The organism is Ottowia thiooxydans (assembly GCF_040548795.1).
Taxonomy (GTDB): domain Bacteria; phylum Pseudomonadota; class Gammaproteobacteria; order Burkholderiales; family Burkholderiaceae_C; genus Ottowia; species Ottowia thiooxydans_A.
In genome coordinates, this window is sequence record NZ_JBEPSH010000008.1 from 57420 (window position 1) to 283615 (window position 226196).

The 226196-nt window shown below is 58.4% G+C and carries 215 protein-coding genes and 5 tRNA genes (2 of these 220 cut by a window edge); 97 read left to right on the forward strand and 123 right to left on the reverse strand.

Features of this window, described 5'->3' with window-relative positions:
* The 3 genes from ABIE13_RS19550 to ompA form a co-directional block, all read right to left on the reverse strand.
* A protein-coding gene (locus ABIE13_RS19550; RefSeq protein WP_354446545.1) for a hypothetical protein crosses the window boundary here: on the reverse strand, positions 1-1084 show its 5' portion. 197 nt of this gene lie to the left of the window's left edge; 1084 of the gene's 1281 nt are visible here — the first part of the coding sequence; it begins with the start codon at positions 1082-1084; its stop codon lies beyond the left edge, outside the window.
* A complete protein-coding gene (locus tag ABIE13_RS19555) occupies positions 1075-1536 on the reverse strand; it encodes a hypothetical protein (protein WP_354446547.1) in 462 nt (153 codons plus the stop codon). Before ABIE13_RS19555 ends, ABIE13_RS19550 begins: the two co-directional genes overlap by 10 nt.
* A 138-nt stretch (positions 1537-1674) precedes the next feature.
* Positions 1675-2343: an outer membrane protein OmpA gene (gene ompA, locus ABIE13_RS19560; RefSeq protein ID WP_354446549.1), complete on the reverse strand. Its 669-nt coding sequence runs from the start codon at positions 2341-2343 to the stop codon at positions 1675-1677.
* Between the two features lie 236 nt (positions 2344-2579).
* Here ompA and gyrA point away from each other — a divergent pair, with 236 nt between their 5' ends.
* From gyrA to crcB, 11 genes are all read left to right on the forward strand, one after another.
* Entirely contained in the window at positions 2580-5243 is a 2664-nt protein-coding gene (gene gyrA, locus ABIE13_RS19565) for a DNA gyrase subunit A (protein ID WP_354446551.1), read from the forward strand.
* A gap of 15 nt (positions 5244-5258) precedes the next feature.
* Positions 5259-5831, forward strand: coding sequence for a DUF2059 domain-containing protein (locus ABIE13_RS19570; protein WP_354446553.1), 573 nt, complete (start codon positions 5259-5261; stop codon positions 5829-5831).
* A gap of 103 nt (positions 5832-5934) precedes the next feature.
* Positions 5935-7041, forward strand: a complete 1107-nt coding sequence (gene pheA / locus ABIE13_RS19575) for a prephenate dehydratase (RefSeq protein WP_354446555.1) — start codon at positions 5935-5937, stop codon at positions 7039-7041.
* On the forward strand, positions 7034-7909 hold the full coding sequence (locus tag ABIE13_RS19580) for a prephenate dehydrogenase (protein ID WP_354446557.1): 876 nt from the start codon (positions 7034-7036) through the stop codon (positions 7907-7909). The genes pheA and ABIE13_RS19580 overlap by 8 nt, the downstream gene beginning before the upstream one ends.
* 199 nt (positions 7910-8108) lie before the next feature.
* A complete protein-coding gene (locus ABIE13_RS19585; protein ID WP_354447136.1) occupies positions 8109-10115 on the forward strand; it encodes a bifunctional 3-phosphoshikimate 1-carboxyvinyltransferase/cytidylate kinase in 2007 nt (668 codons plus the stop codon).
* Positions 10116-10368: 253 nt separating this feature from the next.
* Positions 10369-12054: a 30S ribosomal protein S1 gene (rpsA, locus tag ABIE13_RS19590; protein WP_354446559.1), complete on the forward strand. Its 1686-nt coding sequence runs from the start codon at positions 10369-10371 to the stop codon at positions 12052-12054.
* Between the two features lie 104 nt (positions 12055-12158).
* Positions 12159-12509, forward strand: coding sequence for an integration host factor subunit beta (locus ABIE13_RS19595; RefSeq protein WP_354447138.1), 351 nt, complete (start codon positions 12159-12161; stop codon positions 12507-12509).
* 53 nt (positions 12510-12562) lie between these two features.
* A complete protein-coding gene (locus ABIE13_RS19600; protein ID WP_354446561.1) occupies positions 12563-12901 on the forward strand; it encodes a LapA family protein in 339 nt (112 codons plus the stop codon).
* Complete coding sequence (lapB, locus tag ABIE13_RS19605; RefSeq protein ID WP_354446563.1) at positions 12891-14051, forward strand: lipopolysaccharide assembly protein LapB; 1161 nt, start codon at positions 12891-12893, stop codon at positions 14049-14051. The genes ABIE13_RS19600 and lapB overlap by 11 nt, the downstream gene beginning before the upstream one ends.
* A gap of 147 nt (positions 14052-14198) precedes the next feature.
* A complete protein-coding gene (locus ABIE13_RS19610) occupies positions 14199-15227 on the forward strand; it encodes a recombination-associated protein RdgC (RefSeq protein WP_354446565.1) in 1029 nt (342 codons plus the stop codon).
* Positions 15228-15256: 29 nt separating this feature from the next.
* The gene (gene crcB, locus ABIE13_RS19615) at positions 15257-15637 is read left to right on the forward strand and encodes a fluoride efflux transporter CrcB (protein WP_354446567.1); all 381 of its coding nucleotides are present in this window, start codon (positions 15257-15259) and stop codon (positions 15635-15637) included.
* Here the strand turns inward: crcB and ABIE13_RS19620 are convergent.
* A complete protein-coding gene (locus tag ABIE13_RS19620) occupies positions 15624-16391 on the reverse strand; it encodes a TOBE domain-containing protein (protein ID WP_354446569.1) in 768 nt (255 codons plus the stop codon). The two genes, crcB and ABIE13_RS19620, sit on opposite strands and share 14 nt — an antisense overlap.
* Positions 16392-16567: 176 nt before the next feature.
* Here ABIE13_RS19620 and modA point away from each other — a divergent pair, with 176 nt between their 5' ends.
* The 5 genes from modA to ABIE13_RS19645 all read left to right on the forward strand — a co-directional run bounded on the left by modA (position 16568) and on the right by ABIE13_RS19645 (position 21907).
* A complete protein-coding gene (gene modA, locus ABIE13_RS19625) occupies positions 16568-17326 on the forward strand; it encodes a molybdate ABC transporter substrate-binding protein (protein WP_354446571.1) in 759 nt (252 codons plus the stop codon).
* Between the two features lie 58 nt (positions 17327-17384).
* Entirely contained in the window at positions 17385-18062 is a 678-nt protein-coding gene (gene modB / locus ABIE13_RS19630; protein ID WP_354446573.1) for a molybdate ABC transporter permease subunit, read from the forward strand.
* A gap of 32 nt (positions 18063-18094) precedes the next feature.
* Positions 18095-19186 carry a molybdenum ABC transporter ATP-binding protein gene (modC, locus tag ABIE13_RS19635; RefSeq protein WP_354447140.1) on the forward strand — a complete coding sequence of 364 codons (1092 nt, stop codon included), beginning with the start codon at positions 18095-18097 and terminating at the stop codon, positions 19184-19186.
* A 222-nt stretch (positions 19187-19408) separates the two neighbouring features.
* On the forward strand, positions 19409-20047 hold the full coding sequence (locus tag ABIE13_RS19640; protein WP_354446575.1) for a TRAP transporter small permease subunit: 639 nt from the start codon (positions 19409-19411) through the stop codon (positions 20045-20047).
* A gap of 18 nt (positions 20048-20065) precedes the next feature.
* A complete protein-coding gene (locus tag ABIE13_RS19645; RefSeq protein WP_354446576.1) occupies positions 20066-21907 on the forward strand; it encodes a TRAP transporter large permease in 1842 nt (613 codons plus the stop codon).
* A 177-nt stretch (positions 21908-22084) separates the two neighbouring features.
* Here ABIE13_RS19645 and ABIE13_RS19650 read toward each other — a convergent pair whose 3' ends face one another.
* The 4 genes from ABIE13_RS19650 to xseB all read right to left on the reverse strand — a co-directional run bounded on the left by ABIE13_RS19650 (position 22085) and on the right by xseB (position 26661).
* A complete protein-coding gene (locus ABIE13_RS19650; protein ID WP_354446578.1) occupies positions 22085-23167 on the reverse strand; it encodes a TRAP transporter substrate-binding protein in 1083 nt (360 codons plus the stop codon).
* A 326-nt stretch (positions 23168-23493) separates the two neighbouring features.
* Entirely contained in the window at positions 23494-25383 is a 1890-nt protein-coding gene (gene dxs, locus ABIE13_RS19655) for a 1-deoxy-D-xylulose-5-phosphate synthase (RefSeq protein ID WP_436278448.1), read from the reverse strand.
* 136 nt (positions 25384-25519) lie between these two features.
* Positions 25520-26422 (reverse strand): polyprenyl synthetase family protein, encoded by a 903-nt coding sequence (locus ABIE13_RS19660; protein ID WP_354446580.1) that lies wholly within the window; start codon positions 26420-26422, stop codon positions 25520-25522.
* A complete protein-coding gene (gene xseB, locus ABIE13_RS19665) occupies positions 26419-26661 on the reverse strand; it encodes an exodeoxyribonuclease VII small subunit (protein WP_354446582.1) in 243 nt (80 codons plus the stop codon). The genes ABIE13_RS19660 and xseB overlap by 4 nt, the downstream gene beginning before the upstream one ends.
* 392 nt (positions 26662-27053) lie before the next feature.
* Here xseB and ABIE13_RS19670 point away from each other — a divergent pair, with 392 nt between their 5' ends.
* A complete protein-coding gene (locus ABIE13_RS19670) occupies positions 27054-28190 on the forward strand; it encodes an aromatic ring-hydroxylating oxygenase subunit alpha (RefSeq protein WP_354446584.1) in 1137 nt (378 codons plus the stop codon).
* 67 nt (positions 28191-28257) lie between these two features.
* A complete protein-coding gene (locus ABIE13_RS19675; protein WP_354446585.1) occupies positions 28258-29145 on the forward strand; it encodes a DMT family transporter in 888 nt (295 codons plus the stop codon).
* Positions 29146-29217: 72 nt separating this feature from the next.
* Here the strand turns inward: ABIE13_RS19675 and ABIE13_RS19680 are convergent, their stop codons facing one another.
* The 3 genes from ABIE13_RS19680 to ABIE13_RS19690 all read right to left on the reverse strand — a co-directional run bounded on the left by ABIE13_RS19680 (position 29218) and on the right by ABIE13_RS19690 (position 33236).
* Complete coding sequence (locus ABIE13_RS19680) at positions 29218-30846, reverse strand: IPTL-CTERM sorting domain-containing protein (RefSeq protein WP_354446587.1); 1629 nt, start codon at positions 30844-30846, stop codon at positions 29218-29220.
* Between the two features lie 431 nt (positions 30847-31277).
* Positions 31278-32237, reverse strand: a complete 960-nt coding sequence (locus ABIE13_RS19685; RefSeq protein WP_354446589.1) for a ZIP family metal transporter — start codon at positions 32235-32237, stop codon at positions 31278-31280.
* Between the two features lie 84 nt (positions 32238-32321).
* Positions 32322-33236: a dienelactone hydrolase family protein gene (locus ABIE13_RS19690; RefSeq protein ID WP_354446591.1), complete on the reverse strand. Its 915-nt coding sequence runs from the start codon at positions 33234-33236 to the stop codon at positions 32322-32324.
* A 206-nt stretch (positions 33237-33442) separates the two neighbouring features.
* On the opposite strand from ABIE13_RS19690, the gene ABIE13_RS19695 reads away from it, so the two are divergent.
* From ABIE13_RS19695 to ABIE13_RS19705, 3 genes are all read left to right on the forward strand, one after another.
* Positions 33443-33518: transfer RNA gene (locus tag ABIE13_RS19695), tRNA-Thr, on the forward strand.
* A 427-nt stretch (positions 33519-33945) separates the two neighbouring features.
* The gene (locus tag ABIE13_RS19700; RefSeq protein WP_354446593.1) at positions 33946-34089 is read left to right on the forward strand and encodes a hypothetical protein; all 144 of its coding nucleotides are present in this window, start codon (positions 33946-33948) and stop codon (positions 34087-34089) included.
* 656 nt (positions 34090-34745) lie between these two features.
* Positions 34746-35792: a hypothetical protein gene (locus ABIE13_RS19705; protein WP_354446595.1), complete on the forward strand. Its 1047-nt coding sequence runs from the start codon at positions 34746-34748 to the stop codon at positions 35790-35792.
* A gap of 100 nt (positions 35793-35892) precedes the next feature.
* Here ABIE13_RS19705 and lolA read toward each other — a convergent pair whose 3' ends face one another.
* The 3 genes from lolA to ABIE13_RS19720 form a co-directional block, all read right to left on the reverse strand.
* Entirely contained in the window at positions 35893-36567 is a 675-nt protein-coding gene (gene lolA, locus ABIE13_RS19710; protein ID WP_354446596.1) for an outer membrane lipoprotein chaperone LolA, read from the reverse strand.
* Between the two features lie 99 nt (positions 36568-36666).
* Entirely contained in the window at positions 36667-38997 is a 2331-nt protein-coding gene (locus tag ABIE13_RS19715; protein ID WP_354447144.1) for a DNA translocase FtsK, read from the reverse strand.
* Between the two features lie 224 nt (positions 38998-39221).
* A complete protein-coding gene (locus ABIE13_RS19720) occupies positions 39222-39896 on the reverse strand; it encodes a Crp/Fnr family transcriptional regulator (RefSeq protein ID WP_354446598.1) in 675 nt (224 codons plus the stop codon).
* A gap of 139 nt (positions 39897-40035) precedes the next feature.
* Here ABIE13_RS19720 and trxB point away from each other — a divergent pair, with 139 nt between their 5' ends.
* The 4 genes from trxB (at position 40036) to ABIE13_RS19740 (ending at position 41811) form a co-directional block, all read left to right on the forward strand.
* Positions 40036-40989: a thioredoxin-disulfide reductase gene (trxB, locus tag ABIE13_RS19725; protein ID WP_354446600.1), complete on the forward strand. Its 954-nt coding sequence runs from the start codon at positions 40036-40038 to the stop codon at positions 40987-40989.
* A 199-nt stretch (positions 40990-41188) separates the two neighbouring features.
* Entirely contained in the window at positions 41189-41422 is a 234-nt protein-coding gene (rpmB, locus tag ABIE13_RS19730) for a 50S ribosomal protein L28 (protein ID WP_028601562.1), read from the forward strand.
* Between the two features lie 22 nt (positions 41423-41444).
* Entirely contained in the window at positions 41445-41615 is a 171-nt protein-coding gene (gene rpmG / locus ABIE13_RS19735; protein ID WP_019425810.1) for a 50S ribosomal protein L33, read from the forward strand.
* Positions 41616-41723: 108 nt separating this feature from the next.
* Positions 41724-41811: transfer RNA gene (locus ABIE13_RS19740), tRNA-Ser, on the forward strand.
* An 86-nt stretch (positions 41812-41897) separates the two neighbouring features.
* Here ABIE13_RS19740 and ABIE13_RS19745 read toward each other — a convergent pair.
* A complete protein-coding gene (locus ABIE13_RS19745) occupies positions 41898-42824 on the reverse strand; it encodes a LysR family transcriptional regulator (protein WP_354446603.1) in 927 nt (308 codons plus the stop codon).
* A gap of 164 nt (positions 42825-42988) precedes the next feature.
* On the opposite strand from ABIE13_RS19745, the gene ABIE13_RS19750 reads away from it, so the two are divergent.
* The 3 genes from ABIE13_RS19750 (at position 42989) to ABIE13_RS19760 (ending at position 46391) form a co-directional block, all read left to right on the forward strand.
* Positions 42989-43969, forward strand: a complete 981-nt coding sequence (locus ABIE13_RS19750; RefSeq protein WP_354446605.1) for a Bug family tripartite tricarboxylate transporter substrate binding protein — start codon at positions 42989-42991, stop codon at positions 43967-43969.
* Between the two features lie 12 nt (positions 43970-43981).
* Positions 43982-45208 carry an ArgE/DapE family deacylase gene (locus ABIE13_RS19755; protein WP_354446607.1) on the forward strand — a complete coding sequence of 409 codons (1227 nt, stop codon included), beginning with the start codon at positions 43982-43984 and terminating at the stop codon, positions 45206-45208.
* 223 nt (positions 45209-45431) lie between these two features.
* Complete coding sequence (locus ABIE13_RS19760; protein ID WP_354446609.1) at positions 45432-46391, forward strand: LysR family transcriptional regulator; 960 nt, start codon at positions 45432-45434, stop codon at positions 46389-46391.
* An 11-nt stretch (positions 46392-46402) separates the two neighbouring features.
* On the opposite strand, the gene ABIE13_RS19765 is transcribed toward ABIE13_RS19760, so the two are convergent.
* From ABIE13_RS19765 to ABIE13_RS19775, 3 genes are all read right to left on the reverse strand, one after another.
* Positions 46403-47395 carry a Bug family tripartite tricarboxylate transporter substrate binding protein gene (locus ABIE13_RS19765; protein WP_354446611.1) on the reverse strand — a complete coding sequence of 331 codons (993 nt, stop codon included), beginning with the start codon at positions 47393-47395 and terminating at the stop codon, positions 46403-46405.
* A gap of 27 nt (positions 47396-47422) precedes the next feature.
* The gene (locus ABIE13_RS19770; protein WP_354446613.1) at positions 47423-48316 is read right to left on the reverse strand and encodes an MBL fold metallo-hydrolase; all 894 of its coding nucleotides are present in this window, start codon (positions 48314-48316) and stop codon (positions 47423-47425) included.
* 229 nt (positions 48317-48545) lie between these two features.
* Complete coding sequence (locus tag ABIE13_RS19775; RefSeq protein ID WP_354446615.1) at positions 48546-49448, reverse strand: LysR family transcriptional regulator; 903 nt, start codon at positions 49446-49448, stop codon at positions 48546-48548.
* Positions 49449-49564: 116 nt separating this feature from the next.
* Here ABIE13_RS19775 and ABIE13_RS19780 point away from each other — a divergent pair, with 116 nt between their 5' ends.
* On the forward strand, positions 49565-50557 hold the full coding sequence (locus ABIE13_RS19780; RefSeq protein WP_354446617.1) for a Bug family tripartite tricarboxylate transporter substrate binding protein: 993 nt from the start codon (positions 49565-49567) through the stop codon (positions 50555-50557).
* A gap of 2 nt (positions 50558-50559) precedes the next feature.
* Positions 50560-52356: an acyclic terpene utilization AtuA family protein gene (locus tag ABIE13_RS19785; protein ID WP_354446619.1), complete on the forward strand. Its 1797-nt coding sequence runs from the start codon at positions 50560-50562 to the stop codon at positions 52354-52356.
* Between the two features lie 151 nt (positions 52357-52507).
* On the opposite strand, the gene ABIE13_RS19790 is transcribed toward ABIE13_RS19785, so the two are convergent.
* Both ABIE13_RS19790 and ABIE13_RS19795 read right to left on the reverse strand, forming a co-directional pair.
* Positions 52508-53503 (reverse strand): Bug family tripartite tricarboxylate transporter substrate binding protein, encoded by a 996-nt coding sequence (locus ABIE13_RS19790; protein ID WP_354446621.1) that lies wholly within the window; start codon positions 53501-53503, stop codon positions 52508-52510.
* Between the two features lie 63 nt (positions 53504-53566).
* Positions 53567-54598: a TauD/TfdA family dioxygenase gene (locus ABIE13_RS19795; RefSeq protein ID WP_354446623.1), complete on the reverse strand. Its 1032-nt coding sequence runs from the start codon at positions 54596-54598 to the stop codon at positions 53567-53569.
* A gap of 139 nt (positions 54599-54737) precedes the next feature.
* Between ABIE13_RS19795 and ABIE13_RS19800 the strand changes: the two genes are divergently transcribed.
* The gene (locus tag ABIE13_RS19800; protein ID WP_354446624.1) at positions 54738-55673 is read left to right on the forward strand and encodes a LysR family transcriptional regulator; all 936 of its coding nucleotides are present in this window, start codon (positions 54738-54740) and stop codon (positions 55671-55673) included.
* 136 nt (positions 55674-55809) lie between these two features.
* Here ABIE13_RS19800 and ABIE13_RS19805 read toward each other — a convergent pair whose 3' ends face one another.
* The 3 genes from ABIE13_RS19805 to ABIE13_RS19815 all read right to left on the reverse strand — a co-directional run bounded on the left by ABIE13_RS19805 (position 55810) and on the right by ABIE13_RS19815 (position 57554).
* A complete protein-coding gene (locus ABIE13_RS19805; protein ID WP_354446626.1) occupies positions 55810-56583 on the reverse strand; it encodes a DNA alkylation repair protein in 774 nt (257 codons plus the stop codon).
* Positions 56580-57074: a MarR family winged helix-turn-helix transcriptional regulator gene (locus ABIE13_RS19810; RefSeq protein ID WP_354446628.1), complete on the reverse strand. Its 495-nt coding sequence runs from the start codon at positions 57072-57074 to the stop codon at positions 56580-56582. Before ABIE13_RS19810 ends, ABIE13_RS19805 begins: the two co-directional genes overlap by 4 nt.
* Positions 57075-57170: 96 nt before the next feature.
* Positions 57171-57554 (reverse strand): hypothetical protein, encoded by a 384-nt coding sequence (locus tag ABIE13_RS19815; protein WP_354446629.1) that lies wholly within the window; start codon positions 57552-57554, stop codon positions 57171-57173.
* Between the two features lie 450 nt (positions 57555-58004).
* Here ABIE13_RS19815 and ABIE13_RS19820 point away from each other — a divergent pair, with 450 nt between their 5' ends.
* Together ABIE13_RS19820 and gloA are read left to right on the forward strand one after the other, a co-directional pair.
* Complete coding sequence (locus tag ABIE13_RS19820) at positions 58005-58829, forward strand: metallophosphoesterase (protein WP_354446631.1); 825 nt, start codon at positions 58005-58007, stop codon at positions 58827-58829.
* Positions 58830-58901: 72 nt separating this feature from the next.
* Positions 58902-59315: a lactoylglutathione lyase gene (gloA, locus tag ABIE13_RS19825; protein WP_354446633.1), complete on the forward strand. Its 414-nt coding sequence runs from the start codon at positions 58902-58904 to the stop codon at positions 59313-59315.
* A 119-nt stretch (positions 59316-59434) separates the two neighbouring features.
* On the opposite strand, the gene ABIE13_RS19830 is transcribed toward gloA, so the two are convergent.
* Positions 59435-59902: a GNAT family N-acetyltransferase gene (locus tag ABIE13_RS19830; RefSeq protein ID WP_354446635.1), complete on the reverse strand. Its 468-nt coding sequence runs from the start codon at positions 59900-59902 to the stop codon at positions 59435-59437.
* Between the two features lie 187 nt (positions 59903-60089).
* On the opposite strand from ABIE13_RS19830, the gene ABIE13_RS19835 reads away from it, so the two are divergent.
* A complete protein-coding gene (locus tag ABIE13_RS19835; RefSeq protein ID WP_354446637.1) occupies positions 60090-61607 on the forward strand; it encodes a CYTH and CHAD domain-containing protein in 1518 nt (505 codons plus the stop codon).
* A 33-nt stretch (positions 61608-61640) separates the two neighbouring features.
* Here ABIE13_RS19835 and ABIE13_RS19840 read toward each other — a convergent pair whose 3' ends face one another.
* The gene (locus ABIE13_RS19840; RefSeq protein ID WP_354446639.1) at positions 61641-62168 is read right to left on the reverse strand and encodes an OmpA family protein; all 528 of its coding nucleotides are present in this window, start codon (positions 62166-62168) and stop codon (positions 61641-61643) included.
* A 199-nt stretch (positions 62169-62367) separates the two neighbouring features.
* On the opposite strand from ABIE13_RS19840, the gene ABIE13_RS19845 reads away from it, so the two are divergent.
* Positions 62368-62934 carry a gamma-glutamylcyclotransferase gene (locus ABIE13_RS19845; protein ID WP_354447146.1) on the forward strand — a complete coding sequence of 189 codons (567 nt, stop codon included), beginning with the start codon at positions 62368-62370 and terminating at the stop codon, positions 62932-62934.
* 46 nt (positions 62935-62980) lie between these two features.
* Positions 62981-63616: a pyridoxamine 5'-phosphate oxidase gene (gene pdxH, locus ABIE13_RS19850; protein ID WP_354446640.1), complete on the forward strand. Its 636-nt coding sequence runs from the start codon at positions 62981-62983 to the stop codon at positions 63614-63616.
* Between the two features lie 7 nt (positions 63617-63623).
* On the opposite strand, the gene ABIE13_RS19855 is transcribed toward pdxH, so the two are convergent.
* The gene (locus ABIE13_RS19855) at positions 63624-64586 is read right to left on the reverse strand and encodes an AEC family transporter (RefSeq protein ID WP_354446642.1); all 963 of its coding nucleotides are present in this window, start codon (positions 64584-64586) and stop codon (positions 63624-63626) included.
* Positions 64587-64741: 155 nt separating this feature from the next.
* On the opposite strand from ABIE13_RS19855, the gene ribBA reads away from it, so the two are divergent.
* The 8 genes from ribBA to tolA all read left to right on the forward strand — a co-directional run bounded on the left by ribBA (position 64742) and on the right by tolA (position 70883).
* Positions 64742-65884, forward strand: coding sequence for a bifunctional 3,4-dihydroxy-2-butanone-4-phosphate synthase/GTP cyclohydrolase II (gene ribBA, locus ABIE13_RS19860; protein ID WP_354446643.1), 1143 nt, complete (start codon positions 64742-64744; stop codon positions 65882-65884).
* Between the two features lie 104 nt (positions 65885-65988).
* Positions 65989-66453, forward strand: coding sequence for a 6,7-dimethyl-8-ribityllumazine synthase (gene ribH, locus ABIE13_RS19865; RefSeq protein ID WP_354446645.1), 465 nt, complete (start codon positions 65989-65991; stop codon positions 66451-66453).
* Positions 66450-66995 (forward strand): transcription antitermination factor NusB, encoded by a 546-nt coding sequence (gene nusB, locus ABIE13_RS19870; protein WP_354446646.1) that lies wholly within the window; start codon positions 66450-66452, stop codon positions 66993-66995. Before ribH ends, nusB begins: the two co-directional genes overlap by 4 nt.
* Positions 66992-68209: a pyridoxal phosphate-dependent aminotransferase gene (locus tag ABIE13_RS19875; protein ID WP_354446648.1), complete on the forward strand. Its 1218-nt coding sequence runs from the start codon at positions 66992-66994 to the stop codon at positions 68207-68209. Before nusB ends, ABIE13_RS19875 begins: the two co-directional genes overlap by 4 nt.
* 13 nt (positions 68210-68222) lie before the next feature.
* Entirely contained in the window at positions 68223-68654 is a 432-nt protein-coding gene (gene ybgC, locus ABIE13_RS19880; protein WP_354446649.1) for a tol-pal system-associated acyl-CoA thioesterase, read from the forward strand.
* Positions 68655-68661: 7 nt separating this feature from the next.
* The gene (gene tolQ, locus ABIE13_RS19885) at positions 68662-69366 is read left to right on the forward strand and encodes a protein TolQ (RefSeq protein WP_354446651.1); all 705 of its coding nucleotides are present in this window, start codon (positions 68662-68664) and stop codon (positions 69364-69366) included.
* A gap of 4 nt (positions 69367-69370) precedes the next feature.
* Positions 69371-69781, forward strand: a complete 411-nt coding sequence (locus tag ABIE13_RS19890) for an ExbD/TolR family protein (protein ID WP_354446652.1) — start codon at positions 69371-69373, stop codon at positions 69779-69781.
* 19 nt (positions 69782-69800) lie between these two features.
* The gene (gene tolA, locus ABIE13_RS19895; RefSeq protein ID WP_354446654.1) at positions 69801-70883 is read left to right on the forward strand and encodes a cell envelope integrity protein TolA; all 1083 of its coding nucleotides are present in this window, start codon (positions 69801-69803) and stop codon (positions 70881-70883) included.
* A gap of 529 nt (positions 70884-71412) precedes the next feature.
* Here tolA and dnaE read toward each other — a convergent pair.
* A complete protein-coding gene (gene dnaE / locus ABIE13_RS19900; protein ID WP_354447148.1) occupies positions 71413-74922 on the reverse strand; it encodes a DNA polymerase III subunit alpha in 3510 nt (1169 codons plus the stop codon).
* 292 nt (positions 74923-75214) lie between these two features.
* On the opposite strand from dnaE, the gene ABIE13_RS19905 reads away from it, so the two are divergent.
* From ABIE13_RS19905 to ABIE13_RS19925, 5 genes are all read left to right on the forward strand, one after another.
* On the forward strand, positions 75215-75886 hold the full coding sequence (locus ABIE13_RS19905; protein WP_354446656.1) for a hypothetical protein: 672 nt from the start codon (positions 75215-75217) through the stop codon (positions 75884-75886).
* A gap of 147 nt (positions 75887-76033) precedes the next feature.
* Positions 76034-76570, forward strand: coding sequence for a GTP-binding protein (locus ABIE13_RS19910; protein WP_354446658.1), 537 nt, complete (start codon positions 76034-76036; stop codon positions 76568-76570).
* 7 nt (positions 76571-76577) lie between these two features.
* Complete coding sequence (locus ABIE13_RS19915; protein WP_354446660.1) at positions 76578-76964, forward strand: roadblock/LC7 domain-containing protein; 387 nt, start codon at positions 76578-76580, stop codon at positions 76962-76964.
* Positions 76961-77326, forward strand: coding sequence for a roadblock/LC7 domain-containing protein (locus ABIE13_RS19920; RefSeq protein WP_354446661.1), 366 nt, complete (start codon positions 76961-76963; stop codon positions 77324-77326). The genes ABIE13_RS19915 and ABIE13_RS19920 overlap by 4 nt, the downstream gene beginning before the upstream one ends.
* Positions 77327-77420: 94 nt before the next feature.
* Positions 77421-77780, forward strand: a complete 360-nt coding sequence (locus tag ABIE13_RS19925) for a hypothetical protein (RefSeq protein WP_354446663.1) — start codon at positions 77421-77423, stop codon at positions 77778-77780.
* 120 nt (positions 77781-77900) lie between these two features.
* Here the strand turns inward: ABIE13_RS19925 and ABIE13_RS19930 are convergent, their stop codons facing one another.
* Both ABIE13_RS19930 and ABIE13_RS19935 read right to left on the reverse strand, forming a co-directional pair.
* Positions 77901-78308 (reverse strand): DoxX family protein, encoded by a 408-nt coding sequence (locus tag ABIE13_RS19930; protein WP_354446664.1) that lies wholly within the window; start codon positions 78306-78308, stop codon positions 77901-77903.
* Positions 78309-78409: 101 nt separating this feature from the next.
* Positions 78410-79108 carry a pirin family protein gene (locus ABIE13_RS19935; protein WP_354446666.1) on the reverse strand — a complete coding sequence of 233 codons (699 nt, stop codon included), beginning with the start codon at positions 79106-79108 and terminating at the stop codon, positions 78410-78412.
* Positions 79109-79266: 158 nt separating this feature from the next.
* Here ABIE13_RS19935 and ABIE13_RS19940 point away from each other — a divergent pair, with 158 nt between their 5' ends.
* The 4 genes from ABIE13_RS19940 (at position 79267) to ABIE13_RS19955 (ending at position 82929) form a co-directional block, all read left to right on the forward strand.
* Positions 79267-80202 (forward strand): LysR family transcriptional regulator, encoded by a 936-nt coding sequence (locus tag ABIE13_RS19940; protein WP_354446668.1) that lies wholly within the window; start codon positions 79267-79269, stop codon positions 80200-80202.
* A 34-nt stretch (positions 80203-80236) separates the two neighbouring features.
* The gene (locus tag ABIE13_RS19945; protein ID WP_354446670.1) at positions 80237-81304 is read left to right on the forward strand and encodes an NAD(P)/FAD-dependent oxidoreductase; all 1068 of its coding nucleotides are present in this window, start codon (positions 80237-80239) and stop codon (positions 81302-81304) included.
* A gap of 106 nt (positions 81305-81410) precedes the next feature.
* The gene (gluQRS, locus tag ABIE13_RS19950) at positions 81411-82322 is read left to right on the forward strand and encodes a tRNA glutamyl-Q(34) synthetase GluQRS (protein WP_354446672.1); all 912 of its coding nucleotides are present in this window, start codon (positions 81411-81413) and stop codon (positions 82320-82322) included.
* A gap of 109 nt (positions 82323-82431) precedes the next feature.
* Complete coding sequence (locus ABIE13_RS19955; protein WP_354446673.1) at positions 82432-82929, forward strand: DUF421 domain-containing protein; 498 nt, start codon at positions 82432-82434, stop codon at positions 82927-82929.
* Between the two features lie 66 nt (positions 82930-82995).
* Here the strand turns inward: ABIE13_RS19955 and ABIE13_RS19960 are convergent, their stop codons facing one another.
* The 4 genes from ABIE13_RS19960 to ABIE13_RS19975 all read right to left on the reverse strand — a co-directional run bounded on the left by ABIE13_RS19960 (position 82996) and on the right by ABIE13_RS19975 (position 87448).
* Entirely contained in the window at positions 82996-84456 is a 1461-nt protein-coding gene (locus tag ABIE13_RS19960) for a TrkH family potassium uptake protein (protein ID WP_354446674.1), read from the reverse strand.
* 109 nt (positions 84457-84565) lie between these two features.
* Complete coding sequence (gene trkA, locus ABIE13_RS19965; RefSeq protein WP_354446676.1) at positions 84566-85954, reverse strand: Trk system potassium transporter TrkA; 1389 nt, start codon at positions 85952-85954, stop codon at positions 84566-84568.
* A gap of 81 nt (positions 85955-86035) precedes the next feature.
* The gene (locus tag ABIE13_RS19970) at positions 86036-86473 is read right to left on the reverse strand and encodes a YchJ family protein (protein ID WP_436278449.1); all 438 of its coding nucleotides are present in this window, start codon (positions 86471-86473) and stop codon (positions 86036-86038) included.
* An 87-nt stretch (positions 86474-86560) separates the two neighbouring features.
* Positions 86561-87448, reverse strand: a complete 888-nt coding sequence (locus tag ABIE13_RS19975) for a hypothetical protein (protein ID WP_354446678.1) — start codon at positions 87446-87448, stop codon at positions 86561-86563.
* A gap of 309 nt (positions 87449-87757) precedes the next feature.
* Here ABIE13_RS19975 and ABIE13_RS19980 point away from each other — a divergent pair, with 309 nt between their 5' ends.
* Genes ABIE13_RS19980 through ABIE13_RS19990 form a run of 3 tightly spaced genes read left to right on the forward strand, consistent with a single transcriptional unit; the run spans position 87758 to position 90429 of the window.
* Positions 87758-88570 carry a hypothetical protein gene (locus tag ABIE13_RS19980; protein WP_354446679.1) on the forward strand — a complete coding sequence of 271 codons (813 nt, stop codon included), beginning with the start codon at positions 87758-87760 and terminating at the stop codon, positions 88568-88570.
* 9 nt (positions 88571-88579) lie between these two features.
* Positions 88580-89731 (forward strand): DegT/DnrJ/EryC1/StrS family aminotransferase, encoded by a 1152-nt coding sequence (locus ABIE13_RS19985; RefSeq protein ID WP_354446681.1) that lies wholly within the window; start codon positions 88580-88582, stop codon positions 89729-89731.
* Positions 89728-90429 carry a hypothetical protein gene (locus ABIE13_RS19990; protein ID WP_354446683.1) on the forward strand — a complete coding sequence of 234 codons (702 nt, stop codon included), beginning with the start codon at positions 89728-89730 and terminating at the stop codon, positions 90427-90429. Before ABIE13_RS19985 ends, ABIE13_RS19990 begins: the two co-directional genes overlap by 4 nt.
* Here ABIE13_RS19990 and ABIE13_RS19995 read toward each other — a convergent pair.
* The 4 genes from ABIE13_RS19995 to ABIE13_RS20010 all read right to left on the reverse strand — a co-directional run bounded on the left by ABIE13_RS19995 (position 90410) and on the right by ABIE13_RS20010 (position 95094).
* Positions 90410-91972 carry a glycosyltransferase gene (locus ABIE13_RS19995; RefSeq protein ID WP_354446685.1) on the reverse strand — a complete coding sequence of 521 codons (1563 nt, stop codon included), beginning with the start codon at positions 91970-91972 and terminating at the stop codon, positions 90410-90412. The two genes, ABIE13_RS19990 and ABIE13_RS19995, sit on opposite strands and share 20 nt — an antisense overlap.
* A gap of 51 nt (positions 91973-92023) precedes the next feature.
* Positions 92024-93160 (reverse strand): acyl-CoA dehydrogenase family protein, encoded by a 1137-nt coding sequence (locus tag ABIE13_RS20000; RefSeq protein WP_354446687.1) that lies wholly within the window; start codon positions 93158-93160, stop codon positions 92024-92026.
* A gap of 75 nt (positions 93161-93235) precedes the next feature.
* A complete protein-coding gene (locus ABIE13_RS20005; protein ID WP_354446689.1) occupies positions 93236-94018 on the reverse strand; it encodes a LytR/AlgR family response regulator transcription factor in 783 nt (260 codons plus the stop codon).
* Positions 94015-95094 carry a sensor histidine kinase gene (locus ABIE13_RS20010; RefSeq protein WP_354446691.1) on the reverse strand — a complete coding sequence of 360 codons (1080 nt, stop codon included), beginning with the start codon at positions 95092-95094 and terminating at the stop codon, positions 94015-94017. The genes ABIE13_RS20005 and ABIE13_RS20010 overlap by 4 nt, the downstream gene beginning before the upstream one ends.
* A 420-nt stretch (positions 95095-95514) precedes the next feature.
* Between ABIE13_RS20010 and ABIE13_RS20015 the strand changes: the two genes are divergently transcribed.
* Positions 95515-96375, forward strand: coding sequence for a hypothetical protein (locus ABIE13_RS20015; protein ID WP_354446693.1), 861 nt, complete (start codon positions 95515-95517; stop codon positions 96373-96375).
* A 22-nt stretch (positions 96376-96397) separates the two neighbouring features.
* On the opposite strand, the gene ABIE13_RS20020 is transcribed toward ABIE13_RS20015, so the two are convergent.
* The 7 genes from ABIE13_RS20020 to ABIE13_RS20050 form a co-directional block, all read right to left on the reverse strand.
* On the reverse strand, positions 96398-97081 hold the full coding sequence (locus tag ABIE13_RS20020; protein ID WP_354446695.1) for an SDR family oxidoreductase: 684 nt from the start codon (positions 97079-97081) through the stop codon (positions 96398-96400).
* A gap of 290 nt (positions 97082-97371) precedes the next feature.
* Entirely contained in the window at positions 97372-98553 is a 1182-nt protein-coding gene (locus tag ABIE13_RS20025; RefSeq protein ID WP_354446697.1) for an acetyl-CoA C-acyltransferase, read from the reverse strand.
* Between the two features lie 288 nt (positions 98554-98841).
* Positions 98842-100746: a bifunctional isocitrate dehydrogenase kinase/phosphatase gene (gene aceK / locus ABIE13_RS20030; RefSeq protein WP_354446699.1), complete on the reverse strand. Its 1905-nt coding sequence runs from the start codon at positions 100744-100746 to the stop codon at positions 98842-98844.
* Positions 100747-100767: 21 nt separating this feature from the next.
* Positions 100768-101454, reverse strand: a complete 687-nt coding sequence (gene can, locus ABIE13_RS20035) for a carbonate dehydratase (RefSeq protein ID WP_354446701.1) — start codon at positions 101452-101454, stop codon at positions 100768-100770.
* Between the two features lie 27 nt (positions 101455-101481).
* A complete protein-coding gene (locus ABIE13_RS20040; RefSeq protein WP_354446703.1) occupies positions 101482-102663 on the reverse strand; it encodes an isovaleryl-CoA dehydrogenase in 1182 nt (393 codons plus the stop codon).
* A 371-nt stretch (positions 102664-103034) separates the two neighbouring features.
* Complete coding sequence (locus ABIE13_RS20045; protein WP_354446705.1) at positions 103035-103469, reverse strand: PaaI family thioesterase; 435 nt, start codon at positions 103467-103469, stop codon at positions 103035-103037.
* Positions 103466-103891: a MerR family transcriptional regulator gene (locus ABIE13_RS20050; RefSeq protein ID WP_354446707.1), complete on the reverse strand. Its 426-nt coding sequence runs from the start codon at positions 103889-103891 to the stop codon at positions 103466-103468. Before ABIE13_RS20050 ends, ABIE13_RS20045 begins: the two co-directional genes overlap by 4 nt.
* Before the next feature lie 133 nt (positions 103892-104024).
* On the opposite strand from ABIE13_RS20050, the gene ABIE13_RS20055 reads away from it, so the two are divergent.
* Positions 104025-105089 carry an MBL fold metallo-hydrolase gene (locus ABIE13_RS20055; RefSeq protein ID WP_354446709.1) on the forward strand — a complete coding sequence of 355 codons (1065 nt, stop codon included), beginning with the start codon at positions 104025-104027 and terminating at the stop codon, positions 105087-105089.
* Between the two features lie 20 nt (positions 105090-105109).
* Here ABIE13_RS20055 and ABIE13_RS20060 read toward each other — a convergent pair whose 3' ends face one another.
* The 11 genes from ABIE13_RS20060 to ABIE13_RS20110 all read right to left on the reverse strand — a co-directional run bounded on the left by ABIE13_RS20060 (position 105110) and on the right by ABIE13_RS20110 (position 117459).
* Complete coding sequence (locus ABIE13_RS20060; protein WP_354446711.1) at positions 105110-106066, reverse strand: M48 family metallopeptidase; 957 nt, start codon at positions 106064-106066, stop codon at positions 105110-105112.
* A 55-nt stretch (positions 106067-106121) separates the two neighbouring features.
* Positions 106122-106868 (reverse strand): lysophospholipid acyltransferase family protein, encoded by a 747-nt coding sequence (locus ABIE13_RS20065; RefSeq protein WP_354446713.1) that lies wholly within the window; start codon positions 106866-106868, stop codon positions 106122-106124.
* Positions 106869-106935: 67 nt separating this feature from the next.
* Positions 106936-107514: a D-glycero-beta-D-manno-heptose 1,7-bisphosphate 7-phosphatase gene (gene gmhB, locus ABIE13_RS20070; RefSeq protein ID WP_354446715.1), complete on the reverse strand. Its 579-nt coding sequence runs from the start codon at positions 107512-107514 to the stop codon at positions 106936-106938.
* 126 nt (positions 107515-107640) lie between these two features.
* On the reverse strand, positions 107641-108282 hold the full coding sequence (locus ABIE13_RS20075; RefSeq protein ID WP_354446717.1) for a hypothetical protein: 642 nt from the start codon (positions 108280-108282) through the stop codon (positions 107641-107643).
* Positions 108282-110414: a glycine--tRNA ligase subunit beta gene (gene glyS / locus ABIE13_RS20080; protein WP_354446719.1), complete on the reverse strand. Its 2133-nt coding sequence runs from the start codon at positions 110412-110414 to the stop codon at positions 108282-108284. Before glyS ends, ABIE13_RS20075 begins: the two co-directional genes overlap by 1 nt.
* A 24-nt stretch (positions 110415-110438) precedes the next feature.
* Positions 110439-111347, reverse strand: a complete 909-nt coding sequence (gene glyQ, locus ABIE13_RS20085; protein ID WP_028601624.1) for a glycine--tRNA ligase subunit alpha — start codon at positions 111345-111347, stop codon at positions 110439-110441.
* A 67-nt stretch (positions 111348-111414) separates the two neighbouring features.
* The gene (gene lnt / locus ABIE13_RS20090) at positions 111415-113055 is read right to left on the reverse strand and encodes an apolipoprotein N-acyltransferase (RefSeq protein ID WP_354446721.1); all 1641 of its coding nucleotides are present in this window, start codon (positions 113053-113055) and stop codon (positions 111415-111417) included.
* A gap of 25 nt (positions 113056-113080) precedes the next feature.
* Positions 113081-113968 carry an HlyC/CorC family transporter gene (locus tag ABIE13_RS20095; protein WP_354446723.1) on the reverse strand — a complete coding sequence of 296 codons (888 nt, stop codon included), beginning with the start codon at positions 113966-113968 and terminating at the stop codon, positions 113081-113083.
* A 91-nt stretch (positions 113969-114059) separates the two neighbouring features.
* Positions 114060-114722 (reverse strand): GNAT family N-acetyltransferase, encoded by a 663-nt coding sequence (locus ABIE13_RS20100; protein WP_354446725.1) that lies wholly within the window; start codon positions 114720-114722, stop codon positions 114060-114062.
* 187 nt (positions 114723-114909) lie between these two features.
* Complete coding sequence (locus tag ABIE13_RS20105; protein WP_354446727.1) at positions 114910-116730, reverse strand: acyclic terpene utilization AtuA family protein; 1821 nt, start codon at positions 116728-116730, stop codon at positions 114910-114912.
* A gap of 246 nt (positions 116731-116976) precedes the next feature.
* Entirely contained in the window at positions 116977-117459 is a 483-nt protein-coding gene (locus ABIE13_RS20110; RefSeq protein WP_354446729.1) for an Lrp/AsnC family transcriptional regulator, read from the reverse strand.
* A gap of 214 nt (positions 117460-117673) precedes the next feature.
* Here ABIE13_RS20110 and hppD point away from each other — a divergent pair, with 214 nt between their 5' ends.
* Positions 117674-118810 carry a 4-hydroxyphenylpyruvate dioxygenase gene (gene hppD, locus ABIE13_RS20115; RefSeq protein WP_354446731.1) on the forward strand — a complete coding sequence of 379 codons (1137 nt, stop codon included), beginning with the start codon at positions 117674-117676 and terminating at the stop codon, positions 118808-118810.
* A gap of 102 nt (positions 118811-118912) precedes the next feature.
* Here hppD and ABIE13_RS20120 read toward each other — a convergent pair whose 3' ends face one another.
* Both ABIE13_RS20120 and ABIE13_RS20125 read right to left on the reverse strand, forming a co-directional pair.
* On the reverse strand, positions 118913-119842 hold the full coding sequence (locus ABIE13_RS20120) for a lysylphosphatidylglycerol synthase transmembrane domain-containing protein (RefSeq protein ID WP_354446733.1): 930 nt from the start codon (positions 119840-119842) through the stop codon (positions 118913-118915).
* Positions 119839-120852 (reverse strand): glycosyltransferase family 2 protein, encoded by a 1014-nt coding sequence (locus ABIE13_RS20125; protein WP_354446735.1) that lies wholly within the window; start codon positions 120850-120852, stop codon positions 119839-119841. Before ABIE13_RS20125 ends, ABIE13_RS20120 begins: the two co-directional genes overlap by 4 nt.
* 60 nt (positions 120853-120912) lie before the next feature.
* Here ABIE13_RS20125 and ABIE13_RS20130 point away from each other — a divergent pair, with 60 nt between their 5' ends.
* Genes ABIE13_RS20130 through ABIE13_RS20140 form a run of 3 tightly spaced genes read left to right on the forward strand, consistent with a single transcriptional unit; the run spans position 120913 to position 124783 of the window.
* Entirely contained in the window at positions 120913-122433 is a 1521-nt protein-coding gene (locus ABIE13_RS20130) for an ArnT family glycosyltransferase (protein WP_354446737.1), read from the forward strand.
* Entirely contained in the window at positions 122430-123440 is a 1011-nt protein-coding gene (locus ABIE13_RS20135) for an NAD-dependent epimerase (protein WP_354447152.1), read from the forward strand. The genes ABIE13_RS20130 and ABIE13_RS20135 overlap by 4 nt, the downstream gene beginning before the upstream one ends.
* A complete protein-coding gene (locus ABIE13_RS20140) occupies positions 123437-124783 on the forward strand; it encodes a UDP-glucose dehydrogenase family protein (RefSeq protein ID WP_354446739.1) in 1347 nt (448 codons plus the stop codon). Before ABIE13_RS20135 ends, ABIE13_RS20140 begins: the two co-directional genes overlap by 4 nt.
* An 89-nt stretch (positions 124784-124872) precedes the next feature.
* On the opposite strand, the gene ABIE13_RS20145 is transcribed toward ABIE13_RS20140, so the two are convergent.
* Positions 124873-127572 (reverse strand): bifunctional acetate--CoA ligase family protein/GNAT family N-acetyltransferase, encoded by a 2700-nt coding sequence (locus tag ABIE13_RS20145; protein ID WP_354446741.1) that lies wholly within the window; start codon positions 127570-127572, stop codon positions 124873-124875.
* A gap of 162 nt (positions 127573-127734) precedes the next feature.
* Between ABIE13_RS20145 and hemE the strand changes: the two genes are divergently transcribed.
* From hemE to ABIE13_RS20160, 3 genes are all read left to right on the forward strand, one after another.
* Entirely contained in the window at positions 127735-128847 is a 1113-nt protein-coding gene (hemE, locus tag ABIE13_RS20150) for a uroporphyrinogen decarboxylase (RefSeq protein ID WP_354446743.1), read from the forward strand.
* Positions 128848-129262: 415 nt separating this feature from the next.
* On the forward strand, positions 129263-131389 hold the full coding sequence (priA, locus tag ABIE13_RS20155) for a replication restart helicase PriA (RefSeq protein ID WP_354446745.1): 2127 nt from the start codon (positions 129263-129265) through the stop codon (positions 131387-131389).
* Between the two features lie 193 nt (positions 131390-131582).
* Positions 131583-131996: a hypothetical protein gene (locus ABIE13_RS20160; protein WP_354446747.1), complete on the forward strand. Its 414-nt coding sequence runs from the start codon at positions 131583-131585 to the stop codon at positions 131994-131996.
* Positions 131997-132000: 4 nt separating this feature from the next.
* On the opposite strand, the gene ABIE13_RS20165 is transcribed toward ABIE13_RS20160, so the two are convergent.
* Positions 132001-133008: an AEC family transporter gene (locus tag ABIE13_RS20165; protein ID WP_354446749.1), complete on the reverse strand. Its 1008-nt coding sequence runs from the start codon at positions 133006-133008 to the stop codon at positions 132001-132003.
* Positions 133009-133239: 231 nt separating this feature from the next.
* Here ABIE13_RS20165 and ABIE13_RS20170 point away from each other — a divergent pair, with 231 nt between their 5' ends.
* Together ABIE13_RS20170 and ABIE13_RS20175 are read left to right on the forward strand one after the other, a co-directional pair.
* The gene (locus ABIE13_RS20170; protein ID WP_354446751.1) at positions 133240-135306 is read left to right on the forward strand and encodes an ATP-dependent helicase; all 2067 of its coding nucleotides are present in this window, start codon (positions 133240-133242) and stop codon (positions 135304-135306) included.
* Between the two features lie 8 nt (positions 135307-135314).
* Positions 135315-135752: a hypothetical protein gene (locus ABIE13_RS20175; protein ID WP_354446753.1), complete on the forward strand. Its 438-nt coding sequence runs from the start codon at positions 135315-135317 to the stop codon at positions 135750-135752.
* A gap of 91 nt (positions 135753-135843) precedes the next feature.
* Here ABIE13_RS20175 and ABIE13_RS20180 read toward each other — a convergent pair whose 3' ends face one another.
* The 26 genes from ABIE13_RS20180 to ABIE13_RS20305 form a co-directional block, all read right to left on the reverse strand.
* Positions 135844-136686 carry a TIGR03915 family putative DNA repair protein gene (locus ABIE13_RS20180; protein WP_354446755.1) on the reverse strand — a complete coding sequence of 281 codons (843 nt, stop codon included), beginning with the start codon at positions 136684-136686 and terminating at the stop codon, positions 135844-135846.
* Between the two features lie 24 nt (positions 136687-136710).
* Positions 136711-138033 (reverse strand): putative DNA modification/repair radical SAM protein, encoded by a 1323-nt coding sequence (locus tag ABIE13_RS20185; protein WP_354446757.1) that lies wholly within the window; start codon positions 138031-138033, stop codon positions 136711-136713.
* 342 nt (positions 138034-138375) lie between these two features.
* Positions 138376-138452: transfer RNA gene (locus ABIE13_RS20190), tRNA-Met, on the reverse strand.
* A 22-nt stretch (positions 138453-138474) separates the two neighbouring features.
* A complete protein-coding gene (rplQ, locus tag ABIE13_RS20195) occupies positions 138475-138867 on the reverse strand; it encodes a 50S ribosomal protein L17 (RefSeq protein WP_354446759.1) in 393 nt (130 codons plus the stop codon).
* Between the two features lie 301 nt (positions 138868-139168).
* A complete protein-coding gene (locus ABIE13_RS20200; RefSeq protein WP_028601642.1) occupies positions 139169-140161 on the reverse strand; it encodes a DNA-directed RNA polymerase subunit alpha in 993 nt (330 codons plus the stop codon).
* A 110-nt stretch (positions 140162-140271) separates the two neighbouring features.
* Positions 140272-140895, reverse strand: a complete 624-nt coding sequence (gene rpsD / locus ABIE13_RS20205) for a 30S ribosomal protein S4 (RefSeq protein ID WP_354446761.1) — start codon at positions 140893-140895, stop codon at positions 140272-140274.
* Between the two features lie 141 nt (positions 140896-141036).
* The gene (gene rpsK, locus ABIE13_RS20210) at positions 141037-141441 is read right to left on the reverse strand and encodes a 30S ribosomal protein S11 (protein ID WP_354446763.1); all 405 of its coding nucleotides are present in this window, start codon (positions 141439-141441) and stop codon (positions 141037-141039) included.
* Positions 141442-141466: 25 nt separating this feature from the next.
* A complete protein-coding gene (rpsM, locus tag ABIE13_RS20215) occupies positions 141467-141832 on the reverse strand; it encodes a 30S ribosomal protein S13 (RefSeq protein ID WP_354446765.1) in 366 nt (121 codons plus the stop codon).
* A 32-nt stretch (positions 141833-141864) separates the two neighbouring features.
* Positions 141865-141978, reverse strand: a complete 114-nt coding sequence (rpmJ, locus tag ABIE13_RS20220) for a 50S ribosomal protein L36 (RefSeq protein WP_028820150.1) — start codon at positions 141976-141978, stop codon at positions 141865-141867.
* A 164-nt stretch (positions 141979-142142) separates the two neighbouring features.
* Positions 142143-143456 carry a preprotein translocase subunit SecY gene (gene secY / locus ABIE13_RS20225; RefSeq protein WP_354446768.1) on the reverse strand — a complete coding sequence of 438 codons (1314 nt, stop codon included), beginning with the start codon at positions 143454-143456 and terminating at the stop codon, positions 142143-142145.
* Between the two features lie 26 nt (positions 143457-143482).
* Positions 143483-143914 (reverse strand): 50S ribosomal protein L15, encoded by a 432-nt coding sequence (gene rplO, locus ABIE13_RS20230; RefSeq protein WP_354446770.1) that lies wholly within the window; start codon positions 143912-143914, stop codon positions 143483-143485.
* A gap of 13 nt (positions 143915-143927) precedes the next feature.
* Complete coding sequence (gene rpmD / locus ABIE13_RS20235) at positions 143928-144113, reverse strand: 50S ribosomal protein L30 (protein ID WP_354446772.1); 186 nt, start codon at positions 144111-144113, stop codon at positions 143928-143930.
* Positions 144114-144127: 14 nt separating this feature from the next.
* Entirely contained in the window at positions 144128-144649 is a 522-nt protein-coding gene (gene rpsE, locus ABIE13_RS20240) for a 30S ribosomal protein S5 (protein ID WP_354446774.1), read from the reverse strand.
* A 17-nt stretch (positions 144650-144666) separates the two neighbouring features.
* Positions 144667-145032 carry a 50S ribosomal protein L18 gene (gene rplR / locus ABIE13_RS20245; RefSeq protein ID WP_354446776.1) on the reverse strand — a complete coding sequence of 122 codons (366 nt, stop codon included), beginning with the start codon at positions 145030-145032 and terminating at the stop codon, positions 144667-144669.
* Positions 145033-145043: 11 nt separating this feature from the next.
* Complete coding sequence (gene rplF, locus ABIE13_RS20250; RefSeq protein ID WP_354446778.1) at positions 145044-145577, reverse strand: 50S ribosomal protein L6; 534 nt, start codon at positions 145575-145577, stop codon at positions 145044-145046.
* Between the two features lie 12 nt (positions 145578-145589).
* Positions 145590-145985, reverse strand: coding sequence for a 30S ribosomal protein S8 (gene rpsH / locus ABIE13_RS20255; RefSeq protein ID WP_354446780.1), 396 nt, complete (start codon positions 145983-145985; stop codon positions 145590-145592).
* Positions 145986-146003: 18 nt separating this feature from the next.
* Positions 146004-146309 carry a 30S ribosomal protein S14 gene (gene rpsN, locus ABIE13_RS20260; protein ID WP_354446782.1) on the reverse strand — a complete coding sequence of 102 codons (306 nt, stop codon included), beginning with the start codon at positions 146307-146309 and terminating at the stop codon, positions 146004-146006.
* A gap of 11 nt (positions 146310-146320) precedes the next feature.
* On the reverse strand, positions 146321-146860 hold the full coding sequence (gene rplE / locus ABIE13_RS20265; protein ID WP_354446784.1) for a 50S ribosomal protein L5: 540 nt from the start codon (positions 146858-146860) through the stop codon (positions 146321-146323).
* A 12-nt stretch (positions 146861-146872) separates the two neighbouring features.
* The gene (gene rplX / locus ABIE13_RS20270) at positions 146873-147193 is read right to left on the reverse strand and encodes a 50S ribosomal protein L24 (RefSeq protein ID WP_354446785.1); all 321 of its coding nucleotides are present in this window, start codon (positions 147191-147193) and stop codon (positions 146873-146875) included.
* Positions 147194-147206: 13 nt separating this feature from the next.
* Positions 147207-147575, reverse strand: a complete 369-nt coding sequence (gene rplN / locus ABIE13_RS20275; protein WP_028601656.1) for a 50S ribosomal protein L14 — start codon at positions 147573-147575, stop codon at positions 147207-147209.
* A gap of 190 nt (positions 147576-147765) precedes the next feature.
* Positions 147766-149373: a glycerol-3-phosphate dehydrogenase/oxidase gene (locus ABIE13_RS20280; protein WP_354446787.1), complete on the reverse strand. Its 1608-nt coding sequence runs from the start codon at positions 149371-149373 to the stop codon at positions 147766-147768.
* 106 nt (positions 149374-149479) lie between these two features.
* The gene (glpK, locus tag ABIE13_RS20285; RefSeq protein ID WP_354446789.1) at positions 149480-151009 is read right to left on the reverse strand and encodes a glycerol kinase GlpK; all 1530 of its coding nucleotides are present in this window, start codon (positions 151007-151009) and stop codon (positions 149480-149482) included.
* Positions 151010-151174: 165 nt separating this feature from the next.
* On the reverse strand, positions 151175-151435 hold the full coding sequence (locus tag ABIE13_RS20290) for a SemiSWEET transporter (protein ID WP_354446791.1): 261 nt from the start codon (positions 151433-151435) through the stop codon (positions 151175-151177).
* Positions 151436-151447: 12 nt separating this feature from the next.
* Positions 151448-152464 (reverse strand): 2Fe-2S iron-sulfur cluster-binding protein, encoded by a 1017-nt coding sequence (locus ABIE13_RS20295; protein ID WP_354446793.1) that lies wholly within the window; start codon positions 152462-152464, stop codon positions 151448-151450.
* Between the two features lie 14 nt (positions 152465-152478).
* Complete coding sequence (locus ABIE13_RS20300) at positions 152479-152808, reverse strand: non-heme iron oxygenase ferredoxin subunit (RefSeq protein WP_354446795.1); 330 nt, start codon at positions 152806-152808, stop codon at positions 152479-152481.
* 181 nt (positions 152809-152989) lie between these two features.
* Positions 152990-154489 (reverse strand): PAS domain S-box protein, encoded by a 1500-nt coding sequence (locus tag ABIE13_RS20305; RefSeq protein ID WP_354446797.1) that lies wholly within the window; start codon positions 154487-154489, stop codon positions 152990-152992.
* Positions 154490-154709: 220 nt separating this feature from the next.
* Here ABIE13_RS20305 and ABIE13_RS20310 point away from each other — a divergent pair, with 220 nt between their 5' ends.
* The 6 genes from ABIE13_RS20310 (at position 154710) to ABIE13_RS20335 (ending at position 160929) form a co-directional block, all read left to right on the forward strand.
* Positions 154710-156038, forward strand: coding sequence for an acetamidase/formamidase family protein (locus ABIE13_RS20310; RefSeq protein WP_354446799.1), 1329 nt, complete (start codon positions 154710-154712; stop codon positions 156036-156038).
* 51 nt (positions 156039-156089) lie between these two features.
* Positions 156090-157292, forward strand: a complete 1203-nt coding sequence (locus tag ABIE13_RS20315) for an aromatic ring-hydroxylating oxygenase subunit alpha (RefSeq protein WP_354446801.1) — start codon at positions 156090-156092, stop codon at positions 157290-157292.
* A gap of 14 nt (positions 157293-157306) precedes the next feature.
* Positions 157307-157654 (forward strand): hypothetical protein, encoded by a 348-nt coding sequence (locus tag ABIE13_RS20320; RefSeq protein ID WP_354446803.1) that lies wholly within the window; start codon positions 157307-157309, stop codon positions 157652-157654.
* A 67-nt stretch (positions 157655-157721) separates the two neighbouring features.
* Positions 157722-158207 (forward strand): nuclear transport factor 2 family protein, encoded by a 486-nt coding sequence (locus ABIE13_RS20325; RefSeq protein ID WP_354446805.1) that lies wholly within the window; start codon positions 157722-157724, stop codon positions 158205-158207.
* Between the two features lie 211 nt (positions 158208-158418).
* Positions 158419-159495, forward strand: a complete 1077-nt coding sequence (locus ABIE13_RS20330) for a porin (RefSeq protein WP_354446807.1) — start codon at positions 158419-158421, stop codon at positions 159493-159495.
* An 18-nt stretch (positions 159496-159513) separates the two neighbouring features.
* Entirely contained in the window at positions 159514-160929 is a 1416-nt protein-coding gene (locus ABIE13_RS20335) for a purine-cytosine permease family protein (protein WP_354446808.1), read from the forward strand.
* 279 nt (positions 160930-161208) lie between these two features.
* Here the strand turns inward: ABIE13_RS20335 and ABIE13_RS20340 are convergent, their stop codons facing one another.
* Positions 161209-161847 carry a response regulator transcription factor gene (locus ABIE13_RS20340; protein ID WP_354446809.1) on the reverse strand — a complete coding sequence of 213 codons (639 nt, stop codon included), beginning with the start codon at positions 161845-161847 and terminating at the stop codon, positions 161209-161211.
* Positions 161848-162220: 373 nt separating this feature from the next.
* On the opposite strand from ABIE13_RS20340, the gene ABIE13_RS20345 reads away from it, so the two are divergent.
* The 4 genes from ABIE13_RS20345 to ABIE13_RS20360 all read left to right on the forward strand — a co-directional run bounded on the left by ABIE13_RS20345 (position 162221) and on the right by ABIE13_RS20360 (position 167407).
* On the forward strand, positions 162221-163486 hold the full coding sequence (locus ABIE13_RS20345) for a styrene monooxygenase/indole monooxygenase family protein (RefSeq protein WP_354446810.1): 1266 nt from the start codon (positions 162221-162223) through the stop codon (positions 163484-163486).
* Positions 163476-164006, forward strand: coding sequence for a flavin reductase family protein (locus ABIE13_RS20350; RefSeq protein ID WP_354446811.1), 531 nt, complete (start codon positions 163476-163478; stop codon positions 164004-164006). Before ABIE13_RS20345 ends, ABIE13_RS20350 begins: the two co-directional genes overlap by 11 nt.
* 5 nt (positions 164007-164011) lie before the next feature.
* The gene (locus ABIE13_RS20355; RefSeq protein ID WP_354446812.1) at positions 164012-164836 is read left to right on the forward strand and encodes an SDR family oxidoreductase; all 825 of its coding nucleotides are present in this window, start codon (positions 164012-164014) and stop codon (positions 164834-164836) included.
* Between the two features lie 444 nt (positions 164837-165280).
* Positions 165281-167407, forward strand: coding sequence for a tripartite tricarboxylate transporter substrate-binding protein (locus ABIE13_RS20360; RefSeq protein ID WP_354446813.1), 2127 nt, complete (start codon positions 165281-165283; stop codon positions 167405-167407).
* Between the two features lie 166 nt (positions 167408-167573).
* On the opposite strand, the gene ABIE13_RS20365 is transcribed toward ABIE13_RS20360, so the two are convergent.
* A tRNA-Leu gene (locus ABIE13_RS20365) sits at positions 167574-167658 on the reverse strand.
* Between the two features lie 38 nt (positions 167659-167696).
* On the opposite strand from ABIE13_RS20365, the gene cysM reads away from it, so the two are divergent.
* Genes cysM through ABIE13_RS20380 form a run of 3 tightly spaced genes read left to right on the forward strand, consistent with a single transcriptional unit; the run spans position 167697 to position 169441 of the window.
* Positions 167697-168599 (forward strand): cysteine synthase CysM, encoded by a 903-nt coding sequence (gene cysM, locus ABIE13_RS20370; protein WP_354446815.1) that lies wholly within the window; start codon positions 167697-167699, stop codon positions 168597-168599.
* A 45-nt stretch (positions 168600-168644) separates the two neighbouring features.
* Positions 168645-169208: an NUDIX hydrolase gene (locus ABIE13_RS20375; RefSeq protein WP_354446816.1), complete on the forward strand. Its 564-nt coding sequence runs from the start codon at positions 168645-168647 to the stop codon at positions 169206-169208.
* Between the two features lie 5 nt (positions 169209-169213).
* Positions 169214-169441: a sulfurtransferase TusA family protein gene (locus ABIE13_RS20380; RefSeq protein ID WP_354446817.1), complete on the forward strand. Its 228-nt coding sequence runs from the start codon at positions 169214-169216 to the stop codon at positions 169439-169441.
* A 47-nt stretch (positions 169442-169488) separates the two neighbouring features.
* On the opposite strand, the gene galU is transcribed toward ABIE13_RS20380, so the two are convergent.
* Positions 169489-170376 (reverse strand): UTP--glucose-1-phosphate uridylyltransferase GalU, encoded by an 888-nt coding sequence (gene galU / locus ABIE13_RS20385; RefSeq protein ID WP_354446818.1) that lies wholly within the window; start codon positions 170374-170376, stop codon positions 169489-169491.
* A 46-nt stretch (positions 170377-170422) separates the two neighbouring features.
* Positions 170423-173272, reverse strand: a complete 2850-nt coding sequence (locus tag ABIE13_RS20390) for a valine--tRNA ligase (RefSeq protein WP_354446820.1) — start codon at positions 173270-173272, stop codon at positions 170423-170425.
* Positions 173273-173547: 275 nt separating this feature from the next.
* Between ABIE13_RS20390 and ABIE13_RS20395 the strand changes: the two genes are divergently transcribed.
* From ABIE13_RS20395 to ABIE13_RS20405, 3 genes are all read left to right on the forward strand, one after another.
* Positions 173548-174336 (forward strand): tRNA threonylcarbamoyladenosine dehydratase, encoded by a 789-nt coding sequence (locus ABIE13_RS20395; RefSeq protein WP_354446821.1) that lies wholly within the window; start codon positions 173548-173550, stop codon positions 174334-174336.
* A 46-nt stretch (positions 174337-174382) separates the two neighbouring features.
* Positions 174383-174458 (forward strand) — tRNA-Lys (locus ABIE13_RS20400).
* 215 nt (positions 174459-174673) lie between these two features.
* Positions 174674-175093, forward strand: a complete 420-nt coding sequence (locus ABIE13_RS20405; RefSeq protein WP_354446823.1) for a VOC family protein — start codon at positions 174674-174676, stop codon at positions 175091-175093.
* Positions 175094-175298: 205 nt separating this feature from the next.
* Here the strand turns inward: ABIE13_RS20405 and ABIE13_RS20410 are convergent, their stop codons facing one another.
* The 3 genes from ABIE13_RS20410 to ABIE13_RS20420 form a co-directional block, all read right to left on the reverse strand.
* Complete coding sequence (locus ABIE13_RS20410; protein ID WP_354446825.1) at positions 175299-176675, reverse strand: APC family permease; 1377 nt, start codon at positions 176673-176675, stop codon at positions 175299-175301.
* Positions 176672-177628 carry a methyltransferase domain-containing protein gene (locus ABIE13_RS20415; protein WP_354446827.1) on the reverse strand — a complete coding sequence of 319 codons (957 nt, stop codon included), beginning with the start codon at positions 177626-177628 and terminating at the stop codon, positions 176672-176674. Before ABIE13_RS20415 ends, ABIE13_RS20410 begins: the two co-directional genes overlap by 4 nt.
* A gap of 188 nt (positions 177629-177816) precedes the next feature.
* Complete coding sequence (locus ABIE13_RS20420; protein ID WP_354446828.1) at positions 177817-178728, reverse strand: SDR family oxidoreductase; 912 nt, start codon at positions 178726-178728, stop codon at positions 177817-177819.
* 49 nt (positions 178729-178777) lie between these two features.
* On the opposite strand from ABIE13_RS20420, the gene ABIE13_RS20425 reads away from it, so the two are divergent.
* A complete protein-coding gene (locus tag ABIE13_RS20425) occupies positions 178778-179845 on the forward strand; it encodes a CDP-6-deoxy-delta-3,4-glucoseen reductase (protein WP_354446829.1) in 1068 nt (355 codons plus the stop codon).
* A 46-nt stretch (positions 179846-179891) separates the two neighbouring features.
* On the forward strand, positions 179892-180722 hold the full coding sequence (proC, locus tag ABIE13_RS20430) for a pyrroline-5-carboxylate reductase (RefSeq protein WP_354446831.1): 831 nt from the start codon (positions 179892-179894) through the stop codon (positions 180720-180722).
* Between the two features lie 174 nt (positions 180723-180896).
* On the opposite strand, the gene ubiA is transcribed toward proC, so the two are convergent.
* The 4 genes from ubiA to recG all read right to left on the reverse strand — a co-directional run bounded on the left by ubiA (position 180897) and on the right by recG (position 185981).
* On the reverse strand, positions 180897-181778 hold the full coding sequence (ubiA, locus tag ABIE13_RS20435; RefSeq protein ID WP_354446833.1) for a 4-hydroxybenzoate octaprenyltransferase: 882 nt from the start codon (positions 181776-181778) through the stop codon (positions 180897-180899).
* A 57-nt stretch (positions 181779-181835) separates the two neighbouring features.
* On the reverse strand, positions 181836-182663 hold the full coding sequence (locus ABIE13_RS20440; protein WP_354446835.1) for a phosphatase PAP2 family protein: 828 nt from the start codon (positions 182661-182663) through the stop codon (positions 181836-181838).
* Complete coding sequence (locus ABIE13_RS20445) at positions 182660-183649, reverse strand: LysR substrate-binding domain-containing protein (protein ID WP_354446837.1); 990 nt, start codon at positions 183647-183649, stop codon at positions 182660-182662. The genes ABIE13_RS20440 and ABIE13_RS20445 overlap by 4 nt, the downstream gene beginning before the upstream one ends.
* Before the next feature lie 238 nt (positions 183650-183887).
* On the reverse strand, positions 183888-185981 hold the full coding sequence (gene recG, locus ABIE13_RS20450) for an ATP-dependent DNA helicase RecG (RefSeq protein WP_354446839.1): 2094 nt from the start codon (positions 185979-185981) through the stop codon (positions 183888-183890).
* Positions 185982-186050: 69 nt separating this feature from the next.
* Between recG and queA the strand changes: the two genes are divergently transcribed.
* Positions 186051-187091 carry a tRNA preQ1(34) S-adenosylmethionine ribosyltransferase-isomerase QueA gene (queA, locus tag ABIE13_RS20455; RefSeq protein ID WP_354446841.1) on the forward strand — a complete coding sequence of 347 codons (1041 nt, stop codon included), beginning with the start codon at positions 186051-186053 and terminating at the stop codon, positions 187089-187091.
* Positions 187092-187202: 111 nt separating this feature from the next.
* Positions 187203-187343, forward strand: a complete 141-nt coding sequence (locus ABIE13_RS20460) for a hypothetical protein (RefSeq protein WP_354446843.1) — start codon at positions 187203-187205, stop codon at positions 187341-187343.
* A gap of 82 nt (positions 187344-187425) precedes the next feature.
* Here ABIE13_RS20460 and ABIE13_RS20465 read toward each other — a convergent pair whose 3' ends face one another.
* Complete coding sequence (locus tag ABIE13_RS20465) at positions 187426-187737, reverse strand: non-heme iron oxygenase ferredoxin subunit (protein WP_354446845.1); 312 nt, start codon at positions 187735-187737, stop codon at positions 187426-187428.
* A 193-nt stretch (positions 187738-187930) separates the two neighbouring features.
* On the opposite strand from ABIE13_RS20465, the gene ABIE13_RS20470 reads away from it, so the two are divergent.
* Both ABIE13_RS20470 and tgt read left to right on the forward strand, forming a co-directional pair.
* Positions 187931-189259: a methyltransferase domain-containing protein gene (locus ABIE13_RS20470; RefSeq protein WP_354446847.1), complete on the forward strand. Its 1329-nt coding sequence runs from the start codon at positions 187931-187933 to the stop codon at positions 189257-189259.
* A gap of 12 nt (positions 189260-189271) precedes the next feature.
* Positions 189272-190444 carry a tRNA guanosine(34) transglycosylase Tgt gene (gene tgt, locus ABIE13_RS20475; protein ID WP_354446849.1) on the forward strand — a complete coding sequence of 391 codons (1173 nt, stop codon included), beginning with the start codon at positions 189272-189274 and terminating at the stop codon, positions 190442-190444.
* A 2-nt stretch (positions 190445-190446) separates the two neighbouring features.
* Here tgt and ABIE13_RS20480 read toward each other — a convergent pair whose 3' ends face one another.
* The 4 genes from ABIE13_RS20480 to ABIE13_RS20495 form a co-directional block, all read right to left on the reverse strand.
* The gene (locus ABIE13_RS20480; protein WP_354446851.1) at positions 190447-191247 is read right to left on the reverse strand and encodes a cyclase family protein; all 801 of its coding nucleotides are present in this window, start codon (positions 191245-191247) and stop codon (positions 190447-190449) included.
* Complete coding sequence (locus tag ABIE13_RS20485) at positions 191247-192218, reverse strand: tripartite tricarboxylate transporter substrate binding protein (RefSeq protein WP_354446853.1); 972 nt, start codon at positions 192216-192218, stop codon at positions 191247-191249. Before ABIE13_RS20485 ends, ABIE13_RS20480 begins: the two co-directional genes overlap by 1 nt.
* Before the next feature lie 931 nt (positions 192219-193149).
* Positions 193150-195078, reverse strand: a complete 1929-nt coding sequence (locus tag ABIE13_RS20490) for an MFS transporter (RefSeq protein ID WP_354446855.1) — start codon at positions 195076-195078, stop codon at positions 193150-193152.
* Entirely contained in the window at positions 195075-195857 is a 783-nt protein-coding gene (locus tag ABIE13_RS20495; RefSeq protein WP_354446857.1) for a hypothetical protein, read from the reverse strand. The genes ABIE13_RS20490 and ABIE13_RS20495 overlap by 4 nt, the downstream gene beginning before the upstream one ends.
* 240 nt (positions 195858-196097) lie before the next feature.
* Between ABIE13_RS20495 and ABIE13_RS20500 the strand changes: the two genes are divergently transcribed.
* The gene (locus ABIE13_RS20500; RefSeq protein WP_354446859.1) at positions 196098-196829 is read left to right on the forward strand and encodes a helix-turn-helix domain-containing protein; all 732 of its coding nucleotides are present in this window, start codon (positions 196098-196100) and stop codon (positions 196827-196829) included.
* A gap of 771 nt (positions 196830-197600) precedes the next feature.
* Here the strand turns inward: ABIE13_RS20500 and ABIE13_RS20505 are convergent.
* From ABIE13_RS20505 to ABIE13_RS20515, 3 genes are all read right to left on the reverse strand, one after another.
* A complete protein-coding gene (locus ABIE13_RS20505) occupies positions 197601-198863 on the reverse strand; it encodes an FIST signal transduction protein (RefSeq protein WP_354446861.1) in 1263 nt (420 codons plus the stop codon).
* A gap of 115 nt (positions 198864-198978) precedes the next feature.
* On the reverse strand, positions 198979-199947 hold the full coding sequence (locus ABIE13_RS20510) for a PhaM family polyhydroxyalkanoate granule multifunctional regulatory protein (protein ID WP_354446863.1): 969 nt from the start codon (positions 199945-199947) through the stop codon (positions 198979-198981).
* Positions 199948-200121: 174 nt separating this feature from the next.
* Positions 200122-200931: an enoyl-CoA hydratase/isomerase family protein gene (locus ABIE13_RS20515; RefSeq protein ID WP_436278450.1), complete on the reverse strand. Its 810-nt coding sequence runs from the start codon at positions 200929-200931 to the stop codon at positions 200122-200124.
* A gap of 190 nt (positions 200932-201121) precedes the next feature.
* Here ABIE13_RS20515 and ABIE13_RS20520 point away from each other — a divergent pair, with 190 nt between their 5' ends.
* A complete protein-coding gene (locus tag ABIE13_RS20520; protein WP_436278453.1) occupies positions 201122-202348 on the forward strand; it encodes an MFS transporter in 1227 nt (408 codons plus the stop codon).
* Between the two features lie 41 nt (positions 202349-202389).
* On the opposite strand, the gene ABIE13_RS20525 is transcribed toward ABIE13_RS20520, so the two are convergent.
* Positions 202390-203400: a fumarylacetoacetate hydrolase family protein gene (locus ABIE13_RS20525; RefSeq protein WP_354446867.1), complete on the reverse strand. Its 1011-nt coding sequence runs from the start codon at positions 203398-203400 to the stop codon at positions 202390-202392.
* A 267-nt stretch (positions 203401-203667) separates the two neighbouring features.
* Between ABIE13_RS20525 and ABIE13_RS20530 the strand changes: the two genes are divergently transcribed.
* Positions 203668-203949 carry a BTH_I0359 family protein gene (locus ABIE13_RS20530; protein WP_354446869.1) on the forward strand — a complete coding sequence of 94 codons (282 nt, stop codon included), beginning with the start codon at positions 203668-203670 and terminating at the stop codon, positions 203947-203949.
* A gap of 370 nt (positions 203950-204319) precedes the next feature.
* Here ABIE13_RS20530 and ABIE13_RS20535 read toward each other — a convergent pair whose 3' ends face one another.
* Positions 204320-205438 carry an AbrB family transcriptional regulator gene (locus ABIE13_RS20535; RefSeq protein WP_354446871.1) on the reverse strand — a complete coding sequence of 373 codons (1119 nt, stop codon included), beginning with the start codon at positions 205436-205438 and terminating at the stop codon, positions 204320-204322.
* A gap of 21 nt (positions 205439-205459) precedes the next feature.
* Here ABIE13_RS20535 and ABIE13_RS20540 point away from each other — a divergent pair, with 21 nt between their 5' ends.
* The 5 genes from ABIE13_RS20540 to miaB all read left to right on the forward strand — a co-directional run bounded on the left by ABIE13_RS20540 (position 205460) and on the right by miaB (position 210738).
* Positions 205460-206335 (forward strand): ChaN family lipoprotein, encoded by an 876-nt coding sequence (locus ABIE13_RS20540; RefSeq protein WP_354446873.1) that lies wholly within the window; start codon positions 205460-205462, stop codon positions 206333-206335.
* A 28-nt stretch (positions 206336-206363) separates the two neighbouring features.
* Complete coding sequence (gene purU, locus ABIE13_RS20545; protein WP_354446875.1) at positions 206364-207212, forward strand: formyltetrahydrofolate deformylase; 849 nt, start codon at positions 206364-206366, stop codon at positions 207210-207212.
* 57 nt (positions 207213-207269) lie between these two features.
* Positions 207270-208799, forward strand: coding sequence for an FAD-linked oxidase C-terminal domain-containing protein (locus tag ABIE13_RS20550; protein WP_354446877.1), 1530 nt, complete (start codon positions 207270-207272; stop codon positions 208797-208799).
* Between the two features lie 86 nt (positions 208800-208885).
* On the forward strand, positions 208886-209269 hold the full coding sequence (locus tag ABIE13_RS20555) for a hypothetical protein (RefSeq protein WP_354446879.1): 384 nt from the start codon (positions 208886-208888) through the stop codon (positions 209267-209269).
* A 125-nt stretch (positions 209270-209394) separates the two neighbouring features.
* Positions 209395-210738, forward strand: coding sequence for a tRNA (N6-isopentenyl adenosine(37)-C2)-methylthiotransferase MiaB (miaB, locus tag ABIE13_RS20560; RefSeq protein ID WP_354446881.1), 1344 nt, complete (start codon positions 209395-209397; stop codon positions 210736-210738).
* A 51-nt stretch (positions 210739-210789) separates the two neighbouring features.
* On the opposite strand, the gene ABIE13_RS20565 is transcribed toward miaB, so the two are convergent.
* The 17 genes from ABIE13_RS20565 to ABIE13_RS20645 all read right to left on the reverse strand — a co-directional run.
* Positions 210790-211353 carry a C40 family peptidase gene (locus tag ABIE13_RS20565; protein ID WP_354446883.1) on the reverse strand — a complete coding sequence of 188 codons (564 nt, stop codon included), beginning with the start codon at positions 211351-211353 and terminating at the stop codon, positions 210790-210792.
* 244 nt (positions 211354-211597) lie between these two features.
* The gene (locus ABIE13_RS20570; protein ID WP_354446885.1) at positions 211598-212548 is read right to left on the reverse strand and encodes a class I SAM-dependent methyltransferase; all 951 of its coding nucleotides are present in this window, start codon (positions 212546-212548) and stop codon (positions 211598-211600) included.
* 359 nt (positions 212549-212907) lie between these two features.
* On the reverse strand, positions 212908-214641 hold the full coding sequence (gene soxB, locus ABIE13_RS20575) for a thiosulfohydrolase SoxB (protein WP_354446886.1): 1734 nt from the start codon (positions 214639-214641) through the stop codon (positions 212908-212910).
* A gap of 151 nt (positions 214642-214792) precedes the next feature.
* Positions 214793-215455, reverse strand: a complete 663-nt coding sequence (gene soxX, locus ABIE13_RS20580; protein WP_354446888.1) for a sulfur oxidation c-type cytochrome SoxX — start codon at positions 215453-215455, stop codon at positions 214793-214795.
* A 15-nt stretch (positions 215456-215470) separates the two neighbouring features.
* Positions 215471-216214 (reverse strand): sulfur oxidation c-type cytochrome SoxA, encoded by a 744-nt coding sequence (soxA, locus tag ABIE13_RS20585; protein ID WP_354447156.1) that lies wholly within the window; start codon positions 216212-216214, stop codon positions 215471-215473.
* 145 nt (positions 216215-216359) lie between these two features.
* Entirely contained in the window at positions 216360-216671 is a 312-nt protein-coding gene (gene soxZ, locus ABIE13_RS20590) for a thiosulfate oxidation carrier complex protein SoxZ (protein WP_354446890.1), read from the reverse strand.
* Between the two features lie 172 nt (positions 216672-216843).
* Positions 216844-217299: a thiosulfate oxidation carrier protein SoxY gene (gene soxY / locus ABIE13_RS20595; RefSeq protein ID WP_354446892.1), complete on the reverse strand. Its 456-nt coding sequence runs from the start codon at positions 217297-217299 to the stop codon at positions 216844-216846.
* A gap of 100 nt (positions 217300-217399) precedes the next feature.
* Entirely contained in the window at positions 217400-218491 is a 1092-nt protein-coding gene (locus tag ABIE13_RS20600) for a c-type cytochrome (protein ID WP_436278451.1), read from the reverse strand.
* Positions 218475-219860: a sulfite dehydrogenase gene (gene soxC, locus ABIE13_RS20605; protein WP_354446894.1), complete on the reverse strand. Its 1386-nt coding sequence runs from the start codon at positions 219858-219860 to the stop codon at positions 218475-218477. Before soxC ends, ABIE13_RS20600 begins: the two co-directional genes overlap by 17 nt.
* Before the next feature lie 122 nt (positions 219861-219982).
* Positions 219983-220309 (reverse strand): hypothetical protein, encoded by a 327-nt coding sequence (locus ABIE13_RS20610; protein WP_354446896.1) that lies wholly within the window; start codon positions 220307-220309, stop codon positions 219983-219985.
* Positions 220310-220455: 146 nt separating this feature from the next.
* Entirely contained in the window at positions 220456-220923 is a 468-nt protein-coding gene (locus ABIE13_RS20615; protein WP_354446898.1) for a thioredoxin family protein, read from the reverse strand.
* Positions 220923-221783, reverse strand: coding sequence for an MBL fold metallo-hydrolase (locus tag ABIE13_RS20620; RefSeq protein ID WP_436278454.1), 861 nt, complete (start codon positions 221781-221783; stop codon positions 220923-220925). Before ABIE13_RS20620 ends, ABIE13_RS20615 begins: the two co-directional genes overlap by 1 nt.
* A 253-nt stretch (positions 221784-222036) precedes the next feature.
* Complete coding sequence (locus ABIE13_RS20625; protein WP_354446901.1) at positions 222037-222651, reverse strand: c-type cytochrome; 615 nt, start codon at positions 222649-222651, stop codon at positions 222037-222039.
* Between the two features lie 304 nt (positions 222652-222955).
* Positions 222956-224242: an NAD(P)/FAD-dependent oxidoreductase gene (locus ABIE13_RS20630; RefSeq protein WP_354446903.1), complete on the reverse strand. Its 1287-nt coding sequence runs from the start codon at positions 224240-224242 to the stop codon at positions 222956-222958.
* A 12-nt stretch (positions 224243-224254) separates the two neighbouring features.
* Complete coding sequence (locus ABIE13_RS20635) at positions 224255-224563, reverse strand: c-type cytochrome (protein ID WP_354446905.1); 309 nt, start codon at positions 224561-224563, stop codon at positions 224255-224257.
* Positions 224564-224737: 174 nt separating this feature from the next.
* Positions 224738-225037 carry an ArsR/SmtB family transcription factor gene (locus tag ABIE13_RS20640; protein WP_354446907.1) on the reverse strand — a complete coding sequence of 100 codons (300 nt, stop codon included), beginning with the start codon at positions 225035-225037 and terminating at the stop codon, positions 224738-224740.
* A gap of 285 nt (positions 225038-225322) precedes the next feature.
* On the reverse strand, positions 225323-226196 hold the 3' portion of the coding sequence (locus tag ABIE13_RS20645; RefSeq protein ID WP_354446909.1) for an ABC transporter permease. 734 nt of this gene lie beyond the right edge of the window; the window shows 874 of its 1608 coding nt (coding positions 735-1608); the start codon falls outside the window, past its right edge — the gene reads right to left on this strand; it ends in the stop codon at positions 225323-225325.

Sequence of the window (226196 nt, forward strand, 5' to 3'; positions counted from 1 at the left end):
CTGCATAGACGACTCTGCCATCACGCGTGAGCCCTGGGAACGCGCTGGCCAGCACGCGGTGGCGAGCATGTTCCAGAGGGATGGTCAGGCGCAACGATCTATCAAATACGTAGACGTGGCCGACATCGCTGTAGGTGAGCCAGGCCGGTTGGCCTTCTGCTCCTGGGAAACCGAAAACGGCCTTGCTGGGCGAAAAACCAAGATCTGCACGCGAATCGCAAGCTTGATCCTTGCTCATTGGATCTTTCGCAAGGCCGTAGACCCGCATGGAGGGCTGGCCCGAGGCAGGTATCTGTGGTATTGCGGAAAACTCGTATCCATCGACCGAAATCATAGGCAGCGCATAGACGTTGCCATCGGTCGATTGGCGGTTTTGGCAGATGAATTGAGCGCCGGTGGTGCGTGCAATCCGGGCCGAGCGCCCGTCATCCTTGATTTCCAGGGTGGTCAACTGAAGGGGCCCCACGCCTTGATTGTCTGAATTGGCATCTTGGGGCCAACTCAAGGAACGTATATAGATAGGTGCTGAGTGGCCTTCCACGGCGGCCCCGTTGGCAGTGGCAGTGGCAGTGGCAGTGGCAGTGGCAGTGGCAGTGGCAGGCGACAATTCCGAAGCGGCCGCGTAAAAGCCAGTCATTCCCCCCTTGAACAGGGGGCGCGCCTCTGTCTGCTTGGCCAGCACGTCCGAGAAGCGGTAATGCTCGCCTGAAATATCGACCAGGTAACGCCAACTCCCTTGAACAGGAAAAGCCTCGTTCGAAAATGGCGTTCTGTAAGCTTTGACAGCGCCCTTGTCTCCTGCCGGCAACTCCATCAGGCTGACCTTGCCTAGTTGCGCGCCGGAATACGATCTCAGAATAAAGCGCCCGTCGGGGCTGATACGCTCATAGGTTCCCAATGCAGGCAATCCATTGGAATCAGCTCCAACTTCGCGGGCATCGAGCGGATAGTAGGCCAAGGAAGGAATGCATGCGTCACCACTTTGGGCCCATACCGCCGGAGCTGAGAACCCCGTCAATAAAACAAAAGCTTTCAAAAGGTGGCAACCCCATGGTTTCGGCTGCAACAAATCGTTCAACAGCATGCGGTTGCTTCCAATTGCGCAGTGCGGGAGTGCAACACTTCTAGCCAGGCAGCGTCTGGCATGACGCCCAGGATGGGCCAGGGATGTGTCTTTCCACAGTGAATAACGAGGCTGGAGGGAATGTGATTGAGGGCGCCAAACGCGGTGGCCTGGATTTCATTGATCGCAGGCATGTTTAGGAGTTCCGTGTCCTTACTGGCTTGCACGGCCTCTTTCCATTCAGCCAGAGGCACGCGGGGGTCTCTAAGGCCTGTTACCTGATAACCGGCGTCTTGGGCGGCCTTCTTCATTCGCCGCCACTCTTGCAATGCGTAGGGCATTCGAGGTGAAAGCACCACCATGACCGTGGTTTGGGCCTTCGCATCTTGTTCTTTATAGGGCGGAGGGCAGCCCACTTTAGGCTCTGCCGCGGCCAAAAGCGTGGCAGATATCCAAAAAAAAGGACTGATCAACAGCATTTTCTAGTTTGGCAAACGAGGCAGAGTTCTCAGCGCCATATAAGTTTGAAGCAAACATGAAAAAAGCCTTGGGAGCAGATAGCTCCCAAGGCTTCTTGAAATCTTGTAAGAACGGCGGACCGTTCTCGAAGATTAGTTAGCGCGTGTACCGACGACTTCGATTTCCACGCGGCGGTTCTTAGCGCGGCCTTCGGCAGTGCGGTTGTCAGCCACTGGCTGAGTTTCGCCTTTGCCTTCAGTGTAGATGCGGTTGCGCTCGATGCCTTTGGAGACCAAGTAGGCCTTCACAGCTTCAGCACGACGCACCGACAGGCGCTGGTTGTAAGCGTTGGAGCCCACGGAGTCGGTGTGACCAACAGCGATGATGACTTCCAGGTTGATGCCTTTGACTTTACCGATCAGGTCGTCAAGCTTGGCGCGGCCTTCTGGCTTGAGCACAGACTTGTCGAAGTCAAAGAATGCATCAGCAGCGTAGGTCACTTTGCTGGCTGCTACTGGAGCAGGAGCTGGTGCTGGAGCTGGAGCAGCGGCTGGAGCAGCAGCTGGTGCTGGTGCTGGTGCAGCAGCTGGAGCCGGTGCTGGAGCAGCAGCTGGTTGCAGCGCGCCATCGCAGCCAGGGGCAGCGGTAGCAGGTGTCCAGTTGGCATCACGCCAGCACAGTTCGTTTGTGCCGTTCTTCCAGATCAGGTTGCCGTGAGCATTGCGCCAGTTAGCAGAATTGATCGTTGAGCCGGCAGCGAAGGCGGAACCAGCCACGGTTGCAACAGCGAACATGATCGCTACTTTGTTCAGTTTCTTCATGGTTCTCCTCATGGGAAAAAAACCGCAGCCGGGCTGCGAAAAATCGGACGCTTCAAGTGACCACCACCAAAAACGTTGAGACGATTGTGCCACACGAGATCGCGCAATCGCCCCAGAACGAGCGCCCTAGCGGTCTGACACACGTGGATTTCAATCGATATGTTGCTTTGGTGCGACAGCACAATGAGCCTAGAATCAACGCCTTTCGCGCATAGCACGGCCCGGTCCAATTAAATATGACATCATTCGCCAAAGAGACACTCCCCATCAGCCTTGAAGAGGAGATGCGGCGGAGTTACCTCGATTACGCCATGAGCGTGATCGTGGGCCGCGCACTGCCTGATGCGCGTGACGGCCTCAAACCTGTCCACCGGCGGGTGCTTTTCTCCATGCACGAGGCCAATAACGTCTGGAACCGGCCCTATGTGAAGTGCGCGCGCGTCGTAGGAGACGTTCTGGGCCGCTTTCACCCCCACGGAGACTCCGCCACTTATGAAGCGCTGGTTCGCATGGCACAGGATTTCTCCCTGCGCCACACGCTGATCGACGGTCAGGGCAACTTTGGCTCCATTGATGGCGACAACGCGGCGGCCTACCGTTATACGGAGTGCCGACTGGAGAAGATCGCCTCCGAAATCCTGGCCGACATCGACAAGCAAACCGTCGACATGGTGCCTAACTATGACGGCAAGGAACTCGAGCCCACAGTTTTGCCTACGCGGCTGCCCGCCCTGCTGATCAACGGCTCCGGGGGCATTGCAGTGGGTATGGCGACCAACATTCCGCCGCATAACCTGAATGAGGTGGTGGACGCCTGCCTTCATTTGCTGCATCAGCCAGAGGCGACGATTGACGAGCTGATGGAGATCATTCCGGCACCTGATTTTCCGACCGGCGGCATTATCCACGGCATCAATGGCGTGAAGGACGGCTACCGCACGGGTCGTGGCCGAGTGGTCATGCGCGCCAAGGCTCACTTCGAGGACATCGACAAGGGTCAGCGCCAGTGCATCGTGATCGACGAGATCCCCTACCAGGTCAATAAGAAGACCCTGCAGGAGCGCATGGCCGAACTGGTGCACGAGAAAAAGCTCGAAGGCATCAGCCACATCCAGGATGAGTCGGACAAGTCAGGCATGCGCCTGGTGATCGAACTCAAGCGGGGTGAAGTGCCTGAGGTCGTGCTGAACAATCTGTACAAACAGACTCAGCTGCAAGATACCTTCGGCATCAACATGGTGGCGCTGGTGGACGGCCAGCCCAAGCTGTGCAACCTGAAAGAGCTGCTGCAGGTGTTCCTGCAACACCGCCGCGAGGTGGTGACTCGCCGCACAGTGTTTGATTTGCGTAAGGCCCGAGAACGTGGCCACGTGCTCGAAGGCCTGGCCGTGGCGCTAGGGAATATCGACGAATTCATCCGCATCATCCGCAACGCCCCTACGCCGCCCGTCGCCAAGGCCGAGCTGATGACTCGCAGCTGGGACAGCAAGCTGGTGCGCGAAATGCTCACCCGCACACGGGAAGACGGTGCCACGATCAGTGCAGATGATTACCGCCCCGAGGGCTTGGAGCGCGATTACGGCCTGCAGACCGACGGGATGTATCGCCTCTCTGATACACAGGCGCAAGAGATTCTGCAGATGCGCCTGCAACGCTTGACGGGCCTTGAGCAGGACAAGATTGTTGTTGAATACAAAGAGGTGATGAGCGTCATCGAAGATCTGCTCGATATTCTTGCCAAACCTGGCCGCGTTTCCACCATCATTACAGACGAGCTCACCGCCCTGAAAACCGAGTTCGGGCAAACGAAAGAAGGCGCACGTCGCTCCATCGTTGAACACAACGCGCAGGATCTGGCCACCGAGGATCTGATCACGCCTACCGACATGGTGGTCACGCTCAGCCACACCGGCTATATCAAGAGCCAACCTCTCAACGAATACCGTGCGCAAAAACGAGGCGGCCGAGGCAAGCAGGCCACGGCAACCAAGGAAGATGACTGGATCGATCAACTCTTCATCGCCAATACGCACGACTATATTTTGTGCTTCTCCAATCGTGGACGCTTGTACTGGCTCAAGGTCTGGGAAGTGCCCTCCGGCTCTCGTGGGTCACGCGGACGGCCTATCGTCAATATGTTCCCGCTGGCCGAGGGTGAAAAGATCAACGTCGTGCTTCCGCTGACGGGAGAAGCGCGCAGCTTCCCGGACAATCGCTATATCTTCATGGGCACTTCTATGGGCACCGTGAAAAAGACCGCGCTCTCCGAGTTCAGCAATCCCCGCAAGGCGGGCATCATTGCAGTGGACCTGGATGAAGGGGACTTTCTGATTGGTGCCGCCCTGACCGACGGTGCACATGACGTGATGCTGTTCTCCGACGGCGGCAAGGCCGTGCGTTTCGATGAAAATGACGTTCGCCCTATGGGCCGAAACGCGCGCGGTGTACGTGGCATGCAACTGGATGAAACCCAGCGAGCCATTGCCATGTTGGTAGCCGTCGCCGAGACTGGTGACGAAAATGCGGAACCATCTGCAAGAACCAGCGTCTTAACTGCTACCGAGAACGGTTACGGAAAGCGCACCAACATTACAGAGTACACACGCCACGGGCGTGGCACAAAAGGCATGATCGCCATTCAGCAGAGCGAGCGCAACGGCAAAGTGGTGGCTGCCACGCTGGTTTGCGTGGATGATGAGATCATGTTGATCACTGACAAGGGTGTGCTCGTACGTACCCGAGTCGCCGAAATTCGCGAAATGGGCCGCGCCACGCAAGGCGTGACGCTCATATCGCTGGATGACGGCGCACAGCTCAGCGGCCTGCAACGCATTGTTGAAAACGATGCTCAGGAGGCTGCTACCGATGAATCCGAATCCTCAGAAAACACTCCGGAGTAAACCTTGAAAAAACCCATGGCACAAATCTCTCTCGCCGCCATTTTTGCGCTGTCGTGCGCCTTTGCCCTGCCCGCAGCGGCACAAGGCAGCGACGCCAAGCGCGCCTTGGCCGCAAAAGTCTCGCAGATCCAACAAAAATCCGACAGCGGAGCCTTGGCTGAGCAGTTGACAGCCAGTGCTGTGCAACCTGTGATCGCTGCCTGGTCCCAGCGCCTGGACGAGACCGTGCCTCCTGCTCGTCAGAAAGAAGTGCGCGACCGCCTGGACGTGGAACTGAAAAAATTCGCTGACACCACGCAAAAAGCCATTGAAGGCCAGACCGCCAAGGCTGCCGAAGCCACTTTGGTCCCCATGCTGATGGAAAAACTCTCGGAAGATGAGCTGAAGACCATCGTGGCCTACCTTGAATCCCCTGCCGCGGCCAAATTCCAGGCCCTGGGTTCAGATGCCACCAATGCATGGGCCAAAAAAGTGATCGAGGCCACACGTACACCGGTTGAGAACGCCGCCAAATCGTTCGACGCCGCAGCCAATCGCATCGTCAATGCGCCAGCGCCAAGCGCACCAGCGGCTGGTGCCAAGAAGTAAGCACTACCCGTAATTCGCTTCACGCGCCGCGCAAGTGTTTTCACGCTTGCGCGGCGTTGCCGTGTACGATCGGCCCGTTTCAGCTCTCCTTGCCTCAAGCGCTATGAATTCGACCCCTGTGCAATCAGATGCCCTGGCCCGCTTGCGAGTCCAGATCGACAGCCTGGACTCCCAATTGCTTTCGCTGCTGAACCAGCGTGCGAAGGTTGCAGAGGAAGTTGGCGAACTCAAACGCCATGAGGGCACGCCGTTTTTCCGCCCAGACCGGGTTGCGCAGGTTATCGCCAAGATTCAGAGAGCCAATGCGGGTCCCTTACTGAACCAGCACGTGGGGGCCATCTGGCGCGAGATCATGTCCGCCTGCCTGGCACTGGAAGTACCTCAGCGAGTGGCGGTGCTGGGACCAGAAGGCACGTTCACCGAGCAAGCCGCCGTCGAGTTCTTCGGCAGCGCTGCCAATTTGATTCATTGCGCCACCTTTGATGAGGTGTTTCACGCGACCGCCGCAGGCACCGCCCAGTTCGGCGTGGTGGCGGTTGAAAATTCCACCGAAGGTGTGGTCGCCCGGACATTCGATCTATTCAGGCACACCCCTGTCCATATCGTGGGCGAAGTCAGCCTGCTGGTGCGGCACAACCTGCTGCGCCAAACCCCTGGCTTGGAAGGCATTGAAGTGGTGATGGCACACCCGCAGGCACTGATGCAGTGCCAGGGGTGGCTTAGCGCGCATCTGCCCAATGCAGAGCGCCGCGCCGTCTCCAGCAACGCGGAGGGTGCTCGTCTGGCGGCTGGCAATCCGGCCTGGGCAGGAATTGCCAGCGAGCGGGCTGCCGCGCAGTTCGGCCTGCACATCGTGACACACGCCATTCAGGATGAAGCCTACAACCGCACCCGGTTTGCCGTGATCTGCCTGCCGCAGACCTTGGGCATGCCTGAGGCTTCGGGCAAGGACTGCACCAGCATCGTGGTGTCGGTGCCCAATACCCCCGGCTCGGTACACGACATGCTGACCCCGCTGAAAAAGCACGGCGTCAGCATGACCCGCTTTGAATCGCGGCCCGCCAAATCAGGCCAATGGGAATACTATTTCTACATTGACCTCGCCGGCCATCCTGCTCAGCCTCATGTAGCAGCGGCGCTGGCTGAATTGCAGCAACTGTGTGCCTTCTACAAGGTGCTTGGCGCCTATCCGCTGGCCCAAGATGTTTGAGCAATTAGGGTTGATAGGGTGCGGCCTCATGGGCGGCTCGTTTGCCCTGGCCATGAAGCGCGCAGGCCTGGTTCGCCGTGTCGTCGGCTACAGCAAATCGCCCTCAACCACGGAGCGCGCGCGCCAGCTCGGCGTGATCGATGTGGAAGCTCCCTCGGCATTGCTGGCGGTATCAGGCGCAGACCTGGTGCTCCTGGCCGTGCCTGTGGCAGCGACGGAGTCGACGCTCAAAGCCATCCGGCACCTCATCAATCCTGACGTTCTGATCATGGACGTTGGCTCCACAAAGCGTGATGTCGTAGACGCTGCACGCCGGGTCCTCAAGAAGGACGTTGGCGTGTTTGTTCCATGCCACCCGGCCACCGGTCGCGAAGTATCTGGCGTGGAGAATGCTGACGCAGACCTCTACACCGGCAGGCAAGTGGTTCTGACGCCCATCGAACGCACACGAACTGTCCAGTTGGAGCAAGCAGAGGCTCTCTGGCGTGGGCTAGGCTGCCCGGTCGTGCGTATGTCGCCTGAGACGCACGACGCCGCATTCGCAGCCATCAGCCATCTTCCCCATTTGCTGGCCTTTGCACTGATGAATGCCATCACCAGCCAGGAACAAGGCTCCCAGTTTCTTTCACTCGCAGGTCCGGGGTTTCGCGATTTCAGCCGCATTGCCGCGAGCGACTCGGAAATGTGGCGCGATATTCTGATTGCCAACCGGGAAGAGCTTTCCGCGCAACTGGGCCATTTCCAGCGCGAACTGGGCGTACTTCAAAAAGTCATCGACGGTGGGCAGTCTGAAGACTTGCAGCGTCTGATTGCACGCGCCAGCCTCACCCGAGCCAATTGGCGCCTCGCTTCCGGCGCCTCAGACTGAGAAGGTGTAAACGAATCCTCCATGCCCGCCTTGACCCTCGAAAACCACTCCCTCCGCGTTGCCTACGCCGGCCGCACAAATGCTCGCCGTAGCACAAGCTACGCCTGTGCTTTGCGCCTTGATCGAGCGGCTTTCGATGGCCCTTTCGGGCACGGTGGATTCATTCACACCTTCTGAAACTAACCTCTTCGTTCCCAACGTGTTCGACACCGAGTTCCTTGATATCCCCGCCTTGGCTGCGGCCAGCGGCACCGTGCGCCTTCCTGGCTCCAAAAGCATTTCGAACCGCGTTCTGTTGCTGGCTGCGCTTTGCCAAGGCACCACGGTGGTCCACGACCTGCTCGACTCTGACGACACCCGGGTCATGCTCCAGGCTCTGCGCCAACTCGGCTGTGGCGTTGCACTTGAGGGAACGCGGGCTGTCATAGACGGGATTGGCGGCCAACTACCCCAGCGTCAGGCCAAGCTCTTTCTTGGCAATGCAGGCACGGCCATGCGTCCCCTGACCGCCGCATTGGCGGTCTTGGGTGGCGACTACGAACTGAGTGGCATTGCGCGCATGCACGAGCGGCCCATTGGTGACCTCGTGGATGCACTGCGCGCCCTGGGGTGCCACATTGACTACACCGGACAACCGGGATTTCCGCCTCTTCACATTGGCGAGCCCACCCTGAAGCTGGATGCTCCAGTGCCTGTGCGGGGCGATGTTTCCAGCCAATTTCTAACTGCCCTGCTCCTGGCCCTCCCCCTGGCGGCGGGCAGAACTGGTGCTTCCGACATCGTCATAGAGGTCGTCGGCGAGTTGATTTCGCGCCCTTATGTGGAAATCACTCTCAAATTGATGGCGCGCTTTGGCATAGAGGTCAAACGCCAGGACTGGCAGCGCTTCGTCATCCCAGCGGGTAGCCGCTACCAATCTCCGGGAGAAATCCACGTCGAGGCCGATGCCTCGTCTGCCAGCTACTTTATCGCCCTGGGGGCGATCGCGTCCGACACCAGCGGCGGCCAGACAGGTGTGCGCATAGAGGGCGTGGGCCAGGAGTCGATTCAGGGTGATATTCGTTTCGTGGAAGCGGCAGCGCTGATGGGCGCCCAAGCGAAGAGCGGGCCCAACTGGCTTGAGGTCTCACGTGGCAGTTGGCCGCTCAAGGCCATTGACCTCGACTGCAACCATATTCCAGATGCAGCCATGACGCTCGCGGTCATGGCTCTTTACGCAGACGGTCCCAGCATTTTGCGCAATATTGCCAGTTGGCGCGTGAAGGAGACGGACCGCATTGCGGCCATGGCCAAAGAGCTCAGAAAACTGGGTGCCGAAGTGCAAGAAGGCCCAGATTTCATTCGTATCACCCCGCCGCTAGCTTGGCGCGCAGCCAGTCTTCACACCTACGACGACCATCGCATGGCCATGTGTGGTTCGCTTGCAGCGTTCAACCCCGCTGGCTTGCCGGTCAGAATCGAAGACCCCAAATGCGTTGCGAAGACGTTTCCCGAGTATTTTGAGACTTTGTTCGGGGTGACAAGAGTGGCCGCTTCCGTGCCCGTCATCTGCATAGACGGCCCCACTGCCTCCGGCAAGGGCACTCTGGCAGGCGAGTTGGCCAAACGGCTGGGCTATCACTACCTTGATTCCGGGGCGCTCTACCGCCTGACCGCATTTGCAGCCCGTCAGCAGAATTTCGAGCTGGATGCCGCGCACGAGGCGCTCATTGCCGACATGGCGAGAAAACTGCCGGTTCGCTTTGAGTCGGGAAACATCTGGCTTGCGGGCCAAGACGTGACCGAGGCCATCCGGACAGAAGCCGCTGGAATGGATGCTTCGCGCGTTTCAGCGTTGCCAGGCGTACGTCAAGCGCTATTAGATCTGCAGCGCAGCTTTGCACGCCTTCCCGGTCTGGTGGCCGACGGCCGAGACATGGGCACCGTCATCTTCCCACAGGCTCCCTTGAAGGTTTATCTCACCGCAGATGCCGCGCAGCGCGCCGAGCGACGCCATAAGCAATTGATTTCCAAGGGAATTGAGGTTAAAATTTCGACCCTTCGCGCCGATTTGGAGGCGCGCGACGAGCAGGATAAGAGCCGCTCAGCCGCGCCCTTGAAACCTGCGCAAGACGCTTTGCTGCTGGATAACTCCAGTTTGACCATAGAAGCTTCGGTCAATCAGGTGTTTGATTGGTGGCAAGCGCGACAGCCTTTTGCAACCTGATTTCAGGGCATCTGGCCTGTCGACCGATTCGCGTGAGCTCACGCGTCAAGCAGTGCGCGGTTTGGATTCTTAGTCATCTGAGCCTTGCATTTTTAGTCCACCGGCTTTTCTGCCGCGCCTTGCGTGGCAGTCAAGTTGGGTGTTTTTCAAAACCTAACCGCGGTTATTTGCCGCACCCCATCCGCAGGTAGCCTTCACAAACGCTGGCAATTTCGCCAACGTAAATCCTGCTCGCGGATTTCAGGAAAACTTAATGTCCGAATCTTTTGCCGCCCTGTTCGAAGAATCCCTGCAACGCACAGAAATGCGCCCAGGCGAAGTCATCACTGCTGAAGTGGTGCGTGTCGAACACAACTTTGTCGTCGTCAATGCTGGGCTGAAATCCGAAGCCTACATTCCAATCGAAGAATTCAAGAACGACCAGGGCGAAGTCGAAGTCGAGCCAGGTGCATTTGTGCCTGTGGCCATCGGCTCCATCGAAAACGGCTACGGCGACACCATTCTGAGCCGTGACACCGCCAAGCGCCTGGCTTCCTGGCTGGCGCTCGAGAAAGCTCTCGAGTCTGGCGATTTCGTCACTGGCACTACCAGCGGCAAAGTCAAGGGCGGCCTCACCGTTCTGGTCAACGGCATCCGTGCCTTCCTGCCAGGCTCGCTGGTCGATACACGTCCTACCAAGGATCTGACTCCCTACGAGAACAAAACTCTGGAGTTCAAGGTCATCAAGCTGGACCGCAAGCGCAACAACGTCGTGCTGTCACGCCGTGCTGTGGTCGAGGCAAGCATGGGCGAAGAGCGCGCCAAGCTGATGGAAACGCTGAAAGAAGGCGCCATCGTTCACGGCGTGGTCAAGAACATCACCGAGTACGGCGCATTCGTCGACCTGGGTGGCATTGACGGCCTGCTGCACATCACCGACATGGCATGGCGCCGTGTTCGCCACCCTTCCGAAGTGGTTACTGCCGGTCAAGAAATCACCGCCAAGATCCTCAAGTTCGACACCGAGAAAAACCGTGTCAGCCTGGGTCTCAAGCAAATGGGTGATGACCCATGGATGGGCGTCAGCCGCCGCTACCCACAAGGCACCCGCATGTTCGGCAAGGTCACCAACATCGCCGACTACGGCGCGTTTGTTGAGCTGGAGCCAGGCATCGAAGGCTTGGTGCACGTGTCCGAAATGGACTGGACCAACAAGAACGTTGCTCCTTCCAAAATCGTGTCACTGGGTGACGAAGTCGAAATCATGGTTCTGGAAATCGACGAAGACAAGCGTCGCATCTCCCTGGGCATGAAACAGTGCCGTGCCAACCCATGGCAAGAGTTCGCGCAAAACACCAAGCGTGGCGACCGCGTCAAAGGCCCGATCAAGTCGATCACCGACTTCGGCGTGTTCGTGGGTCTGGCTGCCGGTATCGACGGTCTGGTGCACCTGTCCGACCTGTCCTGGAACGAAACTGGCGAAGCCGCTGTTCGTAACTACAAAAAGGGCCAGGAAGTCGAAGCTATCGTTCTGGCCGTCGATGTCGACCGCGAGCGTATCAGCCTGGGCATCAAACAGCTCGACCAAGACCCGTTCACCACTTTTGTGACCGTGAACGACAAAGGTCAAGTGGTTTCCGGCAAGGTCAAGACTGTGGATGCACGTGGCGCAGAGATCGATCTGGGCAACGACATTCTGGGTTACCTGCGTGTTTCCGAAATCAGCCGCGACCGCGTGGAAGATGCCAGCCAAGTGCTGAAAGTCGGCGACGAAGTGACTGCTGTGGTCGTGAACGTTGATCGCAAGACACGCAACATCCAGTTGTCTGTCAAAGCCAAAGACGCTGTCGACCAACAAGAAGCCATGCAAACGCTGAGCCAGCAATCCTCTCGCGAGCATGCTGGTACCACCAGCCTGGGCGCTCTGCTGCGCGCCAAACTGGACTCCAGCGACAAGTAATCAGCCCACCCCCGAAGCGCCTCCAACGGCGCTTCCTTCAACGTAGCTTCGCATCTTTAGCCGCAAGCTGAAGTTCGGGGCTCGTTGAAGAGACGGGGGAGCTGATTCGAACGGGACGCCAACTTTGGCGTCCTGACGCCGAATCACACATGACTCGATCAGATCTTGTTGAATTACTGGCCGAGCGTTTTGGCCAGCTGACGCACCGCGATGCAGAAGCGGCTGTGAAGACCATACTGGATTCCATGAGTGACGCACTTACGCGCGGACACCGCATCGAAGTCCGGGGGTTTGGCAGTTTCTCTATCAATCGCCGCGCACCTCGTCTGGGGCGCAACCCGCGTACTGGTGAAAGCGTGCAAATTCCGGAGCGACGTGTACCGCATTTCAAGCCTGGCAAAGCCTTGCGTGAAACCATCGGAGCACAGTCCGTCGATACAGAAGATAACGCTTAAGGTTAAATAGCATTTTCATGGCATAGAATCTTTCCTGCTCAGGAAGACTAGTCATGATCAGGCTCACCCGGCTGCTGAAGTGGATACTGAAGGCAGCCATTTTTTTTGCACTCTTCGCTTTCGCGCTGAATAATCAGCACGATGCCACTGTGCACCTGCTGTTCGGTCATCAATGGCGCGGCCCCATGATGCTGATCGTGCTGGCGGCCTTTGCGCTTGGCGTGGTCGTTGGCGTATTGGGTATGTTGCCTGGCTGGTGGAAACGCCCGGCCCCCGCAGCCCGTTCTGCACCGCCAACTGCCGTAGCCAATGCAGCACCCGTGGCGACGTCCACCGGCGCCGCTACCCGAGCAGACAGCTCATCGCTAACTTCTCCACCGCATGGAATTTGATATCACCTGGATGTTGCTGGGCTTGCCGATCGCATTCGCGCTTGGCTGGCTGGCTTCGCGGTTGGACTTACGCCAGCTTCGTATAGAAAACAGGCAGGCGCCCAAGGCCTATTTCAAGGGGCTGAACCATCTGCTGAATGAGCAGCAGGATCAGGCTATTGATGCGTTCATTGAAGCCGTTCAGAAAGACCCGGATACCTCGGAGTTGCATTTTGCGCTGGGCAACCTGTTTCGCCGCCGGGGCGAATATGAACGCGCCGTACGCGTCCACGAACACTTGCTCTCACGTGCTGACCTTGCCAAGAGTGACCGTGAACGCGCACAACACGCGCTATCCCTTGATTTCCTGAAAGCCGGTCTGCTCGACAGGGCCGAAGATGCCCTGCGCAAGCTGGACGGCACACGCTTTCAGGAACAAGCTTGGCTTACTTTGCTGGCTATCTACGAACGCTCTCGTGAATGGCCGCAAGCGGCTGAAACGGCACAGCGGCTTCAGCAGTCAGGACATGGTGACTTCGCAAGCCGCCTTGCTCACTATCTGTGTGAACAGGCTGCGACTGCTCTGGTCCGCGCCAAAGACCCTGCGAGCGCACGCACCCTGCTGCAAAAGGCCATCAACGATGCGCCTCAAGCCGCCAGGCCACGCATTCAGCTGGCCGCCCTGCTGGCCGGCCAGGGAGATCAAGCCGGGGCTTTCGAGCTACTTGAAAGCGTGCAGAAATATGCACCCCAGGCCTTACCGCTTGTAGCCGCAGAATTGCTTCGCACAGCCCAGGCCAGCGGACAGAACCAGCGAGCGCTTGCGCTGCTTACGCAAAGCCATGAAGAATTTCCTTCTCTTGACGTCGCCGAAGCCATTGTTCAAGCTGAGTTGGCTGCCGGTACCCCCGCCGAAGAGGCCCGCCAGTGGTACATACGGCACATGCAGCAGGAACCATCTCTGATTGCTGCCGCTCGGTGGTTAGCCCACGAGCCCTTTGCACACGAACAGGCCCACCCGACCGTCCAGCAATCACTGGACCACGCCGCTCGGCCACTGGCCCGTTACCGGTGTGCCGCCTGCGGATTCGAGGCCCAGGCTTATTTTTGGCAGTGCCCAGGCTGTCAGGCTTGGGATAGCTTTCCACCGCGTCGCATCGAAGAGCTTTAAGAACGTGTCTACGATATCTATGCAAAATTGCCAGCGTGGAATGTAAGCACATGACAAGAGGACACATTTGTCCCTTGTTCAACCCATATTCTGGCTAAGATGCCGGTCCGGGCCCATTGGGGCCGTTTCATGACAGGTTGATTTCCCGTGTTCAAGAATCTGATGCTGTACCGCCTTGGCCCTGCTTGGCCCCAGACGGCAGCGCAACTCGAAGAAGCGCTGGCTGCAGAGCCTTTCGTCGCGTGTGGCGCCACGCAGCAAAAATCAAGCGGCTGGGTACCTCCCCGTGGCCATGAGCATGGTGCTTTGGTGGAAACAGTAGCTGGTCAATGGATCGCCAGGTTGGCCATTGAAACCAGAGCTGTGCCCGGCGAGGCCGTCAAGCGCAAGACTCAAGAAGCCATAGAACATATTGAGAAGACCACAGGTCGCAAGCCAGGCAAGAAAGAAGCCAAGGATCTCCGCGACGATGCGCTTCTCTCACTCCTTCCACAGGCCTTTCCGCGAATCGGCCAGGTGACCCTGTGGATCGACCCGGAAAACCGTTGGCTGGTACTCGACGCCAGCGCGCAGGGCAAAGCTGACGAGATCATCAGCAGCTTATCGCGTGTGTCCGGCCAGGGTTTCACGGTGAGCTTGCTCCAGACCAAACTCTCTCCACAGGCAGCCATGTCTACCTGGCTTTCCGCGGAATCGGCGGAAGAGCTTCCCGAGGCATTTCATGTTGAACGCGAGTGCGAACTCAAAGGCAGCGGAGAAGAGCCGGCGGTCGTCAAGTTCAGCCGGCATGATCTGGCCACTGACGAGGTGCGCCAGCACATCCGGGAAGGCAAGCTACCCACACGGCTGGCGCTAGGCTGGCAAGGCCGAGTGGGCTTTACGCTCACACAAACGCTTCAATTGAAAAAGATAGCCTTTCAGGAAGGGGTTTTCGAGGAAGGCACCAAAGATAAGGACGAAGACCGTTTTGATGCGGACGTTGCCTTGTCTACCGGTGAACTCGGCGCTTTGATTCCAGAACTGATCGAGGCCTTGGGCGGAGAAGCAGAGCCCGGCGCTCTTGACGTCAATGCGCCTGCTGCACCGGCGAAGGCACCCCCAGCTTCAGCACCACAGGCGTCTTCCGATCAGGCACTGGCCCAGCCGGTGGCTGACGACGAAGATCCACCGTTTTAAGCTGCCAACGCTGAGAGCGGCCAACCCTCATGCAAGCCGTCATCGCGATCTGCCTGGGCGCCTGCGTAGGCGCTCTCGCGAGATGGCAGCTTGGCCTCTGGATGAACCAGCCGGGCGCCTGGATGCCCTGGGGAACCTTGGCGGCCAATCTGATAGGCGGCTATCTGATCGGTATCTGCGTGGCGATTTTTCATCACCACCCTGAGATAGACCCTGTGTGGCGCCTGGCTTTGATAACCGGCTTTCTGGGCGCTCTGACCACCTTTTCCAGCTTCAGCGCCGAAGTGGTCGACATGCTGCTGCAACAACGCTATCCACAAGCCTTGGGTACCGTTATCCTGCACTTGGCGGGCTCGCTGCTGATGACCGTTGCCGGCCTCAAGTCAGTATTGCTCATCATTGCAAAGTAGAGCCCAGTGCCAGCACTACGGCACTCGCCTCAATCCAGGCCCTGGCTTTGCTCCCTACCCGCAAACGGTTGGGACGTGCTGCAAAGCCCACCAACTGCTGGCCGGAAGCCAGCGTGATGACCACCTCATCCGTTGAAACGCCCCGAGCCACGCGCAACACCTTACCCAGCAAGGGATTAGCGGGTAGCCCAGTATTCTCCGGATCTAAAGTTTCAATACGGACAGCGGTGGCTTTGCAAAGCGCCAAAATAGACTGACCTGGTTCAAGCGAGAGTAGTTCGACACTTTCGCGAGTCACCAGGGAAACCAGCTCATGCCCTCCTGGCAGCGCCACCACTGCGTGCACCATGGGATCTCGACTTCCTGCGCTCTCCAGCCTCGCGACAGTGCAAGGTAGATGGTTGCGCATGCTGGTGCGGGGCCCGGTCAGTGCATTGAGGGAGGGCGAGTTGATTCGCTCGAACACATCACGCCGTGCGGCATCCATTTGTCCTGCCGCCTCAAGCAAGTGCACGCCAGCGGGCGTGAGCCGCGCTCCGCCACCACCGGCCCCTCCTACGCTGCTGTCCACCAGCAATTCACCAGCCAGATTGGTGAGGGTATGAATCGCCTGCCACGCTGCTTTGTAGCTAACCCCCGCAGCGCGCGCAGCTTTCGAGATAGAGCCATGCAGACCGACCAATTGCAGTATTTCAATGCGTTTGTCTGCCCGGGCGTAACCCATCGAAGAAGCTGAAAGTGGCTTTTTCTTCATAGGTTCTATTTTGCATCGGCCAAAGGGCACCGGCGATTGACACCTAAACGCTCATTTCCCGTTTTTCTCGCCAAGCTTACAAGTGAATTACACTCGCTATTCAATTACTGAATAACGCTATCCCGCGATTCCTCTGGTTTCAGCGAAATTTTCAAGAATTTGTCCAAGGAGTTTTTATGCGATCCAGCTTTCGCCGCTTGCTTACCCTGAGCGCTGCTCTCGCGTTCTCTGCTTTCTCCCATGCAGAGTCTGTGCAGATCGCAGTGGCAGCCAATTTCACTGCTCCCGCAAAGGCACTCGCGGAGATCTTCGCCAAGACCACCGGGCATGAGGCCAAGCTCTCCTTCGGTGCCACGGGTGCCTTCTACACCCAGATCAAAAATGGCGCGCCTTTTGACATCCTCCTGGCTGCCGATGATGAGCGCCCAGCCAGGCTCGAGAAAGAAGGCGATACCGTCCCCGGCTCCCGATTCACCTACGCCATTGGTCAACTGGCACTGTGGTCGGCCAAGCCTGGTTTTGTGGATGGCGAGGGCGCCGTGCTCAAGAAAGGTGGGTTCAACAAGATTGCCATTGCCAATGCCAAACTGGCCCCTTATGGTGCTGCGGCCGTCGAAACAATGGAAAAGCTGGGCCTCACCACCGCACTGCAGCCCAAACTGGTCACCGGCGAAAGCATCGGTCAGACCTATAACTTCATCGCTACGGGCAACGCAGAGCTGGGCTTTGTAGCATTGGCGCAAGTGCTTGACGGTGGCAAGCTGAAAAGCGGCTCCATGTGGGTGGTGCCTTCAAAGTATCACACCGCTATCGTTCAAGAGGCTGTCATTCTCAAGCGCGCCGCGGCCAATCCTGCAGCCAAGGCATGGATGGAGCTTTTGCGCTCGCCACGTACCAAAGATTTCATTCGAAGCTATGGCTACGAAGTGAAATAACGCCTTGTTTCCAGAAGTCTGCCAGGAAGAGATTTTCAGGTGAGGCATCATCGAGCCCATGCTTGATTCCACCAGCATCTCCGCCATTCGGCTTTCTATTGAGCTGTCGGTTCTGACGACCGCAATTTTGCTGGTGGTGGGCACCCCTCTGGCATGGTGGATCGCGCGTGGACACTCGCGCTGGCGTTTACCCGTGCGCTCCCTGGTCGCACTGCCCTTGGTGTTGCCACCCTCAGTTTTGGGGTTCTACCTTTTGGTGGGCCTGGGAAGCAACGGTCCTCTGGGTCAATTTACCCAAGCCATGGGTTGGGGTCTGCTTTCGTTTACCTTCTGGGGCCTCTTGTTAGGCTCGATGGTGTATTCACTGCCATTTGTGGTGCAGCCGCTCATTAACGCCTTCGAGTCCGTCGGAGACCGCCCTCTGGAAGCGGCCGCCACCCTGCGCGCCAGTCCCATCGACCGCTTTTGGCACGTTGCCCTACCCTTGGCGCGCCCCGGCTATCTGACTGGTGCGGTCATGGGCTTCGCGCACACACTAGGCGAATTCGGCGTGGTACTGATGATAGGCGGCAATATTCCGGACAAGACCCGCGTCATCTCCGTGCAGATCTACGATCACGTGGAAGCGCTCGAATACACCCAAGCGCACTGGTTGGCCGGCGGCATGCTTGTGTTCTCGTTTCTGGTGTTGTTGGCCTTGCATTGGGTGCAACCACGGCAGGGGCAGCGCACGTGAATTATCCAGCGTCGATTGCAGCCGCAGAGCCCTTGGAGGCAAGAGCTCGTGTCAGCTTTGGCGTGACTGCAGAGGCTTTTACGCTGGATGTCGACTTGGAACTGCCCGGCCAAGGCGTGACGGCCTTCTTCGGTCCCTCTGGCTGCGGTAAGACCACCCTCCTGCGCGCGATAGCAGGCCTGGAACACCCTGATCCGGGACGGGTGAGAGTCGGCGGCGACACCTGGCAAGACGATGGCGCCGGTATTTGGCTCCCAACTCACAAGCGCCCCTTGGGATATGTATTTCAGGAAGCGAGTCTTTTTTCGCATCTTTCGGTGCAAGGCAATCTGGACTTCGGTTTGAAGCGGGTGCCGACCAGCGAACGTCGGATTGCGCTCGATCAGGCCATTGAGCTGCTGGGAATTGGGCATCTGCTCTACCGCAGACCGGCCCAGTTATCCGGCGGTGAAAGGCAGCGCGTGGCTATCGCCCGCGCACTCGCCTCCAGTCCACGCTTGTTGCTGATGGACGAACCCCTGGCAGCCTTGGACGCGGCCCGAAAAACGGAATTGCTACCCTACTTTGAACGTCTACAGCGTGAATTAGCGTTACCCATTCTTTACGTCAGCCATTCTCTGGACGAGGTAGTACGCCTGGCCGCGCACCTTGTCCTGCTCAAGAGCGGTCGCGTACTGGCCGCCGGGTCTACCGGAAATCTGCTGACCCGGCTTGATTTGCCATTCGCTCTTGGTGAGAATGCCAGTGCAGTGATCGAGGGTGAACTGGCTGGCATCGACACCGATTGGGGTCTGCTGCAAGTGCGCTTTGGAGGCGGCATGATCCAGTGCGTCCCGGTGGGAGGGAGCAGGCCACGCCAAGTTGGCGAATCCCTTCGTCTGCGCATTCTGGCGCGCGATGTGAGTCTGACGCTCTCACCGGCGCCAGACACGAGCATACTCAACGTACTGCCAGCCGTCGTGAAATCACTTACAGAAGACGGGACTTCACAGACTTTGGTCACTCTGGATTCGGGTGGCACCACGTTGCTGGCGCGTGTGACGCGCAAATCAGCTTCGATGCTCCAGTTGGCAGTAGGGCAGCGCGTTTTCGCGCAGGTTAAAGGGGTGGCGATACTGGATTGACCGCCGACTCCCGTAAACCTCGGGGAATCCAGGATCAAAATAATCGAAAGTGCGAGAGGTTCTTCGCAATTTCTTCACGAGCACCCAAGCTCCAAGGGATACCCCGCTCACGCGAGCCATGCCGCCGTCATTACAATCGGCCACCACTTTTCACGCCAGCGTGTTCAACCAATAAAACGCTCGGCATTTCCAGACATTGCGCCACAGAAACCGGAGACCCCGATGCAAGCGCTTATCAAGTTATCCAAAGCCATTGATGGCCTCAATGCCCTTGTGGGGAAGGCTGTCATCTGGCTGATTTTTGCTGCCACGATCATCAGCGCGCTCAACGCGGTTGTACGCAAGGTGTTTAACTACAGCTCGAACGGTTATCTCGAAATGCAGTGGTATTTGTTCGCGTGGTCGTTTCTGGTTGCTGCCGGTTACACACTATTACACCGCGAGCACGTGCGGATTGACGTAGTCAACAGCAGGCTATCCAAGCGTACGCAGGTGTGGATCGACATCATTGGATTTGCTTTTTTCCTGACGCCTCTTTGCCTGGTAACCATCTATCTATGTACGCCATTACTGATAGAAAAGTACCAATCCGGAGAAATCTCCGGCAACCCGGGCGGCTTGATTCGGTGGCCCGTATGGCTGTCGATACCGATCGGCTTCACCTTGCTGATGCTGCAAGGCTGGTCGGAATTGATCAAGCGGATCGCCTTCCTGCGTGGCCAAGGTCCCGACCCCATGGGCAGGTTGACCAGTAAATCCGCTGAAGAAGAATTAGCTGAAGCCCTGCGTGTGGAAGCCATTCGCAAAGAAGCGGCCTTGGTGCAAGGCAGCACCCCCACCCCTGCCCCGCAGGCACGCTGATCGGCAGGAGCGAGATTCATGGATTTCATCGTCACCAACTTTGCCCCCATCATGTTCACGGGGCTTATTCTGTTTTTGCTCCTTGGCTTCCCAGTCGCCTTCAGCCTCGGTGCCTGTGGACTGTGTTTCGGTTTCCTGGGCATTGAGCTCGGGATTTTCCCCTCCTCCGTGATTGCCTGGCTGCCGCAGCGTCTGATAGGCATCATGGCCAACGACACGCTGCTCGCGGTACCCTTTTTCACCCTGATGGGACTGGTGCTTGAGCGAAGCGGAATGGCCGAGGATTTGCTGGATACCGTGGGTCAGGTCTTTGGCTCCATGCGCGGAGGGCTGGCGTTGGCGGTCGTTTTCGTGGGCGCGCTACTCGCAGCAACAACGGGCGTGGTGGCAGCCTCCGTGATCTCCATGGGCCTCATTTCCATGCCCATCATGCTGCGCTATGGCTACGACCGTCGTTTGGCAAGTGGCGTCATCGCCGCATCAGGCACCCTGGCGCAGATCATCCCACCCTCACTGGTTCTCATCATCATGGCCGATCAACTCGGCAAGAGCGTCGGTGACATGTACAAGGGCGCTTTCATCCCTGCTTTCATGCTCGTGGGGTTGTACGTCATATACATCCTGATTCTTGCGGTATTCCGCCCACAAGTTTTGCCAGCTCTGCCACCCGAAGCGCGAACCTTGCGCGAGCCGGATGGTAGTGCCGGGTACTCTTCGTTGGCTGTGCTGGCGGGAATATCGACCATGGTGTCGTACTTTTTGGCAAGCCATATGGCTGATGTGCATACCTGGTGGGAAGGTAAGTTGGTGGAATCCGTACCCACTGACGAAAAAGTGGTGGTGGCCATGTGCGGTGGCGTTCTGGTGGCATGGCTCATCGCCGTGTTCAACCGCGTGACCAAACTGGGCTTGCTCTCGAAGTTGGCAGAGCGCGTCACCTTCGTTTTGATACCCCCGCTGCTGCTGATTTTCCTGGTCCTGGGCACCATCTTTCTGGGTGTGGCCACACCAACTGAAGGCGGTGCAATGGGCGCGGTTGGTGCGCTTGTGATGGCTTGGATGCGGGGCCGAATGAGCTGGTCCTTGCTCAACCAGGCACTTGCCTCCACGACACGGCTCGCTTCGTTCGTGATGTTCATCCTGATTGGCGCCACGGTGTTCGGCCTGGTGTTTCAAGCCGCCGACGGTCCCAAATGGGTGGAGCACTTGTTGTCTGATCTGCCAGGAGGCCAAGTGGGCTTTCTGGTGGTGGTCAACATCATGATCTTCTTTCTGGCGTTTTTTCTGGATTACTTCGAGCTATCGTTCATCGTGGTCCCATTGCTGGCGCCCGTGGCCGATAAGCTGGGGATTGATCTCATCTGGTTTGGCGTGCTGTTGGCGGTCAATATGCAGACCTCCTTCCTGCACCCCCCGTTCGGTTTTGCCCTTTTCTTCTTGCGCTCGGTAGCACCCGACAAGCAGTATGTTGACCGCGTGACCGGCAAGATCATGGACCCGGTCACAACCATGCAAATCTACAAGGGCGCGATCCCCTTCCTGATCATGCAGTTGATGATGGTCGGCGTCCTGATTGCATTCCCAGGCCTGGTAACCGGTAGCCTGGATAAGAAGGTCGACGTCAATATGGAGGCCGTCGGCTCTCAAATGATGGACTCGTTGCGGGACAACGAAAGCTACGGAAGCGACAACCCCTTTGCAGCACAGCCCGGCGAGGCAGAAGCCACAAACGAAGAAGGCGCCGCACCAACGCCAGAGCCATCGGCAAGTGAGGTGGGCGGTAGCGGCTATGGCGCCGACGATCCCTCCAAGGCGCTTGAAGAGGCTCTGAAACCTTCTGCGGCAGCCTCAGGCAGCTAGACTGGGGAGAGTTGACTCCCTCAGCCTGTTCTCACCGCATGGCCTGGCGGCCAAATGCCACAGGCAGTATCCGGATTGAGAACAGCGCTTTCCCGATCTTAAAAGCTTAGCCCCATGCAAAAAGCCACCTTGCGGTGGCTTTTTGCATGGGGCGCCAAATGGCGCCAACTTCACAGGTCAGATCTTGACGCTGTTGATGTATTGGTTGAAAGGGAATTCCGAGAAACGGTTCCACAGGATTTGATCGCGCTGGAACGCACGCATGTCCTGGTGAATTTTCTTGAACTCGGCGGATTTGGCCTCGTGTTCTGCGAACACTTCCATGGCGCTTTTGAAGCCCGCATCAATCACGGCCTTGGGGAAGGCTTTGAGTTGAGTTTTGTTGGCTACCAAACGTTTGATAGCGATAGGGTTCACAGCCTGGTATTTGGAGGTCATGTCCATCGCCGCAACCTTGGTCGCACCGTTCAAGATGGCCTTGTTTTCAGGCGACAGCTGGTTGTATTTCTTCAGGTTAATGAAGAACTCCAGATCGGCACTGCCTTCCCACCAGCCGGGATAGTAGTAGAAAGGCGCAACCTTGTTGTAGCCCAGTTTCTCATCATCGTACGGGCCGACGAATTCGACCGCATCCAAGGTACCTTTTTCCAGCGCCTGATACACGTCACCAGCAGGCATGTTCTGCGCTACGACGCCGAGTTTGGCCATGGACTCGCCGAACACGCCGCCACCCAAACGCATTTTCAAGCCTTTGAAATCGGCCACGCTCTTGATCTCTTTGCGGTACCAGCCGCCCATCTGCGTGGTGGTGTTGCCGGCGCTCATGGTGCGGAAGTTGTACTTCTCAAAGAACGCGTCCATCAATTTGCGACCGTTTCCGTGATCTTTCCAAGCCGCCATCTGCAGCGTGGTCAAGCCAAAGGGCACGGCGCAGCTGAATGCAAAAACGGGATCCTTGCCGGTGAAATAGTAGGCCGCAGTTTGGGCCATATCAATAGTGTCTTTTTCAAGCGCATCCACCACGCCAAAAGCCGGCATCAATTCGCCAGCGGGGTGCACGGAAATCTCAAACTTGCCGCCTGACATCGCCTTGACGGTTTCAGAAAGCTTCTCAGCGCTTCCAAAGATCGTATCCAGGGATTTCGGGAAACTCGAAGCCAGACGCCAGCGAACGGCAGGCTGGGCATGAACCGCAGGCGCGACGCCGGCAGCCAATACACCGGCGATACCAGTGCGCTTGATCAGTGAACGACGATCCATTTAAATATTCTCCTCTGGGCGAAAGTAACAAGATTTTTGAGACTGACAGTGTAGTTCCGACCATGGCCAGGGGCCATTAGGGATTCACCTGCTGGTGGACTTATACCCCCCTGAGGCGCTGGCGCGCCATCCCCCTCTGGGGGACGCCACTAGCGGCCGGGCAAAGCCAGATACTAGCTACCCCCTGAGGCGCTATCGCGCCGTCCCCCTTCTGGGGACGCCACTAGCGGCCGGGCAAAGCCCGCTCCGCGGTGGCGCTTGTATGGCTTGCTCCGCAGCCATTGGATTGTGACTAATCGCCCTACGCCAAGGCGCTTAGAGGTGGGTCAGGCGACCGACTTTAGTGAGGGGGCAGCGGGGGCCAGGAGGTCGGCGAAGCGGGTCCGCACGGAAGCTTCAATGCCTTTTGCGTCGAGTCCTTGCATGGCCAGCAATTTCACTGGATCTCCATGCTCAATGAATGTGTCGGGTAAACCCAACTGAAGCAAGGGCTTCACGATACCTGCTGCCTGTAGCGCTTCACCCACAGCACTCCCTGCCCCGCCCATGATGGCGCCCTCTTCCACTGTGACCAAGGCGTCATGGCTCGCAGCGACCTGCATGAGCAGTTCTGTATCAAGGGGCTTGACCCATCGCATGTTGACCACGGTGACACCCAGGCGCTCCGCAGCTTCGAGCGCGGGATAAAGCAGGCTACCGAAGGCCAGTATGGCGACACGTGCACCTTCTCGCCGTACCTCACCCTTGCCAAATGGCAGCGGGTCAAGGCCCGGTAAAGGCTGAACGCCAACGCCCGCGCCGCGCGGATAGCGCACCGCCACAGGGTGGTCTTGTTCGTAGGCTGTCGTCAACAACTGCCGGCACTCGCGCTCATCCGCGGGGCAAGCCACGCTGACGTTCGGCACGGTACGCAGATAGGCAATGTCGTAGTTGCCTGCGTGCGTAGCGCCATCGGCACCAACGAGACCTGCACGATCAAGCGCAAAAACCACGGGTAATTTTTGAATCGCTACGTCGTGGATCAGTTGGTCATAGGCACGCTGCAGAAAGGTGGAGTAAATCGCCACCACGGGCTTCAAGCCTTCACATGCAAGCCCTGCGGCGAACGTCACGGCGTGCTGCTCTGCGATGCCGACGTCGTAATAGCGATCTGGAAATCGGCGGTGAAACTCCACCATGCCAGAGCCCTCACGCATGGCGGGTGTGATTCCGACCAGACGCTTATCTTTTTCGGCCATGTCGCACAGCCACTGCCCAAACACCTGCGTGAAGGTTTGCTTGGGCTGTGTGGCAGGGTGCACCAGGCCCACGGCAGGGTCAAATTTTCCTGGGCCGTGGTAGGCCACGGGGTCGGCCTCAGCCAGTTTGTAGCCGTGGCCCTTCTTGGTAACCACGTGCAAGAACTGAGGGCCTTCGAGTTGCTTGATGTTCTCCAGCGTAGGGATGAGCGACTCGAGATCGTGACCGTCAATAGGCCCCACGTAGTTGAAGCCGAACTTTTCAAACAGCGTGGCTGGCACCACCATGCCTTTGGCTTGCTGCTCGAGGCGGCGCGCCAATTCAAACAACGGTGGCGCCACTTTCAGGACGTTCTTGCCCACGTTCTTGGCGGCCGCATAAAACTGCCCGCTCATCAACTGAGCCAGATAGCGGTTCAGGGCACCTACCGGCGGGCTGATGGACATATCGTTGTCGTTCAGCACCACCAATAACTTGCAGTTCTCTACGCCAGCGTTGTTCAGCGCTTCAAACGCCATGCCTGCGGTCATGGCGCCATCGCCGATGATGGCGACGGCGTGACGGCCTTCACCTTTTTGCCGTGATGCCAGAGCCATGCCCAGGGCAGCGGATATGCTGGTGGAAGAGTGGGCTGTTCCGAAGGTGTCGTACTCACTTTCGGCACGTTGAGGAAAACCAGACAAGCCCCCCAGCTGACGCAGCGTAGGCATACGATCACGCCGGCCGGTCAGAATCTTGTGGGGGTAGGTCTGGTGGCCTACATCCCACACCAAACGGTCGTCGGGCGTGTTGAAGACGTAATGCAAGGCCACAGTGAGCTCTACAGTGCCGAGGTTCGAGCTGAGATGCCCGCCTGTGCGAGAGACGTTCTGCAACACGCAATCGCGCACTTCGTCTGCCACATTCTTCAATTGCCCGCGCGGTATACGCCTTAGATCAGCTGGGCTGTGGATGGTGTCGAGAAGTGGGTAGCTCATGTTCGTGATTCGTTGTGTCGCAAAGGCCCCACGCAGGGCAGCGAAGCGGGCCAGTGACGCGCGAGGGAGCCACTGCGCACGGACAGCGCAGATAGCTTGGCTGCCACGGGTAGGGCGCCGAAGGCTTGCAGGAAGCTCATTTCTTCCGTTTTACCACCAACTCAGCCAAAGAGCGTAACCGAGCCACATTGGGCAGCCCGCTCTCGAGCAAAGAGCGCTGCGCTTGCGCCAGGAGTTCGTCAGCCAGTGCTTCTGAGCGCTCCAGCCCCATCAGCGATACGTAGGTAGGCTTTTCTGCGGCAGCGTCTTTGCCCGCCGTTTTGCCAAGTACAGAGGAATCCGCAGTGACATCAAGAATATCATCGACCACCTGGAAAGCCAGGCCAATGGCGGCGCCATACTCGGCGAGCGCTGCTTGCGCCGTTGGCGGCAGGGGCGTGCGTGCGCAAGCCACCCCCATCAGCACGCTGGCTTGGAGCAAGCGCCCCGTTTTGAGTTTGTGCATGGCACGCAGCTCGGGCTCCGAGAGCGCATGGCCTACGCTGGCCAGGTCAATGGCTTGTCCACCCGCCATGCCATTGCCTCCAGCTGCGCAAGCCAATAGGCGACAAAGATCGGCCTGCATGGCCGGTGGCACTGATGAATCGCCGGGCGTGAGCAGCTCGAAAGCCAGAGCCTGCAAAGCGTCCCCGGCCAGAAGCGCAAGCGCCTCGCCAAACTGCACATGGACGGTTGGCTTGCCACGACGCAGCACATCGTTGTCCATGCAGGGCATGTCGTCGTGCACCAGAGAGTAGGCGTGGATCAACTCCACTGCGCAGGCGGCCCTGAGCGCAGCGGCCCCATGGCCGCCCGCTGCCTCACATGCCGCCAGCACCAACAAGGGCCTCAGCCGCTTGCCACCATCCAGTACGGCATAGCGCATGGACTCACCCAGCCCGGCCGGAGCGTCAGGGGAGACCCATTGCGACAAGGCATGTTCCACCGTGGACAACTGACTGGTTACCCAAGTGTCGAAATCAAGCAAGGAAAACGTCATTCCGGAGTCCATGGTTTGACCACCCCATCTTCCAGCAAGCGCACTTGATCTTCCACAGCCTGCAGGCGGTCGCGGCAGTAGGAAAGCAGTTCAGTACCTTTCTGATAATGCGCCAACAGATCTTCCAGAGGCAACTGGCCGGACTCGAGTCCGGCAATGAGCTGTTCTAGCTGCTGCACCGCATCGCCATAGCTGGCAGGTTGCGGTGTACTTTCACTGGCGTTTGAATTTTTAGGCATCGAAGGATATGGGGGCAATAGGGTATTTTAGGTCGCCTGCGCCCTGTCGGGGCTCAAAGACCTGTCTTGACGGCGCGAGGTTACGGCAACAACCAATCCAGGGCTGGAAATCTCTGGCCTCCAGGGAAGGTGAACTATCTACCCCGAAGGCCGTCCAATGGGCGTCACGTGAGTGATAGCGGGTTTTGATCGACAGAAATGCAGAACCCCGCCCGAGCATGGCAAGTGCTTGGGTTACAATCAAAAGTTCCCTTCGCTATTTCTGAAGAGCGCTGGCTTAGATGTCAGAGTTTTCGAGTTTGAAGCCGAAGGGGTTTCATGCGCCCACGCTCTTCGGATGCTCAAGCGCTTTCTTCCTGCCCCTTAATAGGGGGAGTCTGGATCGGAACACCATGTCTGATTTGAGTCTTCAATTACAGCAGGCGGCAAGCCAACTTCCCGTCTCCAGTTATTTCAACCAGGCGCTGTTTCAGCGCGAGGTAGAGCTTATCTTCCAGCAAGGCCCCCGTTACGTGGGCCATGAATTGGCCGTTCCTAATGCGGGCGATTACTTTGCCCTGCCTCAAGAGGCAGAGGGCCGCGCGTTGGTGCGCAATGCCAGTGGCGGGATAGAGCTCGTCTCCAACGTTTGCCGGCATCGCCAGGCCATCATGCTCAAGGGCCGTGGCACGCTGCAAGGCCATGGCAAGGGCCATGCTGGCGGCAACATCGTATGTCCCGTTCACCGCTGGACCTACTCGCCCAAAGGCGAATTGCTGGGCGCACCGCACTTTCAGCACGATCCCTGTCTGAACCTGAACAACTACAAGTTACGGGAATGGAACGGCTTGCTGTTTGAGGACAACGGCCGGGATATCACCGCAGATCTGGCGGGCATGGGCCCCAGGCAAGCGCTTTCCTTTGACGGATACGTTCTCGATCACGTGGAATTGCACGAGTGCAACTACAACTGGAAGACCTTCATTGAGGTCTACCTTGAGGACTATCACGTGGGCCCCTTTCACCCGGGTCTGGGCCAGTTCGTCACGTGCGACGATCTGAGCTGGGAATTCGGGCGTGAGTACTCCGTGCAGACCGTAGGCGTGGCCGGCGGCCTGAGCAAGCCCGGCAGTCCCGCTTATGAGCGCTGGCACCGTGAATTGCTCAAGTACAGAGGGGGCAAAGTGCCCTCGCACGGCGCGATCTGGTTAACTTACTACCCTCACATCATGGTGGAGTGGTATCCGCACGTTCTTACGGTTTCTACGCTGCACCCCATTAGCGTAGATAAGACCTTGAACATGGTGGAGTTCTACTACCCAGAGGAAATTGCCGCCTTCGAGCGGGAATTTGTAGAGGCGCAGCGTGCCGCGTACATGGAAACCTGCATTGAAGACGATGAAATTGCGGAGCGCATGGATGCGGGGCGCAAAGCGCTCTTCATGCGTGGGGACAATGAAGTCGGCCCCTACCAAAGCCCCATGGAAGACGGCATGCAGCACTTTCATGAATGGTATAGGCGCGCCATGGGGACCAAGCTGACGACCTGAGCTGTTGCCAGGTCACCCCCTACTCTCGCGCACTCACTGAAGTGCGCTCTTTTCACGGATTACACGCATGCATGCCGTTTGGATGATCGCTGGCTCGTTCTTTTTTGCCAGCATGAGCGTTTGCGTGAAGTTTGCCTCGCCCTATTTCAGCACGCTTGAAAACGTGTTTTACAGAGGCGTGATCGGGCTGATATTCATGGCTGTTCTTGCGCGATCACGCAAGATTTCGCTGCGCACGTCCGTGCCTATGATGCACCTCTGGCGCAACGTGATGGGTGTCACCGCCATGGCAGCTTCGTTTTACGCACTGGCTCACCTGCCCTTGGCTACGGCCATGACACTCAACTACATGAGTGGCGTGTGGGTGGCCACCTTCATCATCGCGGGCACCCTGGTCATGGGGCGCTTGACGGAGATTCGTCGACAGGGCCCTCTCGTCCTGACGGTGCTGGCAGCTTTTGCTGGGGTGATCATGCTGCTGCGTCCCACACTCGACCAAGACCAGCTTTTCGCTGGTTTGGTGGGCATGTTGTCGGGCTTGCTGGGCGCCATGGCCTACATTCAGGTTGCAGCACTCGGACGCGTCGGAGAATCTGAAACTCGTACAGTCTTTTACTTTTCTCTTGGCGGCACCGTGGCGGGCGCGGCAGGCATGCTGATTCAAGGCGCGAGCACCCTGGCTCGTGTGGAAGCCTTGTGGCTGCTCCCGATGGGCATCCTGGCGGCCTTGGGACAGCTGTGCATGACGCGAGCCTACACGCGGGGACCGGCGATTGTCGTGGCCAACCTTCAGTACACGAGCATCGTATTCGCCGCGCTCTATGGCCTGATCCTCTTCGGCGACAGCATTCCGCTCATGGGCTGGGCAGGAATGGCACTGGTCATCTGCAGCGCGATGGCGGCTACTGTTCTACGTACTCGAGCGGTGCCGAATCTCCCGGCTGAAGAGCACTGAGCAACACATCATTTAGTCATTCCTCAAGTGAGGGTCCAGCCCTCACTCGAAAAATGAACCAGTGCAAATCGCTCAGCGGAGGAAACGCCGCCGTCCTGCCAGGCCAACGATACCGAGGCTAAGGACGAACAATGCCCATTCACCAAGGGTAGGAACCGGTTCAATCCCACCTGACGAGGGTGGCACGACCGGTTGGTCATCGTTTCTCACATTCACAAGGGCAGCACTGGGCGAACCCAAAGCATAGCCATTGCCCGCCAAGAGCGTCAGGGGAGCCTGCACGTCACCATCACCCGGCGTGGTATTGGGCGTTGCCGTGATAGTGCATTGCGCCTGGCTTGCCCCCGCGGCGATTTGCGCCGTGCTGCCGCAATCGGTGGTGTATCGGGGGTTCATGCCAGGAGGGCTCAGGTTCAGCGTAATGCCACCCACGGGAGCTGGTCCATTCAAGCTGATCGTGCAAGTAGACGCATTGCCAGCAGCGTCCACGAGATCTGCCGGCGTGCAGATCACGGTCGCGAGCAGCGCGTCGTCGTTCTGGATCAAGACGTTCGCGCTCGTGGGAGTGCCCAGTTCATAGTCTGCCGTGCTGGCTGGGGTTGCAAGAGCGATATCCGCAGTCACGTCTCCGTCGCCTGGCACCGTGTTCGGCGTTGCTGTAATGGTGCATTGCGCCGTTGCCTGGCCTGCAGGAACGGAGATCGAGGTACCGCATGTGGTGCTGTAGCGGGGGTTGCCTGGAGGGGGTGTCAAGGTCACGTCTATGCCACCCACAGGCGCAGGTTGGTCCAGGGTGACCGTGCATGTGGAAACATTGGCGTCAGCATCTACCAATGTCAAAGGAGTACATTGAAGCGTCGCCTTGAGCTTGGGTAGGCAGGATGCAGCGTCTGCACTATCTGAACTTTGAGTGGTCTGGGTAGCCCCCAATGTTCCACCTGGCAAGCTCATGATGCGAGTGCCCTGTCCGTAGAAGGCCATCTTGGCAGGATCGTTAGGAAGCCGAGCTGCCGCACCAAATGGAAAAATACCAAGACCGCTTGCTAGATTTTCAACGTGTCCATCGGACAGTCTGATCCGGTAACTGGTGGAGTTACCTAAGAGTCCTGCCGCTTTGGCAACTCCGTATGCATATTCTCCTGCAGCGTCAATCGCGAAGTCACCAGACTGAGCGCCTGGGATATTGGCGTCCAGGTTCAATGTACTGAGGTACTGCGGAGGCGTTTGAGTAACATCAATCAAATACAAGCGGTTGAGGGCTCCGCCCGTCTGAAAGCTGGCAAGGTACATGACCCCCGTGATGGGATGAATGTCCGCCGCATTGAAGTTGGGACCCAAACGAAGATCGACTGCTCCATTGACCTGACTGGAAGCATCATTGGCGATAGTTCTATAGGTACCCAACCCGCTGACGATTCCGAGGTTGTCCACCCCGCTTCGGCCATAGCGCAGCATTTCGTAGTAGCGCGTATGCGTTCGCCATGTCTGATCAGTCCCTGCCCAGGTGCCTGGGTAAGTCCACGTTTCCTGGGTTCCGACAGCCCGCATCGCGTAGATGTATCCGTCTTTTCCCATGCCCGCGGCGACCGTGGCCCCTGCCATAGGGGAGCCGTCCCACTGCGACGGCGTAGGCGCGGTGGCCGCATTCCATATCGTAGTGCGCGCCACTGTGCCTGTTGCAGGTACGGTTGCGAGTTCCAAGGCTGTTGTAGGCGCGGTGTTTGCGCTTTGGGCCTCGGTGTATCGCATCAGGTAAAACGATTGCGTGTCAGCGGAGCATCGGGGTAGTGGGTTACCTGCAGCACCCCATGCTGCAGAACTCATCAAACCGAGGGCAAATACCCCGGAAACGCAGGCGGCAACCTTGCAAATTGAAACTTTAAAACTAAACATAATCCAATCCCCCACATTTACCAATTCAAACGAAAAGGCAGCGAGACCATTGGACTGTGCAAATCTCAGTTCTACAACTTGTTTGTATAACTAAAAGCAGAATAAAAGAACATTTTCACGGTTAGCAAGGTTAATTCCCACAGTTGATTTGGATCAATAAATACAACATCTTGAAACTAATTTACTAACGCAAAAAACACTCAAAATCCGCAACTTTAGGAAATCGAGCCCTGGAAATGTCAGTGCTTATGATCATGAACCTCACCTGGCGCGTGGTGATGCTCATGGATTTCACCTGCCCCGTGATGATGCTCGTGTCCGCCGCTGAGGCTGCCCACCAATATGACCAGGCCCATGCCTACAGCCAACCACGTGAGTTGAGCCAAGGTCTGCGGGGCACTTAGACGTTTTTGCAATTGCGGGATGAGGTCAGCCAGGGCGACATAGATGAAGCTGCTGCTGGCAATGACTAGAAAATAGGGTAACCAGTGCTGCAACTGCCCTACGAGCACGTAGCCTATCAGGCCACCCAACGCGGTCACGGCGCCTGCCAGCGAAACTTTGGTCAGGGCCGCCCGGCGGTTGCTGGAAGCTTGCCGCAAGACCGCCAAGTCTCCCATATGGTGCGGCACTTCGTGCGCGAGGACCGCCACAGCGGCCAGTATCCCCAGACGGGTGTCTGCCATGAATGCAGAGGCGATCAAGACACCATCGCCGAAACAATGCACCGTGTCTCCGGCAAGTACGGCCCATCCACCAGTGGCATGCGAATGATGGTGGTGATGGCTGTGAGCCTTCTCGTGTGACGCGTGGGCATGGGCATCCGTACCGTGGGGATGAGCATGTGCCGCCCCATGGCCGTGGCCTTGTGGCTGAGTGTCATCATCTTGCATGGCTTCTGCCAAAGTGGGCAAAGCCGGGGCGTGCTCATGGCCGTGGTGCCAGAGCTCTGCCTTGTCGAGCAAGAAGAAAAATATCAATCCACCCAAAAGCACCATGAACAGCGCATGCGCATCGATCTGGCTCTCGAATGCTTCAGGAAGCAAATGGGTGAACGCCGTGGCAAGCAGCGCTCCGGCTGCGAGACTCAGCATGTGCTGCGTGTAGCGAGCGAGCACGCCGAACGAAAGGGCAGCCGCAATCCAAACGCTGCCTATGCCGGCAATCAAGGTACCAAGGAGAATCGATATCAGTAACATAATTGCTCGCGGTAGATCCGCCTAGATACAAAAACAAAAAAAGCCGCTTCGGCGAAGCGGCTCGCATTCTGGCAGCAAAGCTGATCAGGACACGCCGTGCTGTTTGAACCAGGCCAATGCGCGCTTCCAACCGTCTTCGGCAGGCTCTTTGCGAAAGCTTGGACGGTAGTCGGCGTGGAAAGCATGCGGCGCATCCGGATAAACCACGAACTGCGATTCCTTGGCGGCCGCATTGCCTTGCCCACCAGCTTTGGCCAATGCAGCTTTCATCTTATCAATCGTGTCAAGTGGTATTCCGGTGTCGGCCGCACCATAGAGACCCAAGACTGGCCCTTTGAGCTTTTCCGCGACATCGACAGGATTGGCGGGAGTCAGTGTGGTCGTGTCGCCCACCAGACGGCCATACCATGCCACACCGGCCTTTACCTTGGGATTGTGGGCAGCATAGAGCCAAGTCTGGCGCCCTCCCCAACAAAACCCCGTGACGCCGAGTTTGTCAACATTGCCCCCATTGGCAGCCGCCCAGGCCACCGTAGCATCCAGATCGCCCGAGACCTGAGCATCGGGCACTTTGGAGATCACTTCGCTCATGAGCTTGGCCATTTCGCCGTAACTTTGCGCATCACCTTGGCGCACGAACAGTTCGGGCGCGATCGCCAGGTAGCCCGCCTTGGCGAAGCGGCGCGCTGTATCGGCAATGTATTCATGCACACCAAAAATCTCGGAAAGCACCAACACGACGGGCAGGTTGGCCTTGCCGGCTGGGCGCGCCCGGTACGCAGGCATCTTGAATCCTGCGACATCGATCATGACCTCCCCCGATTCCAGACCGTCTGCGCTGGTCTTGATGGCTGTCTGCGCCATGGTGGGCAGAGTCGAGGCGGCGTATCCCACACCCACAGTCAACTTGAGCGCGGTGCGGCGACTGGGTTCGCTGGTCTGAGCGGGGGTAACAGACATCAGAGCCTGGGCATCAAGAAGGTGATCGGTCTTCAACATATGGCGCACTCCTAAGTGGGTAACAAACACTGCAGTCTAGCGGGGATAGCGCATCATGACGACCCTCCGGCGAATTGGCTGCCAACCGCGGCCACGCGTGCTACGAGAAGGAGCACTGTGCCATCGCCCCCCAGGGCTTCTTGCCTGTAGTGATCCAGGCAAAGCCGACGGCATGTGAAGATATAATGCCGTCTTTCTAAAAATTAGCCGATGTAGCTCAGTTGGTAGAGCAACGCACTCGTAACGCGTAGGTCACCAGTTCGATTCCGGTCATCGGCACCAAGACCTAAAACCAGATTCGGATAAATACTGAATCTCCCTCTAAGATAGCCGCCTTCGGGTGGCTTTCTTTTTGCCCAATTCCGAGGGGTTTTGAACGCTGAGGCCCCCCAAAACGGCCTAAAGGAAATGCCCGATCGCAACGGCAGAGCAGCGATCTGATGGGCGCTGGGGAATACAGATCAAGGTTAAAGGCGTTCGCGATTCGGGCACATTCCCGAGCAAGCAGGAGGCCAATCTCTGGGCAGTACCGCGCACCTTGGAATCAACACTGAGGCCATCGGAAAGGCCGGTGATTTGCCGATCTCCTCTAAAGCCACTTCGGCCGCGCCCCGACAAGCTCTTTCCTGCGCTCCCTATCGCACCAGTAGCGGATCCATTTACAGCATTTACCCCTTGAACTCCACGCTGCTAGCTGCATATCTCACTCATGAGAATCAAGCGTGTGCTTCATTACTGCATCTTGCCAGTGCTGCTGGTGCTTGCACTCGTCGGCTTCCCAATGCCCATTGGTGCGCGTCAGGCAGTCAAACCTAGCCAGGAGCAATCGGCACCAGCTGACAAGCGCGATTGAAGATTCAACGTCTGCAACTAGTCAAACCGGCCAATCAAAACCTGCACACTCCAGCGGCAAACCGGTCGGGCTTCTTCTCGGGGCTCAAGCGTTTGACCGGGCGCAACCACGTCTACGCGGTGGCTCCCCTGCACTCAACTCAGCCTCCTGAGCCTCAATGTATGTGTTCCTGTACAAGGCCCAGGCTTGTTGGCCTAAGGTGCCGGGGAGTTGATCCTTGAGGTGGCGGCTCAGGTGGCCGACATGGAGCCGTCAGAAGGTCAAGGAGCAGACTGAACTGGCCGAGAAGGCGCCGTCATTTCCAATGGAACCTTTGGGCGATAGCGGTTACTCACACCACATGTCATCGCGCTTTGATCAAGTTCGATGACGTTCAAACAAGCCATTTCCCTCAGCGTCTTGCGTTCAGGAGACCTCGCGCTCGAAACAGTGTGCCGCTGAAGACGTCTGGCTTGTCCTATGAACACCTTCATATTGGTGTGTACCCCGCGCCTTCTATATGCAGGCCGAAAGCAACCGGAAACATGTCCTCCAGCCACACAACAAATCCCTTCGTCCACCATAGAACCACCAGAGTCTCAGTGGGGCACGGGAGTGAGAGAACCGCGATTCACGCCGATCATGCTCACCGACAGTCAGGTCGGCATGAAGCTGTCATGAAAAGTCTCGATGCCGTGCGGGTCACCGCATCCAGTTGCACACCCATAGCCCGAAAAAAGGAAATCTCTTTTGAGCTTATGCAGCTTGTGGGTGCGGTCAGAGAGGCCGAGGAGTTGTTTGATGCACTCGATAACCACACCGACCCGGTTCGCCGCGAATTCGTTGAACTATTGACGCGCATGCGCAAGAGTGAGAACCACGAGTTCCGCAACACTCTGCCGCCACGCTACCACCGCCCTCGCCTGCAGTTGACGCGAGAAGAGCTGCAAGCGCTGGCCATGCTTCGAGACGATCTGTACAAAAGCATTGCCGCCAAAAAAGTGCGTCACATTGTGCACGCCGCACGGCTTCGCTATCCAACAGACGACACAGCGCGCCCTTCAACTCAGCTCATCCATCTCGTTCTTGCAGAAGATGAAATGATTGATCTGGCCGATTGCTGGACGAGTCTTCCGGTGGATTTTTCAGATACCTTGCAAAAGGTAGGGGACATCCGCGAAGCGGCTACGTACCGGCAACTTATACAGTCCGGCGTTGCCATGGTTCGGGCTGTCAAGGCGCTCACGTTTGATGCACGGCATGCATCGCTCAAACTTCGGCAACACACTCGGTTTAGCCCCAAAGAACTGGGATGGGCCAAAGATTGCGCGCAACGTCTCCATGCTTGCGACAGCGCTCAACTGGCCGACGCTATTTTCCAAAATGCGTGGAAATCCTATAACGAAGGGCTTCCGAGTCAACACCCCTTCGGCCTCTTGCTGTCTGAGTCCGACCTGCGCTCATTGACGAAATGGCGTGATGAATTCATGACCAAGTTCGAGAGCGATCTGCATCAGCTGCGAATCCTGTGCAATACGCCTATGCCGGAAATGCAGGTGATCAAGCCCATACCCAGGCTCCCAGGAAGCCCTTTGGTTTGTACGCTTAGATTCGATGGCACTCAGACAACCACCACGGTGGCGCTTGGCGGGCTTCAGTTCTGGGGTGAGTTTTCACTTGATAACTACCACTTGCCGCTACCTTTCAACGTGATCGTGAAGTAAGCCTTCAGCGGGCCGAATCACAGCCGTCACGCGGGCTCAACCAGGTCATTGCTGGCCAGGGTTGCTGCCCTCAAGGCGCACTCGGGTCTTGAGTGAGGGCTCAGTTGCGCAAAACGTCCACGCCCGCGGGGGGGGTGAACTGAAACGCACTGGCTGGCAATGGCGCGTTCACCTCGAATGCGGTGAATGTCAACATGGAGCGCTGCCCAAAACTGTCTTCGATTTCCAGGGTGCCAAGTTCGGGGCCCTTGGCGCCGGACTTGAACCCAACACGAATACTTTGCAGTTGGCCATCACGCAACTTCGGCGTGGCCTTGATCCACTGCTGGCCATCTTTCTCAGGCTCTTCGGAAAGGTTGAAATCCTTTTCCAAAGCTTTGACATCAGGCGCTGCGGCAACGATGGCTGCGGGGGTCGAACCCAGTACCTGCTCTTGGCTGCGTGAGGTTACCTGCTTCAAATCCACATCGTAGAGCCACAGAGTTTTTCCGTCTGCCACGATGGTTTGCTCAAACGGTTTTGTGTAGTGGAACCTGAATTTGCCGGGTCTTTGAAATTCGAAGGTGCCGCTCTGCGTTTTACTACGAGGCGTCTGCCCCTCCCTCGCAGGTGCGGTGACCACCTGTGTGAAAGCAGCTTTGCCGGAGCGAGCCGATTTGACGAACTGTTCCAGGCTATCGAGGCCTCCCGCCCATACGGCAGGCGTCATGACCGCAGCTACTGCAAAGGCTGCGCCCCGAATGACGGCGCGCGTGATGTAAACACTTGATTTCATGGTAATTGGAGTGCGTCTGTTCGGGCAAGGTTCAATTGCGCAATGATTGGATACACCGAAAGCCATGGTGGAGGCGGAAACTTAGGCTCCAGCGAATATTCACTCACCCCTTGCGGGCACCAGAATGTCGCGCTGGCCGCTACCGCTCATGGCGCTGACCAGGCCCGCTTTTTCCATATCTTCCACCAGGCGCGCGGCTCTGTTGTAGCCAATCTTCAGGTGACGCTGCACCAGCGAAATACTGGCCTTGCGATTTTTCAGCACAACCTCGACAGCTTGGTCGTACATGGGGTCTTTTTCTCCGCCAGCGTCTCCGCCTTCGCCAAATCCCCCCTCTTCGCCATCCGCAGTACCGCCTTCAAGGACTCCTTCAATATAGTTGGGTTCGCCTTGGCTCTTAAGGTACTGGACCACACGGTGCACTTCATCGTCACTGACAAACGCGCCATGAACACGTATGGGCAAGCCCGTGCCACTGGGCATGTACAGCATGTCTCCCATGCCCAGCAGTGCCTCAGCCCCCATCTGATCGAGAATGGTTCGGCTGTCGATCTTGCTTGAAACCTGAAATGCGATCCGGGTAGGAATGTTCGCCTTGATCAAGCCCGTAATCACATCCACGCTAGGCCGCTGTGTGGCCAGAATCAGATGAATGCCAGCCGCTCGCGCTTTCTGTGCCAGGCGAGCAATCAATTCTTCGATCTTCTTGCCCACGACCATCATCAGGTCAGCAAGCTCATCAATGACGACCACGATGTGCGGCAGACGTTCGAGGGGCTCGGGATCGTCAGGCGTCAGGCTGAAGGGGTTGAAGATAAATTCGCCACGCGCTTTAGCTTCATCAATTTTCTGATTGAAGCCTGCAAGATTTCTGACGCCGGCCTTGCTCATTATTTTATAGCGCTTCTCCATTTCGGCGACGCACCAATTGAGCCCATTGGCAGCTTGCTTCATGTCTGTGACCACAGGCGCCAGCAGATGAGGAATGCCTTCATACATGGACATTTCCAACATTTTGGGGTCGATCATCAGCAAACGCACATCCTTGGGCTCTGCCTTGTAAAGCAGACTCAGAATCATGGCGTTGATACCCACCGATTTACCAGACCCCGTGGTACCTGCCACCAACACATGTGGCATCTTGGCGAGATCAGCGACCACCGGGTGGCCCACGATGTCCTTGCCCAAGCCCATCGTCAACATGGACTTGGCCTCGTGATAGACCTGCGACCCCAAAATTTCAGACAGTCGGATGGATTGCCGCTTGGCGTTGGGTAACTCCAACGCCATATAGTTCTTGCCTGGAATCGTCTCGATGACCCGAATAGAAACCAGGCTGAGGCTCCGCGCCAGATCCTTGGCAAGATTGACCACCTGGGAGCCTTTCACTCCAGTTGCAGGCTCAATCTCATACCGGGTAATCACAGGGCCCGGCGAGGCCATGACCACTCTGACTTCGACGCCGAAATCCTTTAGTTTCTTCTCAATAAGGCGGCTGGTCATTTCCAGCGTTTCAGGTGCCACTGTTTCCTGGTGCACCAAAGCGCCGTCAAGAAGGTCTACCTGCGGCAGGCGGCTGTCGGGCAGTTCTGTGAACAGCGGCTTTTGCTTTTCCTTCACTACCCGTTCGCTCTTGACAACCGGCGCAATAGCAGGCTCGATGAGTACCGGAATGGGGTGCTGCTCCTCGATTTCCTCGCGTTCGTGATGAACCACCTCTTCCCGCTCTTTGGCAGCTTGCTGACCCAGCGCCTTGTCCTGCGCGACTTCACGTTTTTCGCGGCGAGTCTCAAGCAGTGAATACAAAGTTGACCCGATGCGCTCGGCCACCTTGCTCCATGAAAATCTGAACGTCAACGCGGCGCCCACGAGGCCCGCAGCAATACCCAGCAAAGCTGAGCCGGTAAAGCCCAGCCACTTGACCGCTAGCGGCCCCCCTAGATAGCCCAGCACGCCGCCAGCGGAGCCGGGTAAAAGCTCTTCCCAGCGGTAGAGGCGTGTCCACTCCAATCCGGTGCTGGCAGCCAATAAAAGCGCCAGTCCCAGCCAGAAAGCGATACGGGTGCGCAGAAATTTGCCCCAGGCATCGGCAGGCACTTCAGTGGCCCCGCCACTTAACCACCTGACCACCCCGGAGACCCAGGCGGTGACGCCAGCCGCAACCGCCCACCACGCAGAAAAACCCAGCAGCACGTAGGCCAGGTCAGAGATCCAGGCACCCAGTTTGCCGGCCCAATTTTTGATCGAGCCACCGGAGCCAGAGGTTGACCATGCGGCGTCTTGAGCCGAGTGGCTGGCCAAAGCCATGATGAAAAAAAGCAGCGCGGCAAGGCCAAGGACCAAGACAAGCTCCTGCGCAAAGCGACTTGCACCCGTGCGCGGCGCCGGTGCACCCGACGGCGTATTGAGAGTATTGAGTGAATAGGCCATGGATATAACTACAGCCATCAAGCTTACCGCATGCGAGGGGATTTTTGCCGACGGACCCGCATAAGGAGGAAAAAACCGCCTTGGAAGGGCAGCAATTCACATAAGAACAGAGCACATAAGGGCTGCGTCCATTGAAGACGCGCCTTCTTCCGTAGAGTGCGCGCCAGCCCTGATCGAGGCTGGCGTCAACGAGGCGGGCCGTAGCCGCAGCCCGCGGCCGATAGTCAGCCCAGCATGGTCAGCCGTTCCTTGATAAGAATCAGGCCAGCCTCCTGCGTCTTGATAAAGCCACGCTCTTCAAGGTCTTTCATCACCCGGCTGACCATTTCCCGAGAAGCACCCACCATCTTGGCAATGTCCTGACGAGAAATTTTGTCGCGAATCAGCAACTCTCCGTCGCTGCTTTCGACGGCAGCTTCCAATAACGAGCGAGCCACGCGCCCGTACACGTCCATCAAAGCCAGGGATTCAATCTTGCGGTCTGCCTGGCGAAGGCGCTGCACCAACCCCCGCATGATCGCGTACGCCATGGAAGAATTTTCCGGCAGGCAACGTGCGAATTCCAGGCGTCCCAGCATCAGTACGTCTGTTTGCACTTCAGCGCGAACAGTGGCTGAATGAGGCTCATTGTCGATGAGGCTCATCTCGCCTATATGATCTCCAGGCGCCAGTGTTGCCAGAATGACTTCGCGACCTCGACCATCTGCCGTGATGACGCGAGCCCGGCCATTGAGCAGAATAAAGAGCGCGTTACTCTTTTTCCCTTGTTCGACAATTGTTTCGCCACGCTTGAAGCGGCGCTTCACCACGGCATCCGCCACTGACGCTGCCTGTGCGTCAGTGAGCATAGAAAACAACGGGACCCTGCGGATCAGATCAAGACTCGACAACATGGTCATATCAAATAATCTCCACTCTTCACGCTCCCCTCCACCATTTTCTTAAAATCACCAAACTTACTCGTCTTCAGCAGTAATGTGAAATGATTCAGTAAGTTGTATCGTAACGTAGCGCGCACACTTCCCCAAGAGTTATTGAATGAATTCCAAACACGCCAAAGTCCTCATCCTGGGGTCCGGTCCTGCCGGCTACACCGCAGCAGTCTACGCCGCCCGCGCCAATTTGAAGCCCCTGTTGATCACCGGAATGGCTCAAGGTGGTCAATTGATGACCACCACAGACGTGGACAACTGGCCTGCGGACGTCGACGGCGTACAGGGCCCTGACTTGATGCAACGCTTCCAAGCGCACGCAGAACGTTTCAACACGGAAATTGTCTTCGATCATATTAGCCGGGTCGACTTCAGCCAACGTCCGTTCACCCTGACTGGAGACAACGGCACTTATACCTGCGACGCCCTCATTATTTCCACGGGAGCCTCAGCCAAGTACCTGGGTTTGCCCTCCGAAACCGCCTTCATGGGCAAAGGGGTGTCCGCCTGCGCCACCTGCGATGGCTTTTTCTACCGTGACCAGCCCGTCTGTGTGGTGGGTGGCGGCAACACGGCAGTGGAAGAAGCACTTTACCTGTCCAACATTGCCAGCAAGGTTGTCCTTGTGCACAGGCGAGATCGGTTCCGGGCAGAGCCCATCCTCATTGACAAATTGATGGACAAGGTGCGTGCAGGCAAGATTGAGCTCAAAACCTTCCGCACTCTGGATGAGGTACTGGGTGACGACTCCGGCGTGACCGGCATACGCCTTAAAAGCACGACTGACGGCACGACAGAAGATCTGGACCTCAAAGGTTGCTTCATTGCGATCGGCCACTCTCCCAACACCGAAATTTTCCAGGGTCACCTGACCATGGAAAACGGCTATATCGTGACGCAAGGCGGCCTGAAAGGCTTTGCTACTCAAACCTCTGTCCCAGGCGTGTTCGCCGCCGGCGATGTGCAGGACCACGTTTACCGACAAGCCATCACCAGTGCTGGCACCGGTTGCATGGCCGCGCTTGACGCACAGCGTTTTCTTGATCAGGAAGGCGACTAGCCCTGCACCCGCGGATTTCTGGCTATAATCGAGGGCTTTCCTGTAATTGGCTGGGGTTTAACCTGCTAATTTCAGGTGGCCGGATGCTGTAGTGGCTACCGGCTGACAGGGTTACCGCCACCCTTAATCTGGCGAGGTGAGGCCGAAGCGAGTCGCATTTTGCGGCGCCAGCAACGGCTGATGACTGTGGAGTTAGTTCATGGCACGTGTGTGCGAAGTCACGGGCAAAGGCCCAATGGTCGGGAACAATGTTTCCCACGCCAACAACAAAACCAAGCGCCGGTTCCTGCCGAACCTGCAATACCGCCGTTTCTGGGTCGAGAGCGAAAATCGTTGGGTGCGTCTTCGCGTATCAAGCGCTGCCCTGCGCCTGATCGACAAGAATGGTATCGACGCCGTGCTCGCTGACATGCGTGCTCGCGGCCAAGCCTAAACCGACTTAAAGGAACAGCATCATGGCCTCCAAAGGTGGACGCGAAAAAATCAAGCTGGAATCGACAGCCGGCACTGGTCATTTCTACACGACCAGCAAAAACAAGAAAACCATGCCCGAGAAAATGTCGATCATGAAGTTCGACCCTAAAGCTCGCAAGCATGTTGAGTACAAAGAAATCAAGCTGAAGTAATTCAGTTTTTCCAAGAAGCGAGCCCGCTGCACGCAGCGGGCTTCTTTTTGGAGAGATCAGAGAAAATTTGCCCGGTTCGAGCAGATAGAATCTGGGTCTCAAGATTCAGGAAGCGTGGCAGAGTGGTCGATTGCACCGGTCTTGAAAACCGGCAACGGGAAACCGTTCGTGAGTTCGAATCTCACCGCTTCCGCCAAAGACCAAGCAAAAAAGCGCCCTCGGGGCGCTTTTTTGTTTTATGAATCCAAGAGCGTCAGTACATCGCCTGCGTCCCATTTCAATCTACGCCAGATTGAACTCAGGCGACAGCTCAAGTGAAGACATATATCTCTGCAGTGCGATGACCAGACTTTTGGCGAAGTCATTTCCCGGTCGATCCGTAGCCCGATAAACACCAATCTCGGCACGCACCTGATTCCTGAAAGGTCTGCGGCACATCCGCTCGTTGGCAAATGAAGCCACGGAAAGACTGTCGGCAATGGCCACACCCATGCCTAGCTCCGCCATCTTGCATGCCACGTGAGCGGAATCGACTCGCGTCTGCACGGACACGAGTTCCTGATCCCACCATGGCAGTTGCCCCTCTCCTCGCCAAACGACCGAAGGGTACTCGATACCGATCACCTGATACCCATTCAGATCGCTTGCAGTGATGGTGTTCAGCTTCGCCAGTGGATGGTTGTGAACCATCAGGCACTCAAGCTTGAGGGGCAGTAAAGGTACATAGTGCCATTTTTCCGAATTGCTGACCTTCATGCCGATGGCCACATCCACCTGCTGGGTGTCCACCCATTGAATCACTTGAGCGGTATTACCGGTGTGAATGGTGCTAAGCAGGTCCTTGTTTGCAGACTGGATCTGCAATAAGGCATGTGGCAACAGGTGGATGGCCGCCGATGGAATGCAGCCGATCTGCAGATGCCCAGGGCGGGCGTCCCGAAATTCCGTCGCAAGCTCATTGAGCACCAGCAATGAGGAGTTGACGCGGCCAATCTGATCGAACAGGGCACGCGCCTCAAATGTTGGTCGCAGCGTGTGGCCACGTCGCTCGAAAAGCCGATATCCCAGATCCTCATGCAGTTGAGACAACTGCTTGCTTACTGCTGGCTGCGTAATGTTTAAGCGGTGCGCGGCTTCGGTCAGCGTGCTCGAGGTTGAAAGCACCTGCAGTAAGGCAATGTGATGCGGGCGGATGGGGGCACTTTTCATGCTGCAAATCATAACTACAGGTTTGAAAATACCTCAAAACATTCATTTGACTCATGGTTTGAACTCTTGGGAAACTCTGGAAGTGCGCTGCAACTCCCCTCGCGGCGCCCGCAATGGGTTTTGCAGGGGTCCCAAGACTGTTATTCATTCGAGCTGAACTCAACATGATTCGCTTTATCCGAAACGCCTTCTTCACAAGCTTGCTGGCGATGGCGTGCGCCGCAGCCATTGCCCAACCAGCGGCTTTTCCCAATAAGCCTATCCGCCTCGTGGTGCCCTACGGACCAGGTGGCCCCTCGGACATCGTGGCGCGCGTGATCGCCGATGAAATGAGTCGTTCTTTGGGCCAGCCTTTGGTGATCGACAACAAACCTGGTGCAGGCTCGATGGTTGGAACCGAGATCGTGGTCCGAAGCCCTGCTGACGGCTACACCTTGCTCCTGACAGATCTGCCGGTCACCATCGTCCCCCATGTGTTGAAAGCATCGGCCAAGTACAACCCAGTTAAAGATCTTGAGCCCATCGGCCTGATTGGAGGGTCGTCGCTCGGGTTTGTGGTGCCGGATGCCTTACCGGCGAAAACGCTGGCGGAGTTCGTCACGCTGGCTCGTACCCGGCCGGAAGGCATGCGCATCGGCTCAGGCGGCAATGGGAGCTTGACCCATTTGATGGCAGAAGTGTTCGCTCAATCGGCCGGCTTTAAGCTGACACATCTTCCCTACCTCGGTACTGGGCCAGCCATTCCGGATTTGCTGGCGGGCCGCCTTGATGGACTTTTCAACAGCTATCTGGCCACAAAACCCTATCTGGACGGCGCAAAGCTCCGAATGCTTGCCATCGCGTCTGACCACCGAGTGCCCGAATTTCCTTCTGCCACGACATTTTCCGAAGCCGGCTATCGCGATGTGACCGTCGATTATTGGCTGGGCATCGTAGGCCCGGCAGGCACGCCCAAGGCCGTGGTGGACCGAGTTCGATCCGCACTCGACAAGGCCCTGCAGTCCAGCGGCGTCCAGGAGAAATTCACTTCCCTGGCCATCACCAAGGCCACTGACACCTCTGGGCCCGCGCTGACTCGCGCTATTCAGGGTGAATACAAGCGTTGGGGCGATGTCGTCAGAACGCGCAACATTACCGTGAACTAAACAGTGCAAGGCATGACTACACCCGCCGCAGAAACCGAGCTGATCTCTATCGCCCGTCGCCTGATTCGAATTCCAAGTGAAAACCCACCCGGCGATACAACGGCCGTTGCAGAAGCGCTCACGAATCTACTGAACGTTCCCAACGTCGAGATCAAACGCTTTGAGCCGCAGAAAGGCGTTGTTAATCTGGTGGCCATTGTTCGCGGCGCCCAAGCCGGGCCTCGCGTCGTTCTCAATGGACACCTGGATACCTTTGCCGTGGGCGATCCTGCCGGATGGTCCACAGATCCATTGGGTGGTGAGATCCGCGACGGCCGACTCTATGGGCGTGGCGCCGGAGATATGAAATCTGGCATTGCCATCCTGGTCACCGTGGTACGGGAGCTGGCGCAAAAGCAGAGCCAGATGCAAGGCGAGCTGGTTCTCACGCTGGTGTCCGACGAGGAAACTGGAGGCACGTGGGGAACACGTTGGCTGCTCGCGAACGTGCCTGAGTCTCGGGGCGACTATCTGCTGAATGCGGATGCCGGACACCCGCGCGTGGTGCGCTATGGTGAAAAAGGTGTCATGTGGCTCAAGCTCACCAGCACTGGCAAGGCTTGCCACGGGGCTCACGTTCACCTGGGCATCAACGCCATTGAATTGCTCATGGCCGCACTTCACGATTTACTGACCTTGCGCCAGCTGCCCACCAGGTTGCCGGAGCAAGTGCTGAAAGCCATGGAGGAAGCACGCGAGGTTTCCGAGCAGGAAGGCGGCGCGGGCGAGTTCGAGAACTTGCGCAATATCACGGTGAATGTCGGCACTTTCCATTCAGGACACGTGGCCAATATCGTTCCAGGGCATGCAGAGGCCTGCGTAGATATCCGATTCCCGTCAGGCTTCAGCGGTGAGGAAATCAAGCGCCTGATTGCAGAACGCCTGTCAAGTCACCCAGGCGTTCAATGGGAGACTATCCCGGGCAGCGAAACAGAACCCGCACTCACTTCACCAGACCACCGACTTGTTCAGTGCTTTCTGAAGCACGCTCGAGAAAAAGTGGCGCAAGATGCGGTGGCCAATATGCGAGTGGGCCTGACCGATGCTCGGCTGTTCCGGCATGCAGGCATGCCTGCCGTGGTCTACGGACCTACCGCTTTCAATATGGGCGGCGTGGATGAGTATGTTCTTGTCGACCAAGTCGAGTCCGTGTGCCAGGTCCAACTGGCCGTGGCAAAGGAATTGCTCTCGATCGAATGAATGAACGAGTGAGTGAGTGAAGGGGGTTTAGCAGACAGTTGCAGAAAGCCAATGAGCTGTCTGCCACTGGCAGATCAGAGTCCCGCTTCAAGGTGAACAGGTGCACGCATAGGTCAGGGCATTCAGAGCGCGTCGAAGAGTTTGAATTACTCTTCGCCATGACGTCATTCTCAAACGGTTAGGACGTCGAAACGCCCGACTGGGTTATCTGATCTGAAACGCCATGCACCCTCACCTCAACAATCGTCTTCGAGCGAAGCTACGACTGCGTCACATCGAGCTGCTGGATGCCCTTGGCGATACGCTCAACATTCACCACGCGGCTCCCCGAATGAATTTGAGCCAGCCCGCCACGAGCAAGCTGCTGCAGGAAGTCGAGCAAATCTACGGCGCTACCCTCTTCGACCGGCTACCACGCGGCTTACGCGCAACGGCAGCAGGACACACCGTCATCCGCTGGGCGCGGCTGCTGCTGCATCACTTAGGCGAGTCGGTTGCAGAGGCACATCTGGTGGCCGCTGGCGCTTCCGGCAGGGTCCGTATTGGGGCACTCCCGGTCGCGATTCCCAGGCTGCTCAATGAGGTCTTGCAACGAGTCCGGGCCACTATGCCGGACCTGGTAGTCACAGTCACAGAAGGCGCCAACGAAATGCTGCTGCCGGCACTCGCGCGGGACGAGCTGGATATCGTTCTCGGACGTCTTTCGCCCGACACGCAGCATGAACTCTACTGCTCTGAAAGTCTGTACGAAGAGCCTGTGAGCCTGGTGGTGCGCAAGAAGCATCCCTTGCTCCGAAAACGCGGCCTTTCTGCAAGACACCTCGCCGACGTGCAATGGATACTCCCGCCGGAACTCGCACCGCTTCGCCAACAACTCGAGAGGGTGCTGGTAGAGCAAGGCCTTGGCCGGCCAACACCCAGGACTGAGACGACATCGCAGATGATGGTCGAGATCATCCTGAATCAAACGGACATGGTTGCCGCCATGCCGCTCGGAGTGGCCCAGCTCTACCAGTCACGTGGGCAACTCGAAATCTTGCACCTGCCGCTTCCCCTCAGCATGCCGCCAGTGGGCCTGCTGCTGCACGCGCAAGGCATGCGTTCGCCGGTGGTTGAATCCTTCATCGGACTGGTGCGCCAAGTTGCTGCGGAACTGAAGGGACAGGTGGAGACCCTCGACTGAGCGATGGCGCCTCAATCCACGGTGGCGCCGGACTTCTTCACGATGCCTCGCCACTGCTCGGCCTCTTCGGCCAGTTGCCGGGAGAACGCCTCAGGCGAGCCAGACGCGGCGACGAAGCCCTGTGCCGACAGGTACTGCTGCATGCCCGGCAGAGCCAGCACGGTGTGGACATCATCGGCCAGCCGCTTGAGGATCGCAGGGTCGGTGCCGCGCGGTGCGGCCAAACCCCACCAGTTGCTCAGGATGACATCAGGCACTCCGGCCTCCGCCGCTGTCGGCAGATCTGGCTGCGCCTTGAGCCGCTCGCGAGATGCGACCGCCAGCGCCCGGATTCGGCCCGAGGCCAGCTGTGCGCCAGCAACGCTGCACCCCACCAGAAACATCTGCACCTCTCCACCGATCAGACCATTCACACCCGGTTGCGCGCCCTTATAGGGCACGTGCGTCATCTGGGCTCCCATAGCTTCCGACAACGCAAAACCCGAGAGATGCGGCGCGGTGCCGTTGCCCGGTGAGCCGAAGTTCAGCTTTCCGGGCCTGGTTTTTGCATAGTCGGCGAACTCGCGAAAGCTGCGCGCCGGCACGGCACCGTTGATGAACAGCACCGACGGGACGTTGACCACTTTGGTGATCGGCGCCAGCGCTTGCAACGGGTCGTAGCCCATGTTTGGGTACAAGTACTGGTTGATCACAAAGTTGTTGGTCGCCCCCAACAGCAGGGTGTACCCATCGGGTTTGGCGCGCACCACATCCGAGGCGCCGATGTTGCCGCCAGCGCCGGGTTTGTTGTCTATCACCACAGGCTGCCCCAGGCGTGCCTGCAGGTGGGGCAGCATCTGGCGCAGGGCCAGATCGCCCGCCGCCCCTGCAGGGTAGGGAACAACCACACGGATGGGCATCTCTGGCCATGCCGCGTGGGCAGCAGCGCCCCAGGCCAAGGTCAAAGCGGACACGGCGCAGCTGCACAAATGAAGCCACAAACGGGAAGCGGACTGGGCATACATGGCAAGATCCTTGGTTGGTCGAGCGGGCTACAGGTCGATGCGCATCAGGTCGTGCGCGAGTCGCAAAGGACCCTGGTAATTTTTTCGGATGTCGCGCACGACGTCTTCCATCAGGTGGGGCCCCATCAGTTCCACCGGCAGATGCTTGGCAGCCGCCCGCTTGAGCACCGGGCTGGTTGAGTCGAAATGCCCGAAGTGCGTGGCGACCACGCTCTTCGCCCTGGCCTCATTGGCGATCAGTCCCAGCCCCAAAGGACTGGTGTGCGAATAGGTGCCCACGCCAGTCTTTGCTCGGTGGTCTATGAACGACTGCGGAAAAGTGCACTCATGGATCAGCAGGTCTGCGTCACGGGCCAGTTCCACCATGGCTGGGCATGGTTTGGTGTCGCCGCTGAAGGCCACGACCTTGCCATCCGCCTCTACGCGCACGCCATAGCATTCGCAGATTTCGTGCGGCAAGTGGTCCACATGCAATGCGGTGATGCGGATGTCCGAATCTTCGTACACCACGCCGGGCACGATCTCGCGCACGTCGGGGCGTACGGCCTCAATATTGTCCTTGCGCACGGGGTAAGCCGAGCGGGCCAGAAAGTCGGCCCTGAACGCACCGTCCTCAAACAAATGGTTGGCGAAATTCTTCGTTCCTTTGGGGCCAAGCAGAATCGGCGAACCGGTGCGGTTGAGCATCCAGCTGGAGATCACGAAGTAGGGAAAGTCGCTGATGTGATCGTGGTGGAGATGGGTCAGGAACACCAACCCTACATCCGCAGGATTGATGTTGGCCCGCACCATCTGACGTGTGGCACCTTCGCCGCAATCGAACAAATAGTGTTTGCCCGCATCGGTGGAAATGAGAATAGCCGACTGGCCGCGATCAGGGTCTGGCAGCGCTGCGCCGGTGCCAAGCATGGTGATTTTCATGAAGCGTCTCCTGGAGGTAAGCCCGTCCATAGCCATCAGATGAAATGGACATCAGATGCAATGGACGGTTGGGGAGATAGTAGGAGGCACATTGATTCCTAACAAACCAAATAAATTGATCCAAGGATTCGAAAATGGAATCCTTTCCAGACGCTAAGCGCCGTGCCCGCTGAGCTTCATCAACGCCTTCGTGCCAAGCTGCCGTTGACATCTGGCCCGCCCCCTCGCCTCATTGAGATGCTCCGGCGCTCCTGCTGGCTTGAGCGCCAGCCACCAAGCTGCGGAATCGCTCCATCTGAGGGCCAAATTGCGCCGTGCGACGCCAGAACAGGCCAATATCCAAACGCCAGACCGGCGCGGGCGTTGGCAAGGCACGCAGCTTTTTGCATGCCGTCGACGCCAGAGCGTCTTCCGTGAGTACGGTCAACAAGTCCGTCGATTCGATCAGCGGAGCCAACACCGCCGGCGTAGCGTCTACCTCCACCGCCGGCACCAACTGAACGCCGGCCTCGTCTCTCATGAAACGGTCCACCCACTGCCTCAGCACGATGTTTCTGGACGACAAGACCCACTGCTGAGCTCCCAGATCAGCGACATCAAATGCTCTCTTCTGCAACGGATGATGGACGCGCCCCACCACCAAGCTTCGCTGCTGGCCAAGCAGTTGATGATTGAACTCATTCGACACACGATCGTCCATGGCGGCAATGGCGCAATCGATCTCCCCACTGCTCAGTAGCTGAAACAACTGATCGCTCAATTGCACACGGATCTCGAAGCGGCTTTGATCCAACATGGCTTTGGCAGCCGGTATCAGTAAAGTTTGAATAAGAGCAGGCACCACGCCCACGCGAAGGGAGCCCGTGCTCCCAGACTTCAGGCCAGCAACGTCAGCCGAGACGTTCAGGCTCCAGTCCGATACTTCAATGGCACGCTGATAAATCAACCGACCTGCATCCGTCAGAAGTACCCCCCGTGCCGAGCGTTCGAAAATTTTCAGGCCAAACGAAGTTTCGAGCCGTCGGATGGATTTGGAGAGTGCAGGCTGACTGACGCCCAGTTCGGCTGCCGCCCGCCGGACACTAGCGCGCTCGGCGACACGTTTGAACCAAAGCAAATCATTGATTTCCATAGGGATTCGAATGGGTGATTCCACTTAGTTATCACAAAAAACCGTGTTTCAGCATAGCGCAATCCCCTGTCGATTCCCATAATCGGGTCACAACAAGACATCGAAGGAGACATGGAATGAAGAGACTTTTCACGTTCGGCGGCACCGCTCGCCTCCTGGGCACACTAAGCGCTGCGATGATTCTGGCTGCCAGCCCCCAGGCATTCGCCGATACCGCCTACCCCGATCGACCTGTGCGCGTCGTAGTGCCCTACCCTGCGGGAGGCAACACCGACATCATCGCGCGGGAGGTGGCCAAACGCCTGTCTGTGAAGCTTGGCCAAAACTTCATCATCGACAACAAGCCCGGCGCCAACAGCATCATTGGGACGGAAGCTGTGGCCAAGGCAGCGCCAGATGGCTATACCCTGCTGGTAGCGATTGGCGCTTACGCCAACAATTTCGCGCTTTACAAAAAGCTGCCCTATGCCCGCTCGGATCTCGCGCCGGTTTCGCAACTGACCAACACCTCATTGGTGCTGGTCACGGGCCGACCTGGCATCACCAGCGTCAAGCAATTGGTGACTGCAGGCCAAGACAAGAATGCCCCGCTCACCTTCGCCAGCAGCGGCGTAGGCTCGGCCGCGCATCTGCTCGGGGAGCGCTTTGCAAGAAGTTCAGGCATGACTTCCACGCAACACGTGGCCTACAAGGGCTCTTCCGAAGCTGTTTCAGATCTCTTGGCGGGGCGCGTGGGCTATATGTTCGACGCCGTCTCTGCAATGGGCGCACATATCAAGAGTGGCCGTTTGACCGCATTGGCAGTCACCGGAGGAAGTCGCTCACCGCTTTTGCCCGAAGCTCCCAGCGTGCGCGAGGCGGGCTACCCCGACATGGTGGCCTACGCCTGGTCGGGCTTGCTGGCGCCAGCAAAAACGCCCAAGGCCATCGTTGACAAATTGGCGGCCACCATTTCCGAAGTGCTCAAGGACCCTGAACTGGTCGCCAAACTGGCCTCCATCAGCACCGATCCTGTGGGCAGCACGCCTGCGGAGTTCGATAAATTTCTTATCAGCGAATCAGACGTCAACGGCAAGGTCATCAAAGCGCTGAATATTTCTCTGGACTGAGCATGAATTCCAAAACCGTCTTGATTGGTGGCGCTTCAGCGTTCATAGGAGACAGCATTCTCGGGCCAACCCAACTGGTGAATGTGCCGGGTATGCAGTACCTCGTGTTTGACTACCTGGCCGAAATGACGCTCTCAGGATTTTCCCAGACGCGCAAAACCAACGCGCAGCTGGGCTATTCCACCGAGTTCGTTGAGTACGTTCTTCCGCAGATCGCCGTGGCCTGCGCAGAGAAAGGCATACGCCTGGTGGCCAATGCGGGCGGGCTCAACCCGCAAGCCTGTGCCGCCGCCATCCGAGCTCAACTTGCAAAGCTGAACCTGCCACTGAAAGTGGCCTATGCGGTGGGCGACGACTGCATGCACATGGTGGATAAGCTTCGTGCTTCAGGCGCTCAGGATTTCTATACGAAGGCCCCGGTTCCCCTCAGCGTCGATAGCGCCAACGTCTATCTCGGCGCGCCGCCCATTGCCAGGGCTTTGGAATTAGGCGCCGACATTGTGGTCACCGGACGGATTGTGGACAGTGCAGCGACGCTGGGCATCCTGATGCACGAATTTGGTTGGCGCGCAGACCAGTGGGATCTGCTTGCCAGCGGATCTCTGGTAGGCCATGTCCTGGAATGCGGCGCGCAGGCAACTGGCGGAATCTTCACCGATTGGGAGCGTGTGCCTGATTGGGAAAACATAGGTTACCCCTATGCCACCTGCCATGCCGACGGCTCCTTCGTGCTCAGCAAAGCTGCTGGTACGGGCGGCCTGGTGGAGCCCATGACGGTGAACGAGCAAATTCTGTACGAAGTGGCTGATCCCGCGCATTACGTGCTTCCCGACGTCGTGTGCGATTTCACCGCAGTCACCACGAGCGCCATAGGTCCCGATCGAGTTCTGGTGCAAGGGGCGCGTGGAAGCCTTGCGCCCGATACCTACAAAATGTCCGCCAGCTACCAGGCCGGCTACCGATGCACGGCCCAGGTTTCCGTGTTTGGAATGAACGCAACGGCGAAGGCCCGTCGCACCAGCGAAGCATTGCTCAATCGAACCCGCCGTTTGCTCAAGGAGCGCGGGTTCGCGGATTTTTCAAGGTATGCGGCGACCGTTGTGGGAGCGGAAGACGGTTACGGGCCACATGCACAACCCAGCCATTGCCGCGAGGCCATTGCGCGGCTTGTGGTCACGCATGATTCTGCGCAAGCGCTGGATCTGTTCTCCAGAGAGTCGCGCGCCCCGGGAGTTTCCTTCGCGCCGGGAACCACCAGCGGAAGCTCGCTGACACTGAACTCAAGGCCTGCCGTGGAGCCCTTGCACCGCCTGTTCACCTGCCTGGTGACCAAAGCAAGTTTGAATCCACCACGGGTGATCATGGAGGGTGAAACGCATGAGGTGGCGCTGGCGACCACCGGCTCTGCGCCCTACCCCTATATTGAAGATGAACGCGCGCAGAGCGAGCCCACGACGGATAGCCCCGAAGCATCCTACGTGCCGCTAATGGACATTGCGCATGCTCGGTCAGGTGACAAGGGCGATACCTCTAACGTGGCGGTGTTCGCCCGGAATGCGGCGCACTTCGATCACTTGAGGCGAGTTCTGACGACCCAACGTGTTCGCACGCACCTGGGCCATTTGGTCAAAGGCGGCATCAACCGCTACGAAGCCTCTGGCATGCACGCCTTGAACTTCGTGATGGATCAGGCCTTGGACGGCGGGGGGCCGTCTTCCCTGCGCAACGACCCTATGGGCAAAGGCATGGCGCAAATGCTCCTTGAGATGGAGGTTGCTCGCCCTGCGACGAGCTCCTGATCAAGCACGGGTTCGCTGCTCCCGCTAGCCTGGATTTAGTGAGTTTTCCCGATCGCCACTGGCCTGCAGGGAATATCGCTTTAGATAAACAACATGGGCGGCGTGGATGGGCATCATCCTTGTCGACCAAACGAGGCATCACTTGCTTGCACTATTCAAGTTTGAGTTCCAGCTTGTTGACTAGGCCATGCCATTTGCTGATGCCTTGCGCCATGGAGCGCGCGGCATCAGCGGGCGTACCACCGATCGGGTCAGCGCCTTCCGCAGCGAGTCCCGCACGCATATCGGGGGATTTCAGAATGCGGTTGATCTCGACATTGAGCTTCGTGACGATTTCCTTGGGCGTGCCCTTCGGCACCATCAGTGCAAACCATCCATTGCCTTCATAGCCTGGGAGGCCAGCCTCGGCAACCGTTGGCACATCGGGGAAAACCGGCGATCGCTGAGCGCCCGTCACCGCGAGTGCCTTAAGACTACCAGCCTTGATTTGCTGTTGTACCAGAGGTACCGGTGCGAAGTTGAGCTGTATCGTTCCGGCGATCAGATCATTAATCGCCGGCCCGCTGCCTTTGTAGGGCACGTGGACCATGCGCACATCTGCCATCGACGCGAACAATTCACCGAATAAGTGATTCGACGTGCCGTTCCCGGATGAGCCATAGTTCACCTTCCCCGGATTCGCCTTGGCATAGGAGATCAGGCCAGCTATATCCTTGACCGGAAGCGTTTTAGTGGCGGTCACAATGGTTGGCGGGGTTGCCAACAGAATGACCGGGACCAAGTCGGTCATTGGATCGTATGGCAGCCTCTTGTAAAGACTCTGTGCAACCAAAATGTTGCCGAACGCTCCCAGAACCATGGTGTAGCCATCGGGCTTGGCTTTAGCAACCAAATTTACGCCCATCGTGCCGCCCGCCCCAGGACGGTTGTCCACTACAACAGAACGTCCCCATGCTTCGCTGAGCTTCTGGGCGATAACGCGGCCCAACACATCCGTATTGCCTCCGGGTGTGAAAGGCACGATCAATTGAATGGGCTTGCTCGGATACGATTCATTCGCGACAGCGAGTGAACTGACTGCTACAACACTGGCAGCCAGGGTCACCGAAAAAAAACTGTTCCACGTTCGCATTCGTGCGAGTTTCATTCTGATCTCCGGTTTAACAATTTTCGGTTACGCCCGCAATTTCGCAAGCTGCTGAGACGATATTCATGCCGTGATGTGGGTCATTTCGCTATGGCGACTCAAATAGGACGTGCGGAACTCTCGCGTTAGTTCGAAGTGAGGCGGCAATGAGCGGCCATTGGGCAATGTGAGCCATGCACGCAGCAGGTGACGACGTTCCGCCGGGTCCTCGTAATCCTCGTACTTGCTCCGTGCATGCAGGACCGAGTAGTTGTTCGCCATCTGAATGTCGCCGGGCTGCATGCTGAAACTCATCTGAATCTCGGGATCGTTGCAGATTTCTTCCACAAGTTGGACCGCCTCCTCCTGCGCAGTGGTCAGGCGCGGGACTTCCGGGAACCGCTGAGCAGTCAAAAGATAGCGCCGCTTGTACAAGGCGCTGAGGCGACCGTCAAAGAAATTCAGGATGGGGGAAGTCTGCACTTTCAGTCCGGTGGGATGCTGATCTCGGGTATCGAAATGAAAGGGCGCTTGCAATACCTCGATGAGATCGGGGCGGCGCATCAGCACTTCGTTGTAGATCTTTGCCACGCTGACGAGTTTGCTGATGCCACCCGATTTAGCGGTCTTAAGACAAAGCAACATAAAGGCGTCGCCGCCATCATTATGAAAAGTGAGCTCATCATCAGTCTGGTAACTCCGAACCGAGTTGGTGTTGTCGACCTTCAGACCTGTATTAGTGACGCTGTGCATGCGGTTGCCGAGCCGATCCTGCGTTTGAGGGTCACCGAGGTGGACAGCCATAGCCCAAAACACTAAGCGCGAATCTTCCAATGAGTAGCGACCGACGGGCAACCCTCGAAGCAAGGCAAAGCCGCGCCCACCTTCGAGCTCGGATCGAATGGCTGCGAATCGCCGCGCAATGCGCGGCATAGGAAAGTCACCCCGACCTAAATCCGTGAGCGCCGTTGTTCTCCCTTTGAATGCCATCAGCATGGCATCAATCTCGTCAATTTCAGCCGGCTCAACATGTTGAATCCAGTCCGTTTGTCCGCTCAATTCAGCACCGCTCCAGACCTCTGGTCCACCCAACAAACGATCGGTATTTCCGCTCATCCTGTCCGCTCCAGTGAAAGACGTCCCTGCGAAATTACAGGGATTCCGCCGAATGTATTGAGAGTCAATTTATTCGACAAGCTTCAATTTTTGATAGACTTATCCAAACACTGGATAAGTAAAAAATCAAAGCTTTCGTATGACTATCACGCTCAAGCAGATTGAAGCGTTTCTTGCCGTCGCGCATACCTTGAGCTTTAGTCATGCAGCGGAGCGGGTCCATCTGTCGCAGCCGGCCCTGAGCGCGAATATTCGTCGTCTCGAGGAAATCGTCGGAACGCGACTGTTTGATCGCGACACGCGAACCGTGTCCTTATCCGTAGTCGGCACGGAATTCATGCCCATTGCAACCGGCCTGATGGACGGCATCGACCATGGCATGGCACGCATTCGCGACATCCTCGCGGGCAAACAGGGTCGGTTGAATATCGCCGTTGCACCGTCGGTTGCTGCGGGCGTACTGCCTGATATCTTGGTGCGCTACATAGCCGACTACCCTCACATCGATCTACACATCCATGACGTCATGTCCAACGTATGCGTTGACATGCTCCGTTCGGGTGCGGTGGACGTCGCGCTGATGCCGATGCGAAACGATGTCGATGATCTCTTGTCTCAACTGCTGTTTCGCGATCCACTGGTCGTGATATGTGCCGCCAGCCACCCGCTCGCACGCCGTCGCAATCTGGAATGGACTGACATCATTCCCTGCAAATTAATCGTCAGGAGCACTGACAGCAGTGTGAGACAACTACTGGATGCGCAATACTTGCTGCACGGTGCAGTCCTGCGGCCAGCATTTGAAGTCGAGCATGTTGGCACAGTGCTCGGGTTGATTGTTGCCGGACTGGGCATAGGCATTCTGCCTTCATCGGTTATGCACACGGTCAACATGAACGGGATGGTTTGCCGTCGCTTCAGTAAGCAGTCGACTCCCTACTGGACAATCTGCGCTTGTACACCGAGCGCACGCTCCAGCCCACCGACGGTTGAACCTTTCGTTCGTTTATGCCTGGATCGGTTTGCTTCCCGCACGGATGTGAGCCCAAACAAAGCGGATAGGGAGGCACTTTGATGCATTCCTCACAAGGCCATTCGCTTGCGAGAAAAACGTTCCTACGGATGGCCAAACGTTCCGAAGCAACAGCCACAGTGCAAAGGCCCGCACCGCAAAACCCCCCTGGATGAAATCTCGACCGGTGGTTTGACCTTTACTTGAGATTTCGCAGCGCGCGCTGGCATATACGACGCGTGGATTCGGTCGGTGAGTCTTGTAACCATTGCGAGCACACGCCTCGTACCCAATCGGGTTGATCCTTGGCGGCATCGTTTAGCCAGTTCGCCACCGAGTCCTGCACATAAGTAGAAGAATCTGCGCACATGGCCGACAGCAGGGGCAATGCTTGCTCTGGCTCGCGTTTGAGTGCAGGGATGTGAGCGCACCACACCCCGCGTGGGCGCAATACTTCGCTTGCGAAGCGCCTCAGACGCTCGGAGGGCTCTTGTGTCCATTGTTGCAATTGCACCAGGGCATCTGGCAGTTCCCGCACCAAGCTTGGCCGCACGGCCATCCACGCCCATTCGCGCACGCCGAAATGTGCGTCGTCAGCCAACGGGCGAATTGCGGCCAATCGCGCGCTGGATTCCATTTCTGGTTGAATGCCAATCATGAAGCACGCCCATCCTCGGGCCATGTCTGCGCGATGTTCAAGACACTGAGTGAGTCCATCTGTTCCCATGGAGTTCCACAAAATCGTTCCAATGCGAGCCATGCGTTTGAGAACACCCAGCTGGCAGGCTTCATCTATCGCCGCCAGTTCAAGCGGAGTCAGCGACGGAAAGACGGCTCGAGCGAGCATGGCTTGGTCGATGGCCAGACACTCGGTCAGCGTGGCGCTTTGCACCTCTCCTCTGGATAAGGCGTGTAGCAATTCCTTGGAAATATCCGCGGTGCGTGTCGCGCCCGTTCGTGTTGAAGGAGTCACGGCGCTGAACTTTCAAGATTACCTGCCACCTTCTCCAGCAAGATCGTCAGCTGCGCGCGCTCAGGTTCTGACAGATTGCCGAACAGACTCGCTATCCACTGGCCGTGCTGCGCGACCACGGTATTGGCCAAACGCTTTCCCTTGGGGGTGAGCCGGATGGAAAGTCCGCGGCGGTCCTGGGCGTCGGCATGTCGGGCAATCAACGCTTCGCGCTCCAGCCCATCAAGCAATCCAGTGACAGTAGCGCGCGTGACCCCCGCCTGTTCAGCCAACATGTGGGGTGCCAATCCGTCTTCTGCAGCATCCAGAAGAAACAGAAGTACGAATCGACCTTCAGAGAGCCCATGAGGCGCCAGCAGCGCTGCACAGTTTCGGTCAATCCCAACTGCGAGGGAGAGCGTACTGAAGCAAAGTTCAATGCCGCTCAAATCCGGTAACTTGCGTCGCTGCGCGTCCTGAATCAAGGCGCGGTATTTTTGCTCAAGCTTCATTTCTTAGTTGCCATATCATATGGCAGCTAATTATATAGATTATGAAATCAAGTAATCGAAATGGGTGGCATGGGAGCACTGGAGAGGAACGAGCTCTCAGGTGCGTACGAACAAGGTCACCAATGGCTCATCTCCGACCTGTCGGCTGCAATGCCCATGCAGTTTCGAGTCAAAAGAAGCACCGACAGGCAAAGTGTCATTGGAATAAAAATACTCTCCAGACCCGAACTGGCGTGAGCTGCCATCTTGCAGGCCAATCTCCATGCGTCCCTGAAGCACCACAAGCCACTGCGGTGTTGTTGTGCAATGAAAATCACTCTTGAAACCCACGGGACTACTGCGCCACTGCAATCCGCCTGAAGCTTGCAGCGGAGTGAGACGGGCAGCAGGGGTACCTTCTGAGAGTAGACATGGTTCGTCTCGCCAGCGTGCCCTGCCATCGATATCGGTGTACAGCACGGTTTGAGTGAGCATGGTCATGCAGGTGGTCTTTCTACAGTTCAATCCGGCCATGGCCAGAAAATAGCAATGTCATGAAGCAGGTCATTTTCATCCATGGAGCCAAGCAATGAGCGAGGCACAAAATAAAGTCTCCGGCGTGACATTTCTCTCGGATTCAGTACATGACACCCACCCGGGAACGGTACAAAATGAAACCTTGAGATCCACGCTTTAGTAAGTTCGCTACCATCTTGACTGCAAACTCAAAGCAGGACGATTCACTGATGTAGTGAGTGCCCATAGGCGTATGCTAGCCAGCCACACCAATAACAATCGGGTCTTTCGTACTGAGGAAAACGTCGGAAACGGACGCAATGAACTACGACATATCAAGTTCTGGGGAAGTGGAGGGAATCGTCTGCACTGCGGACGACTACTCGGCAGATCGACGGGGAAGTCAGAGGCTAGCCGAATGACCTGGAGCACGTCATGTTGATAGCTCATGTCACTGACCCCCACATCGGGTTACGCACAAACCTGATGAAAGCGCACCCTGGTCCGGATGAAGCGTTTAGACGTGCGCTTGCGCATCTGCGTCAGCTTCAACCTCTGGCTGATGTCCTGTTACTGAGTGGTGATCTCAGCGAAAACGGACACACCCAGGACTACGAGGCACTGGCACGGGTCATCGGCGAGGAACTGTCCGAGCTCACTGAGCGCGGACTCCTGGTGCTGGCGATACCCGGGAACCACGACAACCCCGATATGGCCAAATCCGTGCTGGGAGACTTGATGCCGGTGGCGGCTGACGCTCCCGTTGGAAGAGTGTGCATTCATGTTGAGCGTGGGGGCCTTCATTTCATCGGACTGGATACGGTCCATCTCGGCTTCGCCCATGGTCTTCTCGAGGAAGCTCAGTTGCACTGGCTCGAAGTGCAACTGAAAGCCTGCGCAGGCCAACCCGTGGTGATTTTCATGCACCATCCGCCTCTGGTGTCTGGCATAGCGATCATGGATGCGTGCGGCTTGATACAAGGAGCGCCACAGCTGCGCAAACTGGTTGCAGAGCATGGACAGGTGCAATTGATTGCCGCAGGACACCTTCACCGCCCCGTGGTGGGCGCACTAGGGGGAGCGCCGGTGGTAGTGGCGCCTTCATCCTCCCACCAACTTGACCTGAATCTGGAACCCGGAGCACCCCTGGCCTGCCGAATGGAGCCGCCCATGGTTGGCATCTACCGCTGGACGCCCCAGGATGGCATCGCCTGTCATTTCAGTCACGTCAATCCGTTCGCAGGACCTTATCCTATTTGACCGCTCTGATCATGCGAGAGTTCTGCGCAAGAGTTCTCAGCACGAATAAATCGGAGCGGCGAAAATAGCAGCATGAGAATCCTCCACACCATGCTGCGCGTCGGCAATCTTGATCGCTCCATTGATTTCTACACCCAAGTGCTGGGCATGCAGTTGTTGCGCCGCTCTGAAAACCCGGAGTACAAGTATTCACTCGCCTTCCTCGGCTACGGCGGCGGAAATCCTGACCAGGCTGAGATTGAGTTGACCTACAACTGGGGGACTGAGCAATACGAGATGGGCACGGCCTACGGCCACATCGCCCTGGGCGTACCAGACGCCTACGCTGCTTGCGAAAAAATCAAGGCATCGGGCGGGAATGTCACGCGCGAAGCCGGGCCTGTCAAAGGCGGCACTACGGTGATTGCCTTCGTCACCGATCCAGATGGCTACAAAATTGAGCTCATTCAACGATCAGAAGACAGTGCTGGGCAAGGACTACGGTGATAGGACTCAAAGCAACCGCCATTCAGGAACCGCCGCACGAATTGGCTGAAGTTGTAGATTGAGTTCTACGTGCTCGCCCTCTGCAGTGAACGATGAGAGCAGCGCCACCGCCTGGGCGCTTAGACGATATGTTTGCGCATGAACACGGTGGCCTGTGGGTTGTCGTTGTAACGGTCGCAAACCAGGTAGCCGCGCTCCTCGTAGATTCGCAACGCACTCCTGAGATCGTCTTTACTGTCCAGGTAAATCCAGTTGACACCAATTTTCTTGGCATGGAGTTCCATGGCGTCGAGCAAGCTGCCGGCGATGCCCTGCCCGCGATATTCAGGTCGTACATACAACCGTTTGCACTCAAGCGCCGTAGCGGCGGGGATGCCGGCTACGTCCAGCTGCCTCAAAGCAACGTAGCCCGCCGCCACGCCATCCACCTCGGCAAGCCATGACGAATCGCCAGGCGCATTCAACGATCTGGCGATGTCTTCAATCGAGTCGCGCTTGACGACCTCCTGGGCCGTGAAATACTCCTCCAGCAGGAGGGCTACATCAGCGATTCGTGACGGGTCCGCGATGACAATTTTTATATCCATACCTGCCATGATATGCGCACGCCTGCCCTTCTTTTTTCTGCTCGCACGCCGCCCTCAGAGCATCCCATTTCGAAAGGAGTTGGGAAAATCAGACGACGCCACGCTGCGTGCGCAACACTTGACGCCGCTCCCGCTGGTCCGCAGGGCGCCGCAGCATAGATCGCCAACACGTTCTTAAAATGGGATCATGAAAAACGCCTCCGGGACCTCACCACCCAGCGAAATCGAGTTGAAACTGGTCCTGCCCGGAGCCGACCGACGGCGAATCGCGCACCAATTGGCAGTGACACCGCCGCTGGCGGGCGTCGCATTCCAAGTGCTGCGTTTGCGCAACATTTACTTCGATACCCCCGTACAGGATCTGCGCCAGCAAAAGATTGCCTTGCGCCTGCGCAGCGTACGAGAAGGCACCAGCAGCCGACCACGCTGGATTCAAACCCTCAAAACCTCGGGCCACAGTACCGCAGGACTGAGCCAGCGCGGCGAATGGGAAACCCCGCTGCGTCGGGGGGAACTGGACCCCATCACGCTACAAGACACGCCCTGGAGTGCGATTGACTCCAATAGCGAGCTGTTTGCTCACCTGAAGCCGTGTTTTGAAACCAGAAGCACTAGAACCCTCTGGCAAGTCAAGGCCCAAGACGGTAGCCAGATAGAAGTGGCACTCGACGTCGGCTCCGTGCACGCTAACAGCAGGCGCATGCCCATCTGTGAACTCGAGCTGGAATTGATTCACGGTAGCCCCGACGCTCTGTTTGCCGTGGCCGAGGAATTGGCCACTCACCTAGCGATCCTGCCTGCTCAGACCAGCAAGGCAGAGCAGGGCTGGCGTTTAGTCGCTGGGGTGAGCGCAGCACCGTTGAGAGCTCACACGCTTGCTCTTGAGGCAGAGCAAGCTGCTGGGCCAGCCGTTCAACAGGTCCTGGCAGAAATGTTTGGCCACTTTACAGAGAATCTTGTCGGCATACTGAACGCAGACCACGCAGAGTTGGTGCATCAAGCGCGCGTGGGATGGCGCAGATGGCGCAGTGGCCTGTGGTTGTTCAAACCGCTGCTGAAGGATCACCAGGCACCTGACACCGAGGAGTTGCGTCCGCTGCTTGACGCGCTGGGCGCGGTACGTGATCTCGATGTGGCGGCACTGGAGAGCCTTCCCACCTGGGCTGAGGCTTTTGTCGCAGGTGATCGAACGCGCAACACGGCGTGGCTCCACATGGAAGCGACTCTTCAAGCGGAGCGGCGGGCCCGGCGCCTATCCTTGCTGGACGCGTTGGCGGCGCCTGCTACTGGATTGGCTCTGATGCGTTTGAGTCGTTGGTTGCATGGATTCAAGCAGGTCCCCGAAACGACTCTCACACTGGGAGAGTGGGCCAAAAACCGCACCCACGATCTCCACGCCCTCCTCTCGGACGAGGTGGATTTAATGCTTGGGGTCGAGGACTCAAAAAGCGATACCGCCCTGGAACACCAGCATAGGGTGCGCCTGCTGGCCAAGCGAACGAGGTACTGCCTGGAAGCCATGCGCCCGGTTCTGCCGAAGGCGCGTACGCGTCGTTGGACAGATCAAGCGACCCGACTTCAATCCGATATAGGTGCCGCACGGGACCTGTTGTTGCTGGCAGACCTGCTCGCGCCCTTGGGCGTAGACCGAGGCATTGTGGGATTTCTACGCGGCGTTTCCGCTGCGCAGATCGCATCTCGCTAAAAAGGCCGCTTTTCAACAGCCAGGCGCTCTGGATTATTGCAAGCGCACTTCTACACGCCGCGCTTCGGCGTTCGCGCCTGCCAGAGTAACCTCAGGCTTGCGCAACTCCAGCTTGTCTTCACCGATACCCAATGAAATCAGGGTGTCACGCACGCCGATGGCGCGTTGTTTGGCTAATTCTTCATTCACTGCCGGGTCGCCAGTGGTGTCGTGGAAACCACTGATCAACGCGGTCTGACCTGCTGCGATACCCTTGACGATATCACCCAGCGCATCCCGAGCGCCCGGCGCCAAATCCGCTTTGCCACTGGCGAAGTAGAACTTGACCAGGCCATTCTCCACCACAATGCTGGCCGCATCGGCCGCCACAACTGCGGCCCCTGTGGTTTGAACGCCCTGCACCATGCTAGCGCCAGGCGCGGTGGCGAGTGCTGTGGAGCTTCCTGCACGTTTGCCTGTGTGGTGCACGCCTATGCCTATAGCCAAGCCAACGGCTAACACCACCGCACTGAACACTATCCCCAGTGCCAACCCCTGGTTATCGTCGTCTTGAGAATTCATTAATTAAGCTCCTGCTTTAAACAAAACCCTGCACAAATGCTGCACCCCGGAAAGATAAAACCCAACTCGGTGCACAGGTTTGCATGCAAAGCAACTTGGAAAATTATAAAGTTTGCACATGAAGCACTTGGAAACCCACCCGGCATCGGACCCAGACTCGTTCCGGCATTTGTTCCGGCCGGGTAGAGAACCCGCCCAAATGCTCGAAATAGCTCGCCAGCAATGGAAGCAACAGGGAAATGCCCAGGACTTGTGGGTTTTCGGCTATGCCTCATTAATATGGCGACCCGATTTCGATCATACCGAACGTCATGCCACACGTGTGCACGGCTGGCATCGCGCTCTGGCCATGTGGAGCCGCGTGAATCGGGGAACCCCGGAAATCCCTGGCCTGGTATTTGCACTTTTGCCGGGTGGCAGTTGCCGAGGCGTCATTTATCGGATTCCACATCGCCACGCCAATGAAGTCCTGGACTTGCTTTGGGCGCGCGAAATGCCAACCGCGGTCTATGACCCTCGTTGGTTGCCCTGCTCGACACCCCACGGAACAGTCGCCGCGTTGGCATTTACTCTGTCACGGCGCAGCCCTGCTTTTACCGGCGAGCTCACGCCGGAGCAGTACCGCAGCATTTTCAGCGGTGCGAGCGGGCGTTACGGCACCACTCTGGACTATGCCCGCCAAACCCATGAGGCTCTGCGTGCGCATGGAATTGACGACATTTCGCTCACGCGCCTGCTAGGCCACGCGAGGCCAGACAAGTTATGAGTCTGGTGCCCAGGGCTCAGGCCCAAGCTGCATATACACTGCCCGCATGAGCGACATCGCAGCCCTGCGCAAAAGTTACGAGCGTGCCGAGCTTTCTGAGGAAGCTTCGCATGCTGATCCCACTCACCAGTTTGCAAAATGGTTCGACGAAGCACGGCAAAGCGAGGTGCCAGAACCCAACGCGATGACGCTGGCAACCGTCGGCGGAGATCTGCGGCCCAGCACCCGCATCGTGCTGATCAAGGGCTTCGATGAACGCGGAATTGTCTGGTACACCAACTACGAAAGCCGAAAAGGGAGAGAGTTGACGGGCAATCCCTGTGCAGCTCTTCAATTTCACTGGGTTGAGCTGGAGCGTGTAGTCCGGATAGAAGGATTGGTAGAGAAAGTGAGCGACGCCGAGAGCGACGCCTACTACGCCAGCCGCCCCCTGGATAGCCGCATTGGAGCCTGGGCCAGCCCGCAGAGCCAGGTCATTGATGACCGCACGGTATTGGTCACAGGCGCGGCAAAGTACGCAGCCAAGTTCTTGCTGAACCCTCCCCGCCCGCCTCACTGGGGTGGGTTTCGGCTGCTGCCGGAGCGTTGGGAATTCTGGCAAGGCCGCAAGAGTCGGCTGCACGACAGGCTGCAGTACAGGCTGGAAGACGGCGAATGGCTGCGCGAGCGACTGGCGCCGTAGGAAAACCTCAAGCTCCGCGCGGCAGCAACCACATCACCACGGACACCGTCACAACCGCCATGGCGGTGGATATAGCCACTGAAGCCGTGACAAGTTCCTCTGCCTTGTGGTAGCGCTGAGAGAACAGAAAAACGTTGGCCCCCACAGGCAAGGCAGCTGCCACCACCATCACTGCCAATGGCAGACCGCTGAGCCCCAAAGCCCAACCTGCCAACGCCATCAGCGCAGGATGCAAGATAGTCTTGAGCCCGGAAATCATCAACGCGCCCTTCACATGAGGACCGATGGCGGTGCGCGACAGCGTGACGCCCACCAAAACCAGAGCCACCGGGCCGAAGGCACTTCCCAGCAATTCGAGAGGTCGCTCCACGATGGGGTGAAGCCCAATACCTGTCAGCGAATAGAGGAACCCCGCGATGATGGGCAGCGGAACTGGGTGCAAAATCGCATTTTTGACCGCTTGAGCGACAGTGGCAGCTATATGACGGCGGCCCGCTTCTCCGGAAGCCTCTTTCTCGCGCGCCACCAGCAATTCGATGACGATCGTTGCCAGTGTCAGCAACACCAGGGCATGCATGGAAATCAAGGTAAAGAGATTGAGCAGGCCTGCTGGTCCGTAGGCCAGTTGGACCAGCGGCACGCCAATCATCAAGGTATTGCTGAAGATGGCGGCCAAGGCCACCACCGCTGATCGGCTGTTGAGCCCCTGAATGAACAACAAGACGAAGAACATCACGCCTGCCACGATGTAATACAACGCAACGGAGCGCAGATCGAGCTTGTCCAGTTGAGCCGTCGCCATGCTTCGAAAAAGCAGGGCCTGCACCAGCACAAGAAACACAAGATTCGATAGGTCTCGTACAGCTTCCCCGCGCACCAGCTTCAATCGCCCTGCGAGAAAGCCGATGCCGATCAACAGCACGACAGGCAAAAGCGAAGAAAGGACGGGATGATCTAGGGTGAGGGCCATATGGAAAACGATGGATTGCAATCAAAGCCAGATTTCACAGGCAGGAAAGCACCTGAATAGCCCATGAACTCGTTCTCAAAGCAAAGGAAGCCCTCAAAGCGCCGATAATGTCACCTTTTCCGCACCTGCGGCTGGCCACGCTCGCCAGGCACACCATGAACGCCCCCCTACCCCAAGCCACGCCCATAGCACCCGCAGCCATTGCGCCTGTGGAAGAGATTGTCGCCGAGTTGCGCGCCGGCCGTATGGTCATCCTGGTTGACGAAGAAGACCGGGAAAACGAAGGTGATCTGGTGCTGGCATCCGATCACGTCACGCCAGAAGCTGTCAATTTCATGGCCAGATTTGGCCGCGGTCTGATCTGCCTGACATTGACACGCGAACGTTGCGAACACTTGCAACTGCAGCCCATGGCTACGCGCAATGGCACCAAATACTCTACGGCTTTTACTGTTTCCATCGAAGCCGCAGAAGGTGTGACCACGGGCATTTCAGCGGCCGACCGCGCCCGGACCGTCCAGGCTGCCGTGGCCCCTGGAGCACGTGCAGACGACCTGGTGCAGCCAGGACACATTTTCCCCTTGCAGGCAGTCGATGGCGGCGTACTGATGCGCGCTGGCCATACAGAAGCCGGGTGTGATCTGGCCTCCATGGCGGGTTGCTCTCCATCGTCTGTGATCTGTGAGATCATGAAAGACGACGGCACCATGGCCCGCCTTCCGGATCTGCAGGAGTTTGCTGCCACCCATGGCCTGAAAATTGGCACCATTGCCGATCTGATCGAGCACCGCAGTCGCCACGAGTCTCTGGTTCAGAAAGTAGCGTCACGCACTCTGAAGACCGCCCATGGCGAATTCATGGCACATGCCTATAGAGACAAACCCAGCGGCGAGCTGCATCTGGCGCTCGTGATGGGTCAGTGGGATGATCAGGAGGTCGTTCCGGTTCGCGTACACGAGCCCCTTTCCATCCTCGATACGCTGGAAGTCCAGTGCGGCATGCATTCCTGGAGCGTGCAAGCTGCTCTGCGCCATATCCAGGCTCAGGGCAAAGGCGTGGCCGTGCTGCTCAACTGCGGAGAGAACGCCGATCAGTTGCTGGCTCAGTTTGAAGGCAAGGCGCGCGCGGCGCATGCTCCTGAACGAGGCCGGATGGATTTGCGCAGCTATGGCGTAGGCGCACAGATACTGCGCGATTGCGGCGTCCAGCGTATGGAGCTGATGGGAACCCCACGCCGCCTGCCCAGCATGGCCGGAGGATTTGGGCTGGAGGTTGTAGGCTATATACCGAATGAATGACGAATGCTGAGTAGCGCGCGTTGGATCCTTCCCTGAGGAAATTGAGCGCAATGCCTCGCCTCTGGGTGCCACGTGCCACGCGAAACAAGATATAGAAACCAAGAATGAAAAACGCAAATCAAGGCGCTGTGCCTGAGCTTGATGGCAGCCATCTGCGAATCGGTATTGTCCGGGCTCGTTTCAATGACGACGTGACGAGCGCACTGCAAAGCGCCTGCACGGCCGAGCTTGCTGCCCTGAAGGTGCCTGCCGAAAACATCAAGTATGTGAGCGTTCCCGGTGCGCTGGAAGTGCCCTTGGCGCTTCAGGCACTGGCTGACTCGGAAAAGTTTGACGCCTTGATCGCACTCGGGTGCATTATTCGCGGCGAGACCTACCATTTTGAGCTGGTAGCCAATGAATCGGGTGCAGGCGTGACCAAAGTCGGCCTCGAACACGGTATTCCTATCGCCAATGCTATTTTGACAACGGAAAACATGGCACAAGCCGTGGCGCGCCAAGTCGAAAAAGGAAGAGACGCTGCCCGTGTGGCAGTCGAAATGGCCCAATTGCTGGAGCGCCTGGTATGAATGACGAAGAACCGAAAGCACCCGCGGTCAACGCATTGGCCCCAAAACCCAATGGCACCCGCAGGTCTTCTACCAAGTCACCTCGCTCACGAGCGCGCGAATTCGCGCTGCAAGCGCTTTATCAGCACTTCGTGGGAGGCTCTGACGCGGCAGTCATAGACGCATTTACGCGAGAACTGCAAGGATTTTCCAAGGCAGACGCGGTGCACTATGACGCGCTGCTGCATGGCTGTATCGAACTCGCTGACGATCTGGACGCGCTGATCGTGCCTCTGCTTGACCGCAAACTGGCTGAGATATCTCCCATCGAGCACGGCTGCATGTGGATTGGCGCTTATGAACTTCTGCGTTGTCCTGACGTGCCCTGGCGAGTGGTTTTGAACGAATGCATTGAATTGGCCAAGGATTTCGGCGGCACTGACGGGCACAAATACGTCAATGGCGTTCTGAACGGCATTGCGCCGACATTGCGCACTGCCGAAGTACAGGCCGACCGCGCCGCGCTCAAGAAGTCTCCCGGCTCCGCCTCATCGAATCCATGAAGATATCGGCCCGGGCTCAGCGCGTCGAGCCGTTCTATGTAATGGAGATGGCCAAGTCGGCCGCTGCCATTGCGCGGGAGGCCGCAGGCTCCGACAAGCCCATGATCTATCTGAACATTGGCGAGCCGGATTTCACGGCGCCGCCACTGGTTCAGGAAGCGGCAGAAAAAGCCATTCGCGACGGCCGCACTCAGTACACCCAGGCGACCGGATTGCCGCAGTTGCGTGAACGCATCAGCCACTGGTACTCCGAGCGTTTTGGCGTGCAGGTGCCAGCACGGCGAATAGTGGTGACAGCAGGGGCGTCAGCTGCATTGCAATTGGCGTGCCTTGCCCTGCTGGATGCGGGCGACGAAGTACTCATGCCCGACCCCAGCTACCCTTGCAACCGCCAGTTTGTCAGTGCGGCTGAAGGCAGAGCGGTGCTTATCCCCGCCACTGAAGCTGAGCGTTTTCAACTGACCGCTGACAAGGTGCAACAGGCCTGGGGTGCCCATACAAGAGGAGTGATGTTGGCTTCGCCCTCGAACCCCACAGGCACCTCCATCCATCCGGACGAGTTACGCCGCATCCACCAGGTGGTGGCAGAGCGTGGCGGCGTGACACTGCTGGACGAAATTTACCTGGGCCTCAGCTACGAAGAGACCTACGGGCACAGCGCTCTCGGCCTGGACGATCAAATTCTCAGTATCAACAGCTTCAGCAAGTACTTCAACATGACGGGCTGGCGCCTCGGTTGGCTGGTCGTGCCTGATTCACTTGTCGATACGGTTGAACAGATGGCGCAGCATCTGTTCATTTGCCCCAGTACGATTGCACAACATGCCGCGCTGGCCTGCTTCGAGCCAGAAAGTCTGGCCATCTATGAAGCCAGGCGCGCGGAGTTCAAAGCGCGGCGCGACTGGTTTGTCCCGCAACTGGCCGCGCTCGGCTTGCCCGTACCTGTGACGCCAGACGGCGCCTTCTATGCGTGGGCTGATTGTTCCGCAGCATGTCGGAAATTACTGCCTGCTAGCTCCGAATATAATAGCGAAATGCAGACCGCCGGCAGTTGGGAATTCGCCTTCGAACTCATGAAGCGAGCGCATCTGGCAGTGACGCCAGGGCGTGATTTCGGACGTGCAGATACGGCGCGCTACATACGCTTTTCCACTGCCAACTCCCTGCCGCAGCTTGAAGCCGCCGTAGAGCGACTGCGCGCCTTGCTGGTCTGACCCCTCACCATCCATGGCGTTCGAATTCCCCATTCGGATTTACTGGGAAGACACCGACGCTGGCGGCATTGTTTTCTACGCCAACTATCTCAAATTCTTCGAGCGTGCTCGCACTGAGTGGCTGCGCGCGCTGGGGGTCGGCCAGCAAGTCCTGCGTGAGCGGGAGGGTGGAATGTTCGTGGTGAGCGAAACAAGTGTCAAATACCTCTCGCCTGCGCGCCTGGATGATGAACTTATCGTCACCGCGGCACTCCAAGAGGCGGGCCGGGTCGCACTCACCATAGAGCAGCGCGCCTTTCTCAAGTCCAGCGGCACGTTGGTTTGCCAAGGAAGTATTCGTATCGGTTGGGTGGATGCGCACACGCTCAAGCCTGCGCGCATTCCAGCTGAGGTCATCGTCACGTTAAGCCCAGAAACAGCTACTAACCGCTTGTCACCTTCATAGAAGCCACATGAATCAGGATCTATCCATCATCCAACTTGTATTGCACGCCAGCTTTGTCGTGCAATTGGTCATGCTGCTATTGCTGGCGGTGTCAATTGCCAGTTGGGCAGCCATCTTCCGCAAGCTGCGCTCATTGAAGCAAGTCAAGCAACTGAATGACGACTTTGAGCGCGAGTTCTGGTCAGGTACGAGTCTGAATGATCTTTTTTCAGCCGCGACACAAAACGCCAGGACAGCAGGTCCCATGGAACGTATTTTTGCCAGCGGCATGCGTGAATATCAGAAGCTTCGCGAGCGCCGGATTCAGGATGCAGGCACACTGCTCGACGGCGCTCGCCGCGCCATGAGAGCCAGTTTTCAGCGCGAGATGGACGAGGCGGAATCCAACCTTTCGTTTCTCGCCTCGGTAGGTTCGGTCAGCCCTTATGTCGGCCTGTTCGGCACTGTATGGGGCATCATGCACGCCTTCACAGGTTTGGCCAGCCTCCAGCAAGTGACGCTGGCCACCGTGGCTCCAGGTATTGCAGAAGCGCTTGTAGCCACCGCGCTGGGTCTGTTTGCCGCGATCCCGGCCGTGATTGCCTACAACCGTTTCGCACGCGACATTGATCGCATTGCCAACAAACAGGAAACGTTCATAGAAGAGTTTTCAAACATTCTGCAGCGCAACCTGGGCGTGCATTCGCAGTCCGCCACGGCCACGGGGCACTGAAGCCATGCCCGGAGTCAGCTCTCGCGGCCGTGGCCGCCGCACCATCAACGAAATCAATATGGTGCCCTTCATCGATGTGATGTTGGTGCTGTTGATCATCTTCATGGTGACTGCGCCGCTCATCACGCCGGGGGTCATCAATATACCCAGCGCTGGAAAATCTTCCAAGGCGCCTGACAAACTCATCAATGTCATGATTGATGCGGAAGGCCAATTGACGCTGGACGGTGAAGTCAAGCTGGGCAAGACCAATGAGAAGGAGGCACTTGCCGCCATCAAGCAAGCCTTGGAGGCCAACCCTGAAATGCCCGTCATGCTCTCTGCCGACAGTGATTTGCGCTACCAGCAGGTCATCAGCATGATGAAGCAATTGCGGGCAGCAGGCGTGGATCGGGTCGGTTTGGCTGTCAAGTGAACCAAAAGGCCGATCACGCATGAACGCCGCCGCCACCGAGCGCAATGAGTTTGCCCCTCCTCCGCAACGAGGAATGGGGCGCGCCATGGCGCTGGCACTTTTCGCGCACTTGCTGTTGATCCTGGCTTTGACGTGGGGCGTCAATTGGCGCAGTCAAGCGCCGGAAGATGCCGTGGAGGCGGAGCTATGGGCCCCTTCAGTGCAGCGCGCCGCCCCCAAAGCTGCACCCAAGCCACCGCCTGAGCCGGTAGTGGAACGCACCGAACCGCCTGTGCAGCCCAAACCCACCCCCAGACCAGAGCCCAAGCCAGAACCGGTGGTCAAGCCTCCGCCGCCCAAGCCTGAGGTTGATGACTCACGCGAGGCTGAAATTGCCCTGGCGGAGAAGAAAAAGAAAGAAGAAGCAGCGCGCCGCAAGGCTGCAGAGGCGCGTGAAGAGAAACGTCGAGAAGACAAACGCCGAGAAGAAGAGCTTGAGCGCAAGGAATTGGCGCAAAAGAAAGCTGCGGACGAAAAGCGTCGTAAGGACGCTGCAGCCAAAGAGGCTGCTGAAAAGAAAGTAGCGGAGAAAAAAGCGGCAGAGAAAAAAGAAGCTGAGAAGAAGCTGGCAGAGAAAGCCGCCGCAGAAAAGGAAGCAGCGCAGAAAAAGGCAGCGGATGCCAAAGCGAAAGCAGAAGCTACCCGCGAAGCCAAGGAATCCGACAGTCGCCGCAAGGCAGAACTCGCTCGCATTGCCAAATTGGCGGGCAGCGCAGACAGCGACGGCGGTTCGTCCGCCACTGGGAAAGGTGCCTCCAAAGGCAACGCAGGCGGAACTGACGAGCGCGATGCTGGCCCCTCGGGCAACTACGCCGGCAGAATCCGCGCCGCCGTGCGGCCTAATATCGTGTTCTCCGATGATGTGCCCGGCAACCCGGTGGCTGAAGTGGAAGTTCGTACCGGCCCCACCGGCACCATCATCAGCCGCCGCATCATCAAATCAAGTGGTGTGAAGAGCTGGGACGATGCTGTGCTTCGAGCGTTGGACAGAACCGAGAAGCTGCCTTCAGACAATGGGCGCTTCTGGAATCCGATGGTGATGGAGTTCAAGTTGAGGGATTGACAGTAGGGGTCAAGAGTCTTCAGGCTTTTGGCGCCTTCTAAATTTGAGGCATCCTTACCCTCACCGGTTGGCTAAACCCGCGAGCAGACCGAAATTCGGGTTTAAGAAGCAACGCGTTTGCAAAGCGCCGGCCCAGTTGGCGGCGGGTTTGAAATTTTTGTGGTTGATGAATGTGTGCTTCAGGACAAGTAGCGCCTGTTAATCCTGGATCCCCGCCTGCGCGGGGATGACGGAGAAAAGCAATAGGAGATTTTTAGAGACCCTTGCGGATTAGGAGCCAACCAACTGACGCCTGGGGTCTGGAGCCCAAGTCGGCAGGCCCGCCTTCATCGGTCTCCCCCGCAAGCGGGAGAGGGGGCCAGAATCCGAAGCCCGCGGAACACGGCATGCGGCGAGGCGGCGCAGCAGGGCAAGCGGCGAGGCCGCGGAGCAAGGCATGCGGAGTGGCCGCGGAGCTGGCTTTGCCAGGCCGCTGGCTGCGTCCCCCCTCAGGGGGGAAGGCGCGTAAGCGCCTCAGGGGGGACCCTACCTACTCATACACAATCATCGCCCGCCCCTCGTCCGCCTGAGCCATCCAGCTGGCTAGCGCGGCGTCGGTGGGGAAAAAGCGCGCTCCCTCCCCCAATTGCAACTGGGCCATGACGCCTTTGATGCCGTTGTGCTCGCCCGTACGACGCTCCAACACCAAACGAACCTGCATGCCTTGAAGCAACTCCCCATGTTCGGTGATCTCGGACTTGGGAGGGTGCTCTGACAGGAGCCGCTTGACATCCGGCACCTGTCCATTGACGGCCACTCGCAGGAACTTGCCGTAACGGCAGCGGGCTGCTGGGAGATCCATGATTTGGGTGATAGTGACCTGCAAGCCACCAGAAAATCGATCAGGCTGCACCTTACCCATGACGATGATAAGTTCATCGTCTTTCAAGAGATTGCGGTGCTGATTGATCAAGGCTTCATCCGCCCGCGCCTCGATCACACCCGATTTGTCGTCGAGCTTGAAAAGTGCAAGCTTGCCACGATGGCCGTTGATCACCCGAAGATCGCCCACGATGCCCGCCAGCAATTGAGGGTCCCGGCTGTCCATGAGATCGTCAATACGCCGGCGCACAAACTGGCGAACTTCACGCTCGACTTCATCGAAAAGATGACCCGACAGGTAGAAGCCGACGGCCGTCTTTTCGAGGGAAAGCCGTTCTTTCACACCCCAGGGCGTCACCTGCGCCAGCTCTGGCTCCTGGGTGACTGAACCGTGTGCATCGTCCAGCAGATCGAACAAGCCGCCTTGATTGGCATTGGCCGTGCAGGCGGCGCCGTAATCGAATGCCAGATCCAGGGAGGCCGCCAGTGCAGCCCGATTCATCTGCAATGAATCGAAGGCCCCGGCGCGAATGAGCGCCTCGACGGTTCGCTTGTTGACCCGCGTGCGATCGATGCGTTTGCAGAAGTCGAAAAGGCTCTTGAAGGGACCCTTCTCGCCCCCAGACTCTCCGCCTCCCCGGCCTTCGCGCGCAGCGATGATGGCTTCAATCGCTTGCTCGCCAGTGCCCTTGATGGCGCCCAAACCGTAGCGGATCAAGGTATTGCTGATGGGGTCAAAGCGGTAGATACCGCGGTTGACGTCAGGCGGCTCGAAAGTCATGCCGCTCTTCAAGGCATCCTCATACAACACCTTGAGCTTGTCGGTGTTGTCCATTTCCACCGTCATGTTGGCGCAGTAAAACTCGGCGGTGTAATGCGCCTTCAGCCAAGCGGTGTGATAAGCCAGAAGAGAGTAAGCAGCGGCGTGTGACTTGTTGAAGCCGTAGCCAGCAAACTTCTCCATCAAGTCGAAGATCTCGTCGGCTTTGCTTTGGGAGATATCGTTCTTGGCCGCCCCCTCCCGGAAGATCTCCCGGTGCTCGGCCATCTCTTCGGCCTTTTTCTTGCCCATGGCGCGGCGCAGCAAGTCGGCACCGCCCAGGCTGTAACCCCCCAGGATCTGCGCCGTCTGCATCACCTGTTCCTGGTAGACCATGATGCCGTAGGTCTCGCTCAGCATCTCCGCCACCAGGGGGTGCGGGTACTCGACGGTTTCCCGCCCATGCTTGCGCGCCACGAAGCTGGGGATCAGATCCATTGGCCCCGGACGGTACAAGGCGTTCAGTGCAATCAGGTCTTCCAGCCGAGTAGGCTTCGCGTCCCGAAGCATGCCTTGCATTCCGCGGCTTTCAAACTGGAACACAGCTTCCGTACGGCCGTCCTGGAAGAGCTTGTAGGTCTTGGCGTCCTTCAGCGGGATGTTCTCGAAAGCGAAGTCCTTCTGATTCGGGTGGCGGCGGACAATCAATTCCTTGGCGATTTCAAGAATCGTCAAGGTCGCAAGACCTAGAAAGTCAAACTTGACCAGGCCGACGGCTTCAACATCGTCCTTGTCGTATTGGCTCACGGCGGATTCACTGCCGGGCTGCTGGTAGAGCGGGCAGAAATCGGTCAGCTTCCCCGGCGCAATCAAGACGCCCCCCGCGTGCATGCCGACGTTGCGTGTCATACCTTCAAGCTTCTGCGCCAATGCGAGCAAAGTCTTGACTTCGTCTTCTTTCTCCAGGCGCTCCGCCAATATGGGCTCTACCTCAATAGCGCCCTCAATGGTGATGTGCTGACCGGGCTTGTTGGGAATGAGCTTGCTGATGCCGTCGCAGAACATGTAGCTCATATCCAGCACCCGGCCCACGTCCCGGATCGCGGCACGTGCCGCCATGGTTCCGAAGGTGGCAATCTGGCTCACAGCGTTCTTGCCGTATTTCTCCTTCACATAGTCAATCACGCGGTCGCGGTTGGCTTGGCAGAAGTCAATATCGAAGTCAGGCATGCTGACGCGTTCGGGATTGAGAAAACGCTCGAACAGCAACTTGTACTGAAGCGGGTCAAGATCGGTAATTTTGAGCGCGTAAGCCACCAGCGAGCCTGCACCCGAACCCCGCCCTGGCCCCACTGGGCAGCCGTTCTCCTTGGCCCACTTGATGAAGTCGCCCACGATAAGAAAGTAGCCCGGGAAGCCCATCTTCAAGATGGTGCCAATCTCAAACTCCAGCCGCTCCTGATAGGCTGGCATCTGGGCAGCGCGCTCGGCGGGATCAGGATAAAGGTGCGCCATGCGCTCCTTCAAACCTTCTTCAGATGCGAAGCGGAAGTATTCGCCGATGGGCATGCCGTTGGGCGTTGGGAAATCCGGCAGTTGCGGCTTGCCCAAAGTTAACGTCAGGTTGCACCGGCGCGCAATTTCCAGGGTGTTGGCCAGCGCCGAGGGCACATCAGCAAACAAGGCCTGCATCTCTGCTTGCGATTTGAAGTACTGATCTTGTGTGAATTTCCTGACCCGGCGCGGGTTTCCCAGAATCTCACCTTCTGCAATACACACGCGCGCCTCATGCGACTCGAAGTCATCGGGGTGTTGGAACTGAATGGGGTGCGTCGCCACAACCGGCAGTTGAAGCCGCGCCGCCAGTTGGACTGCCGCAGCGACATGATTCTCATCGTCAGGCCTGTTGGCCCGTTGAAGCTCCAGGTAAAACCGGTGCGGAAAAATCCCCGCCAGCCTGAGGGCCAGTTCACTGGCGCGTCCGGTATCGCCCTTCAGCAAAGCCTGGCCTACAGGGCCCGCTTGCGCACCTGACAACATCAGCAATCCGTCAGAGAGTTCACTCAACCACTCCCAGGCAATCACGGCCTGGGACTTGACCAAACCTTTCGTCCAGGCGCGCGCCAGCAGCTCAGATAAATTCAAGTAGCCCTGGTGGCTTTGCACCAACAGCAGAACACGAGACAGAACACCCTTGTCGGCGTCAGCGCCTTCCAGAAGCAACTCAGCCCCCAGAATGGGTTTGACGCCAGCCGAACGCGATGCCTTGTAGAACTTGATGGCGCCAAACAGATTGTTCAGGTCCGTAATAGCCAGGGCTGGCTGGCTATCGGCAGAGGCAGCCTTGACGATGTCATCGACGCGGTTGGTGCCGTCGACGACAGAAAACTCAGTATGCAAACGAAGGTGAACGAACATTTCAAAAATCAGGGCGTCAAATTGAGGGCTGGACTGCGGGGATACCTGTAAAGCATTCATGCGCGTGTTGCAAAAACACACACACGCCCGGGTTTTTGCGGGGTTGGGTGTGTATTACTTCTCACGGACTCCAATCGACATCTCACCATGCCGGTTCAGAAAAATATACTCCGACCCACTGAAGCGCAAAAGCAAAAACGTTTGCATTTCAGGGGACGTAGTGACGGCCGACGACCCATGTGTCCCGCCGTATCGAAGTCAATCGCAGAAGCCTGAAAGTAGCACAAAAATCATGACCTTCTTAAAACTCGGCGCCTACAACCTTCCTCCAGCCGAGGTCGCATTGGTCAAGACGCTTTTTCGTTTGTTTTCCCACGGCAACACCTTTCAGTGGAAGTTCGTGACCGCCCCACCCTACGATGCGTTGCTGGTTGACGGCACATCGCCGGATGCCGATAACCGGGACGTCAGCCGGATGGCCAAAGCGGTTCTTTTCCTGAAACGCATGAACTCAGGCGCCGGTCCGAACACACTTGAACGCCCCATCCGTGCGGACCAATTGCAGAACTGGCTTACGGCCACGGAAAAGAAACTGCGAGACACCCGTGCCTTCAGCCCTGCAGCTTCGACGGAGGCAGCAGCAGGGGCCATTTCCAGCCAAGCCCGCTTCAAGCTGCGCAGGTGGCCGCCTGCCATCTTGCTTCGCGGTGATGCCACGCGTATCCGGATGGCAACGATACTGTCGCGACGTGCACTTAACCTTGGCGACCTTTCCATCGTGTGCCAGCAGCCGGTCAGCGTGTGCGAGACCTTCGTGCAAGTGCTGCGCGCCGCCCATCTCGTTGACATGGTGGAGCAGCCAGTGACAGAGGCGCCCCGAGCCTCTGATGCTCAGAAGCCTGCTTCGCGGCCCACGTTCTCAAGTTCAGTCATATCGAGCATTCGCCGTCGGCTGGGGCTCTAGCAAGACCTGATTCAGAGCATCAGGCTACATCAAAGCACGTCCACATGAATGGCGCCAAGCCCATGAGGTGCGAACGATCTTTGAGCTCCCCCTCCTCTCTTCCGAGATCGCCCCCGGATAGTTTTCGAACATCTCCAAGAGGCCTTAGTGCGCGAATACAAGATTCTTTTCACCGGCTCCATGGGTGCCGGCAAGACAACCGCGATAGGAACCGTTAGCGACGAACCACCGATCGTGACGGACGTCTTCAACAATGACCTGTCGAACTCCAAGACACATACGACAGTCGGTCTGGATTTCGGACAATTCACGCTCGACAATGGGGACCGTGTCCGGATGTTCGGCACTCCGGGACAAGAGCGTTTCGATTTCCTCTGGAAGATCCTCGCGAAGAACGCCATAGGCATGATCATCCTCGCGGACAATTCGCGCCCGGACCCGCTCGCGGATCTGCGCCTGTATCTGGACGCCTTCGCTGACGACCTGGACATCATGCCGTGCACCATCGGTATCGGCAGGCTGGACGAGCATCCATCCCCATCCACGGACGACTACATTGACGAGTTGGCTCGGCATAACCGGATTCTTCCTGTACTTGAAGTCGATGTTCGCAATCGGCTGGACGTGCTCATGCTGATCGATACTTTGCTGGCTCAGCTTGAAGCCGGTATGCTTGGAGAGTGAAATGTCCATGAATATGAATCTAGCACCCGAAGTGATGGAAGTTGCCCGCCGTGAGGCTGAGCTTTTTCTCAATGAGGTGGATGGCGTCACTGCAGTAGTCGTCGCCAGCATTGATGGTTTCGACATTGCCTCTGCCATGAAGGAGGGTGACGCCGCGCGGGTCGCAGCCATGGCCAGCTCCATCTCGGCCATCGGTTCGGTCGTTTCTCAGGAGGCCAATCTTGGTCGCAGCAAAAGCGTCACCATCAATACAGAATCTGGTTTTGCCATGGTCCATGGGGTGTATAGACACGATTCAGAGTTGATTGTGAACGTGATCGCCAATGGCGACGCTATCCTGGCCCAGGTGGCCTACCGGGCAGCGCAATTTGCCAGGACGCTTGCTGATACATGAGCGGGCAAATCCTGCGCGAAGCCCTGGAAGCGATGGTTGAGATGCCAGGCGTAGAAGGCTGCGCGCTGGTGGAAATAGAAGCCGGTATGGTCTGGCACCATGCGGGGCACATCGAAGGAATTCAGACCTTTGCAGAAGCCGCCAGCGACTACTGGCGGCTCTACCAGCGTTTGTCGCGCCAGTTTCAAGACCTGGGAGACTTGCGTGCGTCGGTGATGATGCACGCCTACGGACGCATTACCCTGCTGCCTTGTGGGGAGGGTGTTCTGCTGGTGACGCTTACGCGCGACAAGTCAGGTACCGACTGGACCCAAGTGCAGCTCAAAGCGAAGGATTTAGCTGCAATCGTGGACTCATTATGATACTTTTCGTGTTACAACCTGAATCAAAAGTGTTTTCTGCGTGGCACTTCTCCCTCAATTCACGCAAATTTGATCTCAAAGGAGACGAGGAAAAATGGCAACGATCAAACAAACGCTCGAAGACCTGATGACCGTGGATGGCGCTTTGTGCGCTGCTGTCGTTGACTCGTCCAGTGGCATGATGCTGGGGTCAATTGGTTCCGGGGTTGATCTGGAAGTGGCCGCGGCAGGCAACACTGAAGTGATCCGCTCAAAAATGAAGACCATGCGCGCGCTCGGTCTAAACGATGTGATCGAAGACATCCTGATCACCCTCGGCAAGCACTATCACATCCTCCGTCCTTCAGCCCGCAAGGAAGGTGTGTTTATCTACTTCGTGCTGGACAAGCAACGCTCCAATCTGGCCATGGCTCGCCGGAAGGTATCGGACGTCGATAAAGAAATGGCATTCTGAGCCAGACTCAGAAACAGGAAACCGCGCTCACGCGCGGTTTTTTTGTGCCCTGGCCATCTTCAGTGCTGCTCATTCAGAAAATGAGCCTCAAGATCGCCTTATCGCGTGTACCGTCAGCGATCAGCGCTTGCGCCCATCCAGGCTGAATGCACCTGCACCGAAGGCGGCCAGAATCAGCAGGCCGCCGGTAATGGCGATGTTCTTATTGAACATGAGCTTTTGCATCATCTGCTGAGCTTCCGGCACAGCCCAGAAATTGTGAAAGAAAATCGCAGATGCCAGCGTAAACAGGGCCAACGCCAATGCCGCCCAGCGCGTCTTGAATCCCAGCAAAACCATCAGACCAGCACCCAGCTCCACCACGATGGCCAGCGCCGCCCCAGCTTCAGGCATGGGCAGACCTTTTGACGCAATATAGCCTGCAGTACCAGCAAAACCAGCACCGAGCTTGCCCCAGCCAGCCGGAATAAACAACCATGCGATCAGGATGCGTCCGATCAAGGCCAGGGGATTTTGCAGTGCGTTCATGAGAGCTTCCTTTGGAAGTAGTTGAGAAAAAAATAAACTGGAAAAGCATTGACGAGGCGAAATCAGGGCTTGCAGCGTTGGCTGCTGCAAGCTCTGGTCATTCATGCCAAATCAAACAACAAGACTTCGGCATCATGGCCTGATCCGAGCGCGATTTGCGATTCGCCCTCAATCATGGCGGCATCACCTGCCGCCAATGGCGTGCCGTTGACATTCAAGGTGCCGCGAACAAGGTGCACGTAGGCCTTCCTGGCTGGATCCATGTCGAACGTGGCACTTTCAGCACCGTCGAACAACCCGGCGTACATGGCTGCATCGGCATGGATCGTCACAGCACCCTCCACAGGTCGCTCGGCGGCGACCTGCTTGAGTTGGCCCCGTGTGCTGCCTTTCGGCAGCGTGATCTGCTCGTAGCTGGGCGGCACACCCTTTACGTTAGGCTCAATCCATATCTGCAGAAAATGGGTTGTCTGCCCTTCGGCATGGTTGAACTCGCTGTGCGTGACCCCTGTGCCTGCGCTCATTCTTTGCACATCTCCAGGAGGAATGCCTTTGATGTTGCCCATGCTGTCCTTGTGGGCCAGGTTGCCTTCCAACACATAACTGATGATCTCCATATCTTTATGGCCGTGTGTACCAAAGCCCCGGCCTGGAGCCACACGGTCTTCGTTGATCACACGCAGATTGCCCCAGCCCATGTGCTCAGGGTCATAGTAGCCTGCGAAAGAAAAGCTATGAAACGACTTCAGCCAGCCGTGGTCAGCGTAACCCCGATCCAGCGATTTGCGAACAGTAAGCACTTTGGACTCCTTTGTGAAGGGGGGAAACGGAAACTGAGCGCCTTCGCCATTTCCGCAATCCCGTTGGAATAGGACTAACTTTATGGATTTCAGGGTCGCTTGAAACCGCATGACATTGATGGCATCATTCAAAATATTTGAATTAAATTTGAGCGGACATGCAAAACCCCAGTGATGTCCTTACACCGGATGCGTTCCGTATCTTGCAAGCCATTGCCCAGGCAGGCAGTTTTGCAGGCGCCGCCCGGGCGCTCGGTGTGGTACCGAGTGCCCTTACCTATCGAGTGCGCCAGATCGAAGACGCCCTGGATGTGTTGTTGTTTGACAGATCCTCCCGTCAAGCTATTCCTACGGCGGCGGGAACTGAGCTGCTCCGCCAAGGCGAACGGCTGCGTGGTGAAGTGGACGCGGTGGTCAATCGTGTCAAGCGAGTGGCGACAGGCTGGGAGCCGCAACTGACCATCGCAGTGGATGGTTTGATAGCCCATCCAGCCCTCATGGAGTTGGTGTGCGATTTCCTCGATTTGAACCCGCCCACACGCCTTCGCATTCGAGATGAAATTCTGAGCGGCACGGTGGACGCGCTCTCATCTGGCCGGGCCGACCTGGCACTGGGAGCGATCCTCGGACCATCCAACGCCGCAGATTTGAAAGCCAGGCCCCTGGGGATCGTGCGCTTTGTGTACGCGGTGGCACCGCACCATCCCCTGGCGGCGCTGCCTGAACCTCTTAGCGATGCAGAGCTTCAAAAACACCGCGCGATCGTGGTCTCTGATTCGACGCAAAGTGCAACCACACAGTCATTTGGCTTGCTCGAAGGACAAGACAGCTTTGTCGTGGGCAGCATCGCCGCCAAGCTCGATGCTCAATTGAGGGGCCTGGGAGCAGGCTTCCTCGCTGAACCCATGGCTCGGCCCTACCTTCAAACGGGGCGGTTGATCGCCCGTCAGGTCGAGCGAAGCACGCGCGAGATAAGCCTCTCCTACGCCTGGAGAGCCAGCGGATCGCCCGGAAAGGCCTTGGCCTGGTGGTTGGAGCAACTCGAAAGGCCAATTACGAGACACGCATTGCTGGAACAGCACCGCGGCGTGTAGAGTGTTGTCTATTACATAAAACGAAAGAGACTGCGTGACCACTCGCTCCCCATCCGAACCGCGCCGTATCGCCATCGTTGGCGCTGGCATCGCCGGCCTGGCCTGCGCACGTACGCTGGCCCAAGCCGGACAGCAGGTTACTGTCTTCGAAGCCTCGGACGCCCCCGGTGGCCGGGTAACCACCTATGAATCTCCTTTTGGAGGATTTGACGCCGGAGCACAATATTTCACCGTTCGCGATGATCGCTTTGCCAAGGCGCTTGAAGTCACGATCCCGGGTCTCGCCCGTCGCTGGAGCGCCAATGCCGTGCGTGTTCTGGATGCAGGAGGCCGCGTAGTCGAAGCGTCTCCACCCGGCCGTGACGCACATTGGGTCACCACGCCCACCATGACAGAGCTGCCCAGACGCTGGGCACTTCCCCTTCAGAATACAGGGCAGTTGCATCTCAATACCCGTGTCACGCAATTGCAGCGCGACGTGCTTGATTCCGCAGCCTGGCAGTTGCACACGGAAAGTTCGGACGGCGGTCAGCGGGTGTTTGGTGGATTCGACACTGTCTTGTTCGCTTCGCCCCCTTCCAACTCTCGGGCGCTGCTGTCTCGCGTGAAACAAGCGGGGCATTTGGTCAAAGGCCTGGAAGCGGTTGAAGTGGCTCCCTGCTGGACGCTGATGATCGCTTTTCCAAACGCGGCGCAACCAGGCCTGCAAACCCTCGGGCCTCAATGGAATGCCGCGCGCAGCACCCATCATCGAGTGGCCTGGCTTGCGCGTGAATCGTCCAAACCGGGGCGTGAGCCCATTGAACGCTGGACTGTTCAAGCCAGTCCGGCCTGGTCGCGCGAACATGAGAACGACGACGAACCACGTGCCACAGCCAAGCTCCTGAAAGCCTTCGCCGAAGTCACGGGTATTCGAGCCGCCCCCGCATGGTCCAAGGCGCTACTTTGGCACGAGGCCAAGACGACCCAGCCCCTCGGCCAAAGCTTCATGTGGGACCCGGCGCTTGGCTTGGGGCTGGCCGGAGACTGGTGCCTGGGCGCGCGGATGGAAGATGCATTCGTGTCCGGGCTGGAACTGGCACTTCAGACGCTGAAACCCTAGGGTAACTGCGTTGTCATTTTTTGCGCCTGTCTTTTGACGTGACGGCGGGTTACGTGGGCTTTGCGGGCGCAGCAGCGTTTTACCTTTTTAATTAGCGGTATCACCCATGTATGTTGGCCGCTTTGCCCCGTCCCCCACCGGGCCGCTCCATGCGGGTTCACTCGTCGCTGCGCTGGCGAGCTGGCTTGATGCGCGGACTCACGGCGGGCGCTGGCTGGTGCGCATCGAAGACACCGATACACCTCGCTGCCTACCTGGCGCGGCTGAACTCATCTTGGGCCAACTCGCCGCGTGTGGTTTGCAGCCTGATGAACCTCCCGTTTTCCAGTCAACACGCGGAACCTTGTATCAACAAGCGCTGGACCAGCTCAGCGCACGGCACCTGGCCTATCCCTGCACATGTTCACGCAGGGAAATCGAGCAAGTACAGGCAGCACGCGGGGTGGTGCGCACACGCGGCAGCGAACTGCCGTATCCCGGCACCTGCCGCCCTCCTCTCCATCACGCAGAGGTTCCCCGCGGCCGAACGACAAAGGCTTGGAGATTGCATAGCGGGCTGGCCTCATATGCGCTGGAAGAAGATCACGTTGTCCGCTGGCACGACAGACGTCTGGGTGACCTACAGCAGAACGTGGAGGCGGCCGTGGGAGATTTCATTCTCCAGCGCGCGGATGGCCTATGGGCCTATCAGCTCGCGGTGGTGGTCGATGACGCAGACCAGAACATTACTCATGTCGTGCGCGGGGAGGATCTCACGGACAACACGCCGCGTCAGATTCTTCTGCAACAAGCGCTTGCCCTGAAGACGCCGTCCTATCTGCATACGCCGCTCGTCGTCGCCAGCGACGGCGAGAAGCTCAGCAAACAAAATGGAGCCCAAGCACTCGATCTGCGTGACCCTTTGCATGCTCTCCTGAAAGCGGCGGAGCATTTGGCGCTGAATCCTCCCTCGTCCAAAGCCAATCTAACTGACGCACTTTCGCAGTGGGTCCGCGAGTGGGCCCGCAAATACCCCTGAACACATGCCCATAGAACGAGAAAATTCAGGGAGAGACTGTTTGACTTCACTGAATTTTTTTCTTTCACCGGCCTCGGGAGCCACCGAAATTTCCAAAAGAGGTTTTCAAATGTTCCAGCTCAGCGTACCTTGGTGGGAGTTCATCGTTCGCGGGATCGTCGTGTACGTATTCCTGATCTTTTTTCTGCGCATCACGGGACGGCGCCAGATCGGTCAGTACGACCCGTTTGACCTGATCCTCTTGCTGATCCTCTCCAATGCCGTGCAAAACTCCATGAACGCTGGAGACAATTCGCTCATGGGTGGATTGATCTCTGCGTTGACATTGATAAGTTGCCACCTGCTGCTAGCGAAGTTGAGCTGGCGTTTCCCACGCATTGGGCACTGGATAGACGGCAAACCCAAGGTACTGATACACGCTGGCCAATTGAATACGGAAACCATGCGCAACGAACGGCTTACGCCTGACGACGTCCAGGCCGCACTCCGAGCTGCAGGGTGCCTGCATAGCTACGAAGTTCAGCAAGCCACTATCGAGACCAGCGGGCAGATCACAGTGGTGCTCCGCAACCGAGGTTCGGCTGTTCCGGACCCTACAGCAAAGTGACGAAAGGCACGATCAGTTCGAAGCACCAATTCAGGCACCCTGTCGGCACCATGGCACTCACCTGGATCAACGGCGCCAGAACTGCGGTGTGAAGAGCACCAGCACTGACAGCAGCTCCAGCCGTCCGAGCAACATGGCCAGGCTACAGATCCAGATCTGGGTTTCGTTCAAGGAACCGAAGTTTCCAGCTGGACCCACCTTGCCCATGCCCGGGCCGATGTTGTTCAGACAGCCGATGACAGCAGTAAAAGCAGTAACCACATCCAGCCCTGTCGCCAGCATCATCAGCGTTAGCCCGACCATCACTGCTCCATAGATGAGCATGAAAGCCATGACCGCGCCTATCACGTCCTGCGGGACAGCGACACGCCCCAAGGCGACCGGGTGCACCACGCGTGGATGAATGATCCGCAGGAGTTCGCGCTGGGCCACACGCACCAGCACCAGCATCCGGACCATCTTGATACCGCCACCCGTTGAGCCAGCGCATGAAACGAAGCACCCCAGAAATAGAAGCAGTACCGGAACGAACGTGGGCCAAAGCAGATAGTCCGTGGTGGCGTATCCAGTGGTGGTACTCACCGACACGACCTGAAACGCAGCCTGGCGCAGTGCCGTTTCAAATTCCGGATACACCGAGCTGCCCATCAGCATCAGAGTGATCACAGCGGTGGCCAGGAACATGACACTGAAATAGGCGCGCACCTCTGCATCACGCGCTACGGGTGCCAATGAGCGCTGCTGCCAGAGCATGAAGTAGCGAGCAAAACTGATGCCCGATAGCGCCATGAACAGGACCGCCGTCCACTCGAGTTGCGCCGAGTCCCAGAAGCCAAAGCTCTGATCGTGTGACGATAGACCTCCCAGGCCCACTGTGGTGCACATGTGCATGAAAGCGTCAGGCCAGCTCATGCCCCCGGCACGATAGGCCAGAAGACAAGCCACAGAAAGCACAAAGTACACCCCCCAAAGACCGCGCGCCGTTTCCGCGACGCGCGGGGTCAGGCGCTGCTCCTTCATGGGGCCGGGCATTTCAGCTTTGTAGAGCTGCATCCCGCCCAAGCCCAGAAATGGAAGAATGGCTACTGCCAAAAGCATGATGCCCAAGCCACCCACCAATTGCAGGAAGCATCGCCAGATGTTGACAGACGTAGCCAGCAGATCGATCCCAGCCAATGTCGTTGCACCCGTGGCCGAAAGACCACTCATGGCTTCGAAGTAGGCGTCTGTCCACGAGATACCGTCCACCACGAACATCAAAGGCAGCGCGGCATAGGCGGGTAACACCACCCACACAAGAGTCACCAGCAAAAAGCCGTCTCTCGTCGTCAACTCATCCGCTGACTGCCGGTTTCGCACCCATAGCCACGCCCCCGTGGCCAAGGTGAACAAGAAGCACCAGGCCCAAACTTTCCAGTGTCGCCCATCTTCTCCCAGCCAATCCCACGCGGCGGGCACCAGAAAGGCAAATGAGAAGCCCATGATGACCCATGAAAGCACTAGAAACGTGGCAGAAAAACGTTTCATTTTCTTGATTCAACGTAAGGCATGAGTCATTGATCGAGGGCCAGGGCTTTTCGAACTTCGTTGGCGTTTCGGTTTCTGGGAAATGCGCCGCGACGAACGTGGACGCATCCTAGAAAAAAGTGGCACGCACCTGGAAGAGTTTTTCCACCTCACGCACCTTTCTTTTGTGCGGCAGGAAAATGATGACGTGATCATCGGCCTCAATGACCGTCTCGTCACTGGGCATCAGCACGCGCGCGGCTCCATCTTGCCCGCGAACCAGCGCGCCAATGCGAACGCCTGCCGGCAGTTTGACTTCGCCAATGCTGCGCCCCACCAGACGTGACGTCTTGGCGTCGCCATGTGCGATGCCCTCAAGCGCCTCGGCTGTACCACTTCGCAGGCTATGCACTGCCGCGACCGCCCCCCGGCGTACGTGCATCAACAGCTCACCAATGACCGCATGCGACGGGGAAATGGCGATGTCTATCGTGCTGCCTTGCATCATGTCCGCATAGGCACGGCGATTGATGAGAGCCATCACACGGCGCGCTCCCATGCGCTTGGCCAGCATGGCAGACATGATGTTGTCTTCGTCGTCGCTGGTGAGCGCGATGAACAAGTCCATGTCGCCGACATTCTCTTCCTCAAGAAGATCCTCATCAGCGCCATCGCCTTCCAGAACAAGCATGTCTGGCGGCAACTGCCCAGACAGGTATTCAGCTCGCTTGCGGTTGGATTCAATGATTTTGACCTCACACACGCCGCTCAGGCTCCGCGCCAAGCGCAGCCCCACCTTACCGCCCCCCACAATCATCACCCGGCGAACTGGACTGTCCGGATTGCCTATGGCTTGCAACGCCTGACGCACCTGCTCGCGTGCGACAAGCACATATATTTCATCTCCCGGCTGGACGCGCGTCTCGGCCTCCACGGGGACTTCTTCGTCCTGTCTATAGATAGCGACGATGCGCAGTGGAACTTCCGGATTCTCGGCACGGAAATCAGCGATGGAATGGTTGGCCAGGCGGCTGCCTGGGGCTACACGGACTGCGACCAGATGAGCCTGCCCTTGGGAGAACTTCACGACTTGCAAGGCGCCCGGGTACTCAATCAGCAACTGAACATAGCGAGTGACCGTAGCCTCCGGACATATCACCTTGTCGACGGCAAACCCACTCTTGTCCAGCAACTTGTCCCCTTGGGGGAACTCGGGTGAACGCAGGCGCGCAATCGTGGTAGGGATGCCAAAGACATCGTGCGCAATCTTGCATGCCACCAGATTGGTTTCGTCCATAGCAGTGCACGCGATGAACAAATCGCAATCTTCCGCTCCTGCGCCCCGCAGGACTGAGGGCTGTATGCCATTGCCAACCACGCCACGCAGTTCGAGCCGTGCTTCCATGTCGCGCAGGCGATCAGGATCCGTATCGATCACCGTGATGTCGTTGGCTTCCGACACCAGGGTTTCGGCCACACTCTCACCGACACGACCGGCGCCAAGGATGATGATTCTCATGAGTCGCTTTTGTTATTGCCAGATACTAGCGCGGAGAACACCGTCCTTGGATGCTTCCTGCAGACTGTCTGCAAAATCTTTTCAATAAATCACGCCGTCCAGGTAAAACCAGCGGGTCATACCGTCGATCTCCTCTTGCTTGAAGCGGCTCAGCTCATGCAGCCGAGTGGCGCGCCCCTGAAAACGCGAACGGGCCACGAATTCGACTTCAGCATGCCCGGCATCCAGCAAAAGGTGCGAACGCACTTCCAGCCCCAGCCACTTGACCCCCCTATCGAAGTCGATTGAACCCGGCCTGGTCGATGGATGCCAAGTTGCCAGCAGGTAGGAGGCGTCTTCGCGCACGAACCCTGAGTACCTTGATCGCATCAGCGCCTGGGCATCCGGGGCTGGCGAAGAAACATAGTTTGTGATCCAACGACCGCAACATGCGTCGAAGCTCTTGCCTGCAGGGTGGCCCCCACAGGCGCAAATCTCTTCCTGCGTGACTACCCGTTTCGCACCAGTATTTGAAACCACATGAGCGCCCATTAAATGAGAAAGTGAAGTCTATAGCTTTGCACAAACGCATCCGTTCCGGCTGGTCAGATACGTCTGGGCAACAGGCTAGCGAGATGACTCCCAGCTCACCTCATGCGCATCCAGAACTCTGGGAGGAAGAGCCAGTGAGCCAGGCACCACAGCGTCAGGTGTTCGTGCAATGGACTGCACAACCAAACGCCGTTGAATTTCATAGATATCAAGGTACTTGGGCTCGCGCGTTTTCAAATATTGGCTTTTCAAGGCATCCAGGCTTAAAAATGCACCAAAAAAATCGTCCGCTCCCGGCGAAAACATGGGCGATCTTCCAATATCAACGCCTATTGCGGCGTTGATAGACTGCGTCTCAAGCAGTACAGATACTATCCGCTCCAGAAGGAAATCCTTCATGGGGTAGTCAACAATTCCCTGATGAGGCGTGCATGAATTGAGGCGTTGCCCGAGATCACTGCCAGGATCTTCCGATATTTTCAAAAGACGTTCTGTTATATCCAGCCACTGAACCCAGAAATCGTATCTAGCGGCAAAGTAATTTCTAAAAATTATTCTCGTCTGATCTTGAACGAGCGTGGACAAGTCAAGATCCACCTTGATGTCATTCAAAAAATCCTGCGCTATTTCCAATAACCCAGGATGCATGCTGTCACCTTGAAGAAAACTATTGGGGTAGCTTGCGATCTGTTCGAACGAAGACGAGAAGCTGACGACCTCTTGCTCAGCTTTGGCCAAGACTTCCCTGACCTGGCGGCCTGTCAGCCCTGTCTTGAGACTAAACAACGGGCAAAAAAAACCAATGTATTCGTTTTTCGTGAATTTGTTCTCTTTCAGGACACGGTGGATAGAGACACACTCCAATGCGTCCCAATGACCTGTGTTGCCGCTTTCCAGCGGTATGAATTCAGGCTCTATCAGCCGGCGCGTCGCCTCTCCGTAGAAAAACTGGAACAATCGCATTGTAATTTTTGGTCAAATTTTGCAAAAAATACCGATGTGTCAACGTCTTAGGGATGGTTCAATCGAAGAGCTTGGCCGGATTTCTGCCAAACGACGGCAGTAAAAATTCTGAAACGATAAAAGTCCGCTCAACATCTCAATAGTTCCCTCAGGTGGACGGGCCTGAACACCCTACCGCACATCTTCGCAGTACTTTTAAGCTACATCAAATGGAAGTCTAGCTTATAGTAGCACTTCCCATCATTCTCCACGCACTCACACCAAGAACCTGGCACTGTAACGTTAAAAAATGCCGGTGCTGCGCAGAATATGAGGCTTTTTCAGATTTATTACAATGAGGAAACCCTGGCGAGTCTTGACCAAGGATTTATTCCACTAGACAACTCAAAATCAGAACGTCCTGACTTTTACGAATATTGGCCCATCCGACAAGCGTTGTTGAGTCAAAATTTTCTTGATGATGAATATATCGGGTTTTTTTCTCCTCGCCTGAAGGAAAAAACCAACTTGACGTTCGACCAGATGGCTGAAAAAATCAATCATGCTCGGTCAGAAGTCATAAGCTTTTCACCATGCTTTGAAGAAATAGCCTGCTACCCGAATAGCTTTATCCAGGGCGACGCAGTGCATCCGGGCCTGCTTAAGACCGCGCAAAGAATATTCAACCGCCTCGGCATAAAAATTAATCTGGCCACTCTAATCCAGGACCAGACCAGAACAATATACAGCAATTATTTCGTTGCTACCTATAGATTCTGGAAAGAATGGCTTCAGCTATCGGAACAAATTTTTGAAATTTCCGAGAATAAAAATTCCATTCTCGGAAGGTCGTTGAATAGCAAAGTGAAGCACCGAACCAGTTCTAGTTATGCCATGAAAGTATTCATCATGGAACGCCTGGTTTCTATACTTCTGGAATTGAGAAACATCGATGCGGAGATTGGTATAGATTTCAACAAAATTCCAACTACCTGGCCCGAAGGTGACAGACTTTTCTTTACTTTGATGGATCTGGATGCGTTGAAAGGGCATTACATCAAAACGAATCTCTCTGTGTACCAACGCTTCTATGAGGAACGCCGGCGGCAAATACTCCGGCGTCTTGCACTCGAGACCAGATAGGATGCCTGCATGCAGCCTCTTGAGGTGAACCCACTCGAAATTTCCACTCTGGTATTCGGGCGCCCTGTGCTCCCTCAGCGAGATCTTCTCATTGAACTTCTCGATGAGGTGCTGGCGTCTCGTCAGCTAACCAATGGCGGTGTCATGCACAACCGACTGGAAGATGCATTGACTCAAATGGTGGGTGGGCATGTGTGCCTGACCTCGTCTGGAACCATGGCACTCATGTTGGCTCTTCGACTTGGCAATTTGCGGCCAGGCGGCGAGATCATCACGTCACCTCTGAGCTTTGCCGCCTCAGCACAAGCCATCGAGTGGTGCGGCTTCAAACCGGTTTTTGCAGACGTGGAGCGCGATTTCCCAACACTGGACGCCAAGGCCGTAGAGAAGGCCATCACACCCAACACAGTCGCCATTTTGGGCGTCCACTTCATGGGCATTGCGTGCGACACCAGTGCCTTGGAGGAAGTCGCCAACCGACACAAATTGTGGCTGGTCTTTGACGGAGCTCAAACTCCGGATGTGATGCAAGGTGAGCATCATTTGGCCCAGCGAGGCGACGCCACTGTTCTTTCTCTTCACGCCACCAAGCTTTTGAATACCGCGGAGGGGGGCGCAGTAGTCGTCAAAAGTGCCGAGCATAAGGAGCGACTGGTGCGAATGCGCAACTTCGGACTGACTCAGGGGCAGGTTGTAGATATCGGAATCAACGGGAAATTGTCGGAAATTCACGCAGCGCTCGGATTGGCAGCACTCCCAATACTGCCAGAAGAAATGAGGGCTCGTAGAAATCTACGGGAGATCTATTCCAGGAAACTGGCAAGTGCTCCTGGCGTGAGGGTTCTACAACCCCGTCCAGACAGCTCCGAAAGCCACCTCTATTTCGCCCTGGCCATGCCGGCGAAGATGCGTCAAGCCTGCGTCTTAGCCGCAGCGAACGAAGGCATCATATTGAGAGACTCGTTCAACCTGTTGTGCGGACCCGGCACTTTCTTCGAAAACCACACTATATTCAGCATCGAAGAAATGGCAGTTGCGCCTACGATGGCTCCAACCCTGCTGGCGCTGCCTATGCACAGCAAGATAAGCGAAGCTGGCGCCGGGACCATGACAACCATTATTGAAACCTGCTCCGTGAAGCACTTGAAAGGCCAGGGATGAAAGGCACCGATGAGCTGGATGAGTTGGTAGTCTATGGTGCCAGAGGTACCGCTGAGTTGCTTATCGCCGATCTTCAAGAGGCACGCAAAGGAAGGGTTCGTTTGCGTGCGCTGGTTGACGATGTCAACAACGGCTTCCAGCATCCGAGACTGGGAGTACCCGTTATTTCGTCGCTCCGAAGGCGCGAAGACTTTCCGAATGTACCGGTACTCGTTTCGATGTCTGACGTGGCTGTTCGTACTCGGATTGCAATGCAACTCTCCGATGAGGACGCCACTCTGGCTACGGTGAGCCCGGTCGGACCGGGAGCACTCGCCTCTCACCCGCAGATTGGAGTGGGAAGTTTCTTCTTCTCCGGCACGCGAATCGGCCCCAACATCCGTACGGGGGTAGGCGTTCAAGTGTTGGGCACCTTGGTCGCCCACGACGTGACTATCGGAGATTTTTCAAACATTGGCGCGGACGCTTCCGTGTACGGGCACGTTGAAATTGCAGACCACGTCAATATTGCGCCTAGTGCGATCGTTGGCAACGGCAGTCCCGGTAAGCCTTTAAAAATAGGCTCAGGGGCCATTCTGGGAGTGGGGGCTGTAGTGACCCGGGACGTCCCCGCCGGCGCCCGCATGGTCGGTAACCCTGCCATGACCACGCAGGAATGGAAACAACTGCGCAAGCTACTCAGCGAGTCGTCGAATTAACCAGTTGGACCAATGTGTCGCAGTAGGCTGAGAAGGACCCGGATTCACGGACAAATTTTCGCCTTTCTCTCTGCCTGAGAGAAGAATCTTCACGCACCAGGCGCAGCGCCTCCTCTACAAAGCGGTCCTGATCATCTGGTGGCACAAATCGGCCAAGCGCATCAGCAGCGCCCCTTAGCCCAATTTTCGCCGCGTACCCGACAAACCCAGTGCCCACCCCGCCAGCGTGTATGGCAGTTGTGGGCCCCGCGTCCTCACGAGAGGTAAGCAGGTAGGCCGCAGCTTCACGGTACCAGGCTGCTGAATTCTTCACGAAGCCCGGCAGCAGGAGGGGCAACCCGTCTGACTGAGCCTTTTCAGCCAAACCTTGTGCCCAGACGTCCAGGTTTCCGAGCCACACAAAGGTTGAACTCTGAAGCCGACCGTGTATGGCACGACACGCCTCAAGGAAAAGATCGAACCCTTTTCGGTAGTCTCCGTGTCCAGCGCCAATAAACAGGGTTTTGTCCTTGAATTGGCGGTGCACCTCAGAAAACTCACTGAAACGCAGCTTCTGCTGAATGACCCCAGGGTGAACTACCGGTAGCTCTCCGAGTTCCGCGTGAAGATCGGTCTTCATCATTTGAAAAGACGCCACCAAATGAACGCCGTGCAACTGCGCTGCCTGCAATGCTGACACAAGGTTCTGTTGGGCCAGATAGCCCCGCATCTCGTGAATGAGCAAAACAGTATGGTGTCCGGTGCGTGCCGAAAGCTCACCAACTTTAGCGGCCGCGGCAGTGTTGACCAGCACTGGGATCTGCCTGTGAATTCCGCAAAACAACCCTTCGCCGTGCCAACCTTCAGCCAATAGAAAAACAGGTCCCAGCGCCTCAAAAGCCTCCTGCAACGGACCTCCGTTGGTAAGAACGAAACATGGCGAATAGCCACGTGCAGAAAAATCTCTTGCAATGTCCAGGAGAAGCAAGGGAACGCCAGCCTCCTGCGCATCATGAACGGCGAGCACGATTGGTTTTTTCAGCGTCCAGGTGGCGTCCCATGCGGCCTGTCTTGATTCTTCACGGGTACGGTTGAACGGAACCGGAAGCCGATGAATTGCCCGTCCCCGCGTCACGTAGTGCTTGAATGCATTCTTCTGGCCCAGCGGGAGATAACAGCGGGCATAAAAATTCGAATTGAACAGCCTGGAAGGACTCCGACCCTCCCCATCCCCATACATGACATAGTGCAAACTTGGTTGCACTTTCGCTGTGGAGAGGTCTGGGTAGGTCTCAATGTAATCGTTGGGATCGATTAAAGGGTGCGGCTTCCTGTAGCTTCCTGCCTGCTCGTGTGCAATGAAATTTTCAAGAGCAGTGCGCTCACCATTCGCATTCCAATCCGGGTATTCGTTTTTGTAGAAGTTGGTATTGAAGTACGGTGAAGGATCCAGCTCCTGCGCATCTCCTGTAGCTACAAAATGTGCGAAGGGATCTGAGGGAGATTCGCTGATCTGCCGCAGGTAATAATCGTCATCAAAGAACTGATCTATCAAGTTGTTCAAGTCTTGATTCCCCCAGGTCTGGGAACTTCGCCATAGTCCGGATAGCCGTCTCTACAGCGCCCGCGAAATGATGATCTTCTGCACGTCACTCGTGCCTTCATAGATCTGGCACACACGCACGTCGCGGTAGATGCGCTCGACGGGGAAGTCGGCCACATAGCCGTAGCCGCCCAAGGTCTGAATGGCTGCAGAACATATCTGTTCGGCCACCTCACTGGCAAACAGCTTGGCCATCGCAGCTTCCTTCAAGCAAGGTCGTCCAGCGTCGCGCAGCGCTGCTGCATGCCAGATGAGCTGGCGGGCCGCTTCCAACCTGGTCGAACACTCAGCCAGTCGAAAACTCACGGCTTGATGGTTGAAGATGGCCGTGCCGAATGCTTCACGCTCCTTGGCATACTGAATGGCCACTTCCAATGCGGACCGCGCCATGCCTATGCTTTGTGCCGCAATGCCTATTCGTCCACCTTCCAGAGAACTCAAAGCAATCTTATAGCCCTCGCCTTCTTCCCCAATGCGGTTTTCAACCGGGACACGACAATTTTCAAGATTGATCTGCGCAGTGTCACTGGAGTGCTGGCCCAGCTTGTCTTCAAGACGTGCCACCACCCAACCGGCATTGCCCAGGTTGTGGGTGGGGACGATGAAAGCGCTGAGGCCGCGTTTGCCTGCCGCTTTGTCCGTCACGGCGATCACCACGGCCACATGGCCATTTTTTCCGCTGGTGATGAACTGCTTGGCGCCGTTCAAGATGTATTCATCTCCCTTTTTTATGGCCGTAGCGCGCAGCGCGGATGCGTCGCTGCCCACATGCGGCTCCGTGAGTGCAAAAGCGCCAAGCATCTCACCACGAGCGGCCGGGGTCAGCCACTTCTGTTTTTGCGCCTCGCTCCCATACTTCATTAGGATGGCGTTAAAGGGACAGTTGGTCACGCTGATGGGCGTGCTGGTGCCGCCGTCGCCGGCTGCGACTTCCTCCAGGACCAGCGCGAGCGAGAGATAATCCAGCCCCGCACCACCGTACGCCTCGGGGACACAAATCCCGTAAGCGCCTAGTTGGGCCAACCCCTGGTGGGCCTCAACGGGAAAATGATGGTCTTTGTCCCAGCGCGCGGCGTGAGGCCATAGCTGCTCCTGTGCGAATGCACGCACAGCATCGCGGATCATTTCCTGGTCTTCGGTCAATAGCATCGTTGTCTCTCGTCATGTTGCGGACTGGTCTGGTCCATGAAGTTCCACACATCTGGATGGGCCCCCGAGCCAGCGCTATTTTCTCGCCATGAAGCGGGCTCTGACGTCGGAGGTGTAAGTTCGGCCAACTCGGGCCACGGCGCCATCGGCAAGCACCACGGTCAGTGACGAGAACGAGCTCACACCAAGACGAACTACTGCGCCAGCTCGCACCATCGTACTGCGGTGAATGCGAACAAAGTCTTGCGCAGGCAGCTGGCTTTTCAGTTCAGATAAGGTGGCATTGTGCAGGTATTCGCGCCCTTCGGCGTAGATTCGTGCATAGTCGCCCTCAGCCTGAATGCGCGTGATGCTGGAGGCCGCAAGCCGCACGTACTCACCCCTTGTTTTTACCCAGATTTCCATCGGCGCGGACTGGGGCTGCGATGAGCGTCGCAAGGTAGCGATTACTTCTTCCAGTTCCGCAATACGTCCGGCGTTGCTTTGTAGTTCAGTCGCACGGCGGGCCCGATCCAAAGCAAGATGAAACCGTCCCGGCTCGATAGGCTTGGTGATGTAGTCGGTGGCGCTAGCGTCGAAAGCGCGACAAGCCTGATCGTCAAAAGCGGTGACGAACACCACTGCGGGTGGCTCCGACCTGCCTGAAATCCGCGCCAGCAGATCGAAGCCCGTGCCACCGGGCATTTGGATGTCGAGTAGGAGAATCTGAGCATCAAGCCGATCCAATTGCGCGATCGCCTGGGGCACATTGGCGGCCTCCGCAATAGCGCCCACCCAGGGTAACTGGCGAAGCAGCCGCAGGACGCGCCGCCGCGCCAATGGCTCGTCGTCCACGACCAAGACATCGAGCAGTCTCACGCCGTTCTCCAAGGAAGTTCGATTTCCACCCGGAAACGCGTGCCGTCCGCCGCATCGATTCGAAAAGCACCTGCATCGCCAAAACGCACCCGAATACGCTCAGCCACGTTCCGCAGTCCAATGCCAAGCCCTTCGGGTGAGGTGAAGCGAGCGGCGTTCGGATAACGTGTGTTCTCTACCGCCATGCACAAACTCTCGTTACGACGCCGTGCCCATATTCGAATCTGTGTATGTTCGAGCGATTGCCCAACACCGTGCTTGATAGCATTTTCGATCAAGGGTTGCAGCAGCAGGCTGGGCACCATGGCGTGGTGCATTTGTTCCGGCACGTCCACGACGAAATCCATTCGATCCGCGTATCGTTCTCGCTCGATGGCGAGGTAGTCCTGCTGCAATCGCAACTCCTCGGCCAGGGCGACATCAAGCATAGGGTCCAGTGCCAGAGAGGTTCTCAGAAAATTCGAGAGCGACTGCACCATGCGCTCAGCGCGCGTGGCGGCGCCCTCCTCGATCAGGCCCGCGATGGAGTTAAGCGTATTGAAAAGAAAGTGTGGGTTGACCTGGTAGCGAAGCGCTTGCATCTGCGCAGTCAAGGCCTCCTCTCGAACGGCAGCCAACCTGCGCTCGCGGTCACGTACCTCGAAGTTGTAGAGCAAGGCCATGAACAGGCAACTCCAGCCGAACATCATTGATGCCCCCTCTATCAGCATGTAGGCGGCGTAGAGTTTGTCGAACTTGACAGGCTCGGGGTACTCGCAAATAGCGTAGTTGAGGAAATCGATTCCAGTGAAGATGGGCGCGGCGATCGCTGTCATCCCAAAGCAGAGCAAAGCCTTCTGAGTGAATGAGTACCTGCGCAAGCGGAATAAAACCAACGACATGGCATAAGTCATCAACGCGCTCAGACTGAAAAGCACCACCTTGAGCGGGGCTGAATCGATGGGATCAATATTGATGAAGTAGCCGAGGATGCTGTCGGCCACGAACATGCAGGCCCAGTAAAGCAAGCTGAGTCGCAGCGTGGCTCGTCGCAAGGCCTTGCCAAAGCTGCCGATCCCGTCATTTGCTTCTTCCATGGTTTTCCCTTCGCGAGCCACAGCAGTGATAGTGAATTTCCAATAGTAGAAGCACCCTCTTGCGTTCACCGGCTTTTTTCAGCCGTCCGTCGAATTCAAGAGCGCTTCGTCGGCATAGTTTTGTCGTTGACAAGGCAGCAGGCTGCGCAGCTGGCAAAGCTTTCTATGCTTGCTGGCATCCCGACATTTTTAACTGGAAAGTTCCTATGCGTCTTGCGATTTTCCCACCACGCATGCAACGCGCGCGGCCTGACTCAGTGTGCTCTGACACCTCATGCGCAAGGCTGCGTGACCTATTTTCCCGCTGGTGATGAACTTCCTGGCCTCACCCAGGGCCACTCAAACTCCGCCCGCCAGCGCATGACGCGCCCCCGCAAAAGCCCTCGATCTACCCCCCGCAATATTTCCTTGGAGATTTTTATGCACCTTGACCTACGCCTTCTTTCCCTGCACTTGGCGTCTCTGGTCGCTGGCAAACCCCCCACCCGGCAATCAGCGAAGTTTTTTCTGGCCACCACCGCCATAGCTTGCCTGACGGCCTGCGGCGGTGGTGGCAGCGACGGCGGCGATGACGGTGGCCCTGGAAGCAACCCTGGCACCCCCCCTCAGCCAGGAACCAGCTCAGCCGCATGTTTCAATGAATCTAACTATCGCGAAGGCACGGTATCTGTAGTTGAGCTGGACGCCATCGATCCAGGCGGTCGGGTCTTCAAAACCCGAGTCACCACGACCACCGGCCCGCGCGAGTCATTTGCCAACGCCAGGCCCATCCGATTCCTTCAATCGAGCTTCATCTACGCTACGGGCACGATAGGTGAAGAGAGACACTATATGGATCTGGTAGACGGAAGGGAGATCCGCTACGGCTCCCGCAATGGCAACGAAAACACGGATCCCAGGTATGGCCGCAAGACCAATGAGCCTCCCATCGTGCGGCCTGTGGCCATGAACCCTGGTGAAACGACGGAGTCGACAACCGTTGTGAAAACGGTTCAGGGTGTGAACGATGAGATCCGCCATGAAGAAACGGTGACTTCAAAAATCACTTATGTGGGACGTGAGGCCATCAGTACCCCGATGGGAACTATCAACGCGTGCAAGTTCTCAGGCTCCAGCCGAGTGGTTTATCCGGATGGCTCAGGTTTGACTCAACTCAGCGAGCAATGGATTGCGGCCGATGGGCCTTACCGCGGGCAGGAGCTCAAGCTTGTGTTACAGGACAGCCAGCAGCCCGGAAGTGCCCAGATTTTTGCAACGAAGATCACTTACACGCCGAAGTAAGCTCGCGCTCCCAGCGCTCTGCTTACCAGCCTGCGAGGGCGGTACCGTCGTAGCGCATGAATGATCCGCTATCTGCACGCGTGGCATTGGCCAGCACCTTGCGCAAGCCGGCAGCACTGGCTTGCACGGTGACGGGTGCAGACTCACCGCCCATCGCCGTCTGCACCCACCCCGGGTGAAAAGAGACGAACGTGGCGTGGGGATAGCTATGGCGTGCTGAGGCCATGGCCATATTGAGAGCAGACTTGCTGACACGGTACAGCCACGCGCCCGAACTACCCACGCTACCAATATGGCCCATCTCGCTGCTGATGAAGCCAAAACGTCCACCACCAGGGGCTTTACTGGACTCGACCATGGGAGCCACCTGCGGGATGATCTGCATGGGGCCCAACACGTTGGCATGCATGACGCGATCGAACTCCTGCTGAGTGGGCGGAGACAGTGCGTTGGCTCGGCTGCATATGACGCCGGCCACCTGCCAGGCTATGTCCAGCCTTTCACCGTCAAGTTGCCAGGAAAGACCACTCACACTGGCGGGATTGGTCACATCCAGCTTGAGCGCCTCGCATCCGATATCTCGCAGCTTGGCGAGGCCCGCTTCGTCTCGCGCAGTGGCGATGACACGTGCGCCCTCCTCAACATACTGTTCGGCCAGCTCGTAGCCAATGCCTCTGGAGGCTCCGATGATCAGGACTGTGGACACGATGGAATCCCTTCTACACGCTGTTTTTTGCAAAAAGTCAGGGTCTACTACCAATCCGTTCGCGCTGAGCCTGTCGAAGCCTGTCCTGAGCAGGTCGAGGTGGCGTTGCGCAAGCCTTCGACAAGCTCAGGCCGAACGGTTTTTTCTCTTTCTATGCCACTCACCGTTTGACAGAAACCATAGAACCTCAGCGTGAACGGTGATCGGCTGATTGTCATGAACTACGAAAACGTCAAGAGAACGTGAGTTGGCAAGCGGCCAGTACCTCAGTGCAAGCGAACCAGCTGCCTTCAGAGCATTTCCAAGGCGACAGCCGTGGCTTCTCCCCCACCGATGCACAGCGTGGCCAGGCCTTTTTTCAAGCCCCTGGCCTTCAATGCGTGCATCAAGGTGACCATGATGCGTGCACCACTGGCACCGATAGGGTGGCCCAGCGCACAAGCCCCTCCATTGACGTTGACTTTTTCGTGAGGCACTTTCAGATCATGCATGAGCGCCATGGGCACGACGGCAAAGGCTTCATTGACTTCCCAAAGGTCGACATCACTGACCTGCCAACCTGCCTTCTTGAGCGCTTTCTCGGTCGCGCCGATAGGTGCCGTGGCAAACCACTCAGGCTCCTGGGCGTGGGTAGCGTGGCTGACGATGCGCGCCAACGGAGTACAGCCCAGTTCCCGGGCGGTAGATTCGCGCATCAGGACCATGGCTGCCGCACCATCATTGATGCTGGAGCTGCTGGCGGCTGTGACGGTGCCGTCTTTCTTGAAAGCGGGCTTCAGGCTGGGGATCTTCTCCACATTGATGCGGCCCGGCCCCTCATCGGTGTCCACAACGCGCTCGCCCTTTCTATCTTTCACAGTCACTGGTGCAATTTCTTCCTTGAATGCACCAGACTTGATAGCCTGTTGCGCACGTTGCACGCTGGCCACGGCAAAGGCGTCCTGTTGCTGTCGCGTGAAGTCATATTTGGAGGCGCAATCTTCTCCGAAGGTACCCATGCTGCGCCCAGGCTCGTAGGCGTCTTCCAGACCGTCCAGCATCATGTGATCAAACACTTTATCGTGGCCCATGCGGTAGCCGCCGCGACCCTTCTGCAGCAGATAGGGCGCACCAGTCATGCTTTCCATTCCTCCAGCCACCAGAACGTCGTGTGAACCGGCTGCCAGCATGTCGTGGGCGAACATGGCCGCGCGCATACCTGAGCCGCACATTTTGCTCAGGGTCACCGCACCTGCGCTTTTAGGAAGGCCTCCCTTGAACGCAGCTTGCCTGGCAGGTGCCTGGCCCTGCCCGGCTATCAGGCAGTTGCCGAACAGAACCTCGGTCACCAGTTCCGGTGAAATGCCGGCGCGCTCGACTGCCGCCTTGATGGCGACGCCTCCCAGATCGTTGGCAGACAGATTGGTGAAATCACCTTGAAAGCTCCCCATGGGAGTGCGAACCGCAGATACGATGACGATAGGGTCGGACATATTGATCTCCTTTGATGGTTTATGAATTCGGGGACGAGCCCTGCTGTGAGTGACCCAGCCATTTGGCGGGAATGGAATCTGGTCTCCGTTCGTTCTGAGCGCAGCCTCTCTTAAGCTTGATGAGGGGGAGAAGCTCTGCGCAAGGCTTCGACAAGCTCAGCCCGAACGGGTATTGAAGTACGAACTTTTTCAAAAAATACCCAGTCCGCTGTTCGATCCAGACGCATCCCCCAGTCTCGGCGAGGTAAGAACATCTCTGCTCAAACCGGGCATGAGTGCGCGCATGGATCATTCGGAGGGCTCTCCCGGTGTCATCGGCGCGGACATATCGGGCTGGTCTGCAGGTGTTTCCGCACTCGCTGCTGCAGGGTCCGCCAGCTCCGAGGCGCCCCAGGCCCCTTCGTTGACATCGAAACGTCGGTGTATGCCATAGGGGTAAACATCTATCACCTCACCACGCTGGATACGCTCCTTGCTCCGCTGCCAAAAATCAGCTTCCAGCAAATCGGCATGGTGGCGCATGAAAGCTTCACGCACTTTCGGATGGCCCAGCAGGAACGGACCAAAAGTCTCGGGGAACACATCGCCCTTGGCGACGCTGTACCAGATCTCCCCGCTCATTTCGTCTTCTTCACTGCGCGCTTGCGGCACGCGCCGAAAATTACAGTCGGTGACGTACTCGATTTCGTCATAGTCGTAGAAAACCACCTTGCCGTGACGCGTCACACCGAAGTTTTTCCAGAGCATGTCTCCAGGGAAAATATTCGCAGCGACCAGATCTTTGATCGCGTTGCCATATTCGAGTACGGCATGCTCCAGTTGCGCAGCTGCAGCTGGATCCTTGGTGCTGCTTTCGATGGCTTCCTGCAGATACAGGTTGAGCGGGATCATGCGCCGCTCAATATAGGCGTGCGCAATGATGACTTCCGTCTGGCCATCACCATCACGGTCAGAGATTTCGAGTTGGCTTGGAACGTATTTCTCAATCTCCGTGATCAACGCGTCCTCAAATCTCTCGCGCGGAAAGGCAAGAAGAGAAAACTCCATGGTGTCTGCCATTCGGCCCACCCGGTCATGGTGTTTGACGAGTTTGTACTTGCCCCGCACCTGCTCGCGCGTGGTTTCCTTGGGCGGCGGATAGAAATCCTTGATGATCTTGAAGACGTAAGGGAAGCTTGGCAGATCGAACACGAGCATGACCATGCCCCTAATGCCGGGTGCGATACGGAATTTGTCTGAGCTGTGACGCAAGTGCCAGAGCAGGTCTCGGTAAAAAAGATTCTTGCCTTGCTTGGCCAGGCCCAGAGCGTTGTAAATCTCTGCACGCGGCTTGCGCGGCATGAGGCTGCGCAAGAACTGCACGTAGGCCGATGGAATCTCCATGTCGACCATGAAGTAGGCACGCGAGAAGGAAAATAGCAGCAGGAGGTCTTCCTCTCCAAACAATGCTGCGTCGATAAATACGGTGCCAGGCTGCCGGTGAAGGATGGGGAGCGCGAACGGTATTTCGCGAAAACCGTTGATTACCTTGCCGACCAGGTACGCGCCTTTGTTGCGGTAGAACAGGCTGGAAAGCACCTGGATCTGGAAATTCGGTCTTGGCCGGCTGTCGCCAAGTTCCCTGCGCAATGCGGTGGCTACATAGCGAGCGTCACGCTGTGCGTCCTCAAAAACTACGCGCAGACCCAGGAAGTCAAAAACCGCACGTACCGTATCCTCAAGCCGGTGCTGCTCAGGGTAGAAAGCCTGGTAAGTGGTCTTGGCCTTGGGATCATCAGTCTCCATATACTCCGTGCTGATAGCCGGGCGAACGAATATGAAGTCGTTGTGGAAATAGCTGCGGTGAAGGATCTTGGTGGTCACTGAGTTGAAGAAGGTCTCCGCCAACTCAGGCTGCTTGTGTGACACCAGCATGCCTATGTAGTGCAACTTGACCTGCTGCCAGGTTGCCATGGGCTGCTCGCCAGCTTTGAACTCACGCTCCAGACGGCGTTGGCACTCCCGTACGCGCAGGTCATAGAACTCTATTCGCTCCCGCTGCGCACGCTGCTGACCATGCCAGTCACAGGTTTCAAACCGGTGTTTCGCCCGTGCGGATTCGGTCCGAAACAGGCGATAGTGGCGATTGAAGCCATCGACCATGGCCTGTGCGATGTCGCGGGCCGATGGGGAATCGAGCACTATCGCCGGCATGGCCTCACGCTTTTACCTGTTTCAGAGGTGAAGATCGGTCGAAGTGGCGGTTTCGCCCGGCGCGCGCGGATACCGTTTGATGGCATTGCGAAACACATCCACCACTTCCTCGGAGTTCGACATGGTCACGCCCAGATCCTTGACATGGCCATCCTTCAAACCGTAGCACCAGCCGTGCACCGACACCGCCTGCCCCCTCGCCCAGGCGTCTTGCAGCACGTTGGACTGGGCTACGTTGCCCACCTGCTCGATCACGTTGACTTCGCACAGCGTGTCTTCCTGCTCCTGATTGCAAAGGTGCATCAGGCGGCCACGATGGCGCATCTTCACGTCTTGCACGTGACGCAGCCAGTTGTCGGCCAAGCCTACGCGTTTTTCATGCAGTACTGCCAGCACGCCACCACAGCCATAGTGCCCGACCACCATGATGTGCTCCACCTTGAGCACGTCCACAGCGAACTGAATCACTGAAAGGGCATTCAGGTCCGAGTGCACGACCACATTGGCGACGTTCCGATGAACAAACACCTCCCCAGGAGCCAGGCCAATGACCTGGTTGGCGGGGACGCGGCTGTCGGAGCAACCGATCCATAAATACTTGGGCGATTGCTGGGCAGCCAGCTTCTTGAAAAAGCCGGGGGTCTCTAGTTCGACACGTTCGGCCCATTCACGGTTCTTGTCAATCAGGTGTTGCAGTTTGGAGGCCATATAAGAAAAGGTAACGAATAGAGAAGGTCACATGGTTTCGGCAAACAGCTCACGACCAATGAGCATGCGGCGAACTTCGCTGGTGCCGGCACCGATTTCATAAAGTTTCGCATCGCGCCACAAGCGACCGAGCGGGTACTCATTGATATAGCCATTGCCCCCGAAGAGCTGAATGCCGTCGCTGGCCATACGGGTCGCTTGCTCGGCAGTCCAGAGAATCACCGACGCGCAGTCCTTGCGCACTTGACGCACGTGCTCAGCGCCCAATGCGTCCAGGTTCTTGCCGATGGTATAGAGAAAAGCACGACCGGCCTGCAGCACGGTGTACATGTCGGCTACTTTACCCTGCACCAGCTGGAATTCTCCAATGCTCTGGCCAAATTGCTTGCGATCATGGATGTAGGGCACGACGTTGTCCATGACTGCCTGCATGATGCCCACAGGGCCGCCAGCCAGCACAGCGCGCTCATAGTCCAGTCCACTCATCAGCACCTTGGCGCCCTGATTCAGGCCACCCAGTACGTTTTGTGCGGGAACTTCGACGTTGTCAAACACCATTTCGCCGGTGTGGCTACCGCGCATGCCCAGTTTGTCCAGCTTCTGCGCAGTGGAAAAGCCTTTCATGCCTTTCTCGACGAGGAAGGCCGTGACGCCACGCGCACCCAATTCGGGCTCTGTTTTCGCATAGACCACCATGGTGTCGGCGTCAGGGCCGTTGGTGATCCACATCTTGGTGCCGTTCAACAGGTAGAAGCCCCCCTTGTCTTCCGCTTTGAGTTTCATGCTGAGGACATCGCTGCCCGCGCCTGGCTCGCTCATGGCCAGTGCACCAACGTGCTCACCACTGATCAGCTTGGGAAGGTACTTTTTCTTCTGCTCCGCGCTCCCGTTGCGCTTGATCTGGTTCACACAGAGATTGCTGTGAGCGCCGTAGCTCAGGCCAATGGATGCACTGGCACGGCTGATTTCTTCCATGGCGATCATGTGCGCCAGGTAACCCATGTTGGCGCCACCATACTCCTCCGGCACGGTAATTCCCAACACGCCCAATTCGCCCATCTTGGGCCACAGATCCATAGGAAATTGGTCGCTTCGATCGACCTCTGCTGCACGGGGAGCAATTTCGGCCTCCGCAAACGAACGAACGGCATCGCGAAGCGCGTCTATGTCTTCTCCAAGCTGGAAGTCCAGGCCAGGTAAATTGCTCATGTTTTGTCTCCTTTAAAAGCGATTTCTGAGTGATTCAGGTTATTGAATAGCACGGGAAGGCGACTTACGCCTAAGCGGATAAACGCCGTTCTGACTGAGTTTGGTTTCCGGGAATGCCTTCTACACAAATGGCCGCGGAGCAGGCCAAGCGGGGGACGCCATGGACGGACCTGCGCCGGCCATTGTCGTTGTCCCCCTCCCATGGAGAGAGGGGGAAGGCGCGACAGCGACTCAGGGGGTGCCTTCTCCATCACTGCCGCGGAGCAGGCCATGCGCGGAACGCCATGGACGGACCTGCGCCGGCCATTGGCGTTGTCCCCCTCCCATGGAGAGAGGGGGAAGGCGCGACAGCGACTCAGGGGGTGGTTCATTCAGTAAGTTTTGGGAACAGGCATCAACGTCTGCTGCATCAAGGCACAGGCAGACTCTTTTCCATCATCGGCCACATGAATGACCTCTGCCGTTGTGATGATGAGCCGTTTGCCGGGTTTGGCGACCTTGCCTATGGCGCGCAAGGCACCGCCCTTGAAGCTCGCGAGAAAATTAATCTTGTATTCAACGGTGACGACCTCCATGCCCTCAGGAGCGACCGTCAAGCCCGCGTAGCCCCCGGCCACGTCGGCCACAGCACCCATGGCGCCACCATGAAAGCCCTCTTGCTGCTGCGTGACCTTATCGGAATAAGGTAGCCAGAGCTCGACCAACCCGGGTTCAACGCGCCGTAGCTCGACACCGAGCTGGCGCAACATGCCCTGGCGTGCCAAGCTCGCCGCTACACGATCACGGTGGTTGCCTGATGTAGTCATTTTTTCGATTTCGATGTGGAGCTAATAGAACGCTTGTTATTGCCCGCCAACAGCGCCCGCGCCTCTTTCTCGTGCTCTGCGACTTCCGCAAGCGTAGCCTGCAACTCGGCCAGCTGAGCCTCCAGGTGGGCACGGTGATCAGACAGTACGCTGAGAAATTTCTCGAGTTGCGGCCCGGTATCACGCGGGCTGTCGTACATGTCTATAAGTTCTTTGGCCTCTGTCAGCGACAGACCAAGGCGCTTGGCGCGCAGCGTGAGTTTGAGCCGCGTACGATCACGCGACGTGTAAATCCGCGTGCGCCCCCCGGAGCCTGAGCGCCCCGGTTGCAGAAGGCCCATGTCTTCGTAAAAACGCATGGCACGCGGAGTGAGATCGAACTCCCGCGCCAGATCGCTGATAGAAAAAGTGGTCGAAGTCATGGCGAAAGGTGGCAGGGCAGATGGCTGTCGCCTGTGCGCAGCAAAAAATGTGATCTCTCACTAAAATGGTTTTGCAGTTGACGTTAACGTCAACTTACCCAATCGTACTTCACATTGAACGAGTCAGCTACAGATGAACGCCACTGAACTTGAACGCGCCCTGAATTACCCATGGGGTGACGATATTCCCGCCTCTGGTGGCACCATGGAAGTAGCCCCGGGAGTGAAATGGCTGCGCATGCCACTTCCGTTCGTGCTGAACCATATCAACCTTTGGTTGGTACGTGACCGCATCGACGGGCGTGAAGGCTGGACTGTGGTGGATTGCTGCATTGACCACCCACAGTCGCGCGCGGATTGGGAAACAGTTTTCACCAAGGAGTTGAACGGTCTACCCGTGCTGCGGGTGATCGTGACCCACATGCACCCGGACCATATAGGTCTGGCGCATTGGCTTTGTGAGCGTTGGGACGCCCCGCTCTGGATCAGCAGCACCGACTACCACACGGCGCGCTACGGATGCGAGGTCGTCAACAGCTTTGGAGGCGAGCGACTGGCGCAGTATTTCGCCAGCCATGGCATGACCAATCCCGACGATCTGGAACAGATCCGCAACCGAAAGTCCTACTACAGCAACCTGGTGCCCGCGGTGCCATCGAACTTTGCGCGGCTGCTGGACGGCGGCACGGTCACGATCGGTGGCAACGCATGGCGCTGCATTGCTGGCTATGGCCATGCGCCTGAGCATATGGCGCTTTACTGTGAAGCGCTTGGCGTGCTGATCAGCGGCGACATGATGCTGCCCCGCATTTCCACCAATGTCAGCGTGTACGAGTTGGAGCCGGAAGCGGACGCGCTGACCTTGTTTCTCGACTCTATCGACCGATTCAAACCGCTGCCTGAAGATACCTTGGTTCTGCCGTCGCACGGCAAGCCTTTCACCGGCCTGCACACGCGGATTCAACAATTGCACGACCACCACCGTGATCGGCTGGATGAAGTGATGGAAGCTGCGGCAGCTGGCCCTGTGTCAGCCTTCGAAGTATTGCCCGTGCTCTTCAAGCGGCCACTGGACCTGCATCAGACCACGTTCGCGCTGGGTGAATCGGTGGCGCATTTGCACCGGCTTTGGTACGGCGGAAAGATGACGCGCCAGCGCGACGCACATGGGGTTTGGAGATTCAGTATTTCGAACTAGGCTTTCGCGGGGCGCCTTTCTCACCACTGCGGAACGGCTTCGTCCTTGAGTTCGCACCGGCGCGCCACGTAGTCAGGCATGACTCTTTCCACATGTGCCCAAAAGCGTGGTCCGTGGTTCATCTCGTGCAGATGGGCCAGCTCGTGCACTACGACGTAGTCGATGATGGGCTCGCTGAAATGCACCAGACGCCAATTCAGTCGAATGGAGCCATCTGCGCTGGCCGAACCCCAGCGCGTGCCGGCGGAGGACAGGCTCAGCTTTTTCCACTGCACCCCCAGTTGCGGCGCAAAATGATCCAGGCGGGCGGTAAAGACACGCCTGGCCTGCCGCATGAGCCAAGCTTGAGTAATGTCACGCAATTGATCTGGTGTGGCGCTATCGGGCAGGCCCAGTTGCAGGGTCCGACGCGCATGACCGGGCGCTGATTCAACGTCCGCCTGAAGTACTGCGCCGCCCCGGCCATGTCGTTGGCGAGGGTCGATTTCCAGAAAGACCAGCTCGCCGAGAAAAGGAATGCTCGCGCCCTCACGCCATTCGATGCGTGTGGATTCCATGCGATCCCGGCGCTCTCGCGCTTCGCGCAACTTGGTCACAATCCAGCGCTCTTTCTCTCGCAGCGCAGCCTCAACCTCCATGATGGAGGTGATACGCGGTGCGCTCACCACCAAGCCGTCTGCGCTCACTGAAAAGCCAATAGTGCGCCGCTTGCCCCTGCGAAACTCATACGCCACAAGCGCATGCTCGAATGCAATTTCTCGATTGGCTCTGGGATGGAGAAATTGCACCCGGCTCAAGACATTGGTCAGCGGCTCTGCTGGCTCTTGAGCAGCACGCCCCCTGGCCGGAGGTTGCGCCCTTTCGCGGGGCGCAGAAGGCGGTTCCGGTTTCGCCTTCTGCCTCTCATCAGCAGGAGATTCACCGCTGGTAAACCAGTCAAACGCCAATTGCCGCATATCAGCTATCCAGAAAGCCATGGGTGCTCGCGGAATGAGGCAGGAATTAGATTTCCGAACGAAGCTCGTGGGCGCTTCAGGCCGAGGTCTTGCCGTATGCCTCGGGATCCAGGCGCCGCATTTCGGTCTCTATCCAGTTTTCCACTTCCACCATCAGTTCGTCGTGTTTGCGGCCCACGCTGGAAATCTGCGGGCCAATCGAAATGTCAACGATGCCAGGTCGCTTGACAAAAGCCTTGCGGGGCCAGCACTTGGCTGATGTGACTGCGATAGGAATCACAGGCGCCCCGCATTCAATGGCAAGACGTGTACCGCCCGTGCGGTACTGGCCCTTTTCTCCGCGAGGAATGCGCGTGCCCTCAGGAAACATGATCACCCAGACGCCCTCGCCCATCAGCCTGCGTCCCTGCGCGACCACCCTGTTAAAGGCTTCTGTTTTTCGGCTGCGGTCAATGTGGATCATGTCCATACGTGACATGGCCCAGCCGAAGAAAGGCACGTGCAGCAATTCCTTCTTGAATACGTATGCAAGTGGGTGCGGCATGATCGTGGGCATGCTGAAGGTCTCCCAGGTGGACTGGTGCTTGACGAGCAGCACTGCCCCGTCTTTGTGGCCTACCGGAAGGTTCTCCATGCCCGTGACGCGGTTCTTGATGCCCAGGATCACAGTGCCTCCCTTCACCGCCACCTTGAGCCAGCCTGCGCACATCCAATAGATGCGCGTGCTGCTAAGAAAGGGAGCGGCAATGAGTACCGCAAGGGCCCAAGGGATCACAGTGACCACCATCCACACCAGATGCAACACGGAACGAATCAGATTCATGACAATTTACTTTGGGAGCGTTGGGGCCGCGGAGGATTAGACGTTGGAGCAGACAAGTGAGCCAGGCTCAGGAAGCCACCGGTGCCTTGGAATGAGCTTCGGCTTCAGCAATGAAGGTGGTGGCAAAGTCTGCGAGATCGGTGTGCACACGCGTTGCGGCGGGAAATTCAGGGGGCAAAGGATGGGTAGACGCAGGAGCCCCTATACCCGTCATGACAAGATGCGCAACGCAGCCCGCTGAGGCTGCGGCTTGCACATCACGCACACTGTCACCTACTGCATGCACCTGGCTTAAATCGACTTTATAGCGCTCCCCGATCTGCAGGAAAAGCCCTGGCAGCGGTTTGCGGCAATTGCACCCCTCGTCGGGTGCGTGGGGGCAGAAAAAAATCGCCTCAACGCGGCCACCCACGCTGGCCAGTTGCTTGTTCATACGGGCGTGAATGGCGTTGAGCGCCACCACATCGAACAAGCCCCGTCCCAGCCCGGGCATATTGGCGGCAATGACGACCTGGAAGCCGGCGTGGTTCAAACGCGCGATGGCGTCCAAAGCGCCCGGCAATGGCTCCCACTCTTCCGGCGTTTGGATGTAACCCTCGCGCTCGACGTTGATGGTGCCGTCACGGTCGACGATGACGAATTTCATGATGGGCAATTATCCTAGAAGCGGCGGCTGGGCGCGCTCTCACTCCACAGTTGGCGCTCGGCAACACAACGAAGTTCAATTTTCATGCAGATTTCGTGACCATAGCGTGCGGTCAATGGCCGCTCTTCAGGGTTGCCTTGGCGCGGGCAGTGGGGCTTCAATCCGCCAGTCTGTCACATACAAGCCGCTGAATTTGCCTTTGGCCAACGACAAAGTGACTGGCGTTCCTGGCGGCATCCTGCCGGGATCCGCCTCTTCGAGCAACACGCTCTGGGGCGCCGCCAGCTCTGGCACACGTACCAGCACCACCGCACCCCCTACCCCGCGCTCCGAAGCCTGCTGAGGGCGCGCCTGAAGCACTGTGGCCGTCCGTGCAGGAATGGCCTCGCGGCCCGATCGATTGAGGTAGAGATAAACGATGGCCAGCGCGGCGGCTGCCCAAAGCAATATCCATAAGCAGGAGCTTACTCGGACTACTTTGGCACTTCCAAAACGCCGCCAAGACCAGCGCGCGATCAATACAGTGAGCACCACCCCAGCCAGCGCCCACAAGAAGGGCTCACTGGCCTGAAGCATCAGGCTGCGGACACTGCCCTCGCCTGGCGAGTTTGCAGCTTTCAGTGCTTGAAGCGGCGTAGTGTCCTTTTGGCTCAGAGTGCCCAACCACCATTGCAAGCCCGCTGCCGCGAAAGGTGGAGCGAATAGCAGCCAGGCTGAGCGAGCGGTGCGGCGTTCCACCGCCGGAGTTTCGGCGGCAGCCTGGTTCATCAACTGGCCAGTCGGGAGAGGTCCGCCACGCGGTTCATGGCCTGATGCAGTTGCTTCAGAAGACCTTGGCGGTTAAGCCGCAGGTCCAACTGCTCTGCATTGACCATCACGCCATCGAAGAAGGCATCTACGGGCTCACGCAGCACCGCCAGCGTTTGAAGGGACCCGGTGTAATCGCTGGCTTCAAACTGCGTATTGGCCTTGGGCACCACCGTTTGCATCGCGGCGTGGAGGGCTTTCTCCGCGGGCTCTTGCAGCAGGGTTTCGTTGAAAGCGGCGCCAGCTTCTGCCTCGCTCACCTTCTTGAGAATATTGCCAATGCGCTTGTTGGCGGCAGCGAGAGCGGGTGCTTCGGGCAGTTGCGCGAACGAGCGCACAGCGTCCAGGCGGGCAGGCATCTCGCCCCAGAGCGGCCGGACTGCAATGACGGCATCGACTTCCTGGGCGCTGTAGCCCAACTCGCGCAGATAACTGGCCACACGCTCGTAGAAGAAATTGAGCAGAAGGGCATTGCTCTTTTCGCCATCGGGCAACAGGCTGCCAAAAGCGTTGGCCGCCTGGGAGAGGACGCCGGGCATGTCGAGCGGAAGCTTTTTCTCCACCAGCATGCGTACGATACCGAGCGCATGGCGGCGCAGCGCAAAGGGATCTTTGTCACCGGTTGGCAAATTGCCAATGCCGAACATGCCGACCAATGTCTCCAGCTTGTCTGCCAGGGCTACCACGGTACCCACCTGCCCACGCGCAAGTTCATCGCCGGCAAAGCGAGGCTTGTAGTGGTCTTCGATAGCGAAGGCGATGTCCTCGGACAGACCATCGTGGCGAGCGTAGTAACCGCCCATGATGCCCTGCAATTCAGGGAACTCGCCCACCATGTCGGTCAGAAGATCGGCCTTGGCCAGCATGGCGGCCTGGTCAGCCGCCTTGGCCAGAACGTCTCCGCCTAATTGTTGGCCAATCTGGCGGGCTATGGCGCGCACGCGCTCTGTGCGTTCGCCTTGCGTGCCCAGCTTGTTGTGGTAGACCACCTTGGCCAGCGCAGGCACGCGGTCGGATAGGGATTTCTTGCGGTCCTGATCAAAAAAGAACTTGGCATCTGCCAGGCGCGGACGCACCACGCGTTCGTTTCCTCCTATGACTGCGCTCGCATCTTCCGGGCTGATGTTGCTCACCACCAGGAATTGGTTGGTCAGGCGTGCCTGGGCATCCAGCAGCGGAAAATACTTCTGGTTGGCCTTCATGGTGAGAATCAGGCATTCCTGCGGAACATCGAGGAACTGAGACTCGAATTCGCAGATCAGGACATTGGGACGCTCGACCAATGCAGTCACTTCGTCGAGCAAGGCATCGTCTTCAATGGCCGCCAGGCCTTGGCCCGCACGGGCTGCCGACGCCTTGAGCTGCGCTTCAATGGCGGCGCGGCGTTCTTCGAAGCTCGCGATAACCGCACCCTGCTCACGCAGAGTTTGCGCATAACTGTCCGCATTGGCCAAGTCTATGGGGTCGCGGGCAGCCTCAAAGCGATGCCCGTGCGTCTGGCGGCCTGCTGTCAGGCCCAGCGCAGTCACTGGCACCACCGCGTCACCGTACAGCGCCACCAAACCGTGCGCCGGCCTGACAAATTGCACACTGCTCCAACCGGGAAGCTCACAACCGGATTCGAGCTGGTAAGTCATGACCTTGGGGATGGGCAGTTTGGCGATCGCTTCGGCCAGTGCCTTCTGCAGACCAGCCTCAAGATCGATGCCGGGCGCGACACTGTCGTGAAACAGGGCCTCAGACTTGCCGTCCATTGCACGCCGCAAGAGAGGCACGGCACTGGCATCGGCCCCTGCAGCTTGAAGGCGCTTGAGCAGCGCCGGGGTGGCATTGCCGCTGGCATCAAGGCCGACGCTCACAGGCATCAGCTTTTGCTGTACGGCTTTATCGGCTGCCTTGGCGAGTACCTGGGTGATGTGAGCGGCCAGGCGGCGCGGGCTGGCATAGGAAGTAGCGACGGAGGCCTCGTCCGCCAAGCCTTGAGCCTTCAGCTGTTCGTGAAGGACGGTGGCGAAGGCGTTGCCCAGTTTTCTCAAGGCTTTGGGAGGCAGCTCTTCGACGAAGAGCTCGATCAGAAGGTTTTGCACGGTCATGGAAGTCAATTCAGATGAGCCTGTTCAAGCGGCTTTTCGGGGCGGCATCTGCGCGACCCATTCACGCGGCGCAAGCGGGAAATCCAGGCGCTCGCGGGATTCGTAATAGCTCTGAGCCACTGCACGCGCCAAATTGCGGATGCGACCTATATAGGCCGCCCGCTCGGTCACGGAAATGGCGCCTCGCGCATCCAGCAGGTTGAAGGTGTGCGCCGCCTTGAGCACCTGCTCATAGGCCGGCAAGGCCAGTTGCTGCTCAATCAGATGCTTGGCTTGTTTTTCGTAAGCATTGAACGCGGTAAACATGAATTCAGCGTCTGAATGCTCAAAGTTGTAAGCCGACTGCTCCTGCTCGTTCTGGAGGTAGACGTCGCCATAGCTCAGACCTTCAGTCCAGGTCAGGTTGAAGACATTGTCCACGCCTTGCAGGTACATGGCCAGGCGCTCGAGGCCGTAGGTGATTTCTCCGGTGGCAGGCTTGCAGTCGATACCACCGACCTGCTGGAAGTAGGTGAACTGAGTCACTTCCATGCCGTTGAGCCAAACCTCCCAACCCAGACCCCAGGCACCGAGGGTGGGATTTTCCCAGTCGTCCTCAACAAAACGAATGTCGTTTTTCTTCAAGTCAAAGCCCAGTGCCTCCAGGGAGCCCAGGTAGAGCTCCAGAATATTGGCAGGCGCAGGCTTGAGCACCACCTGGAATTGGTAGTAGTGCTGCATGCGGTTGGGGTTTTGCCCATAGCGGCCGTCTTTCGGGCGTCGGCTGGGCTGCACGTAGGCGGCTTTCCAGGGCTCAGGGCCGATGGCGCGCAAAAAAGTGGCCGTATGGGAAGTACCGGCCCCGACCTCCATGTCATAGGGCTGCAACAGCGCGCAGCCTTGCGCATCCCAGTATTGCTGGAGTTTGAGAATGATCTGCTGGAAGGTAAGCATGCGGCGGTAGCCCGGGCAGGAAACGAGAAAAGCGCAGCCTTCTTGTGGCCACGTAAAAGCGTAGATTCTAAGAGCGGGCTCGCAGTGTGGCGGCAACTCTCCATAGAACCACCGCCAAACACAGCGCCCAGAGTGGCCACAGACCGAACCTGGAAGCCCATTGTGCAAAGGGAGTCAGGTTGGTGCGACCCTCGAATTGCCCCAGCAGAACGCCGCGCGTCAGGCGCGGCAGTTCATGCGTAACCTGCCCCCGGTGGTCGATGACCGCCGTAGCGCCTGTATTGGTGGCCCGCAGCATGGGGCGCTCGAATTCCAGGGAACGCATGCGGCTGATCTGCAAATGCTGGGCAATGGCGACGCTGTCGCCAAACCAGGCGATGTTGCTGAAGTTCACCAGGGCTGTTGGGGCGCTGGCTGGCGCAGCGAACCGGGCTGCCAATTCTTCACCGAAGAGATCTTCATAGCAGACATTGGGCGCAAGCCGCTGACCCTGCCACTCGAAAGAAGCCTGTCCCACGGATCCACGCTCGAAATCTCCCAGCGGAATGTTCATCATCTGCGTGAACCATTTGAAGAAGGGCGGAATGAATTCGCCAAATGGCACGAGGTGATGCTTGTCGTAGCGATAGGGTTCGGTCTGGCCAGGTTTGAACCCCACCACGGAGTTGGTGTAACCGGCTTCCATGTCACCCAAAGGCATGCCCATCAACGCAGCCTGGGGTTCGGTGCCGAAACGAGCAGCCAGTGATTCCCAATAGCCCGCAGGCAACTGACGAGGCAGCACCGGCAGCGCGGTTTCGGGAGCAACCACCAGCGTGGCCTGTGCATCTCGGAGTTGCTCCCCGTACCAGCGCAGGGAATCCATGACCCCAGTGCCTGGCACGAACTTTTCGTCCTGAGGGATATTGCCTTGCAGCAGGGCGACGCTCATGGATAGCGGCTTTCCCGGAGCAGCCGATGCGGGGCAGAAGCCGGCAGTGCCGTCAACAGCGCATTCCCGTGCGGCCCAGCCGGCAGCTCCTGAGGCCAACACCAACCCCAGGCCAGCATAGACCGGCCAGGACTGCCAACGCAAACGCGGCGAAAGCACCAACAGGGCAGCCAGCGCCGCTGCCACGAAGCCAATGCTGTAGACGCCCCCATACCGGGCTATAAAAACGAGCGGGCCATCCAGGTGAGCATAGCCACCCGCACCCCATGGAAAACCGGTAAGCCAGCTGCCTCGCGCCAGTTCAGCCAGCGTCCAAAGTGCGGCGAACACAAGCACGGTAGATGCGCCACCCCCGGTCGTTCGAGTTGAGGGCAGCAGTGCCATGAATACAGCACAGGCGAAGCCATAGTAGAGCGCCAGAAACCCGGCTAGGCCCACTACAGCCAACACGGCCAGAACGCTATTGAGACCGCCGTAGGTATGCATGGAGATGAAGAGCCACCAGAAGGTGCCCGTCAGCCATCCCAGGCCGAAAAGCCATCCAAGCGCAAAACCGGAACCCCAGCCGGGCTCGGTTCTGGGGTTGTCCCAGGTGCTCGAGCTCCAGGAGGATTTCCTCAGAGACCTCAAATTCAGTTGCCAGACCAGGAAGGCAAGGCTGAGCACCTGTAGCCACCAATGAGGTTGGCCAGTCCATGGATCAGAGATGGCGCAGGCTTGCAGATAGCCAGCCACCAGCGCCATGGGTGTGCAGGCTAGCCGACGTTCAAAACTCATTGGTGTGGACTTGCTCAGGCTTGGCTTAATCGGAAGCGCCGGTGGGCGTTACCTTGAACCAACGCACCGCACCACCTTTGGTATGAAGTACCGCGAAATCAAGTCCGCCCAGCTGGAAGCGCTCGCCACGCTTGGGCACATGGCCCATTTCGTGAGCAATCAGACCGCCAACGGTGTCGAAATCAACTTCAAGGTCGGTATCGGAATGGGCTCCTAACTGCACGCCGAAAGATTCGTTGACGCGCTCAAGCCGCGTGTCGCCTGCGACCCGCCAAGTGTTGTCAGCCAAGGCGAAGATGTCGCCCGAATCCGCATCAATATCGAATTCGTCTTCAATTTCACCAACGATCTGCTCCAACACGTCTTCGATGGTGATCAAACCCGCCGTCCGGCCAAATTCGTCCACAACGATGGCCAGGTGGTTGCGGTTGATCCGAAACGCCCTGAGCAGGTCGTTCAACCCCTTGGACTCGGGAACGAAGACTGCTGGACGGAGCAGCGTGCGGATATTCAGTTCAGGCGCTCGCTGGAGTTTCAGCAAGTCCTTGGCCATCAGAATGCCAATGATGTTCTCGCGCTCATCCTGGTACACCGGGAACCGCGAGTGCGCGGTCGTAATGACCTCTCTTAGCAACTCTTCATAGGGTGCGTCGATGTTGAGCAAATCCATGCGCGGCGCTGCCACCATGGCATCACCTGCCGTCATGTCGGCCATGCGGAGGACGCCCTCCAGCATGATCCGGCTTTCGGCGTCGATCACTTGATTGTCTTCGGCCTCGGCAAGGGTTTCGATCAGTTCGTCTGTCGAGTCAGGGCCAGGGTTGATGAACTCTACGAGCTTCTGAAAGAGGCTGCGCTTGTCCTCTCGCTCAGCGTGGGGCGAGGAAGAATGCGCGGGGTGGGGGTCAGCCACGGTCTGGAGGTGCAGGACGTGCGGTAGTTGTCAAGCGCTCTAGGATAGCGGAAATAGTGCTTGATTTGCGTCAAACACTATTGAAGGGTGCTCAACTACCTGCTTTGTGACGTGCATCCTGCACGCCCAGGCGTACCTGCTGCACGAAACCCAGCAAGCTGCGCATGTGGGAGAGCTCAGTCTTGACCCAATAATCCAGTTGGCCCACTCGCTGCGAAAACAGTTCGCTGACGCGAGTCTCCAAGGTGGCGACGGGCAGCTGCAAATGGCATTCGCTTTCGCCACCCGTACGCGCAACGCTGGCACCGGCTTTGCGCGCAATTCGGATCATCGCTGCGTTTTCCGCCAAGGCATGCACATAAAGCACGTTAACGCCTTCGTTGGCAGCATGAATGGCGGCCCGTTCGAACAGGCGTGAACCATAGCCACGGCCACGCGCATGCTTGGCTACAGAGACGCCGAATTCAGACATTCTGGATGGCCGAAATTCGCTTGCGCGGGCCAGGTGAGACAGGGCGATCAACTCCAGCCGGCGGTTGAAGATCCCGAACACACGATCGCGAGTGAAGTCGATACCGTCCACGTAGGTGCGGATCTGACGGTCATTGGCAGCATAGCCAAAGCGCAGGTAACGATCACGCTCGTCAAGCGACAGCAAGTGCCGCGCCACTTGTTCACGGTAGCGAGAACCGATCTCGCGGATCGGCACTATGGCCGAGCCATGCCCGGCGGCGGAGCGGTTGGAGGTACTCATAGCTTTTCATATTAGGGGGTTTCCCTAGAGTTAACACTCCAAAATGCCCCTCTTTTGTTGCATTGCAGCAAAAATAGGAAATAGTAGTCTCCCAGAGTACTTTCCGGCCGCAGTCTGACCTCGCGAAACAAGAAGGCGGTAGCCTCCGAATAACAAGGGCTCCGCAACCTCGGCGCGAGCCGCTGCCTTACAAGGTAGCCACACTTCCTTGAAAACCCGGCTCCAGTTCGTCCAGCCATGCCGTCGGGACGTCGACAGGATGGGTCAGCATGATTTGACCGAAGGTCTTGCCCAGGGGGTCGTTGCGCAGTGAGGACGATCCGCCGCCATCGAGGGCTTCGTCCAGAACAAAGTTATAGGCATGAATCCCCGGCACGTCATACCGATGCACAACGCCTGCAGCCAGATGACTAAAGTGAGCCTTCACTTTTTCGGAGGTGATCTGCTGACCTATCAGCGCAGCAAACTTGGGCTGGCGTGCGATCACCGCCAAGTGCGCCCGATCACCTTTGTCTCCGCTGCGGGCGACCGCAATGGCAGACAGGGGAACGCTCGTCGTTGCGCCCGGAGGTGTGTCTTGAGGACCGTAACTTGTACTTGCCACGGCCGCGGTCGATCCATGGGCTTGTGTCTGGGGAATTTCCACCGATTGAAACTTCTGATTAAGGGAAATACCCACGGGCACCGATGCTTTAGGCCAGAGAAATGAGAAAAGTCGGAAGACCGGGCTTGATTTCTGCCGCCCGCTAAAGCCCGTGGTGCCGGGCGCGCCCGCCACCCCCATGGGCGCTACTTCCGTGGCTAACAACTCAAGCGCTTTAGCGTCCTGGTGATGCGCTGCCAAACGCACGACGACCTCTCGTGCATCAGGGCGCGCTGTGGGGCCGAACGAAGGTAGCTCGCTGCCCAGCACTTCAATGCTTGTTCGAGTGAAATCCTTAAAGCCAGCAGAGGCCAGCATGCGCCGTGTGCGCGCCAGGATGGCTTGCATGGCACGGCGACCCATGGCTGGTGCATCAGCCCCCACAAATGTCAGTGTCGTCGTCAAGCGGTAGCCGTCCAGCCAGGTTCCGCTTACCTTGTAGGTGGGGGTGGGTTGACGGCCACGCGCGCCCGCGAACCGCACGCGATTCTCACCCACCTGCGCGATGGTGACACCGGTGAAGTCGCAGCAGACGTCCGGTAATTGGTAGTTGCCGGGCTCTGTAACTTCGTAGAGCATTTGCTCGGAAGCGACCAGCGGCGTAATGAGCCCTCCCGTGCCAGGTGGTTTGGACAAGATGAAACTGCCGTCCGCCTCACACTCCGCGATGGGATAGCCCATGTCCTCCCAGCCCGGAACCTTCCACCAGTCCGTGAACAGGCCGCCTGTGGTCTGGGTGGTGCATTCGAGCAAGTGACCCACCAGACTTCCCGCGGCCAGACGGTCATAGTCATCGGTCTTCCAATCGAAATGGTGCATCAGCGCAGCCAGCGCGAGCGCACTGTCTACGCACCTGCCGGTGATGACCACATCCGCTCCGGCCCGCAAAGCGGCCAAGACGGGCACGGCACCCAGATAGGCATTCATGCTGTTCAACTCGCCGGGCAAACTGGCGCCGGAGAACATTTCGCGCACTTGCGCGGCCTGTATATGCTCTCGCACCGGCAGAAGATCATCTCCTTCCACCACCGCGATCCGCAATTGAACGCCCGCCGCATCCGCAGCCTTTTGCAATGCGTCGGCGCATGCATGGGGGTTCATGCCGCCCGCGTTGCTAAGCAGGCGAATACGACGCTCAGCGATCACTGGCAAATGAGGAACCACGGCTTTGACGAAATCAGTTGCATAGCCCATGGCGGGATTGCGCGCCTTGGCAGCGGCCATGATGGACAGGGTGAGTTCGGCAAGGTAGTCAAAGACCAGCACATCCACGTTTCCGCCGTGAACAAGCTGCCCTACTGCGTGGTTGCTGTCGCCCCAGAAAGCACAGGCTCCGCCTATTCGCAATGTGCGCGCTGCATTCATTGATGTTCCTTTTTTTCGAGTCAGACAAGCCAGGGACCCCCTGAAAAATCCGTCGCGGCGTAAGCGCTGGGCATGCGCGATTCGATTGGATCGAGATCCCAGAGGGCATTGTGTTTATTATTTTATAGTCCTGTCAATAGAACATCTAGAAAGCACCAAAGACCCTGCTGGAGACATCAAGATAAGCCAAGTGCTTTCCGTCTGCAACAAACAAACTCGGCCCCGAATGCCTGCGATCCATTGGCCTCAAAGTGGATAGGCCGTGGTCGCCTTCACACGGTCCATGACGAAGCTTGTCTTGCAATCTTGCACGGAGGGGTGGCGCAGCAAGGTGTCCATCATGAAGCGCGAGTAGGCATTCATGTCGGCCACCACCAGACGGAGCAGAAAGTCCATCTCGCCGGTAAGCGCCACGCACTCAATCACCTCCGGCCAAGCCTGCACGCTGGCTCGGAAGACGTCCATGGGGTTTCTCTTGGCGCCTTCCGCATGCTTTTCAAGCCGAACATTGACATAGGCCACAAGTCCGAGGCCTAAGGCTTCCGGGCGCAGCAACGCGACATACCTGTCGATGACGCCACCATCTTCCAGCCTCTTGATGCGCCGAAGCACAGCAGATGCGGAAAGACCGATTCGCTCGCCAATGGCCTCGCAGGTGGCACGGCCGTTGGTCTGCAGTTCATCGAGGATGGCGCGATCAAGTTTGTCTAGGTCTGGAGTGGAGGACATGGTGGCATGGATTTAGGGCAGTCGGGCGCTACGAAAAACAAATTCAGCGTCCATGGTTGACTTTACGCATAAAACCGGCTCAAGAAAACGTAATAGCGATAAAAATCAGCGGCCATCTGCAAAAATGACCTCAAAGACGCACGAAAGCTGATATTCATCCGAATTACAGTATTGAGCTACGAGCCTAGTTGCCCATAGAACAGGAGACCCCACCATGAGCACTTCCCCCTCCCCTACCGCGCCTGCCACCCCCACCGTTTGGGACAATCCCATGGGCACCGACGGGTTCGAGTTCATCGAATACGCTGCCCCAGACCCGGTCGCCATGGGGGCCTTGTTCGAACAGATGGGCTTCGCCGCCGTCGCCAAGCACCGGCACAAAAACGTGTTGCTGTATCGGCAGGGCGAAATCAATTTCATCATCAACGCCGAGCCGGACAGCTTTGCCCAGCGCTTTGCGAGACTGCACGGCCCCAGCATCTGTGCCATCGCCTTCCGAGTGCAAGACGCCAAAAAGGCCTACGAACGCGCACTGAGCCTGGGCGCATGGGGCTATGCGGGCCAAGCCGGGCCGGGCGAGCTGAACATTCCTGCCATCAAGGGCATTGGTGATTCCATCATCTATCTGATTGATCGCTGGCGCGGCAAAAATGGCGCGCAGGAGGGCGATATCGGAAACATCGGCTTCTACGACGTCGACTTCGAGCCCTTGCCGGGGGTCAACGGGTCGGCCGCCATCAGCCCCGAGGGCTACGGCATGACGGTCATCGATCACTTGACGCACAACGTGCACAAGGGACGCATGGCGGAATGGTCCAGCTTCTATGAGCGCCTGTTCAACTTCCGAGAAGTGCGCTACTTTGATATTGAAGGTCAAGCCACGGGCGTCAAGAGCAAGGCCATGACCAGCCCCTGCGGCAAAATTCGCATCCCCATCAATGAAGAGGGGAATGAAAACAAAGGCCAGATTCAGGAGTATCTTGACAGCTATCAGGGCGAAGGCGTGCAGCACATCGCATTGTCCACACGCAATCTTTATGACACTGTGGATTCGCTGCAAATGGCGGGTATCAAGCTGCTGAACACCAGCGAGTCCTACTATGAGTTGCTGCCAGCCAGAATTCCTGGCCTGAGCGAGCCGATTGGCGAGTTGCAGTCACGCAATATTCTGGTGGACGGCCAACCCGGAGAATTGCTGCTGCAGATTTTCAGCGAAAACCAACTCGGCCCCATCTTCTTTGAGTTCATTCAGCGCAAAGGAAATGAAGGCTTTGGTGAAGGTAATTTCAAGGCGCTTTTTGAGACCATGGAGCTGGACCAGATGAAGCGGGGCGTCGTCAAGGTAGATTGACCGCCTGAAATACGCATCCGGACTTCGTCAGGCACGGCGTCTGGATGAACGTCAAGATGAGACGGCACCAAAGGCAGTGAGTGGCTTGCCCGGCCTCAGGCTTCAAGGTTTGGGCCGGCCAGGCAGCCCCAAGGTCAAGGCGCCTGCAGCGCCCTGAAACAGGCTGTAGAGCCCGTAAATCATGGCAGCGCCCACCGCGGCGGCCGGAGCCACTCCAAACGGCGCCAGCGCAGCCACGGCCGCGGCCTCCCGGGTGCCCCAGCCTCCCACACTCACGGGCAAGGCGGCCATCAGAAATATAGGCGCAATGGCAAACGCCCATGCCGCAGGTGACAGGCTTATCCCCAGCGCCAACGCGCCCATGGCCAGGGCAGCCGCCGACAACACTTGCACAGCAGCCGACCAGACGGCCTGCAATCCGACCTGAGCCGCAAAGTCTGGCCTTTGCGCCGCCACACGCAGCGGACCAAGCCAGCGCTCCAGCCCTCTCCAGCGGGTGAGCAGCGGTGGAATCAGCCAAGGCAAGGCCAGCCATGCCGTAGTGCCTGTCAACATCAGCGCGGCGATCAGGACAGGGTCAATCCCCAGTTCCGAGCCCAACCGGGAAGCGGACAGGGCCGCGCCCAAACCGCCTATGGCGCACAGCATCCATAAGCCGCTGACGCGGTCAATGATGACTGACCAGGTGGACGCCATCGTGTCTTGCCCAGCCCGCCGAAGCATCATGGCCCGATACACATCACCCCCCACCACGGCGCCCGGCAACAATGCATTCAGCCCCATGGCCTGAAAATACAAGCGCTGTGAATCGCCCATGCTGAGCTCCCCGCCCAGCCAGCGCGCCAAGGCGCGCCAACGCAGCGCGGAAGCCACATTGGAGGCGATAGCCAGGACCAGTCCTACCAACACCCAGCCAGGCTTAGCCTGGCGCAAGGCAGCGACCACACGTGAAGGGTCTGCCAGGAACAGTACCAATCCCAACAGCGCCAGCCCAAGCAGACCGCGCAGCAGGGCTTTATAAGAAGATTTCACTGAGTGCGCGTTGCAGGCCGTGTTGGCTCGGAGTGCGCCGTGCTGACGGCGCTGTACTCCTTGGCGTGGTATTGCGGCGCCCCACCTGCCTCGTGGTAGATGCGCATCAGCAGCTCGCCCATCAACCCGGCAGCAATGAATTGCATGCCCATGAGCACCAGCATGACGCCCAACAGCAGCAGCGGACGCCCGCCAATGTCGTCGCCGGTGAGTTTCAGGACAAACAACCAGCCCAGAATCAGCAGGCCCGGCGATACCAGCCAGAGCCCGAAGCCGCCGAAGGCATGCAAGGGGCGTTGGCGGTAGCGCATGAAAAACACGATCAGGATCAGATCAAGGATGACTCTGAAAGTGCGGTCAATCCCGTACTTGGACACTCCCCGGGTGCGGGCGTGGTGGCGCACAGGCACTTCGGTGATGCGCGCGCCGGCTTCCTTGGCCAGGGAAGGAATGAACCGGTGCAATTCGCCGTAGAGTCGGATGCGGTCAATGATGGGCCGCCGGTAAGCCTTGAGCGCGCAGCCATAGTCGTGCAAATGAACACCCGTGGCACTCGATATCAGCCGGTTGGCGATGCGTGAGGGCAGCTTGCGGGACAGTTCAGCATCCTGCCTGTCCTTGCGCCAGCCACTGACCATGTCCACAGACTGATCGTTTTCCAGCCGTTCAAGCAACAACGGGATGTCAGCAGGCTCATTTTGCAGATCCGCGTCCAGCGTCACCACATAGCGGCCACGCACGCGGTCGAAGCCGGCCTGCAGAGCGCTGGACTGGCCGTAGTTGCGGGCCAGGCAGATCGCTCTCAACCAGGGCCGCTCAGCGGCCAGCTCTCGCAATAAGGCGGCGCTGTTGTCCGTAGAACCGTCGTCCACGGCCAGGAGTTCAAAGGAAAGTGTTTGGCCTGCCATCGCCTGGGCGATACGCTCGACCAAGTCACGCAGGTTGTCTACTTCGTTGTAGATAGGCACCACGATGGACACATCTGGGGCGGCTTCGCGATCTTGAATCATTGCTACATTTTGCCTTGCCTCGCCACGCGGTACGATCCATGGTTGCCTTTCGATTGCCACATGAATCTTTCCCACCCGCAGAAGACGCAGCCTTTTGGCTCTGTCATAGCCCATCCACTCCTGTGGCTTTTGCTGCTGGCGGTTTCTCATGTGGCTGTGCGACTGGTGATTTCGCCTTCCCTGAAATGGGATGAGGCAGAGCAAATTCTTTGGTCTCAGAACCTGGCCCTGGGCTATGGCGCCCAGCCGCCGCTGTACACCTGGCTGCAATGGAGCCTGAACGCCGTGTTCGGGCCCAGCGTACTGGCCCTGTCGGTCCTCAAACATTCCGCCTTGATCCTGACCTATGTCCTGATGTGGGGTGCAGGGCGCGAACTGCTGGGTTCGCGCGGCGCCTGGTGGGCTTCGGCCAGCATGCTGTTGTTGCCCCCACTGGGGTGGTATTCCGTTCGTGATCAGACGCACTCCATCCTTGTGACCGCGATGACCTGCGCCGCCTGGTGGATGTTGTTTCGCTTGATCAAAAAGCCGCGCCCACGGGATTTCGCTCTGCTGGGGCTTGCATTTGGGGTTGGCATGCTGTCCAAATACAGCTATGCCCTAGTGGCAGGTGCGATGGTGCTGGCTGCCCTCTCTGTGCCCGAAGCACGGCGCGCCCTGTTCACTCATGGCTGGTGGTGGACCCCCATCGTGGCTGCTTTGGTATTTCTGCCCCATGCGAGCTGGTTGCTTTCGCACCTGCAGGAAGCGACCTCCGGAACCCTGAATAAGATGCAGATCCAGGCCGACCCTTCGCGGGCCAAAGGTCTTCTGAGCCTGCTGACCAGCTTGCTTGGTGTGTTGCTGCTGTGGATCCTGGTGGCCTTCTGGGCCTTTCGTTCCAGCTGGTGGAAAGCCACTGCCGTCACCGCACCCTCAGTTACCTGGGCCTTGCCGCTGTTCAAGCGCTATCTGGGGCTGGTCGCTCTGGCATTGCTGGCCATGGTGTTGATAGGAGGCGTGACCAATTTCAGGGAACGCTGGCTGCTTCCGCTGCTGTGCGCAGTGCCGTTGATGGCCTTCGCGGTCCGTCCAGACTTGCAGCAACATCCACGCGCAGGCCGGTATACCCAGGCCGTGACTGTCATTGCCTTGCTGCTGCTGGTGGCTGCGGGCGGCCGGCTGTGGTTCGGCTACATACGCGGCAATGCCGATGAACTCAACCACCCGGTTCTCGAGCTGGCCAGCACCTTGCGCGAGGCGGGCTACGACGGCCAAAGTCCCATTATCGCTGCAGACCATATGCTCGCTGGCACCTTGCGCACACGGTTTCCGCAAGCGCATGCTCAGTCCTGCACAAGCTCTGATGACCAAGACATTACGGCGTGCGTCACCGAGGCTGTCAAGCAGGCCCAAAGGGCTGGCCAAGGCTATCTGCTGATCTCGCGCGCAGACCGCCTTGACCCCGATTGGTGGAGCCGGGCACAAAGCCGATTACCGCCCCAGGCTGTGCTGGGCGTGAAGCTGCCCTTCCATCAGCTAAGCACCCTGCCACCGGCACACTATCAGTTCGCATGGCAACCCGCGAGAACCACCCCGTGAGCGAAATACTGGTCACCGGCGCAGCCGGATTCATTGGCATGCACGCCTGCGAGCGCTTGCTCGCCCTCGGACATTCAGTCGTCGGCATCGACAACCTGAACGCCTATTACGACGTTGGCCTGAAAGAAGCCCGGCTGGCGCGTCTTGCCGCGCACCCGAGGTTTTCCTTCGAACGCATGGACGTCGCTGACCGCGAGGCCATTGCCACCTTGTTTGAGCGCGTGCGGCCTCATCGTGTACTGCATCTGGCTGCCCAGGCGGGTGTTCGCTATTCCTTGGAAGCCCCACACGCCTATGTGGACTCCAATCTCGCCGGCTTCGTGAATATTCTGGAAGGCTGCCGTGCCTTTCCAGTAGAGCACCTTGTGTATGCCAGTAGCTCCAGCGTTTACGGAGGCAATAAAAAGCTGCCGTTTTCAGAGCGCGATGCCGTGGATCACCCCATCAGTCTGTACGCTGCCACCAAGCGTGCCAATGAACTGATGGCGCATACCTACAGCCATTTGTTCGGCTTTCCGGCGACAGGATTGCGCTTTTTCACCGTGTACGGACCATGGGGCCGCCCCGACATGGCGCTCTTCAAGTTCACCCGCTCAATCCTGGCTGGGGAATCCATCGATGTCTATGGGCACGGGAAGCTCATGCGCGACTACACTTACATCGATGACATCGTTGAAGGCGTCATGCGGGTGCTGGACAAACCCGCTACCGCCGACCCCCAATACGATGCCCAGGCGCCGAACCCGTCCACAGGAGCGGCTCCGCATCGCGTTTTCAACATTGGCAACAGCACGCCTACGGTGTTGACCGATTACATCGGCGCGCTCGAGTCTGCGCTGGGCATCAAGGCTATACAGCGCTTGCTGCCGGAACAGCCGGGCGACATGCACAGCACAGCTGCCGACACGACGGCACTTGCTGAATGGGTTGGCTTTGAGCCCGCCACGCCGGTCAAGGTCGGTGTGGCACATTTCATCAATTGGTATCGGGATTTCCATCACATATGAAAGTCAGCGTTTTCGGCACCGGCTATGTCGGTCTGGTTCAAGGAACCGTGTTAGCCGACGTGGGCCATGACGTCATCTGCATTGATATTGACGAGGCCAAGGTCGCCGGGCTGAAAGCCGGCGAAATTCCAATCCATGAACCCGGCCTGGCGCCGCTGGTGCTGGAAAACCAGGCCGCTGGCCGTTTGCGCTTCACCACGAACGCGGCAGAAGGCGTGGCGCATGGCGAGCTGATTTTTCTGGCCGTGGGGACACCGCCTGACGAAGACGGCAGCGCTGACCTGAAGCACGTCCTGGCAGTGGCGCGCACCATTGCCCGTTACATGGACGGACCACGCACACTGGTCAACAAATCGACCGTACCCGTTGGCACGGCCGATCGCGTGGCCGCTGCGGTGCGCGAGGTACTTCAAGAGCGCGGTGTGGACTATCCCTTCGACGTGGTCTCCAACCCAGAGTTTCTCAAGGAAGGCGCTGCGGTTGCGGACTGCAAGCGGCCAGACCGCATCGTGATCGGAACTGACAGCCCTGCCGCTGAAGCCCGGTTGCGTGAACTGTATGCGCCATTCAACCGCAATCACGACAAGATTGTGGTGATGGACATCCGAAGTGCCGAGTTGACCAAGTACGCGGCCAACGCCATGCTGGCCACGAAGATCAGCTTCATGAATGAGATCGCCAACCTGGCTGAACGCCTGGGCGCCGACGTTGAAGCTGTCCGCCGCGGCATTGGCAGTGACCCCCGCATTGGCTACCACTTCATCTATCCGGGCCTGGGCTACGGTGGAAGTTGCTTTCCCAAGGACGTCAAGGCGCTGATCCATACAGCCCGCAGCACGGACTTTTCACCTGAGTTGCTGCTGGCTGTCGAGCGGCGCAATGAAGCCCAGAGGCGCGTTCTTTTCGACCGCATCAACGCTTTCTATGGTGGTGAATTGAAGGGCAAGGTGGTGGCACTGTGGGGCCTGGCTTTCAAACCCAACACGGACGACATGCGAGAGGCTCCCAGCAGGTCACTGATGGAAGCGCTTTGGGCTGCGGGTGCGCGGGTGCAAGCCCATGATCCGGTTGCGATGCAAGAGGCCAGCCGGGTCTATGGCGAACGCAGCGACCTGGTTCTGGCCGCCACGCCAACCGCAGCGCTTGAAGGGGCCGATTGCCTGGCCATCGTCACGGAGTGGCAGACATTCCGTGTTCCGGATTTCGCGCAAATGGCCCATCTTCTGAAAGACCGCATGGTGTTCGATGGCCGCAACCTGTACGACCCCGCCTTGCTGGCTCGCCATGGGCTGGGCTACTCGTCGATTGGCCGAGCCGCGCAAGATCCCGCCCAACAGGTCTGATGCCTTGAATCACATGCAACTGATCAGCCTGACCCGGCCGATCAGCGGGCAAGCCAGAGAGCGGATGTCTCATCCATGCCGCAACGCGCTCAAAGTTCGTGCGTGACCAGCCTGAAATCCGGGTCGTCTGCATAGGCCTTCACCGAGAAACCCAAGCTCTGCATGAGCTTGAGCATGGCGCCGTTATGGGTCAGGACCAGGCCCATCATCTCCTGCAGGCCTTTGTCACGCGCTACTTCCATGATGCCGCGCATCATTCTGGTGCCCAGCCCCTGGCCCGCGAAGGCATCATCGACCACCAGTGAGAACTCGCAGCTGGTTTGATCTGGATTGGTGATGTAGCGCGAGACCGCGATGAATCGTTCTGTGATTTCCTTCTGCCCGGCTTCTCCCATCTTTTCTTGCTTGATGACGGCGCACAACGCCATTTCACGGTCGTAGTCGATCAGCGTGAAGCGAGAAAGCATGCCGGGGGGAAGCTCGGCCATGCTGGAGACGAACCTGAAGTAACGGCTTTCAGGAGACAGCCGCTTGGTGAACTCCTGCAGCATCTCGGCATCCCCAGGCCAGATCGGACGTACCGTGTATTCGCCCCCTCCCCTCAGTGGCCACACCTGCTGGTAGTGCGCCGGGTAAGGCAGGATCGCCAGATGCCCATAGTTTTGCCCGCGCACTCCACCCATTGACACTGAACCTGGGGCATGGCCCACGACGATACGCGCATCCACTACGACGGCACCCGATTCGTCAACGATGATGGGGTTGATATCCATCTCCCGCAACTGGGGCAATTCACACACCATTTCTGACACGCGCAGCAAGACCTGTTCCAAAGCCTGCATGTTCACTGCAGGTGCGCCGCGCCACTCGCCCAAAGTCTCCGATACGCGTGCACGCTCAATCAGCCGGTGGGCCAAAAACTGATTGAGAGGCGGCAGCTCCATGGCGCTGCCTCCCATGAGCTCGACCAAAGTACCTCCGGCGCCAAAGGCCATGACTGGACCAAAGGGATCGTCGGTGACGACACCGATATACAGCTCTCGGCCGCGGCGTGCCTTGGCCATGGCCTGCACCGTGATCCCGTTGACGTGGGCGTCTGGCCGTGCACGGGCCACGTTGGCCATGATGTCGTGGTAAGTGTCGCGCACGGCGGTTGCATTCATCACATTCAATGCAACTCCGCCCACATCACTTTTATGGGCGATGTCAGGCGAATCTATCTTCAAGGCCACCGGGAAACCCTGCTGCGTAGCGATCATCATCGCTTCGTTGGGATTGCGCGCCAGGTTGGTGGGAGTCACTGGAATGTGAAACGCGGCCAGCAAGGCCTTGGATTCCATCTCCGTCAGAGTCTGGCGGCGCTCTGCCAGCACGCCTTCAATGAGAAGCCGTGCACCTTCCGCATCCGGTGCGGCCAGTTGCGTCAGGGGGGGTGGCGTCTGGCGCAGAAGCTGCTGGTTCTGGTAGAAGCTGGCAATATTGCTGAAAGCTCCTACTGCCGCCTCAGGCGTACGGAAGGTGGGAATCTGCGCATCGGCCAACAGTGTTCGCGCCGTCCCCACTGAAGCGTCTCCCATCCAGCAACTGACCAAAGGCTTGGATAAGCGAGGCCGCGCTTCAACCAGAACACGGGCAATCGCCTCAGCGTCACTGCCCCACTTGGGGGAATAGATGACCAGCGCACCATCGATGTCCTTGTCACTCATGGCCGCTTCAAGTGCAGCCCGATAGTGCTCAGGCTGCGCGTCTTCTGTCACGTCAATCAGATCCACCAGCGACGCGTTTGCGGGCAATTGGCTCCATAGAGTCTTGGCATTTTCTTCCGAGAGCACGCCAAGCTTCAGACCAATTTCACTCACCCAATCGGCCGCCAGAACGCCAGGGCCACCTCCATTCGTGACAATGGCCAGGCGCTTGCCCACGGGACGATAACGAGAAGCCAGGCATTTGGCCGCGGAGAACAACTGCACAAAAGAGCGGACCCTCACCGCACCAGCTCGGCGCAACGCGGCATCGAACACCTCATCGCTGCCGACGATGGCACCAGAGTGCGTTTGCGCAGCGACATTGCCCGCGAGCTTACGCCCCGATTTGAGGATAACCACCGGCTTGCTGCTGGCCGCAGCGCGCAACGCGCTCATGAATCGCCGTGCGTTGGAGATGCCCTCCAGATACACCAAAATGGCTTGGGTGTTGCGGTCGCCGGCCAGAAAATCCAGCATATCAGCGACTTCCAGGGCGCTATGCGGCCCCACACAGACCACACTGGAAAAACCCACGCGGTTCTGGCGTGCCCAATCCAGGATGGACGCGGTAAGCGAGCCTGATTGAGCCACCAGGGCCAACTGACCGGGCGCCGCGATCGGCCCCAGGGTGCTGGCGTTCAAATGCCGCGAAGGTCTCTGAAAACCCTGGCTATTTGGCCCCAGAAGCATCACGCCATGCCGCTGGGCGGTACGTGCCATATCGGCAGCCAACTGCGCGCCCACACCCGCGGACAGAATTAGCGCGGCTTTGCATTTGATGCGACCGGCCAGCTCCAGCGCGGCCAGAATCTCTTCCGGCTGCAAGGCGATGATGGCCAGATCGGCACGCGCCTGCGCCAGATCTCCCAGAGTGCCGGTCGTCTTGGTGTTGAGCTCAGTCACTACGCCGTCAAAGGCCTGTGCACGAAAACCGGCGAGCAACGCCCTCGCATGGGGTGCCAGACCTTGAGTATCGCCCTCTTCGCCCGAGAAGAGAACGATGGACCGTGGATCGAAAAGAGGACTAAGGTAATGCTGATCCATAGCGATTTTTTGTTGCCGGGCCGCCCCAAAACAAAAAGTGCCCCCTCCGGGGGGCAGCGGACCACGCGAAGCGGGGAAGCGTGGGGGTGTTTTTTTGAAACCCAACGGGAAAACCCTTATTTTGCGCTCCAAAACGATTGCGCAGGCTGAGACAATACAGATATGAGCTTCGCCCCTTTGCAAAACAACACCTTTCTGCGCGCCTGTCTGGGACAGGCGACGCCTCATACCCCCATCTGGTTGATGCGCCAGGCCGGACGGTACCTGCCCGAATACTGCGCGACGCGGGCCAAGGCTGGCAGTTTCATGGGACTGGCCACCAACGTCGACTACGCCACTGAAGTCACGTTGCAACCGCTTGCACGGTATCCGCTCGATGCGTCCATTCTTTTTTCTGACATCCTGACCGTGCCGGACGCCATGGGCCTTGGCCTCTCATTCGCTCAAGGCGAAGGTCCGAAATTCGAACGCACTGTGCGCGACGAAGCAGCCGTGGCCCAACTGGCTGTGCCAGACATGAACAAGCTTCGCTACGTATTCGATGCGGTCACATCCATTCGCAAGGCGCTGAACGGGCGCGTACCGTTGATCGGTTTTTCGGGCAGCCCCTGGACATTGGCCTGCTACATGGTCGAGGGCGGTGGGTCGCAAGATTACCGGGCCGTCAAGACACTGATGTACGCCCGTCCAGATCTGATGCACCGTATTTTGTCCATCAACGCCGATTCGGTGGCGGTCTATCTGAATGCTCAGATTGATGCCGGGGCTCAAGCCGTCATGATCTTCGATAGTTGGGGCGGTGTCCTGGCGGACGGCGCATTCCAGGCCTTCAGTCTGGCGTACACAAAGCGCGTGCTGTCTCAGCTCAAGCGTACAGGCGCCGACGGTGAAGTGGTCCCCCGCATTGTGTTCACCAAGGGGGGCGGCCTGTGGCTGTCTCAGATGCAATCGCTGGATTGCGAGGTACTGGGCCTGGACTGGACAATGAATCTTGCCACTGCCCGCGCCATCGTCTCCGAAGGGCCAGAAGCCAGCCGCAAGGCGTTGCAGGGCAATATTGACCCCAACGTGCTGTTCGCCCCCCCGGAAGCCATCCGCGCGCAGGCACGGGCTGTTCTGGACAGCTTTGGCAAGCCGCACACCGGTTCGGGATCCGGCTCTACGCACATCTTCAATCTGGGGCACGGCATCAGTCAATTCACCCCTCCTGAGCACGTGAGTCATTTGGTGGACGAAGTGCACAGTTACTCCAAACAAATGCGCTCGGGCCTTTGATCTCGGCACGGACATCTGCATGGAACGCTGATCTGTTTGCCGCTTTGTTTCCCATCCAAATCCACGCTTGGCCTGAAATCCTTACTTACCGCGGATTGGCAAGTCAAGCAAATTTGCGTGCAATAAAGCAAAAAAAGGGGACTTGGCCACTTTACTTATGCACAAAAATCAGATCGATCCGCGAAAGACATGAGCATCGTTGGGGCGACCACCGCTTTTCTCTAAGTTATTGATTTATATAAAAAATAGAATGGTGCTTTTTTGACAGGCAGGCTAGCGAACCCCTTGATTTGCAAGGCCTCCAAGGGTTTCAACAGTGGTTTTCCACAAAGTTATCCACAGAAATTGGGCATGACTGTTAAACCTCAGTTAAAACAAGCACTTAACGCCATCATTAGATGTTGATTGGAGCAACTTGACGAGCGAATCGCATTGGCTGGCGGTGGCCGTGGCGACGCCCGCACACAGCGGGATAGGCACACCCTTGACCTATCGCAGTGCGCAAGCTTTGGCTCCGGGCACGCTGGTACGGGTGCCTCTGGGCACCCGAGAGGTCCTGGGCGTCGTCTGGTCTGAGCTGCCCGAGCCAGAACCCAACCTGGCCAAGTCAGCGCGAGAAATAGCGGGCACACTGGGCGACCTCCCCCCTCTGGACGAGCAATGGCGCGCCCTGATGTCGTTCGCTGCACGCTACTACCAGCGAGCCCTGGGCGAAATAGCGCTGGCTGCCCTGCCACCGCAGCTGAGAAATTTGAATGCCACACAGATGGCACGCCGCCTGAAGCGAAAAAGCGCCTCCAAAGGGCATCAGAATCCAGAGGAAGCCATAGCTCGGAAGGAGCTTTCCAATGAGCAGGCCAACGCTCTGCTCCAGATCGAGGAAAAAAGCGGGCCCTTCCTGCTGTTCGGAACGACCGGCAGCGGCAAGACCGAGGTGTACATGCGCGCCGCCGAGCGCGTAATGACCCGTGATGCCCATTCTCAAGTGCTGGTGCTGGTACCAGAGATCAACTTGACTCCGCAACTGGAAGCACGTTTCATAGAACGCTTTGGGGCGGATGCCGTCGTTTCCATGCACAGCGGGCTCACACCTGCGCAGCGGCTGGCGGGTTGGCTTGCCGCGCACACAGGTCAAGCGCGCATCGTTTTGGGAACGCGCATGGGGGTACTGGCTTCCATGCCCCATCTGGCGCTGATCGTGGTCGACGAAGAGCACGACCCTAGCTATAAACAGCAGGAAGGTGCGCGGTACTCCGCGCGAGATCTGGCCATCTATCGCGGAAGGTTGTTGAACGCCAAGGTCATTTTGGGTTCCGCTACGCCTTCTCTGGAGAGCTGGGAAGGAAGTCGCCCCACCGAGGAAGGTGGACCAGGGCGGTATCTGCGGTTGGCGATGCCGCTGCGCATAGGTGCGAGTGGGTCAGGTTCTGGCATGCCGCGGGTGCGGCGTGTCGATATGGGCCGACAACCACGAGGAACCTTGATAGCGCCCCCTCTTCTGAACGCCATAGAGGAACGCGTGGGGCGCGGCGAGCAGGCTTTGTTGCTGCTCAATCGTCGCGGATACGCGCCCGTATTGCACTGCGCCGACTGCGGCTGGAAAAGTGAATGTCCGTATTGCAGCGCCTACCGGGTTTTCCACAAGATTGACCGTACGTTGCGATGCCATCACTGCGGTTTTACCGAGCGGGTGCCCCGAGCATGCCCCTCGTGCGGCAACGTGGATATAGGCACCATAGGACGGGGTACGGAGCAACTGGAAGAACACCTGGCACAGCTGCTTGAGCCACTGGCCAGACCAGATGGCACCCCCGTGCGTGTCGCGCGGATCGACGCAGACTCCACCCGAGGCAAAGGCTCTCTGGAAACCCAGTTGGCTCAGGTCCACGCGGGCGAGGTGGACGTTCTGGTGGGCACACAGATGATTGCCAAAGGCCATGATTTCCGGCGAGTGACGCTGGTGGCGGCCATCAATCCTGATGCGGCTTTGTTTTCCAGCGATTTCCGGGCACCTGAGCGTCTGTTTTCATTGCTGCTGCAGGCAGCAGGCCGTGCCGGCCGCGATGCAAGCGTTGCAGCCGCGAGTGAAATGTGGGTTCAAACCCACCATCCATCGCATCCGCTCTACGAAGCACTGAAAGCGCACGACTACCCCAGCTTCGCCGAAAGTCAGCTACTGGAGCGCGCACAGGCGGGGTTGCCTCCCTTCGCCCATCTGGCTTTGCTGCGCGCAGATGCCCGCAGCCAAGAGGCTGCGCAGGCCTTCTTGAAGGAAGCGGCCCAGACAGCTCAAAGTGCTTTGGCAGAAGACGGCCACCTGAGCAGCTCCTTAGTGGAAACGACGTGGTATCCCCCTGTACCCATGGCGGTGCAACGTGTGGCGAATATCGAACGTGCACAGATGCTCATCGAAAGCCAGTCTCGGTCCGCCTTGCAAAGGGTTCTGGCTGCATGTCAACCTCTGCTGCACCAATTGCGATCCGCACCCGAACACCGCGGCATTGTGCGCTGGGCAGTCGATGTCGACCCCCTGGCGGTCTAGGAGGCTATCGGACTTGGAGCGCCGATAGCCTCCCAGAGTTTCAATAGTCCTGTCTCAAGCATCCTTCTGCAACTACCCACAGTTTGGCGGGCCTCTGTCTGACACGGAGCGTACGGCCCCCCTCTTACAGTACGTCATCGGCTCAGCCGACGTGGGGATTTTTCTATCTCCCATGCCAAGCGAAGGAGTTGCTATGAAGAAAAAGATTCTTGTTCTTGCTGCCCTGGTGGGTTCCATGACCTTTCCAGCGTTGGCTCAATCTGATATGACGACCAGTCAAACCAATCTGGACCCACGTGCAGCAGCTCAGGAGCGGCGTGCAGCTACAGCGAAAGGTCAGCTGGCTTCTGTGACTGCTGATCAAGCTCGGACCAATGGCTTGCTGCGTTGTGCCAATCTTCCCGACTTTTACAAAGTTGATTGTGAAGCGCGTGTCAATGGGCAGGGTGAAGTTTCAGGCAGCGTCGTTGGAGGCGGCCTGATCAAGGAAAGCGTGACTCAGGTGTCGCCGGATGAGTTGCGCAACGCTCCGCGCATTGAACTCAAGCCCCAACCCGAGACGCCTATGCCGTCACAACCACGGTCACGCAGAGCGACACAACGCTAAGCAACTAGCGGGCGCTTGGCTGCGCCTGCGTGGCGGGCAAACCGACATATACGCTGGACACGGCGGAAAAGGTTAAAAAAGCCACACAAGTAGACCAGAGGATGATGCGAGCGATGCGACCATTGCTCGCGCCAAATCTCTCCGCCAGCAGCGACACGTTGCTGGCGCTTGGCAGTGCTGCGGTAAGCACGAGCGATGCCAGGATCTCCCCACGCAAGGCTCCGGCCTTGACTGCTGCACTTCCCAAGCCGAAGATCATTAGCGGATGCGCCAGCAGCTTGCAGGCTACCATCCAACCCACATCTTTGAGCTGCCTGGTCTGAACATCGCGATGATCAGCCTGCATCTGGGAGCGTGCCAGCACGGCCCCAATCGTAAACAGCGCCACGGGCGAAGCGGCATTTCCCAACAGGCTGACGGTCTGCGATACAGGCTGCCAAAGGCGTATTTCCAGAGCGCCGGACATAGCGCCCAGCAAAATTGCCCACGGCATAGGATTTCTCAGCACGCCTTTCAATGCGCGCCCTGCGGCCTTGAATGCACCGCTTTCTCCAGCCGCACCCCATTGCGATAGACCAATGCAGACCGAGGTGGTCACCGCCAAATCGATCAATAAGGTCGACATGACCGGGCCCACTGCGCTTTCGCCTAGCAAGGCCAGAATCAGCGGCACACCCATGAAACCGGAATTCGGAAATGCAGCGACCAGCGCCCCCATGGCTGCATCGGGCCAAGTTGCACCGCGATTTCTCCCCAGCCAAGCTGCAAATGCAACGACAAGACTGGCGGCACAGAGCCACAACACGCAGATGACTGGATCCAAAAGCTGACCGATGGGCGTGGAATTGCCAAAGCGATACAACATGCACGGCAATGCAAAATACAGCACGAACATATTGAGCCCAGCCACGGCGTCCAATGGCAGAAGGCGCGAACGCGCGGCCGTATAGCCGCAAAGCACCAGTGCAAAGAACGGCAGCGTGACGGCGAAGATGTGGGCTAAGGCGCTCATGATTTCCGGAACCGGGCTACTGATGATGCCATCCCGCGATGTGAATCGTCACTCGGTATGATCGGAGAGCTCAAGATTTTTCCGCGGCCCCCCTCTCCTATCATGTTCACGATGTACTCGGGGTTGCATTAGCGCCGTGGCACTGGTCACACAGGTAGAGTCCAAAAGCGACCCGACTGGATCGTCAATACATTCTGAGGGCCATTCCGGGCCGTTTTCATTTCCTTCCGCATGTCCGTCGCCAGCTTAAACCTAGCCCAGCAAGACGCTGTCAACCATCTACGAGGCCCCTGCCTGGTCCTTGCAGGTGCAGGCTCGGGTAAAACGCGCGTCATCACACAAAAGATCGCTCGCTTGATCCAGACGGGTCTGGACCCGAAGCGGGTGGCCGCTATCACCTTTACCAATAAAGCCGCCAGCGAAATGCGCGAACGCGCGCGCGATCTGATCGGAAAAGCCGCAGGTGAGGTGCTTATCTGTACCTTCCACGCCTTAGGCGTTCGCCTGCTGCGTGAGGACGGCGCCGCCATGGGCCTGAAGGCGCAGTTCAGCATTCTGGATAGTGATGAATGCCTGAGCCTCTTGAAAGACTGCGGCACGACCACGGACGCTGCCACTGCCCGGCAATGGCAATGGACCATCAGTCGCTGGAAAAACGAAGGTTTGACGCCTGAACAGGCTATGGAGCAAGCCACCAGCGAGAGCGAACGAGAAATCGCGCGCCTGATGGTTCTCTACCACGAGCGTCTGACCGCCTACCAGGGCGTCGATTTCGATGATTTGATCGGCATGCCGCTGCGTATGTTGAAAAATCACGATGCCGTCAGAGAGAGATGGCAACAGCGTCTTGGACATGTCCTGGTGGATGAATATCAAGACACCAACGCTACTCAGTATGAACTGCTGAAGCTGCTGGTCGGCACCGAAGGTAACTTCACTGCCGTGGGAGACGACGACCAGAGCATCTACGGCTGGCGAGGTGCGACTCTCGACAACCTCAAGCGTTTGCCGCTCGATTACCCTCGACTCAAAGTCATCAAGCTGGAGCAAAATTACCGCTCCACCAGCGCTATCTTGCGGGCCGCCAACAATGTGATCGGTCCCAATCCCAAGCTCTTCCCGAAACGCCTTTTTTCGGAACTGGGAGAAGGTGAGCCTGTACGCGTGGTCGACTGCGACCATGAAATGCATGAATCTGAACGCGCCTCTGCACGCATTCAGAGCTTGCGAGCCTCCTCCGTACAAAAGGAATGGCGTGACTTCGCCATTCTCTACCGGGCCAACCACCAGGCCAGGCTGTTTGAACAGGCGCTCAGGCGCGCTCAGATTCCCTACAAGGTCTCTGGTGGCCAAAGCTTCTTTGATCGGGCCGAGATCAAGGACCTCTGCTCCTGGTTTCGGCTATGGATCAACGAAGACGATGATCCCGCCTTCATGCGTGCGATCACGACGCCCAAACGAGGCATCGGCCATCAGACCATGGCGCAACTGGGCGATCTGGCAACCAAGTACCGCCTGAGCCTGTTTGGCGCGCTGTTCTCCAACTCGCTCGGCGGGGTTCTTTCTGCGCGCGCTGTGGGAAGCCTGCAGGAGTTTGGCCGCTTCGTGAATGATTTGCAGCACAGAGCCAAGCACACCATAGGAGAAGAAGCTGCCAAAGCTTTCCTGACTGACTGGCTCAAGGACATCGGCTACGAAAAGTACCTCTACGACGCTGAAGAAAGCGAAAAGCTCGCCGCGGCGCGTTGGAGCAACGTGCTGGACTTTTGCGAATGGATGGCCGGCCGCTGCGGTGGGCGTATCGATGACGCGGCCGGTGCCAGTGGAGGCAGTGACAGCAAAAGCTTGCTGGAAGTAGCGCAAACGATCTCGCTGCTCTCCACCTTGAGCGAACGCGAACAAAACCCGAATGTCGTCACGCTTTCCACCCTGCACGCCTCCAAGGGCCTCGAATGGCCTCACGTGATCCTGGCCGGCGTGAATGAGGGATTGCTGCCCTTTCGCGCGGACGAAGAAGCCCCGGCAGAAGCCATTACGGCCCGGATCGAGGAAGAAAGGCGGCTGATGTATGTAGGCATCACGCGCGCGCGCCAAACCCTGGCAGTCAGTTGGACCCGGCGCCGAAAAAAAGGGCGAGAAATTATTGCAGCCCAACCCAGCCGATTCATCGCGGAGATGGCTCTTGACAAAGGCACCGCAAGAGAAGATCCGCGCGAGAAATTGAAGGCGCTCAGGGCAGAGTTTGCGCTCAAGGCCGCCATCACCGAACAAGCCGCGCAGGCGGCTTCCAAAGAATGACCACCCTGATGAGAAACACGCTTTCTTTGCTTTTGGCTTGTATCTTGCCCACATTAGCGCTCGGACAAGAGGCCGAGAAACCCGTGTCTGCAACGCAGCGCTGCGCCCCCGCAAAAACATTCAAAGCTCCCCAGCTCTACGGTGCGTGGCGAATAGAACTTCCAGCCGTCAAACAGACCGGCAGCATGACATTGCGCCAGCACCCCGAATTCACCGAAAGCCTGCGCGGTGAGCTGCGCTATGGCGACACGCAATCCATCGCCTCGGGGGACCTGGAGGAAGGTGAATTCAACCTTGATGAGTCCAGCGACCGCATAGGTATCACAGCCATCTGGACAGGAAAGCTCGTGGAGAACTCCTGCGGCAAGGAAATTCGTGGCGAGTGGCAGGATTCGCGAAAAGGCATCACCAGCCCCTTCATTTTGCGCCGGGAATCTGGCTGGTAATCAGGGCTGACCGGTGACCTCAGTTAGGAGGCCGGGCCGATGGTGCGTGCCGGTTCCCGGGCAGCTCAGGCCTCAGCCAGCGCCCCAAAAATCACTGCCGCTCGGCCCCGTGAATCAAGCCTTCGATCAACGCAGCTTCGGGAAGATTTTTCCAATAGCGTCGTGGCATTTTCTGGGTCAACGCCGAGGCTTTTAGACGATTCGGGTTGAAGGTGCTGCGGTAGTAGGCCAGCCAAAGCTCTGCGCCTGCATCTGGCGGCGGAAGTGATGCCTGGGTATTGCCGGTCGATTCGGTCAGTTCGCTGGTGTTCCAATGCAGGCCCAGTTCCGGCGCCAGAATCATCCAGTGCATATTGGGAAATCTCTTGGTGAAAAATGGAGCGACTGCCCTGATGATGTGATGGTCAGGCTCGAACCAGGCCACATGCAGATCCGGCAAACCGTCGCCGCGCTGTAGAGGCTGAAAACGCACAAACGCATGCATTCTGTGAATCTCGTGCGCCACCGCGATCTTCATCTTTTCAATGCGGCGCCAATCGGCATCCAGCGCATCTGCCGCGTCGATTTCGCCCCATTGGCACCTTTGCAGCCAGCGGTAGATGAGTTCGTACCTGTGCGGATGTTGATGGAGGCTCGCGCAGGCGCAGATATCCATGGCGCTGCGCGGAATTCGCAAAGGAGAGCCCACACCTGGCCCTAATCCGTTGCGCAGACTATCTTGCGCGGGAAAATAATCGACCAGCCGCTCTGCGGCGATGGCTGTCGACATGCCATCGTCCAACAACAAGGATGCAGATGTATCAGATTTACCTCTGCCAGGGTAGGTCCAGTGGATTGAGTCCCATGGAACGTGACAGGTCAGCAAGTGACGGGCAGCTTGTCTGAAAGACTCCCAAGCGTCGCTGGATGGCAGTTCAATCGTCCATGGCTTCATGTTGAGCGAATTGATGCGCGCGAATTAGAAGAGGCTGGCCTGCGCAGCCGATTCCACCTGCAAACCTGCATGTTTGAGCGTTGCTCGACTGGCCGTTTGAGCCATTAAGAGCCGTGAGCGAAGTTGCGGATCGTCCAACGTAGTGTGTGGATGATGATCGGCCACTTCGACAAAGGGCCGAACCTTGTCCAAACGAATCCGAAGCTTGGCCAGATCGCCCAGGCGCAGGGAGCGTGTCCGGCGCGCACGAAGAAGTACATCCACTGACTTGGCGCCCAGGCCGGGTACACGCAAGATGTCTTCCCGTGAGGCCGTATTCAAATTTACAGGAAACCGCTGACGTTGCTGGAGCGCCCATGCCAATTTGGGATCAAGTTCCAGATCCAGCATGCCATTTCGCAGGCTTTCGCGGATTTCTGACACCGCGAACCCATAATTTCGAAGCAACCAGTCGGCCTGATAGAGCCTGTGTTCGCGCATCATCGGTGGCTGCCCAAGGGGGAGCATGCTCGGGCTTTCAGGAATGGGACTGAACGCCGAATAATAGACACGACGCAATTGATGGCTGGTATAGAGATTGGAGCTGACCTGCAGGATCTGGTTGTCGTCACTCGCATCTGCACCCACGATGAGCTGAGTACTTTGTCCGCCCGGAGCAAACCGGGGTGCAGCCGCCCTGCGAACCCCACGCCCGCCCGGTAGCGATTGGACGCGGTCTTGGTTAGCGGCCCTTTCCACCACGCTTTCTTGCACTTTGCTGGCAATCTCACCCATTGAATGATGAATGGTTGCAAGCGACTTCTCAGGCGCGAGCTTTTCAAGGCTGCCCTGACTAGGTAGCTCTATGTTGATGCTGAGCCGGTCTGCAAACAAGCCCGCCTGCGCAAGCATCTCGGCAGATGCTTCGGGGATGGCTTTGAGATGGATGTAGCCACGAAAATCGTGAACCTGGCGCAAGTCTCTCGCGACCCGCACGAGTTGCTCCATCGTGTAATCTGCGCTTTGAATGATCCCGCTGGAAAGGAACAGACCTTCAATCAGATTGCGACGATAGAAGTCCAGCGTGAGATGAACCACCTCATCGACGTCAAAGCGTGCCCTTCGCACGTTGGAGCTTTTGCGGTTGATGCAATACTGGCAGTCGTAGATGCAGAAATTCGTGAGCAGGATCTTCAGCAGCGAAACGCAGCGGCCATCTGGTGTGTAGCTGTGGCAAATGCCGGTGCCGTTGGCGGAACCCATGCCACTCCCGCCTAACGAATCGCGATTCTTCACGCCACTGGACGCACAACTTGCGTCGTATTTGGCTGCATCAGCCAGTAGGCTGAGCTTCTGACGTATTTCCATGATGTTCTGGACCCGAGGCAGATGGCCCGCGACCTGCAGGCAAAATACTGTATAAATAGACAGTTATTTGTATTCTACGGTCCAACATCAAATTCTGGATGCAACTTTACGCAGCGATACTTTTACGGAGTATCTCGTATGCATCGGTTGAGCGTCTGTGCAGCGCCTTATTGGCAAGATTGGTGATACCGCGCAGCTAATACTTGTGAAAGCGGCTTGCAAACCACGTTCTGGACCCGTGTCGCTTTTTTTTATGCCGCTGAATGTTTTATCACCAGCGAAAATGATCGTATTTTGAGCGGGCATAAAAAAAGCCCGCTGAGTTCAGCGGGCTTTTCAAATTGGTTGCGCGAGAAGGATTTGAACCTCCGACCTTTGGGTTATGAGCCCAACGAGCTACCAGACTGCTCCATCGCGCGGTAAGCTTTAGATTATAGCCTATTATTTGGCTTCTTGATTTTCTTCTGAAGAAATTTCTGGGCGATCCACCAATTCAACAAACGCCATAGGCGCGTTGTCGCCGACGCGGAAACCCATTTTCAGAATACGTGTGTAACCACCTGGACGCGCATTGAAGCGAGGACCCAGATCGTTGAACAATTTTTTGACGCTGTCGTCATCACGCAGACGGGCAAAAGCCAGACGGCGGTTAGCCACAGTGGACTCTTTAGCCAGGGTGATCATAGGTTCGATCACGCGGCGCAGTTCCTTGGCTTTAGGCAGCGTAGTTTTGATGGCCTCGTGCTCGATGAGCGAGTTCATCATGTTGCGCAGCATTGCCTGACGGTGGGCGCTGGTGCGGTTAAGTTTGCGAAGGCCGTTGCCGTGACGCATGGTGCTATTCCTTTTTAAATTACCTTATATGAGGCCGCCGGATCAGGTACGGCCCCTGCACTGCGTGCGCTTTGACTCGCTTTTCATTTCGTTGGCCCGGACACCCCACTGTGGTAGAGGCAGATACCGAGACTTCGAATAAGCGGCTGATGCGCATTTTTTCAAAACCCCACCATACCTGGCAAAGCTCTGAATAGCCTTCGATTATACAACGAAAAACGGGGTTTTTCAACCCCGTTTTCAAAGTACGCCTGCCGCAAGACAGGCGCTATCTCAGGCTAAGCCAGAGATCTGGCTTGAACTACCTTTTATCCAGGCCCGAAGGAGGCCAGTTTTCCAGTTTCATACCGAGGGTCAAGCCGCGAGACGCCAACACTTCCTTGATCTCGTTAAGAGACTTCCGGCCCAGGTTGGGAGTCTTGAGCAACTCGTTCTCGGTGCGCTGAATCAGGTCGCCGATGTAGTAGATGTTTTCAGCTTTCAAGCAGTTCGCAGAGCGCACGGTCAGTTCGAGCTCGTCCACAGGACGCAGCAGGATCGGATCGAAACGTTCGCTGCCACCACGTTGAGCAGGCTGATCGAAAGCAGCCAGTTCGCTGCCTTCCAGTTGTGCGAACACCGCCAACTGTTCCACCAAAATCTTGGCAGATGCGCGCACTGCATCTTCTGCAGTGATGGCGCCGTTGGTTTCGATCTCAACAACCAGTTTGTCCAGGTCGGTGCGCTGCTCCACGCGTGCGCTGTCGACGGTGTAGCTCACGCGCTTGACTGGCGAGAACGAGGCATCGAGAACAATACGGCCAATGGACTTGGTTGTTTCGTCAGCGTAACGGCGCATCGTGCCGGGCACATAACCACGGCCTTTTTCGACCTTGATCTGCATGTCCACTTTGCCGCCTTGCGACAGAGTGGCAATCACGTGCTCGGGGTTGATGATTTCGACATCATGCGGGGTCTGGATATCAGCAGCAGTCACCACGCCTTCGCCTTCTTTACGCAGGCTCAGGGTGACTTCGTCGCGGTTATGCAGCTTGAACACAACGCCTTTGAGGTTCAGCAAGATGTTGACGACATCTTCCTGCACACCATCAATGGTGGAGTATTCGTGCAGCACGCCTGCAATCGTGACCTCGGTAGGCGAATAGCCGACCATCGACGACAGCAGCACACGGCGCAGGGCATTGCCCAGAGTGTGACCGTAGCCACGCTCGAATGGCTCGAGGGTGACCTTGGCTTTGTTGGGCCCCAAGGGCTCGACGTTGATGGCTTTTGGTTTCAGCAGTTGGGTTTGCATTCTCTAGACTTCCTCTCAATACCCCCGGCTCGTTACACCGGTAAGGCTGGTGAAGCGCCAAACCCGCCGGGACGGCGGGTTGGAACAAGGGTGAACTAAAACCGCAAGAATCAGCGCGAATAAAGTTCGACGATCAGCGATTCGTTGATATCAGCGCCAAACTCATCACGATCAGGCACTTTCTTGAAGGTGCCTTCGACTTTGTCGACATTGACCTCGACCCAAGCTGGCATACCCACTTGGCCAGCCAATTGCATGGCTTCCTGAATGCGAGTTTGCGTCTTCGACTTTTCACGCACAGCCACTACGTCTCCGGTCTTGACCAGGTACGAAGGAATATTGACTGGCTTGCCGTTGACGGTTACAGCCTTGTGCGACACCAGCTGACGCGCTTCAGCGCGAGTGGAACCAAAGCCCATACGGTAGACGACGTTGTCCAGGCGGGACTCCAGCAAGAACAGCAGGTTGGCGCCAGTGTTGCCACGGCGGCGGTCAGCTTCTTCGAAGTAGCGGCGGAATTGCTTTTCCAGCACGCCATACATGCGCTTGACCTTCTGCTTTTCACGCAGTTGCAGACCGTAGTCTGAAGTGCGTTGGCCGGAAGTGCGACCATGCTGACCCGGTTTGGAGTCGAATTTGGCTTTGTCGCTGATGGAGCGGCGTGCGCTCTTCAGGAACAGATCAGTGCCTTCACGGCGGGAGAGTTTGGCCTTAGGGCCGAGATAACGTGCCACTTGAACTTCCTTCTTGCTTCATCTTCCGCATTCAACCCGATTGGCTGAACCGCGGGAGCCGCGACTCTGGAGAGTCACGGCGGTGGGCTTGGGTTTAAAAACACAGCCTCCCGTTTTGACACAGGAGACAAGTACCTGTAATTAGATACGACGACGCTTTTGTGGGCGGCAGCCGTTGTGTGGCACTGGCGTCACATCAGAAATCGAGGTGATGCGAATGCCCAGTGCGGCCAAAGCGCGCACTGAGGACTCACGACCCGGGCCTGGGCCTTTGATCTCGACGTCAACGTTCTTGATACCTTGTTCGATAGCAGCGCGACCCGCCACTTCGGAAGCCACCTGAGCTGCAAAAGGCGTCGACTTACGCGAACCTTTGAAGCCTTGACCACCAGACGATGCCCAGGACAACGCGTTGCCTTGACGATCAGTGATGGTGATGATGGTGTTGTTGAACGAAGCGTGCACGTGTGCAATGCCATCCGAAATGTTCTTACGGACTTTCTTGCGTACGCGCTGCGCGGCGTTATTGGCGGGTGATTTGGCCATATTGAACCTTCTTCAATCCTAGAGCTTATTTTTTCAGCGACTGCGCTGCCTTGCGCGGACCTTTGCGGGTACGAGCGTTAGTGCGCGTACGCTGGCCGCGCATAGGCAGGCCGCGGCGATGGCGGAAGCCGCGGTAGCAGCCAATGTCCATCAAGCGCTTGATGTTCATCGTCGTTTCGCGACGCAGGTCGCCTTCGATGATGAATTGTGCGATCTGGTCGCGAATCTTTTCCTGGTCCCCATCCGTCAGATCCTTGATCTTCTTGGAGTAAGGGATGCCGCAAGCCTCGCAGATCATGCGAGCGCGTTGCCGACCAATACCAAAAATAGCGGTCAGGCCAATTTCAGCGTGCTTGTGCGGCGGAATGTTGATACCAGCAATACGTGCCATGTTCTATCCTCTGACGATTCTGATGAGCGGCATCAACCTTGACGCTGCTTATGGCGTGGATCAGTGCAGATCACGCGAACCACGCCTTTACGGCGGATGACTTTGCAGTTACGGCAAATTTTCTTGACCGAAGCTGAAACTCTCATTTCATTCTCCTAAAACTTTTCAATTCACTGGCGCCTATTCAACGCGAAACGCTATTTGTATCTGGCAAAGACTTCAGGGTAACTACCGCTGCTGCATTTGCACCAGGAAGCCCAGATCGGTTTTTATTTACCTGGATCTCGGTTTCCCGGGGTCGGACACTGGTTTAAAGCGTCGTCTTGAAATTGGCTTTCTTCAATAACGATTCATACTGCTGCGACATCATGTAGTTTTGAACCTGGGACATGAAGTCCATGGTCACGACCACAATAATCAGCAAGGAAGTGCCGCCAAAATAGAACGGTACGTTGTAGCGCAGAATCAGGAACTCAGGCAGCAGACAAACCAACGTGATGTAGATTGCGCCAGCCAATGTCAGGCGAACCAGGATCTTGTCGATGTATCTAGCCGTTTGGTCACCCGGGCGAATGCCTGGGATGAAAGCTCCGCTCTTTTTCAAGTTATCTGCAGTTTCCCGGCTGTTGAACACCAGGGCAGTGTAGAAAAAGCAGAAGAATATGATCGCTGCTGCATAAAGCATCACGTAGATCGGCTGACCAGGTGACAACGTAGAGGCAATGTCCTTCAACCAACGCATGGAGTCACCGGTGCTGAACCAACCCACGACAGTGGCCGGCAGCAAGATGATCGACGACGCGAAGATCGGAGGAATGACACCAGCCATGTTCACTTTCAGGGGCAGGTGAGACGATTGACCGCCATACACCTTGTTGCCTACTTGACGCCTGGCGTAGTTCACGAGGATCTTGCGCTGACCGCGCTCCATGAACACGACGAAGTAAGTAACACCTGCAACCAACACGACTATGAACAGCGCCACGACGATGCTCATCGCACCAGTTCGCACCAGCTCCAGCAATCCACCAACAGCACTAGGCAAACCAGCTGCGATACCTGCAAAAATCAGGATCGAAATGCCGTTACCCAGACCGCGCTCCGTGATCTGCTCGCCAAGCCACATGAGGAACATGGTGCCTGCCGTAAGACTGACCACTGCAGTCAGGCGAAAGCCAAAGCCTGGGTTGATCACCAAACCTTGAGAAGCTTCCAGTGCCACCGCAATACCCAGAGACTGGAATAGTGCGAGACCCAACGTGCCATAACGCGTGTACTGCGTGATTTTTCGCTGGCCGGACTGGCCTTCTTTCTTCAACTGTTCGAATGCTGGCAGCACGTAGGTCATCAGCTGCATCACGATCGAAGCCGAGATGTAAGGCATGATGCCAAGCGCAAACACGGTAAACCGCGAGAGCGCACCGCCAGAGAACATGTTGAACAGGTTCAGGATTCCGCCCTGCTGACCTTCAAACAGCTGACGAAGCTGGTCGGGGTTGATGCCGGGCACAGGAATGTGCGCGCCAAGCCGGTAAACGACCAGCGCGAGCAGCAAAAATACCAGCCTACGGCGAAGATCGCCGTATTTTCCGGTCTTTGCTATTTGCGGTGCGCTGGTGGCCACTACTCAAACACTTTCAGAAAAAGCGATCAAGCCAGCGAGCCGCCAGCAGATTCGATGACCGCCTTGGCGCCAGCCGTCGCACCGATACCGGTCAACTTGACAGCTTTTGTCAGTTCGCCCGATTTGATGACTTTAACGACTTTAACCAACTCGCCCACAAGACCTGCTTGCTTGAGTGCCAGCATGTCGACTTCGGCTGCGCCAAGGCGCTCGAGATCGGACAGAGTCACTTCTGCATTGAACTTGAGAGTACGCGACTTGAAGCCACGCTTAGGCAAACGACGTTGCAGAGGCATTTGACCGCCTTCGAAGCCTACCTTGTGGTAGCCACCCGAACGCGATTTTTGACCTTTATGACCACGGCCTGCGGTCTTTCCCAGACCGGAGCCGATCCCGCGGCCCACACGCCGACGAGGGCGCTTGGAGCCTGACGAGGGCTTGATGCTATTGAGTTCCATCACCGGATCCTCTTCAAACGATTTTGACTAGGTAGTCGATCTTGTTGATCATCCCGCGGACTGCAGGAGTATCTTCGAGTTCGCTGACGCTATTGACTTTGCGCAGGCCCAGGCCACGCACAGTAGCGCGGTGAGATTCCTTGCAGCCGATGGGGCTGCGAACCAGCTGGACCTTAACGGTTTTTTGTGGAGTTGCCATGTTTGTGCTCCAGATCAGGCGAAGATGTCTTCGACCGACTTACCACGCTTGGCCGCTACTTGGGACGGAGTCGTGCAGTGTTTGAGTGCGTCCAAAGTGGCGCGCACCATGTTGTACGGGTTGGAAGTGCCATGGCTTTTGGCCACGATGTCGGTGATGCCGACCACTTCGAACACTGCGCGCATTGGACCGCCCGCGATGATACCGGTACCGCGAGGAGCCGGTGCCATCATGACGACTGCGGCGCCGTGATGGCCCGTGACGTTGTGATGAATGGTGCCATCGCGCAGAGAGACTTTAGCCAGGTTGCGACGAGCTTCTTCCATCGCTTTTTGCACTGCAGCTGGCACTTCTTTTGATTTGCCTTTGCCCATGCCCACGCGGCCATCGCCATCACCAACCACTGTCAATGCTGCGAAACCCATGATACGGCCGCCCTTGACCACTTTGGTCACGCGGTTGACCGCGATCATCTTTTCGCGCAGACCGTCCTCCGGACCGTCGCCTTGCGCTCTTGCCTGAAATTTAGTAGCCATTTTTCTGTCCTGCCCGATTAGAACTGCAGACCTGCTTCACGCGCGGCTTCGGCCAAAGCCTTGACGCGACCGTGATAGGCGAAGCCTGCGCGATCAAATGCCACCGACTCAACGCCAGCAGCTTTAGCGCGTTCAGCAATACGCTTGCCGACTTGCTGTGCTGCGGCAGCGTTGCCGCCTTTGCCGGAACCACCCAGAGCCGTGCGCATTTCGCTTTCGGCTGTAGAGGCAGTCGCCAGGACTTTGGCGCCGTCGCCAGAAATGACGCTGGCATAAATGTGCAGATTGGTGCGGTTCACCGTCAGGCGAGCCACGCCTTTGGTGGCGATGCGGATACGCGTCTGGCGTGCACGGCGAAGACGCTGCTCTTTCTTGCTCAACATGATGCAGGTCCTTATTTCTTCTTGGTTTCCTTGATCACGACTTTTTCATCCGAATAACGGATGCCTTTGCCTTTGTAAGGCTCAGGAGGACGTGATGCGCGGATTTCAGCTGCGATCTGACCAACGCGCTGACGATCAGCGCCCTTGACGACGATCTCAGTCGGAACCGGAGTGGCCACCGTGATGCCAGCAGGCATCTCGAAGTTCACCGGATGAGAGAAACCAATCGATAGATTCAGTTTGCTGCCGCTGGCTTGAGCGCGGAAACCCACGCCGACCAGTGTCAGTTTCTTCTCGAATCCCTTGCTTACACCCACCACCATGTTGTTCACCAGCTGACGCATGGTGCCACTCAGGGCGTTTGCTTCGCGTGACTCATCGACGGGGGCAAAAGACAATTTGCCGCCTTCCGAAGAGACCTTGACCAGAGCGTTAGGCACGAGCTTGAGCTCAGTACCGCCACCTTTGACAGTGATCAGCTCGTCTTTGATAGACACATCAACGCCTGCGGGGACGTTAACGGCCATTTTTGCAATACGTGACATTCAGACTTCTCCTTACGCCACGTAGCAGAGCACTTCACCACCGACACCGGTAGCACGTGCTTTGCGATCGGTCATGACGCCCTGGGGAGTGGTGACAATCGCCACGCCCATGCCGTTCATTACCTGCGGCAGATTGCCACGGCCTTTGTAGACACGCAGGCCAGGACGGCTCACGCGCTCGATACGCTCGATGACCGGACGGCCAGCGTAGTATTTCAAGGAAATCAGCAGCTCAGACTTACCGCCTTCGCTCTTTACCTCGAATCCATCAATATAACCTTCGTCCTTCAGCACTTGGGCAATAGCCACCTTCACTTTGGAAGAAGGCGCGGACACGGTCTGCTTAGCCACCATCTGCGCATTGCGGATGCGGGTCAACAGATCGGCAATGGGATCACTCATGCTCATCTTGTTACTCCTGCCGACTTACCAGCTGGCCTTGGTGATACCAGGGATATCGCCAGCGAAAGCCAATTCGCGAATTTTCGAGCGACCCAGGCCGAACTGGCGGAAAGTACCGCGAGGACGACCAGTGATTCCGCAACGATTGCGCTGACGCGTCGGGTTAGCGTTGCGCGGCAACTTTTGCAGCGCCAGACGCGCTTGCGCGCGCTCGTCGTCGCTGCGCTTGGCGTCGCCTGCAATGGCTTTCAATTCAGCGTGCTTCTTGGCGTACTTGGCCACCAATTTGTCACGCTTCAGTTCGCGTTCGATCAAAGCTACTTTAGCCACTTGCGTTACCTTCAGTTCTTGAACGGGAAACGGAAAGCCGAGAGCAGCGCCTTGCACTCTTCGTCGTTCTTGGCCGTTGTCGTGATGCTGATATTGAGACCGCGCAAGGCATCCACCTTGTCATACTCAATCTCAGGGAAAATGATCTGCTCTTTGACGCCAACGTTGTAGTTGCCGCGGCCGTCAAACGAGCGCCCGGAGATACCACGGAAGTCGCGAACACGCGGCAAGGCCACGGTCACAAAGCGATCCAGGAATTCATACATGCGCACACCGCGCAATGTGACCATGGTGCCAATAGCCTGGCCTTCGCGGATCTTGAATCCAGCGATAGCGCGCTTGGCCTTGGTAACCACAGGCTTCTGGCCGGCGATCTTGGTCAGGTCAGCCACGGCGTTGTCCATGACTTTCTTATCCGCCACAGCCTCGCTCACACCCATGTTGAGAGTGATCTTGGTGATGCGCGGCACCTCCATTGGCGACTTGTAGCCGAACTTCTCGATGAGTTCGGGCGCCACTTTTTCACGGTAAATTTCTTGCAGTCGTGCCATGATTTTCTACCCTCAGGCCACTTTGATTTCGTCGCCGCTGGACTTGAAGACGCGCACGCGCTTGCCATCAGCCAACAACTTGATGCCCACGCGGTCAGCTTTACCGGTAGCTTTATTGAAGATTGCCACGTTCGATTGATGAATCGGCATGGCTTTCTCGACGATACCGCCAGCAACACCCTTCATGGGGTTTGGCTTGGCGTGCTTCTTGACGAGGTTGACACCTTCGACAATCAGGCGCTCTTCTGTGGCGCGCAGCGTCACTGTGCCACGCTTGCCTTTATCACGGCCAGCCAGCACGATCACTTCGTCGCCCTTGCGAATCTTGTTCATGATGCGTCTTTCCTTACAGCACTTCTGGTGCCAGTGACACGATCTTCATGAAGCGTTCGTTACGCAGTTCACGCGTAACTGGGCCGAAGATGCGGGTGCCGATAGGCTCCAACTTGGCATTGAGCAGCACGGCGGCATTGCCGTCGAACTTGATCAGCGAGCCATCACCGCGGCGGATGCCTTTTGCAGTGCGAACCACTACCGCACTGTAGATCTCGCCTTTTTTGACGCGACCGCGCGGAGCAGCTTCTTTAATGCTCACTTTGATAATGTCGCCCACGCTCGCGTAGCGACGCTTAGAGCCGCCCAGCACCTTGATGCAAAGGACGGACTTGGCGCCGGTGTTATCGGCGACCTCTAGTCGAGATTCAGTCTGGATCATTTCAAATTTCCCAACTTGTACCCAGCGCAGCAAAAAGCCACCGGATCAGTCTTGGGCCCGTCAACCGCGCCTGAAAAACCTCTTCCAGACGCTGCGCTTGGGGCAGATTCTCTAAGCCCAATTCGGGCGAAGCTCTCGATTATGCCGCGCGGCTGAGGCAGTGTCAACAGCTGCCTTCATGCGAGCGCATTTATCTGGCGCCGTATTGCTTGGCCAGGGCCTGAAATTCGGTCAAGCCCGCCGAGTACGGCGCTGATTCGGCTGTTTTCTGGCCAAGTTCGTCTGCCAGGATGCCTGCCACCGCTTCGGCGGCCGCTGCAGCCTTCGTGGCGTCCAGGAACAACATACGCGACCGGCGCGCCAGCACATCTTCCACTGTACGAGCATATTCAAAGCGCGCTGCAAAGCGCACCATGGCCTCGCTGAGTCCGGGGGCAAGGTAGTTGTCGCGTCCAGGCAACAACGACACATTTTCTGCCTCGGAGCCGTAAAGATGAAGCCCAGGTTCAGCGCTCACGCTCACTGCGCCGGCTCCTTGGGCTGGCGCCCCCACCAGGCGCTGTCCCGCTGTGCGTGACCGTCCGCGGACCGGCAAAAGCCCGCCAGACGTGCACTGCGCGAGCACGTCTTCTGCCATGGCCCGGTACGTCGTCCATTTTCCGCCGGTCACGGTCACCAGACCGGCTTTGGACACCAGAACCGTGTGCTCTCGGCTGATCGCGCGGGTAGGCGAGCCGTTTTCGCCACTTGGACGAACCAGGGGACGCAGGCCCACCCATTGGCTAAGGATGTCTGCCCTATGGGGGGCACGCCGCAGATAGCGCCCAGCCTCGCGAAGGATGAACTCGATCTCTTGTTCAAATGGCATGGGCTCCAGCGGCACATCCTGACGAGGTGTATCCGTGGTGCCCAAAATGAGCTTGCCAAGCCATGGCACGGCAAACAGCACCCGTCCGTCTGCCGTGCTGGGCACAAGCAGCGCGTGCGAGCCAGGAGAAAACGATTGGTCAACGACCAGATGAACCCCTTGGCTAGGTGCGACGATAGCGCCCGCAGTCTGCCCCTGGGCCTTGGCGTCCTGCTGGCGCAAGGCATCGACCCAAACGCCTGTGGCATTGACCACGCAGCGGGCGTTCAACCTGAATTCACGTCCGGTTTCCTCATCCCGGCAAGCCACGCCTGACACCTTGCCGCCTTCATGCAGCAAACCTGTCGCCGCGCAATAGTTGGCCAGCCTGGCGCCGTGAAGGGCTGCCGTACGGGCAATGGCGAGCGCCAGCCTGGCATCGTCAAACTGGCCGTCCCAGTACTTGACACCCCCCTTCAGCCCGCGGGGCTGCACGCCAGGCAGCAAACGTTGCGCCTGGCCGGAAGTCAGCCATTGCGTTCGTCCCAGCCCGGATTTGCCTGCCAAGGCATCGTAGACCTTCAAGCCAATGCCGTAGAAAGGCGTTTCCCACAGTTTGTAGGAGGGCATGACAAAGGGCAAGGGTTGCGCCAGGTGGGGCGCTCCCTGAAGGATGTTCAGCCGCTCGTGCAAGGCTTCGCGCACGAGATGGATGTCCCCCTGAGCAAGGTAGCGCACGCCGCCATGCACCAGCTTGGTGGCGCGCGATGAAGTGCCTTTGGCAAAGTCATGGGCTTCGACAAGGGCCACCGAGTAGCCCCGCAAGGTGGCGTCCAATGCCACACCCAACCCCGTAGCGCCCCCGCCTATGACAACCAGGTCATACCGCTCTGGCTCGCACAGGCGGGCGATGAGGTCTTCACGTGTTGTAGGCAGCGGAGCAGCGGTCATGATCCTGATTCTGACTGAGAAAACTGGAGCGCTGCTGACAACATCTACCAGATACGGCGCTGGCCTGGGAATGGCAGCAAGGCAGTCTACAAATCCTCGATGGATCTCATGGGCTCTCTTCTGCCCAGCCGCGAGATCTTGCCACTGCTTCACGCCAACGATCGAGGCAAGCTCGCCGAGCGGGCTCGGTGAGACCGGGTTCGAACCGCCGATCTACCGACCATTGCTGGGTAATGGCTGCCCCACCGCTCCAAACACCAATGGCCAGGCCCGCCAGATAGGCCGCTCCGAGAGCCGTGGTTTCCGTGATCTTGGGGCGCACCACCGGTACGCCCAGAAAGTCTGCCTGCATCTGCATCAACAGATCGTTGCGGCTGGCACCCCCATCGACCCGCAGTTCGGTCAAGGCAATGCCTGCATCACGCGTCATGGCACCAAATAGATCAGCGGACTGCAGCGCAATGGCTTCCAGGGCTGCACGGGCGATGTGCGCCCGTGTGGTGCCACGGGTCAGCCCCACCAGGGTGCCGCGGGCCCTGCCGTCCCAGTCCGGCGCCCCGAGGCCCGTGAACGCAGGTACCAAAAACGCATCACCGGTATCTGGCACGCTGGCGGCCAAGGCCTCCACCTCTGCTGCGCTGTCAATGATTCCAAGGCCATCGCGTAGCCACTGAATGGTGGCGCCAGCCATGAACACCGAGCCTTCCAGGCAGTACGCGGTGCGCCGCTCGCCGCCCTCTTCCGGGCCTTGCCAGCCCACGGTGCTCAGCAGGCGATTGCGGCTGGTCACCGCAGCCGTGCCGGTGTTCATGAGCATGAAGCACCCTGTGCCATAGGTATTTTTTGCCATTCCGACGCCGAAACAGGCTTGCCCGAATGTGGCGGCTTGTTGGTCGCCTGCCACGCCAGCGATCGGAATAGGCTCGCCAAGCCACTTGGGCAAGACCTCGCCCACAATACCGCTGGACGGCACGATACGGGGCAATACCGCACGAGGAATGTTGAAAAGATGCAGCAATTCATCGTCCCACTGCAGCGTGCGGATGTCCATCAGCAAGGTGCGGGAAGCATTGCTGGCATCCGTGGCATGAACCTGCCCGCCGGTCAGGTTCCAGATCAGCCAGCTGTCCACGGTGCCGAAAGCGAGTTCGCCGGCTTCCGCACGCGCACGAACTCCAGGCACGTGCTCAAGCAACCATTCGAGCTTGGTAGCCGAGAAATAGGAGTCGAGCACCAAACCTGTCTTGCGCTGGATAAGCCCCGCCTTTCCTGCAGCGCGCAATGCCTCGCAACGGGGGGTAGTGCGTCGGTCTTGCCAAACGATAGCCCTGGCCACCGGACGCCCCGTAGCGCGCTCCCACAGAACTGTAGTCTCCCTCTGATTCGTAATGCCTATGGCCCGGACCTTGACCGAGCCATAGGCAGCGCCGTGCTCGGCCGAAAGCTTTTGCAGGCATTCGCGCGCCACCTCCAACTGTGTCGACCAGATTTCCGCAGCGTCATGCTCCACCCACCCTGGCTTGGGGAAGTGTTGCGCGAATTCCCGCTGCGCCAGCGCCGCTACACGGCCATGGGAGTCGAAGGCGATGGCCCGAGAGCTGGTGGTGCCTTGGTCAAGCGCAAGCAAGTAGTCCATGGACTCAAGCGTAACCTGGGATATACCGGCAGGGGAAGGATTCTTCTTGTTCGGCGGTCCGAAAACCAAAAACCCGCACACTCTAAAGAATGTGCGGGTTTGAATTTTGGTGCCCTGTTATGGCCGCTCCGGGGCGAAGGTTCCCTATGGGGGCTGCTTCACGGATTATCTTTTTTCTACTTTGTATTTGAAGAAAATGACCAGAATCGCCAGGACTAGCACGATGGCGTTGTTCAAAATGATGGGCAGCGCCCCGATCAAGAGCCCGTAGCACAACCACAGGCCGACGCCCCCAATGAAGCATGTGTACATTCCATAGGAAATATCACGTGCCGAGCGAGTACGCCATATTTTCACGACTTGGGGAATAAAGGAGATCGTGGTCAGCATGCCCGCTACGGCGCCGATAAAATCGGTCAGGCTCATTTCGCTGTGCCTTCAGAAAAAGCGATCGAAGTAGATCTGCGACTTGTCCACCTTGTGGAGTTTCTGCAGCGTGTCCAGCACTGCTTGGATCATTGGTGGCGGTCCTGCCATGTAGTAGTCATGGCCGTGCGGGTTGGCCCCCACGACTTCTGCTACATATTCATGGATGAAGCCGACGCGGCCGCTCCAGCATGGGTCCTCTTGCTCCTTCGTGGACGAGACGGAGGAATAGAAGCGGATGCGCTCGCCAAAACCGGGCAGGCTCTCCAGCAGCGCCTCGCCGCACACGTCGCGCTGGGTTCTCGCGCCGTAGAAGAAGTGCAGGCGGCGCGATGCCAGTTGGCCTGTGCTGGCCATGGAGCGAGCGATGGACACCATGGGTGCCAGGCCGGAGCCTCCGGCAATACACACCACATCACGTGCCGAGCCCTCACGCAGAAAGGCCATGCCGAATGGGCCATCAAGCGTGATCTGATCACCCACACGCAACTGATCGAACAGCGCGTTCGATGCACTTCCGCCGTGGACGCGTCGCACCTGAAAGTGCCATTCGCCTTCATCGTTAGGAAGGTTGGACATGGAGTAGGCGCGCGTGCCTCTTACCCCCGGTAGTTGCAATGTGGCGAACTGGCCGGGCAGAAATGTGGCCGTCGTACCCGTTGCAAAGCGAAACTCGCGAATGTCGTGCGTGATGTCGTTGGTTGCGATCAACATGGCCGTTTGATTGCAAGGATTCGCGAGAGGCCGACAGGCTTCGTCAAAGCGCATCTTGATGCGGCAATCGGTGAGCGGTCGACACTGACATGCGAGCTTCCGGTTCTTGGCGCGGTCACGTGTTGACAGGCCCGGAGCATCGTCCCAGAGCACTTCCACGTCGCCTTCGAGCAACTCGAATTTGCAGGTGCCACATGCGCCCGCCGTGCATTCGTAGGGCATGCCGAGACCGGCACGCAGACCGCCCGCGAGCAGTGTGTCGCTGCGCGCGCAGGCGAAAAACTGCCCGCTTCCCTCAACGCTGATTTCCGCCATGGTGTGGATCCCTTTCACTGGTCTAGGCGAATGCCAATGACGCCGTTCTCGATCACGACGGGATAGGTCTTCAGGTTCACCACGCATGGAGCTCCCACCGCCTCGCCGGTGCGAATGTCGAACGCGCCCTGATGGAAGGGGCACTCCACGACGTCGCCATCTATTTCGCCATCGCACAGTGACGCTTCGCCGTGGGTGCAGGTGTCGTCGGTGACATAAAACTCACCATTCAGATTGAAGATGGCCAGCGGAGGACGATCCGCCAGTTCCACCCGCTTGGGGCAATCTGGCGCGACTTCGGAAGTGGGGCAAAGGAATTGAATGGTGTGCTCGGCTATGGCCATGAAATTGTCCCCTGATGGATTCGTCAACGAATCGACGCGCCATCAGCAGCGGGTTTGCCCAGGCAAACAGCATCTGGATGGCACGACAACGATGGTTTCATCGTATGGAAAGGGACGCCGCGCAGCTATTGGATTGATTGCTTAGCCACTACAGGTTTTTGCTTATTCCCTGCATGGACATTCAGGAAGATCGCGGAAGCATCACGTGAAAACAGGCGCCTGAGTTACCTTCCGGGCGCGTGAACCACACATGTCCTTCGTGTGTATCGACGATGGATTTGCACAGTGAAAGCCCGATGCCCAGGCCAGAATTTTTTGTGGAAAAGAAAGACGTGAAGATATGATCGGGACTTACCCTTGGCAAACCCGGACCGGTATCTGTCACGGTGATTTGAACGTGCTTACTCTTGCCGCTTGCGATGCCGATGTGCAGTCTGCGCCGATCTGGGGGCATGCTGGACATAGCCTCGATACCGTTAACCGCGAGGTTGATGACGACCTGTTGGATGAGCACTTCATCGCATTCAACTTCACAATTCGCATCATCAAATGCATAGCTCACCGATACGCCGTGATCGCGTGCCCGAATTTCGATCAGACTGCGGATATCCTCGATCAGCGAACGCAGGTCAATCACTTGCCTTTGGAAGCTGCGGTTGCAAGTAAACTCGCGCACCTTGTTGATGATGCGACCGGCGCGCTCGGCCTCGTTCTGCGTCAGTTCCAGAACGCGCAGCAATTCGTCGTTGGTGTAGTTTCCTGAGCATATGCGTCTGCGGCACCCCGCGACGAAGTTGACGATGGCGAAGAACGGCTGATTCAGCTCGTGCGCCAATGCCGTCGCCATCTCGCCTGTGGTGGAAATGCGTGAGATGCGGCTGAGTTCCAGTGCCCGCAAGCGTGCCTTTTCCTCGGCCGCGATGCGTTCGGTGACGTCGCGAAAGTTGATTAGAAGCCCCCTGACCGCAGCGTCGTCGAGGAGATTGCGGCACACCGCCTCGTGGGTCTTCCATTCGCCGTTGCGATGGCGCACGCGGTAGCTCAACTTGACGCTGGCATTGGTTTTCAGTTCGTTCAGTCCGTTGAGCGCCGTGCGCACGTCTTCCACATCTTCCGGGTCGATGAAGGCATACACGGAGCGGCCCATCAGTGACCGTGCCGAGACACCCAGCAAGGCGTTGATGGAGGGGCCGACAAATTGAATCGCGCCGTTGGTCGACACGATGGCGATGCCGTCCGACGAGCGCTCGATGAGCTTGCGGTAGTAGCGCTCACGCTCCTTGAGCACGGCATGTGCTTCCTTGCGTTCCGAGATATCCCGCGCCATCGCGATGACGCGCCCGATGCCGTTCATTGTGATGCGCTTGAGGCTCACCTCTACGGGCGTTTCTTTTTCCAACGCGTTGCGAATAACCCATTCAAAGATCACCGATTCACCGCTGTCACGCGCCTTCCAGATCTGCTGCAGACCGATCTCCGTATTGAATGGGGGATGGTTGCGAGTGAGTTCACCGATGGACATTCCGCGTAGCTCTTCAATCGTGTAGCCATACAGTTCGCAGGCCTTGCGATTAGCTTCAAGAATTTCTCCAGTATCCATATCGTGGATGACCATGATGTCGTTGGCAAATTCAAAAACGTCTTGGTAACTGGTGCTACTGAGTGGACTGGTGACATTCATGAGGTGTGCCTTCGCATTCGGAGGGTCGCCGAGCAGCATAGCACCGCGCCTATCGCCGCGGCACTGTGGATTGCCCGTTAAGTGTTAGCACTTAACACACTAGTCATCCGACCGGATAACGTGCGCGCCGACATCTCTTTACGCTACGAGCACTGATCAGAACGCATGTTCAACCGCCATCTGAATCCACTCGCTTCGCAAGCATTACAAGGAGAACTTGATGAACCACATCACAGCCGTGGCACCAGAGGACGTCGTCCAGGTGACCTCTTTCACGCGGGGCGTCATCGGCCCAAGCCTGAAGCTGCTGGGGCCCGTAAAGGATGGTGGCCGCATAGTTACGGGAACGCCCCCCGGCTGCTGGGGCCCGATGATCACACCGATCTTTCAGGGTGGCCATGAAGTTTCACAGCCAGTAGCTGTAGAGGGCGCCGAAGTCGGCGATGCGGTGGCACTGAAGATCGAACGCTGCTCCGTCACATCGCTCGCCACTTCGTCAGGCGTGATGGAGTTCGTCGAAGGCCGCTATCTAGGTGACCCCTTCGTCGCCAAACGCTGCACGACCTGCGGCACCGAAAGCCCGTCAAGCCATGTCGAAGGCACGGGTGATGACGCGATTCACTGCGACGTATGCGGCGCCGAAGTCAACGCGTTTCGCTTCAGCCATGGCTATGTCATCGTGCTCGACAGTGAGAACCGCGTCTCGCTAACGGTGAACAAGGAGGCGGCCCAGCGCATCGCGGGCATGCCCAACGAGCTGGCACGCCTGCCGGAGATGTCCGAGCAGCACTCCATCCTTTCACTGGCACGCTCCGATATAAGTGGTCTGGCGGCGCACATGCAGCCGTTCCTTGGAAACATCGGCACCATCCCTTCGGTGGACATGCCCGACTCGCACAATGCAGGTGACTTCGGCGCCTTCCTGGTAGACGCACCACACCGCTTCGGAATGAGCCGCGAGTCGCTCGACGCCCACAAGACCGACGGCCACATGGATACCAACAGCGTTCGTGAAGGAGCCATCCTGATCTGTCCCGTGAAGGTACGAGGTGCCGGCGTGTACATGGGCGACATGCACGCGCAGCAGGGCAATGGCGAAATCGCTGGCCACGCAACCGATGTGGCAGGCGAGGTGGAGCTAAAAGTGCAGATTATCAAGGGCCTGAAACTCGACGGCCCTATTCTGCTGCAACGCCCAGACGATCTGCCACCGATGGCACGCCCCATGAGTGCAGCGCAGCGTGCGCACGTGAAGGTGCTGGGCGAGCGCTACGGTCAGCACAAGATTGAAGAGAACGCTCCCATTACTTTCATTGGCTCGGCAGCGAATCTCAACGACGCCACCAAAAACGGCCTGCAGCGCGCCGCAGATGTGACAGGGCTTCCTTACGACGAGATCCTGAACCGCGCAACGATCGCAGGCTCGATCGAGATCAGCCGACTGCCTGGTGTCGTGCGCGTCACGTTCCTGTGTCCGATGCCCATTTTGGAGCGTCTCGGAATTGCGGAACTGGCTCGGGCTCAGTACGGGCTGGACAACCCAGCTTGAAGCCGAAAAAGCATTTCACTCCTTTACCCATTTTTTTATAAAGGTACCGTCATGGAGACAAACAACCAAACCCTTCGCTGGGCCAGTAAATTCCCGGAACTCGGCACTGAGCCCGTTCCAGTAGAGCCTTGCATTGCGCCGGAGTTCTACGAGCGCGAGAAAGAGCGTGTGTTTTCACGCACCTGGTTGAAGGTTGGTCGCGTAGAGGAGATATCCAGGGTTGGCGACTACAAGGTCAAGAAGATCCATTTCGCCAAAACATCGGTGATTCTGATTCATGGCAAGGACGGTGTGATCCGTGGCTTTCACAACACCTGCTCGCACCGCGGCAACAAGGTCATCGTGGAAACTGGCGAAGAAACCTTCGGTCGCAATAAGGCCGCTGTGGTGACCTGTCGTTTCCACGGCTGGGTATACGACGGCGAGGGCCAACTGGTACAAGTGCCGGAAGAAGAACGCTTCGCTTCGAACTTCGACAAGTGCACCCAGGGCTTGACTCCAGTGCACACCGATGTCTGGGAAGGATTCATCTTCATCAATCTGGCCAAAACGCCGGACCGTTCGCTGAAGGACTATCTCGGCGGGATGGGCCAGCATCTGGCAGGCTATCCGTTCGCGGAGATGAGTCAGGTCTTCAGCTACAACACGTTGCTGGATTGCAACTGGAAGGTCGCCCTCGATGCGTTCTCCGAGGCCTATCACGTATCCACCATCCACGCGGGATCCTTCCCCAACGTGTTCTCCAGCGGCCTGTCCGATGTGGAACTGTTCGGCGAACATCGCACCACCGGCATCTGCCTGTCGCTCAATGCCAAGCCGACTCCCGTGGCCGCCATTGCCAACAGCATCACGGGTGCTTCGCTGGTGTCGCAACGCGGCTCGTCCATGCTGCCACCGGGTGTAAATCCCCACCGCCACAACGACTTTTCGTTCGAGCTGAGTGTCGTTTTTCCCAACATTCTGATTCACGTCTCTGAAGGCATCTGGTTCACCCACCAGTTCTGGCCCGTGGCACACAACAAGACGCGGTGGGAGGGCAAGTACTACGTGAAGCCAGCCAAGACCAACAGCGAGCGCTGGGCTACCGAGTTCGCCCAAGTGCTGCAGCGCAACGCCTGGTTGGAAGACACCGCCACGATGGAAGACACCCACGCGGCCCTGGAGTCCGGCGCAAAGCAGTACATGTTCCTGCAAGACGAAGAAATTCTGCTGCGCCATGGCTACAAGGTGCTCGAACAATACCTCGAACAATGATGGAGATGTCAGACATGACCACACAGAATCTATTGCCTGAAGAATTCGAAGCTCTTGAACCGCTGGTTGCGCTGTGGGCATTACCCACACAGAACGAGCGCCAGCAACGACGCATCAGTTCTGCGCGTACTGCGATCAAGAGTTTCTACGACACCATGCTGCCTCAGTTACCCGCGATCCTCAAAAAGCTCGACGAATTTCCGCTTGGTCAGCTGCCGGAGAAGGAGTCCCGCTTGATGACGCTGGCGTTGTCGCTTGCGGAAGTGGCTCCGCACATCGAGCTCTATGGCGGCGATCCCAAAGTGCCCTACGCGTTCGATGAGGCGCGTTTGGTCGCCGAGCACGGTCAGCTCGCATATTGATAACAGCCCCTATGCGGTCTGCAACGCCGTTGAGGCGTCGCGGATCGCCATCCCGGGAGATTTACCGATGGCTACCAGAACGCTCTCCCAGCGCATTGCCCGCATTGAGGCGATCACTGAAATCCAACAGCTTGTTGGGCGTTATGCCCATGGCGCGGACCGGCATAACGATGCCGCGCTGATGGCCCCGCTCTTTAGCCACAACGCAGTCTGGGAGGCCAGAGGCTTCGGACGCCATCAAGGTCGCGACGTGATCGCCACGGAGCTTGCACGCATCGGCAGGGAAGAGATCGTGTGGAGCGCGCACTACATGACGCCGCCCGTCATCGACGTGGACGACGATCTGCTCCAGGCCCGGTGCCGCTGGCATCTGTGGGAACTTGCCCGGATCCAAGACCCCTCGGGTAGCGGACCGTCCGCCGCGGCGCACTGGATCTGTGGTGAGTACGACACCAGTCTCATCGTCGAAAAAAGGCGTTGGTGCTTCAAGCAGCTTGATCTCAACCTGCGCCTGATCCATCGACACGACGCGGAGTGGTTGCCGCTCGGCTGAAGAGCAAGTCACCCGCGTATGGTAGCCGCGCACTCGAGGTACGGGCGTCGGTCAATGTCCATTCCCTTGTACTGAAGCGTAGCACCGAGCAGCACGCAAATCAGAAGAAGTCGCCAGATATGCGCCACTTTCAGCGCAGGGATAGCCATATCCCGAACCCACAAACGATCACTCGAATGATCTGAATGAGTCACAACCAAGGAGACAGAAGATGAAGAAGAATGTCAAGTGGATTTTGATGGCAGCCATGGGAGTTCCGCTCGCGGCAGCTGCGCAAAGCAACGTGACCACATATGGCACGCTGGACGCAGGTATCACGTCCATAAGCAACCAGGGAGGCTCACGCAACACCACTCTTGCCAACGGCATGCAGATTCCGAACCTGTTCGGTTTCCAGGGTAGTGAAGAGCTGGGCGGTGGCATGAAGACGGTCTTCAAGCTCGAGACCCAGTTCAGCCTCGGCGATGGCCAATTTATCGGCGGCAGTGGCTTCACCCGCCAGACCTACGTGGGACTCGCCAGCCCGGTGGGTACGTTCACCATGGGCTATCAGTACGACTTCATGTTCGAGTCACTGTCCGCCGCACGCCTGGCCGGATCACTGCCCTATGTGAGTCTCTACAACCTGCAGCAAGGCCCATTCCAGGGACTGGGAACACCTTTCGGTGGACTGGACTTCAACCGCGTTGCGGGCGCATTTCGTGTGCCAAGCTCAGTCAAGTTCGTCACCAAGGACCTCAATGGTTTCAACGCTGGTGTGTTGTACGGCATGGGTGAAAAGGCCGGCTCGTTCGGAACCAACAGCACGATCAGCGCGGGCGTCAACTATGCGAATGGCCCATGGGGTGTGAACGCCGCGTATACCTATGCGAAAGATCCGTCCATCAATGAAGGCAAGGATGGCATCCGCAACTGGGGTGTCGGTGGTCGCTACACGACGAGCTCCATGCAGGTGGATGCCATCTACACCAACACACAGAACACTTTCACCAATGCTCGCGCCAATGTGTATCAGGTGGGTGCAGATTTCAAGATCACCCCCACCACCATCCTGCGTGGCGACTATCAGCTCATGAAAGGCAACGCTTTGGTGACCAACAACAAGGCGCATCAGTTCGGTGTGACGCTGGACTACTGGTTCTCCAAGCGCACCGACATTTACGCCAACTTGGTCTATCAGCGCACCAGCGGCAACGGTGCGACGAATGCCTGGATTGCGGGCTTGCCCGGCGCTTCCGATGGACGCAGCCAAACGGCGCTGCGCATCGGCATGCGTCATTTCTTCTAATGAACAAGGAGATTCATCATGCACAGTGAATCGCAAATCAAGTCCCGCACCGACGACCACGCTTTAGAGGCCGTTCCAGACAGCGAACGCCAGAACTGGCTGCAACTGTCGTGGAGCACGGCGGGTATCGTCACCACCCTGATCCAGCTGTTTGTCGGCGCACTTGTGACCTTTGTTGCGGGCATCAAGATCGGCATGTTGGCGGGCGTGTTCGTAGCCATCGTCGGTGCGCTGCTCGGATGGGGCGCAGGCCACATCGCCTACAAGACAGGGCTGTCCAGTACCGTGCTGTCTCGCGATCATGGACTCGGATCGCGTGGCTCGGCATTGCTGGCACTGGTGTTCGGCTTCATGATTACGGGCTTCATCGCCCTTGAGAATGCGCTGCTGTACAAGGGCTTTCTGTTCTATCTGAACCAGCCCGACACGCTGACCATGCGCATCATCATCTATGGCATTCTCACACTGGCGTGGATTCTGCTCACGGCTTTCGGCTTCAAGTTGGTCGCGCGCGTGTCCTCGCTCACGTTGGTGGCCTTCCTCGCGGTGCTGGTGTATATGATGGTTGAGGTCATCACCATGTCTGGTCAGTCTTGGGCCTCGGTGACGCAATTCGGTGCACAGATGCCCGAAGAGATGCTGCGTGCAATGGGCGCTGACACCGACTTTGGCAAGTTCAGCTTCTGCGTGAACGTGATGATCGGCTCGGCTGGCGCACTGGCGTTGATCGACGCCGATCTCGGCCGCTACGCCAAGTCCTCTCGTGACATCGCCATCGCCGCGGTGATTGGCAACGTGTTCATGGACATCGTCATGGTGGCGATCGGCGGTATCGTGATGTATGCGGGCATGGACCAGATCATCGCGCACCATGTCAAGATCGGTGGCCTCACCGAAGCTGCAGCCCGTGCGCTGGCCCTGCAAAGTCCCGACAGCGTGGCCGTGGCCTTCATCATCTTCGGCGGAGCGCTGGGCACTTTGCTGATGGTGTTTGCGCAATCGAAGGCGCAGGTTCTCAACACGTACAGCGCATCGCTCTCACTTACCAATCTTGCCGACGTGCTGTTCAACTGGCGTCCCGGTCGCTTCACCTTCGTGATCCTGACCAATGTGTTCGCATGTCTAATGCTGGTGGGATCGATCCTTGACTGGTTCAACTCCTTTATCACCGTGCTGGGCGTACTCACCACGTGCTTTGCGGGGATCATTATCGCCGACTACCTGTTCGTCAAACCCCGTTTGGGGTACTCCACTCCGGTGGGCGAGGAGATCAACTGGGCTGGCGTCATCACAGTGGCTGTGGGGTTTGTACTGGCGCATTTTGTCTTGCAGAAGTTTGTGCCCATCGAGTTCTTTACTTCACTGGTGACTTCGTTCGTTCTTTATCCCGTGCTCAGAATCTCCATGCTACGCAGGTTGAAGCCTGCAACCTGACCACCAGAAATCAAAAGGCCCGATCGTTCTTTGGAAAGATCGGGTCTTTTTGTACTTGGTATGGTTTTTTGATTGACGGATTGCTGTCCTATGCTTGTTCATGCAATCTTCGTTGTGGCGTTCCGATATGACCCCCAGCGCTCCCACATGACCGCCTTTTGGCTTTCCGTGTAGCAGGGTCGGTCCGGTGCTTCATTTGCAACACTCCTTCTGCTTGCGCAGTTTTAGTGTGTTGCATCGACCGGTTGAATCCGCCTGGATGACCACGTTCTTTTCGCTTCAATACTGTGTCGATCCGCGCATACCCAGGCGAATTAACTCTGCCAGTGAAGTAGCTCCCAATTTCTCGCGAATGTGGGCGCGGTGCACTTCCACTGTCTTGTAGCTGATGTTCAAACGGATGGCTATGACCTTGGAAGCAAGTCCTTCCACCAGCAGGTCGAACACTTCGCGCTCGCGTGTCGAGAGCTGGTTGAGCAGGTCTGTCGTTTCGTCATTGACCCTGGCCTTATGGTATTCGTTCAGGCCGACCTTGATGGCCCCGGTGACCTTGTCCAGCAGGTCTTGATCGTTGAACGGCTTCTCGATGAAGTCGTACGCGCCGTCCTTCATGGCACGCACGGTCATGGGGATGTCGCCATGTGCCGTCAGGAAGATGATGGGCAGATTGAAGCCTGAGGTGCGCATTGTCTGCTGCAGCTCGAAGCCGCCCATGTAGGGCATGCGCAGGTCCAGCAACACGCAGCCGGGAATCGTCGGATCAGCGCCTGCGAGGAACTCGCGGCCGTTCGAGAAAACTTCTACTTTGTGGCAGACGGATTCAAGCAACCAGCGCAGAGACTCTCGCACTGACTCGTCGTCATCGACGACATAGACCTTAGGCTCGTATTCGTGGGCTGTAGAGCGAGTTGGGGGCATGGAGCTGTCCGCTTGCTTCTGTGTTATCGGATAAGCCAAGTGAATGCAATTAGCGTACCTATACGAGTCGCAACGGCGCTCGTACTCAATGGTGTTGCCGCATTCATTGTGCTTCTGTCGTGAGAGGCTGACGGATTCAGCTTTGCGCAAGATTCTAGCCATCGAATGAGCAGATTTGCAATTGGGAATTTCCGCAGTTTCTTTGGATTTCTGGGTTGGCACCTAGGGAATTAGGACAGCATATGACTGAACTGCGTATCTGCTTGATCCGACTAAGTGCTTCCATCTATGGGTTTAGGTAGCCGAGGGCATTTACCGCGAAGCCCTGCGCTTCTACGCTATACCCAATCCCAACAAGCAGGAGACAGACATCGTGACGAAAGTAGCAATCATCGGCGGCGGGCAGTGTGGCTTTCATCTGGCATTCGGACTGCTGGATCGAGGCTTCGAGATCACACTCTACACAGATCGCACCCCAGACCAGCTTCTGGGCGGAAAGATTCCCAGCACCGCCTTTCTATTCAACCAGACGCTGGAATGGGAGCGTCGCCTGGGACTGAACTTCTGGGAAGACTGCGCGCCTATTGGCGAAGGCATGCTGGTCGACTTCCGCGATCCCAACGGCAAGGTCATGATGACGGTGAAAGGCCAGTTGGGTGATCGCTCTGGTCAGGCCATCGACCAACGCTCGAAGTTCGCGCGCTGGACGCAGGAGTTCGAGCGCCGCGGCGGCACACTGGTGTATCGCGCCATAGACATGAGCGAGTTGGAAGGCATCGCTGGCGACAACGATCTCACGTTGGTCGCTTCCGGCAAGGGTCCAATCAACGCACTGTTCGCTCGCGATGCAGAGCGCAGCGTGCATGCAACTCCGCCCCGTAATCTGGCCGCTATGCTGCTCACGGGGTCCAAGCTGATCGGCGATCATCCCTGGCCCAAGGCTTCCTTCCGACCTCTGCGCTTTAATTTCGTTTTCGGCGTGGGCGAGTTCTTTTCGCTGCCGTTCTATACCCACACAGTGGGCGAATGCCGCAGCATACTGTTCGAGGCATGTCCAGGCGGCCCAATGGATCGCTTCCAATCCGCAGCGGACGGAGCAGAAATGTTAGAGATCGCACGGGGCGTAATGAGTGACTTCGCGCCTGACGATCTACCCTTATTCGAAGGTGCACAGCTCACCGATGAGAATGCTTGGCTCAAGGGTGCGTTCACTCCGACCATTCGCCACCCGGTCGGTAGGCTCGCATCGGGCCGCGTCGTCATGGGTGTAGGCGATACCGTGTGCCTCAACGATCCAATTTCGGGACAAGGCGCCAACAATGCATCGCGCATGGCTGAGCACCTTATCCAGGCCATAGTCGCCCATGGCAACGCAGCGTTCGATGCGGACTGGATGCAGAACGCATTCGACACCTTCTGGAATAGTTCGGCAAGCTACACATCGGCCTTCACCAATGCGCTGCTGAACCCACCGGGCGATGCAGTGATGCATGTGCTGCAGGCAGCGTCCGTTCAGCCACACATTGGCGATCACTTCATGCGTTGCTTTGAGCGTCCCAGCGAATACTGGCCGTGGATCGCCGATCTGGAAGAAGCCAAGCGATTCGTCGCCGACAGGAGCCTGAGCCATGCTGCATGAACAGGAAATCAAAAATCGCCCCTGGCGGCATCGTCATGAGATTGCCGATGCTCCAGCGGACTTCCGCAAGGCACTGGGTTGCTTTGCCACCGGCGTGACCGTGGTAACGACCGTGGATGGCGAAGGAAACCGCGTGGGCCTCACCGCCAACTCCTTCACGTCGGTGTCCATAGACCCACCGCTCGTGCTCTGGAGCCTGTCACGGCGTTCGCCCAATCTCTCTGCATTCGAGACCTGCGATCACTTCGCTATCAACGTGCTGGCAAATACGCAGCGGCATATCTGCACGCAGTTCTCTCGCCCCGTGGAGAATCGCTTTGCTGGCGTCGAAGCCATCGAAGGTGTGGGCGGCGTGCCGATGATCGCAGGTGCGATTGCGCATTTTGAGTGCGAGAAAGAGACCGTGCATTCGGGCGGCGATCACATCATCTTCGTCGGCCGTGTGAGCCGCTTCCGCTGGCAGGAAAATAAACCGCTGGTGTTCTGCATGGGCGCGCTGCATGAACTGGAATTGGGTTAGGACAAATGAGCAACTCGCAAACTACCAAGAACGCCGCAGACGGCATCGCCGGAAGGACGGCCATCGTGACCGGCGCTTCCACACTCATCGGCGCTGCTGTGGCCCGCGCGCTGTGTGACGCCGGAGCCAACGTGGTTCTGGCCGACATCGACGTGACCAAAGGCCGTGCGATTGCCGAATCTCTGGGTTCACACGCGATGTTTGTTGAAACCGATCTGGCCGAGGACAGCGCGGTGCAGTATTGCGTGCAGTTGGCTCGGGAGCGATATCAGCGGATCGACTTTCTCGTGAACGTGGCCTGCGCATACATCGACGACGGCTTTGCCTCGACACGTGAACAGTGGCGCAAGACCTTCGACGTCAACGTCGTAGGTTCCTGCGTTTTGCTGCAAGCCGCGCATCCGCACATGGTCGCGGCGGGCGGCGGTGCCGTCGTCAACTTCGGGTCGACCAGCGCCTCAGCGGCTCAAGCCGGACGCTGGCTTTACCCGGCAAGCAAGGCTGCCATCGTGCAGTTGACACGCAGCCAGGCGCTGGATCTGGCCAAAGACAAGATCCGCGTGAATGCCGTATCGCCGGGATGGACCTGGTCGGGTGTGCTAGACGCCGTGTCCGGTGGTGACAAGGCCAAGGTCAATTCGGTTGCCAAGGACTTTCACATGCTGGGTCGTGTCGGCGAACCAGAGGAGGTCGCCAATGCGGTTGTGTTTCTACTCTCCGACAACGCGTCATTTGTGACGGGAGTGAATCTGGCTGTTGATGGCGGGTACTCGGCGCTGGGGCCAGAGCAAGGGTTGTCGGCCATTGCGGCCATAGTGGCAAATACGTGAACCACGTTTAATCTGAAGATCGCACTGTCGGTGAGCCAGAGGCATTCGCCCAGCCACTGAATGGTGGCGGCGGCCGTGAGCACAGTGCCTTCCAGGCAGCACGCGGTACGCCGTTCGCCGCCCTCCTCCGGGTCTTGCCAGCCCGCGGCGGTCAATTTTGGAGCCGACTTCGCTTGCAATGCGTTTCACACAGGCTCGGCCATGACTGGACCTTAGAGTTGTGGCACGATTTGGCCGCGAAACCGCCACTTCCAACAGCTTGTCAGCCCCACTGACCTTCAGAAATCATGCCAACAGAGCCATCGCCATCGACGCCTGATTCCGGCGACTGCCTCGACTGGATGTGCCTCAGTCTGCCCGCCCCTCAGACGAAGTACCGTCTCATGGGTATGCAGGCGCGCCGCCCCAGTCACGCGCGCTCGCGCGGGCAGAGGTGATCAACCGATGAAGCGCCTGCATGTCCTCACAGCCCTGCTGTGGTTCGGCATCGTCTTTGGTTCGGTCAACGCAGCGCCGCCAAGTTACCAGGAACTGCATGCCGATCCGGGACGTGCCCTGCCGATGCAGCCGACTTGGCAATTGCAACCGGTGGATGCACGAGCTCGGCCGTGGGGTGACATCTTCGCGTTCACCATCGGCATCGCCCCCAACCTGATTGAGCGGTTGCGCTGGCTGAGCTTGAATCCAGGCAAAGAAAGTGAGCTTGCCCCCGCGTTGTTCGACGCTCTCGAAGGGCGTACGCTTTTCCTTTCGCCGACAGCGCGCAGCTTCTGCGACGGCCGCTGGCAGGTCGTGCGGCAGGAATACCTCTCCCTCAATCCAGCACTCCAGCCGTTGCTCAAAGTGTGGCTGGTGGAGCGAAAGCCTGGGGGCGGACTACGGACCACCACGGCCCACGGGCGCATTGATGCGCAAGGCCAGTGGGCCGTTCCGCCCGTGACCTGCGATGGCAAGGACACGAACTCCATTGACTCCGCCGCGGCTCTCTCTTACCTCATGCCGGAGGAATCCAGGCAGGTGACTTCCGATCTGCATGTGGACACGGTGTACGCACAGCCCGGGATGCGCGATGCACGGGACCAGTGGCTTCCCCCTGTACCGCCACGGGACATCACCACTACGCAGTGGATGGACTACAAGAAGCAAATCGTGACACCGGGCTCCTCTGGTTCAGGCGTGATCGATGCACGAGGGAAAATGGTGATCCCGTTCATCTTCGGCAATCTGCCCGACGTGACCGCCCAGAGGCGCATTCAGTTGTGCACTTCCGTCGGGCTGGATGTCCAGCGCCACGCCGGCACACCACGCGTATGTCGCTGGCAACGACTGAGCGGCAAGCATGGTGGCGGCGCACTGCGGCCAGCCAAGGACGAAAAAACCGGCCGATGGGGATACCAGAACGCAAAGGGCCAATGGATGATTGCGCCGCAGTTTTACGAGGCACGCCGGTTCCGCCACGGCTACGCTGTCGTTTCAGGCGCATTCCCAGAGGACTGGCGCCCGCCGGGGTGGCAAGACCACTGGCCAATGATTCGAAAATTCCACCGCATGGGCCGCTATTGGGTGGCCGAAGCCCTGGTGCGCAACGCGTCCACTGACGGACAGTGGGCCATTCGAATCGGCCTGATGAACGATGCAGGCCAATGGCTTACCCCTGTGCTGCAGCCTGCACTGCACATCACCGTGCCGTTTGCACCCAGTGGGCGCAGCAGCCACTATGCCCAGATGTTGGCCTCGCACTTGCCCAACTTGCTGGGACGCAACGTGCAGGTCGATAACTTGCCGTCAGCCACCGAGGCAGACTATCGCCGGCTGACGACGGAAGGCGGCAGCTCGAAGGTCTTGCTCGCAGCAATGACGCTGCCGCGCGGAGGCATCAAGGGCGTGCACAAGGGCCCTCAGATCGACGCGCTATTGCAATCCCTTCTCCCGGTCACGCTGCTCGCGTCGCAGCCTTTGGTCCTGGTCGCCGACAGCACGAAGGCCGACACCCTGGGCATTCACAGCACGGATGACCTGCTTGCCTACGCACGGGCCCACCCTGGAAGCCTGCGCATCGGCACGGGCGACGACGGCTGGCCGGGCCACCTCGCCTTCGCTCAGTTCCGCGCACTGAGCGGCATCGACGTACAGCGCGTGGTCTTCAAGGGCATGTACCCCGATTCGGGCGTCATTACCAAAGAGCATGCAGTGGACCTGCTGTTCGCGCCCGTGAATGCTGTGGCGGTCGCAGTGCGGCGCGGCCAGTTGCGTGTGCTGGGCACCACCGCCGACCAGACGCACCCCCAACACTTCGACGGCACCACATGGCCAACGCTGGCTGCCAGTACATCGTTGGCCGGCTTCGTCGCCTACGACCGCTTCAGCCTCTGGGCGCCCGCGAACTCGGATGCCGCGTCCAATCGCATATTGCAGGAAGCCGTGGCCCAGGTGCTTGCCAAGCCCGAGGTGCGCAAGCACTTGCAAGACCTTGGGGCCGTCGGCGGAGGCGGCTCACCAGACAGCTTGCTGGAACTGGAAAAAGAAGAGCACGAACGTTGGATGCGCGCACTTTCACCATCGGTGCCTTGATGGCGCTGCATCCAGGTGTGTGAAGAGTCTCGGTGAGACCAGCGCCGCAGCGCAGTAATGCAGTAATGCAGTAATGCACCTGGACAATGATTCTGAGAAGTCCCCCGGTGTTTGGGGTTGGACTTCGAAATTGCCTGATGTTTTGATAACAAAAGGCAAATTTAGATGGTGCCCGGGGCCGGAATCGAACCGGCACACCTTTCGGTGGGGGATTTTGAGTCCCCTGCGTCTACCAATTTCACCACCCGGGCAGGAAGATGACAGTCCAAAATTATGGCACAGTATCAGCATGAACTATCCAACAATTGAAGACGCCGTTGGCAAAACACCGCTGGTTCAGCTGCAACGTATTGGCGCGCAAGACAATTTGGCTCGCGAAAATGTTGTTTTGGCGAAGCTCGAAGGCAACAATCCGGCCGGCTCCGTGAAGGATCGACCGGCTTTATCGATGATTCGGCGTGCGCAAGAGCGCGGTGAGATCAAGCCAGGCGACACTTTGATCGAGGCGACTTCAGGCAATACCGGCATTGCCTTGGCGATGGCCGCAGCCATCAAGGGCTACCGCATGGTGCTGATCATGCCGGAAGATTTGTCGATTGAGCGCGCACAGACCATGAAGGCGTTTGGCGCGGAGCTGATCCTTACGCCGCGCTCTGGTGGCATGGAATACGCACGCGACTTGGCTGACAAGATGGTGGGACAAGGCAAGGGCGTGGTGCTCGACCAATTCGCGAATGCGGACAACCCGCGCATCCACTACGAAACCACAGGCCCTGAACTGTGGGAGCAGACTGCTGGCCGCATTACGCATTTCGTCAGCGCCATGGGGACCACGGGCACCATCACCGGCGTGGCCCGTTTCCTGAAAGAGAAGAATCCGTCAGTGCAAATCATTGGCGCCCAACCGGCAGAAGGCTCTCGCATTCCTGGCATCCGCAAATGGCCTCAGGAATACCTGCCCAGAATTTACGACGCCACACTGGTGGATGAAGAGGTTCTCGTCACGCAGGACGATGCGGAGGAAATGGCCAGGCGCCTGGCGCGGGAAGAAGGTATCTTTGGTGGCATTTCCTCAGGCGGTGCTGCCTGGGTCGCTCAGCAAATTGCTGCTCGCGAGAAAAATGCAACCGTGGTGTTTGTGGTGTGCGACCGCGGTGACCGTTACCTGTCGACCGGCGTTTTTCCTGCTTAAGAACAGACGCTTGCGCCTGCCCATCAACTGCCTGGTACCCTTCGTATGGCTCATTGGAATTACTGCCCTCAGTGTGCAACGCCGCTGGCGATGATCACCCTCGAGGAAGACGGCGGCCCTCAGGAACGCCTGCGCTGCCCTGCTTGCGACTTCACTCATTGGAACAATCCAACGCCCGTGCTGGCGGCCATCGTGGAAATCAATGGCAAGGTGCTTTTGGCACGCAATGCCAGCTGGCCGCACAAGATGTATGCCTTGATCACCGGCTTCATGGAGGCAGGCGAATCCCCCGAAGAGGGCATTGCTCGCGAAGTCAAGGAAGAGACCAACCTGGATGTCCGCGCTTGCAAGCTGGTGGGTGCCTATGAGTTCCTGCGGATGAACCAGATCATCATTGCGTATCACGTCGTGGCTGAAGGTGAAGTTCGCCTGTCCCCTGAATTGGCAGACTATCGGCTCTACGACCTGGCGGATTTGAAATGCTGGCCAGCGGGCACCGGATATGCCTTGGCAGATTGGCTGCGTACGCGAGGGCACGAGCCCGTATTTTTCACCGCTGAGGAAAACGCCGAGCGCCGGCGCGGCTTTGGCGAAGCCACGAACAATTAGTACCCATGGACATCGACAAGGAAGTAGACGCTCGTGGCTTGAACTGCCCGCTACCTATTCTCAAGGCGAAGAAGGCATTGTCTGAAATGCAAAGCGGCCAACTTTTGAAGGTGGTCTGCACCGACCCCGGATCGGTGCGAGATTTTCAGGCGTTCGCCAAGCAGACAGGCAATGAATTGGTCGAGCAGCAGACAGCGGACGGTGAACTTATCCACGTCCTGAAGCGGCGTTAAACCCCCAGGCCGCAACCTCCGCGCTACGGCCTGGGTGCCTCAAGACTTCAAAGTTCGAGCGACTTAAGATACTGGCGGAACTCAGCACCCATCTGAGGGTGCTGCAAAGCCAGCTCGACCGTGGCTTGCAGGAATCCATCCTTGCTGCCGCAGTCATAGCGCTTACCGCTGTATTCGTAGGCGTAGACGCGTTCTTTGGCCATCAGATTGGCGATGGCATCCGTGAGCTGAATCTCTCCACCCGCGCCTGGCCGCAGGTTCCGGATTTCGTCGAAGATGCGCGGCGTCAGGATGTAGCGCCCAGCGACGCCCATGCGCGATGGCGCGTCCGCTGGTGCGGGCTTCTCAACAATCTGCTCAATGCTGATCAGACGCTCTCCCGCTGCCTGACCTGCCACGATGCCATAACGGCGCACCTGATCCTCAGGAACCTCCTGCACGGCCAGCACTGAGCGGCCCAGCGCGCCGAACGCTTCCACCATCTGTGTCAGCACAGCGGAGCCTCCAGGTGGCCCCACCATCAAATCGTCGGCCAGCAAAACGGCGAACGGTTGGTCGCCAACGATGTGCGCTGCGCACAACACCGCATGCCCCAGACCGAGCGATCTGGGCTGACGGACGTAAGTGCAATCCATGTCGTCAGGCTGCACAGCACGCACGGCAGAGAGCAGCTCGGTTTTGCCTGCGGCGTCGAGTTCTGCCTCCAGTTCATAGGCCGTGTCGAAATGGTCTTCAATGGCACGTTTGCTTCGCCCGGTTACAAACACCATGTGCCGCACGCCGGCGGCATAAGCCTCCTCCACCGCATACTGGATCAACGGTTTGTCGACGATAGGGAGCATTTCTTTCGGACTGGCCTTGGTGGCGGGCAGAAAGCGCGTGCCCAATCCCGCAACGGGAAAGACGGCGGTGGTGACTCGGCTGGGGTTTGACATGTTTATATGAAAAGAAGAGGCGTTGATGTGAGACCAAGCGTGGTGTTCAACCAAGCCGCGCAAGTTGACTGCGGTTTTTCTCGAGCGCAGCATTGAAATCAGCGAGGCGCTTTTTCTCTTGTTCGATCACCGCAGGCGGCGCCTTGGCGACGAAGGCCTCATTGCCTAGTTTTCCATTGGCCTTGGCAATTTCGCCCTCAAGACGAGCGACTTCCTTGCCGATGCGCACCTTTTCCGCAGCAATGTCCACCTCTACGAAGAGCGCCATGCGGGCCTCACCCACCACCGCGACAGGTGCCGCCTGAGCTGCGGCTTGCCAGGCGCTTTCTTCATCGAACACCTTCACTTCACTCAGTTTGGCCAGCGCCTGGAGCACGGCCGCGTTGGCACGCATGAACTGGGTGTCCCCCAGCACGAAGAGCGGCATGCGCTGAGCGGGCGAGACGCCCATCTCGCCACGCAGGTTGCGGCAGGCTTCGACCACGCGTTTGAGTTGAGCTACCGAATCTTCGGCGGCCTGGTCGGTGTTTTCGGCCTGTGCCAGGGGATACGGTGCGACTGTGATGGATTCACCGGTCTTGCCGGCAACGGGAGCCACCGCTTGCCACAGTGCTTCTGTCACGAACGGGATGATGGGGTGAGCCAGGCGCAAAATGGCTTCCAGCACCCGCACCAGGGTGGCGCGGGTTGCTCGCTGCTGCTCGGCGCTGCCCGTCTGGATCTGCACCTTGGCGATTTCAAGATACCAATCGCAGAACTCGTTCCACACGAAATCATAGATTGTGTTGGCGACGTTATCCAGCCGGTAGTCGGCAAAGGCCTTGGCGACCTCAGTCTCGACCTTTTGCAAAAGGCTGACGATCCATTTGTCCGCCGCTGAGCGGTGAGTGGCTATATCTTGCGAAGGTGTGCAGTCATGGCCCTCGCAATTCATCAGAACGAAGCGGCTGGCATTCCACAGCTTGTTGCAGAAATTCCGGTAGCCTTCACAGCGCTTGCTGTCGAAGTTGACGGTACGCCCCAGCGTCGCCATGGCGGCGAAGGTAAAACGCAAGGCGTCAGCACCATAGGCGGGAATTCCGTCTGGGAATTCTTTCTTGGTGTTCTCGCGCACCTTGGGCGCAGTTTCAGGCTTGCGAAGACCGGTGGCGCGCTTTTGCAGCAGGGGCTCCAGGGCAATGCCGTCGATCAGATCAACCGGGTCCAGCACATTGCCTTCGGACTTGCTCATCTTCTTGCCGTGGGCATCCAGCACCAGGCCATGAATGTAGACATCACGGAACGGAACCTGGCCCGTGAAATGCGTGGTCATCATGATCATCCGGGCGACCCAGAAAAAGATGATGTCGTGGCCCGTGACCAGAACACTGCTGGGCAGATAGAGGCTGAGGTCTTCTGTTTTTTCAGGCCAGCCGAGCGAGGAGAACGGCACCAGGGCGGAGGAGTACCAGGTGTCGAGCACGTCCTCGTCCCGGGTCAATGGGCCGCTATAGCCGGCTTGCGTGGCTTTGGCACGAGCCTCTTCTTCGCTGCGTGCCACGAAGATGCTGCCGTTGTCGCCATACCAGGCAGGGATCTGATGGCCCCACCACAACTGGCGGCTGATGCACCAATCCTGGATGTTGTTCATCCACTGGTTGTAGGTGTTGACCCATTGCTCCGGAACGAAGCGGACCTGGCCCGACTGAACGGCATCTATCGCCTTCTGCGCGATGCTTTTGCCGGTCTCGTCTGGCTTGCTCATGGCCACGAACCATTGGTCGGTGAGCATGGGTTCGATGACCTGGCCGGTACGTGCGCAGCGCGGAACCATCAAGCGGTGCTTCTTGGTTTCAACCAGAAGGCCAAGTTCCTGCAGATCCGCCACGATGGCCTTGCGGGCGACGAAACGGTTCAGGCCGCGGTACTTCTCCGGCGCGCTGTCGTTGATGTTGGCGTCCAGCGTCAGGACCTCAATCATGGGCAAGGCATGGCGCTGCCCCACGGCGTAGTCGTTCGCGTCGTGTGCAGGCGTGACCTTGACGACACCGGTGCCGAACTCCTTGTCCACATAGTCGTCCGCGATGACCGGAATCTCCCGGCCCACCAGCGGCAACTTGACGTGGCTGCCAATCAGGTGCCTATAGCGCTCATCTTCCGGATGGACCATGACGGCGACGTCACCCAGCATGGTTTCCGGCCGCGTCGTGGCCACCACCAGTTGACCGCTGCCATCTGACAGCGGATAAGCGATGTGCCACAGAAAGCCGTCTTCCTCTTCGCTTTCCACTTCAAGATCGCTCACAGCGGTCTTGAGTTCTGGATCCCAGTTCACCAGGCGCTTGCCGCGGTAGATCAGGCCTTGGTCGTGCAGCTGCACGAAGGTCTCCGTGACGACCCTGCTCAGCTTGTCGTCCATGGTGAAGTATTCGCGGCTCCAGTCAACGCTGGCGCCCATGCGGCGCATCTGCTGCGTGATGGTGTCGCCCGAACGCTGCTTCCATTCCCACACGCGGGCCACGAAGTTCTTGCGCCCCAGATCATGGCGGCTTTGCTTTTGCTCCTGCAGCTGACGTTCCACGACAATCTGCGTGGCAATGCCAGCATGGTCGGTACCCGGAACCCAGAGCGTGTTGAACCCCTTCATCCGGTGGTAGCGCGTGAGGCTGTCCATGATGGTCTGGTTGAACGCGTGCCCCATGTGCAGCGTGCCCGTCACATTGGGTGGCGGCAGCTGCACGGCAAAATTCTCTCCCCTGGCGGCGGCTTCAGCGTTGGCGACGCCAGTCCCGCGGAAACCCGCGCGACCCAAGCCGCGCTGCTCCCAGAGGGGACCCCAGCTCGACTCGACGGCGGCTGGATCGAAAGATTTGGACAGGGCTGCAAGGCCCGGCTGCGAGAGCTGTTGATCAGACATGGTGGCGGGCGGGGTAACCGCTAATGACATGGCCCGCACTACCAAGAAAGATGGGGCGCGGGCCTGGAAAGAACGATTTTAGCCTCGCGGGGTATTCAGCGAGCGTCGCCCTGCTGACGCCCCTGCCCCCTGCATGCCCTCCTCTGCATTCCTGCCTACTGTATGAAGAGGGCTAGAGCCATGCCGCGGTGCCATGGAACCGATTGTTCTGACCTGAAAGCGCGCTCAAACCCCCTTGGACCCACGCATTTCACCAGCATCCCTAAAATCTCGCCATGCTTTCACCTGCGGACAACGTCACCGACACCTCACCCGACCTGGAGCGCCGCTTTGGCGGGCTCAGCCGTCTTTACGGACCAGAAGGCGCGGAGCGGATCCGAGCTGCGCATGTGGCCGTGGTGGGCATTGGCGGCGTGGGATCCTGGGCCGCCGAGGCATTGGCGCGCAGTGGGGTCGGCCAGATCACCCTGATTGACATGGACCATATCTCTGAGTCCAACGTCAACCGTCAGATTCATGCAGTGACTTCTACGCTGGGCCAGGCCAAGGTGGAAGCCATGCGCGAACGTATAGTGCAGATCCACCCCGGGTGCGTGGTTCATACGGTCGATGACTTTGTGCAGCCGGCCAATTGGCCGCAGGTCCTCCCAGCTTCAGTGGACGCCGTCATTGATGCGTGCGATCAAGTCTCTGCCAAGGTTGCGATGGCGGCCTGGGCGCGCCGCGAGCGCCGTCACTTCATCAGCGTCGGTGCAGCGGGCGGCAAGGTACGCGCCGATCTGGTCGAAGTAGCTGATATCGCCGACGCCACGCACGACCCGTTGCTGGCGCAAGTGCGCTATCGACTGCGGAGAGAACACGGCGCACCTGGCGCAGGCCGCCGCATTGGCGTGGAATGTATATTCAGCAGAGAGAGCGTGGCCCAGCCCCCTGCCGCTTGCGAAACCGAAGCTTCGGACGGAACCCTTAACTGCCATGGCTATGGTTCTACCGTGGCGGTCACTGCCACCTTCGGTTTTTGCGCTGTTGGATATCTTTTGAACAGAATTTCGAAAAAGGGCTAAAAACGAGATATACTGCGAGGCTTCCCGGCAAACAGGGAAAACGAGTGGGACGTTAGCTCAGCTGGTAGAGCAGCGGACTTTTAATCCGTTGGTCACAAGTTCGAATCTTGTACGTCCTACCACTCAATTTGAAACCGCGCTACTCACAAGGTAGCGCGGTTTTTCTTTTGAGAAGTTCGCCCAAACCATAACCACAGCCATGTGGTTGTATCGGCGCAGCTCGGCCAACGCATGAGCGCAGCGCCCCTGTAGTCAGCCTAGCTCCGAGACATTGTCCAAGTTGCCGTGCGCAAGTACCATACACCGCAAGGCCACTCAATGCGAAGCGGATAAAGACATGCATCCCAGAATCACCGTGCTGACCTTAGGGGTCGATGACCTGGAGAAATCTGTCGAGTTCTATCGAGACGGACTCGGCCTTCCCACCCAAGGCATCATCGGCACGGAATTTGAAAATGGCGCTGTTGCGTTCTTTGATTTGCAGAACGGGCTGAAGCTTGCCCTTTGGCCCAGGCGAAGTATTGCAGCAGACACAGGCCTGCCGCTGCGTACTGGGGGATCCCTTGAGCTGACCCTAGGACACAACGTATCTTCAAAGGAAGAAGTCCTGGCCCTTATGAAGCAGGCCGAACAAGCGGGTGCTCGTATCGTCAAACCCGCGGCTGACACTTTCTACGGGGGTTTCGCGGGTTATTTCATGGACCCGGACGCTCACCTTTGGGAGGTGGTTTTCAATCCTGAGTTGCTGCCCACGTAGGTGGGGACTGCGAACCATTCAATCGCCGCCTGCCCTCACCGGTTGGTCGGCCCCGCCCCAGCTTCCCCCATGAATGACAAGGCGTTAAGCGGCGAACCCGCTCGGGTTGTGCCTTAAGTCAGCAGGCGCGCCGGCATCAGTCTCCCAGAGGGAGGGGATGCCTAAGTCTGCATGTGGCGACGGTGCGAGCGCAGACTTAAGCGCCTCAAGGAGATGTCACAGCATCCCTGGCTGGCCTGCGCTCCAATATCCACAGCAGCACGCCACCCACCACCAGAACACCCACGCCTGCCAATGCGCCTGCCTTGACGTAGGCCAGTGAAGACCAGAGCATGTACAGGCATACGGAGGCGAAAAACAGTGGGAGCACGGGGTACAAAGGGACTTTGAATGGCCGCGGTGTCTGGGGTTCGCGTACGCGCAGGACGATGAGGGCAATCGAGCTGAGGAAGAAGAATGTCCAGAACACCGGGGCGGTGTAATCCACCATGACCTGAAAGCCGCCACGCAAGCTGCCACCAAAAACCACCAGCACCAAAGCGAAGGCTGACTGCGCATACAAGGCAGCGGCAGGTACGCCGCGCTCCGGGTGCCAGCGACCCAGAGCATGTAGCGCCGGCCAATCTCTACCTACGGCGAAGTTGGTGCGTGAACCGACGATCATGGTGGCATTGATGGAGGTGAGCGCAGCCACTGCCACAGCGATGGAAATCATGGTCTCGCCGGTGCGGCCGAAGGCCACTCTGAGCAGGTCTGCCGCGACGGCTTCGCTCTTGGCCATGCCCTGGATGCCAAGGCCGTACAGGTAGGCCAGATTCACAGCCAGGTACAACACGGTGATCAGCGCGAGGCTGATACCCAGCGCGTGCAGCATGCTGCGGCGCGAACCGCGCAGTTCTGCACTGAGATAGGCCGCTTCATTCCAGCCGCCGTAAGTCAACAGCACAAACACCATCGCCAGCCCGAGCATGGACATGGGCGTGCCAGAGGCTGCAGCTTCTGCAACCACGGGCGCAGGCGGAGGTGAGGCGCCAGCGCCCAGCCACAACCACAGTCCGGCCACCACAATCAGCACCAGCCCCAATACCTCTGCCAGCGTGAGCCAGCTTTGCGTGCTGGCGCTGGCGTGAATGCCACGTGCATTGATCCAGGTCAGCGCCAAAACAGCCAGAGCGCCCCAGATGGCGGAGCTGTAACTGCCCAGCGAAAGCAAGGCCGTCATGTAGTCGCCAAAAACAAAGGCGAGCAACGCGATAGAACCGGTGGTAATGACGGAAAAGCGTGCCCAGGCGAAGAGAAATGACACGCGGCGACCATAAGCGCGGTGCAGAAAATGATAATCACCCCCCGCATGCGGCCAGGCTGCAGCCAGCTCCGCATAGCAGAGTGCGCCGATGAATGAAATGAGGCCACCCGCCACCCATGCAGCCAGCATCCACCCCGGAGATCCGGTGAACTGAGCGACCAATGAAGGAGCTTTGAAGATGCCTGCACCGATGACGATGCCGACAATGATGGCTACAGCTTCGCGCAGCCCCAAGGTAGGCTGCGGCTGTGATTTCTCGTTGGCGGACGACGTCATTCGGCCGACAACGATTCAGCCTCGTTTTCAGGGGCCGGTCCGGACCCACCGATGGCAGGAGCCGCGCCTACCCTGCGCGCGCTGAACGCCGCCTGCTTGCCGTCTTGAAAGACTGAGCCTGTGATGCGATCACCTGCGACCTGTCCCTCAAAGCGGCGCAGGTGGCCGTCTTCGTCCGTAAAGGAAAAGTGGACCTTCTCGCCGGCCACGCGCTGATTGCGTACTGCGGTGCTGAAGTCTTTGAAGACCACATCGCCCGTGAAGTTCTGGAAGGTCTGGTTCAGCGTCATTCTCACGTTCGCCGGCCCCGCTTGCTCCGGGAAGGTGAGCTCCCACTCGCCACCGACATTGGCAGGGACCAGCCACAGATGGACCGACGCGGAGCCTACGCGCGAAGTTTCGTCCGGTATCCAGCGGCCCATGCGGAATTCATGGGAGACCACTCTTGTTCCAGGCTTCAGGGCCAGGATTCGGTGCCGCAACTTCAGGTTCAAGTGCGGGAGCAGATACATGGTGATGACTGTGGCGCGGGAGAAGTCGGATTCGAAGATATCCGCCTTTTCAAACTGGGCACGTTGATCGACCCCAGCCGCTTTGGCTCTGCGATTGGACAGTTCCACCAGATCAGGGTTGTATTCGATTCCCTTGCCTTGTGCCTTGAATTCGCGTGCGGCAGCGATCACGATCTTTCCGTCACCCGAGCCGAGGTCAATCACGTAGTCCTGCGGGGTAGTGGCTGCCAGACGCAACATGCGCGTGACCAAGGTGTCGGGAGAAGGGATCCAGATGACGTCTTTGCCGAACTGACCGCGAGTGGGCTCGTAGGCGCCACCAGGTGTTGCAGGCTTTTGAGCGAACAGCGCCGAAGATGCGAGCAGTCCACTGGCTGCTACGGCCCCTGTTCGAGCGAGGAAGGAGCGGCGTGGCAGGAAGGGGAAATCGGTGAAGGTCAAAAAATTCTCCGCAAAAAATTGGCCGAAACCGGTGGGTTTTCACTGCACGCACAAAACCTGAACGTCCATGCCCGCAGCAACAAAGACTATTGAGAGGATAAGAGCCATAGACCTTCCAACCGCAATACCCAACTGGTTCTTAGGCCTTTCTAACATGAGGGGTTTTCGCTGTCATTGATCGTTTGCACTTATTCGATCAGTCCCTGGCGGACCGTTGGATACGAAAGCCGCAGCCGAAGTTCATGTTTCATGCGCTGGTTATCCAGACGGCGGGATTCGCGCATGAAGGAGAGGCGCATAGGAGAGAGGCTCTGGGCGGCCTGCGCCAAAGTGGTGCGGGGCGGTCGTGGAAGACCGTATAGGTCGGCAGCGAGGTCCATGTAGTCGCCCATCTTGAGATCGCTGTCGTCGCTGACGTTGATCACCCGTTGTGGGTGACCGCGCCAGAGTGCCAACATGCACGCGCGCGCCAGATCATCGGCATGAATGTGGTTGGTGAACACGTCTTCGTCTGCCATAAGTACCGGGGTGCTGCTGAGCAAGCGCTCCCGGGGCGTGCCGCCTTCGCGGTCTGGGGCATAAATGCCGGGAATTCTCAGAATGCTCGCGCACACCCCGGCACGGCCCAGTTGACGCACATGCAACTCTGCATCTACCCGGCGCCAGGCTCTTGCTGTTTCAGGATGGGTGGCCCGCGTCTCGTTCAACCATTCGCCGTCGCAGTTGCCGTAAACCCCGCTGGTAGAGCCATAGACCATGGCCGCTGGCAACTGGCGTCGGCGCAACGCCCAGGCGAGCGACTGCGTACGGGGGTCCTTCACACCTTGACCTGGCGGAGGAGCAAGATGGAGCACCCTGGAAGCCAGCCCCGCCAGCCGTGCCAGAGTGCGCGGCTTGTCCAGATTTCCGATCAAAGGAACGATGCCGGCGGCGCGAAGCACAGGCACCCGCTGGTGGTTGGAGGTCAATGCCATGACTCTCGTCCGTGGGCCAAGAAGCTTGGCGGCACGCATGCCCACGTCGCCACAGCCAATGATCAATACCCGTTGGCGCCGGAAGCGGGCAGGCAGTGCTCCGAGGGGATTCAGGTTTGAAGGCAAAATCAGCCAATCTGGAATGCAATAAGAACCCCCAAGGATACTCACCCCCATGACCTATCAAATCACTGTGGAGCCCAGCGGCCGCAGCTTCGAAGCAGAGCCCGGTGAAGCCATGTTGGCCGCCGGCATTCGTCAAGGCATTGGTTTGCCTTATGGCTGCAAGGATGGCGCCTGCGGATCTTGCAAGTGCAAGAAGTTGTCTGGCACCGTCGCCCATGGCCCTCACCAGGAAAAGGCATTGAGCGCGGAAGAAGAAGCTCAGGGCTACGTGCTGACCTGCTGCGGTGTAGCGCAAAGCGATGTGGTGCTCGAATCGCGCCAGGTCACCCATGCGGGCGCCTTTCCTATCCGCAAGATGCCCGCCCGAGTGGCTTCACTGGAGAGAAAGTCCCACGACGTGATGTCTGTCAGGTTGCAACTGCCTGCGAATGACGTGATGCAGTACCACGCGGGCCAATACATTGAATTTCTGTTGCGCGACGGAGCACGCCGCAGCTACAGCATGGCCAATGCCCCTCATCTGCTTATTCAGCCACCGGTGGCAGGAGGTGCGGGCGCCCCCATCGTGGAGCTGCACATTCGCCACATGCCCGGAGGCAAGTTCACAGACCACGTGTTCAGCGCGATGAAGGAAAAGGAAATCCTGCGCGTTGAAGGCCCTTATGGCAGCTTCCATCTGCGGGATGACTCACCGAAGCCCATGGTTCTTTTGGCTTCGGGCACTGGTTTTGCGCCGATCAAGGCCATCATTGAACACATGAAATTCATGGGTATTACGCGGGAGGCCACGCTTTACTGGGGTGGCCGCAGGCCGCAAGACCTGTATATGGACGCGTGGATCAAGGAGCAGTTGGCGGAGATGCCTCACCTGCACTATGTGCCGGTGGTGTCAGACGCCTTGGCCGAAGACGCCTGGACCGGGCGCACGGGTTTCGTTCACAGGGCTGTACTTGAAGATTTTCCTGACCTGTCTGCCCACCAGGTGTATGCCTGTGGCGCACCCATTGTGGTCGATTCAGCCCGGCATGAATACGTAGCCCAGGCAGGACTGCCTGAGGAAGAATTCTTTGCTGATTCCTTTACCAGCGAGGCCGACAAAGCGCATACACCTGTTTGAGTTTCAGCCCCCGTTTTTTTCTCCTGCTCACGCATTGACTTTCATCATGACTTCTACCGAACCTTCCCGCGATCTCATTGCCTTTATTGGCGGCGGCAATATGGCGAACGCCATCATCGGCGGCTTGATCCGCCAAGGCGTGGAGCCTGAACAGATCCGGGTGGTGGAGCCTTTTGAAGCCACGCGTACAGCATTGATTGCACAGCACGGCGTGCAGGTGCAAGCGTCGGCGGGTGATTTCATTGCGGGCGCTGCACTCATTGTCTGGGCAGTGAAGCCGCAGGTTTTCATGGAGGCTGCAGGGCCGGTGCGGGACATTGCAGGAAATGCCTTGCATCTAAGCATCATGGCGGGCATTCGATCCGACAGTATTGCGGCCGCCTGCGGCAGCCGCCGGATTGTGCGCTGCATGCCCAACACGCCGGCTTTGATTGGTCGCGGCATGACGGCGCTCTTTGCGCCTGCTGAACTCTCAGATAGCGATCGGGTGAAAGCCGAGCAAGTGATTCGGACCACGGGCGACGCGCTGTGGGTGAAAAATGAAAAGCAGCTCGACGCGGTGACGGCGCTCTCAGGGTCCGGGCCGGCGTATGTCTTTTACTTTTTGGAGGCGATGCAGCAGGCCGGAGAGAAGATGGGTCTCAGTGCCAGCCAGGCACGTCAGTTGGCGGTGGGGACCTTTGACGGAGCCAGTGCGCTGGCGGCGGCATCGCCAGACCCGCTGGGCGTTCTGCGTGAGCGCGTGACCAGCAAGGGCGGCACGACTTATGCGGCGTTGACTTCGATGGAGGACAGCGGCGTCAAGGAAGCCTTCATGAAGGCCATGATGGCAGCGGAAAAGCGGGCTGTGGAGTTGGGGGATGAGTTTGGGCGGTAAGGCCTGGGTTAGATGGGTAGCGTGGGTTTGAAGTGACGCCGCTTGCCCTCACCGGTTGGCCGGCCCCGTCCCACCCTCTCCCGCAGGCGGGAGAGATAGCAAATTCAGGAGGCCGCGGAGCTAGCTCTGCCAGGCCACCGGCTGCGTCACCCGTGGGGCAAGGGGCGCAGCGCCTCAGTAGGAAAGAAGCAATCCCGCGAACAGGGTAAAGCCTAGCCAATGGTTGAGACGAAAAGCCTTGAAGCAGCCTTCTCGTGTGCGGTTCTTGATCAAGGAATGGTGCCAGACCACCTGCGCCAACGCCACCGCAAAAGCCAAGAGCAACAGGGGGCCGGGCACATGCTGCCAACTGACAGCAAGCCAGATCGCCAGATAGATGAGGTAGAAGCCCGTGATCGCCAACACGTCGAACCGGCCCAGAGTGATGGCTGAGGTTTTCATGCCGATACGCAGGTCGTCGTCTCTGTCAACCATGGCGTACTCTGTGTCATAGGCCAAGACCCAGAACAAATTGCCAATCAACAGTATCCAGGCCTCCAGTGGAATGCTGGCTTGCACGGCTGCATACGCCATAGGGATGCCAAAGCTGAAAGCCACGCCCAGCACCGCCTGTGGCATGGATACGTAACGCTTGGCATAAGGGTAGATCACGGTGACGGCGAGCGCTGGGAAGGCCCATGCGATGGTGTGTGCATTGGTGGTGAGCACCAGACAGAACGCCAGGAAGGCCAGTACAGCTCCAAGGCCAAGCGCCTCCTTCACGCTGACCAGGCCGCTGGTGACAGGGCGCGCGGCGGTCCTTTTGACGTGGCGGTCAAAATCCCGGTCGGCGACGTCATTGATGCAGCAGCCGGCCGAGCGCATCAGGATGGTACCCAGCGTGAATACGATCACGAGATGCCATCCTGGAAAACCTCCGTGGGCCAGCCAAAGCGCGCTAAGCGAGGGCCACAGCAACAACAGCCAGCCGGCAGGCCGGTTCCATCGAATCAGGTCGAGGTACAGGGAAAGTCGGCTGCGGACGGCTGGGGCAAGGTCTTTGGAAGAGGAAGTCATTCTGAAATACGTAAGCCAGCGCTTCGGCGCCTTTAACTGGGCATTGTCGCGCACCACTCACCAGCGGCGCGCGTGCTCCATCACTGCAATCGTCAACACGAGAGAGCAAGCACCCAGCAATAGGCCACCGAATACATCGGTCATGTAATGCGCTTGCAAGATCACCCGGCTCACGGCGATGCCGATGATCAGGAGGCCGCCAAGCAAAGCCCACCAGGCGCGGCGAGACGGTGGTGCCCAATCCTGCAGCAGCCACACCAGCAGACCCAGCACCATGACTGCGCCAGCTGCATGGCCACTGGGAAAGCTCAATCCGGCAAAGGCGGCTTCGGTCGACTCCGGGGGCCGAGCCCGGCCGATGAAAGCCTTGAGTACACGGACAGTCAAACCGTTGGCCGCGCAAGCTGTGATCCAGGCCAAAGCCAGAAAGCCCTGGCGCCGCCGCAACAGCAAAAGCGCCACCAGTCCGACCAGCAGCACCAATGCGCCCCCGCGCCCGATTTCGGTCAGCAACGCCGCTAGCCCATGGACACCGGGGACGCTAAGGCCCTTGGCCCACTGCTGAGCTGTATCGTCCCACCGACGCAAAAATTGCCCCAGGGCGGAGTGCGTGCCTAGGGTGACGCTCCACGCCAGCAGGCCAAAGAGAAACGAGAGGGTGAAGAGCAGCGGCGCTGCAACTGCCCAAGGCAGACGAGGAAGCGGTGCCTCGGGCGCTGGAACACCAAGCCGTCCTCGTAATTCGGCCCGCCGCCAGCGCCGCGCCAGGCCCCAAGCCGCCAACAACAGCAATCCGGCCAACATCCATGGCGCGTAGGGGTCAAACACAGACGCGGCTTGGGTCGCAGTGGGATCGGGCGCGATCGATTCGGTCGGGACGCTCATGACAGCCGCTGAACCCCTGGGAGTTCGCAGGCATAAACCGCATTGCGCAGCGCCGCAATGGCTTCGTACCGAGTGAAGCTGCGCCGCCATGCCAGCACCACTCTGCGCATGGGAGGGCCACCGGGACCTTTGTCCTCAATGGGGAGATACCGTACAAATTCGTCACTTCGAGGCGCATGGGCTGCGGCTCCCGGCTTCTCTGCTTGCTGCTGAGCGGCCAGCGCCTCTGCAGGGACTGACAGGCGCGGCACCAGGGTCACACCCATGCCTGCGGCCACCATGTGCTTGATGGTCTCCAAAGATGAGCCTTCGAAGCTTTTGCGAATCCCTTCAGCGTCGCTGGAAAACCGCGCAAACTCGGGGCAGACCTGCAGTACGTGGTCTCGAAAGCAATGGCCGTTGCCCAGCAGCAGCATGGTTTCATTCTTGAGCTGCTCGGTCGTGACCGTGCGCCCCTGCGCCAGGGGATGGCTCGCAGGAACCGCGGCCATGAAGGGTTCGTCGTAGAGCGGAGCGATGGCCAGGCCGGTGTCAGGAAACGGCTCTGCGAGGATGGCGCAATCTATTTCTCCGGTGCGCAGCATTTCAAGCAGGCGCACGGTGAAGTTCTCCTGCAGCATGAGGGGCATCTGCGGTGTATGCCTGATGATCTGGCGTACGAGATCAGGCAGTAGATAGGGGCCAATGGTGTAGATCACACCCAATGTGAGGGGCCCGCTCAAGGGGCTTTTACCGCGCTTGGCAATTTCCTTGATCTCCGCGGCTTGCTCCAGCACGCTCTGCGCCTGGCGCACAATTTCTTCGCCCAATGGGGTGACGCTCACTTCTCCGGCACTGCGCTCGAAGAGCTTGAGTTCCAGCTCATCCTCAAGCTTCTTGATGGCCACAGATAGTGTAGGTTGTGACACGAAACAGGCCTCGGCAGCTTTGCCGAAATGCTTCTCGCGGGCCACGGCCACAATATATTTCAGTTCGGTCAGTGTCATCTCAACCCACCTGTCCTCTTGAACACGCGTAGGCCGTGGCCACGATCTCCCTACGGGGTCGATCCCCACTGCGTGGGTCCCCTCGCCCTTCCCTTCGAAAGATCACGGCCACAATATATTTCAGTTCGGTCAGTGTCATCTCAACCCACCTGTCCTCTTGAACACGCGTAGGCCGTGGCCACGATCTCCCCAGGGGATCGATCCGGACGACGTAGAGCACGTTTCAATGGTTTCATGATCAGGCCTTCAGGTACTCTGCTTTTCCGCCCAGCCATCTTTCGATATGAAGACGGGCCAGGTTGGGGTAGCGGGTCAGCATAAGCGGTGCTGCTTGCTGGGCCCACGCCAATAGATCCGCATCTTCCGTCAAATCGGCAAACCTCAGCAAGGCCGCACCGGACTGACGTGCCCCCATGAACTCACCAGGGCCGCGTATATCCAGATCCCGTCGTGCAATCTCAAAACCATCGCTGGTCTCCACCATGGCCTTCAAACGGGCGCGCGCGGACTCACTCAACCTGCCACCCTCGGGGGCCTCATAAAGCAATATACAGGCGGACGCAGCGCTGCCGCGTCCGACTCGTCCACGCAGCTGGTGCAGTTGGCTGAGGCCAAAACGCTCTGCATGCTCGATCACCATCAAGCTGGCGTTGGGCACGTCCACACCAACCTCGATCACGGTGGTGGACACCAGGACCAAAGTCTCACCAGAAGTAAATTTCGCCATCACCTGCTTTTTATCTGCGGTAGGCATCCGAGAGTGCAGCAGGCCTATCGCGACGCCGGGCAGCGCTGCGGCGAGTTCATCGTGGGTTTCAGTCGCGTTGCGCAAGTCCAGCGCCTCGCTCTCCTCAATCAGCGGACAAACCCAGTACACCTGCCTACCTTGCGTGATCTGCGAACGGATGCGCTCGATGACTTCATCGCGGCGGTGAGCCGCCACGAGCTTGGTCACCACAGGCGTTCGGCCTGGCGGAAGCTCGTCCAGGGTGGAAACGTCCAGATCTGCGTAATAGCTCATGGCAAGCGTCCGCGGGATGGGCGTGGCGCTCATCATGAGCAGGTGAGGTTCTCTGGCTTCACCCCCAGAACCTGCCGTCTTCTTGCGCAAGTCGAGCCGCTGCTGAACGCCAAACCGGTGCTGCTCATCTATGACCGCAAGCCCCAGCTTGAAGAAACTCACTTGTTCCTGAATCACCGCATGGGTGCCGACAATCAACGCCGCCTCACCGCTGGCAATCAGCGCCAGCATTTCTCCGCGCGCTTTTTTCTTCTGGCTGCCGGTGAGCCAGGCCACCCTTTGGCCACGCTCTTGCAACAGGGGGGACAACCATTCGGCCAGCTTGGCAAAGTGCTGCTCCGCCAGGATTTCTGTGGGCGCCATCAATGCGCACTGCCAACCAGCGTCGATGGCGATGGCCGCCGCGAGCGCGGCCACCACGGTCTTGCCGCTACCGACATCACCCTGCAGAAGGCGGTGCATGGGTTGCACATGGGACAAGTCACGCGCAATTTCTTCGCCTACCCGGCGCTGCGCCCCTGTCAGACCGAAAGGCAGGACAGACAACAGCTTCTCATGCAACCCTCCCCTGGCTGCCACCAAGGGCGGGGCCCGCAAGTGCTCGCGCTCTCGCCGGGCCTCAAACTGAGAAAGTTGCTGCGCCAGCAACTCTTCCGCTTTCAGGCGGTGCCAGGCAGGATGAGTACGGTCCTCCAGCTGCGACAGGGATACGTCGGGGGTAGGCAAATGCAGGAATGTCAGGGCGTCGCGCAAGCCCCATGACGCCAGTTGATTGACCTGGTCCAGGCAAGGCTGCGCTATGGTCTCGGACAGATCAGCCCTGGCCAATCCGGCCAGCACCGCTTTGCGCAGGTAGGCCTGGGGCAAGGCCGCTACGGTGGAATAAACCGGCGTCAGGGATGCGGGCAAATCTCCTCCGGCAGCCCGAACCACCGGATGCATCATGGTCCACCCAGTCAGCCCACCACGCACCTCTCCCCGTACCCGCAGACGAGCGCCCACGGCCATCTGCTTTTGCTGAGAGGGATAGAAATTGAAAAACCGCAGCACGCATTGGTCGCTGCCGTCGAACAGAGTCACCAGCAATTGGCGGCGCGGACGGAAGCTGACCTCAGAATGCGTGACTTCAGCCTCAACCTGCACCAGATCTCCATGGCGCGCATCACGCAGCCGCACGATCCGCGTCTCGTCTTCGTAGCGCAGGGGCAGATGAAGCGCCAGATCGATATCGCGCACAAGTCCGAGCTTGCGCAGCGCCTTTTGGGGTGCGCTGAGTTTGGGGGGGGCTAAAGGCTGGGCCGAAGTGGGCATGGGACAATTCTGCCGCGTTGGCAAATGCACGGGCAACGCCATTGCAACACGAACCACACTTTCTTTTTCATGCGCAGCTATTCCACGAGCGATTTCGACTTCGCTCTGCCCCCCGAACTCATCGCCCAATACCCCGCTGCAGACCGCAGCGGTTCTCGCTTGCTCGACGGAAGCGGCCCGGTCCCCAGGGACCGCCAGTTTCTGGATCTGCCTTCGCTGCTCCGCGAAGGCGACCTGATGATTTTCAACGACACCCAGGTGGTCAAAGCGCGCCTTTTCGGCGAAAAGGCCACCGGCGGCAAACTGGAACTTCTGATTGAGCGTGTGCTGGGCGGTCAGGATGTCGCCGCTCATATGAAAGTCAGCAAAAAGCCACGCGTGGGAGATACCCTGCACTTGCCTGGCAACACGCAAGCCGTGCTGCTGGGCCGGTGGCCGGATGCAGATGGGCCGTTGTTTCATCTGCGACTGTCTACCGAACCCTATGCACTCATGGCCGCGCATGGCCATGTGCCCCTTCCGCCCTACATCACCCATACAGACACCGCAGACGATGTCTCGCGCTACCAGACCGTCTTTGCGAGCAAACCCGGCGCCGTTGCGGCCCCCACGGCCGCCCTGCACTTTGACGAGGGCATTCTGGCGCAGCTTGAAGCGCGTGGCGTGCGCCGCGCATTCGTGACCTTGCATGTGGGTGCTGGCACGTTCCAGCCGGTAAAGACCGAGAACATCGCCGATCACGTGATGCACCGGGAGCGCTACGAGGTCCCGGAGGCTACCCAACACGCCATCGCAGAATGCAGAGCCCGTGGCGGCCGGATCGTCGCGGTGGGAACCACCAGCGTGCGCACCCTGGAATCCTGGGCGCAAAGCTCAGAAGCCCGGGGCGACACAGGCATATTCATCACGCCAGGTTTTCGCTTTCAGGTCGTGGACGCCATGGTCACAAATTTTCACTTGCCGCGCAGCACGCTGATGATGATGATCAGTGCTTTTGCAGGATATGAGCACGTCATGGCCTTGTACGCTCACGCTGTACGCGAGAAATACCGCTTCTTCAGCTATGGCGACGCCATGTGGCTGGAACGGCGAGAGGCCGAAGACGTTTAAGCCGCCTCAAAAGACGCTGAAAACCAGGCGAGATGGGCCTCTCGGGGCCACGTTGTCGCTTACGATACTCACCATTGGGAATCAGCCCGCAACCCTTACAGGAGAAACCTCATGGCCAAAGGCATACAACACGACAAAATGGTGAAAAAGCCCAAGAAGGACACCTCAGTTCCCAAGCCGTCGGGCGGTTCCGACCGCCCAGTGGCCCCCGTCACCACGGTGCCATTGCGCGGCAAACTGAAGAATAAATAGAGCCTGACGGGCTCCGCGAGCCGACTCCGCGTTTTTGCATCCCGCGTCCCGCGCCCATTTACACAGGGTTCGGCTCTTCAGGTCAAAGCGCCAGAAACACCCGACCGCCTTCTATCCGGACAGGGTAGATCTTGATGGGCGCGATACACGGGGGCTCCGTCGGCTGGCCGGTGCGGATATCGAAGCGCCCCTGGTGATGGGGGCATTCGACTTCATAGCCTTGCAAGTAACCTTCGCTCAGCTGAGCGATGCCGTGGGAACAGGCGTTACTGGTGGCAAATATTTCTCCACTTTCGGTTTTGTAGACCGCAATATCCCGTCCTTGCGGCGCGACAGCCAGGCTGGAACCTTCGAAAATATCATCTTCTGCGGCGACATCGATCCAGTGGGTCATGGTGGACGCTTTCTCTCTTTAAACTAGTGTCGGGCAGGTCTTGCCTGCGGCATTCTGGCTTATAGCCCATTGCGCCGTGCTTCACTCTGGATGTGATGCACGATAATTGAGGTTTTCACGGATCGCGCGCTTGCGTGGCTGTGTCCGCCCTTTTCCGCTGAACTCTACCGGCCTTCAACGCCCTACGGCGCTCATGAGCAAATACACCATTTCCAATGACGTCCTGACTCAGGAACTGCAGCGCATCGGCTCGCTGATCGCAACCCGTCAACTGCCACAGGCCGCTCAAGCCCTCAACGATGCCCGGAAACGCTTCGGAGCCGATTCACGCATTTTTCTGCTGGCATCACGCCTGGCTGAACAAGCTGGCAACCCAGATGGTGCCCTGCAGGCCGCTCGCCAGGCACTGACAGCAGCGCCTGGCTGGCAAGTGGCCGAGATGGAACTGGCCATGCTGTTGTTACGCCAGGGTAAACCTGCCGATGCGCTGGTCCACGCACGGCGTGGTGTGAGCTTCGCGCCGGATGACCTGAGTGTGGTCAGTCGTGCCGCAGGTATTGCAATCCAGGCCAATGATCTGCCCACCACGGTGGCCTGGCTCCGGAAACTGGTCGAGCTCAAGCCCGACGACTACGACTACCGCTCACTTCTGGCCAAGCAACTGCTCGCCGCGGACGAAGCAGAAGAAGCTATGAACATGTACAACGAACTGGTCCAGGAACAACCCTGGGACACCGAAACCCTGTCTGGCCGAGCCCGCGCCGCGCTGGCCCTCGGCCAGCTTGCTCAGGCCAAGCAGGACGCCGAGGCTCTGGTGCAACTGGAGCCTTCCAATTCATCGCACCAGCATGTGCTGGCCCTCGCGCGCGGAGAGCAACCTACAACGTTGCCAGAAGACGAGATCAAGGCGCGTTTCGATTCCGCTGCGTCAACCTTTGACCAAACCCTCTGGCGCGAACTTCAATACCGGGTGCCGCAGAAAGCCGCAGACATCCTCCTGCAGGCGCACCCAGATCGAAAGTTCAATCTGTTGGACCTTGGTTGTGGAACAGGGCTGGTCGGCCTCTGCGTCGGTCGCATTGATGGCTATATCATTGGTGTGGATCTCTCAGAAGAAATGATCCGCAAGGCTGCCCAGCACGGCGTGTACGAGCGCTTTCACACCGTCAACGTGCTTGACGCGCTGCGCAACACGCCCACGGATCACTACGAGGCCATTACCTGCTGTGACGTGCTGGTGTATGTGGGCGACCTTTCCGAGGTCATCCCCAACGCACTGCGGATTCTCAAGCCAGGCGGCCATTTCATTTTTTCATGCGAATCCGCCTCCGAGGACGAAGAGGACCTGGTTCTGCGCCCCACAAGCCGTTTCGCGCACAAGGCTTCTGCCGTGCGGAAGTGGTGCGAGAGCGCAGGTTTCGAAGACATCCAGATCGAGCTTTTGCCTCAGCTTCGCCTTGAAGCAGGCGAGCCTCTGCCTGGTTTCCTTGTGACGGCACGCAAAAGTCAGTCCGCCCACTAACCGCTGCCATTGATGCTGAGCTTCGAACTGTTAGCGACGGATTCCTCCAGCCATGCCCGCAGGGGTCGGCTGACGCTGAACCATGGTGTGGTGGAGACCCCTATCTTCATGCCAGTAGGTACCTATGGCACGGTCAAAGGGGTCATGCCGCGCAGCTTGCATGAAATGGGCGCCCAGATCATTCTAGGCAACACCTTTCATCTGTGGATGCGGCCGGGGCTCGACGTCATTCAGTCATTTGAAGGCTTGCACGGCTTCGAAAACTGGCAAAAGCCCATCCTCACGGACTCTGGTGGTTTTCAGGTCTGGTCTTTGGGGGAAATGCGCAAGATCAGCGAAGAAGGGGTGAAGTTTGCGTCCCCCGTCAATGGCGACAAGCTGTTTCTCACGCCTGAGATCAGCATGCAGGTCCAGACCACGTTGAACAGTGACATCGTCATGCAGTTTGACGAGTGCACGCCCTACGAAACCAAGGGCAAGATCACCACCGAGCGTGAGGCGCGCACTTCGATGGAGCTTTCACTGCGCTGGGCCAAGCGCTGCCAGGCAGAGTTTGCCCGACTCGAGAATCCGAACGCCTTGTTCGGCATCGTTCAAGGCGGCATGTTCGAGCATCTGCGACAGGAATCACTCGAAGCCCTGGTGGAGATGGATTTTCCTGGCTACGCCATTGGTGGCGTCAGCGTGGGCGAACCCAAGGAGGATATGCAGCGCATCACGGCGCACTCTCCTCACCGGCTGCCTGCCAACAAGCCCCGCTACCTCATGGGTGTAGGCACCCCCGAAGACCTGGTCTACGGCGTGCAACATGGCGTGGACATGTTTGATTGCGTCATGCCTACGCGCAACGCTCGCAACGGCCATTTGTTCACCCGCTTCGGAGACCTCAAGATCCGCAATGCGCGGCACAAGACCGACCATAAGCCGATTGACGAGAGCTGCACCTGCCACGCCTGTGCAGGCAGCTCTGGCGTTTCCTGGCAGGACGGCGGGCGCGAGGGCTTCAGCCGCGCTTACCTCCACCATCTGGAGCGCTGTGGCGAGATGCTGGCGCCCATGCTGGCCACTGTCCACAACCTGCACTACTACCTGCAACTCATGCAGGAAGTGAGAGACGCCTTGGAAGCCAACGCTTTCAGCGAATTCATGGCGCGCTTTCACACCGAGCGTGCGCGCGGCGTGTAGCCTTACATACCGAAAATGGCCACTGCGCGCGTCCAGCCAGCGGACGCCGCTTTGACCTTGACCGGAAAGCAGCTGATCAGAAAGCCGTGAGGCGGTAAGGCTTCCAGGTTGTGCAGCTTTTCCAGGTGGCAGTATCCAATGTCGCGACCGGCTTTATGGCCTTCCCAGATCAGTGACTTGTCACCCGTTTCCGCCACTTTCTTCTGGGTGTAGACAAAGGGAGCGTCCCAGCTCCAGGCGTCTGTACCGGTCAGGCGCACGCCACGCTCCAGCAGGTAAAGCGTAGCTTCCCGGCCCATGCCGCATCCTGAGTCTACGTATTCGTCCTTGCCGTACAGCCCTCCTGCCTTGGTGTTGACCACCACAATGTCAAACGGCTGAAGCTTGTGGTCTATGCGTTCGAGCTCGGCAGCCACGTCAGCGGCAGTGACCACGTAGCCATTATCGAAGTGGCGGAAATCCAGCTTCACACCAGGGCGAAAACACCAGTCCAGAGGCACTTCGTCGATGGTCATGGCCTTTTCGGGGTGCCCCGAGGCATGGTTCATCGTCGGGTGAAAATGGTAGGGCGCGTCCAGGTGCGTGCCATTGTGGGTGGTCAATTGCACCTTCTCGAGGGCCCACCCGGCTGCGTCTGGCAGCTCTTCAGCCTTGAGCCCAGGAAAAAAGGTCTGAATGCGTGGCACCGTCTCGTTGTGGGCAAGATACTCAATCTTGGGACGGGCAATATCAGGGTCCGATCGCACCCCGTTCTCCAGCGGCATGGAAATATCAACATAGCGAAGATTGGACGCGTCAAACATCAGTTCTTCTCCAGGCCGATGGAGGGAATGAGCTCTGCGTTTTCGCGCGAGACCTTCTCCAGGCGTGCCTTGAATGCCGCTCCCGGAAGATAGGCGGTGGTCTGCTGCAGCGTCTGGGCCGTCTTGCGGAAGTCCTCTGATTCAGTGACTTTCTGGCAGATTCCTTGAAGTTGATCCACGACGGCCTTGGGTGTACCCGCCGGCACATACACGCCATTTAGCCCTGGCACCACGGATGGATAGCCCAGTTGCGAAAGCGTAGGCGCCTCAGGTGCGCCGGGGTGTGGCTTGTCAGACATGACGGCCAGTACACGCAGCCCTCTGCCACTGATGGAAGACATGGCCGGGGCGGCAAAGTCCAGTTGGCCGCCTATCAGCTGCGGCATCAAAGCGCCATCACCCCGATAAGGGATAGGATTGAATTTGATGCCCAGGGTCTTTTCTATGGACGCGACCGAGAGGTGAGGAACCGTGCCCGTACCTGCATGACCATAGGAGAGCTTGCCTGGCGCGGCCTTGGCGCGTTCTACCAGCTCCTTCATGGAGCGGATGGGCGAATCCTGGTTTACGACGACGGCAAACACGTTTTCGAAGACCTGGCACACGGGTTCGATCTTGTCGAGTTTGAACGGCATGGTCTTGGTGACGTAGGGTGTGATCACCAGGGGAGAGGCCGGTGAAAACACCAGGGTGTGGCCATCGGCCTGTGCATTGGCAAGTGCAGAAAAACCCAGCATGCCTGCCGCGCCGTCCTTGTTGACGACCACCCACTGACCACCGGCCAATTGAGCGGCGCCTCGCGCGAAGGCACGCCCCATTGCATCGACACCGCCGCCTGCCGCGTAAGGCAGGATGATCTCTACGTTGCGGGACGGGTATTTGTCTTGGGACCACGCGGGTGCAGCAGCGGTTAGCGCCATGGCCGATGCGCACAGGATCGCTGACAGGGCTTTGGGGGAAAAGCGGGGCATGGGGTCTCCTTGTTTTATTGGGGAACGGATATTGGAAATCACGTTCTCTTGGCTTTAGTTAGGGTTGCCATCGTAGCATCGCGAGAGGGGGTATTTGCGCGCACGGACTGCGGGTGGAATGGGGGCGGGCATGTGCGCGAGGCAGGCGAGTTCGTTTCTCGGGGCAACCACGGGGTGGTGACTTCTGGGCTTGGTTTGCTGCCGTCAATTTGACGGAAGGAAGTGTTACCTATGTCCTTGCACACCTGTCACCTATGTCCTTGCACGCCTGTTGCCTATGTCTCCTGTCTATGCAGAGAGGGCTGGTGTTCGGTCAACCGGTGAGGGCAAGCGGCGGTTGAGTTGTTGTCTGTGCTTTCTAGTTGTCTTCTGCTCTTGCATTAAGGTCGGAGGCCGGGGGGTGCGCCCGGCAGCGCAGCCACCTTCTTTTGGTCCGCCAAAAGAACCTGGCGCAAGAAAAGGCGGCCCCACTGTCCGTGACCCTGCGCTTCGCTTCGGGCAACCTGTGGTGCTCCTGCCCAAGGCGGTGCGGCAGAACTCGCGACATTCGCTTCGCTCACTCTGCTCAAACAGCTGCCGCAAGCTAGTTCACGAAGCAAGAGCATCTTGCAGTGCTCTTGCCCGCCTTGGGCACTGCGCTCCTCGGCACGGCCAAAGGGGTGGGATACCCGCTCGGGCCATTGCTTCGCTCGGCCCTGAAACTATCAGTCGCAAGCGATGGTTTTACTCCCTCTCCCGCTTGTGGGCGCCCGGCTAGGGGCGCCCGGCTAGGGGAGAGGGCGGGGGTGAGGGTTGGGGCGGCCGGATTAGGTGCGGCCGGCGTCGGTGCGAGGGTAAGTAGGTTGGGGTACCTTCTTCGTGGTTACTTGAAGGCGCGCGAGATGGTGGTGAGGGTCAGCAGTGCCTGAGTTTCAACCGCTTGTCGCTTCCCTCAGGGAACCATGAGCGCACTTACCTTGGTGTGAAGAAGCTCCGGTGACACCTTCGACTGCGGCACGGCGTCACCCACATTCAAGCCCACTCTGTTGAATATCCCGCGTCGGAAGGGCCGGGTCATCGCGCCGTCTTTTTCTATCCGGCTGAAGTAGGAACCCCACAGATTGTTGAGTGCCATGGGGATCACAGGCACGTTCTGGCCCTCTGCTTCGGCCTGCTCCAATATCTTCATGATGCCGCCTTTGAAGGGCTGCAACTGGCCATCGCGCGTAATGCCACCTTCAGGGAAAAGGCCCAGCAAATCGCCTTCGCGCAGCACCTTGGCGGCTTCGTCAAAGGCGCGCTGATAGGCCTCGGGATCCTGGTCTCGGGGCGCTATCGGGATGCATTTGGCAAGCCGGAAAATCCAGCCCAGTACAGGCGTCTTGAAGATGCGGTGGTCCATAAGAAAACGAATGGGCCGGGGGCTGACCGCCATGAGCAGCACAGCGTCAATGAAGCTCACATGATTGGCCACCAGGACGGCTGGGCCGTCCACCGGTATGCGCTCGCTGCCTTCGACCCGCAGGCGATAGACCAAGTGAGAGGCCGCCCAGGCGATAAAGCGCAGCAGATACTCCGGCACCAACAGAAAGATATAAAGAGCCACTACGGCATTGGCAATGCCGAGAATCAGGAATATCTGCGAGATACTGAACCCGGCTCCCAGCAGTGCGCCGGCCATCAAGGCGCTGGCGATCATAAACAAGGCGTTCAGGATATTGTTGGCCGCGATGATGCGGGCGCGGTGCGTAGGCGCACTGCGCAACTGGATCAAGGCATACATGGGCACGCTGTAGAGACCGGCAAACAGGCTCAGGAGCAGCAGATCAGCCATGACGCGCCAATGCGCAGGCTGGGCCACAAAAGCGCCCAGCGTGTACCCTGCGTGAGGCGGCAAGCCCTGCAGAGCGAAATAAAGATCGACGGTGAAGACCGTCATGCCCAAAGCACCCAGGGGCACCAGACCGATCTCGACCTGCCGGTGCGAAAGCTTCTCGCAGAGCAGCGAGCCTACGCCAACCCCCACAGAAAACAGGACCAGCAGCAGCGACGCAACTTGTTCGTTCCCGTGCAGCACGTCCTTGGCAAAGGAAGGGAAATTGCTCAGAAAAACAGCGCCGAAGAACCACATCCATGAAATGCCCAGCATGGAGCGAAAGACCACGGTGTTGCTGCGTGCCAACTTGAGGTTGCGCCAGGTCTCAGTGACAGGATTCCAGTTGATCGCGAGGCCCGGGTCTGTGGCGGGCGCGCGCGGAATGAACTGCGCGGTCACCCGGCCCGCGACCGCCAAGGCCAGGCAGCTTGCCGCCACTACAGCGTGGCCAATACCGGGGATGGACACCAGCAAGCCGCCGATGACGTTTCCGAGGAGGATGGCCACGAAGGTACCCATCTCCAACATCCCGTTGCCACCGGTCAGTTCGCGCTCATTGAGCGCTTGGGGCAAGTAGGCGAATTTCACAGGCCCGAAGAGCGTGGAATGCAGGCCCATCAGAAAGACACAAAGCAGCAGGACAAGGACGTTGGACGCCAGGAAAGCCCAGGCGGCCACCACCATGATGCCGATTTCCAGGTTCTTGACCAGGCGGATCATCGCGGCTTTCTCAAACTTGTCCGACAGCTGGCCGCTGGTGGCCGAGAAGAGCAGAAAAGGCAGTATGAACAGGGCGCCAATCACCATGCCTGCCATGGCTGGTGGCAACCAACCCACACTGAGTTGGTAGGTTACCAACACCGTGAAGGCGAATTTGAAGAGATTGTCATTGGCAGCCCCTGCAAATTGCGTCCAGAAAAAGGGGGCGAATCGGCGCTGCTTCAGTAACGCAAATTGGTTGGGCGTCTCGGTGCCCGGTGTGGAATCCGATGAAGTCGTGCTCATGATTTGCGGCTGAAGCGTTGGAGGGAAGAAGCCACGGGCCACAAGGCCAAGGCGGCAACCAGATGCTTGGCGCTGTGGCCCGAGATCAATCCATGCGTGAGAGCCAGCACGGGCCCATCGGCAAGCTCAAGGATTTTAGCCACGGCATAGAACCCCAGCACCGACCACAAAGGAATGCGCATTGCCCCCGGACGCTCACGGCAAATCGCCAGCGCCAGCAACAACACAAGTCCCCCACTCTGCAGCACCGCCCATGGCGTCATGTTGCCTGTGTGCCAGTCCCAAACGGCGGCCCAGGGAGCGAGCAAGCTCACAATGCACGCCAGCCACCACCCAGCCCGATCGCTGATCCGATTGGCCGCGGCCAATCCAAGTACACCTGCAAATGCCAACGACATGCCCAGGCGGTCCAGCGCCAGACCAGCAGCGTCTGGCCGCAGGTGGTAGATGGATGAACACAGCATGGTCGCCAGCAGGCCCACGCCGGTCACGCACGCCAGGAAGAAATGGGCCGGAGACAGGTCACCGTGAGCGCGCAAGGCCGCATGAAGCATGTAAGCGCCGACCAAGGCGAAAGGGAGATTGGTGAGCACATCCAGCACGTTCGGAATGTGGAGCCAGGCACGCTGATCGGCGAAGGCGTGATAGGTCTCAGGCAACATGACCGCTGGCGCAAGGGCGGCCACCACACAGCCCAGCAGGACGAAAGCTGCAAGCAGGTATTCGGCGGTCGAAGTTGCCCCGACCCGGCTTGCCACTGGCGTATGGGGTCGCCCCATGGTCGGCCCGGTGGTTGACGAACTTGTGGGCGCTCTCACGGCATCGCGCGGAGCAAGCGAAATCCAACGTTGTACGGCGGCGGTGAATCCAGACAAAGGCACAAAAGCTCCCGTTAGCAATGAATGTGCGGAATCTATCCAGACCCATTTCAACGCAGCTCGATTTGATGCTTATGCTCGCCCAATTACCCTTAAGGTATCATATTTCGATACCGATCCCATCTCTTATCGTTTGAAGTCATGAGTACCACCGCCGATCTCATTTCTGCGCTCAAGAAGGAGCTCAAGTCCGCCCAGATGACCTACGCAGACCTGGCCCAGGCTCTGGATATGGCCGAGTCCAGTGTGAAGCGGATGCTGGCCAAAGGCGACATGCCGCTTTCTCGCATAGACGCTATCTGCCGCGCGCTCAAGCTTGACTTCGCAGAACTCGCGCGCCGCGTGGCGGACGAGCAGCCGCTGCTCAGCCAACTCACGGCGGAGCAGGAACGGGCCGTCGTGCAAGACGAGAAACTGCTGCTGGTGGCCATCAACGTACTGAGCCAATGGACGCTGGAACAAATAGTGGCCACCTACCGATTAACCAACGCGGAAGTCATCAAGTACCTCGCACAGCTCGACCGAATTGGCATCATCGAACTCAAGCCGCTGAACAGATACCGCCTCAAAGTGGCCAAGACTTTTCACTGGCGGCCTCATGGGCCAGTCATGGACTACTTCAGAGAAAACGTGGTGCTGGACTACTTCAGCGGCGGCTTTGATGGCCACGCCGAAGGCCTGCATCTGGTGCACGGCAGCATTGGCCATGCGCTGGCACCGTCATTCCTCGAACGCATGCAGCGTCTGGCTCAAGACTTTGCTCAACAACATCAAGCCGATCAAAAACAAAAGAAAAGCGATCGCAAGGGCTACACCATGCTGCTTTGCATGCGCGAATGGGAGTTTGCAGCGTTTGAACGCTTGCGGCGCTAGTAGAGTGAGTTGGATGTGCTTTTTGGCTGATCGGCATCAGCCCATGGCACTGGCGAAATCCGAGCTTGCTGGGTCTGCTTGAATGGGGGTGACGCCGTACCACAGTTGAACGAACCTCGAGCAAGGGGGCCCAACCTATTGGACCTCGCGCCTAAGCCGGCCGCGCTGAAGCCGGCCGCCCCAACCCTCACCCCAACCCTCACCCCAACCCTCTCCCCCGCCCTCTCCCCTAGCCGGGCGCCCCTAGCCGGGCGCCCACAAGCGGGAGAGGGAGTAAAACCGTTCGCTTGCGACTGATACGTGTAGGGCCGAGCGCAGCAATGGCCCGAGTCAGGCTTCCCACCCCTTTGGCCGTGCCGAGGAGCGCAGTGCCCAAGGCGGGCAAGAGCACTGCAAGATGCTCTTGCTTCGTGAACTAGCTTGCGGCAGCTGTCTGAGCAGAGAGAGCGAAGCGAACGCCGCGAGTTCTGCCGCACCGCCTTGGGCAGGAGCACCACCGGTTGCCCGGAGCGAAGTGTAGGGTCGCGGCCGGCATAGGCGCGGACTTGGGGCCGCCTTTTCTTGCGCCAGGTTCTTTTGGCGGAGCACCGGAGCGCCGGCCGAAAGAAGGTGGCTGCGCTGCCGGGCGCATATCCCGGCCTCCGACTTAAAGAGAAATGCAGAAGGCAATTAGTTACCGCCGTGCCTCAATCAACCGCTGCCTGCCCTCTCCCTAGAGGGAGAGGGAGAGGGAGAGGGAGAGAAGGTCTGCTTGAAGCGCAGAGACTCAATTCAATCGGTGCTGGCGAACACGGTCAGCACACCCGTATAGCCATAGATATGATTGCGCGCAATCTCGCCGCCCGCGAAGAAGCCCACCAGAGGTACGTCCCCCAGCGCACGCCTCACGATCTGCAGCTCTGCGCTCGGGTGACCAAAGTGGGGCCCGCCCCGCCCCACGCAACTGACATAGATAGCCCCCGCAATACGCCGTGCAGGATGCGGCGCAGAATCCTGATACGAGTCCACCAGCGCTTGCGCGGCCGTCTGGGTAAGCTCTTCGGGCTCCAGCTCCTCCCGGATTTCTGCACAGATGCGCACGAGGTCCGCACGCGCGGCCTCGACGTTGCGTTGGCAAAACGCAGCACGTTGCCCTACGCTTGGGCGCTCAGCGATGGCCACGCCGCGCCGGGCAGGATCCAGGCCGATGATGTGGCGCACAACGACATCTGCACCAAAATTGCCAGTGCGGCGGACGGCGTCTTCACCGGGATGGGAGAGGCCGACCAATGTACGGCGCACGACCTCCAGAGCTTCACGGGGCTGGTCAAGATTAATGCCCAGATCGCGCAGCAGCACATCCAGCGCAGGCTCGCCATCCAGAGTCAGAAGCAGGTTGCCATCCACTTCCGTGATGACCCGCTCGGGCGCGACCGGCTGGCAGCCTTGCGTTACACGCGAGATAAGCGGCACGCCTGAACCAAACGCCACGCCCGACAGCCCACCAGAAAATACGCCACTGGCAGCCCCTTGTCCACGCACATTTCCGTTTCCGCCCACGGCAAACTGCACCGCCTGGGTGCGACTGGAGGCCAGACCTCCGAACAGGTATCCGGTCTCAGTGGTCAACGCGAATTCGGCTATCAATTCAGCGAGGTCGGGCGTTTGCGCATCCGCGTGCACAAGCGCCGTGAAAGGCTCAAAACCCAAGTTGGCAGACAGCGGCGCCACGCCCGAAAAAACCCGGTACTGGTCACTGGGCAGTTCGCAGAGCATGACACTGAGCGCGGGTTCATCCATGTATTCGGCGTTGTTGGCCGACACGCCCACGCCCACCGTGCCGGACCAATCGGTGACCTCTGGAAGCTCAGCGCTCAGGTGATCGAGTATCTCGCCAGCGTGGGCCGAGTATGCATCGGTGATGTAGACGAGACCCAGGGTGGGTGCACTGGCATATTCGGGCTGGGCCATCAAGGCACGCAACTGCGCCAATACCAGGCCCGCAGCCATGCCCCATTGAGGATGGGTGGCATGCCCATGAGGGAAAAGTTTCATGTCGACTTGGAAACAGGTTTCCACCACGTATTTGGTGGAGGGATGGGTAGATAGATTGCCAACGTAGAGCCCTGCGCGCCTTGAAGCAGGATCGCCAGGCTACTACGAGTATGGGTTACTTGCGCCTGGATGGAAGAGGCAGAGGCCAGCCACCGGACACGGTGCCTGATACCGATTTCTTGGCTGCAGGTTTCTTGGTTGCCGTTTTCTTGGCTGCCGTCTTGACCAAGGGTTTCTTGGCCACCGACTTCTTGCTGACAGATTTTCTAGCCGTTGCAGACGCTTGTCCGCCAGCCAGCGGTTCAGACTTCACCACCGGCATCTTGCCAGTCGACTTACTGCCTGACTTGCTGGTGGACTTGCCTGCTCCTGGCGATGACATCTTGCCGGAAGGCTTCGCAGCCGGCTCATGAGCAGACACATCACGCAACGCATCCGCGGCAATCTGCTGGAACTGCTGTGTCAGCGCCCCCCACCACTGCATCGGATCAGCGACTGCGGGAGCGGGTGCGCCTTCGTTGGCAGCAGCTTTCTTTGCACGCCCGGCAGATGCGGCAGGAGCAGGCTCCGGTGCCGACACGGGCTCCTCTTCTTGTGCCTCTTCCGGTTCAGGCTCTGGCTCCTCTGGAGCTGGCGTCGAAACAGGGCTGGCCTGCGGGGCGGCGTTGAACGGCCATGGCTGAGAGGAAGTCGAAGGAGCCGGGGCTGAGCCCGCCTGTTCCGCAGACGCCGGCGCCTGCGGCTGATCCGGGGCCGTCGGAATGGTAAACGCCTTGGCCACCTCGGCCATGCTCATATTCATGCCGGCCAGGGTAGCCAAGGTCATTTTTTGCACTTCCAGCGCCTGGACCGTCGCCTTCAGTGCTGTGGCGTTCTGCTCAAGCCAGAACAGAACGGCCTTCAATTCCTTGATCCGTTTGTCCAGCTCTTCCACGCTCACAGTGGGAGCTACCCAATTACTCAACCCGGACAAGGGAGAGGACGCGCCTTTGCCAGCCTGGGTCTGGGCGCTGGCAAGGTTCTTTAAAAAGTCGAAACCGGGAATGAATTTGCCGAATGCAGATATGCCGGAGTCATCATTCATGGCGCGCCTTTCGAGTACTTGAGATGAAACGCCGCAGGAGCCTTCCAGGCGGCGCCTATACAGCTTACTCTAAACCGTCTGCGGCCCCCTGTAAGGCTTTCACTCTTAATAAAGGCCGGGCGTGAGACGCACGCCTCGAAAAAGCGCTGCGCTATTAAGGCGTGTTAACACGCCCTAATACTTAGGTGAGCGCCGCTCGCGCAGCGACGCCACGCCTTCCTGCACGTCCGGGCCGCCAAAGCCCATGAATTCCAATGCCAGGGACGTGTCAAAACTGGGGCCGGCTTGACGGTACCAGTTGTTGAGGGAGTATTTGGTCCAGCGGATGGCCGTCTGGCTGCCTGCAGCCAGCTTGTCTGCGACCTCGTAGGCTCTGTCCAGCAGTTGGCTGTCATCGACGGCCATGGATACAAGGCCGATGCGTTCAGCCTCTTCGCCTGTGATGGCCTCACAGAGCATAAGGTAGTACTTGGCCTTGGCCATTCCGCAAAGCAGCGGCCAGCAAATAGCGGCATGGTCCCCTGCTGCAACGCCCAGTCGGGTATGACCGTCTACGATCTTCGCAGTTTTGGCGGCAATGGAAATATCTGCCAGGAGACCCGCCACCAGGCCGGCGCCCACCGCGGGGCCGTGCATGGCGCTGACGATGGGTTTGTCACAGTTGATCACGTTGTAGACCAGATCGCGCGCCTCTTTCCAGACGCGGGTGCGGACCGCAAAGTCGTTGGCCATGTCCTGAACGAGCGCAAGATCTCCTCCGCCAGAAAAGCCCATGCCTTCTCCGCGCAGGACCACGGCACGCACCGTGTCGTCCTTGTCTACATCGCGCCAGATTTCGCTCAGCTCCCAGTGCCCGTCATGGCCGGCCGTGGGCAGCTTGCCGTTGGCCGCCTTCATTTGCAGGTCAATGACCGCGTCGTCCTTGCCGCGGCGGGTGATGTTGAAAGTCTTGTAGCGGCTGTAGTCAATAGCAGGGGTGCTCATACTGATCTCCTTTTGGTTCTAAAAGCGCGTTGACGAGCTCACGCAGCACCACATGGTAGCGGCCCCGCTGCTACCTCGGGTATACCTTGCCTCGGCATGCGTGTGCGGCGCCTCCAGCGACAATCGGACGCAAAACAGTCTCCTGCCTGCGCGCCCGATCTTGAACACGCTGTCGGGCCCATCTGCGCTCATGCCACCTGCCGCTGCACCACCCTCTTCTGCTTCACCTGAGTTTTCCCTCCGGCGCATCGCGGTCCCTGCCTTCGGCCCTTCACTGCTGTTTGGAGTAGGAGAAGGGGCGATCCTTCCCATCATCCCGCTGACCGCGCGCGATCTGGGCGCGTCCGTGCCCCAGGCCGCACTGATGGTGGCCCTGATCAGCCTGGGATCATTGCTGAACAATGTGCCGGCCTCGCTGATCACGATGAGATGGGGAGAGCGCTGGGCCATCGTAGGCGCCGGAATCTGGAGTGTGCTGGGCATGCTGCTGTGCTTTGGCACCTCGCACCTGGGCCTTTTTGCCGCCGGATGTTTCATGGTGGGCATGTCGCAGGCCGTCTACAACCTGGCTCGCCAGAGTTATCTGACGGAAGCCGTCCCAGTGGCATTTCGTGCACGCGCGCTATCCACATTGGGTGGCGTGATGCGCATAGGCATGTTCATCGGCCCCTTCCTGGCCGCAGCAGCTATACACGCGTATGGGCTGGGTGCAGCGTACGCCATTGGTGTGGCAGGCGCAGCCAGCGCGGCCGCCCTTGCCATGCGAATTCCAGACCTCGTGGCCCCACCTCACCCTGCAGGCCAACCCGCGCCTGCCGCTGTCACCATGATGTCCACCTTGAGGGACCATCGCCGCGTTTTTCTCACCATAGGATTGGGCGTGCTCCTGGTCAGCGCCGTGCGCGCTTCACGCCAGGCTGTCATACCGCTATGGGCCGAGCACCTCGCTCTGGCGCCTGCAGCGGCCTCGCTGATCTATGGGTTGGCAGGTGGCATTGACATGCTCGTGTTCTATCCGGCCGGCAAAGTGATGGACCAGAAGGGCCGGCGTTGGGTCGCTGTGCCTTCCATGCTCATCATGGGCACCGCCATGGTGCTGATGCCTTTGACTTCGGGTTTCTGGACACTGCTGCTGGTGTCACTGGCCATTGGGTTTGGCAACGGCATAGGGTCTGGAATGATCATGACCCTGGGCGCCGACCACTCCCCTAGGCACGGGCGCGCCCACTTCTTGGGGCTGTGGCGACTGATGGCAGATATTGGCGGATCGTGCGGCCCTGTACTGCTGTCACTGCTCGCGGGAAGCCTCTCACTGGCCGCAGGGATCGCGATCACGGGCATGCTGGCCTTTACCGCCGCAGGAACACTTGCGCGCTGGATCCCCTCAGGCGCCAACTCAGCTGCGCGCGACGGGTGATCGCACCCCATCTGGGTGGACGAGGTACAAGGGCAGCGTGTTCAGGAAGCGAGGTCCTTGACTTCCTGTTCAATGGCTCCGAACACGGAGTGGCCGTTTTTACCCTTCATATCGATGCGCAGGGTGTCGCCCGCTTTCATGTAGTCGGTCTTGGCTTGGCCATCTTGAAGCGCTTCCATGGCCCGCTTTTCTGCGATGGAGCCATACCCCTTGGGCCATTCACGGCGGTCGCCGTCTTGCGTACCCCGGTTGCTCACGGCACCACTGCCGATGATGCTTCCAGCTCCCAGTCGCCGGGTCTTGGCTGCATGCGCAATCAGCTGTCCAAAGTGAAAATGCATTTCAGGACCGGTTTCACACAAGCCCACCTTTCGGCCATTCCAGGTGCTTTGCAGACTCAGATGAAGGCGGCCTTCCTGCCAGGCATCGCCAAGCTCATCCGGTGTGACGGCAACGGGGCTGAAAGCCGTGGTCGGTTTGCCGCGCAAAAAGCCGGCGCCCCGAGTCAGTTCATGCGAAATCACAGTCCTGAGACTCACGTCATTGGCCAACATGACAAGGCGCACGGAATCCAGGCAGTTGTCGTCGGTGGAACCTACGGGCACATCGCCGGTGACCACCGCCATCGTGGCTTCGAAGTCAATTCCCCACTCCTCACGCAAGCCGGTGATGGGATCGCAGGGGCCTAGAAAGCCGTCACTGTTGGCCTGGTGCATCAGCGGCTCTGCCGTGGAACTGGCCGGCATGTCGGTGCCGAGTAGGGCGTGCTCCAGCTCCTGATGTCCCAGGTAAGCACCACCATTGAGCCACTGATAGGCGCGAGGCAGTGGCGCCATGCATCGGCGTGGATCGAATGTGAACGCATGGCGGGTGCGACCCGCGTTGACGGCCTGAGATAAGTCCTGGAGTTGAGGCGAGTAGAAGTTCCAGTCGTCCAGCACCTGCTGCAAGCTGCTGGCGATCCCCGTCGCGTAGTGGGCTGAGTGCAGGTCTTGCGAGACGACCACGAGCTGTCCGTCTCGCGAGCCATCCTTGTAGGTTGCCAGTTTCATGAATACTTTAGAGGAAATGGGGCCAGCGCCGAGGGTGCCGTCGAACGGGCCTCGCGTGGAAAAGCCTGGAAACATTCTATTGCAGCGCTTGCCTGCGGTAGCCTGGTTTCTGCACCTCGGTCTCGTTAATCGGGATATTGACAGGAATATCGGTAAATTTTCGGAAATCCCGTCCTCCTTGAAGTGAGCTTAAACGTTCCTATATATGAAGAAAGCATTCGTGCCCTAGCAGCACAGGAACCCTGCACCGAAAGGAGCTCTCCCTTAATGAATACTCTCTACGACTCGGAATCATTCTCGGTAGTCCATCTTCTACCCGAAGTACCTCACACTGCGGATGTGCCTGCGGGAAGCCCCGCCCTCGCACGCCACGGATTCGAGATCGTGGACAAACGCTCCGGAAAAGAGGTTTACCTGGATGGGTTGTGGGCAGACCTTTTTCAAAGACGGATTTCTGCCTGGCAGGAAAACACGCCTACTCAGGAAGAAGTGGAAGACACGCTCGAAGGATACGCTGAACTCGCACAAAACCCTGTCGTTCTTCACTAGAGCGTGACGGGCTAAGGGCGCGTCAACCCACTCGCGCGGTTAGCGCCCTCATCGCCCCGCGTTTGCGGGGCATGGATTTAGGGCGTGTTAACACTAAATTCACCCCCGCGCCGGCTTTTTCCGTGCCTATGCCGGCCGCGTCGTAGTGCAAGACGCGCCTCGCAGCCAAGGTGCGATCCTTGACAAGAGGCGCAACGCAGCAATACGGCCCGGAAAAAACTGGCCCGAAGGGTGAGGCACTGGCAAACCGCACTCTGCGTTGCCTACGCCGGCCGCGCAAACCTCGCCGGGTGTCCAACCCGACTGCGGTTTGCGCCTTGATTGCGGCTCGCCAGTGCCTCACGCGGGGTTAATTTAGTGTTAACACGCCCTAGTTTTTTGCGCCAGTGCGCGCTACGCTGCTGCCGGCCTCCCAACGCCTGTACAGCGGCTCTGCCAAGACGAGCACGGCCACCAGGCGGCAAACCTGGAAAGCGGTCACTACGGGTACGCCTAGCTGCAGAACCTTGGCGGTGATGGCCATCTCTGCAATGCCCCCGGGTGCCGTGGCGAGCATCAGCGTCACAGGGTGAACGCCCGTCAGCTTCGCCAGCGCCCACGCGAACACCCCGCTGAGCACGATCATCACCACGGCGCCAACTGCTGCAGAAAGCAACCAGCGCGGCGCAGCATGCAGAAACTCGCGGGAGAAACGCACGCCCAGGCTGATGCCAATGACCAACTGAGCCCCATTGGCCAGCCACACGGGAACGGCAGACAGATGCACATCCGACATGGTGAGCAGCATGGCTGCCAGGAGTGGCCCCAGAAACCATGGATTGGGCCGACCAGCCAACCGCATCAACCAGGCGCCTGCGCCAGTGGCCAATACAAGCCATAAAATGCCCGGCCATTCCGCGACGCGCGATGCCGTGGGTGTCATGTCCAGCGCAGTGAGATTGAAATGCTGCTTGGCCCATTGCATGGCAAAAGGAACCATCAGCACGACGACGGCCATTCGCACGCTGTGGGCGGCAGCGACCAGATCAACGCGCGCACCCGCCCGCTCAGAGAGCAAGGTCATCTCCGAGGCGCCTCCGATGGCACTGGCGAAATAGCTGGTCGCGCGCATGGATGCCGGCGGCACCTGCGGCATACGATGGGAATGCACACGATGCAACCACACGCCGAATACCATACCCAGCCCCAGGGTCCAGACCACCGCTAGCGCGACTGCCCACCACAGGCTCAGCATCAATTCGGTCACTTCCGGCGTGAAATACAAGCCAAGCGCCACTCCAATCGTCCACTGGCCGGCATTGCGAAAAGTGCTTGAGCTGGTGGTCGGCAGTGCCGCCATGGATGCAAAGGCTGTGGCGACCAGGGGGCCGATCATCCATGGAATAGGCACATGCCACCGGGCGAAGACCAAGGCTGCGGCCCAAGCCAACAGCAAGGTCATGCCAATGCGCAGCAGCCGCGCTGAGTCGAATCGAGAATTCAGTTTCATGAGCCAAGTAGTATCGCCTTCATGAAACGCCGCCTGAATTCCCTTTGTACCGCCCTGCTGGCCAGCCTGGTGTTAGCCGCTTGTGGACACGTTCCCACCACCGCCCCATGGACTGCCGCCCAGCAACGGCAACTGGAAGAACTGCTACCAGCCGGTGCACTCTTGCTGGGCGAGCAGCACGACGCCCCTGAACACCACCTGCTGGAGCGACAGGTGGTGGAATGGCTGGCCAAGCGCGGATCTCTTGCGGCGGTAGCCATCGAAATGGCACCCCGCGGCAAGGACACCCGGGCCCTTCCCTCTCAGGCGCCGGAGGCGGAAGTTCAAAAGGCCCTGGACTGGAACAATGCCGGCTGGCCATGGGAAACCTATGGCCCCGTGGTCATGGCGGCGGTGAGACTGGGCGTGCCGGTACTGGGAGCGAATCTTCCTGCTGCCGAACAGCGCTCGGCCATGAGTGACAGCTCCCTGGAAGCTCGCCTTGCGGCAGATGCATTGGCCACGCAGCAACAGCGAATTCGTGACGGCCACTGCAATCTGCTGCCGTCTACACAGATCTTGCCCATGACCCGGATACAGATCGCGCGGGATCTGGCGATGGCCAAAACCCTGGCTGATGCGCGAAAATCCGGTCAGACGGTCCTTTTGATCGCGGGCAATGGGCACGTAGAACGTGAGCTGGGTGTGCCGGTACATTTGCCAGCGGATCTGGGTGTCAAAGTCATCTCGGCCCAGGCTGGCCAGCCCACTTCTGAGGAAGGCGACCAAGCCAGAGCCCGGGTTCGCACCTCTGCCGATCTGGTCTGGCCCACGCCAGCCTTGCCCCCCAAGGACTACTGCGCGCAATTTCGCGGCTCAGTGAAATCCAGGCCTTCGACCAAAGGCCCGCAGGAATAATCTGCCAGTCCCTGCGACAATCGCCCCGATGCAAGACACTTACATACTCACCCTTTCGTGCCCCGATCGCAAAGGTATCGTGCACGCTATTTCCGGTTTTCTCCTTGAACGTGGCGGCAATATTGAAGAAGCCGCGCAGTTCAACGATTCCGATACGGGTCTCTTTTTCATGCGCGTTCAGTTCCGTTGCGAGCAGATAGGCGCAGATGAGTTGCGCGCTCAGCTACAGACACTGACCGCGCCGTTTGACATGAAATGGCAACTGCATGCGCGTACTCAGCCGATGCGGTGCGTGATCATGGTGAGTCGCGAAGGCCATTGCCTCAATGATCTTCTGTTCCGCTGGAAGAGCGGCCTTCTCTCGGTGGACATACGCGCCATCATCAGCAACCACCGGGACTTCTATCAGCTGGCGGCAAGCTACAACGTGCCTTTTCACCACGTGCCCATGAGCAAGTCAGACAAGGCCCAGACGGAGGCCAGGCAGATGGAGATTGTGGAGAGCGAAGGCGCTGAGCTGGTCGTGCTGGCGCGTTACATGCAGATTCTCTCCGACGATATGTGCCGCAAGCTGTCAGGGCGCGCCATCAATATCCATCACAGTTTCCTGCCCAGCTTCAAAGGCGCCAAACCTTACTACCAGGCCCATGACCGGGGCGTCAAGCTCATAGGGGCCACTGCACACTATGTGACCGCTGAGCTGGACGAAGGTCCCATCATCGAGCAGGATGTGGCGCGCGTCGATCACACGCACACTGTAGAAGACCTGACGGCGGCCGGCCGTGACACCGAAAGCCAGGTGCTGGCACGGGCTGTCAAATGGCACAGCGAGCATCGGGTGCTGCTGAACGGCCACAAGACCGTGGTGTTCAAGTGACTTCTTCTGGGGCGCCAGGCTCGCTAGGTCATGCGGCATGGATATTGGAAGACCGAGATGAATGACGCTGAATCCGTGGGGACGATTCCCGAGCTTTCCGTTTCCGCTCCTGTTTCCGCTCCTTCCAAACAAGAGCTTCAGGAGCGAGTCATCCCTGCACTGAAGGCGGTTTTGCCTGCGCATGCGCTGCTTTGGACGGCAGAGCAGACGACGCCGTATGAGTGTGACGGTCTGACCGCCTACCGGCAGCGCCCGCTGGCGGTCGCACTGCCGGAGACTTACGAACAGATCCGGCAAGTCTTGAAGACCTGCCATGAGCTGGGTGTGCCCGTGGTGGCACGCGGCGCAGGCACAGGCTTGTCAGGAGGCGCAATGCCCCATGCGCACGGGGTGACGCTTTCTCTGGCCAAGTTCAATCAGATCCTGAAGATCGATCCGCTGGCGCGCACGGCCATCGTGCAATGTGGCGTGCGCAACCTGGCCATCAGCGAGGCAGTGGCCGAACACGGCCTGTATTACGCGCCAGACCCCAGCAGTCAGATTGCGTGCACCATTGGCGGGAATGTCGCCGAAAACTCTGGCGGCGTCCACTGCCTGAAGTATGGCCTGACCCTGCAGAACGTCCTGAAGGTCAAGGGCTTTACGGTGGAAGGAGAGCCCGTAGAGTTTGGAGGCCATGCGCTGGATGCACCGGGCTATGACCTGCTGGCTGTCGCCATAGGCAGTGAAGGCATGTTGGCGGTGACCACCGAAGTGACGGTCAAGCTGACGCCCAAACCTCGCAAAGCCGTTTGCATCATGGCCAGTTTTTCCGATGTAAGGCATGCTGGCGAGGCGGTGGCAGCCATCATTGCCAACGGCATCATCCCTGCCGGCCTGGAGATGATGGACAAGCCCATGACCGCCGCCGTGGAAGATTTTGTCCACGCGGGCTACGACCTGGACGCCGCCGCCATTTTGCTGTGTGAGAGCGACGGCACGCCGGTTGAGGTTGCTGAAGAAGTGGCCCGCATGGAGCAAGTGCTGCGCGAAAACGGCGCAACGCGACTGTCCGTCTGCGCGGACGAGGCTGAACGCCTTCGGTTCTGGAGTGGCCGCAAAAACGCCTTTCCTGCGTCCGGCCGCATCAGTCCCGACTACATGTGCATGGACTCCACCATTCCTCGCAAACGGCTGGCAGATATCCTGCTGGCGATCCAGGAAATGGAGAAAAAGTACGGCCTGCGATGCTGCAATGTCTTTCATGCAGGCGATGGCAATCTGCACCCGCTGATCCTGTTCGATGCCAATGACCCTGATCAGCTGCACCGCGCAGAGCTGTTTGGAGCCGACATCCTTGAAACCAGCGTCGCCATGGGGGGCACCGTCACGGGCGAGCATGGTGTGGGCGTGGAAAAACTCAACTCCATGTGCGTGCAGTTTTCTGCTGAAGAGAACGAACAGATGCTGGGCGTCAAACGCGCGTTCGATCCGCAATGCCTGCTCAACCCGGGCAAGGTGATCCCGACACTGCAGCGTTGCGCCGAGTATGGCCGCATGGTCATTCGCGGCGGTGCGATGCCACACCCCGAGCTAGAGCGCTTCTAGTTTCCAGCATCTGCAGGGATTGTTGATTACGCGCCAAGGCGCCACCAAGTACACTTGCGGGTTACCTCAGCCTCTGGACACATACCATGAACCGCTGGAAAAAATTAAGCCCACTGCCCACACTACTGCGCATTCTTGCGCTCGCCAGCCTGGTGTCATGCCTTGGCGTTCAGGCGCAGATCCGCAATTTTCCTGACACCGTATTGCGCGGCAATATCGCCTTCGTGGCGCCGCCTCAAGTACTGCTGAACGGCCAAAGCGAGTATTTGGCCCCCGGCGTGCGGATACGCAATGCACAGAATATGTTGGCCCTCACCGGCTCGTTGGCAGGCCAGAACTTCCTGGTGAATTACCTGCGCGACCCGGCCGGGCTGATCCGTGAAATATGGATCCTGACGCCTGAAGAGGCTGGCGTTGGACTGCACGGCAAGCCGCTGCCAGTCAGCGACTCATTTTTCCTCGGCGGATAGATCGTCCACACGTCCCTGGAACCTGTCTTTGGCACGTTCCGGCAACCCAGCTGCTCACCCCCGAGCATCGGTGTATTGACCCTGCGGGCGAGCGGCCTGCACCCTTTTTGATTTCGGAGTTCCCCATGTCGCGCAAAGTCTTCATCAAAACGTTCGGCTGCCAGATGAACGAATACGATTCCGACAAGATGGCTGACGTCATGGCGGCAGCTGAAGGCTACGAGCCCACTCAAGATGTTGAGGAGGCCGACCTCATTCTGTTCAATACCTGTTCCGTGCGTGAAAAAGCCCAGGAAAAGGTGTTCAGCGATCTGGGGCGCGTCAAGCACCTCAAGAAGAAAGGCGTGCTGATCGGGGTGGGCGGATGCGTGGCGAGCCAGGAAGGGGCGGAGATCATCAAACGGGCGCCCTATGTGGACGTGGTATTCGGTCCGCAAACCTTGCACAGGTTGCCGGAATTGCTCGCCCAGCGTCATCGGCAGGACACCCCGCAGGTGGACATCCGGTTTCCAGAGATTGAGAAATTCGACCACCTGCCTCCCGCGCGCGTGGATGGTGCGACAGCCTTCGTCTCCATCATGGAAGGCTGCTCAAAATACTGCAGCTATTGCGTGGTGCCCTATACCCGCGGCGAGGAATTCAGCCGGCCGTTTGATGATGTGCTGGTAGAAATCGCCGGTCTGGCCGATCAGGGTGTGAAGGAGGTCAATCTGCTGGGCCAGAACGTGAATGCCTACCGCGGCAAGATGGGCGATTCGGCCGACATAGCGGATTTTGCGCTGCTCATCGAATATGTGGCTGAAATCCCCGGAATAGAACGCATCCGCTATACCACCAGCCATCCGAATGAATTCACACCGCGTTTGATCGACGTCTACAGCAAAGTACCCCAACTGGTGAGCCACCTGCACCTGCCGGTTCAGCATGGTAGCGATCGCATCCTCATGGCCATGAAGCGCGGCTATACCGCCATGGAGTACAAGAGCATCATCCGCAAGCTCAAGGCAGTGCGGCCGGGTATATCGCTCAGTAGCGATTTCATCGTCGGCTTTCCTGGTGAGACGGAAGACGATTTCTCAAAACTGATGAAGTTGATCGACGACGTGGGATACGACGCCAGCTTCAGCTTCATTTTCAGCCCAAGGCCGGGCACCCCGGCGGCCAACCTGTCAGATGACACGCCGCATGAGGTGAAGCTCAAACGGCTTCAGCATTTGCAGGCCACTGTGGAGCAGAACGTGCGCGCCATCAGTTCCAGTCTGGTAGGTGGGCGCCAACGTATTTTGGTTGAAGGGCCGGCGCGCAAGAATCCGGACGAACTGGTGGGTCGTACGGAATGCAACCGGATTGTCAGCTTCGATGGCGGCCCGGATGCCAAGAAGCTGATCGGTCAGTTCATTGATGTGGAAATCACCCAGGCGCTGTCGCATGCGCTTCGAGGTGCTCTTCCGGTGCATGAGACTGCCTGAGCAATAGGCGTCTCGCACGCGCCAGGCAATCGGGACGTGCCCGGTTCGTCCTTAGCCGCCGCTTGCGGCTTGAGCAAAAACGCTTCGAGCGCCTAAATAGCGCGAAGCGAAATAGCGGCTGGACAGGCTGTCCTTGCGCACGGTGCCGCCACTGGAAGGAGCGTGCACAAATTGACCATTGCCCACATAGATACCCATGTGAGAGAAAGGCTGGCCACTCGTGTTGAAGAACACCAGGTCGCCACGCTGCATGGCGCCTTCGGGCACGGGCGCGCTGGCCGCCGCCCATTGCGAGGTGCTGCGCGGCAGGCGCGCATTCCCCAGGTCGGTCAGCACATACTGGACGAGCCCACTGCAATCAAACCCGCCATCGGGCGTGTTGCCACCATACCGGTACGGTGTGTTGACAACCATCATGGCGCGAGCGACTGCCGCTTCACGACCCGACATGTCCAGCGCCAGTTGCGGCGTTGAGCGGGAAACAGTTGGTGTGGATGGCTTGGAGGCCGCGGGTCGCGTGCGCTGAACCGGGGTTCCGCAACCCGCCAGAAATGCGGTGGCGCAACCCAGGATCAGAACGTGTCGGCGATCGGAGAAGGTCGGCAACGTTTTCATAGCTAGCATTTTAGTAGCAAATGATCAGCACGGAAATAAGTAACGCTTACGCCCCTGCATCCGGCTGCTACCCCTGGGAGCGCCAAGCTCCAGCTTGGCAGTTCGGGGCCTCTACAAACGGTGAATTGCCAAGCTGGAGCTTGGCGCTCCCAGGAAATACCGGCTGCTTGCAAAACGCTCACTGACTAAGCTGAAGTTCCGCCCTAACAAGCCGTCCCTGAATTAGGCTGTCCCCTCCTGAGCCTCAATCTCCGACTTCAATAGCCGGAGCATTGCCTTGGCGCTCTGCGTTAAAGCGCTGACGACGCTGACCGTCGAACACCTCGCCTTCAATCTTGCCACCGTTGACTCGGCCATTGAAGGTTCTCGCCACGCCATCCGTGCCCGTGAACGCAAAGCGCACCATATCGCCTATCACTTTGGCGTCACGCAGTGAAGTTTCTGTTTCTCCCAGTTGGACACGGCCTTCTGGCACCTGGAAGCGCTGGCGCGTCACTTCAAACGGTACATTGATGGAGGACGAGCCTTGTGGATAGCTCAGTTGCCACTTTCCACTGACATTGGCCGGAACCAGCCAGAGATAGGCGGTAGAACCACCAGACTGAGATGTCTCGTCGGCAGTCCAGCCACCCATGTCGAACGCGTGAGTGACCAGACGCGTGCCCGGCTTGAGTTTCATGAGCGTCGGGCGCAGCCTGAGGTTCAGGTTGGGCAAGAGATACATGGTGATGACGTCGGCCTTCGAAAAATCCGATTCGAAGATGTCGGCCTTCTCGAAGTTGGCGCGATCAGACACGCCTGCGGCGCGCGCTTTTTGCTGTGCCAGAGCGACCATGTCCGGGTTGTATTCAATGCCGAGACCCCGCGCGCCAAAGTCCTTGGCCGCCGCAATCACGATCTTCCCGTCCCCTGCGCCCAGGTCAATGACAAAGTCGTCGCTCTTGACGCCGCCCAGTTGCAGCATTCGTTTCACCAGAGAGTCGGGCGTAGGCACCCACACCACGTCTTTTCCGGCCTGACCGGAGTGCGGCTGGAAAGCTGGCGACTCTTTCTGGGCCATGGCGGGTCCGGCGCCCACCAGTCCGGCGGTCAAGGCAGTACCTCCTATCGCAAGCATACGGCGGCGTGAATGATCCACAGGGGCCAATTCAGGCTTTGCGATCAGAGACCGTGAGGATTGAGCGGGATGATTCATCTCGGGTGTTTCCTTTTACGAGCTAAGTGAACGGGGTTGCTTCGCATTCGAGTGCCTCGAATACTTCAGAAGTTTCTGCGACAAAAGGACGCTCGCGATAAAGCGCGGACACCTTTTGCCGCTCAAACTACCAGAAGCCAATGACTGGCCGCCGTGGCGACAGCCTCATATTACCCGCTGGAAATGGCGGTAGCTGATCGACTTGCAGGAGAAATCCTGTCTCCAGCGCTTGTCAGCCCTCGTTCAAAAGGAAAAATAGCTCTGTATGCCGAGAGTGCATGGCTTCGGCATAGCTTGAGAACCCTTGAAAAATCTACGGGTATTCAGAGGCCACTGGGCCTCAAGAGGAGCGGATCGTCTCAGGCCGCGTAACCAGGATTGGGTAGGCCGCTGGTGATTTTGGGCGCATTGAGCTTGCGCGTAGACACCTTGCCGCCGCGGCTCTTGAGCCACTGCTCCACCAGCTCCCACACCATCTTGTTGCCGGCCTTGGAAGCCTCTTCTGCCACAGGGGCCCAACCCGCGACCTTGTAGGTCTTGCTGGCGTCTATGAGCTGCCCCTTCAGGCGCATGTCACTGATGCGCTGGCCCATGCCGGCCTGGGGATCGCAGGCATAGCTGAGGCCGCCGACGCGAACCATGTCACCGCCCTGCTGGTAGTAAGGGTCAGGGTTGAAAAGATTGTCCGCCACATCTTCCAGGATGGTCTTGATCATCTCGCCCTTCATCTCGGTGATGGTGGCGTAGCTGTAGGTGGTGGCTGTCATGTCCATGAGCCACTCACGGGTGATGGGCTGGCCGGGCAGCAAGGTGGTACCCCAACGGAAACCTGGGGAGAACGCAATCTCCGCGCCTTGAACGTCCATCAAGGCATCGACCAGAAGTTGGTCGCCTGTGCCATTGAAATTACCACGGCGATAGAGCAGGCCTTCGGTGATCGCCAAGGTCTCGCTGAGCTTGGCTTCATGGGGGGCTCTGATGCGGGTGATGAGTTCACTCATCTGCGCATCTGCAGGCAGCATATTGGCGAACACCGGCAATAGCTTGTAGCGAAAACCGGTGACCGTCTTGTCTTTGACCTCGAGATCGAGAACACCGAGGAATTTGCCGTTCGAGCCCGCATTGGTGACGATGGTCTGGCCGCTCTTGTTGGCAACCACAGAGGCCACGGGCATGCCGTCATGCGTATGGCCGCCCAAAATGGCATCAATGCCAGAGACTCGGCTGGCCATTTTCAGATCGACATCCATGCCGTTGTGGCTGAGCACGACGACCGCTTGCGCGCCTTTGCCCTTGGCTTCATCGACCATCTTCTGCATGTTCTGGTCCTGAATGCCGAATTCCCAGTCAGCGACCATATAGCGAGGGTTGGCGATAGGTGTGTAGGGAAACGCCTGGCCGATGATGGCCACCGCTACGCCATTGATTTCCTTGATCACGTAGGGCTTGAATACGGGATCGCCAAAATCAGCGGTCTTGACGTTCTGCGCGACGAAATCGACCTTGCCGGCAAAATCCTTGTTGATGATTTCCTGCACACGCTCCATACCCAGCGTGAACTCCCAGTGGCCGGTCATGACGTCCACGCCCAAGAGTTTGCAGGCGTCCACCATGTCCTGGCCCTTGGTCCACAACGCGGTGGCGCTGCCTTGCCAGGTATCGCCGCCGTCCAGCAACAGGGCGCCGGGTCGGCTGGCTTTCAAGCGCTTGACGAGTGTCGCCAGATGCGCGAAGCCGCCCACCTTGCCATAGCGCTTGGCCGCTTGCTCGAAATTCAGATAGGTCAGTGCATGCGCCTGGGCCGTGCCTGGCCTGACGCCTGCAGCTTTGAGAAGTTGCTCACCCACCAGGTGCGGGAGTTTGCCGCGCATATCTCCGAAACCCAGATTGATGCTGGGTTCACGGAAATGGATGGGGTTGAGCTGAGCGTGGCAATCTGTCATGTGCAGCAAAGACACATTGCCAAATTTTGGAACGTCGTAGAGCCCGTCTGCCGCCGTCTGTGCGCTGGCGTTCTGATAGTGGCCCAGGCTCATGCCTGCAGCGCTTGCAGCGCCCAGAACCTGGAAAAATTCGCGTTTGGTGAGATTCATGGATAAGCGATCACTGAACTATCAGAAGGCAAAGATTCGTCAAGGTTTTGACGCATTGCGCTGCTCCGGTCTTTAGAGCACTGTTTTCAAAACCCGAGCCAGGAAGCCCGTCGTACTGAGTTTCCTGGCCGGGTTAGCGAGTAGCGAGAATTTACTGATTCACGGGAGACTTGGGATCAAGCAGCAGGGCCACAATATGGCGCACCTGATCTTCATTCAAGATACCCTTGTGTCCAGCACGCGGCATGTTGGAGCAGGCGTTGTAGGCCTTGCTGTTCCAGATCTTGCCCCAGGTGTATTCGACCATGGCCTTGGCTTCCGGACTTGAAGGATCCTTCACGCCGCGGATCTTGCCGAAGTTGTACAGGCTAGGACCAATGGTGCCGAAGGAAATCTCCGCCTTGTCGATCTGGTGGCAGTTGTAGCAGTTGCCCCCGTTCACAGTACCGGCATCGTCGGTGTAGGTCATGCCCCGGCCGCTCTGAGCGATTTTCTCGCCCTCTTTCCAGTCACCGAGAAACTTGCCGTTGGCAGGCCACTTGATGGTCTTGAAGTTGGCCTCTTCGATGGCCTTGGTGGCTTCGGCACTCAGCGGCTTGCCGGTGACATCTGCCGCATCGCATGCGGTCAAAGTGTCATCATCGGCCAGCGCAGTTGCCACCTTGACAATGCCCTGGTCACGGAACGATGACTTCACCACCTCCGACGTACGTTTGTCGAGATCGGCAGAACTCATGCGCGAGCCTGTGGCACAACCGACCACCAATGCGCCGGCGCCAAGCAATGCCAGTGTCTTTGCGAGCTTGTTTTTCATGATTTGCAGCTCCTTCTAGCGCTTGATGGCCGGAACGATGGACTTGGCGCCCTGAGCGTTGACGCCCAGATAGACACCGAGAGCAATGGTGGCGTCGCTACCAAACTTGGGGTAGGGGAAACGCTGCTGGCGATAGCAGTCGTTCAGGCGCTGCTGCATGCCCCACATCTGCCCGTTGGACACCCGATACGCTGGCCAGGCAGCAAAGCCTACGCCGTCACCCGGATTGCCCGTCAAACGTGGGAGGTCCTGCAAGCGTATGCGTTTGCCATCTTCACCATGGCAGGACGCGCATGCGAAATCATGGGCGCCGCCACGCTTGAAGAACAAGCGCTTGCCCACTTCATAGAATTCTTTTTCCTCGGCGTGGGATTGCGGCAGATTAAAGCGCATTCCTTTGGATTCTGCGGCGATCCAGGTCGCGAGGGCCGTGACATTGTTTTGCTCGCCCCTGCCGAATGGCGTGTTGGCGATTTCCTCAGCATTCAGGCCTTGCAGAGTTTCCATGCAAGTCACTACGCGGGATTCCAGATCCTGAACACGCTTGGTATCGGCAAAGTAACGCGGCAACTCCACAAACGCGCCTTTGACCACACCGGGGCCCTTGCCCAGGTCGCAGCGCTCCAGCGATGCATTTTTGGGTCCGCGTTTTTTCTTCCACAGATCTTCCCCCTTGGCTTCGAACAGCTCCGCTGGATTGCCGTCTTGCAGCATCTCGCGGTACTCTTCGATCGACTGGGTGGACGTCTTCTGCGCCATGGCCACACCCCAGCCCGCCAGCAACAGCCCTGCGACTGCCACACTTGCGATTTCCCTCTTTTTCATCGTGTATGTCTCCGTACAAAGGAAAAAAGAAAGGCGGGCCAAGAACGAGTTCTCAAGGTCCGCCTTGATCTTCAGCGCATCAAGAAACCGTAGCTTCGTCGGTGCGCGTCTCTCCCTTGTTGTCTTTCCAGGTCACGCTGATCTTGTCGCCTGCTTTGGCACCTTTGAGGGTGAACTGCAGGAAAGGGTTTTTCGAGACCGCGGGGCCCCATTCACAGGAAAAGACCTGCTTGCCGTTGAGTGAGGCGGTAACGTCCTGGATGTTCCAGGCGGGCACCAACTTGCCGGACGCGTCTTTGCGCTGACCGGATTCCATCTCGTGGCTCATGAGCACACGGACCGTGGCCTTGTCGCCAGCGGCCTGTGCACGAATTCGCATCGGATCTGCCATTTTTCTCTCCTAATTCAATGTATTTAAGGCCATCACGCGCCCGAATCGACCGCTCACTGTGCTTTTAGCCAGGGTACCCGCGGAGCTGGCTCCGCCAGGCCGCTGGGTGCGCCCCCTCGAGGGGCGCCCGGCGTAGGGGGAGGCGCCGCAGGCGCTTCGGGGGTGGTCCATATCAGCCGCCGCAGCCGCCCAAGGTGACTTTGACTTCCTTCTTGGCGTAATGCGCCTTGCCATCAGCGGTGATGGCGACGGCGTACACATCAGAAGATTGCCCCATCTTGGAACGGGTGGCGAAGTTGGGCTCGACCTCGGGGGTGACGTTGAATACAGCCACCAGCGCGTTCGGATTTTTCTCGACCAGCAACACCAAATGCTTGAGATTTGGCAATGAACTGGCGACGGCGAGAGGCACCACGGCGCCGTTCTCGGCGATGTCAGGCGCTGTCAGCGTGACATCCTTGCTCTCGGTGGGTGCGCCTGATCCCAGCGCCTTGAGAGCATCGTTCAATGACTTGGCCTCGAACGCGCCTTTGTTGAAGGCAAGTGCTTGCTGTGGCAGCAGCCCGGCGGTGGCCAACAGGCCCGCCACGGCGGCACTGTGCTTGAGGGTTTGCCTGCGTGTCTGCATGGGCGTTTTCTCCTTGAAAGAATGTAAATCTTAGGGGTCGATGATTGCGCTCACGAGAGGGCAATCCCCAACTGGGTGAATTGTGCCTGCGTCGGGGCCGCTACTGGGCAGCGCCTGTGGCCAGCCAATTGGCCAGCACATTCACGTCGGCATCAGGCAGGTTTTGCGGCGGCATGGGGATTTCCCCCCAGACGCCAGCTCCGCCCGCGCGAATTTTTCCAGCCAGATACTCAGTCTTGCCGGCATGTTTTTTAGCGATGTCCACGAAGCTCGGACCTACCAGCTTGGCGCTTTGAGCGTGGCAAGCGGTGCAGGAGTGCTTCTGCGCCAGTGCGACGGCCGCTGCGCCAGCTGAGGGAGCCTTGGCGGCGCTGGGCACAGCCACAGGGGCCGCGGCGTCTCCAAGCTTTCCTTCGGGTCGACTGGTGTCTGCTCCGCGCTGCGCGCCAACGGTGCGGTTCTGATCGCGCAGGTTTCCATGCGCATCTCGGGCAAATGCCGGCAGTTGCGATGTCAGTTTGGGCTCGGCCACGCAGTCCTTCATGCAGGCAGTGTTGCGTGTGTCCGCCTGCGGCAGGCCACCCAGTTCACGGCCTGGCCACATGGCATGCTTGGTGGTAAAGCCATTGCGATTGGGCATGCGCTTTTGCACTTCTGCAATGTTCTTGTCAGAGAGCGTGAAATCCGCAGGGACGATGTCTGCCAGATTGAGCATGAAGGCCGTGACCGCATACACCTCATCAGGTTTGAGTGTCTTGGGCTCGTTCCATGGCATGGCTCGGTTGATGTAGTCCCACACGGTTGAGATCGTGGCCACCTTCATGATGGTGGTGCGCCCGGGGTAGTCCTCGCGCGTCAGGTTGGCTACGCGGCCCGTTTCTATGTCTTTCTTGCTTGTGCCACCGATGATGGGGTTGAAGACAGAATTGGATTCACCGAACACGCCATGGCAACTGGCACATTTGGCCTCCCAGATGTCCTGGCCTTTTTCAACCGTGCCGGAACCTGGAGGCAAGCCCTTGAAGTCAGGGCGTACATCAATGTCCCAGGCAGCCACTTCCTTGGTAGTTGCCGGGCGGCCAATACCGGGAAAGCGATCCTGGGCAAGCGCCTGCCCACCCAGCAAAGTCGCGAGGCAGAGCGCCATCGCAGCCTGAACGCCGCGCTTGGAAAACTTAGGAAAGCTGGACATTTTTGACCTCTCCGCTTTCCTGCACCATCCATGACTGGATGGCGTTGTTGTGATAGATGGAACGCGTGCCACGCGCCTTGCGCAATTGGGTGTAGTTGGGCTGCACGTAACCTGTCTCGTCCATGGCACGGCTTTGCAAAATAGCCGGTTTTCCATCCCATACCCAGTCCAGATTGAAACGGCTGAGGCACCGGTCGAGGACCGGCGTTTCAAGGCGGGCGCTTCTCCAATTGCGTCCGCCATCGACTGACACGTCGACACGTTTGACCTTGCCCCTTCCCGACCAGGCCAGCCCCGTGATGTTGTAGAAGCCTTTATCCAGAAGAACCTGGCCGCCCGAAGGTGTGGTGATCACGCTCTTGCACTCTTGAATGCTGGTGTATTGGCGGTGCGTACCGTCTGGCATGAGGTCTACGTAATGCACGGCCTCGTCCTTGGCAGCCCAGGGCTGGTCACCAACTTCTACGCGCCTCAGGTACTTGACCCAACTCACGCCCTGAACGCCCGGCACCACCAGACGCAACGGGTAGCCGTTTTCAGGTCGGAGCATTTCACCGTTTTGCCCGTAGGCCACCAGCACCTGGCCGGAAGTCACCAGGCTCATAGGGATGGTGCGGGTCATGGAAGATCCGTCAGCGCCTTCGGCCAGCACGAATTTGCCGGCCTTCAAATCAGCGCCCGCCATTTCTAGCAGCGTGATCAACGGCACGCCCGTGAACTCACTGCAAGAGAGCATGCCATGGGTGTACTGCGCCGTGGGTACGGCAACGTTGCCCCACTCCATGCCCGTGTTGGCACCGCATTCAATGAAATGAAAGCGCGATACCGATGGCAGCCGCATCAATTCGTCCATGGTGAAGACCTTGGGAGTCTTGACCAGGCCATTGATCATGAAACGGTGCTTGGAAGGGTCGATGTCCCACCAGCCCTGATGGTGCCGCTCGAAGTGCAAACCGCTGGGCGTCACGATGCCGAACAGGGACTGCATAGGCGCAAAAGACACCGAAGCTTGCGTGGTTTGCGTCAGGCCCGGACTTTGGCGTCGCTGTACGTTGCCTTCATATTTGGATGGTTTGCCGTAACCGTCTGTCGCCACCGCCTGCCCCAGGCCTTTGCTGTGAGGTGGCAGATTCAGGATGTTGGCGTCACCGCCCTCTACCCCCACAGGATTGGCCTGGGCATGTGCAGTGGTTGCTGCAGCACCCGCCATCGCTGTGGCAAACGCATTGCGGATGAAGTCGCGCCGCCCTCGTTTGCCCTCGGACATCACGGTTTTGATGCCCTCCCTGTCGAGAAAATTCTCTGGCGCTTTGAGCAGACGGCCCTGCGCGGGGCCCCCTTGGCCCGCTGGATCCTCAGAAGAAATCATGGGATATATTTATATTCGAATAAGCTTATATTAATATCCGAATATGAATGAGGACATACGGGTTTCTACCAGTGTCCGTTGCCCAACAGCAGGCGACCTGAAACCGAAGTGCTTGTTGCGTCTTACTTCGTGAAGCGGTAGTGGTCGCGATTGAGCACCGCCGCAATGGCAGTGACTTCTTCAGGAAAAATCGACAGGTTGAGCTCGCTGCTGCACTTTTCCACCATGCTCACCAGCGCCGCTGGTGTGTTGATACGGCCCTTTGGCCGATAGATCGCCTTGCCATCGTCAGCCCACTTGAGTGCATGGCACTGGCTGCACTTGTTCTCTGCAATGAGCTTTTCTCCTATCTTCAGATCTGCACCTTTGAAGATTTCAGGGACCTGTGCCATGGCCAGGCTGCTCGCGAACAGGGAGGCAAAAAAGAGCGTGGGAGCAGAAAATCTCATGGTTTGAACCCCATCTGGTTAAATAAAAAGCCGGTATCCGCGATAGCAAGATGCCACGGTCATGCGCCATTGGCAAGCAGCGAGATAGGACGCGAACCGGCTCAGTTGCCCTTCAACGCACTTGCAACTAGCCACGCGCCGCAAGCTCACTGCAGGATTGCACGCCTTGCCTGGCTCAGTCTTTCATCGAGATAGGCGCCGTAGAAGTCTGATGAGCCCCCAGGCAGGCGCTCGGCCACTTCCCTTCCGCCCGGGCCTAAAAACAGCAGCGTGGGAGCCAGTTTGACGCCCCATTCCCGCACCATCGCTCCATGCGTCGTAGAGGCGCCTGCAGGTGTCTGAGTGGGTCTGGGGCTTTGCATGTCGATCTGCACCACCGCCAGCCCCTCCCGCACATGCATGGGAGCCAGGTAGTTTTCACGAACCATCTTGCACCACGGGCAGCCATACAGACTGATCATCACCACCAGCGGTTGACGGGACTTCAAGGCCTTGGCCAGCTCTTCAGGCAGCGAGCTTGAAAGCGGTAGCTGCTTTTCAGCCGACTGAGCGACTGCGGCGCCCGAAAGGCACAAACTCCCGAGCACCTGCAGAAAGTGCTTACGGTGCATCATTATCTTTCGTGCTCCATCAGCAGATAGGTGTTGTAGGCATTCATGCGATTGGCAGCGCCGAACAGCGGCAGATGTTCGAAAGCGGTCCAGTCCACAGCCTTGTAGGCTTCATCGAAGGGCGTCATGTCCTGGGCCGCGGCCCCCATGACTTTGCGCAGGTAGACCAGGTAGTCGCGCGTCATTTCCATATCCTGGCGCGCCTGCGTAGAAGCCGGCCCGTGTCCGGGAACAACCACTGCCGCATCGAATTTTAGAAGCCGGTCCAAAGAAGCGATCCAGTTGCGGCTATCGGCCTGGCCCACGAACGGAATGCGGTTGCGAAACACCAGGTCGCCCGCATACAAGACCTTGGAATCCGGCACGTATAAGGCCAGGTCCTCAGGCGTGTGCGCAGGTCCAACCGGCTGAATCAAAAAGCGCGTGTCCCCCACCTGAAGTGGCTGCGCTGCGGATATCCATTCTGTGGCCTCTACCAATTTCGTTTTCGCATCGACCCACGGCGCCAATTCGTCGCGAGAAGCCTCCAGCCGAAGGCGCGCGGTGTCTGAATACAGGTATTCACGTCCGGCCTGGTGCGCAATGATGCGCGCCCCCAGCGCCTGGAACACCTGCAGGCCGTAGACATGATCGGCATGGTAATGGGTGACCACCACATGCGTCACAGGCTGAGCAGTGACCTTCTTGATTTCTCCGAGCAAGCGCTCCGCCAAAGCAGGAGAGCCCAAAGCATCCACTACCACCACCCCGGCACTGGTCACTATGAAACCCGCGTTGGAGATGAAGTTCTGATTGGCAGGAGAGCCCAGCGCTGAGAGCCCCTCGACGTACCAGCAGTTGCGTACAACCTCTTTCGGCACCATAGGCGCGATGGCTGAAGGCTCCGAGGCGGCTTCTGCGTAACGCACCCATGCGCTTGCCATACCAGCCGACAAAGCAGTGCATGCGCAACGTTTCAATAGTTGCCGCCTGTCCATTTCGCGCGCCATCTTGCGTCCCATATTTATAAGTATTCACTGAATTATTCAAGATGATGCCTCATCTGGCAAGTCAGGGAAGCGCGAAGGGGTGCGAGCTTATGGTCTGGAGAACACACCCCGCCCCAGGGACACCGGACTATTTTCCGCTCAGGTACTGCGAAACGGCCGCCATCTCGGCAGCGGTCATTTTCTCGACCACGGCGTGCATCACCGCATTGTCGTTAGTGCGCTCGCGTTGGTTGAATTGCTTGAGCTGAGCTTGCAGGTAGCCCGCGTGCTGCCCAGCCAGACGCGGCAGCGCCGCATTGCCAGCCGCATCTTTTCCGTGGCAACTGGCGCAAGCGGGAACACCACTTTGCTGATTGCCTGACTGGTAGAGCGTCTGCCCTGCCAGCGCCAATTGCGGATCCTGCGCCGCCTCCTGATGTGCAGGGCGGCTTGCATAAAAGCGTCCCAACGCGGCCATGTCATCAGACGAAAGATTGGCCACCATGCTGGACATCGCACTGCTCTTGCGCTTGCCGCTCTTGAAATTTTCAAGCTGCTTGGCAATGTATTCAGCATTTTGCGCAGCCAGCCGAGGAAACCCCTCACTGGCTGCTTCCCCATCGGGCCCATGGCAAAGAAAGCAAGACCCCCCAATGATCTGCCTGGCCCGCGCCTCATCCGCCTGCGCGTAGCTGGCACCCGCCCAAGCAAAAAGCGCTAGCGCCACCACAGCAGATCGACAAAACAGAAGTTTCCACGCCATTTCAAAAACCCGCATCAAAAGTCATCAGAGGCCGCGGCGCAAGAACAGCGCTGCAGTGGCTGTTAAATCACCTCAAAAGGCCGCGGAGCGGGCTTGGCCCGGCCGCTGGCGGTGTCCCCCAAGGAGCGAGGCGCGATCGCGACATCTCCAGCGCTACAGAAACACCACCACCCCATCCCCCTAAAGAACTCAGAAGGCCGCGGAGCAGGCCATTCCGGCACCATCGCGGAGCGGGCTTGGCCCGGCCGCTGATGGTGTCCCCCCTCAGGGGGGAAGGCGCGATAGCGACTCAGGGGGGAGCCTATCAGGCCAGGCTGTCCGCCCAGATATTTCGCGCCCAGGCCATGGCGTAGCGGCCTTCCAGCTCGCTGGCAGCCACTGAGACACCGCCCGAGCCTTGCACGGGAACCATGGTCTTCTGCGCTTCTTCGTAGCGGTGGACACTGGCCACGTGAACCACATCGGTATCGCTCACAAAACTGTAGCAAGTGTTGTTATAGAGCGGCAGCGGATTGGGCGCCCGGCCGGACAGCAAAGCCACGATGGCGGCCGCAGCCACCTTGCCGTGCTGGTTGGCCATGTGCCCGGACTTAGGCATGCCAGGGGCGATCTGCAGGGAGTCACCCAGGATGTGGATGTTCTTGGCGGCCTTGGATTCCATGGTGAGCCAATCCACCTCGCACCAACGCTTGTTGGCCGTGGTCAAGCCGGCGTTGTGCGCAATGTCACCTGCACGCATGGGAGGAACAACGTTCAGCACCTGTGCTTTCACGTCGTCATTGAATTCAAACTTGAGTGTTCCGCTCGCGGCATCCACGTCGGTGGTGACGTGCTTGGGACGGTACTCGATGATGCCCTTATAGCGGTCTGCCCATGCCTTCTTGAACAGCGGCCCTTTGGAGGTCACGTCATCATTGGCATCGAGGATCAGCACCTTGGACTTTGGCTTCGCCTTGCTGAAGTAGTGGGCCACCTGGCAAGCACGCTCGTAGGGCCCGGGCGGGCAGCGATAAGGTGCCAGAGGAATGGTAAGCGCATAGACGCCGCCATCGGGCATGGCTTCGAGCTGACGGCGCAACGCCACCGTTTGCGCGCCCGCCTTCCAGGCGTGCAGCACCCGCTCCTGGGCGCCTGGCTTGGTCATGCCTGGAAGCTGGTCCCACATGAAGTCAACACCCGGAGAAAGCACAAGCCGGTCATAGGACAAGGTGCTTCCGTCGGCCAGTCGGACCTGACGCTTGTCTGCGTCGATGGCGGAGGCGCGGCTGCGGACGATCTTCACGCCATGGCGGCGTGCAAGATTCTCATAGGGCACCGTGACATCGGCAATTTGCTTGCTGCCACCCAGCACAAGATTGGAAATCGGGCAGGAAACGAAAGCCTCTGCAGGCTCGATAAGCGTGACTTCTATGCGGCCCTCAGACCACATGCGCAGGTATTTGGCCACCGTGGCGCCACCGTAGCCACCCCCGACCACCACCACCTTTCCTCCACTGCCACCGCCCACTGAGGCGCAGCCCGATATCGCAGCCGCGGCGGAAGCCGTGACCGACGCCGCTGATGCAGCCCGAACGAATTGACGACGATCCATGAGACTTCCCCCTTATTTCTTCTGAGCAGCGAACCAGGCCGCGATAGCTGCAAGCTGCTCGTCGGAGTAACCCTTGCTGAGCTGGTGCATGATGGTGGCCGGCTTGGCCCCGCTCTTGAAGTCGAGCAGCTTCTTGAGCATTTCGTCCTTGTTGGCGCCAGCCAAGGGCTCGTTTCCTGGTTGCGCCTGACCATTCGTGCCATGGCAACTGGCGCACGCTGCAGCCCAACTGCGCACCTGAAGAGGGTCGGTCTGAGCATGAGCGACTGCGCCAGCCAGCAACAGTGCGGCAGCGGCCAATCGGGGGAGCGAAACGGGCATGGGACTTACCTCCTGTCGTGGGTTGAGCGAGACGCTTTTATGCATGGCGCATGGCCAACACAAGGCGCATTCTTATATATAAACAAGTCTGATGATACCGAGACTTATATGCGCTTATATAAGAAATTTCCCTGATTTCCGCATAAGCAAAATCGCACCTGCTGGCGATATGCCTCAACCTGCGGTGACGCTCACAGACACTTCGGCACAGATGGCTCTGCACAGGGCAACGACGCGCTCATTGTCGATCCGGTAGTAGATGAGCACCCCATCTCGCCGCTTACCGAGCACCCCCGCCTTATAGAGGCTGTTGAGGTGCTGGCTCATGTTGGGCTGTGTCGTGGGGATGAGCGCGAGGAGTTCGCCCACATTCTTTTCTCCAAAGCACAAGGCATTGATGATTTTCAGCCGCATGGGGGCGGACATGACCCGAAACAGGGCTGCCGCGGCACGCAACTCTGCGTCTGATTTCATAGGGCAGGCCAGATAAGCGTGAGGTGGGTAGGGCGCTTTTCTGCACGCTTTTCCCGAAGGCCCAACCGTGAGCGTGGGCCAACCTTCTCATCAGTGAAGCTCATCGAAGCACCTCGAGCGAGTGGTTAAGTGGCGCCGCAGGAAGCGGCACTATGCAACTTCCAGACCCGCAAGTAGATGGTAAGTTGCTTTCGCCATTCTTGCGAAAGATAAAGAATATCTGAAGGCTCCTCAGTGCGCCAGCCCCCCGTTCATGGCAAGCCTGCGGAACGCGCGGCGGGCGTCTTACGAGGTTCTTCGGAGAGTCCGGCTTAAAAAGATGACCGGAAGGAGGCCCACGGCCACCAGCGCCAAAGAAGGCAGTGCAGCTTCACCCAGGCGTTCATCGCGTGCCAATTGGTAGGCCACCACTGCCAACGTGTCCGTGTTGAATGGCCGCAGCACAATGGTGGCTGGGAGTTCTTTCATCACGTCTACGAACACCAGCAGCGCTGCGGCAAGGCCTGCACGACGCAACAGCGGCCAGTGCACCGCGGTCAGCAGGCGAAACGGCCCCGTTCCCAACATGCGCGCCGATTCATCCAGACTCATGGGAAGGCGCGCGTAGCCGCTTTGAATGGACTGCAGCGCCACCGATGAAAACCGCACCAGATAGGCCCACAGCAGGCCCAGCACCGTGGCGGTGATGTAGTAGCCAACGCGCGCTTCTGGCCACCTGGCTTGCAGCCAACCCACAGGAAGCAGCAGACCCACTACGATCACCGCGCCCGGCACGGCATAACCAAGTGAAGCTACCTGAACAGCAGCCTTGGTCAGCAGCCCGGGTGCACGCCGCACGCTAGCGGCCAACAACAGTGCGATGGCCACCGCCAGCAACGCCGTCATGCCCCCCAGACGGATGCTGTTCCAAGCCCATTGCAGAAAGCTGTCCCAGGGAAGCACGGACCAATCGGCCGCCAGGGGCCTCAGCATGAAAGCAACGGGAAGCACAAAACCCATCACCACAGGCATGGTGCAAAGCAGCCATGCGATGGCCAGACGAGCACCTGTCAGATGAATGGGGCGTGCCTCACTCGACGAAGCGCGCGAGGTCGAACTGCCGGCAAACCGCATGCGTTTCTGGGCTCGCTGCTCCATCCAGAGCACCACCACCACAAAG

What these genes read in the sequence shown, in the direction of transcription:
- ABIE13_RS19810 (WP_354446628.1), bottom strand. Translation starts at nt 57,074, where the DNA reads ATGAAGCTTGAGCAAAAATACCGCGCCTTGATTCAGGACGCGCAGCGA.
- recG (WP_354446839.1), bottom strand. Translation starts at nt 185,981, where the DNA reads ATGCCCACTTCGGCCCAGCCTTTAGCCCCCCCCAAACTCAGCGCACCC.
- xseB (WP_354446582.1), bottom strand. Translation starts at nt 26,661, where the DNA reads ATGCCTAAAAATTCAAACGCCAGTGAAAGTACACCGCAACCTGCCAGC.
- ABIE13_RS20550 (WP_354446877.1), top strand. Translation starts at nt 207,270, where the DNA reads ATGAATGACGCTGAATCCGTGGGGACGATTCCCGAGCTTTCCGTTTCC.
- ABIE13_RS19905 (WP_354446656.1), top strand. Translation starts at nt 75,215, where the DNA reads ATGACCTTCTTAAAACTCGGCGCCTACAACCTTCCTCCAGCCGAGGTC.
- ABIE13_RS19800 (WP_354446624.1), top strand. Translation starts at nt 54,738, where the DNA reads ATGACTATCACGCTCAAGCAGATTGAAGCGTTTCTTGCCGTCGCGCAT.
- modB (WP_354446573.1), top strand. Translation starts at nt 17,385, where the DNA reads ATGCTTGATTCCACCAGCATCTCCGCCATTCGGCTTTCTATTGAGCTG.
- gloA (WP_354446633.1), top strand. Translation starts at nt 58,902, where the DNA reads ATGAGAATCCTCCACACCATGCTGCGCGTCGGCAATCTTGATCGCTCC.
- ABIE13_RS20280 (WP_354446787.1), bottom strand. Translation starts at nt 149,373, where the DNA reads ATGACCGCTGCTCCGCTGCCTACAACACGTGAAGACCTCATCGCCCGC.
- ABIE13_RS19645 (WP_354446576.1), top strand. Translation starts at nt 20,066, where the DNA reads ATGGATTTCATCGTCACCAACTTTGCCCCCATCATGTTCACGGGGCTT.
- ABIE13_RS20025 (WP_354446697.1), bottom strand. Translation starts at nt 98,553, where the DNA reads ATGTCCGACCCTATCGTCATCGTATCTGCGGTTCGCACTCCCATGGGG.
- ABIE13_RS20505 (WP_354446861.1), bottom strand. Translation starts at nt 198,863, where the DNA reads ATGAAACTTTTCCCTCATGGGCATGCCACCCATCCTCAATGGGGCATG.
- ABIE13_RS19890 (WP_354446652.1), top strand. Translation starts at nt 69,371, where the DNA reads ATGCCCGGAGTCAGCTCTCGCGGCCGTGGCCGCCGCACCATCAACGAA.
- ABIE13_RS20010 (WP_354446691.1), bottom strand. Translation starts at nt 95,094, where the DNA reads ATGGAAGAAGCAAATGACGGGATCGGCAGCTTTGGCAAGGCCTTGCGA.
- ABIE13_RS20625 (WP_354446901.1), bottom strand. Translation starts at nt 222,651, where the DNA reads ATGGCGTGGAAACTTCTGTTTTGTCGATCTGCTGTGGTGGCGCTAGCG.
- ABIE13_RS19955 (WP_354446673.1), top strand. Translation starts at nt 82,432, where the DNA reads ATGTTCCAGCTCAGCGTACCTTGGTGGGAGTTCATCGTTCGCGGGATC.
- cysM (WP_354446815.1), top strand. Translation starts at nt 167,697, where the DNA reads ATGAACTATCCAACAATTGAAGACGCCGTTGGCAAAACACCGCTGGTT.
- dnaE (WP_354447148.1), bottom strand. Translation starts at nt 74,922, where the DNA reads ATGTTCGTTCACCTTCGTTTGCATACTGAGTTTTCTGTCGTCGACGGC.
- rplF (WP_354446778.1), bottom strand. Translation starts at nt 145,577, where the DNA reads ATGTCACGTATTGCAAAAATGGCCGTTAACGTCCCCGCAGGCGTTGAT.
- ABIE13_RS20425 (WP_354446829.1), top strand. Translation starts at nt 178,778, where the DNA reads ATGACCTATCAAATCACTGTGGAGCCCAGCGGCCGCAGCTTCGAAGCA.
- ABIE13_RS20075 (WP_354446717.1), bottom strand. Translation starts at nt 108,282, where the DNA reads ATGAACCAGGCTGCCGCCGAAACTCCGGCGGTGGAACGCCGCACCGCT.
- glyQ (WP_028601624.1), bottom strand. Translation starts at nt 111,347, where the DNA reads ATGCTTACCTTCCAGCAGATCATTCTCAAACTCCAGCAATACTGGGAT.
- ABIE13_RS20105 (WP_354446727.1), bottom strand. Translation starts at nt 116,730, where the DNA reads ATGAATGCAGCGCGCACATTGCGAATAGGCGGAGCCTGTGCTTTCTGG.
- ABIE13_RS20535 (WP_354446871.1), bottom strand. Translation starts at nt 205,438, where the DNA reads ATGAAACTGAATTCTCGATTCGACTCAGCGCGGCTGCTGCGCATTGGC.
- ABIE13_RS20140 (WP_354446739.1), top strand. Translation starts at nt 123,437, where the DNA reads ATGAAAGTCAGCGTTTTCGGCACCGGCTATGTCGGTCTGGTTCAAGGA.
- soxX (WP_354446888.1), bottom strand. Translation starts at nt 215,455, where the DNA reads ATGAAAAACAAGCTCGCAAAGACACTGGCATTGCTTGGCGCCGGCGCA.
- ABIE13_RS20185 (WP_354446757.1), bottom strand. Translation starts at nt 138,033, where the DNA reads ATGGAAATACGTCAGAAGCTCAGCCTACTGGCTGATGCAGCCAAATAC.
- ybgC (WP_354446649.1), top strand. Translation starts at nt 68,223, where the DNA reads ATGGCGTTCGAATTCCCCATTCGGATTTACTGGGAAGACACCGACGCT.
- ABIE13_RS20180 (WP_354446755.1), bottom strand. Translation starts at nt 136,686, where the DNA reads ATGAAGCCATGGACGATTGAACTGCCATCCAGCGACGCTTGGGAGTCT.
- ABIE13_RS20460 (WP_354446843.1), top strand. Translation starts at nt 187,203, where the DNA reads ATGGCCAAAGGCATACAACACGACAAAATGGTGAAAAAGCCCAAGAAG.
- ABIE13_RS19960 (WP_354446674.1), bottom strand. Translation starts at nt 84,456, where the DNA reads ATGAAACGTTTTTCTGCCACGTTTCTAGTGCTTTCATGGGTCATCATG.
- ABIE13_RS20320 (WP_354446803.1), top strand. Translation starts at nt 157,307, where the DNA reads ATGACCACACAGAATCTATTGCCTGAAGAATTCGAAGCTCTTGAACCG.
- lapB (WP_354446563.1), top strand. Translation starts at nt 12,891, where the DNA reads ATGGAATTTGATATCACCTGGATGTTGCTGGGCTTGCCGATCGCATTC.
- glpK (WP_354446789.1), bottom strand. Translation starts at nt 151,009, where the DNA reads ATGGACTACTTGCTTGCGCTTGACCAAGGCACCACCAGCTCTCGGGCC.
- ABIE13_RS19685 (WP_354446589.1), bottom strand. Translation starts at nt 32,237, where the DNA reads ATGTTACTGATATCGATTCTCCTTGGTACCTTGATTGCCGGCATAGGC.
- lolA (WP_354446596.1), bottom strand. Translation starts at nt 36,567, where the DNA reads ATGAAATCAAGTGTTTACATCACGCGCGCCGTCATTCGGGGCGCAGCC.
- ABIE13_RS19690 (WP_354446591.1), bottom strand. Translation starts at nt 33,236, where the DNA reads ATGTTGAAGACCGATCACCTTCTTGATGCCCAGGCTCTGATGTCTGTT.
- ABIE13_RS19835 (WP_354446637.1), top strand. Translation starts at nt 60,090, where the DNA reads ATGAAAAACGCCTCCGGGACCTCACCACCCAGCGAAATCGAGTTGAAA.
- ABIE13_RS19775 (WP_354446615.1), bottom strand. Translation starts at nt 49,448, where the DNA reads ATGGAAATCAATGATTTGCTTTGGTTCAAACGTGTCGCCGAGCGCGCT.
- ABIE13_RS20465 (WP_354446845.1), bottom strand. Translation starts at nt 187,737, where the DNA reads ATGACCCACTGGATCGATGTCGCCGCAGAAGATGATATTTTCGAAGGT.
- ABIE13_RS20555 (WP_354446879.1), top strand. Translation starts at nt 208,886, where the DNA reads ATGAACCGCTGGAAAAAATTAAGCCCACTGCCCACACTACTGCGCATT.
- ABIE13_RS20065 (WP_354446713.1), bottom strand. Translation starts at nt 106,868, where the DNA reads ATGAATCTGATTCGTTCCGTGTTGCATCTGGTGTGGATGGTGGTCACT.
- ABIE13_RS20390 (WP_354446820.1), bottom strand. Translation starts at nt 173,272, where the DNA reads ATGTCTGATCAACAGCTCTCGCAGCCGGGCCTTGCAGCCCTGTCCAAA.
- ABIE13_RS20525 (WP_354446867.1), bottom strand. Translation starts at nt 203,400, where the DNA reads ATGAAACTGGCAACCTACAAGGATGGCTCGCGAGACGGACAGCTCGTG.
- ABIE13_RS20350 (WP_354446811.1), top strand. Translation starts at nt 163,476, where the DNA reads ATGCTGCATGAACAGGAAATCAAAAATCGCCCCTGGCGGCATCGTCAT.
- rpsE (WP_354446774.1), bottom strand. Translation starts at nt 144,649, where the DNA reads ATGGCTACTAAATTTCAGGCAAGAGCGCAAGGCGACGGTCCGGAGGAC.
- ABIE13_RS19720 (WP_354446598.1), bottom strand. Translation starts at nt 39,896, where the DNA reads ATGACCATGTTGTCGAGTCTTGATCTGATCCGCAGGGTCCCGTTGTTT.
- ABIE13_RS20410 (WP_354446825.1), bottom strand. Translation starts at nt 176,675, where the DNA reads ATGACGTCGTCCGCCAACGAGAAATCACAGCCGCAGCCTACCTTGGGG.
- ABIE13_RS20060 (WP_354446711.1), bottom strand. Translation starts at nt 106,066, where the DNA reads ATGGCTTTCTGGATAGCTGATATGCGGCAATTGGCGTTTGACTGGTTT.
- ABIE13_RS20375 (WP_354446816.1), top strand. Translation starts at nt 168,645, where the DNA reads ATGGCTCATTGGAATTACTGCCCTCAGTGTGCAACGCCGCTGGCGATG.
- ABIE13_RS19980 (WP_354446679.1), top strand. Translation starts at nt 87,758, where the DNA reads ATGAGGCTTTTTCAGATTTATTACAATGAGGAAACCCTGGCGAGTCTT.
- rplN (WP_028601656.1), bottom strand. Translation starts at nt 147,575, where the DNA reads ATGATCCAGACTGAATCTCGACTAGAGGTCGCCGATAACACCGGCGCC.
- purU (WP_354446875.1), top strand. Translation starts at nt 206,364, where the DNA reads ATGCAAGACACTTACATACTCACCCTTTCGTGCCCCGATCGCAAAGGT.
- ABIE13_RS20440 (WP_354446835.1), bottom strand. Translation starts at nt 182,663, where the DNA reads ATGAGCGTCCCGACCGAATCGATCGCGCCCGATCCCACTGCGACCCAA.
- crcB (WP_354446567.1), top strand. Translation starts at nt 15,257, where the DNA reads ATGCAAGCCGTCATCGCGATCTGCCTGGGCGCCTGCGTAGGCGCTCTC.
- ABIE13_RS20565 (WP_354446883.1), bottom strand. Translation starts at nt 211,353, where the DNA reads ATGAAAACGTTGCCGACCTTCTCCGATCGCCGACACGTTCTGATCCTG.
- ABIE13_RS19660 (WP_354446580.1), bottom strand. Translation starts at nt 26,422, where the DNA reads ATGACGTTTTCCTTGCTTGATTTCGACACTTGGGTAACCAGTCAGTTG.
- ABIE13_RS19640 (WP_354446575.1), top strand. Translation starts at nt 19,409, where the DNA reads ATGCAAGCGCTTATCAAGTTATCCAAAGCCATTGATGGCCTCAATGCC.
- ABIE13_RS19780 (WP_354446617.1), top strand. Translation starts at nt 49,565, where the DNA reads ATGAAGAGACTTTTCACGTTCGGCGGCACCGCTCGCCTCCTGGGCACA.
- ABIE13_RS19750 (WP_354446605.1), top strand. Translation starts at nt 42,989, where the DNA reads ATGATTCGCTTTATCCGAAACGCCTTCTTCACAAGCTTGCTGGCGATG.
- rplE (WP_354446784.1), bottom strand. Translation starts at nt 146,860, where the DNA reads ATGGCACGACTGCAAGAAATTTACCGTGAAAAAGTGGCGCCCGAACTC.
- ABIE13_RS20610 (WP_354446896.1), bottom strand. Translation starts at nt 220,309, where the DNA reads ATGAGATTTTCTGCTCCCACGCTCTTTTTTGCCTCCCTGTTCGCGAGC.
- ABIE13_RS20295 (WP_354446793.1), bottom strand. Translation starts at nt 152,464, where the DNA reads ATGGCGGAAATCAGCGTTGAGGGAAGCGGGCAGTTTTTCGCCTGCGCG.
- proC (WP_354446831.1), top strand. Translation starts at nt 179,892, where the DNA reads ATGACTTCTACCGAACCTTCCCGCGATCTCATTGCCTTTATTGGCGGC.
- ABIE13_RS19915 (WP_354446660.1), top strand. Translation starts at nt 76,578, where the DNA reads ATGAATATGAATCTAGCACCCGAAGTGATGGAAGTTGCCCGCCGTGAG.
- ABIE13_RS20530 (WP_354446869.1), top strand. Translation starts at nt 203,668, where the DNA reads ATGAATACTCTCTACGACTCGGAATCATTCTCGGTAGTCCATCTTCTA.
- ABIE13_RS19675 (WP_354446585.1), top strand. Translation starts at nt 28,258, where the DNA reads ATGCATGCCGTTTGGATGATCGCTGGCTCGTTCTTTTTTGCCAGCATG.
- trxB (WP_354446600.1), top strand. Translation starts at nt 40,036, where the DNA reads ATGAATTCCAAACACGCCAAAGTCCTCATCCTGGGGTCCGGTCCTGCC.
- ABIE13_RS20405 (WP_354446823.1), top strand. Translation starts at nt 174,674, where the DNA reads ATGCATCCCAGAATCACCGTGCTGACCTTAGGGGTCGATGACCTGGAG.
- ABIE13_RS20485 (WP_354446853.1), bottom strand. Translation starts at nt 192,218, where the DNA reads ATGCCCCGCTTTTCCCCCAAAGCCCTGTCAGCGATCCTGTGCGCATCG.
- ABIE13_RS19845 (WP_354447146.1), top strand. Translation starts at nt 62,368, where the DNA reads ATGCTCGAAATAGCTCGCCAGCAATGGAAGCAACAGGGAAATGCCCAG.
- ABIE13_RS19840 (WP_354446639.1), bottom strand. Translation starts at nt 62,168, where the DNA reads ATGAATTCTCAAGACGACGATAACCAGGGGTTGGCACTGGGGATAGTG.
- ABIE13_RS20305 (WP_354446797.1), bottom strand. Translation starts at nt 154,489, where the DNA reads ATGAATGTCACCAGTCCACTCAGTAGCACCAGTTACCAAGACGTTTTT.
- ABIE13_RS19765 (WP_354446611.1), bottom strand. Translation starts at nt 47,395, where the DNA reads ATGTATGCCCAGTCCGCTTCCCGTTTGTGGCTTCATTTGTGCAGCTGC.
- ABIE13_RS20310 (WP_354446799.1), top strand. Translation starts at nt 154,710, where the DNA reads ATGAACCACATCACAGCCGTGGCACCAGAGGACGTCGTCCAGGTGACC.
- rplO (WP_354446770.1), bottom strand. Translation starts at nt 143,914, where the DNA reads ATGGAACTCAATAGCATCAAGCCCTCGTCAGGCTCCAAGCGCCCTCGT.
- ABIE13_RS20200 (WP_028601642.1), bottom strand. Translation starts at nt 140,161, where the DNA reads ATGCAAACCCAACTGCTGAAACCAAAAGCCATCAACGTCGAGCCCTTG.
- ABIE13_RS19815 (WP_354446629.1), bottom strand. Translation starts at nt 57,554, where the DNA reads ATGACCATGCTCACTCAAACCGTGCTGTACACCGATATCGATGGCAGG.
- soxB (WP_354446886.1), bottom strand. Translation starts at nt 214,641, where the DNA reads ATGAATCTCACCAAACGCGAATTTTTCCAGGTTCTGGGCGCTGCAAGC.
- ABIE13_RS20360 (WP_354446813.1), top strand. Translation starts at nt 165,281, where the DNA reads ATGAAGCGCCTGCATGTCCTCACAGCCCTGCTGTGGTTCGGCATCGTC.
- can (WP_354446701.1), bottom strand. Translation starts at nt 101,454, where the DNA reads ATGGCCTCCAAACTGCAACACCTGATTGACAAGAACCGTGAATGGGCC.
- pheA (WP_354446555.1), top strand. Translation starts at nt 5,935, where the DNA reads ATGAATTCGACCCCTGTGCAATCAGATGCCCTGGCCCGCTTGCGAGTC.
- rpsM (WP_354446765.1), bottom strand. Translation starts at nt 141,832, where the DNA reads ATGGCACGTATTGCTGGTATCAACATTCCGCCGCACAAGCACGCTGAA.
- ABIE13_RS20055 (WP_354446709.1), top strand. Translation starts at nt 104,025, where the DNA reads ATGAACGCCACTGAACTTGAACGCGCCCTGAATTACCCATGGGGTGAC.
- ompA (WP_354446549.1), bottom strand. Translation starts at nt 2,343, where the DNA reads ATGAAGAAACTGAACAAAGTAGCGATCATGTTCGCTGTTGCAACCGTG.
- ABIE13_RS19770 (WP_354446613.1), bottom strand. Translation starts at nt 48,316, where the DNA reads ATGAAAATCACCATGCTTGGCACCGGCGCAGCGCTGCCAGACCCTGAT.
- ubiA (WP_354446833.1), bottom strand. Translation starts at nt 181,778, where the DNA reads ATGACTTCCTCTTCCAAAGACCTTGCCCCAGCCGTCCGCAGCCGACTT.
- ABIE13_RS19790 (WP_354446621.1), bottom strand. Translation starts at nt 53,503, where the DNA reads ATGAAACTCGCACGAATGCGAACGTGGAACAGTTTTTTTTCGGTGACC.
- ABIE13_RS20330 (WP_354446807.1), top strand. Translation starts at nt 158,419, where the DNA reads ATGAAGAAGAATGTCAAGTGGATTTTGATGGCAGCCATGGGAGTTCCG.
- aceK (WP_354446699.1), bottom strand. Translation starts at nt 100,746, where the DNA reads ATGCCGGCGATAGTGCTCGATTCCCCATCGGCCCGCGACATCGCACAG.
- ABIE13_RS20145 (WP_354446741.1), bottom strand. Translation starts at nt 127,572, where the DNA reads ATGGATCAGCATTACCTTAGTCCTCTTTTCGATCCACGGTCCATCGTT.
- ABIE13_RS19705 (WP_354446595.1), top strand. Translation starts at nt 34,746, where the DNA reads ATGAAAAGTCTCGATGCCGTGCGGGTCACCGCATCCAGTTGCACACCC.
- ABIE13_RS20015 (WP_354446693.1), top strand. Translation starts at nt 95,515, where the DNA reads ATGCACCTTGACCTACGCCTTCTTTCCCTGCACTTGGCGTCTCTGGTC.
- ABIE13_RS20380 (WP_354446817.1), top strand. Translation starts at nt 169,214, where the DNA reads ATGGACATCGACAAGGAAGTAGACGCTCGTGGCTTGAACTGCCCGCTA.
- tolA (WP_354446654.1), top strand. Translation starts at nt 69,801, where the DNA reads ATGAACGCCGCCGCCACCGAGCGCAATGAGTTTGCCCCTCCTCCGCAA.
- rpmB (WP_028601562.1), top strand. Translation starts at nt 41,189, where the DNA reads ATGGCACGTGTGTGCGAAGTCACGGGCAAAGGCCCAATGGTCGGGAAC.
- ABIE13_RS19855 (WP_354446642.1), bottom strand. Translation starts at nt 64,586, where the DNA reads ATGGCCCTCACCCTAGATCATCCCGTCCTTTCTTCGCTTTTGCCTGTC.
- ABIE13_RS19940 (WP_354446668.1), top strand. Translation starts at nt 79,267, where the DNA reads ATGCAAAACCCCAGTGATGTCCTTACACCGGATGCGTTCCGTATCTTG.
- tgt (WP_354446849.1), top strand. Translation starts at nt 189,272, where the DNA reads ATGCTGAGCTTCGAACTGTTAGCGACGGATTCCTCCAGCCATGCCCGC.
- ABIE13_RS20500 (WP_354446859.1), top strand. Translation starts at nt 196,098, where the DNA reads ATGAGTACCACCGCCGATCTCATTTCTGCGCTCAAGAAGGAGCTCAAG.
- ABIE13_RS19580 (WP_354446557.1), top strand. Translation starts at nt 7,034, where the DNA reads ATGTTTGAGCAATTAGGGTTGATAGGGTGCGGCCTCATGGGCGGCTCG.
- modA (WP_354446571.1), top strand. Translation starts at nt 16,568, where the DNA reads ATGCGATCCAGCTTTCGCCGCTTGCTTACCCTGAGCGCTGCTCTCGCG.
- ABIE13_RS20630 (WP_354446903.1), bottom strand. Translation starts at nt 224,242, where the DNA reads ATGGATCGTCGTCAATTCGTTCGGGCTGCATCAGCGGCGTCGGTCACG.
- ABIE13_RS20540 (WP_354446873.1), top strand. Translation starts at nt 205,460, where the DNA reads ATGAAACGCCGCCTGAATTCCCTTTGTACCGCCCTGCTGGCCAGCCTG.
- ABIE13_RS19920 (WP_354446661.1), top strand. Translation starts at nt 76,961, where the DNA reads ATGAGCGGGCAAATCCTGCGCGAAGCCCTGGAAGCGATGGTTGAGATG.
- ABIE13_RS20635 (WP_354446905.1), bottom strand. Translation starts at nt 224,563, where the DNA reads ATGCCCGTTTCGCTCCCCCGATTGGCCGCTGCCGCACTGTTGCTGGCT.
- ABIE13_RS19620 (WP_354446569.1), bottom strand. Translation starts at nt 16,391, where the DNA reads ATGAAGAAAAAGCCACTTTCAGCTTCTTCGATGGGTTACGCCCGGGCA.
- ABIE13_RS20130 (WP_354446737.1), top strand. Translation starts at nt 120,913, where the DNA reads ATGAATCTTTCCCACCCGCAGAAGACGCAGCCTTTTGGCTCTGTCATA.
- ABIE13_RS20520 (WP_436278453.1), top strand. Translation starts at nt 201,122, where the DNA reads ATGCCACCTGCCGCTGCACCACCCTCTTCTGCTTCACCTGAGTTTTCC.
- ABIE13_RS19985 (WP_354446681.1), top strand. Translation starts at nt 88,580, where the DNA reads ATGCAGCCTCTTGAGGTGAACCCACTCGAAATTTCCACTCTGGTATTC.
- dxs (WP_436278448.1), bottom strand. Translation starts at nt 25,383, where the DNA reads ATGAGCTACCCACTTCTCGACACCATCCACAGCCCAGCTGATCTAAGG.
- soxA (WP_354447156.1), bottom strand. Translation starts at nt 216,214, where the DNA reads ATGGCGCAGAAGACGTCCACCCAGTCGATCGAAGAGTACCGCGAGATG.
- ABIE13_RS19990 (WP_354446683.1), top strand. Translation starts at nt 89,728, where the DNA reads ATGAAAGGCACCGATGAGCTGGATGAGTTGGTAGTCTATGGTGCCAGA.
- ABIE13_RS20445 (WP_354446837.1), bottom strand. Translation starts at nt 183,649, where the DNA reads ATGACACTGACCGAACTGAAATATATTGTGGCCGTGGCCCGCGAGAAG.
- ABIE13_RS19745 (WP_354446603.1), bottom strand. Translation starts at nt 42,824, where the DNA reads ATGAAAAGTGCCCCCATCCGCCCGCATCACATTGCCTTACTGCAGGTG.
- tolQ (WP_354446651.1), top strand. Translation starts at nt 68,662, where the DNA reads ATGAATCAGGATCTATCCATCATCCAACTTGTATTGCACGCCAGCTTT.
- ABIE13_RS20175 (WP_354446753.1), top strand. Translation starts at nt 135,315, where the DNA reads ATGAGAAACACGCTTTCTTTGCTTTTGGCTTGTATCTTGCCCACATTA.
- ABIE13_RS20170 (WP_354446751.1), top strand. Translation starts at nt 133,240, where the DNA reads ATGTCCGTCGCCAGCTTAAACCTAGCCCAGCAAGACGCTGTCAACCAT.
- ABIE13_RS19755 (WP_354446607.1), top strand. Translation starts at nt 43,982, where the DNA reads ATGACTACACCCGCCGCAGAAACCGAGCTGATCTCTATCGCCCGTCGC.
- rplR (WP_354446776.1), bottom strand. Translation starts at nt 145,032, where the DNA reads ATGTTGAGCAAGAAAGAGCAGCGTCTTCGCCGTGCACGCCAGACGCGT.
- ABIE13_RS19830 (WP_354446635.1), bottom strand. Translation starts at nt 59,902, where the DNA reads ATGGATATAAAAATTGTCATCGCGGACCCGTCACGAATCGCTGATGTA.
- ABIE13_RS20315 (WP_354446801.1), top strand. Translation starts at nt 156,090, where the DNA reads ATGGAGACAAACAACCAAACCCTTCGCTGGGCCAGTAAATTCCCGGAA.
- gmhB (WP_354446715.1), bottom strand. Translation starts at nt 107,514, where the DNA reads ATGAAATTCGTCATCGTCGACCGTGACGGCACCATCAACGTCGAGCGC.
- ABIE13_RS20620 (WP_436278454.1), bottom strand. Translation starts at nt 221,783, where the DNA reads ATGGTGCCGAAAGAGGTTGTACGCAACTGCTGGTACGTCGAGGGGCTC.
- rplX (WP_354446785.1), bottom strand. Translation starts at nt 147,193, where the DNA reads ATGAACAAGATTCGCAAGGGCGACGAAGTGATCGTGCTGGCTGGCCGT.
- ABIE13_RS20300 (WP_354446795.1), bottom strand. Translation starts at nt 152,808, where the DNA reads ATGGCCATAGCCGAGCACACCATTCAATTCCTTTGCCCCACTTCCGAA.
- ABIE13_RS20335 (WP_354446808.1), top strand. Translation starts at nt 159,514, where the DNA reads ATGCACAGTGAATCGCAAATCAAGTCCCGCACCGACGACCACGCTTTA.
- rpmD (WP_354446772.1), bottom strand. Translation starts at nt 144,113, where the DNA reads ATGGCAACTCCACAAAAAACCGTTAAGGTCCAGCTGGTTCGCAGCCCC.
- miaB (WP_354446881.1), top strand. Translation starts at nt 209,395, where the DNA reads ATGTCGCGCAAAGTCTTCATCAAAACGTTCGGCTGCCAGATGAACGAA.
- ribBA (WP_354446643.1), top strand. Translation starts at nt 64,742, where the DNA reads ATGAACGCCCCCCTACCCCAAGCCACGCCCATAGCACCCGCAGCCATT.
- ABIE13_RS20480 (WP_354446851.1), bottom strand. Translation starts at nt 191,247, where the DNA reads ATGTTTGACGCGTCCAATCTTCGCTATGTTGATATTTCCATGCCGCTG.
- ABIE13_RS20290 (WP_354446791.1), bottom strand. Translation starts at nt 151,435, where the DNA reads ATGAGCCTGACCGATTTTATCGGCGCCGTAGCGGGCATGCTGACCACG.
- rpsK (WP_354446763.1), bottom strand. Translation starts at nt 141,441, where the DNA reads ATGGCCAAATCACCCGCCAATAACGCCGCGCAGCGCGTACGCAAGAAA.
- ABIE13_RS20470 (WP_354446847.1), top strand. Translation starts at nt 187,931, where the DNA reads ATGAGCAAATACACCATTTCCAATGACGTCCTGACTCAGGAACTGCAG.
- ABIE13_RS20160 (WP_354446747.1), top strand. Translation starts at nt 131,583, where the DNA reads ATGAAGAAAAAGATTCTTGTTCTTGCTGCCCTGGTGGGTTCCATGACC.
- ABIE13_RS19930 (WP_354446664.1), bottom strand. Translation starts at nt 78,308, where the DNA reads ATGAACGCACTGCAAAATCCCCTGGCCTTGATCGGACGCATCCTGATC.
- nusB (WP_354446646.1), top strand. Translation starts at nt 66,450, where the DNA reads ATGAATGACGAAGAACCGAAAGCACCCGCGGTCAACGCATTGGCCCCA.
- ABIE13_RS19650 (WP_354446578.1), bottom strand. Translation starts at nt 23,167, where the DNA reads ATGGATCGTCGTTCACTGATCAAGCGCACTGGTATCGCCGGTGTATTG.
- hppD (WP_354446731.1), top strand. Translation starts at nt 117,674, where the DNA reads ATGAGCACTTCCCCCTCCCCTACCGCGCCTGCCACCCCCACCGTTTGG.
- trkA (WP_354446676.1), bottom strand. Translation starts at nt 85,954, where the DNA reads ATGAGAATCATCATCCTTGGCGCCGGTCGTGTCGGTGAGAGTGTGGCC.
- rpsH (WP_354446780.1), bottom strand. Translation starts at nt 145,985, where the DNA reads ATGAGCATGAGTGATCCCATTGCCGATCTGTTGACCCGCATCCGCAAT.
- ABIE13_RS20570 (WP_354446885.1), bottom strand. Translation starts at nt 212,548, where the DNA reads ATGAATCATCCCGCTCAATCCTCACGGTCTCTGATCGCAAAGCCTGAA.
- soxC (WP_354446894.1), bottom strand. Translation starts at nt 219,860, where the DNA reads ATGATTTCTTCTGAGGATCCAGCGGGCCAAGGGGGCCCCGCGCAGGGC.
- ABIE13_RS19795 (WP_354446623.1), bottom strand. Translation starts at nt 54,598, where the DNA reads ATGAGCGGAAATACCGATCGTTTGTTGGGTGGACCAGAGGTCTGGAGC.
- ABIE13_RS20125 (WP_354446735.1), bottom strand. Translation starts at nt 120,852, where the DNA reads ATGATTCAAGATCGCGAAGCCGCCCCAGATGTGTCCATCGTGGTGCCT.
- galU (WP_354446818.1), bottom strand. Translation starts at nt 170,376, where the DNA reads ATGTCAAACCCCAGCCGAGTCACCACCGCCGTCTTTCCCGTTGCGGGA.
- rpsA (WP_354446559.1), top strand. Translation starts at nt 10,369, where the DNA reads ATGTCCGAATCTTTTGCCGCCCTGTTCGAAGAATCCCTGCAACGCACA.
- gyrA (WP_354446551.1), top strand. Translation starts at nt 2,580, where the DNA reads ATGACATCATTCGCCAAAGAGACACTCCCCATCAGCCTTGAAGAGGAG.
- ABIE13_RS20495 (WP_354446857.1), bottom strand. Translation starts at nt 195,857, where the DNA reads ATGGGGCGACCCCATACGCCAGTGGCAAGCCGGGTCGGGGCAACTTCG.
- ribH (WP_354446645.1), top strand. Translation starts at nt 65,989, where the DNA reads ATGAAAAACGCAAATCAAGGCGCTGTGCCTGAGCTTGATGGCAGCCAT.
- ABIE13_RS20395 (WP_354446821.1), top strand. Translation starts at nt 173,548, where the DNA reads ATGCTTTCACCTGCGGACAACGTCACCGACACCTCACCCGACCTGGAG.
- ABIE13_RS20600 (WP_436278451.1), bottom strand. Translation starts at nt 218,491, where the DNA reads ATGTCCAGCTTTCCTAAGTTTTCCAAGCGCGGCGTTCAGGCTGCGATG.
- lnt (WP_354446721.1), bottom strand. Translation starts at nt 113,055, where the DNA reads ATGAGTTTTGAACGTCGGCTAGCCTGCACACCCATGGCGCTGGTGGCT.
- ABIE13_RS20050 (WP_354446707.1), bottom strand. Translation starts at nt 103,891, where the DNA reads ATGACTTCGACCACTTTTTCTATCAGCGATCTGGCGCGGGAGTTCGAT.
- ABIE13_RS20340 (WP_354446809.1), bottom strand. Translation starts at nt 161,847, where the DNA reads ATGCCCCCAACTCGCTCTACAGCCCACGAATACGAGCCTAAGGTCTAT.
- glyS (WP_354446719.1), bottom strand. Translation starts at nt 110,414, where the DNA reads ATGACCGTGCAAAACCTTCTGATCGAGCTCTTCGTCGAAGAGCTGCCT.
- pdxH (WP_354446640.1), top strand. Translation starts at nt 62,981, where the DNA reads ATGAGCGACATCGCAGCCCTGCGCAAAAGTTACGAGCGTGCCGAGCTT.
- ABIE13_RS19760 (WP_354446609.1), top strand. Translation starts at nt 45,432, where the DNA reads ATGCACCCTCACCTCAACAATCGTCTTCGAGCGAAGCTACGACTGCGT.
- ABIE13_RS20615 (WP_354446898.1), bottom strand. Translation starts at nt 220,923, where the DNA reads ATGATGCACCGTAAGCACTTTCTGCAGGTGCTCGGGAGTTTGTGCCTT.
- hemE (WP_354446743.1), top strand. Translation starts at nt 127,735, where the DNA reads ATGAGCTTCGCCCCTTTGCAAAACAACACCTTTCTGCGCGCCTGTCTG.
- ABIE13_RS19875 (WP_354446648.1), top strand. Translation starts at nt 66,992, where the DNA reads ATGAAGATATCGGCCCGGGCTCAGCGCGTCGAGCCGTTCTATGTAATG.
- rplQ (WP_354446759.1), bottom strand. Translation starts at nt 138,867, where the DNA reads ATGCGTCACGGCAACGGCCTTCGCAAACTTAACCGCACCAGCGCCCAC.
- ABIE13_RS20510 (WP_354446863.1), bottom strand. Translation starts at nt 199,947, where the DNA reads ATGAATGATGACTCCGGCATATCTGCATTCGGCAAATTCATTCCCGGT.
- queA (WP_354446841.1), top strand. Translation starts at nt 186,051, where the DNA reads ATGCGCAGCTATTCCACGAGCGATTTCGACTTCGCTCTGCCCCCCGAA.
- ABIE13_RS19715 (WP_354447144.1), bottom strand. Translation starts at nt 38,997, where the DNA reads ATGGCCTATTCACTCAATACTCTCAATACGCCGTCGGGTGCACCGGCG.
- ABIE13_RS20100 (WP_354446725.1), bottom strand. Translation starts at nt 114,722, where the DNA reads ATGAGTACCTCCAACCGCTCCGCCGCCGGGCATGGCTCGGCCATAGTG.
- ABIE13_RS19785 (WP_354446619.1), top strand. Translation starts at nt 50,560, where the DNA reads ATGAATTCCAAAACCGTCTTGATTGGTGGCGCTTCAGCGTTCATAGGA.
- ABIE13_RS19700 (WP_354446593.1), top strand. Translation starts at nt 33,946, where the DNA reads ATGAGAATCAAGCGTGTGCTTCATTACTGCATCTTGCCAGTGCTGCTG.
- ABIE13_RS20165 (WP_354446749.1), bottom strand. Translation starts at nt 133,008, where the DNA reads ATGAGCGCCTTAGCCCACATCTTCGCCGTCACGCTGCCGTTCTTTGCA.
- ABIE13_RS19600 (WP_354446561.1), top strand. Translation starts at nt 12,563, where the DNA reads ATGATCAGGCTCACCCGGCTGCTGAAGTGGATACTGAAGGCAGCCATT.
- ABIE13_RS20325 (WP_354446805.1), top strand. Translation starts at nt 157,722, where the DNA reads ATGGCTACCAGAACGCTCTCCCAGCGCATTGCCCGCATTGAGGCGATC.
- ABIE13_RS20515 (WP_436278450.1), bottom strand. Translation starts at nt 200,931, where the DNA reads ATGAGCACCCCTGCTATTGACTACAGCCGCTACAAGACTTTCAACATC.
- ABIE13_RS19975 (WP_354446678.1), bottom strand. Translation starts at nt 87,448, where the DNA reads ATGCGATTGTTCCAGTTTTTCTACGGAGAGGCGACGCGCCGGCTGATA.
- ABIE13_RS20355 (WP_354446812.1), top strand. Translation starts at nt 164,012, where the DNA reads ATGAGCAACTCGCAAACTACCAAGAACGCCGCAGACGGCATCGCCGGA.
- ABIE13_RS20110 (WP_354446729.1), bottom strand. Translation starts at nt 117,459, where the DNA reads ATGTCCTCCACTCCAGACCTAGACAAACTTGATCGCGCCATCCTCGAT.
- ABIE13_RS19925 (WP_354446663.1), top strand. Translation starts at nt 77,421, where the DNA reads ATGGCAACGATCAAACAAACGCTCGAAGACCTGATGACCGTGGATGGC.
- ABIE13_RS19570 (WP_354446553.1), top strand. Translation starts at nt 5,259, where the DNA reads ATGGCACAAATCTCTCTCGCCGCCATTTTTGCGCTGTCGTGCGCCTTT.
- ABIE13_RS20640 (WP_354446907.1), bottom strand. Translation starts at nt 225,037, where the DNA reads ATGAAATCAGACGCAGAGTTGCGTGCCGCGGCAGCCCTGTTTCGGGTC.
- ABIE13_RS20000 (WP_354446687.1), bottom strand. Translation starts at nt 93,160, where the DNA reads ATGCTATTGACCGAAGACCAGGAAATGATCCGCGATGCTGTGCGTGCA.
- ABIE13_RS19670 (WP_354446584.1), top strand. Translation starts at nt 27,054, where the DNA reads ATGTCTGATTTGAGTCTTCAATTACAGCAGGCGGCAAGCCAACTTCCC.
- rpmJ (WP_028820150.1), bottom strand. Translation starts at nt 141,978, where the DNA reads ATGAGAGTTTCAGCTTCGGTCAAGAAAATTTGCCGTAACTGCAAAGTC.
- soxZ (WP_354446890.1), bottom strand. Translation starts at nt 216,671, where the DNA reads ATGGCAGATCCGATGCGAATTCGTGCACAGGCCGCTGGCGACAAGGCC.
- ABIE13_RS20045 (WP_354446705.1), bottom strand. Translation starts at nt 103,469, where the DNA reads ATGACTACATCAGGCAACCACCGTGATCGTGTAGCGGCGAGCTTGGCA.
- gluQRS (WP_354446672.1), top strand. Translation starts at nt 81,411, where the DNA reads ATGTATGTTGGCCGCTTTGCCCCGTCCCCCACCGGGCCGCTCCATGCG.
- ABIE13_RS19820 (WP_354446631.1), top strand. Translation starts at nt 58,005, where the DNA reads ATGTTGATAGCTCATGTCACTGACCCCCACATCGGGTTACGCACAAAC.
- ABIE13_RS20490 (WP_354446855.1), bottom strand. Translation starts at nt 195,078, where the DNA reads ATGAGCACGACTTCATCGGATTCCACACCGGGCACCGAGACGCCCAAC.
- ABIE13_RS20040 (WP_354446703.1), bottom strand. Translation starts at nt 102,663, where the DNA reads ATGAGCAATTTACCTGGCCTGGACTTCCAGCTTGGAGAAGACATAGAC.
- rpmG (WP_019425810.1), top strand. Translation starts at nt 41,445, where the DNA reads ATGGCCTCCAAAGGTGGACGCGAAAAAATCAAGCTGGAATCGACAGCC.
- soxY (WP_354446892.1), bottom strand. Translation starts at nt 217,299, where the DNA reads ATGCAGACACGCAGGCAAACCCTCAAGCACAGTGCCGCCGTGGCGGGC.